The organism is Serratia sp. LSHTC3, assembly GCF_057197125.1.
In genome coordinates this window covers 622,569-846,016 of sequence record NZ_JBXUNP010000002.1, presented here as the reverse complement: position 1 = coordinate 846,016, position 223,448 = coordinate 622,569, and the positions used below count along the sequence as shown (strand labels likewise).

Annotated in this window: 229 protein-coding genes, 2 tRNA genes, 3 other RNA genes and 1 pseudogene (1 of these 235 only partly in view); 102 read left to right on the top strand and 133 right to left on the bottom strand. The window is 60.0% G+C overall.

Going from position 1 to position 223,448, the window contains the following annotated elements; genetic code table 11:
- Positions 1-298: 298 nt before the first annotated feature.
- Complete coding sequence (gene pckA / locus AC2CGI_RS11340) at positions 299-1,918, top strand: phosphoenolpyruvate carboxykinase (ATP) (protein WP_076740295.1); 1,620 nt, start codon at positions 299-301, stop codon at positions 1,916-1,918.
- A gap of 63 nt (positions 1,919-1,981) precedes the next feature.
- Here the strand turns inward: pckA and AC2CGI_RS11335 are convergent, their stop codons facing one another.
- The 3 genes from AC2CGI_RS11335 to AC2CGI_RS11325 form a co-directional block, all read right to left on the bottom strand.
- Positions 1,982-3,004, bottom strand: a complete 1,023-nt coding sequence (locus tag AC2CGI_RS11335; RefSeq protein WP_130054906.1) for an alcohol dehydrogenase catalytic domain-containing protein — start codon at positions 3,002-3,004, stop codon at positions 1,982-1,984.
- A gap of 167 nt (positions 3,005-3,171) precedes the next feature.
- The gene (locus AC2CGI_RS11330; protein WP_004941330.1) at positions 3,172-4,083 is read right to left on the bottom strand and encodes a LysR family transcriptional regulator; all 912 of its coding nucleotides are present in this window, start codon (positions 4,081-4,083) and stop codon (positions 3,172-3,174) included.
- 60 nt (positions 4,084-4,143) lie between these two features.
- Entirely contained in the window at positions 4,144-4,809 is a 666-nt protein-coding gene (locus tag AC2CGI_RS11325) for a TetR/AcrR family transcriptional regulator (protein WP_076740297.1), read from the bottom strand.
- A gap of 93 nt (positions 4,810-4,902) precedes the next feature.
- On the opposite strand from AC2CGI_RS11325, the gene AC2CGI_RS11320 reads away from it, so the two are divergent.
- Both AC2CGI_RS11320 and AC2CGI_RS11315 read left to right on the top strand, forming a co-directional pair.
- The gene (locus tag AC2CGI_RS11320; protein WP_076740298.1) at positions 4,903-5,601 is read left to right on the top strand and encodes a DAPG hydrolase family protein; all 699 of its coding nucleotides are present in this window, start codon (positions 4,903-4,905) and stop codon (positions 5,599-5,601) included.
- Between the two features lie 93 nt (positions 5,602-5,694).
- Positions 5,695-6,999, top strand: a complete 1,305-nt coding sequence (locus AC2CGI_RS11315; protein WP_004941321.1) for an MFS transporter — start codon at positions 5,695-5,697, stop codon at positions 6,997-6,999.
- Positions 7,000-7,027: 28 nt separating this feature from the next.
- On the opposite strand, the gene AC2CGI_RS11310 is transcribed toward AC2CGI_RS11315, so the two are convergent.
- Entirely contained in the window at positions 7,028-8,239 is a 1,212-nt protein-coding gene (locus AC2CGI_RS11310; RefSeq protein WP_076740299.1) for an MFS transporter, read from the bottom strand.
- A gap of 107 nt (positions 8,240-8,346) precedes the next feature.
- Between AC2CGI_RS11310 and AC2CGI_RS11305 the strand changes: the two genes are divergently transcribed.
- The 3 genes from AC2CGI_RS11305 (at position 8,347) to AC2CGI_RS11295 (ending at position 12,148) form a co-directional block, all read left to right on the top strand.
- The gene (locus tag AC2CGI_RS11305) at positions 8,347-9,288 is read left to right on the top strand and encodes a LysR family transcriptional regulator (protein ID WP_076740300.1); all 942 of its coding nucleotides are present in this window, start codon (positions 8,347-8,349) and stop codon (positions 9,286-9,288) included.
- Positions 9,289-9,449: 161 nt separating this feature from the next.
- Complete coding sequence (locus AC2CGI_RS11300) at positions 9,450-10,709, top strand: MFS transporter (protein ID WP_004941315.1); 1,260 nt, start codon at positions 9,450-9,452, stop codon at positions 10,707-10,709.
- Positions 10,706-12,148, top strand: coding sequence for a glycoside hydrolase family 32 protein (locus AC2CGI_RS11295; protein WP_076740301.1), 1,443 nt, complete (start codon positions 10,706-10,708; stop codon positions 12,146-12,148). Before AC2CGI_RS11300 ends, AC2CGI_RS11295 begins: the two co-directional genes overlap by 4 nt.
- Before the next feature lie 41 nt (positions 12,149-12,189).
- Here the strand turns inward: AC2CGI_RS11295 and AC2CGI_RS11290 are convergent, their stop codons facing one another.
- The 3 genes from AC2CGI_RS11290 to AC2CGI_RS11280 form a co-directional block, all read right to left on the bottom strand.
- The gene (locus AC2CGI_RS11290) at positions 12,190-13,191 is read right to left on the bottom strand and encodes a LacI family DNA-binding transcriptional regulator (RefSeq protein ID WP_015377647.1); all 1,002 of its coding nucleotides are present in this window, start codon (positions 13,189-13,191) and stop codon (positions 12,190-12,192) included.
- Between the two features lie 69 nt (positions 13,192-13,260).
- Positions 13,261-13,824 (bottom strand): HutD/Ves family protein, encoded by a 564-nt coding sequence (locus AC2CGI_RS11285; protein ID WP_076740302.1) that lies wholly within the window; start codon positions 13,822-13,824, stop codon positions 13,261-13,263.
- Complete coding sequence (locus AC2CGI_RS11280) at positions 13,824-15,194, bottom strand: formimidoylglutamate deiminase (RefSeq protein ID WP_076740303.1); 1,371 nt, start codon at positions 15,192-15,194, stop codon at positions 13,824-13,826. Before AC2CGI_RS11280 ends, AC2CGI_RS11285 begins: the two co-directional genes overlap by 1 nt.
- 181 nt (positions 15,195-15,375) lie before the next feature.
- Here AC2CGI_RS11280 and hutC point away from each other — a divergent pair, with 181 nt between their 5' ends.
- The 4 genes from hutC to AC2CGI_RS11260 all read left to right on the top strand — a co-directional run bounded on the left by hutC (position 15,376) and on the right by AC2CGI_RS11260 (position 20,085).
- Positions 15,376-16,131, top strand: coding sequence for a histidine utilization transcriptional repressor HutC (gene hutC / locus AC2CGI_RS11275; protein ID WP_015377644.1), 756 nt, complete (start codon positions 15,376-15,378; stop codon positions 16,129-16,131).
- Between the two features lie 157 nt (positions 16,132-16,288).
- Positions 16,289-17,512, top strand: coding sequence for an imidazolonepropionase (gene hutI, locus AC2CGI_RS11270; protein ID WP_004941304.1), 1,224 nt, complete (start codon positions 16,289-16,291; stop codon positions 17,510-17,512).
- Positions 17,509-18,312, top strand: a complete 804-nt coding sequence (gene hutG / locus AC2CGI_RS11265; RefSeq protein WP_004941302.1) for an N-formylglutamate deformylase — start codon at positions 17,509-17,511, stop codon at positions 18,310-18,312. The genes hutI and hutG overlap by 4 nt, the downstream gene beginning before the upstream one ends.
- 237 nt (positions 18,313-18,549) lie before the next feature.
- Complete coding sequence (locus AC2CGI_RS11260; RefSeq protein WP_015377642.1) at positions 18,550-20,085, top strand: serine hydrolase domain-containing protein; 1,536 nt, start codon at positions 18,550-18,552, stop codon at positions 20,083-20,085.
- A 3-nt stretch (positions 20,086-20,088) separates the two neighbouring features.
- On the opposite strand, the gene AC2CGI_RS11255 is transcribed toward AC2CGI_RS11260, so the two are convergent.
- Together AC2CGI_RS11255 and AC2CGI_RS11250 are read right to left on the bottom strand one after the other, a co-directional pair.
- The gene (locus AC2CGI_RS11255) at positions 20,089-20,619 is read right to left on the bottom strand and encodes a chorismate mutase (protein ID WP_031300507.1); all 531 of its coding nucleotides are present in this window, start codon (positions 20,617-20,619) and stop codon (positions 20,089-20,091) included.
- Positions 20,620-20,733: 114 nt separating this feature from the next.
- Positions 20,734-21,237 (bottom strand): anti-virulence regulator CigR family protein, encoded by a 504-nt coding sequence (locus AC2CGI_RS11250; RefSeq protein ID WP_004941297.1) that lies wholly within the window; start codon positions 21,235-21,237, stop codon positions 20,734-20,736.
- A 442-nt stretch (positions 21,238-21,679) separates the two neighbouring features.
- Between AC2CGI_RS11250 and AC2CGI_RS11245 the strand changes: the two genes are divergently transcribed.
- A complete protein-coding gene (locus AC2CGI_RS11245; RefSeq protein WP_031300509.1) occupies positions 21,680-21,859 on the top strand; it encodes a hypothetical protein in 180 nt (59 codons plus the stop codon).
- A gap of 55 nt (positions 21,860-21,914) precedes the next feature.
- Here AC2CGI_RS11245 and AC2CGI_RS11240 read toward each other — a convergent pair whose 3' ends face one another.
- The gene (locus AC2CGI_RS11240; RefSeq protein ID WP_031300510.1) at positions 21,915-22,793 is read right to left on the bottom strand and encodes a nucleoside-specific channel-forming protein Tsx; all 879 of its coding nucleotides are present in this window, start codon (positions 22,791-22,793) and stop codon (positions 21,915-21,917) included.
- 356 nt (positions 22,794-23,149) lie between these two features.
- Positions 23,150-23,791 carry an HD domain-containing protein gene (locus AC2CGI_RS11235; protein ID WP_025302558.1) on the bottom strand — a complete coding sequence of 214 codons (642 nt, stop codon included), beginning with the start codon at positions 23,789-23,791 and terminating at the stop codon, positions 23,150-23,152.
- Positions 23,792-23,906: 115 nt separating this feature from the next.
- Here AC2CGI_RS11235 and AC2CGI_RS11230 point away from each other — a divergent pair, with 115 nt between their 5' ends.
- Positions 23,907-24,887: a GlxA family transcriptional regulator gene (locus tag AC2CGI_RS11230; RefSeq protein WP_025302557.1), complete on the top strand. Its 981-nt coding sequence runs from the start codon at positions 23,907-23,909 to the stop codon at positions 24,885-24,887.
- A 2-nt stretch (positions 24,888-24,889) separates the two neighbouring features.
- Here AC2CGI_RS11230 and AC2CGI_RS11225 read toward each other — a convergent pair whose 3' ends face one another.
- From AC2CGI_RS11225 to AC2CGI_RS11210, 4 genes are all read right to left on the bottom strand, one after another.
- Positions 24,890-25,162: a hypothetical protein gene (locus AC2CGI_RS11225; RefSeq protein WP_004941292.1), complete on the bottom strand. Its 273-nt coding sequence runs from the start codon at positions 25,160-25,162 to the stop codon at positions 24,890-24,892.
- A gap of 73 nt (positions 25,163-25,235) precedes the next feature.
- Positions 25,236-26,129, bottom strand: coding sequence for an aromatic amino acid DMT transporter YddG (gene yddG, locus AC2CGI_RS11220; RefSeq protein ID WP_021505526.1), 894 nt, complete (start codon positions 26,127-26,129; stop codon positions 25,236-25,238).
- Positions 26,130-26,220: 91 nt separating this feature from the next.
- On the bottom strand, positions 26,221-27,591 hold the full coding sequence (locus tag AC2CGI_RS11215; protein WP_004941289.1) for an APC family permease: 1,371 nt from the start codon (positions 27,589-27,591) through the stop codon (positions 26,221-26,223).
- Between the two features lie 308 nt (positions 27,592-27,899).
- Positions 27,900-29,318: a glutamine synthetase family protein gene (locus tag AC2CGI_RS11210; RefSeq protein ID WP_015377637.1), complete on the bottom strand. Its 1,419-nt coding sequence runs from the start codon at positions 29,316-29,318 to the stop codon at positions 27,900-27,902.
- 219 nt (positions 29,319-29,537) lie between these two features.
- Between AC2CGI_RS11210 and puuD the strand changes: the two genes are divergently transcribed.
- Genes puuD through AC2CGI_RS11190 form a run of 4 tightly spaced genes read left to right on the top strand, consistent with a single transcriptional unit; the run spans position 29,538 to position 33,657 of the window.
- Positions 29,538-30,299 carry a gamma-glutamyl-gamma-aminobutyrate hydrolase gene (gene puuD / locus AC2CGI_RS11205; RefSeq protein ID WP_004941285.1) on the top strand — a complete coding sequence of 254 codons (762 nt, stop codon included), beginning with the start codon at positions 29,538-29,540 and terminating at the stop codon, positions 30,297-30,299.
- Positions 30,296-30,853 carry an HTH-type transcriptional regulator PuuR gene (gene puuR, locus AC2CGI_RS11200; RefSeq protein ID WP_015377636.1) on the top strand — a complete coding sequence of 186 codons (558 nt, stop codon included), beginning with the start codon at positions 30,296-30,298 and terminating at the stop codon, positions 30,851-30,853. Before puuD ends, puuR begins: the two co-directional genes overlap by 4 nt.
- 15 nt (positions 30,854-30,868) lie before the next feature.
- Positions 30,869-32,365, top strand: coding sequence for an aldehyde dehydrogenase PuuC (gene puuC, locus AC2CGI_RS11195; protein WP_076740304.1), 1,497 nt, complete (start codon positions 30,869-30,871; stop codon positions 32,363-32,365).
- A gap of 11 nt (positions 32,366-32,376) precedes the next feature.
- The gene (locus AC2CGI_RS11190) at positions 32,377-33,657 is read left to right on the top strand and encodes an NAD(P)/FAD-dependent oxidoreductase (RefSeq protein WP_004941279.1); all 1,281 of its coding nucleotides are present in this window, start codon (positions 32,377-32,379) and stop codon (positions 33,655-33,657) included.
- A 43-nt stretch (positions 33,658-33,700) separates the two neighbouring features.
- Here the strand turns inward: AC2CGI_RS11190 and budC are convergent, their stop codons facing one another.
- Together budC and AC2CGI_RS11180 are read right to left on the bottom strand one after the other, a co-directional pair.
- The gene (gene budC / locus AC2CGI_RS11185) at positions 33,701-34,456 is read right to left on the bottom strand and encodes a meso-2,3-butanediol dehydrogenase (protein WP_015377633.1); all 756 of its coding nucleotides are present in this window, start codon (positions 34,454-34,456) and stop codon (positions 33,701-33,703) included.
- A gap of 316 nt (positions 34,457-34,772) precedes the next feature.
- Positions 34,773-35,201, bottom strand: a complete 429-nt coding sequence (locus tag AC2CGI_RS11180) for a universal stress protein (RefSeq protein ID WP_033633267.1) — start codon at positions 35,199-35,201, stop codon at positions 34,773-34,775.
- A gap of 279 nt (positions 35,202-35,480) precedes the next feature.
- Between AC2CGI_RS11180 and AC2CGI_RS11175 the strand changes: the two genes are divergently transcribed.
- Positions 35,481-36,098, top strand: coding sequence for a LysE family translocator (locus AC2CGI_RS11175; protein ID WP_015377631.1), 618 nt, complete (start codon positions 35,481-35,483; stop codon positions 36,096-36,098).
- Here the strand turns inward: AC2CGI_RS11175 and AC2CGI_RS11170 are convergent.
- The 3 genes from AC2CGI_RS11170 to AC2CGI_RS11160 form a co-directional block, all read right to left on the bottom strand.
- The gene (locus tag AC2CGI_RS11170) at positions 36,088-36,732 is read right to left on the bottom strand and encodes a Qnr family pentapeptide repeat protein (RefSeq protein WP_076740305.1); all 645 of its coding nucleotides are present in this window, start codon (positions 36,730-36,732) and stop codon (positions 36,088-36,090) included. The two genes, AC2CGI_RS11175 and AC2CGI_RS11170, sit on opposite strands and share 11 nt — an antisense overlap.
- Before the next feature lie 26 nt (positions 36,733-36,758).
- On the bottom strand, positions 36,759-37,886 hold the full coding sequence (locus tag AC2CGI_RS11165; protein WP_242517246.1) for an SMP-30/gluconolactonase/LRE family protein: 1,128 nt from the start codon (positions 37,884-37,886) through the stop codon (positions 36,759-36,761).
- A gap of 147 nt (positions 37,887-38,033) precedes the next feature.
- Entirely contained in the window at positions 38,034-38,243 is a 210-nt protein-coding gene (locus AC2CGI_RS11160) for a hypothetical protein (RefSeq protein WP_004941260.1), read from the bottom strand.
- Positions 38,244-38,384: 141 nt separating this feature from the next.
- Here AC2CGI_RS11160 and AC2CGI_RS11155 point away from each other — a divergent pair, with 141 nt between their 5' ends.
- Entirely contained in the window at positions 38,385-38,735 is a 351-nt protein-coding gene (locus tag AC2CGI_RS11155; protein ID WP_044031402.1) for a GFA family protein, read from the top strand.
- Between the two features lie 13 nt (positions 38,736-38,748).
- On the opposite strand, the gene AC2CGI_RS11150 is transcribed toward AC2CGI_RS11155, so the two are convergent.
- The 5 genes from AC2CGI_RS11150 to AC2CGI_RS11130 all read right to left on the bottom strand — a co-directional run bounded on the left by AC2CGI_RS11150 (position 38,749) and on the right by AC2CGI_RS11130 (position 43,117).
- Positions 38,749-39,921 carry a Gfo/Idh/MocA family protein gene (locus AC2CGI_RS11150; protein ID WP_004941253.1) on the bottom strand — a complete coding sequence of 391 codons (1,173 nt, stop codon included), beginning with the start codon at positions 39,919-39,921 and terminating at the stop codon, positions 38,749-38,751.
- A gap of 14 nt (positions 39,922-39,935) precedes the next feature.
- Entirely contained in the window at positions 39,936-40,859 is a 924-nt protein-coding gene (locus AC2CGI_RS11145; protein ID WP_076740306.1) for a TIM barrel protein, read from the bottom strand.
- Between the two features lie 180 nt (positions 40,860-41,039).
- Positions 41,040-42,071: a LacI family DNA-binding transcriptional regulator gene (locus AC2CGI_RS11140; RefSeq protein ID WP_076740307.1), complete on the bottom strand. Its 1,032-nt coding sequence runs from the start codon at positions 42,069-42,071 to the stop codon at positions 41,040-41,042.
- A 72-nt stretch (positions 42,072-42,143) separates the two neighbouring features.
- Positions 42,144-42,560 (bottom strand): DUF2000 domain-containing protein, encoded by a 417-nt coding sequence (locus AC2CGI_RS11135; RefSeq protein WP_004941246.1) that lies wholly within the window; start codon positions 42,558-42,560, stop codon positions 42,144-42,146.
- A gap of 98 nt (positions 42,561-42,658) precedes the next feature.
- Positions 42,659-43,117 carry a hypothetical protein gene (locus AC2CGI_RS11130; protein ID WP_015377624.1) on the bottom strand — a complete coding sequence of 153 codons (459 nt, stop codon included), beginning with the start codon at positions 43,115-43,117 and terminating at the stop codon, positions 42,659-42,661.
- A 228-nt stretch (positions 43,118-43,345) separates the two neighbouring features.
- Between AC2CGI_RS11130 and AC2CGI_RS11125 the strand changes: the two genes are divergently transcribed.
- Positions 43,346-44,554 carry an MFS transporter gene (locus tag AC2CGI_RS11125; RefSeq protein ID WP_076740308.1) on the top strand — a complete coding sequence of 403 codons (1,209 nt, stop codon included), beginning with the start codon at positions 43,346-43,348 and terminating at the stop codon, positions 44,552-44,554.
- Here AC2CGI_RS11125 and AC2CGI_RS11120 read toward each other — a convergent pair.
- Positions 44,529-45,431, bottom strand: coding sequence for a LysR family transcriptional regulator (locus AC2CGI_RS11120; RefSeq protein WP_015377622.1), 903 nt, complete (start codon positions 45,429-45,431; stop codon positions 44,529-44,531). The two genes, AC2CGI_RS11125 and AC2CGI_RS11120, sit on opposite strands and share 26 nt — an antisense overlap.
- A 122-nt stretch (positions 45,432-45,553) precedes the next feature.
- On the opposite strand from AC2CGI_RS11120, the gene AC2CGI_RS11115 reads away from it, so the two are divergent.
- Positions 45,554-46,294, top strand: a complete 741-nt coding sequence (locus AC2CGI_RS11115; RefSeq protein WP_015377621.1) for an SDR family NAD(P)-dependent oxidoreductase — start codon at positions 45,554-45,556, stop codon at positions 46,292-46,294.
- A 17-nt stretch (positions 46,295-46,311) separates the two neighbouring features.
- Complete coding sequence (locus AC2CGI_RS11110; RefSeq protein WP_015377620.1) at positions 46,312-46,521, top strand: tautomerase family protein; 210 nt, start codon at positions 46,312-46,314, stop codon at positions 46,519-46,521.
- 85 nt (positions 46,522-46,606) lie between these two features.
- Here the strand turns inward: AC2CGI_RS11110 and AC2CGI_RS11105 are convergent, their stop codons facing one another.
- Complete coding sequence (locus AC2CGI_RS11105; protein WP_004941229.1) at positions 46,607-46,744, bottom strand: hypothetical protein; 138 nt, start codon at positions 46,742-46,744, stop codon at positions 46,607-46,609.
- A 294-nt stretch (positions 46,745-47,038) separates the two neighbouring features.
- Here AC2CGI_RS11105 and AC2CGI_RS11100 point away from each other — a divergent pair, with 294 nt between their 5' ends.
- Together AC2CGI_RS11100 and AC2CGI_RS11095 are read left to right on the top strand one after the other, a co-directional pair.
- Complete coding sequence (locus AC2CGI_RS11100) at positions 47,039-48,154, top strand: AI-2E family transporter (protein ID WP_015377619.1); 1,116 nt, start codon at positions 47,039-47,041, stop codon at positions 48,152-48,154.
- Between the two features lie 93 nt (positions 48,155-48,247).
- On the top strand, positions 48,248-48,460 hold the full coding sequence (locus AC2CGI_RS11095; protein WP_075684882.1) for a hypothetical protein: 213 nt from the start codon (positions 48,248-48,250) through the stop codon (positions 48,458-48,460).
- Here AC2CGI_RS11095 and AC2CGI_RS11090 read toward each other — a convergent pair.
- Positions 48,457-48,876 carry a GNAT family N-acetyltransferase gene (locus AC2CGI_RS11090; protein ID WP_015377617.1) on the bottom strand — a complete coding sequence of 140 codons (420 nt, stop codon included), beginning with the start codon at positions 48,874-48,876 and terminating at the stop codon, positions 48,457-48,459. The genes AC2CGI_RS11095 and AC2CGI_RS11090 overlap by 4 nt on opposite strands.
- Positions 48,877-49,022: 146 nt before the next feature.
- Between AC2CGI_RS11090 and AC2CGI_RS11085 the strand changes: the two genes are divergently transcribed.
- Entirely contained in the window at positions 49,023-49,313 is a 291-nt protein-coding gene (locus tag AC2CGI_RS11085; RefSeq protein WP_015377616.1) for a hypothetical protein, read from the top strand.
- Between the two features lie 30 nt (positions 49,314-49,343).
- On the opposite strand, the gene AC2CGI_RS11080 is transcribed toward AC2CGI_RS11085, so the two are convergent.
- The 3 genes from AC2CGI_RS11080 to AC2CGI_RS11070 form a co-directional block, all read right to left on the bottom strand.
- Positions 49,344-50,246, bottom strand: coding sequence for an HNH endonuclease (locus tag AC2CGI_RS11080; RefSeq protein WP_015377615.1), 903 nt, complete (start codon positions 50,244-50,246; stop codon positions 49,344-49,346).
- Between the two features lie 148 nt (positions 50,247-50,394).
- The gene (gene tolA, locus AC2CGI_RS11075) at positions 50,395-50,892 is read right to left on the bottom strand and encodes a cell envelope integrity protein TolA (RefSeq protein WP_230857984.1); all 498 of its coding nucleotides are present in this window, start codon (positions 50,890-50,892) and stop codon (positions 50,395-50,397) included.
- Positions 50,893-51,106: 214 nt separating this feature from the next.
- The gene (locus AC2CGI_RS11070; protein ID WP_076740534.1) at positions 51,107-51,706 is read right to left on the bottom strand and encodes a hypothetical protein; all 600 of its coding nucleotides are present in this window, start codon (positions 51,704-51,706) and stop codon (positions 51,107-51,109) included.
- Between the two features lie 678 nt (positions 51,707-52,384).
- Between AC2CGI_RS11070 and uspF the strand changes: the two genes are divergently transcribed.
- A complete protein-coding gene (gene uspF, locus AC2CGI_RS11065) occupies positions 52,385-52,840 on the top strand; it encodes a universal stress protein UspF (RefSeq protein WP_004941216.1) in 456 nt (151 codons plus the stop codon).
- An 85-nt stretch (positions 52,841-52,925) separates the two neighbouring features.
- On the opposite strand, the gene icd is transcribed toward uspF, so the two are convergent.
- Positions 52,926-54,179 (bottom strand): NADP-dependent isocitrate dehydrogenase, encoded by a 1,254-nt coding sequence (icd, locus tag AC2CGI_RS11060; protein WP_015377612.1) that lies wholly within the window; start codon positions 54,177-54,179, stop codon positions 52,926-52,928.
- A gap of 131 nt (positions 54,180-54,310) precedes the next feature.
- Between icd and rluE the strand changes: the two genes are divergently transcribed.
- The 4 genes from rluE (at position 54,311) to mnmA (ending at position 56,961) form a co-directional block, all read left to right on the top strand.
- The gene (gene rluE / locus AC2CGI_RS11055) at positions 54,311-54,937 is read left to right on the top strand and encodes a 23S rRNA pseudouridine(2457) synthase RluE (RefSeq protein ID WP_484593946.1); all 627 of its coding nucleotides are present in this window, start codon (positions 54,311-54,313) and stop codon (positions 54,935-54,937) included.
- A gap of 22 nt (positions 54,938-54,959) precedes the next feature.
- Positions 54,960-55,298 (top strand): lysozyme inhibitor LprI family protein, encoded by a 339-nt coding sequence (locus AC2CGI_RS11050; RefSeq protein WP_015377610.1) that lies wholly within the window; start codon positions 54,960-54,962, stop codon positions 55,296-55,298.
- 9 nt (positions 55,299-55,307) lie between these two features.
- A complete protein-coding gene (locus AC2CGI_RS11045; RefSeq protein ID WP_075684743.1) occupies positions 55,308-55,754 on the top strand; it encodes an NUDIX hydrolase in 447 nt (148 codons plus the stop codon).
- 106 nt (positions 55,755-55,860) lie between these two features.
- On the top strand, positions 55,861-56,961 hold the full coding sequence (mnmA, locus tag AC2CGI_RS11040; RefSeq protein WP_015377608.1) for a tRNA 2-thiouridine(34) synthase MnmA: 1,101 nt from the start codon (positions 55,861-55,863) through the stop codon (positions 56,959-56,961).
- 50 nt (positions 56,962-57,011) lie between these two features.
- Here mnmA and kup read toward each other — a convergent pair whose 3' ends face one another.
- Positions 57,012-58,880 carry a low affinity potassium transporter Kup gene (kup, locus tag AC2CGI_RS11035; protein WP_076740309.1) on the bottom strand — a complete coding sequence of 623 codons (1,869 nt, stop codon included), beginning with the start codon at positions 58,878-58,880 and terminating at the stop codon, positions 57,012-57,014.
- 331 nt (positions 58,881-59,211) lie between these two features.
- Between kup and hflD the strand changes: the two genes are divergently transcribed.
- Both hflD and purB read left to right on the top strand, forming a co-directional pair.
- Positions 59,212-59,838: a high frequency lysogenization protein HflD gene (gene hflD, locus AC2CGI_RS11030; protein ID WP_004941196.1), complete on the top strand. Its 627-nt coding sequence runs from the start codon at positions 59,212-59,214 to the stop codon at positions 59,836-59,838.
- A gap of 22 nt (positions 59,839-59,860) precedes the next feature.
- Positions 59,861-61,231 (top strand): adenylosuccinate lyase, encoded by a 1,371-nt coding sequence (gene purB, locus AC2CGI_RS11025; RefSeq protein ID WP_004941193.1) that lies wholly within the window; start codon positions 59,861-59,863, stop codon positions 61,229-61,231.
- A gap of 51 nt (positions 61,232-61,282) precedes the next feature.
- Here purB and AC2CGI_RS11020 read toward each other — a convergent pair whose 3' ends face one another.
- The 3 genes from AC2CGI_RS11020 to pdxR all read right to left on the bottom strand — a co-directional run bounded on the left by AC2CGI_RS11020 (position 61,283) and on the right by pdxR (position 64,086).
- The gene (locus AC2CGI_RS11020) at positions 61,283-61,987 is read right to left on the bottom strand and encodes a GNAT family N-acetyltransferase (RefSeq protein WP_015377606.1); all 705 of its coding nucleotides are present in this window, start codon (positions 61,985-61,987) and stop codon (positions 61,283-61,285) included.
- Between the two features lie 15 nt (positions 61,988-62,002).
- Entirely contained in the window at positions 62,003-62,455 is a 453-nt protein-coding gene (locus tag AC2CGI_RS11015; protein ID WP_015377605.1) for a GNAT family N-acetyltransferase, read from the bottom strand.
- 116 nt (positions 62,456-62,571) lie between these two features.
- Positions 62,572-64,086 (bottom strand): MocR-like pyridoxine biosynthesis transcription factor PdxR, encoded by a 1,515-nt coding sequence (pdxR, locus tag AC2CGI_RS11010; protein ID WP_021505542.1) that lies wholly within the window; start codon positions 64,084-64,086, stop codon positions 62,572-62,574.
- A 139-nt stretch (positions 64,087-64,225) separates the two neighbouring features.
- Here pdxR and AC2CGI_RS11005 point away from each other — a divergent pair, with 139 nt between their 5' ends.
- On the top strand, positions 64,226-64,990 hold the full coding sequence (locus AC2CGI_RS11005) for a GntR family transcriptional regulator (protein WP_021505543.1): 765 nt from the start codon (positions 64,226-64,228) through the stop codon (positions 64,988-64,990).
- Positions 64,991-64,994: 4 nt separating this feature from the next.
- Here AC2CGI_RS11005 and AC2CGI_RS11000 read toward each other — a convergent pair whose 3' ends face one another.
- On the bottom strand, positions 64,995-66,014 hold the full coding sequence (locus AC2CGI_RS11000) for an ADP-ribosylglycohydrolase family protein (protein ID WP_076740310.1): 1,020 nt from the start codon (positions 66,012-66,014) through the stop codon (positions 64,995-64,997).
- Between the two features lie 379 nt (positions 66,015-66,393).
- On the opposite strand from AC2CGI_RS11000, the gene phoP reads away from it, so the two are divergent.
- The 3 genes from phoP to AC2CGI_RS10985 all read left to right on the top strand — a co-directional run bounded on the left by phoP (position 66,394) and on the right by AC2CGI_RS10985 (position 69,734).
- Positions 66,394-67,065 carry a two-component system response regulator PhoP gene (gene phoP / locus AC2CGI_RS10995; protein WP_004941169.1) on the top strand — a complete coding sequence of 224 codons (672 nt, stop codon included), beginning with the start codon at positions 66,394-66,396 and terminating at the stop codon, positions 67,063-67,065.
- A 5-nt stretch (positions 67,066-67,070) separates the two neighbouring features.
- Complete coding sequence (gene phoQ, locus AC2CGI_RS10990; protein ID WP_004941164.1) at positions 67,071-68,528, top strand: two-component system sensor histidine kinase PhoQ; 1,458 nt, start codon at positions 67,071-67,073, stop codon at positions 68,526-68,528.
- An 84-nt stretch (positions 68,529-68,612) separates the two neighbouring features.
- Entirely contained in the window at positions 68,613-69,734 is a 1,122-nt protein-coding gene (locus tag AC2CGI_RS10985; RefSeq protein WP_076740311.1) for a ribosomal protein uL16 3-hydroxylase, read from the top strand.
- Between the two features lie 41 nt (positions 69,735-69,775).
- Here AC2CGI_RS10985 and AC2CGI_RS10980 read toward each other — a convergent pair whose 3' ends face one another.
- The 15 genes and pseudogenes from AC2CGI_RS10980 to pepT form a co-directional block, all read right to left on the bottom strand.
- Complete coding sequence (locus tag AC2CGI_RS10980; protein WP_076740312.1) at positions 69,776-70,864, bottom strand: malate/lactate/ureidoglycolate dehydrogenase; 1,089 nt, start codon at positions 70,862-70,864, stop codon at positions 69,776-69,778.
- A gap of 263 nt (positions 70,865-71,127) precedes the next feature.
- The gene (locus tag AC2CGI_RS10975; protein WP_015377598.1) at positions 71,128-71,400 is read right to left on the bottom strand and encodes a hypothetical protein; all 273 of its coding nucleotides are present in this window, start codon (positions 71,398-71,400) and stop codon (positions 71,128-71,130) included.
- On the bottom strand, positions 71,397-71,951 hold the full coding sequence (locus tag AC2CGI_RS10970; protein WP_015377597.1) for an S-type pyocin domain-containing protein: 555 nt from the start codon (positions 71,949-71,951) through the stop codon (positions 71,397-71,399). The genes AC2CGI_RS10975 and AC2CGI_RS10970 overlap by 4 nt, the downstream gene beginning before the upstream one ends.
- Positions 71,952-72,186: 235 nt before the next feature.
- Positions 72,187-72,444 carry a colicin immunity domain-containing protein gene (locus AC2CGI_RS10965; protein ID WP_226882954.1) on the bottom strand — a complete coding sequence of 86 codons (258 nt, stop codon included), beginning with the start codon at positions 72,442-72,444 and terminating at the stop codon, positions 72,187-72,189.
- A 5-nt stretch (positions 72,445-72,449) separates the two neighbouring features.
- Positions 72,450-72,923, bottom strand: a complete 474-nt coding sequence (locus AC2CGI_RS10960) for a colicin D domain-containing protein (protein ID WP_076740313.1) — start codon at positions 72,921-72,923, stop codon at positions 72,450-72,452.
- Positions 72,924-73,061: 138 nt separating this feature from the next.
- Complete coding sequence (locus AC2CGI_RS10955; protein WP_080497822.1) at positions 73,062-73,211, bottom strand: colicin immunity domain-containing protein; 150 nt, start codon at positions 73,209-73,211, stop codon at positions 73,062-73,064.
- A 239-nt stretch (positions 73,212-73,450) separates the two neighbouring features.
- Positions 73,451-73,726, bottom strand: coding sequence for a colicin immunity domain-containing protein (locus tag AC2CGI_RS10950; RefSeq protein ID WP_230199829.1), 276 nt, complete (start codon positions 73,724-73,726; stop codon positions 73,451-73,453).
- Positions 73,723-74,247 carry a colicin D domain-containing protein gene (locus AC2CGI_RS10945; protein WP_021505413.1) on the bottom strand — a complete coding sequence of 175 codons (525 nt, stop codon included), beginning with the start codon at positions 74,245-74,247 and terminating at the stop codon, positions 73,723-73,725. The genes AC2CGI_RS10950 and AC2CGI_RS10945 overlap by 4 nt, the downstream gene beginning before the upstream one ends.
- A gap of 145 nt (positions 74,248-74,392) precedes the next feature.
- Positions 74,393-74,650, bottom strand: coding sequence for a bacteriocin immunity protein (locus tag AC2CGI_RS10940; protein WP_076740314.1), 258 nt, complete (start codon positions 74,648-74,650; stop codon positions 74,393-74,395).
- A gap of 1 nt (position 74,651) precedes the next feature.
- Positions 74,652-74,935, bottom strand: a pseudogene (locus AC2CGI_RS10935) (HNH endonuclease signature motif containing protein).
- Positions 74,857-75,165, bottom strand: a complete 309-nt coding sequence (locus AC2CGI_RS10930; RefSeq protein WP_370456264.1) for an S-type pyocin domain-containing protein — start codon at positions 75,163-75,165, stop codon at positions 74,857-74,859. The pseudogene AC2CGI_RS10935 and the gene AC2CGI_RS10930 overlap by 79 nt, the downstream one beginning before the upstream one ends.
- A 128-nt stretch (positions 75,166-75,293) precedes the next feature.
- Positions 75,294-75,551, bottom strand: a complete 258-nt coding sequence (locus tag AC2CGI_RS10925; protein ID WP_015377593.1) for a hypothetical protein — start codon at positions 75,549-75,551, stop codon at positions 75,294-75,296.
- Complete coding sequence (locus tag AC2CGI_RS10920; RefSeq protein ID WP_242517247.1) at positions 75,551-77,677, bottom strand: S-type pyocin domain-containing protein; 2,127 nt, start codon at positions 77,675-77,677, stop codon at positions 75,551-75,553. The genes AC2CGI_RS10925 and AC2CGI_RS10920 overlap by 1 nt, the downstream gene beginning before the upstream one ends.
- 157 nt (positions 77,678-77,834) lie before the next feature.
- Positions 77,835-78,965 (bottom strand): tail fiber domain-containing protein, encoded by a 1,131-nt coding sequence (locus AC2CGI_RS10915; RefSeq protein ID WP_076740315.1) that lies wholly within the window; start codon positions 78,963-78,965, stop codon positions 77,835-77,837.
- A gap of 317 nt (positions 78,966-79,282) precedes the next feature.
- Complete coding sequence (pepT, locus tag AC2CGI_RS10910) at positions 79,283-80,512, bottom strand: peptidase T (protein WP_015377590.1); 1,230 nt, start codon at positions 80,510-80,512, stop codon at positions 79,283-79,285.
- Positions 80,513-80,569: 57 nt separating this feature from the next.
- Here pepT and AC2CGI_RS10905 point away from each other — a divergent pair, with 57 nt between their 5' ends.
- The 6 genes from AC2CGI_RS10905 (at position 80,570) to AC2CGI_RS10880 (ending at position 86,796) form a co-directional block, all read left to right on the top strand.
- Complete coding sequence (locus tag AC2CGI_RS10905) at positions 80,570-80,860, top strand: hypothetical protein (RefSeq protein WP_130054910.1); 291 nt, start codon at positions 80,570-80,572, stop codon at positions 80,858-80,860.
- 8 nt (positions 80,861-80,868) lie between these two features.
- Complete coding sequence (gene potA, locus AC2CGI_RS10900; protein ID WP_004941151.1) at positions 80,869-81,984, top strand: spermidine/putrescine ABC transporter ATP-binding protein PotA; 1,116 nt, start codon at positions 80,869-80,871, stop codon at positions 81,982-81,984.
- On the top strand, positions 81,968-82,828 hold the full coding sequence (gene potB, locus AC2CGI_RS10895; RefSeq protein WP_004941149.1) for a spermidine/putrescine ABC transporter permease PotB: 861 nt from the start codon (positions 81,968-81,970) through the stop codon (positions 82,826-82,828). The genes potA and potB overlap by 17 nt, the downstream gene beginning before the upstream one ends.
- Positions 82,825-83,607: a spermidine/putrescine ABC transporter permease PotC gene (gene potC, locus AC2CGI_RS10890; RefSeq protein ID WP_021504822.1), complete on the top strand. Its 783-nt coding sequence runs from the start codon at positions 82,825-82,827 to the stop codon at positions 83,605-83,607. Before potB ends, potC begins: the two co-directional genes overlap by 4 nt.
- A 219-nt stretch (positions 83,608-83,826) precedes the next feature.
- A complete protein-coding gene (locus AC2CGI_RS10885; protein WP_015377586.1) occupies positions 83,827-85,386 on the top strand; it encodes a PTS transporter subunit EIIC in 1,560 nt (519 codons plus the stop codon).
- A 24-nt stretch (positions 85,387-85,410) separates the two neighbouring features.
- The gene (locus tag AC2CGI_RS10880) at positions 85,411-86,796 is read left to right on the top strand and encodes a family 4 glycosyl hydrolase (RefSeq protein WP_076740316.1); all 1,386 of its coding nucleotides are present in this window, start codon (positions 85,411-85,413) and stop codon (positions 86,794-86,796) included.
- A gap of 12 nt (positions 86,797-86,808) precedes the next feature.
- On the opposite strand, the gene AC2CGI_RS10875 is transcribed toward AC2CGI_RS10880, so the two are convergent.
- Positions 86,809-87,519, bottom strand: a complete 711-nt coding sequence (locus AC2CGI_RS10875) for a MurR/RpiR family transcriptional regulator (RefSeq protein WP_044031424.1) — start codon at positions 87,517-87,519, stop codon at positions 86,809-86,811.
- On the opposite strand from AC2CGI_RS10875, the gene AC2CGI_RS10870 reads away from it, so the two are divergent.
- Both AC2CGI_RS10870 and potD read left to right on the top strand, forming a co-directional pair.
- Positions 87,509-87,826: a hypothetical protein gene (locus AC2CGI_RS10870; protein WP_141173844.1), complete on the top strand. Its 318-nt coding sequence runs from the start codon at positions 87,509-87,511 to the stop codon at positions 87,824-87,826. The genes AC2CGI_RS10875 and AC2CGI_RS10870 overlap by 11 nt on opposite strands.
- Positions 87,756-88,799, top strand: a complete 1,044-nt coding sequence (gene potD / locus AC2CGI_RS10865) for a spermidine/putrescine ABC transporter substrate-binding protein PotD (protein WP_015377584.1) — start codon at positions 87,756-87,758, stop codon at positions 88,797-88,799. The genes AC2CGI_RS10870 and potD overlap by 71 nt, the downstream gene beginning before the upstream one ends.
- Before the next feature lie 45 nt (positions 88,800-88,844).
- Here the strand turns inward: potD and cobB are convergent, their stop codons facing one another.
- Genes cobB through lolC form a run of 5 tightly spaced genes read right to left on the bottom strand, consistent with a single transcriptional unit; the run spans position 88,845 to position 93,813 of the window.
- Positions 88,845-89,681 (bottom strand): Sir2 family NAD+-dependent deacetylase, encoded by an 837-nt coding sequence (gene cobB, locus AC2CGI_RS10860; RefSeq protein ID WP_141173845.1) that lies wholly within the window; start codon positions 89,679-89,681, stop codon positions 88,845-88,847.
- Positions 89,682-89,692: 11 nt separating this feature from the next.
- Positions 89,693-90,613, bottom strand: coding sequence for an N-acetylglucosamine kinase (nagK, locus tag AC2CGI_RS10855; protein WP_015377582.1), 921 nt, complete (start codon positions 90,611-90,613; stop codon positions 89,693-89,695).
- A 53-nt stretch (positions 90,614-90,666) separates the two neighbouring features.
- Positions 90,667-91,914, bottom strand: a complete 1,248-nt coding sequence (gene lolE / locus AC2CGI_RS10850) for a lipoprotein-releasing ABC transporter permease subunit LolE (protein WP_015377581.1) — start codon at positions 91,912-91,914, stop codon at positions 90,667-90,669.
- Positions 91,914-92,618 carry a lipoprotein-releasing ABC transporter ATP-binding protein LolD gene (gene lolD / locus AC2CGI_RS10845; RefSeq protein ID WP_075684739.1) on the bottom strand — a complete coding sequence of 235 codons (705 nt, stop codon included), beginning with the start codon at positions 92,616-92,618 and terminating at the stop codon, positions 91,914-91,916. Before lolD ends, lolE begins: the two co-directional genes overlap by 1 nt.
- Positions 92,611-93,813, bottom strand: coding sequence for a lipoprotein-releasing ABC transporter permease subunit LolC (lolC, locus tag AC2CGI_RS10840; protein WP_004941116.1), 1,203 nt, complete (start codon positions 93,811-93,813; stop codon positions 92,611-92,613). Before lolC ends, lolD begins: the two co-directional genes overlap by 8 nt.
- Before the next feature lie 38 nt (positions 93,814-93,851).
- Between lolC and AC2CGI_RS10835 the strand changes: the two genes are divergently transcribed.
- Positions 93,852-94,100 (top strand): hypothetical protein, encoded by a 249-nt coding sequence (locus tag AC2CGI_RS10835; RefSeq protein WP_076740318.1) that lies wholly within the window; start codon positions 93,852-93,854, stop codon positions 94,098-94,100.
- A gap of 22 nt (positions 94,101-94,122) precedes the next feature.
- On the top strand, positions 94,123-97,596 hold the full coding sequence (gene mfd, locus AC2CGI_RS10830) for a transcription-repair coupling factor (RefSeq protein WP_076740319.1): 3,474 nt from the start codon (positions 94,123-94,125) through the stop codon (positions 97,594-97,596).
- Between the two features lie 32 nt (positions 97,597-97,628).
- Here mfd and AC2CGI_RS10825 read toward each other — a convergent pair whose 3' ends face one another.
- Complete coding sequence (locus AC2CGI_RS10825) at positions 97,629-98,729, bottom strand: GGDEF domain-containing protein (protein ID WP_076740320.1); 1,101 nt, start codon at positions 98,727-98,729, stop codon at positions 97,629-97,631.
- A 200-nt stretch (positions 98,730-98,929) separates the two neighbouring features.
- Between AC2CGI_RS10825 and AC2CGI_RS10820 the strand changes: the two genes are divergently transcribed.
- Positions 98,930-99,415 carry a heme-degrading domain-containing protein gene (locus AC2CGI_RS10820; RefSeq protein ID WP_004941092.1) on the top strand — a complete coding sequence of 162 codons (486 nt, stop codon included), beginning with the start codon at positions 98,930-98,932 and terminating at the stop codon, positions 99,413-99,415.
- Between the two features lie 232 nt (positions 99,416-99,647).
- Entirely contained in the window at positions 99,648-101,336 is a 1,689-nt protein-coding gene (dauA, locus tag AC2CGI_RS10815; protein WP_015377577.1) for a C4-dicarboxylic acid transporter DauA, read from the top strand.
- 45 nt (positions 101,337-101,381) lie between these two features.
- On the opposite strand, the gene kdsA is transcribed toward dauA, so the two are convergent.
- Genes kdsA through hemA form a run of 6 tightly spaced genes read right to left on the bottom strand, consistent with a single transcriptional unit; the run spans position 101,382 to position 106,756 of the window.
- Positions 101,382-102,236, bottom strand: a complete 855-nt coding sequence (gene kdsA, locus AC2CGI_RS10810) for a 3-deoxy-8-phosphooctulonate synthase (RefSeq protein WP_004941087.1) — start codon at positions 102,234-102,236, stop codon at positions 101,382-101,384.
- Between the two features lie 58 nt (positions 102,237-102,294).
- Positions 102,295-103,104, bottom strand: coding sequence for an invasion regulator SirB1 (sirB1, locus tag AC2CGI_RS10805; protein ID WP_015377575.1), 810 nt, complete (start codon positions 103,102-103,104; stop codon positions 102,295-102,297).
- Positions 103,101-103,499, bottom strand: coding sequence for a SirB2 family protein (locus AC2CGI_RS10800; RefSeq protein WP_004941079.1), 399 nt, complete (start codon positions 103,497-103,499; stop codon positions 103,101-103,103). Before AC2CGI_RS10800 ends, sirB1 begins: the two co-directional genes overlap by 4 nt.
- 44 nt (positions 103,500-103,543) lie before the next feature.
- Positions 103,544-104,377, bottom strand: coding sequence for a peptide chain release factor N(5)-glutamine methyltransferase (gene prmC, locus AC2CGI_RS10795; RefSeq protein WP_049188211.1), 834 nt, complete (start codon positions 104,375-104,377; stop codon positions 103,544-103,546).
- On the bottom strand, positions 104,377-105,462 hold the full coding sequence (gene prfA / locus AC2CGI_RS10790; RefSeq protein ID WP_015377573.1) for a peptide chain release factor 1: 1,086 nt from the start codon (positions 105,460-105,462) through the stop codon (positions 104,377-104,379). Before prfA ends, prmC begins: the two co-directional genes overlap by 1 nt.
- 31 nt (positions 105,463-105,493) lie before the next feature.
- Positions 105,494-106,756: a glutamyl-tRNA reductase gene (gene hemA, locus AC2CGI_RS10785; protein WP_015377572.1), complete on the bottom strand. Its 1,263-nt coding sequence runs from the start codon at positions 106,754-106,756 to the stop codon at positions 105,494-105,496.
- Positions 106,757-107,223: 467 nt separating this feature from the next.
- On the opposite strand from hemA, the gene lolB reads away from it, so the two are divergent.
- The 3 genes from lolB to prs all read left to right on the top strand — a co-directional run bounded on the left by lolB (position 107,224) and on the right by prs (position 109,832).
- Positions 107,224-107,847: a lipoprotein insertase outer membrane protein LolB gene (gene lolB, locus AC2CGI_RS10780; protein ID WP_004941069.1), complete on the top strand. Its 624-nt coding sequence runs from the start codon at positions 107,224-107,226 to the stop codon at positions 107,845-107,847.
- On the top strand, positions 107,844-108,710 hold the full coding sequence (gene ispE, locus AC2CGI_RS10775) for a 4-(cytidine 5'-diphospho)-2-C-methyl-D-erythritol kinase (RefSeq protein WP_015377571.1): 867 nt from the start codon (positions 107,844-107,846) through the stop codon (positions 108,708-108,710). The genes lolB and ispE overlap by 4 nt, the downstream gene beginning before the upstream one ends.
- 174 nt (positions 108,711-108,884) lie before the next feature.
- Complete coding sequence (gene prs / locus AC2CGI_RS10770) at positions 108,885-109,832, top strand: ribose-phosphate diphosphokinase (protein ID WP_004941061.1); 948 nt, start codon at positions 108,885-108,887, stop codon at positions 109,830-109,832.
- Between the two features lie 186 nt (positions 109,833-110,018).
- Here prs and ychH read toward each other — a convergent pair whose 3' ends face one another.
- Positions 110,019-110,297, bottom strand: coding sequence for a stress-induced protein YchH (gene ychH, locus AC2CGI_RS10765; RefSeq protein ID WP_004941056.1), 279 nt, complete (start codon positions 110,295-110,297; stop codon positions 110,019-110,021).
- 301 nt (positions 110,298-110,598) lie between these two features.
- On the opposite strand from ychH, the gene pth reads away from it, so the two are divergent.
- A complete protein-coding gene (gene pth, locus AC2CGI_RS10760; RefSeq protein WP_021504829.1) occupies positions 110,599-111,189 on the top strand; it encodes an aminoacyl-tRNA hydrolase in 591 nt (196 codons plus the stop codon).
- Between the two features lie 37 nt (positions 111,190-111,226).
- Here the strand turns inward: pth and AC2CGI_RS10755 are convergent, their stop codons facing one another.
- Positions 111,227-112,756 (bottom strand): SulP family inorganic anion transporter, encoded by a 1,530-nt coding sequence (locus AC2CGI_RS10755; protein ID WP_033633303.1) that lies wholly within the window; start codon positions 112,754-112,756, stop codon positions 111,227-111,229.
- 334 nt (positions 112,757-113,090) lie between these two features.
- On the opposite strand from AC2CGI_RS10755, the gene ychF reads away from it, so the two are divergent.
- The 4 genes from ychF to AC2CGI_RS10735 all read left to right on the top strand — a co-directional run bounded on the left by ychF (position 113,091) and on the right by AC2CGI_RS10735 (position 120,481).
- Entirely contained in the window at positions 113,091-114,182 is a 1,092-nt protein-coding gene (gene ychF, locus AC2CGI_RS10750) for a redox-regulated ATPase YchF (RefSeq protein WP_033633304.1), read from the top strand.
- A gap of 297 nt (positions 114,183-114,479) precedes the next feature.
- A complete protein-coding gene (locus AC2CGI_RS10745; protein ID WP_076740321.1) occupies positions 114,480-115,064 on the top strand; it encodes a TetR/AcrR family transcriptional regulator in 585 nt (194 codons plus the stop codon).
- Positions 115,065-115,980: 916 nt separating this feature from the next.
- The gene (locus AC2CGI_RS10740) at positions 115,981-117,144 is read left to right on the top strand and encodes an efflux RND transporter periplasmic adaptor subunit (protein ID WP_242517248.1); all 1,164 of its coding nucleotides are present in this window, start codon (positions 115,981-115,983) and stop codon (positions 117,142-117,144) included.
- A gap of 10 nt (positions 117,145-117,154) precedes the next feature.
- Positions 117,155-120,481, top strand: a complete 3,327-nt coding sequence (locus AC2CGI_RS10735; protein ID WP_076740322.1) for an efflux RND transporter permease subunit — start codon at positions 117,155-117,157, stop codon at positions 120,479-120,481.
- Positions 120,482-120,535: 54 nt separating this feature from the next.
- Here the strand turns inward: AC2CGI_RS10735 and AC2CGI_RS10730 are convergent, their stop codons facing one another.
- A complete protein-coding gene (locus AC2CGI_RS10730) occupies positions 120,536-120,964 on the bottom strand; it encodes a tautomerase family protein (RefSeq protein ID WP_076740323.1) in 429 nt (142 codons plus the stop codon).
- 155 nt (positions 120,965-121,119) lie between these two features.
- Between AC2CGI_RS10730 and AC2CGI_RS10725 the strand changes: the two genes are divergently transcribed.
- Positions 121,120-121,614 carry a winged helix-turn-helix transcriptional regulator gene (locus AC2CGI_RS10725; RefSeq protein ID WP_015377565.1) on the top strand — a complete coding sequence of 165 codons (495 nt, stop codon included), beginning with the start codon at positions 121,120-121,122 and terminating at the stop codon, positions 121,612-121,614.
- A gap of 7 nt (positions 121,615-121,621) precedes the next feature.
- On the opposite strand, the gene AC2CGI_RS10720 is transcribed toward AC2CGI_RS10725, so the two are convergent.
- On the bottom strand, positions 121,622-122,197 hold the full coding sequence (locus tag AC2CGI_RS10720) for a helix-turn-helix transcriptional regulator (RefSeq protein ID WP_031300100.1): 576 nt from the start codon (positions 122,195-122,197) through the stop codon (positions 121,622-121,624).
- Positions 122,198-122,677: 480 nt separating this feature from the next.
- On the opposite strand from AC2CGI_RS10720, the gene AC2CGI_RS10715 reads away from it, so the two are divergent.
- The 6 genes from AC2CGI_RS10715 to AC2CGI_RS10690 all read left to right on the top strand — a co-directional run bounded on the left by AC2CGI_RS10715 (position 122,678) and on the right by AC2CGI_RS10690 (position 129,601).
- Positions 122,678-123,211 (top strand): fimbrial protein, encoded by a 534-nt coding sequence (locus AC2CGI_RS10715; RefSeq protein WP_015377562.1) that lies wholly within the window; start codon positions 122,678-122,680, stop codon positions 123,209-123,211.
- An 88-nt stretch (positions 123,212-123,299) separates the two neighbouring features.
- Positions 123,300-124,022 carry a fimbrial biogenesis chaperone gene (locus tag AC2CGI_RS10710; RefSeq protein WP_021504834.1) on the top strand — a complete coding sequence of 241 codons (723 nt, stop codon included), beginning with the start codon at positions 123,300-123,302 and terminating at the stop codon, positions 124,020-124,022.
- A gap of 20 nt (positions 124,023-124,042) precedes the next feature.
- The gene (locus AC2CGI_RS10705) at positions 124,043-126,574 is read left to right on the top strand and encodes a fimbria/pilus outer membrane usher protein (RefSeq protein WP_015377560.1); all 2,532 of its coding nucleotides are present in this window, start codon (positions 124,043-124,045) and stop codon (positions 126,572-126,574) included.
- A 27-nt stretch (positions 126,575-126,601) separates the two neighbouring features.
- Positions 126,602-127,942, top strand: a complete 1,341-nt coding sequence (locus AC2CGI_RS10700) for a fimbrial protein (protein WP_015377559.1) — start codon at positions 126,602-126,604, stop codon at positions 127,940-127,942.
- A complete protein-coding gene (locus AC2CGI_RS10695; RefSeq protein WP_015377558.1) occupies positions 127,942-128,691 on the top strand; it encodes a fimbrial biogenesis chaperone in 750 nt (249 codons plus the stop codon). Before AC2CGI_RS10700 ends, AC2CGI_RS10695 begins: the two co-directional genes overlap by 1 nt.
- A 43-nt stretch (positions 128,692-128,734) precedes the next feature.
- Positions 128,735-129,601, top strand: a complete 867-nt coding sequence (locus tag AC2CGI_RS10690) for a hypothetical protein (protein WP_015377557.1) — start codon at positions 128,735-128,737, stop codon at positions 129,599-129,601.
- A gap of 5 nt (positions 129,602-129,606) precedes the next feature.
- On the opposite strand, the gene AC2CGI_RS10685 is transcribed toward AC2CGI_RS10690, so the two are convergent.
- From AC2CGI_RS10685 to ebgR, 7 genes are all read right to left on the bottom strand, one after another.
- The gene (locus AC2CGI_RS10685) at positions 129,607-130,200 is read right to left on the bottom strand and encodes an ATP-dependent Clp protease proteolytic subunit (RefSeq protein WP_015377556.1); all 594 of its coding nucleotides are present in this window, start codon (positions 130,198-130,200) and stop codon (positions 129,607-129,609) included.
- A 45-nt stretch (positions 130,201-130,245) separates the two neighbouring features.
- On the bottom strand, positions 130,246-130,575 hold the full coding sequence (locus tag AC2CGI_RS10680) for an SRPBCC family protein (RefSeq protein WP_076740324.1): 330 nt from the start codon (positions 130,573-130,575) through the stop codon (positions 130,246-130,248).
- Positions 130,572-130,886 (bottom strand): ArsR/SmtB family transcription factor, encoded by a 315-nt coding sequence (locus AC2CGI_RS10675; RefSeq protein WP_076740325.1) that lies wholly within the window; start codon positions 130,884-130,886, stop codon positions 130,572-130,574. The genes AC2CGI_RS10680 and AC2CGI_RS10675 overlap by 4 nt, the downstream gene beginning before the upstream one ends.
- Before the next feature lie 102 nt (positions 130,887-130,988).
- Positions 130,989-132,491: an amino acid permease gene (locus AC2CGI_RS10670; RefSeq protein WP_015377554.1), complete on the bottom strand. Its 1,503-nt coding sequence runs from the start codon at positions 132,489-132,491 to the stop codon at positions 130,989-130,991.
- Between the two features lie 58 nt (positions 132,492-132,549).
- Positions 132,550-133,002, bottom strand: coding sequence for a beta-galactosidase subunit beta (locus AC2CGI_RS10665; RefSeq protein ID WP_015377553.1), 453 nt, complete (start codon positions 133,000-133,002; stop codon positions 132,550-132,552).
- Positions 132,999-136,088: a beta-galactosidase subunit alpha gene (gene ebgA / locus AC2CGI_RS10660; protein ID WP_076740326.1), complete on the bottom strand. Its 3,090-nt coding sequence runs from the start codon at positions 136,086-136,088 to the stop codon at positions 132,999-133,001. Before ebgA ends, AC2CGI_RS10665 begins: the two co-directional genes overlap by 4 nt.
- A gap of 167 nt (positions 136,089-136,255) precedes the next feature.
- Positions 136,256-137,236 (bottom strand): transcriptional regulator EbgR, encoded by a 981-nt coding sequence (gene ebgR / locus AC2CGI_RS10655; protein WP_076740327.1) that lies wholly within the window; start codon positions 137,234-137,236, stop codon positions 136,256-136,258.
- Positions 137,237-137,572: 336 nt separating this feature from the next.
- Here ebgR and ygjJ point away from each other — a divergent pair, with 336 nt between their 5' ends.
- Positions 137,573-138,643 (top strand): protein YgjJ, encoded by a 1,071-nt coding sequence (gene ygjJ / locus AC2CGI_RS10650; protein WP_021504841.1) that lies wholly within the window; start codon positions 137,573-137,575, stop codon positions 138,641-138,643.
- A gap of 17 nt (positions 138,644-138,660) precedes the next feature.
- Positions 138,661-141,030: an alpha-glucosidase gene (ygjK, locus tag AC2CGI_RS10645; protein WP_080497815.1), complete on the top strand. Its 2,370-nt coding sequence runs from the start codon at positions 138,661-138,663 to the stop codon at positions 141,028-141,030.
- 43 nt (positions 141,031-141,073) lie between these two features.
- On the opposite strand, the gene AC2CGI_RS10640 is transcribed toward ygjK, so the two are convergent.
- Both AC2CGI_RS10640 and AC2CGI_RS10635 read right to left on the bottom strand, forming a co-directional pair.
- On the bottom strand, positions 141,074-141,499 hold the full coding sequence (locus AC2CGI_RS10640) for a universal stress protein (RefSeq protein WP_015377548.1): 426 nt from the start codon (positions 141,497-141,499) through the stop codon (positions 141,074-141,076).
- A 148-nt stretch (positions 141,500-141,647) separates the two neighbouring features.
- Positions 141,648-142,166 carry a hypothetical protein gene (locus AC2CGI_RS10635; protein WP_015377547.1) on the bottom strand — a complete coding sequence of 173 codons (519 nt, stop codon included), beginning with the start codon at positions 142,164-142,166 and terminating at the stop codon, positions 141,648-141,650.
- A gap of 236 nt (positions 142,167-142,402) precedes the next feature.
- Between AC2CGI_RS10635 and metQ the strand changes: the two genes are divergently transcribed.
- Positions 142,403-143,218, top strand: coding sequence for a methionine ABC transporter substrate-binding lipoprotein MetQ (gene metQ, locus AC2CGI_RS10630; protein WP_015377546.1), 816 nt, complete (start codon positions 142,403-142,405; stop codon positions 143,216-143,218).
- 46 nt (positions 143,219-143,264) lie between these two features.
- Here the strand turns inward: metQ and AC2CGI_RS10625 are convergent, their stop codons facing one another.
- The 5 genes from AC2CGI_RS10625 to AC2CGI_RS10605 all read right to left on the bottom strand — a co-directional run bounded on the left by AC2CGI_RS10625 (position 143,265) and on the right by AC2CGI_RS10605 (position 148,697).
- Positions 143,265-144,029, bottom strand: coding sequence for an SDR family oxidoreductase (locus AC2CGI_RS10625; RefSeq protein WP_004940984.1), 765 nt, complete (start codon positions 144,027-144,029; stop codon positions 143,265-143,267).
- A gap of 138 nt (positions 144,030-144,167) precedes the next feature.
- Positions 144,168-145,088, bottom strand: coding sequence for a sugar ABC transporter substrate-binding protein (locus tag AC2CGI_RS10620; protein ID WP_004940980.1), 921 nt, complete (start codon positions 145,086-145,088; stop codon positions 144,168-144,170).
- Between the two features lie 63 nt (positions 145,089-145,151).
- Positions 145,152-146,192 (bottom strand): ABC transporter permease, encoded by a 1,041-nt coding sequence (locus tag AC2CGI_RS10615; protein ID WP_004940978.1) that lies wholly within the window; start codon positions 146,190-146,192, stop codon positions 145,152-145,154.
- Between the two features lie 15 nt (positions 146,193-146,207).
- A complete protein-coding gene (locus AC2CGI_RS10610) occupies positions 146,208-147,692 on the bottom strand; it encodes a sugar ABC transporter ATP-binding protein (protein WP_004940975.1) in 1,485 nt (494 codons plus the stop codon).
- Between the two features lie 75 nt (positions 147,693-147,767).
- The gene (locus AC2CGI_RS10605; protein WP_015377544.1) at positions 147,768-148,697 is read right to left on the bottom strand and encodes a sugar ABC transporter substrate-binding protein; all 930 of its coding nucleotides are present in this window, start codon (positions 148,695-148,697) and stop codon (positions 147,768-147,770) included.
- 484 nt (positions 148,698-149,181) lie between these two features.
- On the opposite strand from AC2CGI_RS10605, the gene AC2CGI_RS10600 reads away from it, so the two are divergent.
- From AC2CGI_RS10600 to dcuR, 3 genes are all read left to right on the top strand, one after another.
- Complete coding sequence (locus AC2CGI_RS10600) at positions 149,182-150,024, top strand: class I fructose-bisphosphate aldolase (protein ID WP_015377543.1); 843 nt, start codon at positions 149,182-149,184, stop codon at positions 150,022-150,024.
- 125 nt (positions 150,025-150,149) lie between these two features.
- Positions 150,150-151,763 carry a sensor histidine kinase gene (locus AC2CGI_RS10595; protein WP_076740328.1) on the top strand — a complete coding sequence of 538 codons (1,614 nt, stop codon included), beginning with the start codon at positions 150,150-150,152 and terminating at the stop codon, positions 151,761-151,763.
- A complete protein-coding gene (dcuR, locus tag AC2CGI_RS10590) occupies positions 151,756-152,475 on the top strand; it encodes a two-component system response regulator DcuR (RefSeq protein ID WP_004940959.1) in 720 nt (239 codons plus the stop codon). The genes AC2CGI_RS10595 and dcuR overlap by 8 nt, the downstream gene beginning before the upstream one ends.
- Positions 152,476-152,512: 37 nt before the next feature.
- Here dcuR and AC2CGI_RS10585 read toward each other — a convergent pair whose 3' ends face one another.
- From AC2CGI_RS10585 to fabV, 4 genes are all read right to left on the bottom strand, one after another.
- A complete protein-coding gene (locus AC2CGI_RS10585; RefSeq protein WP_004940957.1) occupies positions 152,513-152,848 on the bottom strand; it encodes a hypothetical protein in 336 nt (111 codons plus the stop codon).
- Positions 152,849-152,896: 48 nt separating this feature from the next.
- The gene (locus AC2CGI_RS10580) at positions 152,897-153,202 is read right to left on the bottom strand and encodes a hypothetical protein (RefSeq protein WP_004940954.1); all 306 of its coding nucleotides are present in this window, start codon (positions 153,200-153,202) and stop codon (positions 152,897-152,899) included.
- A 171-nt stretch (positions 153,203-153,373) separates the two neighbouring features.
- Positions 153,374-153,592, bottom strand: coding sequence for a hypothetical protein (locus AC2CGI_RS10575; RefSeq protein ID WP_021504846.1), 219 nt, complete (start codon positions 153,590-153,592; stop codon positions 153,374-153,376).
- 226 nt (positions 153,593-153,818) lie between these two features.
- On the bottom strand, positions 153,819-155,018 hold the full coding sequence (gene fabV / locus AC2CGI_RS10570; protein ID WP_021504847.1) for an enoyl-ACP reductase FabV: 1,200 nt from the start codon (positions 155,016-155,018) through the stop codon (positions 153,819-153,821).
- A 201-nt stretch (positions 155,019-155,219) separates the two neighbouring features.
- Here fabV and AC2CGI_RS10565 point away from each other — a divergent pair, with 201 nt between their 5' ends.
- Positions 155,220-156,056 (top strand): aminoglycoside phosphotransferase family protein, encoded by an 837-nt coding sequence (locus AC2CGI_RS10565; protein WP_076740329.1) that lies wholly within the window; start codon positions 155,220-155,222, stop codon positions 156,054-156,056.
- Positions 156,057-156,095: 39 nt separating this feature from the next.
- Here the strand turns inward: AC2CGI_RS10565 and AC2CGI_RS10560 are convergent, their stop codons facing one another.
- Positions 156,096-156,446 carry a DUF4377 domain-containing protein gene (locus AC2CGI_RS10560; RefSeq protein WP_076740330.1) on the bottom strand — a complete coding sequence of 117 codons (351 nt, stop codon included), beginning with the start codon at positions 156,444-156,446 and terminating at the stop codon, positions 156,096-156,098.
- Between the two features lie 249 nt (positions 156,447-156,695).
- Here AC2CGI_RS10560 and AC2CGI_RS10555 point away from each other — a divergent pair, with 249 nt between their 5' ends.
- Both AC2CGI_RS10555 and AC2CGI_RS10550 read left to right on the top strand, forming a co-directional pair.
- Positions 156,696-157,046 carry a hypothetical protein gene (locus tag AC2CGI_RS10555; RefSeq protein ID WP_004940946.1) on the top strand — a complete coding sequence of 117 codons (351 nt, stop codon included), beginning with the start codon at positions 156,696-156,698 and terminating at the stop codon, positions 157,044-157,046.
- Between the two features lie 74 nt (positions 157,047-157,120).
- Positions 157,121-157,339, top strand: a complete 219-nt coding sequence (locus AC2CGI_RS10550) for a hypothetical protein (protein WP_004940942.1) — start codon at positions 157,121-157,123, stop codon at positions 157,337-157,339.
- On the opposite strand, the gene AC2CGI_RS10545 is transcribed toward AC2CGI_RS10550, so the two are convergent.
- From AC2CGI_RS10545 to ftnA, 5 genes are all read right to left on the bottom strand, one after another.
- The gene (locus AC2CGI_RS10545) at positions 157,336-157,740 is read right to left on the bottom strand and encodes a hypothetical protein (RefSeq protein WP_015377537.1); all 405 of its coding nucleotides are present in this window, start codon (positions 157,738-157,740) and stop codon (positions 157,336-157,338) included. The two genes, AC2CGI_RS10550 and AC2CGI_RS10545, sit on opposite strands and share 4 nt — an antisense overlap.
- Before the next feature lie 489 nt (positions 157,741-158,229).
- A complete protein-coding gene (locus tag AC2CGI_RS10540; protein ID WP_004940890.1) occupies positions 158,230-158,571 on the bottom strand; it encodes a YebY family protein in 342 nt (113 codons plus the stop codon).
- A 69-nt stretch (positions 158,572-158,640) separates the two neighbouring features.
- Positions 158,641-159,522 (bottom strand): copper homeostasis membrane protein CopD, encoded by an 882-nt coding sequence (copD, locus tag AC2CGI_RS10535; protein WP_031300111.1) that lies wholly within the window; start codon positions 159,520-159,522, stop codon positions 158,641-158,643.
- Positions 159,523-159,524: 2 nt separating this feature from the next.
- Positions 159,525-159,941, bottom strand: a complete 417-nt coding sequence (gene yobA / locus AC2CGI_RS10530; RefSeq protein WP_046686875.1) for a CopC domain-containing protein YobA — start codon at positions 159,939-159,941, stop codon at positions 159,525-159,527.
- A gap of 291 nt (positions 159,942-160,232) precedes the next feature.
- The gene (ftnA, locus tag AC2CGI_RS10525; RefSeq protein ID WP_015377481.1) at positions 160,233-160,751 is read right to left on the bottom strand and encodes a non-heme ferritin; all 519 of its coding nucleotides are present in this window, start codon (positions 160,749-160,751) and stop codon (positions 160,233-160,235) included.
- A 344-nt stretch (positions 160,752-161,095) separates the two neighbouring features.
- On the opposite strand from ftnA, the gene AC2CGI_RS10520 reads away from it, so the two are divergent.
- On the top strand, positions 161,096-161,326 hold the full coding sequence (locus AC2CGI_RS10520) for a DNA polymerase III subunit theta (RefSeq protein WP_016928156.1): 231 nt from the start codon (positions 161,096-161,098) through the stop codon (positions 161,324-161,326).
- 31 nt (positions 161,327-161,357) lie between these two features.
- Here the strand turns inward: AC2CGI_RS10520 and pip are convergent, their stop codons facing one another.
- Both pip and AC2CGI_RS10510 read right to left on the bottom strand, forming a co-directional pair.
- Positions 161,358-162,311: a prolyl aminopeptidase gene (gene pip, locus AC2CGI_RS10515; RefSeq protein WP_025159932.1), complete on the bottom strand. Its 954-nt coding sequence runs from the start codon at positions 162,309-162,311 to the stop codon at positions 161,358-161,360.
- 156 nt (positions 162,312-162,467) lie between these two features.
- The gene (locus AC2CGI_RS10510) at positions 162,468-162,863 is read right to left on the bottom strand and encodes a RidA family protein (RefSeq protein WP_076740331.1); all 396 of its coding nucleotides are present in this window, start codon (positions 162,861-162,863) and stop codon (positions 162,468-162,470) included.
- A 148-nt stretch (positions 162,864-163,011) separates the two neighbouring features.
- On the opposite strand from AC2CGI_RS10510, the gene AC2CGI_RS10505 reads away from it, so the two are divergent.
- Entirely contained in the window at positions 163,012-163,908 is an 897-nt protein-coding gene (locus AC2CGI_RS10505) for a LysR family transcriptional regulator (RefSeq protein WP_076740332.1), read from the top strand.
- A 4-nt stretch (positions 163,909-163,912) separates the two neighbouring features.
- Here AC2CGI_RS10505 and dksA read toward each other — a convergent pair whose 3' ends face one another.
- Positions 163,913-164,338, bottom strand: coding sequence for an RNA polymerase-binding protein DksA (dksA, locus tag AC2CGI_RS10500; protein ID WP_004928840.1), 426 nt, complete (start codon positions 164,336-164,338; stop codon positions 163,913-163,915).
- A 369-nt stretch (positions 164,339-164,707) separates the two neighbouring features.
- Here dksA and AC2CGI_RS10495 point away from each other — a divergent pair, with 369 nt between their 5' ends.
- Together AC2CGI_RS10495 and exoX are read left to right on the top strand one after the other, a co-directional pair.
- On the top strand, positions 164,708-165,454 hold the full coding sequence (locus AC2CGI_RS10495) for a carbon-nitrogen hydrolase family protein (protein WP_076740333.1): 747 nt from the start codon (positions 164,708-164,710) through the stop codon (positions 165,452-165,454).
- A 26-nt stretch (positions 165,455-165,480) separates the two neighbouring features.
- Positions 165,481-166,149, top strand: coding sequence for an exodeoxyribonuclease X (gene exoX, locus AC2CGI_RS10490; RefSeq protein WP_076740539.1), 669 nt, complete (start codon positions 165,481-165,483; stop codon positions 166,147-166,149).
- 35 nt (positions 166,150-166,184) lie between these two features.
- Here the strand turns inward: exoX and AC2CGI_RS10485 are convergent, their stop codons facing one another.
- From AC2CGI_RS10485 to AC2CGI_RS10460, 6 genes are all read right to left on the bottom strand, one after another.
- Positions 166,185-168,218, bottom strand: coding sequence for a S9 family peptidase (locus tag AC2CGI_RS10485; protein WP_076740334.1), 2,034 nt, complete (start codon positions 168,216-168,218; stop codon positions 166,185-166,187).
- A 68-nt stretch (positions 168,219-168,286) separates the two neighbouring features.
- Entirely contained in the window at positions 168,287-168,940 is a 654-nt protein-coding gene (locus AC2CGI_RS10480; protein ID WP_076740540.1) for a tellurite resistance TerB family protein, read from the bottom strand.
- A gap of 157 nt (positions 168,941-169,097) precedes the next feature.
- On the bottom strand, positions 169,098-169,676 hold the full coding sequence (locus AC2CGI_RS10475; protein ID WP_015377474.1) for a TorD/DmsD family molecular chaperone: 579 nt from the start codon (positions 169,674-169,676) through the stop codon (positions 169,098-169,100).
- A 42-nt stretch (positions 169,677-169,718) separates the two neighbouring features.
- Entirely contained in the window at positions 169,719-170,456 is a 738-nt protein-coding gene (locus AC2CGI_RS10470; protein WP_004928821.1) for a phosphatase, read from the bottom strand.
- Positions 170,457-170,546: 90 nt separating this feature from the next.
- The gene (ghrA, locus tag AC2CGI_RS10465) at positions 170,547-171,488 is read right to left on the bottom strand and encodes a glyoxylate/hydroxypyruvate reductase GhrA (protein WP_076740335.1); all 942 of its coding nucleotides are present in this window, start codon (positions 171,486-171,488) and stop codon (positions 170,547-170,549) included.
- A gap of 127 nt (positions 171,489-171,615) precedes the next feature.
- A complete protein-coding gene (locus tag AC2CGI_RS10460; protein ID WP_076740336.1) occupies positions 171,616-173,082 on the bottom strand; it encodes a peptide MFS transporter in 1,467 nt (488 codons plus the stop codon).
- Between the two features lie 447 nt (positions 173,083-173,529).
- Between AC2CGI_RS10460 and AC2CGI_RS10455 the strand changes: the two genes are divergently transcribed.
- From AC2CGI_RS10455 to AC2CGI_RS10435, 5 genes are all read left to right on the top strand, one after another.
- Positions 173,530-173,619, top strand: a tRNA-Ser gene (locus AC2CGI_RS10455).
- A 308-nt stretch (positions 173,620-173,927) separates the two neighbouring features.
- A tRNA-Ser gene (locus AC2CGI_RS10450) sits at positions 173,928-174,017 on the top strand.
- A 46-nt stretch (positions 174,018-174,063) separates the two neighbouring features.
- Positions 174,064-174,183: non-coding RNA, RtT sRNA (locus AC2CGI_RS10445), on the top strand.
- 47 nt (positions 174,184-174,230) lie between these two features.
- A non-coding RNA gene (locus tag AC2CGI_RS10440) (RtT sRNA) lies at positions 174,231-174,350 on the top strand.
- Between the two features lie 46 nt (positions 174,351-174,396).
- Positions 174,397-174,516, top strand: a non-coding RNA gene (locus AC2CGI_RS10435) — RtT sRNA.
- A 55-nt stretch (positions 174,517-174,571) separates the two neighbouring features.
- Here the strand turns inward: AC2CGI_RS10435 and AC2CGI_RS10430 are convergent.
- The gene (locus tag AC2CGI_RS10430; protein WP_004928813.1) at positions 174,572-174,928 is read right to left on the bottom strand and encodes a helix-turn-helix domain-containing protein; all 357 of its coding nucleotides are present in this window, start codon (positions 174,926-174,928) and stop codon (positions 174,572-174,574) included.
- Between the two features lie 295 nt (positions 174,929-175,223).
- On the opposite strand from AC2CGI_RS10430, the gene sdeA reads away from it, so the two are divergent.
- Together sdeA and sdeB are read left to right on the top strand one after the other, a co-directional pair.
- Positions 175,224-176,411 carry a multidrug efflux RND transporter periplasmic adaptor subunit SdeA gene (sdeA, locus tag AC2CGI_RS10425; RefSeq protein WP_076740337.1) on the top strand — a complete coding sequence of 396 codons (1,188 nt, stop codon included), beginning with the start codon at positions 175,224-175,226 and terminating at the stop codon, positions 176,409-176,411.
- A 24-nt stretch (positions 176,412-176,435) separates the two neighbouring features.
- Positions 176,436-179,579: a multidrug efflux RND transporter permease subunit SdeB gene (gene sdeB, locus AC2CGI_RS10420; RefSeq protein ID WP_044031466.1), complete on the top strand. Its 3,144-nt coding sequence runs from the start codon at positions 176,436-176,438 to the stop codon at positions 179,577-179,579.
- Positions 179,580-179,643: 64 nt separating this feature from the next.
- Here sdeB and AC2CGI_RS10415 read toward each other — a convergent pair whose 3' ends face one another.
- The 9 genes from AC2CGI_RS10415 to hinT all read right to left on the bottom strand — a co-directional run bounded on the left by AC2CGI_RS10415 (position 179,644) and on the right by hinT (position 186,812).
- Complete coding sequence (locus tag AC2CGI_RS10415) at positions 179,644-180,123, bottom strand: RrF2 family transcriptional regulator (protein WP_015377469.1); 480 nt, start codon at positions 180,121-180,123, stop codon at positions 179,644-179,646.
- Positions 180,124-180,387: 264 nt separating this feature from the next.
- Positions 180,388-180,924, bottom strand: a complete 537-nt coding sequence (locus tag AC2CGI_RS10410; protein WP_004928798.1) for a glycine zipper 2TM domain-containing protein — start codon at positions 180,922-180,924, stop codon at positions 180,388-180,390.
- Positions 180,925-181,280: 356 nt separating this feature from the next.
- On the bottom strand, positions 181,281-182,585 hold the full coding sequence (locus AC2CGI_RS10405; RefSeq protein WP_004928794.1) for an NAD(P)/FAD-dependent oxidoreductase: 1,305 nt from the start codon (positions 182,583-182,585) through the stop codon (positions 181,281-181,283).
- 332 nt (positions 182,586-182,917) lie between these two features.
- Complete coding sequence (gene ycfP / locus AC2CGI_RS10400) at positions 182,918-183,460, bottom strand: alpha/beta hydrolase YcfP (RefSeq protein ID WP_015377468.1); 543 nt, start codon at positions 183,458-183,460, stop codon at positions 182,918-182,920.
- A 79-nt stretch (positions 183,461-183,539) separates the two neighbouring features.
- Positions 183,540-184,559: a beta-N-acetylhexosaminidase gene (gene nagZ / locus AC2CGI_RS10395; protein ID WP_021504926.1), complete on the bottom strand. Its 1,020-nt coding sequence runs from the start codon at positions 184,557-184,559 to the stop codon at positions 183,540-183,542.
- A 37-nt stretch (positions 184,560-184,596) separates the two neighbouring features.
- On the bottom strand, positions 184,597-185,463 hold the full coding sequence (gene thiK, locus AC2CGI_RS10390; RefSeq protein WP_076740338.1) for a thiamine kinase: 867 nt from the start codon (positions 185,461-185,463) through the stop codon (positions 184,597-184,599).
- Positions 185,444-186,034 carry a penicillin-binding protein activator LpoB gene (lpoB, locus tag AC2CGI_RS10385; RefSeq protein WP_021504924.1) on the bottom strand — a complete coding sequence of 197 codons (591 nt, stop codon included), beginning with the start codon at positions 186,032-186,034 and terminating at the stop codon, positions 185,444-185,446. The genes thiK and lpoB overlap by 20 nt, the downstream gene beginning before the upstream one ends.
- A 26-nt stretch (positions 186,035-186,060) precedes the next feature.
- Complete coding sequence (locus AC2CGI_RS10380; protein WP_015377465.1) at positions 186,061-186,450, bottom strand: YcfL family putative periplasmic lipoprotein; 390 nt, start codon at positions 186,448-186,450, stop codon at positions 186,061-186,063.
- Positions 186,451-186,461: 11 nt separating this feature from the next.
- Positions 186,462-186,812, bottom strand: a complete 351-nt coding sequence (gene hinT / locus AC2CGI_RS10375; RefSeq protein WP_004928776.1) for a purine nucleoside phosphoramidase — start codon at positions 186,810-186,812, stop codon at positions 186,462-186,464.
- 221 nt (positions 186,813-187,033) lie between these two features.
- Here hinT and AC2CGI_RS10370 point away from each other — a divergent pair, with 221 nt between their 5' ends.
- Positions 187,034-187,939 (top strand): transporter substrate-binding domain-containing protein, encoded by a 906-nt coding sequence (locus AC2CGI_RS10370; RefSeq protein ID WP_076740339.1) that lies wholly within the window; start codon positions 187,034-187,036, stop codon positions 187,937-187,939.
- Here AC2CGI_RS10370 and AC2CGI_RS10365 read toward each other — a convergent pair.
- Positions 187,936-188,313, bottom strand: coding sequence for a winged helix-turn-helix transcriptional regulator (locus tag AC2CGI_RS10365; protein WP_072270887.1), 378 nt, complete (start codon positions 188,311-188,313; stop codon positions 187,936-187,938). The two genes, AC2CGI_RS10370 and AC2CGI_RS10365, sit on opposite strands and share 4 nt — an antisense overlap.
- A 99-nt stretch (positions 188,314-188,412) precedes the next feature.
- Here AC2CGI_RS10365 and AC2CGI_RS10360 point away from each other — a divergent pair, with 99 nt between their 5' ends.
- Positions 188,413-189,162: an SDR family oxidoreductase gene (locus AC2CGI_RS10360; protein ID WP_015377462.1), complete on the top strand. Its 750-nt coding sequence runs from the start codon at positions 188,413-188,415 to the stop codon at positions 189,160-189,162.
- Between the two features lie 37 nt (positions 189,163-189,199).
- Here AC2CGI_RS10360 and AC2CGI_RS10355 read toward each other — a convergent pair whose 3' ends face one another.
- Positions 189,200-190,504 (bottom strand): Nramp family divalent metal transporter, encoded by a 1,305-nt coding sequence (locus AC2CGI_RS10355; RefSeq protein WP_015377461.1) that lies wholly within the window; start codon positions 190,502-190,504, stop codon positions 189,200-189,202.
- 230 nt (positions 190,505-190,734) lie between these two features.
- On the opposite strand from AC2CGI_RS10355, the gene mntR reads away from it, so the two are divergent.
- Together mntR and AC2CGI_RS10345 are read left to right on the top strand one after the other, a co-directional pair.
- A complete protein-coding gene (mntR, locus tag AC2CGI_RS10350) occupies positions 190,735-191,205 on the top strand; it encodes a manganese-binding transcriptional regulator MntR (protein WP_015377460.1) in 471 nt (156 codons plus the stop codon).
- Positions 191,206-191,219: 14 nt separating this feature from the next.
- Entirely contained in the window at positions 191,220-191,585 is a 366-nt protein-coding gene (locus AC2CGI_RS10345; protein ID WP_076740340.1) for a DUF4180 domain-containing protein, read from the top strand.
- Positions 191,586-191,641: 56 nt separating this feature from the next.
- On the opposite strand, the gene ptsG is transcribed toward AC2CGI_RS10345, so the two are convergent.
- The 14 genes from ptsG to yceD form a co-directional block, all read right to left on the bottom strand.
- Complete coding sequence (ptsG, locus tag AC2CGI_RS10340; protein WP_016928184.1) at positions 191,642-193,075, bottom strand: PTS glucose transporter subunit IIBC; 1,434 nt, start codon at positions 193,073-193,075, stop codon at positions 191,642-191,644.
- Between the two features lie 343 nt (positions 193,076-193,418).
- A complete protein-coding gene (locus tag AC2CGI_RS10335) occupies positions 193,419-194,195 on the bottom strand; it encodes a metal-dependent hydrolase (protein ID WP_076740341.1) in 777 nt (258 codons plus the stop codon).
- Positions 194,196-194,214: 19 nt separating this feature from the next.
- Entirely contained in the window at positions 194,215-195,222 is a 1,008-nt protein-coding gene (gene holB / locus AC2CGI_RS10330; RefSeq protein ID WP_076740342.1) for a DNA polymerase III subunit delta', read from the bottom strand.
- The gene (gene tmk, locus AC2CGI_RS10325; RefSeq protein ID WP_015377455.1) at positions 195,222-195,860 is read right to left on the bottom strand and encodes a dTMP kinase; all 639 of its coding nucleotides are present in this window, start codon (positions 195,858-195,860) and stop codon (positions 195,222-195,224) included. Before tmk ends, holB begins: the two co-directional genes overlap by 1 nt.
- Complete coding sequence (mltG, locus tag AC2CGI_RS10320) at positions 195,850-196,875, bottom strand: endolytic transglycosylase MltG (RefSeq protein WP_015377454.1); 1,026 nt, start codon at positions 196,873-196,875, stop codon at positions 195,850-195,852. Before mltG ends, tmk begins: the two co-directional genes overlap by 11 nt.
- Positions 196,876-196,888: 13 nt before the next feature.
- Positions 196,889-197,686, bottom strand: a complete 798-nt coding sequence (gene pabC, locus AC2CGI_RS10315) for an aminodeoxychorismate lyase (RefSeq protein WP_015377453.1) — start codon at positions 197,684-197,686, stop codon at positions 196,889-196,891.
- A 145-nt stretch (positions 197,687-197,831) separates the two neighbouring features.
- Positions 197,832-199,073: a beta-ketoacyl-ACP synthase II gene (fabF, locus tag AC2CGI_RS10310; RefSeq protein WP_004928734.1), complete on the bottom strand. Its 1,242-nt coding sequence runs from the start codon at positions 199,071-199,073 to the stop codon at positions 197,832-197,834.
- Between the two features lie 82 nt (positions 199,074-199,155).
- Positions 199,156-199,392 (bottom strand): acyl carrier protein, encoded by a 237-nt coding sequence (acpP, locus tag AC2CGI_RS10305; RefSeq protein ID WP_004719003.1) that lies wholly within the window; start codon positions 199,390-199,392, stop codon positions 199,156-199,158.
- 154 nt (positions 199,393-199,546) lie between these two features.
- A complete protein-coding gene (gene fabG, locus AC2CGI_RS10300; protein ID WP_004928729.1) occupies positions 199,547-200,281 on the bottom strand; it encodes a 3-oxoacyl-ACP reductase FabG in 735 nt (244 codons plus the stop codon).
- Positions 200,282-200,292: 11 nt separating this feature from the next.
- On the bottom strand, positions 200,293-201,222 hold the full coding sequence (gene fabD, locus AC2CGI_RS10295; RefSeq protein ID WP_015377451.1) for an ACP S-malonyltransferase: 930 nt from the start codon (positions 201,220-201,222) through the stop codon (positions 200,293-200,295).
- Between the two features lie 18 nt (positions 201,223-201,240).
- Positions 201,241-202,194, bottom strand: coding sequence for a beta-ketoacyl-ACP synthase III (locus AC2CGI_RS10290; RefSeq protein ID WP_004928723.1), 954 nt, complete (start codon positions 202,192-202,194; stop codon positions 201,241-201,243).
- Positions 202,195-202,200: 6 nt separating this feature from the next.
- Positions 202,201-203,235 (bottom strand): phosphate acyltransferase PlsX, encoded by a 1,035-nt coding sequence (gene plsX, locus AC2CGI_RS10285; protein ID WP_076740343.1) that lies wholly within the window; start codon positions 203,233-203,235, stop codon positions 202,201-202,203.
- Between the two features lie 11 nt (positions 203,236-203,246).
- Positions 203,247-203,414, bottom strand: coding sequence for a 50S ribosomal protein L32 (gene rpmF, locus AC2CGI_RS10280; protein ID WP_004927778.1), 168 nt, complete (start codon positions 203,412-203,414; stop codon positions 203,247-203,249).
- Positions 203,415-203,430: 16 nt separating this feature from the next.
- Positions 203,431-203,952 (bottom strand): 23S rRNA accumulation protein YceD, encoded by a 522-nt coding sequence (gene yceD / locus AC2CGI_RS10275; RefSeq protein ID WP_484593945.1) that lies wholly within the window; start codon positions 203,950-203,952, stop codon positions 203,431-203,433.
- A gap of 141 nt (positions 203,953-204,093) precedes the next feature.
- Between yceD and AC2CGI_RS10270 the strand changes: the two genes are divergently transcribed.
- Positions 204,094-204,675 (top strand): Maf family protein, encoded by a 582-nt coding sequence (locus AC2CGI_RS10270; RefSeq protein ID WP_004927784.1) that lies wholly within the window; start codon positions 204,094-204,096, stop codon positions 204,673-204,675.
- A gap of 6 nt (positions 204,676-204,681) precedes the next feature.
- Here AC2CGI_RS10270 and rluC read toward each other — a convergent pair whose 3' ends face one another.
- Complete coding sequence (gene rluC, locus AC2CGI_RS10265; protein ID WP_015377448.1) at positions 204,682-205,641, bottom strand: 23S rRNA pseudouridine(955/2504/2580) synthase RluC; 960 nt, start codon at positions 205,639-205,641, stop codon at positions 204,682-204,684.
- 552 nt (positions 205,642-206,193) lie between these two features.
- Here rluC and rne point away from each other — a divergent pair.
- Entirely contained in the window at positions 206,194-209,526 is a 3,333-nt protein-coding gene (gene rne, locus AC2CGI_RS10260; RefSeq protein WP_076740344.1) for a ribonuclease E, read from the top strand.
- A gap of 60 nt (positions 209,527-209,586) precedes the next feature.
- Here the strand turns inward: rne and AC2CGI_RS10255 are convergent, their stop codons facing one another.
- Positions 209,587-209,874 (bottom strand): putative quinol monooxygenase, encoded by a 288-nt coding sequence (locus AC2CGI_RS10255; RefSeq protein WP_015377446.1) that lies wholly within the window; start codon positions 209,872-209,874, stop codon positions 209,587-209,589.
- Positions 209,875-210,087: 213 nt separating this feature from the next.
- Between AC2CGI_RS10255 and pyrC the strand changes: the two genes are divergently transcribed.
- From pyrC to AC2CGI_RS10215, 8 genes are all read left to right on the top strand, one after another.
- Entirely contained in the window at positions 210,088-211,134 is a 1,047-nt protein-coding gene (gene pyrC / locus AC2CGI_RS10250) for a dihydroorotase (protein WP_004927803.1), read from the top strand.
- 75 nt (positions 211,135-211,209) lie between these two features.
- Positions 211,210-211,449 (top strand): DNA damage-inducible protein I, encoded by a 240-nt coding sequence (gene dinI, locus AC2CGI_RS10245; protein WP_015377444.1) that lies wholly within the window; start codon positions 211,210-211,212, stop codon positions 211,447-211,449.
- Between the two features lie 130 nt (positions 211,450-211,579).
- Complete coding sequence (locus AC2CGI_RS10240; protein ID WP_004927809.1) at positions 211,580-211,858, top strand: hypothetical protein; 279 nt, start codon at positions 211,580-211,582, stop codon at positions 211,856-211,858.
- Between the two features lie 201 nt (positions 211,859-212,059).
- The gene (gene bssS / locus AC2CGI_RS10235; RefSeq protein WP_004927812.1) at positions 212,060-212,314 is read left to right on the top strand and encodes a biofilm formation regulator BssS; all 255 of its coding nucleotides are present in this window, start codon (positions 212,060-212,062) and stop codon (positions 212,312-212,314) included.
- Positions 212,315-212,453: 139 nt separating this feature from the next.
- Positions 212,454-213,569 (top strand): N-methyl-L-tryptophan oxidase, encoded by a 1,116-nt coding sequence (solA, locus tag AC2CGI_RS10230; RefSeq protein WP_021504910.1) that lies wholly within the window; start codon positions 212,454-212,456, stop codon positions 213,567-213,569.
- A 216-nt stretch (positions 213,570-213,785) separates the two neighbouring features.
- Entirely contained in the window at positions 213,786-214,412 is a 627-nt protein-coding gene (locus AC2CGI_RS10225; RefSeq protein WP_015377442.1) for a LuxR C-terminal-related transcriptional regulator, read from the top strand.
- Between the two features lie 122 nt (positions 214,413-214,534).
- The gene (locus AC2CGI_RS10220) at positions 214,535-214,651 is read left to right on the top strand and encodes a DUF2770 family protein (protein WP_004927822.1); all 117 of its coding nucleotides are present in this window, start codon (positions 214,535-214,537) and stop codon (positions 214,649-214,651) included.
- 3 nt (positions 214,652-214,654) lie between these two features.
- On the top strand, positions 214,655-215,659 hold the full coding sequence (locus AC2CGI_RS10215) for a zinc-dependent alcohol dehydrogenase family protein (RefSeq protein WP_076740345.1): 1,005 nt from the start codon (positions 214,655-214,657) through the stop codon (positions 215,657-215,659).
- On the opposite strand, the gene AC2CGI_RS10210 is transcribed toward AC2CGI_RS10215, so the two are convergent.
- Positions 215,607-216,665 (bottom strand): AI-2E family transporter, encoded by a 1,059-nt coding sequence (locus AC2CGI_RS10210; protein ID WP_021504908.1) that lies wholly within the window; start codon positions 216,663-216,665, stop codon positions 215,607-215,609. The two genes, AC2CGI_RS10215 and AC2CGI_RS10210, sit on opposite strands and share 53 nt — an antisense overlap.
- A gap of 440 nt (positions 216,666-217,105) precedes the next feature.
- On the opposite strand from AC2CGI_RS10210, the gene AC2CGI_RS10205 reads away from it, so the two are divergent.
- Both AC2CGI_RS10205 and AC2CGI_RS10200 read left to right on the top strand, forming a co-directional pair.
- Positions 217,106-217,660, top strand: coding sequence for a cytochrome b (locus AC2CGI_RS10205; protein WP_044031485.1), 555 nt, complete (start codon positions 217,106-217,108; stop codon positions 217,658-217,660).
- Between the two features lie 23 nt (positions 217,661-217,683).
- Positions 217,684-218,262, top strand: a complete 579-nt coding sequence (locus AC2CGI_RS10200; RefSeq protein ID WP_015377429.1) for a YceI family protein — start codon at positions 217,684-217,686, stop codon at positions 218,260-218,262.
- A 43-nt stretch (positions 218,263-218,305) separates the two neighbouring features.
- On the opposite strand, the gene trhO is transcribed toward AC2CGI_RS10200, so the two are convergent.
- On the bottom strand, positions 218,306-219,373 hold the full coding sequence (gene trhO, locus AC2CGI_RS10195) for an oxygen-dependent tRNA uridine(34) hydroxylase TrhO (RefSeq protein WP_015377428.1): 1,068 nt from the start codon (positions 219,371-219,373) through the stop codon (positions 218,306-218,308).
- Positions 219,374-219,491: 118 nt separating this feature from the next.
- A complete protein-coding gene (locus tag AC2CGI_RS10190) occupies positions 219,492-219,650 on the bottom strand; it encodes a hypothetical protein (RefSeq protein ID WP_015377427.1) in 159 nt (52 codons plus the stop codon).
- A gap of 261 nt (positions 219,651-219,911) precedes the next feature.
- Here AC2CGI_RS10190 and AC2CGI_RS10185 point away from each other — a divergent pair, with 261 nt between their 5' ends.
- The 4 genes from AC2CGI_RS10185 to AC2CGI_RS10170 all read left to right on the top strand — a co-directional run.
- Entirely contained in the window at positions 219,912-220,832 is a 921-nt protein-coding gene (locus AC2CGI_RS10185) for a Kdo(2)-lipid IV(A) acyltransferase (protein WP_076740346.1), read from the top strand.
- Between the two features lie 101 nt (positions 220,833-220,933).
- Entirely contained in the window at positions 220,934-221,218 is a 285-nt protein-coding gene (locus tag AC2CGI_RS10180) for a YciI family protein (protein WP_004927842.1), read from the top strand.
- 199 nt (positions 221,219-221,417) lie between these two features.
- Positions 221,418-222,656: a multidrug efflux MFS transporter MdtG gene (gene mdtG / locus AC2CGI_RS10175; protein ID WP_004927846.1), complete on the top strand. Its 1,239-nt coding sequence runs from the start codon at positions 221,418-221,420 to the stop codon at positions 222,654-222,656.
- Between the two features lie 475 nt (positions 222,657-223,131).
- A protein-coding gene (locus AC2CGI_RS10170) for a peptide MFS transporter (RefSeq protein WP_021504904.1) crosses the window boundary here: on the top strand, positions 223,132-223,448 show its 5' portion. The gene runs 1,237 nt beyond the window's last position; 317 of the gene's 1,554 nt are visible here — the first part of the coding sequence; the start codon lies at positions 223,132-223,134; its stop codon lies off the right edge, out of view.

Below are 223,448 nucleotides of genomic sequence, written 5' to 3'. Positions count from 1 at the left end.
TAGACAGCCCTGACGATATGATAAAAAATAAAAATGCAAAACTAAATTACGCCGGCGGAATTCAATATTGTGACCCTCCGCCAAGGTTAGTTTTAATTAATTATCGTCAGCATTTTGTAATTAAAGTAAGCAGGCTTAAATTCGCTGCTATGCTATAGGAGGGCGAAAAAGCCCCCTGTTTTATTAATAAAGAACCGGAAATGCATTAGCTGAATCCGGTCAGCTTGATCCGAATCTCAATCCTGCGCGCGGCACCGCACGGGAAAGAGGCATAATATGACTCATAAGGAAGTAGAATATGTCTTCACGCGCTGTTACCCCACAAACCCTCGCTCGCTACGGCATCCATCAGGCCGCCGACATCGTCTATAACCCCAGCTATGAATTGCTGTTCGCCGAAGAGACCCGCGCCGACCTGCCGCCGCTGGAGCGCGGCACCCTCACCCAACTGGGTGCGGTCAACGTCGCGACCGGTGAATTTACCGGCCGTTCGCCGAAGGACAAATACATCGTGCGCGACGACACCACGCGCGATACCGTCTGGTGGTCGGACAACGGCACCGGCAAGAACGACAACCAGCCGCTCTCGCCGGAAGTCTGGCAGCATCTGAAGACGCTGGTGGGCAATCAGCTCTCCGGCAAGCGTCTGTTCGTGGTGGACGCGTTCTGCGGCGCCAACGCCGACACGCGTCTGAAAGTGCGCTTCATCACCGAGGTGGCCTGGCAGGCGCACTTCGTGAAAAACATGTTCATCCGCCCGAGCGACGCCGAGCTGGCGGACTTTGAACCGGACTTCGTGGTGACGAACGGCGCTAAATGCACCAACCCGGACTGGCAGCAGCAAGGGCTGCACTCGGAGAACTTCGTCGCCTTCAATCTGAGCGAGCGCATGCAGTTGATCGGCGGCACCTGGTACGGCGGCGAAATGAAGAAAGGCCTGTTCTCGATCATGAACTATCTGCTGCCGCTGCAGGGCATCGCGTCGATGCACTGCTCGGCCAACGTCGGCGAGCAAGGCGACGTGGCGGTATTCTTCGGCCTGTCCGGCACCGGCAAAACCACCCTCTCTACCGACCCGAAACGCCAGCTGATCGGCGATGACGAGCACGGTTGGGACGACGACGGCGTGTTCAACTTCGAAGGCGGCTGCTACGCCAAAACCATCAAGCTGTCGCCGCAGGCGGAGCCGGAAATCTATCAGGCGATCCGTCGCGATGCGCTGCTGGAAAACGTCACCGTGCTGGCCGACGACAGCATCGACTTCGACGACGCCAGCAAAACCGAGAACACCCGCGTCTCTTACCCGATTTATCACATCGAGAACATCGTCAAGCCGGTGTCCAAAGCCGGCCACGCGCGCAAGATCATCTTCCTGACCGCCGACGCCTTCGGCGTGCTGCCGCCGGTGTCGCGCCTGACGCCGGAGCAGACCCAATACCACTTCCTGTCCGGCTTCACCGCCAAGCTGGCCGGCACCGAGCGCGGCATCACCGCGCCGACGCCGACCTTCTCCGCCTGCTTCGGCGCCGCGTTCCTGACGCTGCACCCGACGCAGTACGCCGAAGTGCTGGTGAAACGCATGGAGGCCGCCGGCGCCCAGGCTTACCTGGTCAACACCGGCTGGAACGGCAGCGGCAAGCGTATCTCGATCAAAGATACGCGCGGCATCATCGACGCCATTCTGAATGGCGACATTGAGCAGGCCGAGACCTTCACGCTGCCGATCTTCGGGCTGGCAGTGCCGACCGCGCTGCCGGGCGTCGATCCGTCTATCCTCGATCCGCGCAAAACCTATGCCGACGAATCGCTGTGGCAGGAGAAAGCGCAGGATCTGGCGCAGCGCTTTATCGATAACTTCGCCAAATATACCGTCACTCCGGCGGGCGAAAAACTGGTGAACGCCGGGCCGAAGCTGTAACGCAACCAGGGCGCCGCAGCGCCCTTCATACCTGTCTGCAAGGGCCGAACCCTCGGCCCTTTCTCACATCGCCGACGGCACGAAAACCCCACGAAAACGCATGTTGCCGGAGGCAAGCCGCTCATAAGCCTCCGTGGCTTGATCGAGCGTGAAAGTCTCGACCATCGGTTTCACTTTGCCTTTCGCCGCCAGGTTCAGCACCTCACTCAGGTAGCGCTGCCCACCGTGGGTCGATCCGATCACCCGCTGACGCATCATATGGAACGGCACCCCTTCCGAAGAGATCGCGAACGGTTTACTGAAGTCCAGCCCGCACAGCACCACGCGGCCATCGACCCGCAAGCCGCTCATCGCCTCCTGCGCGGAGTCGAAGTCATTGGTGGTCACCAGCAGAATGTCCGCGCCGCCGTTCTCCCGCAGCGCCTGGCCGGAGGCGACGATGCGATCGGCGCCCAGTTGCTTCGCCAGCGCGTGCTTGTCCGGCGAGTGGGTGATGGCAACGGTATCGAAACCGCAGGCTTTCGACAGTTGCAACGCGACGTGCCCCAGCCCGCCAATGCCTAACACCGCCACCGTCTCATGCGGCAGCGGCGCCGCGTCGCGCAGGCCGCTCCAGGTGGTATACCCCGCACACATCATCGGCGCGGCGTCGATGTAAGACAGCCCGTCCGGCAGCAACACCGTGCCTTCAGCGGCGATGGCGATATACTCGGCGTGGCCGCCCTGGGCGGCAAAACCGGTGGTGCGCGGCGCCGGGCAGTTCATCGCCGTTTGCCCGGTTAGCGGCCGATTCTCACGGCAGTACGGGCAGCGGCCGCAGGCCGATTGCACCCAGGTGGTGCCGACGCGATCGCCAATCTGCCGCGTATGCACGCCGGCCCCTACCTCAACCACTTCCCCCACCACTTCATGGCCGGGCGTTTGCGGGTAGATATCGCCGCCATATCCTTGCGTCGCCCATACGTCGGTATAACACATGCCCGAGGCGTGCACTTTGACCAGAACCTGGCCCGGCTCTGTGCGGGGCATCGGCACCTGTCTGATTTCCCAGGGCCGGTTGGCGCCGGTCATAACTACCGCTTTCATCTTCTTATCCATCATCAACTCCTCGCAGCAGGGTGGCGCCCGGCGGTTGCCCGGCGTCTCCTCATGAGCGTAAGGCAGGCTCCACGCCGCAACAATGCAGGCGAACCTCACTGTGGAGATGAAGGCGGCTCACTAATTGGCGTAGCCAAAAGCAGAACGCGAACGCATCAGGACTGCGCCGCGCGCAGATACTCGATCAACGCCTTCAGCGCGCCCGACACGTGGCGATGGCCGGAGTAATAGAGGCACAGCCCCGGATAAGCCGGACACCACGCGTCCAGCGCGCGCTCCAGGCGCCCATCGTGCAGCGCTTCCAGCGCCAAATGTTCAGGAACGAAAGCGATGCCGATACCGTCGATGGCGGCGTCCACCATCAGAGGCTGATCGGTCAGCGTCAGCGAGCCGGTAACGCCGATCGACTCGCTCACGCCATCACGTTCGAATTCCCAGCGGTAAATCGTGCCGCTGTCGAAGCGAAAGCGGATGCAGTTATGACGCAGCAAATCCTGCGGCGTCGCCGGGCGCCCATGGACGGCGAAATAGCCGGGCGCGGCGATGGCGGCGAAACGCACGGGCGGGCTGACGCGCATCGCGATCATGTCCTGCGGTACGGCTTCCGCCAGCCGAATGCCGGCATCAAACCCCTCGGCGACGATATCGCTCAGCTTGCCGTCGCAGACGATATCCAGGTGGATATGGGGGTACTCGCGCAGAAAATCAGCCAGCAACGGACGCAATACCAGCCTGACTGCCCCTTCGCTGGCGTTGATGCGCACGGTGCCGCTCGGCGTGGCGCGCCATTCATCCACTTCATGCAGCGCCTGCGAAATAGACGACAGCGCCGGGCGCAGCTGCGCCGCCAAACGCTCACCCGCTTCGGTCGGCGCCACGCTGCGCGTGGTGCGGTTGAACAGCCTCACCCCAAGCCGCTGTTCCAGGTTTTTTATCGAGTGGCTGACCGCCGACGGCGTCACCTCCAGCTCCACCGCCGCCGCGTGAAAGCTGCGATGGGTGGCGACGGCCAGAAAAACGGTCAAGGCGAACAGATCGCCCTGCTTGAACGGGTAAGCAGCATTCATGTGGGCATCGCGAAAAAGTGATATGGATTGAACAATCAACATGCCACAGATGAATACGGCTCACAATGTGGCGCACTCCGCGTTTTCGCCGCGCAGCAGCCCCGGCATCACCAGCGCCACCGCCGCCGCGATGCGTTCGTCGATCGCGCTGCCCGGCGGCAGCAGTCCCAGCGTCATCTGGCGCAGCGGTTCGGCGATGGCCATCGCCAGCAGTAGATCGCTGGTTTGCGCCCAGTCGCGCTCACGCAGCCACCCGCACTGCTGCTGGCGCCGCAGCCAGTCCGCCACCGTCGCCCGTCCGCGCTGAATGCCGTTGCGCTGATAGCTGTCCAGCAGCGCCTCGCGCCCCGGAAACTCGCTTTGCAGCAGCCGAAACATCCCCACCGCTTCGGCACTCAATACCTGCTGCGCCACCGCCTTCAGCCCTTTTTCCAACAGCGGCGCCACCGCCTCACACCCCCCGGCATCCTGGGCGAAGGCCGGCTGAAACGCCTCGGTCCAGCCGCTCACCGCCTGCGCCACCAGTTCGTCGCGATTGGCGGCAAAGCGATACAGGGTTTTTTTAGCTACCCCGGCGCGTTTCGCCACCGCATCCACCGTTGCCGCGGCGTATCCGCCGTCGAGCAGCAGCGCCAGCGTCGCCTGCGTCAGCGCGGCGCGCAGCGCCGTTTCCGGCGTGGCCGGCCGGCCGCGAGCGCGCAGCGGTTCTTCATTCGGGTTCGCCATAATTGTTCCTCACAAGCGTTGACAGACTCAGCATAACGGCATAGCTTTATTTTTGAAACGAATTTCGTTTCCAAAATAAAACAGGAACCCATTATGACACATCCTTCCCTGCTGGCGCCCTGGGGCGTCAACGATATCAACGAGTTGCTCAGGCCCGAGCCGCTGCGGCTGGAAATGGGGCTGAGCCGCAGCGCCGACGGTTTGCTGACCGTCGCGGTCCGTACCGATCTGCACGGCTGTAAGGGGCGCATGCTGGACTGGTGGTTCACCTTCTTTGAGAACACGCAGCACATCAACTGGTGGCACCCGCACGATCACGTCGAACATCGCGGCTGGGACCGCCATTGGAAAAAAGGGGAAAGCTACGTCGGCGCCAGCATCGAAGCGATCGAATGGCTGGCGGAGCTGCCGCCGGTTGCGGCGCGCCTCAAGTTTCACGCCGCCGAGGACTTCTTCGCACCGCAGCCGCTGCGCCAGGCGCGCGATGCGCAGGCGCTCTCCGCCGCCGTGTGCGCGCGCATCGGCTTCGGCGACCAGGTGGCGTTGGATGACAACGGCGATCCCTGTGACGGCGAGATGCTGCATCTGGTACGTGATACGCCCTATGGGTGCGTGCTGCGCAGCCGCTTCCTGCTGGGTAAAGCCTGCGCCAACGCCCACGACGAACTGGCGGACGATATCGGGTTTAACCTGATGCGCCACTGCTACAACGAGTTCAGCTATCTGGCGCAGTTCCTGCCGTCGCTGTACTACGCCGAAAATGGCCGTGAGCCGGCGCCGTTGCTCTGGTGAATCGCGCCTCACAGTTCCCGCTGAAATCAATTGATTGTTTTGTCGTATAAATTTAGAACTGACGAACAATAATTCAAATGTATGGGAACGGGGATGAATCAACAGACTCTCGACGCGCGCCGCTCGCGTCAGGCGTTGCTGGCCGGCTCGGTCGGCAACTTTATCGAATGGTATGAGTTCGGCGTATACGGGTTCCTGGCCACCGTTATCGCCGCCAATTTTTTCACCCTGCAGGGTGAAAATGAAATCACCAGCCTGATCCTCACCTACGCCGCCTTTGCGCTGGCGTTTTTCTGCCGACCGATCGGCGCGGTGATCTTCGGCCGCATCGGCGATCGCATCGGCCGCCGGCCGACGCTGATTGCGGTTCTGCTGCTGATGACGCTGGCCACCGCGCTGATCGGTGTCATGCCGACCTACGCTTCGATCGGCGTCGCCGCCCCGCTGCTGCTGACGCTGCTGCGCATGTTTCAGGGGTTGTTCGCCGGCGGCGAATTCGGCGGTGCGGTATCGCTGATGACCGAGTTTGCTCCCAAGGGCAAGCGCGGGCTGTTCGGCGCCTGGCAATCGCTGACCGTCGCGCTCGGCCTGCTGGCCGGGGCCGGACTGGTGGCGCTGCTGGCCGCGCTGCTCAGCGCACAGCAGTTGCATGACTGGGGCTGGCGTATTCCCTTCCTGCTGGCGCTGCCGATGGGCGCCGTGGCGCTGTGGCTGCGGCTCAAGCTCGAGGAAACGCCCACGTTCACCCAGGCGCAGCAACGTGCGGAACACGCCGCCCCACCGCCGGAAGCGAAGCTGGGCGGCGTGGTGAAAACCATTCTGATCGGCATCGGCCGCATGATGGGTTGGTCGGCCGCCGGCTATACCTTCCTGGTGGTGATGCCTTCCTATTTGCAAACCTCGCTGCACGCCACCTTCCAACAGGCGCTGGTGGCGACGGTGCTGGCCAACGTCGGTTTCGCCCTGACCATTCTGCCGGCGGGCATCATCAGCGACAGGCTGGGACGAAAAACGGTGATGCTGACGGCGGTGGCGGCGGTGATCCTGTTTACCTTTCCGCTGCTGCACCTGTTGCAGGATGCGCAAAGTTCACTGTGGGTCAAAGGGCTGGCGGTCATGATCGCCGGCGCCGTAGTCGGCCTGCTGGCCGGTCCCGGCCCGGCGATGCTGGCGGAGATGTTCCCGACCCGGGTGCGTTATACCGGTTTGGGGCTGGCTTACTCACTTTCCAATGCGGTGTTTTCCGGCTCGGCCGGGTTGATTATCACCGGCCTCATCAAACAGACCGGCAATATCGATATTCCCGCCTACTACGTGGTCGCCACGTCGGTGGTCAGCCTGTTTGCGCTGATGACGCTGCGCCGTGACGATCACCTGCGTTCGCTGAACGAACGTTAATCTCGCTACAGGGGGCGACGCCGCCCCCTCAGCGCGCCGCGGCGCGGCGTTCGGCGCTGAAGCCGCGCTTTGCACTGCCCCAGGCAATGCTCCACCCCACCAGCAACAGGACAAAAGCCATCCACGGGATGGCGTTAGCGCCGACGTTTGCCAGCAGAATTCCGCCCAACGCGCCGCTGACGGCAAAAGCCAGATTAAAGAAAGTGACCAGCAGCGACTGGGCGAGATCGGCATGCTCACCCGCTGCATCCGCCAGTGATGTCTGCAACAGCGTTGGCGCACCGCCGAAACTCAATCCCCATGCCGCCATGCCAACGTAAACCGCCCCGGCGGGCAAACCGTTCACGCCAAACGCCAGCGCCACCAACGCGAAGGCCGCCAGGCTGAACAGCACCAGCGCACGCAGCCAGCGATCCACCCATAAGCCGGTCAGCGCAATGCCCGCAACGGCGGCGATGCCGAACGCCAACAGCGCCAAATCCACCCTGGCCGCCAGGCCGCGCGCGGCAAGATAGGGCGCAAGATAGGTATACAGCGTGTAATGAGCCAGGATCCAACACGCCAATACGGCAAGGATAGGCCGCACGCCGGGAAGACAGAAAACCTCACGCAAACGCGCATTGCCTGGCGTTCGGCGACCGTAAAATTCGGGCAGCGTCAGCCGGATCCACACTAGCAGCAACGCGCTCAAGCTCGCCAGCACGGCAAAAATCCAGCGCCAATCCAACAGTTCGCCAAGCCAGGCGCTCATCGGTACGCCCAACGCCAACGCCAGCGGGATCCCCAGCATGGCGATCGCCATCGCCCGCCCTTGCAATGAGACGATGGCCAGGCGGCGCGCGTAACCCGCGAGCAGACTCCACGTCACCCCGGTAGCGATGCCGACCAAAAAGCGCGCCCCCAGCGTCACGCCAAAACAGGGTGACAACGCCGTCACCGCGTTGCAGATCAAAAAGATGCCGATCGCCAACAACAGCAGTCGGCGACGCGGCCACCCGCCCAGCGCCAACGTCAGCGGGATCGCCGCCGCCCCGGCGCCCAGCGCGCACAACGTCACCATTTGCCCCGCCCACGCCTCGCTGATGCTCATGCCTCGGGCTATCTGCGGCAGCATGCCGGCCGGCACAGTCTCATTAGCGGTCGCGATGAAGCTGCTCATCGTCAGCGCCAGCAATGCTTTCAGCGGCGGCAGCGCGCCATGCGCATTATCGTTATCGGTGGAAACAGAGTGAACATTCATTACTAACAACTCCCATGGTCAATTGCAGAGTCATCAGCGTCTCACCTTGCATACGGATTGATAATTGGCCTACCATTTGAATTATTTTCAAATCCAGATTGATAAAAATGGCAACGGACAGACTGGGCGACATGCGTTTATTTGCCGAAGCGGCGGCATCGGGCAGCCTTTCTGCCGCCGGCCGCAAACTCGGCCTTTCCCCCGCCGCCGCCAGCGCGCGGTTGTTCAAGCTGGAAGCGGCGCTGCACAGTAAACTCTTCGATCGCACCACTCGCCGCCTGCGTCTCACTGAAGAAGGGCGCATTTATCTGCAACACTGCACCCTCGCGTTGCAGGCGATTGCCGACGGCGAGGCGGCTCTGCAGGCCAGCCAAAGCGGCGTGTGCGGTAAACTTCGCCTCTCGGCCTCCGCCGATTTCGGGCGCAACCTTCTCAATCAGTGGATTGAAGAATTTTGCGCCGAACACCCCCGGCTGCAGATCGCGCTGACACTGTCGGACTCCCTATCCAACCTGCTGCAGGACGATCTGGATATCGCCATTCGTTTCGGCGCGCCGCGCGAAGAAACGCTCATCGCGCGGCGCCTGGCCGCCAGCCGACGCGTGCTGTGCGCCTCTCCGGCGTATCTGGCGCAATATGGCGAGCCGCGCACGCCGGCCGATCTCACCGGCCATCGTTTTATCGTACTGGTGACCGCAGCCGGCCCGCTGAATACGTTCCATTTCTCCCTGGACGGCCAGGCCTGGAGCCACACGGTGCCGCTGGAGAGCGCCTGGGAGACCAATGACGGCGCGCTGGCACGCCAGTGGGCTTTAGCGGGGCACGGCATCGCGCGTAAAACCATCTGGGATGCGGCGGACGATATCCGCAGCGGGCGTCTGAACGTCATTCTTCCCGACTTCACCCCGCATGAAGCCGGGATCTACGCCGTGTTTCGCCGCTCGCCCTATCAGCCGCCGCGCGTGCGCCTGCTGTTGGATTTCTTGATCGCCCGCTTTGCGGCCGCCAGCCAATCACCGCCGTTTCATGTCCCCCCGCAGGATGAGTAACCACGCTCGTTAATCCGCGTCTCTGCGTGAGAAACATCACAAATCAATAATGTTAACGTTAACTTTTGTGATTAACATCGCATGTGTGATATCGGACAGCTTCATCCCTTCGCGAGTTAACGTTAACAATAAAGCTGATTTCACTCACCGGGACCTTATCCATGAACCGCGAAACGAAAAAATATTACGTGCTGCTCAGCGGCCTGCTGTTCTTCTTTTTCTTCACCTGGTCTTCCAGCTTTTCGCTGATCTCACTCTGGCTGAATCAGAAGATCGGCCTGAAAGGCGCCGAGACCGGCCTGATCTTCTCCGCTATCTCGCTGGTGGCGCTGTGCGCACAGCCGCTGTACGGTTTTATTCAGGACAAACTTGGGCTGCGCAAGCACCTGCTGCAGTTTCTCGGCGTGATGCTGCTGCTGACCGGCCCGTTCTTTATCTACGTTTACGCCCCGCTGCTGGCGAGCAGCCTGCCGCTGGGTGCGTTGGTCGGCGGGCTGTTCATCGGTGCCACTTTCTTCGCCGGCATCGGCGCGCTGGAATCTTATACCGAGCGCGTCAGCCGCATCAGCGGTTTCGAATTCGGCCGCGCCCGCATGTGGGGCTCGCTCGGCTGGGCCAGCGCCACCTTTCTGGCCGGTTTTATCTTCAATATCGATCCGAACATCAATTTCTGGCTGGCCTCCGCCGCCGCCGTGGTGTTCCTGGTGCTGCTCAGCCAGGTGCGCGAGCTGAAGCCGAACGCCATGGCCGGCCTGGCGTTTGGCAAACCGGAGAACCTGCGGCTGCAGGACGCGCTGGCGCTGCTGCGCATGCCGGGCTTCTGGGCGTTGGTGGTGTTTGTGCTCGGCATCAGCGTATACAACGTTTTCGATCAGCAATTTTCGGTCTACTTCGCCTCACAGTTCGCGTCACGCGAACAGGGCAACGAGATGTACGGTTTTCTCAACTCGCTGCAGGTCTTCCTCGAAGCCGGCGGTATGTTTCTGGCTCCGCTGTTGGTGAACCGCATCGGCGCCAAGCAGGGGCTGTTGCTGGCGGGCAGCGTGATGGCGCTGCGCATGTTCGGCTCCGGCTTGGTCAGCGGCGCCTTGATGATCTCCGCCATGAAACTGCTGCACGCCGTAGAGTTGCCGATCCTGCTGATCGCTATCTTCAAATACATCGCCAGCCGCTTCGACAGCCGCCTCTCCTCCACGCTGTACCTGGTGGGCTTTCAGTTCATCACCCAGGTGATGGCCAGCTTCCTGTCGCCGCTGGCGGGCTACGGTTATGACCGCATCGGCTTTGCCGACACCTATCTGCTGATGGGCTGTGCGGTCGCCGCCACGACGCTTGTTTCCTGTTTCCTGCTGCGCGGCGAACGTTCCGCCACGGCAGCGCCCTTTCCATCCGCCATTAAATCAAGTGAGTCTGTCCAATGAACACTGCCTTAGCTCAAGCCGACCATGCGGTCGAGGCCCTGCGCGCAGAGCGCCCAGACGATTACTACCCGCAGTTCCATCTCGCGCCGCCCGCCGGCTGGATCAACGATCCCAACGGCCTGATCTGTATTGACGGCGTCTATCATGCGTTCTTCCAGCATCACCCCTATAGCGAACACTGGGGGCCCATGCACTGGGGGCACGCGACCAGCCGCGATCTGATCCGCTGGCAGCACCAGCCCATCGCCCTGGCACCCGATGCGCCCTATGACCAAGACGGTTGCTTTTCCGGCTGCGCCGTGGATAACAACGGCGTGCTGACGCTGATTTATACCGGCCACGTGTGGCTGGGCGAGCCCGGCGACGACAGCCAGGTGCGGGAAGTGCAATGTCTGGCCACCAGCGAAGACGGCATACGCTTCGTCAAGCACGGGCCGGTGCTGGCCCCGCCGGACGGCGTTCAGCATTTCCGCGATCCGAAAGTCTGGCGCGAGAACGGCGAATGGTGGCTGGTGGTCGGCGCTAAAGAAAACGGCCTGGGCCAGGTACGCCTGTACCGTTCTGCAGACCTGCGCGCCTGGCGCTTCGATCGGGTGCTGGCCGGCGCGCAAACGGCGCATCAAGGGTATATGTGGGAATGCCCGGATTTCTTCCCGCTGGGGGAACAACACCTGCTGCTGTTCTCGCCGCAGGGCCTGGCGGCACAGGGCTACCGCTACCGCAATCGCTTCCAGAGCGGCTATCTGCTCGGCCACTGGCGACCTGACAGCGACTTCAGGGTGACCCAACCCTTCTGCGAGCTGGATGCCGGCCACGATTTCTATGCGCCGCAGACCTTCACCGCCGCCGACGGCCGTCGGCTGCTGTTTGCCTGGATGGATATGTGGGAATCACCGATGCCCAGCAAAGCGCACCGTTGGGCCGGCGCCCTCACCCTGCCGCGTGAGCTGACGCTGGCCGCCGACGGCAGCGTTCGCATGAACCCGGCGCGTGAACTGGCGGCGCTGCGCCGAGAATCGCACTCGTTTTTGGCGCAGACACTGACCAATCAGCATTTGCCGCTGGCGAACGATGTGCAGGAACTCACTCTGACATTGAGACCGGCCGACAACGACGCCGAGCGTTACGGGCTGGCCATTGGGAGTGCGGCGCGGCTGTTCGTCGATAATCAGGCGCACCGACTGGTACTGGAACGTTTTCATGAAAACCCCGCCCTGAACACCTGCCGCAGCGTGCCGCTGCCGGAGGGTGACATCCTGTCGCTGCGGATCTTTATCGACCGTTCATCGCTGGAGATTTTCGTTAATCAGGGATTGGCCTGCCTGACCAGCCGCATTTATCCGACGGAGGGAGATCGCCGCCTCAGCCTGTTTGCCGAGGGCGGACGGGCAGAGTTCGAGCCCATCACAGGATGGCAGCTGGCTAGCATCTGGGGATAGTGGGAATGAGCACCGGGCGCGCAGCGACGCACCCGGTGCGGTTACAGCGAACCACGCGCCAACAGCGGGCAAGGCACTTTCACCGTATCACGCTGTTCCCGCTGCTCGATCACATGCAGCGCCGCAAGGCGGCCCAGCTCGTAGTGCGGCAATTGCACCGTCGTCAACGCCGGCAGGAACAGCTCGCCGATGCCAACCATGTTGTCGTAGCCCAGCACCGCCACCTGTTGCGGTATCCGCCATCCTTGCGCCAGCAACACCTGATAAACCAGAAAGGCTATCCGATCGTTCCCGCATACCACGACATCGCAATCGCGCCGGCCGGCAGAGAAATGCCGCGCCAGCAGCGCGACGCAGTCGCGATAGCCTTGATCGCCGCCGCTCAGATCGAGATGATACTGCCGCAGCTGTTCAACATCGCGCCCTGCATCGCGCCAGGCGCGCTCCAGACCGCGGCGGCGCAGCCCCGCCGCCAGCGTATCCGCCGGTAAATGTATGCACAGCGGCGAACGATAGCCTTTGGCGATCAGCGTGCGCATCGCGTCATACTGGCCTTGCTCGTCATCAGGAATGTAGCTGGCGATCGCATGCGCCGGGCTGACGCAGTTGGCCAGCACCAGCCTTTTGTCCAGCAGTTTGGCCGGCACATCCACCTGACGCAGCCCCATGGTGGTGAAGATCACGCCGTCCGGGCGATGCGCCAGCAGCAGATCGACGGTCTGTTCGGCGTTGTCGTCGGCAAACAGATTGACGACGAAGCTGTTCCAGCCGTGCTCGCGCGCGGTTTTTTCAATCGACAGGATCATGTCCACCGAGAACGGCGTCGTGGCGGTGTCCAGCGCCAGCACGCCGAGCGTCTGTACGCGATTTCCGTCACCACGAATACGCCGCGCCGACAGATCCGGCACATAGTCCAATTGGTCGATAGCCTGTTTGACGCGCCGATAGGTTTCCGGCCGCAGCTTGCCGGGCTCATTGATGGCGCGGGACACCGTCATCAACGAGACTCCGGCAAGTTTTGCGACGTCTTTCAGCGAAGCCATGCGCCCTTCTTTATGATTAATGAGGAAAAGTGAATAATCCCATAACCAGGCGCAGGACTCTACTCCGCGTTAGCAGGCTGTGATGTCCGCCCACAGAATAGCGCCGTCGGCCGTCAGCGGCCTCACCTCGCCGCTCACCGCCTGCGCCGTCCACCAGACGCCTTCGCGCGCCCGCAGCTCGCCGCCCCCCGGCAGCGACCAGACTCCGCTCAGCACATACAGCACGCCCGCCCGGTTGGGTAGCAGGGTGACGGGCGCCGTGCTGCGCCGCACCTCGGCCGCCTGCCGGCCGCGGCGCGTCATAATGTTGAAATCCTGACTGGCGCCGCCCAGCAGCGTCGCTTCCAGCGCCACGTCGCCGGAAAACGCGAACGGCTCCCCGACGCGCGCCAACTGATGGTCGATATGCCCAGCGCTGAACAGCCGCACGCCGTCGCCTTCCAGCAGGGTGATCGAACGATCGATGCCCGCAAAAGCGGAAAACGGCCCGTCCTGCGCGATGGTGGCGATGCTGGCGCGCCAGTCAAAATCCTGCGCGCCCGGCGGCCAGCTGACGATTTCGCGGGTTTCCCCACCGCCGTTGCGCCACGGGCTGACCGGCAGCGCGGCAAAGTTAAAACGGGTCAGGCCCATTACGCCTCCTGCTGAAAGGTTTTCAGCACCTGCAGGAACTCGGCGCTGCTCTGCTGCTGCAGCGCGTGCCGTCCCTGCTCGATCACCTGCCGGCCGCCGACGAATACGTCGCGAATTTGCTCTTTGCCGCCGGCGAACAGCCAGCGGTTAAGGATCGAGGCGTCCGGCGCCGCCGCCAGATACGGATCGTCGCCGTCCAGCACCAGCCAGTCGGCGCGATAGCCGCTCTGCAGCCGACTGATCGGCGCGCCGCATGCCTGCGCGCCGCCCTGCAGCGCCTGCGAGTACAGCACATCGCCCACCGCCGACTGTTCCGGCGTCGTCAGGCGATTGCGACGCTGATCGCGCAGCCGCTGGCCGTATTCAAACCAGCGCAGCTCTTCCACCACGTTGAGCGAAACGTGGCTGTCGGAACCGATGCCCCAGCGCCCCTGCAGCTGCAGGTACGCGTCGCCGGGGAAAATACCGTCGCCGAGGTTGGCTTCGGTGGTCAGACACAGGCCGGCCACCGCGCGGCTGCGCGCCAGCGCTTCCAGCTCGTCGCGATCCAGATGGGTGGCGTGCACCAGACACCAGCGCTGATCCACCGGCAGATGGTCATACAGCCAGGCCACCGGGCGCTGCCCGCTCCACGCCAGGCAATCGTTCACCTCTTTTTGCTGCTCGGCGATATGAATATGCACCGGCAAGGTGCGATCCGACGCGGCCAAAATCTGCTGCATCTGCCCCAGCTCCACCGCACGCAGCGAGTGGAAGCACAGCCCCTGATTCTGCAACGGGCGATCCGCCAGTTGGCGAGCAATCACCTGCTGCTGTTGCAGATAGCCTTCGGCATCCTGGATAAACCGTTTCTGCCCCGGTTGGGCCGGCTGGGCGCCAAAACCGGCGTAGCTGTACAGCACCGGCAGCATCGTCATGCCGATGCCGGCCTGATGCGCGGCCTCGCTGAGGCGGCCGGTCATCTCACCGCGATCGGCGTAAGGCTTGCCGTCGGCGTCGTGATGCAGGTAGTGGAATTCGGCCACCTGGGTATATCCGCCCTTGAGCATTTCGATATACAGTTGACGGGCGACCACCTCCACCTGCTCCGGCGTCAGGCGCTGCACCAGCCGATACATCAGATCGCGCCAGGTCCAGAAGCTGTCCTGCGGGTTGCCCGCCACTTCCGCCAGCCCCGCCATCGCGCGCTGGAAAGCGTGGGAGTGCAGGTTCGGCATGCCCGGCACCGCATCGCCGTGCAGCCGGGTGCAGCCTTGCGGTTCAGCGTCGGCGGTAACTTGAGTCAGGTAACCTTGCGCATCGACGTCCAGCCGGACGTTATGCGCCCAGCCCTCAGGGAGCAAAGCGCGTGGGGCAAAATAAGCAGGCATGGCAGTATTCCACGGTTGATGTAACGGTGAATGAGGCGCGGCGATGGCGCGCATTCAGGAATTTTTTGGCGGCCGCCGGCAAGTTTCTGGCGCGACGGCCACTAGTTGTATATACATATACATACGCCGACATCAACAGTAAACTGGTGTTATTATTTTTTTATTTGACGAGGTTAACGTCGTGGCTGAACAACAGACCGTGTTACAACTGGCGGCTGCAATGAGCGATGCCCCCGCCCCGATCTACCAACGGGTCAAACAGGCGATCGTGAATCAAATCCGTGCGGGGCATTGGCAACCGCACCAGCGCGTGCCCTCCGAAAGTGAACTGGTGGCGGAACTGGGCGTCAGCCGCATGACCATCAACCGCGCGCTGCGCGAGCTGACCAGCGAAGGTTTTTTGATCCGCATGCAGGGCGTCGGCACCTTCGTCGCCGAAGCCAAGGCGCATACCGCACTGCTGGAAGTGCACAACATCGCCGATGAGATCGCCGCGCGCGGTCATCGCCACAGCAGTAAAATCCTCGAGCTGAAGGCCCGCCCGGCCAGCGAGGAAGAAGCGACGGCGCTGGGCATTCAGCCCGGCCAACGGCTGTTCTACTCCCAGATCGTGCATTACGAAAACGACGTGCCGGTGCAGGTGGAAGACCGCTGCGTCAACCCGCTGGTGGCGCCGGATTACCTGAAGCAGGATTTCGACCGCGTCACCCCTTACACCTACCTGACGCAGGCCGCGCCGCTGACCGCCGGCGAACACATCGTCGAAGCGGTGATCCCCACCCGGCGGGAGCGCGAGCTGCTGCAGCTGGAGGATCACGAACCCGGCCTGCTGATCCATCGCCGCACCTGGTCCGGCAAAACCGTGGTGACCTCGGCGCGGTTGCTGTACCCCGGCAGCCGCTATCAGCTGTTCGGCCGCTTCACCAGCGAAGTCTGAACCCCGGCGGGCGCGCCCTGCGCCCGCATCTCCGCTGTCGATCACATCCTGATAACAAAATCTCGCCCGCCTCTTGTGACATCCCGGTGAATGCGTTAGGTTATTTTTAATTGTATATACAACCATGTGGGAGCTGCGGCTCCGGCGGAGGAAAGCAATGACGTCTGAGATCCACTGTGACAGCCTGTGGCACGGCGCCGATATCGTCACCATGCGCGACGGTAAATATCACACCCTGACCGACGGCGCGATCGCCGTACGCGACGGCAAGATTGTCTGGATTGGCGAACATGCGGCGCTGCCGCCCGATCTTATCGCGGACGAAACGGTGAAATTCGACGGCGGCATCATCACCCCCGGCTTTGTTGACTGCCACACGCACCTGGTGTTCGGCGGCAATCGCAGCGGCGAGTTCGAACAGCGGCTGAACGGCGTAAGCTACGCCGACATCGCCGCGCAGGGCGGCGGCATCATCTCCACCGTGAAAGCCACCCGCGAGGCCGACGAAGCGTTGCTGCTGGAGCAGGCGCTGTTCCGCCTGCGGCCGCTGCTGGCGGAAGGCGTCACCTGCGTGGAGATCAAATCCGGCTATGGCCTCAGCCCGGAGAGCGAACTGAAAATGCTGCGGGTGGCGCGCAAGTTGGGCGAGCTGCTGCCGGTCGAGGTGAAAACCACCTGTCTGGCGGCCCATGCGCTGCCGCCGGAATACGCCAACCGCGCCGACGACTACATCAATCTGGTCTGCGACACCATCATCCCGCAGGCGGCGGCCGCCGGTCTGGCGGATGCGGTCGACGCCTTCTGCGAGCATCTGGCGTTCTCACCGGCGCAGGTGGAGCGCGTCTTCGCCGCCGCCGAAGCCGCCGGTCTGCCGGTCAAACTGCACGCCGAACAGCTCTCCGCCCTCGGCGGCAGCACGCTGGCGGCGCGCCATCACGCGCTCTCCGCCGACCATCTCGAATACGCTACCGAGCAAGACGCCCGCGCCATGGGCGACGCCGGCACCGTGGCGGTGCTGCTGCCGGGCGCTTACTACCTGCTGCGTGAAACCCAATGCCCGCCGGTAGAGCTGTTCCGCAAACACCACGTGGCGATGGCGATCGCCAGCGACGCCAACCCCGGCACGTCGCCGGCACTGTCGCTGCGCCTGATGATCAACATGGCCTGCACGCTGTTCCGCCTGACGCCGGAAGAAGCGCTCGCGGGCGTCACCACCCACGCCGCCAAAGCGCTGGGGCTGCAACACAGCCACGGCACGCTGGAAACCGGCAAGGTGGCGGACTTCGTTCACTGGCCGCTGTCGCGGCCGGCGGAACTGGCTTATTGGTTGGGCGGCCAGCTGCCCTGTACGGTGATTTTCCGAGGAGAAGTACGTCAATGACCATTCGCGATCCTTTTAGCTTCCAGACCGGCAGCCTGCCGCTGCTGATCAGCATCCCGCACGCCGGCACACAACTGACTCCGGCGGTCGAAGCCGGGCTGACCGACGACGCTCGCCCGCTGCCCGATACCGACTGGCACATTCCGCAGCTGTACGACTTCGCCCGGGCGATGGGCGCCAGCGTACTGGTCGGCAACTACTCGCGCTTCGTCATCGATTTGAACCGCCCGGCGGACGACAAGCCGCTGTACACCACCGCCACCACCGGCCTGTATCCCGACGTGCTGTTCGACGGTCGCCCAAGCTTCCTGCCGGGCAAAGCGCCTACGGACGAAGAACGCGCCCTCTACCTGCAGCAAATTTGGCAACCTTATCATCAGCAGCTGCAGAACGAACTGGCGCGCCTCAAAGCGCGCCACGGCTATGCGCTGCTGTTCGACGCGCACTCGATCGCCTCGGTGATCCCACGGCTGTTCGACGGCCAGCTGCCGGATCTCAATCTCGGCACCAACGGCGGTGAAAGCTGCGCCCAGGCGCTGAGCGATCGGCTGGTCGCCTGCTGCGAGCAGCAACAGCAGTACACCCACGTGCTGAATGGCCGCTTCAAGGGCGGTTATATCACCCGCGCCTATGGTCAACCGCAGCAGCAACAGCATGCGATCCAGCTCGAACTGGCGCAGGTCAACTACATGTCCGAACAGTATCCTTTTGCGTTCGAGCCCCAGCGCGCCGCCTCGCTGCAGCGCCTGCTCAAGCAGATGATTGAAAGCCTGTTGGACGGTGCCGCCAGACTGAATTGATCCCCCTTTACAGGCGCCGCCGGGCGCCTGTTTTTCTCCTGCCTCTAACCGCAACGCCAGCAGCAATCTGCGCGCTATATCAAAGTTTCGCGTGATTCCCCGCTAGCTGGTCCAAACAGCGCACAAAACGGCGGCCGACGAAAAACGCACTGCGCCACAATCAGCCCAAAAGCCCGCGCTCAGCGCCGGGCGGCGTGTGGCCGAGCAGGCCCATTTCGAATACTCTCTGGAGGCCCTATGTCTGTAACACCGTTAAACTGGCGCGCTGCCGGCGCCTTGGCCGAACAACTGCTGGCCGGCTGGCAACGGCATGGCGAACCCGGCGGCGCCATCACCCTGTTTGACGCCCAACAACGCCGCGCCACCGCCTGCGCCGGCCTGGCCGATCTGGCGCAGAACACCCCCTTCACCGCCGACAGCGTGGTGCGTTATGCCTCAGTGACCAAGCATATCTTCGCCGCGCTGGCGCTGAACGCCACCGAGCGCGCCATTCGGCTGGAGCAACGCCTGGGTGAACTGCTCCCCGCCCTGCAGCCCGCGTTGGCGGACGTTACCGTCGGCCAGGCGCTGGACATGACCGGCGGCCTGCCCGACGTGCGCGAGACGCTCGGCCTGCTGGGCATCTCGCTGCACGCCGTCAGCGAGGCGCAGCCGGTGATGCAGTTCGTCGAGGGGCTGGAGAAATTGAACTACGAAGCCGGCAGCGAGATCGCCTACAGCAATACCGGCTATCGACTGCTGGAGGCCGCGCTGCGCAGCAAAGGGTATGATTTCGACCAACTGGTGCAACAGCACATCGCCCGGCCGCTGCAGGTGCAGATGCGGGCGCCGGAAAGCTGGTTCGACGTAGTGCCGGGGTTGGTGCCGGGTTACTGGCGTGCGCCGCAGGGCTGGCAACACGCCAGCGCCGGCCTGCACCTTTCCGCCTCCGGCAGCCTGACCGGCAGCCTCAACGCCCTCACCCGCTGGTTGCAGACGCTGCTGGCCGACGAGGGCCCCGGCCAAGGCGTGCTGGCGCAACTCGGCGCACCGCGCCGCCTTAATCAGGGCCAGCTCAGCGCCTATGGCCTGGGTCTGGCGCAAACCCCGCTGGGCCGCCGCCGCTTACTCGGCCACGGCGGTTCCCACGCCGGTTACAAAACCTATTTCCTGCTGGCGCCCGACCGTCAGGCCGGCGTCGCGCTGGTGGCCAACCGCGAAGACTGCGACAGCTTCGGCATGGTCTTACAGGTGATGGCGACGCTGCTGGGCGAACCGTTGCCGCAGCGTAGCGCGGCGATCCCCGATGGCCTCTATGCCACCCTGGCCGAGCCGCACTGGCTGGAGGTCAAAGACGGCAATCTGGCCTATCTGGGCAGCGGTGAGCCGCTGTATCAGGGCGAGGATGGGTACGCGGTGTCGCTGTCCGCCCATATGCCGATCAAATTGAAATGGACCGGTGAAGCGATCGAGGGCGAAGTCGGGCATGTGGCGCGCCGTTTCCTGCCGGTCACGGCCAACGGCGACTGCCTGAAGCATGTGCAGGGGCTGTGGTATCACCCGCACTATCGCACCGCCTTTGAAATTCGCGGCAATCGGGTGCATATCGGCGTCGGCCCGGCGGCGCAGACCGGCACGCTCAGCCCGCTCGGCCAGGGCCGCATGCTGGTGGAGTGCCAGGACGGCCCGTGGTTAAAACGCTTTTGCCTCTATTTTCGCGGTTACAACGTGGATCTCATCGCCAACCGCAGCCGGATGCTGACCTTCCGCCGCAGCACCGTCGGCCGCGACTGACGCTCAGCGTGCGCTGCCGGTTTTGACCGCCAGCAGCGCATCCGCCAGCCGCCGTTTGTCGGCGTCGCTGAGATTCACCTGATCCACCGACGCCATAAACGCCGCCCGATCCGCCTCGCCGAGCGGGCCGGCACGCAGCCGCTCCGCCAACCGTTGCAATATCTGGCTGCTCAGTTGCGCGATCTGCGGGCGCACCTGCGCCAACGGGCGCGGCTCCCAGCCGGATCCCGGGTTCGCCAACCAGTCGGCGCGATAGCGGTACTGAATCGCCTTGGCGGCGTCCATCTGCGCGGTGATAAAAGGCCGTACCGACGCCGGCTCCAGCCCCAAACGCCCCGCCTCCGCCTGCGCGCTGGCCAACACCTTCGCCTCCTGCGCCAGATCTTCGATCGGTAAATGCTGCTGCGCCTTGTAACCGGCAACGTCTTTCATCAACGACAGCCGTTGGTTCACCAGCTCGCCGATGGCGGCGGCGCCGCCCGCCAACGCGGGAAAACTGGTCAAACAGCAGGCTATCAATAACGCCCTGAACATGGCGCCTCCCTTATGATGCAGTGAAAACGTAAGGCCCAAAGTTCACCACGTCCGCCCCGCGCTGGCAAATAAAAAGGCCCCGCCGCAGCGAGGCCCGATAACGCTCGACAAACGTTAGTCGAAAACGCCATTGATCACGGAGGCCACAATCGCGGTGCTGAGTGCGACCAGCACCAGATCGTCGCCGGCGATACGCCACTCATAACCCGGGTACTGCGGCAACTCACGCAGCATCGAGTAAGGCACCACTTTTTTGGCGATACCCGGCGGCAGCGGTTTACCGCGCGCCAGATTTTTGGCGATGCCCGGTGGCAGCGAGCTGTAGCCGGTCAGGCCATAGTTGTGCGCCAGCGAACGGGCGCGGTCGCGCGAGAGGCTGACGGATACCAGATTATCGTCGTTCCTATAGCCGCCTTTATCTTTATTGCCTTTGTTGCCGTGATTGCCGTTGTTACCGTTGTTGCCATGGTTACCGTTATTGCCGTGATTGCCGCTGTTGCCATGGCCGTTTCCGTTGCCGTTACCATTGCCGCCTTTGTCGGCCAAGGCCGGGGCGGATGACAACCCCAGCGATGCAATCAGCGCCAACACCGTGAGAGTCGTACGACGTTTGTTCATGTTGTGTATTCCTGCGTGGGTGACTCTGTTGACTATAGCTGGCCTTTTCCAGACAAAGTATAAGGAAAACTCCGAGATGACAGTGCGGTTTTACGGCATTCGCGCCACTCTCTTGTTTTAACGCAAAATGCCTCGAAAATGCCGATGCTTGTCTCAGATTTTTCTTGAAGAAAAATAAGCCTTACGCTAGCGTGGGAAGGTAACAAAAAAGAGTTAGCGTGCTCTTTTTCGTCGCACCTCAAATCTTATTCTTATCATCCGTAATGATAATAGCGAACATTTCCCGCCTCTCCGTGCGGGATTCTTTTTCCCGCCGCTGTCGCCCCAATCTGGTGCTTTATGTTGAGATTTCGTTGCCGATAATTTACATTCGCTGTCTGAGAAACCTCAACCTCCCGCGGTGGCCAGGCTGGCAACGGGTGGGCGTTCAGGAGCAAAAGACGTGCAAATGACCCTCATGGAATACATCACTCGGCACTTTAACGGCGATCTTCATCAGTACGCGCAGTCGGAAGGCGTCAGCCGTGAACAAATCATTAGTTGGATAAATAATGAATGTCACGTGATCAAAGGCAGACTGTTTATGCCGGTGAAGCATCTCCCGGTTGAACAAGCCCAGTGATGACGAAAAAAAAACCCCGCCAGGCGGGGTTTTCTGTTTCTGATAGCACGGAAAATCAGAAGTTATAGCCGACCACGAGGTAATAACCCCAACCGGTAGACTTGATCGGGCCCTGCGGGGTGCCGATATCCGCGCCATCCTGCCACTGACCGCCGTTATGGAAATAACGCGCCACGAAAGAATAGTGCCAGTGATCGTAGTTCAGCGCCAAAATATGGCTGGAGGCGATAGAGTTGCCGGTGCGCACCTGTTTGCCGTTGATCGCGTTACCACTGTCCTTGCCCAGATCGGAACCGAAGTCGAAGTTGGTGAAGCCGATGTAGCTCAGGTTGCCGCCCCACACCTGGGTCAGCGGTACGAAGTATTTCACCTTGAAGCGGTAACCGTCCCAGCTGTTCTCGTTGGCAGCCTGGTAGTTTTCCCACTGGTATTTGGCATAGATGTTCATCGACAGGCTCATCGGCAGGCCGGTGTCGATATCGGTGCCCAGACCCATGTACCAGGTGTTTTGACGGCCGTCGGCGTTGTGGCCCAGATCATAGATGTAGTTGTTGGCGAAGTACCACTCTTTGAACGGACCGAAGCTCAGATCGGTGCCGGTCAGTTTGTCGATGGAGAAACGTGGTTCAATCTCCATAAACAGTGGGGAGCCTTTGTCCCAGATACCGCGATCCGGGGTGTTGCCTACGCCGAAGAACTTCGGCACGTCAACGTAACCGTAGAAATCGAACCAGTCTTTCTTGGCGAAGGCTTCGTATTCGAGATACACATCGTTATTCAGCTGCGGCCCGAAACGGGTGTGGTAGCTGCCCACCACGTTAACGCTCTGGTGCCACCAGTCGGAGACATATTGACTGTCTTTGCTATCAGCCATTGATGATGCACTGTAAGACGCTGCGAGCAGTACACCTGCTGCGAGAGCTATTTTTTTCATTTTATTACCACATGCTTAAAGGGCCATTTCCTGCCCGTTTAGAAAAGATGACAATGAGTCTGCCGACACCTGGCGTTGTCTTCACACAGAAACTCGGATGACGCGCGCATTATAGAAACCACTGACTGTAAGAATCTGTGATCCAGTTACGCATTTCGCGAATAGGTAATCGATTGCGTTCACATTTGTCAAATTATGTTTCATGCAAATTCACATTCGCTGTGATTTTTGTCATGCACCGCGTTTTTTAGCGCAGTTTTTGAGCCAACTGTCATCAACCGGCAATGAAGAGGAGTACGGCATTCAAGCGGGAAATGCCGGCGAAAACTCGCCGGCGAGAGAGAAGCGGCAGCCGATCACGCTGGCCACATCGAACGACGAATGAGGCTGCAAAAATTACCGCGAACAAAGCTCGGTTCCTTATCCGCCAGCACGTCCGCTTTGACGTTGCCGAAGGTGCTGTCCGGCTTATGTCGAATCCCGTCGTAAAACGCCTGAATAATCGCTTCCTTGAAGTTTGCCCCGCGGGGATGCAGCTCCACTACCTGCTCTCGCAGCGCCGCGTCATAGCCCTGGTAATTGATCCCTAACACATCCATCTCTACTCCCGCGGTCACCAGCGCAATCAGCGGGTGCATGTATTCCGGGATCCCCGGCGTGGTGTGTAACGCGATCGCCGTCCATACCCGATCGATATCCTGACGGCTGACCCCGTGCCCGCGTAAAAACTCGGCCGCCGCATCGGCGCCATCCACTTCGAAACGTTTGTCGCAGCTGCAGTGATCGTGCGTCAGTCCCATATCGTGAAACAGGCAGCCGACGTACAGCAGTTCAGGATCGTAAACCAGCTTGCGCTGCTGCCCCGCCAGCGCCGCCCAGTAATACACCCGGCTGGAGTGGTGAAACAGCAGATCTGATTCGGTGTCGCGCACTAACTCGGTCGCCTGACGCGCCATCGCGCTATCCGGCACGCTGATGCCGTTGATGGTTAAACTCATAACTCGATTCTCCCGTTGTCTGGAACCCGGTTAGATTAGGCGTTACACTGAATGTCCTCAATTGCCATTAATCAACCATTAGGGACATCCCCCATTCATCGGGATATCGCATGCCATGAGTAAAACCATCGCTATTCTCGCTGTGCCACAGGTGCAGCTGCTGGACGTTTCCGGTCCGCTGGATGTTTTCGCCGAGGCCAATCTGCAAGCCGGCTATGCCGCCTATCATCTGCAGGTAGTCGGAAAGACGCTGGCGCCGATCGTGTCCTCATCCGGCGTCAAACTCGTCCCGGATCTCGCCATCACCCAATGGCGTGAACAGGCGATCGACACGTTGCTCATCGCCGGTGCACCGGGTATCGCCGACGGCGAAAGCGAAACACGCACGCTGGACTGGCTACGCAGAGTGGTACCCCGCACTCGCCGCTACGGCTCGGTGTGCAGCGGCGCTTTTCTGCTGGCGGAGGCCGGCCTGTTGGATGGGCGGCAAATCACCACCCACTGGGCGGTAGCCGATCAATTGTGTCGCCGCTATCCTCAGGTCACGGTGGATAAAGACGCCATTTATGTGCGTGACGGGCGCCTGCAGACTGCCGCTGGCGTGACCTCAGGGCTGGATCTGGCGCTGATAATGGTGGAAGACGATTTAGGACGTGAGATCGCGCAGCGGGTCGCGGCCCAACTGGTGATGTTTTTCCGCCGTCCCGGCGGGCAGATGCAATTCAGCTATCGGGAACAGGCGACCCTGGCCGGGCGCTCAATGCTGCAGGAAGTGCAACGCTGGGCGATAGACAATATCGGGTTACCGCACAACGTAGCCAGCCTGGCGGAACGCGCCGGCGTCACCCCGCGGCATTTCAGCAGGCTGTTCGGCAACGAGGTCGGCACCTCTCCCGCTAAATGGCTCGAGGAAGCCCGCATCGCCGAAGCGCGCAGGTTATTGGAACTCGGCGTATTGGCGCCAAAACAGGTGGCGGCGCATTGCGGTTTTTCCAGTGCAGAGCTGATGCGGCGGGCATTTATCCGCCGGCTGGGGGTAACGCCGGCGGACTATCGAAAAATGTTTCTCGGTAAACAACTGCGGCGCGAAAGCTGAGATCAGTTCACCGCCGGCACCGCTTTGGCGATGTTTTCCTGGCGGAACGCCACCTCTTCACCGTTTTTCACCTCCCAACTGGCGACCGGAATATCGGTCTTGGGCGCCGCCGCGACGACCGAGCCGTAAATCAGCTTGTCGTCGCGACGCAAAATATAAACGTCGAGCTGATATTCATGTCGCAAATTCGCCGTGGTCAGGCGAACGGTATCGCCGCGCTCATAGTGATGCACGTCGATTTCAGGCTGTTGAATAAATTGAATGTCGCTTCTCATCGTCGTCGTTCCTTCAGGCAACATGGCTAGTTAAATTCTAGTTCAACATTGCGACGACAGCGGATAATTTCCGTTAATTTCCGCGAGTTGCCCGCCAACAGATCAGCGAACCGAGAGTGACCATCGCCACGCCCTGCCAGAAATTGACGGTCAGCGAGGTGTGCAACACCAACGCGGCGAACACCGCCGACAGCACCGGGGTAAAATAGGAGACGGTGGCCAGCAGCGTCATGTTGCCGTGCAAGATGCCGACGTTCCAGGCGGCATACCCCGCCCCCATAGCCACCCCGGCGCACAGCAGCGTTACGGTCACGCCGAGGCTGAACTGCATGCCGCTTTCCGCGCTGAAGGCGTACTTCAGCCACAGCGCCAGCGCGGTCAGCACGATGAACAGCACCACGCCGTTGCTGCCCTGGGCGATCTTCTTGGTCAGGTTGCAATACAGCGCCCAGATCACCGCACCGCTGAAGGCCAGCGCGTAGCTGAGCGGGTTGCTGCGCACGTTGGCCAGCATCTGCGCCGGCGACCAGCCGCCCTCGCCGCTCATGATCCAACCGATGCCGAACAGCGACAGCAGCAGCCCCGGCAGCAGCCACCATTTCGCTCTTTGGCCGTTAAGCACCAACGCCATCAGCACGGTGAAACAGGGCCACAGGTAGTTGATCATGCCCACTTCTATCGCCTGCAGGCGGGTGTTGGCGTAGCCGAGCGACAGCGACAGGCAGATCTCGTAACTGACGAACAGCAGGCTGCCGACGATGAGATAAGGCCGCGGAAAGCTGCGCCATTTCGGCACGCCGAGCGCCACCAGCAAAAACACCGCGCTGACGCTGTAGATCATCGCCGCGCCGCCGATCGGCCCCAGCCCTTCGCTGACGCTGCGGATCAGGCCGACGACGCTGCTCCATAGCACGATGGCCAACAAACCGAGCAACGTGGCGCGGGTACGCAAGGGCAAAGCGGGCATAAGGCAGGTCCAATAGGTTATTTTTTATCAGTTTTTTCACTCTACTGCCGCACGCGCCAAAAAGAAAGGCGGGAAACTCCCGCCTGTGAATTTATTGCTGCGGTTGCCGCTCCAACTGCGGCGGCGGCTGACGAAAACGTCGGGTCAGCCAGGCCAAATAGCCGAAACCCAGCGTCGCCCAGATAAGCCCCATGGTCAGCGAGCTCTTCTCCAGGTTCAGCCACAGCACCCCCACCGTCAACGCCCCCACCAGCGGCAGGAACAGGAAGTTGAAGCGATCCTTCCAGCTTTTGTTGCGCCCTTCGCGAATAAAGAAGTGGCTGATCACCGACAGGTTAACGAAGGTAAAGGCCACCAGCGCGCCAAAGTTGATCAGCGCCGTAGCGGTCACCAGATCGAACGACAGCGCCGACAACGCCACCAGCCCGACCATCAGTACGTTCAGCGCCGGCGTGCGCCATTTGGGGTGGATATAGCCGAAGAATTTCTCCGGGAACACGTTGTCACGCCCCATCACATACAGCAGGCGCGACACGCTGGCGTGCGACGCCAGGCCGGAAGCCAACGTGTTGATAAAGGTCACGCACAGGAAGATCGACTGGAACAGCTTGCCGCCGACGTACAGCGCGATCTCCGGCAGCGCGGCGTCGGGTTGGTGAAAGCGTTGAATGGTCGGGAAAAACAGCTGGATAAAGAACGAAACGCTAATAAAGATCACCCCGCCGTACAGCGCAGTCAGGAAGATGGCGCGCGGAATAACCTTGGCGGCGTCGGGCGTCTCCTCGCACAGCGTGGTGACCGCGTCAAAACCGAGGAACGAGAAGCACAGGATAGTCGCGCCGGTAATGATCGGCAGCAGGTGGGCATTCTCGCTGAGGAACGGCCGCAGGCTCCACACCGTGCCCATCCCCTCGCCGTTGTGCAGGCCGCGCACCACCAGGTAGATAAATACCAGAATGATCGCCACCTGCGCCAGCACGAACAGGGTATTGAAGTTGGCCACCAGATTGACGCTTTTCAGGTTGATGGCGGTGATCAGGATAACGAAGCCCACCACCCACACCCAGGGCGGCACTTCCGGGAACAGCGCGGTCAGATAAATCTTCGCCAGCAGCGTGTTGATCATCGGCAGGAACAGATAATCCAGCAGCGACGACCACCCCACCAGAAAACCGACGTGCGGGTTGATCGCCTTCTGCGCATAGGTGTAGGCAGAGCCGGCGGTAGGAAACTGGCGCACCAGTTTGCCGTAGCTGATGGCGGTGAACAACACGCCGGCCAGCGCCAGCAAATAGGAGGTCGGCACATGGCCGTCGGTGAGGCCGGAGACAATGCCGAAGGTGTCGAACACTGTCATCGGGGTCAGATAGGCCAGGCCCATCATCACCACCTGCCACAGTTTGAGGGATTTGCGCAGCTGCGGTTTGCCCGCCGGGCCGCTGTCGATGGCTTTAATCGTCATGGCAGTTCCCCTTTTGGTCCTCTGCTGTCAACCGTGCAACGTCATTCAGAGAGGCCGCGGGGAAACTGCTGTTCAGGCGGCGGGAAAAACGATTTGGGGTCACTGTCGGGCGGCCGGCGACCGGCCCGTAGGCACTGCGGCACAGGCAGACGCCTGCGCATGGGGATGACTGAGTCATGGTTATTTCCTCGTCGGCGTCCTGTACGCCGTGATAGAAGAAATTCTGTACCGCAGCGCGCAGCCTCACCGGCCACAGGAGAGCCGATGAAATGCGCCGGACGCGCGCGGTAGTCGTTAGGTGAGCGGGATCAGGCGTTTTTCAGCATCCACTCGATTTCGGTTTCGGTGATCAGACGCTCGAACTGCACCAGCTCGTCGGTTTTGCAGGCCAGGTAGACATGGCTGAAGCGTTCGCCCAGCAATGCATTGAGCACCGGCTGATGTTCAAACTCGTACAGCGCGTCGCTCTGGCGGATTGGGAACGGCAGCCCGTCCTGCTCCAGCCCGTTGCCGGTCACCGGCTCAGGCAGCGGCAATGCGGTTTCCAGGCCGTAGACGATGCCGGCCAGAATGGTCGCCATCACCAGATAAGGGTTGGCGTCGGCGCCCGCCACGCGATACTCCACGCGGTGGTTGTCGCGATCGCCGCAGGGAATGCGCAGCGCCACGGTGCGGTTGTTATGCCCCCAGGAAGCCTGGGTCGGCACATACATGCCGGGCTGGAAACGGCGATAGGCGTTGACATTCGGCGCCAGCAGCGCCATCGAGGACGGCATCAGGGCGATCATGCCCGCCAACGCCTGTTTCAGCAGCGCCGAATCTTCGCCGTCGTCGTCGGCGAACACATTGTCGCCTTGCGCATTCAGCATGCTGATGTGCACGTGCATGCCGCTGCCGGCGTGCTCTTCATACGGTTTGGCCATAAAGGTGGCTTGCATGTTGTGGTTCTCGGCCACCATGCGCACCAACCGTTTCAGCGCCAGCGCATGGTCGCAGGCCTGCAGCACATCATCGGTATGGTGCAGGTTGACTTCGAACTGCCCCGGCGACGCCTCCGCCACCGCGCCGTCCGCCGGAATGCCCTGCAAACGGGCCAGCTCGTCGATTTCGCTCAGCACATCAGCGAAATGGTTCAGGTTATCGACGGAGTACACCTGGCTTTGGGTGTTGCGCTCCTGGGTTCCCGGCGCGCAAGGCGGCTGCAGATAGCCCTCCGCATCGCGTTGACGATCGATGAGATAGAACTCCAACTCTACCGCTACCACGGGGGAAAGCCCACGCTGACGCAAACGCTGCCACACTCGGTTCAGCACATTGCGCGGTTCAACGTCAAAGGGAGTGCCATCTTCATCCAGCATGGTGAGCAGCACCTGCGCGATATATTGCGGGTCCGCCGCCGACGGCGTCAGCGTGCCCGGCACCGGCACGCACACGTGATCCGGCTCGCCCAACTCCTGCCCCAGCCCGGCCTCTTCTACGACGTTGCCGAGAATATCCATCGCAAATACCGACGCCGGGAAGTAACAGCCTTTTTCCAGCTTATTCAGACCGCCGACCGGGATGCGTTTACCGCGGAAGCTGCCGTTCAGATCGGTCAACAGGACGTCGACATGTTGGGTTAACGGATAACGTTCCAGGTACTTCTTCACTTCGCGCTGGAACGCGCTACTTCGTCTCTCTTCACTGTGCTGAACAAAGTTTTCCACTTCTACGATGTTGGTCTGCATGGTTCACCCGCCGTTTGTGTTTTGCTGTCGTCGATGTTTATTGACCGTCTTGTTCAATATAATGCCCACAAATGAAACGTAGATGAAACAAATTTGTTTTGCAAGTGTTACTTTTGGTTTGAATATTGCCCAATCGACTGCTAGATTTATAGAATATTGAACGAAATCGGCGGTGGAGAAGCTTATCGTTCATAATTTCGAACGTACCAAGGGGATAGCATGGACAATATATTTAACAGACCAGTCATCGGCGTCGTCATGTGCAGGTATAGGTTAAACGGGCACCTCACACAGACCTTGCAAGAAAAGTACCTGAATGCCGTTATCACCGCCGGCGGCTTGCCGATCGCCCTGCCGCACGCGCTGGCGGAGCCGGAAATGCTGGCGGAACTGTTGCCACGCCTCGACGGCATTTTGCTGCCGGGCAGCCCCAGTAATGTGCAGCCGCACCTTTATGGTGAAAACGGCGATGAGCCTGACGCCGATCCTGGCCGAGACGCGTTGAGCCTGGCGCTGCTCCGCCAGGCGTTCGACAGGCGCATTCCCCTTTTCGCCATTTGCCGCGGCATGCAGGAGATGGTGGTCGCCACCCAAGGCACCCTGCATCGCCGCCTGTACGAACTGCCCGAGCTGCTGGAGCATCGTGAAGATCACGACCTGCCGCTGGAACAGCAATACGCCCCCGCCCATGAAGTCATCGTTCAGGAAGGGGGGCTGCTTTCGCAACTGATACCGGATTGCAACAGATTCTGGGTGAACTCGCTGCACGGCCAGGGCGCCAAAACCCTGGGCGCGAGCGTTCGCATCGAGGCGCACGCCGCCGACGGACTGGTGGAGGCGATCAGCGTGCGCGATCAGCCCTTCGCGCTCGGCGTGCAGTGGCACCCGGAGTGGAACAGTGACGAGTACGCCCTGTCGCGCCTGTTGTTTGATGGTTTCATCACCGCCTGTCGGAACTATCAAAAGGAAAAACGCCCATGAGCGACGTCAGCTTGGCACCGGGAAAACGTCTGTCGCAGATCCGTCAACAATTGGGGTTGTCGCAGCGCCGGGTCGCCGAACTGTCTGGGTTAACCCACAGCGCCATCAGTACTATCGAGCAAGATAAGGTCAGTCCGGCCATCAGCACGCTGCAAAAGCTGCTGACGGTATACGGTCTGTCGCTGTCGGCGTTTTTCGCCGAGCCGGAAAAACCGGCGCAGCCGCAGATCGTGATAGGCAGTGACGATCTGATCGAAATCGGCAGCCAGGGCGTTTCGATGAAGCTGATCCACAACGGCGATCCGAACCGCACGCTGGCAATGATGATCGAGACCTACGAACCGGGCACCACCACCGGCGAGCGCATCAAACACCAAGGGGAAGAGATCGGCACGCTGCTGGAGGGCGAAGTGGTGCTGCAGGTCAACGGCCAGAGCTATCACCTGCTGGCCGGGCAGAGCTACGCCATCAATACCGGCATTCCCCACAGCTTCAGCAACACGTCGGCGCGCATTTGCCGGATTATCAGCGCCCATACGCCGACGACATTCTGATCAACGGAGCCAGGCATGAACTTTCACCATTTGCAGTATTGGCAACAACGGGCGCAGGCCCTGAAGATTGAGCACCAGCTGTTTATCGACGGCCGCTACCAACCGGCCGCCGCGGGGAAGCGTTTCGCCGTGGAAGATCCCGCCGGCCGCCGTGAGCTGGCGCAGGTCGCGCGCGGTGAAGCCGCCGACATCGATCGGGCGGTCAGCGCGGCGCGCGCCGCCTTTGAACGCGGCGACTGGGCGCAGGCCGCGCCGGCGCAACGCAAAGCCACGCTGCTGCGCTTCGCCGATCTGATGGAGCAGCATCACGAAGAGCTGGCGCTGCTGGAAACGCTGGACACCGGCAAACCGATTCGCCACAGCCTGCGCGACGACGTGCCGGGCGCTATCCGCTGCATCCGCTGGTACGCCGAAGCGATCGATAAGGTGTACGGCGAAATCGCCCCCACCGGCCGCGATGCGCTGGCGCTGATCGAACGCGAGCCGATCGGCGTGGTCGGCGCCATCGTGCCCTGGAACTTCCCGCTGCTGCTGGCCTGCTGGAAACTCGGCCCGGCGCTGGCCGCCGGCAACAGCGTGGTGCTCAAACCCTCCGAAAAATCGCCGCTGAGCGCCATCCTGCTCGGCAAACTGGCGCAACAGGCCGGGCTGCCGGACGGCGTGCTGAACGTGGTGCCCGGCTACGGCCACGACGCCGGCAAGGCGCTGGCGCTGCACCGCGACGTCGACGCCCTCACCTTTACCGGCTCTACGCTGGTGGCGAAACAGCTGATGATTTACGCCGGCGAATCGAACATGAAGCGCGTCTGGCTGGAGGCCGGCGGCAAGAGCGCCAACATCGTCTTCGCCGACTGCCCGGATCTGGATCAGGCCGCCCGCAGCGCCGCCGCCGGCATCTTCTACAATCAGGGGCAGGTGTGCATCGCCGGCACTCGCCTTTTGGTCGAAGCGAGCATTGAGCACGCGTTCCTGCAGGCGCTGCGCAAACACGCGGCGGCCTTCGTGCCCGGCGACCCGCTCGATCCCGCCACGGTGATGGGCACGCTGATCGACAGCGGCCACTGCGAGAAAGTGGCCGGCTATATCGATCGGGGGCTGAGCCAAGGCGCCGCGCTGTTCCTCGACGGGCGCGACCATCCGCAGGGCGACCACGCCGGCTATCTGGGGCCGACCATCCTCACCCAGGTGGACAATGTCATGAGCGTGGCGCGCGATGAAATCTTCGGCCCGGTGTTGGCGGTGACCGCCTTCGACGACGAGCAACAGGCGCTGCAGCTGGCCAACGACAGCGACTACGGCCTCGGCGCCGCGGTCTGGACCCGCGATCTGGCGCGCGCGCACCGCATGGCGCGCCAGCTGAAAGCCGGCACGGTGTTCGTCAACAACTACAACGACGGTGACATGACCGTGCCGTTCGGCGGCTATAAGCAGAGCGGCAACGGCCGCGACAAATCGCTGCACGCGCTGGACAAATTCACCGAATTGAAAACCACCTGGATCTCGCTGGAATAAGGGCTTCTCTCATGACTGAACACGTAAAAAGCTACTATGCGGCCACGGCCAACGCTCATCAGCCCTATCCGCAATTGAATGAATCTCTCGAGTGCGACGTCTGCGTGATCGGCGGCGGCTATACCGGCCTCTCCTCCGCGCTGTTCCTGGTGGAAGCCGGTTACGACGTGGTGGTGCTGGAAGCGGCGCGCATCGGTTTCGGCGCCAGCGGCCGCAACGGCGGCCAGTTAGTCAACTCTTACAGCCGCGACATCGATGTGATCGAGGAGCGCTACGGCGCGGAAAGCGCCCGCCTGCTCGGCAGCATGATGTTTGAAGGCGCGGAGATCATTCGCAGCCGCATCAGCCGCTACGCCATCGACTGCGACTACCGCCCCGGCGGCATCTTCGCCGCCCTGAACAACAAGCAGTTCCATGCGCTGATCGAGCAAAAGCGCAACTGGGAGCGCTACGGCAATACCCAGCTCGAGCTGCTCGATGCGGACCGGGTGCGCCAGGAGGTCGCCAGCGATCGCTATGTCGGCGCGCTGCTCGATCACAGCGGCGGCCACATCCATCCGCTCAATCTGGCGCTGGGCGAGGCCGAGGCGATTCGCCTGCAGGGCGGGCGCATCTTCGAGCAATCGGCGGTGACGAACATCCGCCACGGCGAACCGGCGCTCATCAGCACCGCCAACGGCCAGGTGAAGGCGCGCTTCGTCATCGTCGCCGGCAACGCCTACCTGGGCGACAAGCTGGAGCCGCGGCTGGCCAAACGCAGCATGCCGTGCGGCACTCAGGTGGTGACCACCGAACCGTTGGCGCCGGAGATCGCGCAGGCGCTGATCCCGCAGAATTACTGCGTGGAAGACTGTAACTACCTGCTGGATTACTACCGCATCACCGCCGATCATCGCCTGCTGTACGGCGGCGGCGTGGTGTACGGCGCGCGCGATCCGGACGACATCGACAACCTGATCCGGCCAAAGCTGCTGAAGACCTTCCCGCAGCTGAAAGGGGTGCGTATCGACTATCGTTGGACCGGCAACTTCCTGCTGACGCTGTCGCGCATGCCGCAGTTCGGCCGGCTGGAGAATAACGTGTACTACATGCAGGGCTACAGCGGCCACGGCGTGACCTGCACCCATCTGGCGGGCAAGCTGATCGCCGAGCTGATGCGCGGCGACGCCGAACGCTTCGACGCCTTCGCCAAGCTGCCGCACCTGCCGTTCTTCGGCGGACGCAACCTGCAGATCCCGTTCACCGCCATCGGCGCGGCCTACTACACGCTGCGCGACCGCATCGGCGTCTAAAACAGCAGGCCCGGTCATCATGGCCGGGCCTGTGCGTTAACGCTTAGACGATCTTCGGTTGGCCGTCCGAGGCGGTCGCCCCGCCATCGACCGGAATGTTGGCGCCATTGATAAAGCTGGCGTCGTCGCTGGCCAGGAACGCCATCACCGCCGCCACTTCTTCCGGCTCCGCCGCACGCCCCAGCGCGATGCGCTCATTGAACTTGTCGCGGATCTCCTGCGGCCAGCCGTTGGTCATGTTGGTTTTGACCAGGCTCGGGCAGACCGAGTTGATGCGCACGCCGTCACCGCCGTGATCGAGCGCCATGGCGCGCGTCAGATTGACCACCGCGCCTTTCGCCGCGCAGTAATAGGCCGCGCCCCAGTCACCGCCCAGGCCGGACACCGACGCGGTATTGACGATGCAGCCCTTGGTCTTCAGCAGGTGCGGCAAGGCGAATTTGGAGCAGAACACCACGCCGTCGATATCGACCCCGGCGATGCGACGCCAGTCGTCGATGCTGGTTTCCAGCACGCTGCCCGCCACGTGTACGCCGGCGTTGTTCAGCAGGACGTCGATGCGGCCCAGTTTTTCCGCCACCTCGTTCATCATTTTTTCAACCGCGACGTGATCGGACACATCGATATGCACCGCCATCGCCCGGCCCTGCGGCAGCGAAGCGGCGACCTTGTCCACCGCTTCCTTGGCCCAGTCGGCCAGCACCACGATCGCGCCCTCGGCGGAGAAACGCCGCGCCGCCGCTTCCCCCATGCCATTGCCCGCACCGGTGATAACCACGACTTTATTGTCAAAACGCATGAGACCTCCTCCATGTGAACGTATTTATATAAGTCATACAAATCTCATTACCCCGAGGATAAGACGCCTCTTCGCGGAGAGCCAGTCAAAACGTGCGGTTTATTAACCAAAAGGAGGTATGACAGTGATTTCAATGCGCTGGATTAACCTTTATCGGATTTTGGCCAACATATTGATGGAAAAAAATAAAATTCCAGGCAGTCACTATTTTTCGGGCGGATTGTCAGCAAGCGGAATTATTGCAGGTATGCGGTTATCTTCACCCAGAGATAAGCGATGCGAATGGAAAACGGCAGCCGCCCGTCGGCGGCCGCGACTATTTTTTCTCGATGGGAACAACCAGCAGATCAACGTTCAGCTCGTTGATCGCCTGACGCGCCGAAGAGACCAGTCGGCTCCAGACATCATGATGGTGGCCGAAGATCACCAGATCGAACCCTTTTTCCTTCGCCACCCGGTTCAGCTCTTCCGTCAACGCACCGCGGCTGACGATCACCTCTTCCACCGGATACGACGACTGCCCTTTGATCGCATTGAGCATATTCTTCACCCGCTCCGAAAAGGTGCGATCGGTGTAGTTGTAATCGCCCACGCCCAGATCGACGTAATAGCCGGCGCGGTGGATGTCGATATAGATCAGGGAAAGTTTGGCATTGAGCGCGGCGGCCAGTCTGGCGCCCTTGCCCAGCAGGAACTCGGCGTCTTCGCTGAGATCCGTGGCGACAACGATATGCCGGTAAGCCATGATGGCGGCCCTCCTCGTCAGATCCGTAAACAGGATGGCGCTCCTTGCCGCATGTTTCTTATGCATCTTAAGTTTAGTCCAGCGCCGGTTCCCTCGCCTGCCCCCTCGGCAAACGGTCGACGAGCGCCATCGCCTCGGTGCCCCAGGCATTCACCGGAATGTGCCGCATGCGTAACTCTTCCCGGCCGTCATCGGAGCGGCGGCGCGATCGGTCGGGTGGATTCTGTGCGGGATTCGTTATAAAACTAACGGTACTCTTGTTGTAACAGGCAATCTTCCATGATCGATATGTCCGCCGTACTCGCCGTTTTCACCGTGTATATTGTCGGCGTGGTGATCCCCGGCCCCAATTTCGTCGCTGTCGCTCACAAAGCCGTTTCAGCACGCCGGACAGAGGCGTTTGCCTTGGTGGCCGGCATCGTGCTGGTCAATCTGTTCTGGGCGAGCAGCGCCCTTCTTGGCATCGGCGTGGTTTTCGCCCTGTTCCCCTGGCTGGCTATGGCGATTAAAGTCGCCGGCGCCGGCTATTTAATGTGGTTCGGCTATCGGCTTATCGCCCAGGCGGCGCCCTCTTCCGGCACCCCAGCGGCCACCGGAAAAAGCGGTTTTCGCGCCGCCTTTCTACAGGGTATCGCCACCAACATCGCCAACCCCAAATCCATTGCGTTTTACGCCGCCGTCTTCTCATCAGCGGCGCCCAGCCATGTTTCTACACCGACTTTCCTCGCCATGCTGCTGGAAGTCGCGGTGATAGCCAGCTTGTGGTATGGGCTGGTGGCGCTGGTATTGTCGCACGCGCCTGTCGCCGGCGCCTACCGCCGCAGCAAGGCTTGGATCGATCGCGCCTGCGGCACCTTGATCATCGCACTGGGACTGCGGCAGTTACTCAGCCGATGATCGCGATCCCCAGCCGCTCCAGCAGTTGAGCGGCCTGGTGACTGTCCATTTTAACGCCCTGCAGATCGGTGGTGCGTAAATCCAACTCACCCAGTTCCGCGTTGCTCAGATCGCACTGGGTGACATCGGCGGCGCGCCAGTCAAAACCGGAGAATTCGCCGCCGGACAGATCGGAGCCGCTGAAGCTGGCGCCGAGCACCTGCGCCCCGTGCCAGCGGTTTTCCCACAGCTCGCATTTCTCCAGCACCACCTTGGCGAAGTTGGCATAGCTCAGGTTGCTTTTGGTGATATAGGCGCTGCAAAACCAGGTGCGGCTGGTGATCATGTTCATAAAGCTGGCGCCGCGAAAATCGGCGCCCTGCGCGCGGCATTCGCGGATCTCCACCCCCAGCGCGCTGGCATGGCGGAAGTCGGCCATCGACAAATCGCAGCTTCTGAAGCTGGCGTCTTTCAGGATCGCGCGGCTGAAATTGCCGCCCTGTCGGCTGTCGCGATCGTAAAACTGGCAGCCGATAAACTCGGTACCGGTCAGATCGGCGCCCGAAAAATCGCACAGCATAAAACTGCCGTTTTCAATCTTCGCGCCGGTAAAGCGGTTACGGTCAATCTTTTCACCCTTCAACATCAGACTCATCGCAGCGCACCTGTTTATTTATACAGTCAGTGCGCATTTAATCCTATTCCGGCCGGGTTGGCAACCGTCGCCGATCGGCCGCCATCCGCTGCGGCCGGTTCGAACGCCACCTTGACGATACTGAACGTCTTGGTACTTTCCGCCTGAGCGACGTCGGCAAACAGCCGGGGGTAACGGGAGTTGACGACCCACACCTCGCCATCGCGCAGCGCGGCGCCGGTCGGCCCATCCAATCCCGGCGGCGCGGCGACCGCAGCGATACGCGCACTGGCCCAGCCGTCGGTCGAGGAGAGCAGCGTCACGTCACCGGACATGCTCCCCTTTTCACCCGGAAAAGACTGTACGATCACCAATTCATGGGCGTTTTTGAGCCGCAACCCGTCCGGCCCTTTTAAGCGTTGCGGCAACCTGATTGCACTTACCGCAGGCGTGGTATCCAGCGTCACCTTCCACAGCAGCCCGCGGGTGTAGTCCGCCGCAATCAGGTAGCCATCAGGGTGATACACGACGCCATTGAGATAGGGCCGCGTGCCCTGCGCAGCGGCGGGTGCGACGGCCGGCATCAAGCGCGCTGAGCGTACCAGAATCGATACCTGGTGCGTTGCCCGGTCGATCTTGTAAATCTGCGGCTGGAAGCTGTCGGTGACGTAGATATTGCCCTGCGCGTCGAGCGTCAGATCGTTGGCCAGCGTCGGCCCATGGCTTAGCGATGAAAGGTCGTACGTCTGCTGCAGCACGCCGGTATCGAGATTGAACTCCAGCACCTGCGCCACGCGATTGCGCGTGCCGGCGGCAGAGTTGCGGGACACGCCCACGTCTTCGTTGCACACCAGCACCCGGTTGCGCTCGGCGTCCACCAGCATGCCGGAGGTGGTGATAAGCCCCGTGCCGGTGGAAAACCGCCGATAGCGGCCATCCGGGTAGACCAGGCCAAGCTGCCCGCCGCGCAGGGAGGAGATAAGGAACGCACCGGCGCGTGCATTCCAGGCAATGCCCTCAGGGTAGGCGCCGGCGGGGTCCGGTGAAAACTCGATGCGTTGCGTGGCCTGCGCCTGCATAACGCCGCAGAGCAACAGCGCAGCGCCGGCCAACTGGGTGACGCGTCGGCGGCACGGCAATAAGAAAGAAAAGAAGCTGAAGCGGAACATGAGCATGACCCTGATGAGGACTCGGATCGCTAGAGTAGGATCGCGCCGCTCATGGCACCAGCCGGGAAAAAGGCAATGCGCCACTAAAAAAATCGCAGTAATCGGCGCAAAAAAAAACCGCCCGAGACGGGCGGTTGACGTGACGGCGAACCGTTACTTCAGGGCTTCCTGAATGGCGTCGGCCATCGGACCGATGTGCTTCTCCGCCGCCTTCAGCTGGAAGTCCACGCCGTTGCCATCGTTGGTGTCTGACAGCGTGGCCTTGATCAGTTCCAGCGCCGCCTGCACCGCCACCAGCCGTTTGTGCTGTTCGTCCGTGACCGGTTCGGCGCCCATATTGGCCGGATAGTAATGTTCTAACATCGCGATCTCCTTTTGATGACGTTAACCTCTAACCTACCAGAAAACCGTGCATTTACTAAGGAAACCAGACCGGGTGCGGCCGAGTGACGATAAATTGCACTATACTGGGCAAACACCCTCCCCTGTTACAGGATCATCGCCATGTCATTCCAGGGAAGCTGCCACTGCGGCGCCGTCACCTTCTCCGTAGACGCCGAACTGCCGACCGAAGCCCTCAGCTGCAACTGCTCGATCTGCCGCCGCAAAGGCCTGCTGCTGTCTTTCTTTCCCATCAGCGCGTTCACGCTCAGCAGCGGCCAAGACCGGCTCAGCACCTACACCTTCAATCAGCACAAGATCCGCCATCAGTTCTGCCGAGTCTGCGGCGCCCAGCCCTTTGCCTACGGCACCGCGCCGGACGGCGCCGCGATGTGCGCCGTCAATCTGCGCTGCGTGCCTGACGTCGCGCTCGATGCGTTACAGATCCACAGCTACGACGGGGCCAGCGTCTGAGCGAATCGCGCGCTCAGTCGAAGGCGACCCAGCCGGCGTCGGTTTCGGCGGATTGCACGCAGCGCGCCACCCACTTCACGCCCAGCGCGCCGGCCTGCACGTCCGGGTACCAGAAGTCGGCCAGGAAGGCCGCGTCGCGCCGATCGGTGGCGTCCATCGCCAGCGCGAAGCGGCGGTAGAGATTCGACCAGGCTTCAAACAGCCCCTCCGCATGGCCGCCGCCGATGCGATCGTCCGCCAGCGCCGACGCGGCGAGATACGGCATGCCGCGCTCCAGGATCCGCACCGGTTCGCCCTGCACTTCGAAGCGCAGCTGATTGGGTTGTTCATCCCACCACTCCAGGCTGGCCTTTTCACCGACAATGCGCACCTTTTGGCCGTGCATCGAACCGCAGTTGACCGCCGAAGCCCACACGGAGCCGATGGCGCCGTTGTGATACTCCATCAGCACATAGGCGTTGTCCTCCAACGGCGCGCGCGACGGCACAAAGCTTTGTCGGCTGCAGATCAGCCGCCGGATCTTCAGCTGCGGCGCCATGGTTTCCGCCAGGAACAGCGTGTGGGTCGCCAGATCGCCCAGCACATAGCTGGGGCCGACAAAGCGCGGATCGACCCGCCAGCGAGTGCTGGGATTATCCTGCTCCACCGGCGCGGCGTGGAAGCCGTGAGCGAACTGCATATTCACCAGCCGGATTTCACCCAGCCGGCCATCGGCAATCATCTGCCGCGCCTGCAAAATCATCTGGTGCCCGGCATAGCCATAGGTCACGCCGATGACTTTGCGCTGCCGCTCGCACAGCGCCGCCAGCGCCTGCGCCTCTTCGACGCTGAAACACAGCGGCTTCTCGCACACCACGTGCAATCCCGCCTCCAGCGCCGCCCGGCAAATGGCGTAATGGGTGTTGTTCGGCGTGGCGATCGAGACCGCTTCGATGCCGTCCGCCCGCGCGGCTTCGGCGCGGAACATCTCGGCATAATCCGCATAACAGCGCTCCGCCGCCACGCCCAGACTCCGGCCAAAATCACGCCCGCGTTCAGCGTCAATGTCGAACGCGCCGGCCAACAGAGTAAACGCGCCGTCGCGCAAGGCCGCCGAACGGTGGATGTAACCAATCTGGCTGGTGCCGCCGCCGCCGACCATGCCCCAGCGCAACGATCTCGCCAAAGGTTTGCTGCCGTTGATCATCGTGTTTCTCCTGATTAAAAGCCGAGGCCGCGCAAGTAGCGCAAGCTGGCGGTGACGTCCTGCAGGCTGCCCTGCACATTGCGCGGATCGCGCTCCTGCTCGATAGTGATCCAGCCCCGGTATCCGCGCTCGGCCAACAGCGCACGCAGCTGCGGATAATCGATCGCCCCGCTGCCCAACGGGCACATGACGCCCTCGGCGCAGGCGGTGAAGAAATCGACGCCGCGCGCCAGCACCTCGCGGAACACCTGCGGATCGACGTCTTTGAAGTGCAGATAATCGAGGCGATCAAAGTGCTTGCTCAGCCAGGCAGCCGGGTCCAGCCCGGCGTAATACAGATGGCCGGTATCCAGGCACAATCCGGCGGTGTGATGCGGAATGTCCGCCGCCAACCGGTCGATTTCGTCGGCGAACTCGATACAGCCGCCGGCGTGCGGATGCACCACCGGCCGCACGCCGTATTCCCGCCAGGCCAGTTCGCTGATGCGCGTAATGTGCCCGATCATCCTCTGCCACTCCGCCTGCGACAAACGCGGTGCTAAATCTGAACGCCCGGCGAATCTGGCGCGTTGCGGATTGCCGAAATCGATAATTACCAGGAACGGCGGCGCGGCGCGATCGCCCTCGCTCGGCTCCGCCCTGGGCGCCCGCGAGAGGTTGCGGCAAATCCGATGCGTCAGATCCAGCAGGCGCTCAATGTTCGCCTCGCTGACCAGATCGTCAAAAATCGTGCCGGCCACCAGCGACAGACGATGCTGCTCCAGCGCGGCGCACAGCGCCTCGCTCTGCGTCGGCAGATAGCCCCACGGCCCCAGCTCGATGCTGCGGTAGCCGGCCGCCGACGCTTCTTGCAGAACCGTGGTGTAGGGCGGCAAATGGGGGTTGTTCGGATCATCTACGCCCCAACTGCAGGGCGCATTGGCGATAGGCAAAGTCATGGCGACGGCTCCTTTTTTGCAGGGAATGCCGGCAGTATCAAACAAAAATTCCAAAACCATCAATAATGAAAATTTTATTTTTTGATAGAGATCGCGCTATTTTTGATAAAATATTTGATGGTTTTTAATCAAATATAGGCGGCGCCTGGCTGCGCCCAGCAGAATACGGCTCAGCGGCCGTCAGAGGTTTTCTTTGGTGATCACATCGAAGCGATTAATGATGTGGCGTAATCCCGGTTGTTCATCGGCGGCGAGCAACGTCTCGACGATCGTGGCGGCCAATTCGGGAATGCGGTGGCACAGCAGCAGATCCACCGTGCCGTCGAGCAGCGCCATTTCACCGCCCTGCACCGGGCCGTGGCACACCAGCGTGATGTCGCGCTGCCGGCCGCTCTCTCGCAACGCCTGAATAATGCCCTCCACACCGCCGCTCGGCGCGTACAGCGCCGCCAGCTCCGGGTGGCTCGCCAGCAGTTCACGCGTGACCCGGCGCGCCGTTTCCGCGTCCTCATGGCTGCGCACCGGCTCCAGCACGCGCTGGCCGCTCATCTGCTCACGCAGATAAGAGCGGAAACCGATCTCGCAGGCCTCCTGACACGTAAAACGGTTGTCGCCGATGATCACGCCGACGTCGCCCTGCCGCCGGCACAGACGGTCCACCGCCCAACCGGCGGTGCGGCCCGCTTTTTGATTATCCAGACCGATGTAGCCGGCGCGGCTGGGCACCGATAAATCCGACAGCAGCGCGAAGACGTTGATGCCCGCCTGGGCGGCTTCTTCTACGGCATAGTGGATCAGGGGGTGATCCAGCGCCAGCACGCCGATCGCTTCCACCTGGCGGCTCAATTGGCTAATGGCGGCGGCGGTGTCGCCGATGGCATTGAGAGAGTGAAAGATAAACTGCGGCGGCTGACCCGGCTCATGATACGGCGTCGCTTGCGCCATCAGTTCATCAGCCAGTTGCGCATAGAAAGAGTGTTCGCGCCGCAGCAGGATGAACCCCATTCTCAGGCGGCGTTCCGGCCTGCCCAGCACCGCCGACAGGCAGTGGGACTTCTCCAACGCGAACCCCAACTTTTTCGCCGCCTCAATCACCCGGCGCTGGGTGACGGGCCGCACCGACGCGCGTTGGTTGATCACCCGATCGACGGTGGCGATGCCGACCCGCGCCTCTCTGGCGATGGCCGCCATGGTGGTTTTCTTGCCGCTCATGTTCATCTCCATCAACGATTTGATGGGAAAATATCATAGCCGTTGCCGCCCCTGATGTGATGCCGTTCGCGATTAACGGTAGACGGAGAACTTCTTGGTCAGCGGCTTAAGCTGCTCGGTGTCACCGTAGAGCGCCACCGCCACGAAATCCAGCTGCTCGTAAGGGGTATTGGCGGTGTCGGCGATCTGCTGCTCGGCGGAGTGCGACAGCATGGTGGTGGTGAAGAAGTTGGACAGCACGCCCTCCTCCTTGCATTTGAGGATCAGGTTGCTGAGCTGGCTGCTGTTTTTAGCCTGCAGGATCACGATCGGGTAGTGGCTCATATTGGCACTGACGCCGTCGAGGCTGCTCGGATAGTGGTGAAACTCGCGCTGCTCGATCAGATCGGTGATGCCCGCCGTCAGATGGCAGGAGGCGTTAAACAGCGTGGCCGGTTCGTGATTGCGGTTGAGGATGATATAAAACTTTTTCTCGTTGTCGCTGTACATACTCTTCTCCTTGAATAGACAGCCAGTTTTACCCAACCGGCGCACGGTTTCAAGGCGCGATAAGGGGCCGCGTCCGGCCCCGTGATAGCACTGCCGGCTCAGACCGCGCCTTCGCCAGGCCCCAGCGGCTGGGCCACCTGATGCAGCACGGTGATGTTCTGCAAAATAGTGCCGCCGTCGATCGGTTTCATCTGGCCGTCGCGATCTTTATAGTGCGTCGGCTTGGCGCCGTGGAAGAACAGCCCGGCGTTGACCTGCACGCCCAGATACCCCGCGCTGGCCGGCAGGCGCTGCACGTCGGTCCAGGGGTTAGAAACCGGCACATACTGGAAGCCTGCGCTGGTCTTGGCATACAGCGGGCGCAACAGCGTGACAAAGGCCATCATCGGCGACAGCGCCTCTGTAAAGATCTGCACCGGCCGATCGACCGTCATCAAGAAACCCTGCGGCTGCTCCTCAACCGTGTCGAGGCTCAGGCTGCTGCTGATATCATCGCCCCGGCCGCCATAGCTCCATTCAATGGCCGGCGCCCGACTCTCGTTCATCATCTCTGACATACACTGCTCCTTATAAAGTGAATTCAACACGCCTGCTGCGTGCCGGAACAGTAAACCGCTGAACGGGCACCCGCATCCACGCCGGGCGGCACGCTGGCGCACCAAACAACGAGGCGCGCAAAATAAAGCTCGAAATGAATAATTTCCCCACGTGACAGCGCAGCATTTGAACGACTTCTGCCGTAGCGCAGAGGCATAGTGAGGGCGTTACCGCCACTGGAGAGTGTTATGACCGCGATTAAACCGGACGCCATCGACCGCATTTCCCCCGCCGCCACGCCCTGGCTGGCCGTCATCAACGTGCTGTTCGCCGGCATCGCCGCGGCGCTGCACGTGGGCAAGGCCACCATCGCGCTGCCGGCGCTGCAGGCCGAGTTCGGCCGCTCGCTGGAGGCGCTCAGCTGGGTCATTTCGGCCTTTCCCTTCGTCGGAGTGTTCGGCGGCATCGCCGCCGGGCTGCTGGTGCGCCGCTGGGGCGACCGGCGCCTGCTGGCGTTCGGGCTGCTGATCATCAGCGCCGCCAGCTTCGCCGGCGCCACGCTGCACGACTTCAGCGGGCTGATCGTCAGCCGCTTTGTCGAAGGCCTCGGCTTCGTGATCGTGGTGGTTGCCTCGCCGGCGGTGCTGAACCGCATCGTCGCCCCGGCGCAGCGCAACCTGGTGTTCGGCATCTGGAGCACCTTCATGCCGGCGGGCATCGCCATTTCACTGTTTTTCGGCCCGCATCTGGCCGACTGGCAGCAGAGCTGGCAGGCCGGTGCGGCGTTGACGCTGCTGGCCGCCCTGCTGCTGCCGCTGACCACGTCCCGCCGCGTCGCCAAGGCGCACGTTCCGCCGTTGCCGCTGCGACAAGCGCTGGGCGCTATGCTGCGGGCGCGCCAGCCGCTGTTGCTGGCGCTGATGTTCACCGCTTACAACCTGCAGTTTTTCTCGGTAATGACCTTTTTGCCGATCTTTCTGATGCAGCGCATCGGCCTGTCGCTGGCGGCCGCCGGCGGCATCAGCGCGGCGGCGGTGGCGGCCAACATCATCGGCAACCTCGCCGCCGGCGTGCTGCTGTCGCGCGGGCTGCCCGCCAGAACGCTGCTCGCCGCCACCAGCCTGTTGATCGGGGTCTTCGGCGTCGGAATTTTCCTGCCGATGACGCCCAACGGCCTGCTGATCCCGCTGTGTTTCCTGTTCTGCGCCATCGCCGGCATACTGCCCGCCACCATTCTGGCCGCCACGCCGGCGGCGACGCCGGAACCGACGCTGCTGCCGCTGAGCCTCGGGCTGGTGATGCAGGGAAACTACCTCGGCCAGGTGATCGGCCCGGTCGCGCTGAGCGCCATCGTGGCCGCAGCCGGCTGGGCTGCCCCGGCGTGGCTGGTGCTGGCGGCGGCGGTGTCTGGAGCGGTATTGGCGCTGGCGGCTACGCTTGCGTCAGGAAATCGATGAATTTCCGCACCTTCAGCGGGACAAAGCGCGCATAGGGGTAAAGCAGGATGAAGGGACGCGAGGCGCCGGCGTAATCTTTCAATACCTCGACCAGCGCCCCGCTGCTCAACTCTTGTTCGACGGTAAAACGATACACCTGCATCAGTCCGGCGCCGCTTTTCACCAGCGTCAGCGTGGCGAGGTAATCTTCCTGGCAAAGCCAGCGCCCGGCAGTATCCACTTTGCTGTTTTCGCCCTGAACCTTAAACGTCCAGGCGGTTTTTCTGCCGGTGCTGGGCAACGCATACTGAATGCAATCGTGCCGGGCCAGATCCGCCGGCGTGAGCGGCGCAGGGTGGCGTTGCAAATAGCCCGGCGTCGCCACCACGATCAGTTCAGCCTCCTCCAGACGCCGCGCCGCCAGGCCGGAGTCGTTCAGCTCGCTGCCGCGAATGGCGACGTCGAATTTATCTTCGGAGAAATCGATATTCTGATTGCTGACGTGCAGATTCAGCTTGAGATCGGGATAGCGTTGCGCAAACTCGGGCAAACGCGGCAACAGCCTAAAATGCGCGTACAGCGTCGGCGCGCTGATGCTAAGCGTGCCCACCGGTTTGTCCCGTTCGCCGGAAATGCTCGCCTCGGCCTCCATCAGCTGGCTCAGCGCCCGGCGACATTCCAGGTAATAACGCTGGCCGGCATCCGTGACGCGCATCTGGCGTGTGGTGCGGATAAACAGCTTCGCCTGCAATCGCGTCTCCAGACGCGCGACCGAGCGGCTGACCGCCGCAGGGGTTATCCCGGCGGCATTGGCCGCTGCGGTGAAGCTGCCGGTTTCTACCGTCAGGCAAAACAGCTCGATGCTGCCCACCTGAACGTCGTCAAAATGGCGTTGCATGTCTCTCCCTGCTAATTCATTACATAAGGTATAAATTAAAGTTCTTTCCCCCTCATTTTTCAATCATCAGGTATGGATTACCGTTCACGTACGATCAATCCCTATCCTGTCGAGGAGAGAAAATGAGCAAAGTAAAAACGGTCATCGTCACGGGCGCATCGAGCGGCTTGGGCTTCGCCATCGCGCAAGCCTACCTGGCGCGCGGCTATCAGGTTGTCGCAAACGCCCGTTCGCTTGAACGGCTGCAGGCGGCGGCGGACAAACTCGGCCGCCCGGCCAATCTGCTGCTGGCGCCGGGAGACATCGCGCTGCCGGAAACCGCCGAACGGTTGTTCAGCCTGGCGATACAGGCTTTTGGTCAGGTAGATATTCTCATCAATAACGCCGGCATATTTATCGCCAAGCCGATCGCCGACTATACGCCGGAGGAGGTCGACGCGATGGTGGCAACCAATCTGAAAGGCTTCTTCTACCCGGCGCAGGCCGCCGCCCGGCATATGCAGCAACGCGGTGCCGGCCACATCGTCGCCATCACCGCGTCGATCGCCATGCAGCCCAACAGCAAAGTGCCCGCTTTGCTGCCGGTGCTGATTAAAGGCGGCCTTAACCACGCCGTGCGCGAGCTGGCGTTGGAGCTGGCGCCGCACAACGTGATGGTCAACGCCGTGGCGCCCGGCATCATCGCCACGCCGATGCATCAAAATGATGAACAGAGTCTGGCGCAGATGCGGCAACTGGCGCCAACCGGCCGCGTCGGCCAGCCGCAGGACATCGTCGATGCGGTGCTGTATCTGACCGACGCCAATTTCGTTACCGGCGCGGCGCTCGCGGTTGACGGCGGCGCCACCGCCGGCGTCTGGTGAAACCGGGGAGAAACGCCATGCCATACGTCAACATTAAAGTGACCGACGAAGGGGTCAGCGCCGCGCAAAAGCGCATGCTGATCGAGGGAACCACCGCGCTGCTGGAGCAGGTGCTGAATAAGCCACGCCACACCACTTTCGTGGTGATTGACGAGGTAGCCACCGACAACTGGGGCGTCGGCGGAGAGAGCGTCACCGCCCTGCGCGCCAAAGAACGAGGCGAATGACGGGCGATTTATTCTGGGGATCCAGTGTTGTAGGGTACAGCTGCTAGTTATCGTTATCGGGTCTGCGTGGTGAGATCAATCACGCTCAGCGCGAAGGATAAGGCCAGTGATGGTCCAGACCCGATAATGACAAGGCGCCGGTCGCGGCAAGATAAACCAGCACACCGGCGAAAGCGATCAGCAGCACCTTTTCGATAACGGCAAGTCGTTTGTGTTCAGTCATTTGCATACTCCTTCGTGGTATCGGGCGAACGGCCGCCCTCCTAAAAACTAGGAAAGCCTGGCGCAGGCGGCAAGCGCGGCTCACAAAATGAAACACAATCGATAAATTTTGTTAATTATTTAGCCCTCTTTCTTTTCTCACGCCGCCGCCTGTTCACCGTGCGGCGCCGGCCTTGCCCTTAATAACCCTATGGAATACGCCACTAAAAATCCCCTACCGGTTAAGCAAAGGTGATGATAGTGTTGTTTTCATTCAGTTCATCTATGCTGAAAATTCATCTTTTGAGGGACGACTATGATGTCTAAAGGCATTTCCAAGGGATTCTTTATTCTGATCCTGTTCATCGTTACCGCCGCCTTTCTCGACGTGCTGGGGCCTTATTACTCCTCGGTGCTGTGGGCGGTTATTCTGGCGGTGATTTTCCATCCGGTGAAAAAGAAGTTGAAGCAGTACGTCGGCGAACGCAACGGCGTGGTGTCGCTGCTGACGGTGGCGCTGATTTGCCTGATCGTGTTCACGCCGTTGGCGATCATCGCCTCGTCGCTGGCGATGGAATTCAACGTGATCTACACCAAGCTGCAGACCAACAACAGCCAATTGCCGACCATGCTGGCGGACTTTATGCGCCACCTGCCCAGCTGGGCGCAGCGCTTCCTGGCGGAGCATAACCTCAACAGCGCCGCCGAGATCCAAAAGCAGCTTTCCGAGGTGGCGCTCAAGGGCGGGCAATATCTGGCGGGCAGCGTGTTCCTGATCGGCAAGGGCACCTTCAACTTCGTCGTCGGCTTCGGCGTGATGCTCTATCTGCTGTTCTTCCTGCTGAAAGACGGCCCCTATCTGGTGAACCTGGCGCTCGAAGCGCTGCCGCTCTCCCAGCACGTGAAACACCATCTGTTCGTGAAGTTCGCCGCCGTCTCCCGCGCCACCGTCAAGGGCACGGTGGTGGTCGCCGTGGTGCAAGGTGCGCTCGGCGGGCTGGCGTTTTACTTTACCGGCATCGACGGCAGCCTGCTGTGGGGCGCGCTGATGGCGTTCCTGTCGATCATCCCGGCCGTGGGCTCCGCCATCATCTGGGTGCCGGCGGTGATCTACTTCTTCGCCACCGGCATGCTGTGGAAAGCCATTTTCCTGGTAGTGTTCTTCGTGGTGGTGATCGGCCTGGTGGACAACATCCTGCGCCCGCTGCTGGTGGGCAAAGACACCAAAATGCCGGACTACCTGATCCTGATCTCCACCCTGGGTGGCATGGAGATCTACGGCATCAACGGCTTCGTTATCGGCCCCTTGATCGCCGCGCTGTTCATCGCCTGCTGGAACATCCTGTCCGGCCGCGACAGCGAGGAGAATATCGAAGAGATCGACGAAGAATTTATCGAGGAAGGCAAAAACCATCCCGACGCGGTGGAGTAAACCTCCCGCAGCGAATCACGCAGGGGCCCGTTTGGGCCCCTTTTTTTGTCTGTGGTATCCTTGCCAGGCTCACAAGGAAGAACGGGTTTCGTTATGCTTATTTTCTACGCCACGCTGGCCATCGCCTTCACCCTGCTGTGCCTGCTGGCCTTTATCTCTTGCGCTTACCAGCTTTCGAAGCACGGCGACGTCAAATTTTTGGCCTCGCTTTCGGTGCTGCTCTTCGCGCTGCTGGCCTTCTATGCCGCTTATGGCTACGTCAGCACCTGGCTGCAACAGCAGGCGGTCGATGTCCGACTGTATTAGCGCAGCGGGATAAAAAAGACCTGCTCCGGATCGCCGTCATCGAGATTGTCAATCTGGCCGCTGGCGACAAATCCGGCGTTCAGCAGCAGCCGCTGCATCGGCAGGTTGGAACGATTGGTGGAAGTGAACAGCTTCGGGTGTCGGCAATGGGACTTCAATGCCGTAATCAACGCCTGCCCGACGCCCCGGCGGCGATAGCGCTCGCCGACCATCAGCATCTCGATAAAACCGCAGCCGAAGAAGTGATAGTGCAGTACGCCATAGCCCATCACCACGTCCTGTTCCTCGGCAAGATAGCAATCCCCCTGCCCGCACCAGGCCCGGATCTGCGCCGCGCGCTGCGGTTCGTGTTCGGCGACGCTGTCGAGGGCGATCAGGGCTGCGACATCGGTTTCAGTGGCAAGACGAACAAACATGTTTATCCCTTCATTCTGATGGGGGGCGGCGACACCGCTTCAACGAAACGGCAACCGAAGCGGGATAATTTTTACATCCCCGCCGAATTTTGTAATCCTATTATAGAGTTACTAAAACACACGCCAAGGAAGGAAAGCTTTTCCCGATGAGCATACCGCAAATACCCGCCGCCCTGCTGTTTACCCTGCTGCTGGCGGGCTGCCAGTTCCACAAAACCGTGTTCCCGCCGCCGTATATCGGCACCCCGCAAGAGATCAGCACCTACGAAGTGAAAGGCCTGACGTTTGTCACCACCGTCACCTTCAGCGGCCTGTTCGCCGAAGATCTGGTGCGCGAATACGCACAGAAACATCACTATCGCTACTATGTGGTCACGATGCGCAGCAACGGTTTTAAAGACCGAAGCGAGCGCGTGAGCGCGATGATGTATCGGTAAGAGCCCCGGTCCTGATTTGGCAAACCTGCATCAGGGCTCTACTTCAAAACCCCATCTCGCTCGATGCCGCCGCAGGTAAGCTCTGTTCTTTTCAGACAACCCGCTAATGTTCGCATCCAGCGGGATCTTTAACTCATCTAACAAGCTGCTCTTCGTCTGCGGATACAGCAAACGTCCGTCATCGGCAAAACTGATCGTGCCGCGATCGAACAGCTTGTCCAGATTGGGGATTAACGGCAGACCATTGTGCGGATCCACTTTCTCTTCTGGGGTCGCAATCGACCAGGCAACGATGTGAGAGGCAATGAGAATGGACGGCTCAGCAATCCCCGTGACCGCACACCGATTTCCCCACCGCTTAAACATTTTATCGCGATAGGGACCATGCCCAATCCGCGCCTGAATCACCCTTTCTTGCTCACCACCGACCTCTCTGGTGATTTCGACGGTATCCGCATGGAGGTTGATAGAGAGATTTTCCGAGATAAAACCGGCGATCAACGCGGCTGCCGGCGCGGGGATCTCGCACATATAGTTTTCGGTGCATCCGCCTTTCTTATTAAAAACGCGCGGAAGGCAAGCCTGGTTGTGCATGCGTATGAACGCCTGATTAAAAAGGGAAACATCAATAGGTAGTTCAAGACGCGTCAGTTCCAAATCGACTTGGGTACCCGCAATATGCGGCGGTCCCGCGACCCGATGCTCAGGCCGCGGTGCAGAGTAAGCATCGCGTACCGCTGTCGCCACGCCGATAATCTTCCTACCCTTGTGGCAAAAAATCAGGTCACCCTCTTTGACTTTTTTGACCGTTTCCCACCCGGCAGGTTTAAACATGTTCCCAGTCTTATTTATTCCATATTGCGGCGCCCACAAGAATTCGCCCTTCAAAACTTCCGCGACGCTGCCACCGATGTTGACCCAGAAAAAACGCATGGCCACTCTTTTATAATCAGGAGTTTTAAGGGTTATCGTCACCATTCATCAAAGGCTTTAGTGATTTTCACCCATTAACGCAGGGTGACGGCAATAAAAAATCCCGGCCTTGACCGGGATAGCGTTGCACGGAAACAGCATTGTTTATTCACTGCGGGCGAAATTCCAACGTGCTGTTTTTGACCGCTTCGTAAACCGCGGCCGTTGGCGGCTTAGGCAGACGCGCATTGGCGATTGCTTTGATCGCGGCCTGGCAAAGTTCCGGTTCCCCTTGTTCAGCCTGAATGCTGATCAGCATACCGTCCGGCGCCAGCTTGATGCTCAATGTGCAACGCTTGCCTGAGTAGGCTTCGGCATCTTTCAAATGGCTTTGAATCGCGGCCTGCAACTGGGCGATATAGTGTTCTTTCTCTTTTCCCGGTGCCGGCGTCTTTGGGTCGCCAAGGTTGGTGAAAAGATCGTCAACCTCTTTATTTACCGGATCGGTTTGGCTGGGGGCCGTGCTCTTGGCACACCCCGTTAATGCCAGCGCGGTCATCGCCGCCAATACTGTAGCAACGCCGGTTTTATAGCCTGAATGCGTTATTTTCATATCCCTGTCCTTATGGATGTTGTCAGTTGAAAAACAATAACAATAGCAGCTCAATATTCACAATCGAAAAGTGATGTAAGACTCATAAAAAGCAGCCGTCAGCGTAGAAGACGAGAGTTTCGATGAAACAGCCCTCTCCCTTAAGGTTAAACGCATATTTTCTTCACATGTCAAATACACTCTCAATTTAAAAAAATGAAAAAAATGTATATAGCGATAAGACACATCAATCCCCATTAACAATCAATATACTGAAATTATTAATAATTTACACTTTTTCTTTGTTGCGCTTTCGTTTTCGGTCATTAAGAAAAACAATCACATCATGATAATATGCAACAAAAGCCAATATAAATACAGACACGACTATCAAAGCCAGGTAATTACTCTCCCTAAGCCCTTGGATTATTTCTCCAATTGATAGATAACCATGAAGGAAACTGAAGAAAATAAGCATAAATGAAATCAAATTCAGCGCAGATGCTTTGATACAATAACGCTCAAGCTCGCTGGCGATATTGTTCAGACTGGTTAACTTTTTGTCCATATCTTTATCTTCGGATATAAATAAGTCGTCTATTATTGCATTCGCATTTTTTAATTCAGCATTAGACGCATGGAATCCATGGAACACGGCACCAACCAATGTAATAAATATCACGATCCCCCATGAAGAAAACACATCCCAGTCAAAGTCAACATGAATACTGGCGTTTAAGTCACCCTTATTGAATGAAAGATCAACAATTTTAAAAACGAATACACATAACGCCATCCAAATAGTCATTATTGCAATTGATAATTGTACTGTTTTTCTGCCTCTATCCAGAGCAGTATTATATCTGTAAAGTATCAAACTAAAATTCATTATGCACCTCTTGATCGTCATTAAAAATTTATGTTAAAGGCAACTATTATCTATAACACTAAACCATCAAATTATTCCAAACAAAACAGTTCAATTAGGTATTATTAGAAAATGTAAAAACATGGTGGGTTAAGTTCCTACATAATCATCTATACCTATATCAAAAAAAAGCCATAGAAACCATATCGGCAAGCCATAACCCATAGAAGATCGATAGTCTATTTTGACCTAAAAATAGATTCCTCAATACTAATAAAAATCATAAAAACGTTAAAATAATACAACCGAAAAATGCCTATATTCAGGTACATTATTTTTCCGAATCATTAACAAGTCACCTTACGGAATTATGTCAATGATTATTACATATGCATCAAGACGAACACGCTGAGATTTGTCTTCCATTAAAACACCGAACGTATTAAATATGCCTAAAGGTAGCACCACGAAGCTCTGAACATTTCAGCAAATTAGCACCTTCTATGCCTCTAACGTCCAGGTAAACCTCACCCCCAGGTAGTAGAGTGTTAGACTAATCGTCCAGTAGCAAGCTTTCGATTAGTATTGCTAATTTAGCAAAACTGTTTCTTTAGTTCTGCCACCTGGATCTCCCCTTTCCCTGCGTTAAGCAGCTATAATCCAAAAAGTGGAGTTTTTTGAAAACGATAAGGAGGGAGTATGTACAAAACTATTTTGGTTCCCGTGGATATTACCGAACCGGAATTAACACAGCAGGTCATCCCGCATGTCAACGCGCTCGCCAGGCTCGAAGACTCCCACGTCCATTTCCTGGCGGTGATCCCGTCGCGCGCCACCTATGCCGCTTTCGGCTTTGCCGCCACGGCGGCGATAGAAACTAAAGACGAAATCATTGCGGTAGCAACCGAGGGGCTGGCAAAAGCGGCCAAAGAATTCAGCGTGCCTGAAGATAGAGTGACCACGCACGTTGCCGTCGGCGATCCTAAAGATCAGATCCTGGAGCTCGCCGATGCGCTCAACGCGGAGATTATCGTGATGGGTTCCAACCGCCCTTCTGCGATCACTTATCTCCTCGGCTCCAATGCCACCGCCGTCGTCCGCCACGCCAATTGCCCGGTGCTGGTGGTGCGTGAATCGGCTAACGCCACTCAGTGAGCCTGTCCGACACCTCACACATATTTGAACCGTAAAAAAAACGGGAGCCCTTAGGCTCCCGCTCTCATTCAAGCGCTGAACACACTTACATGTGTTTAACGATAGCGTCGCCAAACTCTGAACATTTCAGCAATTTAGCGCCTTCCATCAGGCGTTCGAAGTCATAGGTCACGGTCTTGGCGGCGATGGCGCCTTCCATGCCTTTAACGATCAGGTCAGCCGCTTCGAACCAGCCCATGTGGCGCAACATCATCTCTGCAGACAGGATGATGGAGCCTGGGTTCACTTTGTCCTGGCCGGCGTACTTCGGCGCGGTGCCGTGAGTCGCTTCGAACAGGGCGCAGTCGGAGCCGATGTTGGCGCCCGGCGCAATACCGATGCCGCCTACCTGGGCCGCCAGGGCGTCGGAGATGTAGTCGCCGTTCAGGTTCATACAGGCGATCACGTCGTATTCCGCCGGGCGCAGCAGGATCTGCTGCAGGAAGGCGTCGGCGATCACGTCTTTAACCACGATCTCTTTGCCGGTGTTCGGGTTCTTGATCTTCAGCCATGGGCCGCCGTCGATCAGCTCGCCGCCGAACTCTTCGCGCGCCAGCTCATAGCCCCAATCCTTGAAGGCACCTTCGGTGAACTTCATGATGTTGCCTTTGTGAACCAGGGTCACGGAGTCACGGTCGTTGGTGATGGCGTATTCGATCGCCGCACGCACCAGACGCTTGGTCCCTTCTTCGGAGCATGGCTTCACACCGATACCGCACTGCTCCGGGAAGCGGATTTTCTTCACGCCCATTTCGTCGCGCAGGAATTTGATCACTTTGTCCGCTTCGGCGGAGCCGGCTTTCCACTCGATGCCAGCGTAGATGTCTTCGGCGTTTTCGCGGAAGATCACCATGTCGGTCAGCTCAGGCTGTTTGACCGGGCTTGGGGTGCCCTGGTAGTAACGCACCGGGCGCAGGCACACGTACAGGTCCAGCTGCTGGCGCAGGGCCACGTTCAGAGAACGGATGCCGCCGCCGACCGGGGTGGTCAGAGGGCCTTTGATGGCGACGCGGTAGTCGCGGATCAGGTCCAGAGTTTCGTCCGGCAGCCACACGTCTTTACCGTAAACGTGGGTAGATTTTTCGCCGGTGTAGATTTCCATCCAGGAGATTTTACGTTCGCCGTGGTAAGCCTTTTTAACGGCCGCATCAACCACGTGGATCATGGCAGGAGTCACGTCAACGCCGATGCCGTCGCCTTCGATGAACGGAATGATCGGGTTATGAGGAACAACCAGTTTACCCTGGGCGTCAACCGTGATTTTTTTACCTTCTGCCGGAACAACTACTTTGCTTTCCATCAACCTCTCCTTCAAGCGCAATTTTGTTAATGCTTTGTAAGATGCGTGTAGATACTACTTGAATATTCGGTCCGCGCCAATCCGAAACGGATTCGGTTATAATGCGCTTATCATCCGTAATCTCAACCGTTATGAAAAAATTCTCTGTTAGAAATCACAACGTTAAACGATTCAGCAAGCCGAATGCCGCCAAACCCGCCGCGCCGAAGGGGCCGCGCCGCATTGTGTTATTCAACAAGCCCTTCGACGTATTGCCGCAGTTCACCGACGAAGCCGGCCGCGCCACGCTGAAAGAGTACATCCCCTTCCCCGACGTTTACGCCGCCGGGCGCCTAGATCGCGACAGCGAGGGGCTGCTGGTGCTGACCAACGACGGCCAGCTGCAGGCGCAGCTCACCCAGCCGGGCAAGCGCACCGGCAAAATCTACTATGTGCAGGTCGAGGGCGCGCCGCAGGAGAGCGATTTGGCGCCGCTGTGCAGCGGCGTCACGCTGAAAGACGGCCCGACGCTGCCCGCCGGGGTGGAGTTGGTCGCCGAGCCGCAGTGGCTGTGGCCGCGCAACCCACCGATCCGCGAACGCAAATCCATCCCCACCAGCTGGTTGAAAATCACCCTGTTCGAAGGGCGAAACCGCCAGGTGCGTCGCATGACGGCGCATATCGGGTTCCCTACCCTGCGCCTGATTCGCTACAGTATGGGTAATCTTTCGCTGGGTTCACTGCAGCCCGGTGAATGGAAAATCATCGATTCCCTGTAGACCGATAACTGATGGAGGCGCCATGAAATCTACCCCGATCGCGCTGCTGCTCGCCGCTCTGGCGGCCCCGTTCGCCGCCCCTGCCGCCAGCTTCGACTGCGCCAAGGCGGCAGGCAGCGATGAACGCGCCATCTGCGCCGACCGCACGCTGAACGATCTGGACGTGCAAATGGCCACCAAATATCAATTCCTGCGCGGCCTGTTCGCCATGGGCGCGCGCGGCGCGATGCAGGACAGCCAGCAGGCCTGGCTGACCAAGCGCCAGCGGTGCGGCGGTGACACCGCCTGTCTGCTCAAAAGCTACCGCACCCGCATCGCCGAGCTGGACGACATCTACCGGCGCATCGATAAACCGCTGTAAGGAGACCGCATGTTCAAACCGCACGTCACCGTCGCCTGCGTGGTGCACGCCGCCGGCAAATTTTTAATTGTCGAAGAAACCATCAACGGCAAAGCGCTGTGGAATCAGCCGGCCGGCCATCTGGAGGCCGACGAGACGCTGGTGCAGGCCGCCGAACGCGAGCTGTGGGAAGAGACCGGCATCCGCGCCACGCCGCAGGCGTTTCTGCGCCTGCACCAGTGGATCGCGCCGGATCGCACGCCGTTCCTGCGCTTCTGCTTCGTCATCGAGCTGGAACAGTCGCTGCCGACCGAGCCGCACGACAGCGACATCGATCGCTGCCTGTGGCTGAGCGCCGACGAGATTTTGCAGGCGCCCAACCTGCGTTCCGCACTGGTGGCGGAGAGCATTCGCAGCTATCAGCAGCCGGAGCGCTACCCGCTGTCGCTGGTCGGCAGCTTCGCCTGGCCGCATTAAGGGCGCCGGGCAGCACAAGATGAACAGTGCGCCGGCTCGGCCAACGTGGTAAAATCCTGCGCTTGTTTTTATCAGCACGGTTCGTGTTCAAGTTCGTGAGATCCCCATGTCAGACAACAGCCAGAAAAAAGTAATCGTCGGTATGTCCGGCGGCGTCGACTCTTCCGTTACCGCCTATCTGTTACAGCAACAGGGCTATCAGGTCGCTGGGCTGTTCATGAAGAACTGGGAAGAAGACGACGACGAAGAGTACTGCTCCGCCGCGACCGATCTGGCCGATGCGCAAGCGGTCTGCGACAAGCTGGGCATCGAACTGCACACGGTGAACTTTGCGGCGGAATACTGGGACAACGTGTTTGAGCTGTTCCTGGAAGAGTACAAGGCCGGCCGCACGCCGAACCCGGACATCCTGTGCAATAAAGAGATCAAATTCAAAGCCTTCCTGGAGTTCGCCGCCGAAGATCTGGGGGCCGATTTCATCGCCACCGGCCACTACGTGCGCCGCCAGGATGTGGACGGCAAGAGCCGCCTGCTGCGCGGCGTCGACGGCAACAAAGATCAGAGCTACTTCCTCTATACCCTGAGCCACGAGCAGGTGGCGCAGAGCCTGTTCCCGGTCGGCGAGCTGGAGAAGCCGGAAGTGCGCCGCATCGCCGAGCAGCTGGAGCTGGTCACCGCCAAGAAGAAAGACTCTACCGGCATCTGCTTTATCGGCGAGCGCAAGTTCCGCGACTTCCTCGGCCGCTACCTGCCGGCGCAGCCGGGCCCGATCGTCAGCGTTGACGGCCAGACCGTCGGCGAACACCAGGGCCTGATGTATCACACCCTGGGCCAGCGCAAAGGGCTGGGCATCGGCGGCCTGAAAGACAGCAGCGAAGATCCGTGGTACGTGGTGGATAAAGACGTGGCCAACAACGTGCTGGTCGTCGCGCAGGGGCACGATCATCCGCGCCTGATGTCCGTAGGCCTTATCGCGCAGCAGCTGCACTGGGTGGATCGTCTGCCGCTGAGCGGCCCGTTCCGCTGCACGGTGAAGACCCGCTATCGCCAGCAGGATATCCCTTGCACCGTGACCCCGCTCGACGACGAACGCATCGAAGTGCGTTTCGACGAGCCGGTCTCCGCCGTCACCCCCGGTCAGTCGGCGGTATTCTACCAGGGCGAAATCTGCCTCGGCGGCGGCATCATCGAACAGCGCCTGGCGTAATTCGCCTGCCGCCCAAGAAAAACGCTGCGTTTACCGCAGCGTTTTTTTATTCAAAATTCCACCTGCGCCCCCAGCTCGATCACCCGGTTCGGCGGGATTTCGAACAGGTCCGGCGCCCGCAGCGCGTTGCGCTGCAACAGCTGGAACACCTTGCCGCGCACGCGCAGATACCAGGGCCGTTTGCCCAGCACCAGCGTATCGCGCGACATGAAGAACGAGGTCTCGTTCATGGTGAAGCTCATCCCCTCCAGCCCGCAGCGGTAAAGAATGTCCGTCACGTTGGGCGTCTCGCGCCAGCCGTAGCTCGCCACCACCCGCCAGAAACTCGCCGACAGCTGTTCGATCGCCACCCGCTGCACGTTGTGCACGTACGGCATGTCGGTGGTGACGATGGTCAGCAATACCACGCGCTCGTGCAGCACCTTGTTATGCTTCAGGTTATGCAACAGCACCAGCGGCACCGCATGCGGCGTGCGCTCCATAAACACCGCGGTGCCCGGCACCCGCTTCGGCGGCGCCTTCTCCAGCGACTCGATCAGCGCGCTCAGCCCTTCCTGATTGTCGCGCAATCGGCGGATCAGGCGTGAACGCTCGGTCTTCCAGGTCAGCATGATCAGCAGAATGATTAGCCCGAGCGCCACCGGCAGCCAGCCGCCGGTCGCCAGCTTGATCAGGTTGGCGCCGAACAGCGGCACGTCGATGCACAGCATGACCAGCAGCATCAGCCCGCCCAGATAGCGCGGCCAGCCCCAGTTTTTCACCGCCACGATGCTCAGCAGAATCGACGACAGCAGCATGGTGCCGGTTACCACGATGCCGTAGGCCGAGGCCAGGTTGCTGGAGTGTTTGAAGCTGACGATCACGATCAGCACCGCCGCGAACAGCAGCCAGTTCACCACCGGAATGTAGATCTGCCCGGACTCCTGATCGGAGGTATAGATAATACGCATCGGTGGCAGGTAGCCCAGCCGCACCGCCTGCCGCGTCAGCGAGAACACGCCGGAGATCACCGCCTGCGAGGCGATCACCGTCGCCAGCGTAGCGATCACCAGCAGCGGGATCAGCGCCCAGGTCGGCGCCAGCAGGAAGAACGGGTTATTGATCGCCGCCGGGTTGGCCAACAGCAGCGCCCCCTGGCCGAAGTAGTTCAGCACCAGCGCCGGCGCCACCAGCGTAAACCACGCCAGACGGATCGGTTTTTTACCGAAGTGGCCCATATCGGCGTACAGCGCTTCAGCGCCGGTGACCGACAGCACCACCATGCCCAGCGCAAAGAACGACACGGCCTTGTATTCGAGGAAGAAATTCACCGCCCAGTAAGGGTTCAGCGCCCGCAGCACGCCGGGGTGATGCAAAATGCCGCCGAGGCCCAGCAGCGCCAGCGTCAGGAACCAGATAACCATCGCCGGGGCGAACAGTTTGCCGACGCTGCCGGTGCCGCGTTTTTGGATCGCGAACAATGCGGTCAGCACCAGCAGCGACAGCGGTACGATAAAGCTGTCCAGCTCGGGGGCGATAATCTGCAGCCCCTCGATGGCCGAGAGCACCGAAATGGCCGGGGTGATCACCCCATCGCCGTAAAAGAAGCTGCCGCCCACCAGCCCGATCAGCACCGCCGCCGGCACCCAGCGCGCATCCAGCTTGCGGATCGCCAGCGACATCAGCGTCAGAATGCCTCCCTCGCCGTCGTTGTCGGCGCGCATCACGAAACAAATGTATTTAATCGACACCACCAGCGTCAGCAGCCAGAAAATCAGCGATAAAAAGCCGTAAATCGAGGCCGGCGCCAGGGTGATGCCCTCCTCCGCCGTCAGGCATTCGCGCAGGGTATACAGCGGGCTGGTGCCGATATCGCCGTACACCACGCCGATGGCCGCCAGCGTCACCGCCGGCAGTGGCTGCTTGTTTTTTACGTGCATATAAAGGTCTTTATTTGAGGGTTCACGTTGGCAGTATAGATGCAGCCGCCGCACTTTATTTGCCGCAGCAACAATAAGTTCGCGCCGCCGCGCCGGCGATTTTCGTCGCCTATTTGCGCAGTTCTGCGCCGCACGGCGCCTCCGCCTCACCGCAGACGTATTAGACGCTGGGTTTACCCTCGATTTTGTGGCATGATCCGCGGCATTCGTTGTCATCGTTGTTACAGCCACGCCCGATCGTTACCGTTCGCGGCCGCCGCCGTTACCCCTGCGATACACACAACCTTATGCAGTAAGCCATGTACCGTTCACCGCGTTTACAGGAGTCATCGTGGCGAAGAATTATTATGACATCACGCTGGCCATGGCGGGCATCAGCCAGTCGGCGCGTTTGGTTCAGCAGTTGGCCCATGAAGGGCAATGCAACCGCGAAGCGTTTCAGACCTCGCTGAAAAGCCTGCTGCAAATGGATCCGCCCTCCACGCTGGCGGTGTTCGGCGGCGAAGAACGCAATTTGATGGTCGGCCTCGAAACCCTGATGGGCGTGCTGAATGCCAACAACAAAGGGCCGGGCGCGGAACTGACCCGCTACACCATCAGCCTGATGGTGCTGGAGCGCAAGCTCAACGCCAACAAACAGGCGATGAACACGCTCGGCGAACGCCTCGGCCAGCTCGAGCGCCAGCTGGCGCACTTCGATCTTGAATCGGACACCATCATCAGCGCGCTGGCCGGCATTTACGTCGACGTGGTCAGCCCGCTCGGGCCGCGCATCCAGGTGACCGGTTCGCCGGCCATCCTGCAGAACCCGCAGGTGCAGGCCAAGGTTCGCGCCACGCTGCTGGCCGGCATTCGCGCCGCCGTGCTGTGGCAACAGGTCGGCGGCAGCCGCCTGCAGTTAATGTTTTCCCGTAATCGTCTGTTCAAGCAGGCGCAAAATATCGTTGCTCATTGTTAATCGATCCCAGGAGTTGCTACCGATGGAATTATCCTCACTGACCGCCGTTTCCCCCGTTGATGGACGCTACGGTGATAAAGTCAGCGCACTGCGCCCCATTTTCAGCGAATACGGTCTGCTGAAATTCCGCGTACAGGTTGAAGTACGTTGGCTGCAAAAACTGGCCGCCTGCGCAGAAATCAAGGAAGTTCCCGCTTTTGACGCCGACGCAAACGCTTTCCTCGACAAAATCGTCGCGGAATTCAATGAAGAAGACGCACAGCGCATCAAAACCATCGAGCGCACCACCAACCACGACGTGAAAGCGGTCGAGTATTTCCTGAAGGAAAAAGTGGCGGCGGTGCCTGCGCTGCACGCGGTGTCCGAGTTCATCCACTTCGCCTGCACCTCCGAAGACATCAACAACCTGTCGCACGCGCTGATGCTGCAAAGCGCCCGTCAGGACGTGGTGCTGCCTTACTGGCGCAAGATCATCGACGCGCTGAAAGGGCTGGCGCAGGAATACCGCGATATCCCGCTGCTGTCGCGCACCCACGGCCAGCCGGCGACCCCGTCGACCGTCGGCAAAGAGTTCGCCAACGTGGCTTACCGCATGGAGCGCCAGTACCGCCAACTGGAGCGCGTGGAGATCATGGGTAAAATCAACGGTGCGGTCGGCAACTACAACGCCCACATCGTCGCCTACCCGGAAGTGGACTGGCATCAGTTCAGCGAAGCGTTCGTCACCTCGCTCGGCATCACCTGGAACCCGTACACCACCCAGATCGAACCGCATGACTACATCGCCGAACTGTTCGACTGCGTAGCGCGTTTCAACACCATTCTGATCGACTTCGACCGCGACATCTGGGGCTACATCGCCCTGAACCACTTCAAGCAGAAGACCATCGCCGGCGAAATCGGTTCTTCCACCATGCCGCACAAGGTCAACCCGATCGACTTCGAAAACTCCGAAGGCAACTTGGGGCTGGCCAACGCCGTGCTGGGCCACCTGGCGGGCAAACTGCCGGTTTCCCGCTGGCAGCGCGACCTGACCGACTCCACCGTGCTGCGTAACCTGGGCGTGGGCCTGGGTTACGCGCTGATCGCCTATCAGGCCACCCTGAAGGGCATCAGCAAGCTGGAAGTCAACCAGGCGCACCTGCTGGACGAACTGGATCACAACTGGGAAGTGCTGGCCGAGCCGATCCAGACCGTGATGCGCCGCTACGGCATCGAAAAGCCTTACGAGAAATTGAAAGAGCTGACCCGCGGCAAGCGCGTGGACGCCGCCGGCATGCAGGCGTTCATCGATGGCCTGGCGCTGCCGGAAGAAGAGAAAACCCGTCTGAAGGCGATGACCCCGGCCAACTATATCGGCCGCGCCACCACCATGGTCGACGAGCTGAAGTAAGCGCGTTAGACCCACAACGACAAGGCGGCCCACGGGCCGCCTTTTTGCTTATTATTCGCCGCGCAACACCTGCAGCCGGGCTATCTGCCGCCCCTGCGCATCGAAGTTGTCCGCACTCAGCCAACGCGCCAACGCCTGCCGCACCGCCGGCCAACGGTCAATGGTGATGGCGAACCAGTCGGTATCCCGGCTGCGCCCCTTGACGATCACCGCAAAGCGGAAGTTGCCCTCGTAACGGAAGCCGAAGCGCAGCGCGGCCTGGCGCGATGGCGCGTTATGGCTGTCGCACTTCCACTCGCAGCGGCGATAGCCCAGCGTGTCGAAGGCATAACGCAGCAGCAGCGCAATGGCTTCGGTGGCGCTGGAGCGCTGTTTCATCAACGGCGACCAGCTGACGTGGCCGATCTCCAGCACGCCGTTGGCCTCGTCGATGCGCATCAGCGCCACCGTCCCCACCGGCGCGTCGCTGGCGGCGTCGAACACCGTCAGATTGACCAGCGTCGGGTTGGCCTGCAGCGTCTCCAGGTGCTGTAACATCGCCGCCGGCGTGTCGGGCCGTTCGATAGACAGATAGGTCCAGTCGCGGCCGTCCGGCGCCAGCTGGAAAGCGTCATACAGCGCGGCGTAATCCCGCTGCGGATCGAGCGGCGCCAGTGAACAGAAACGCCCGCCGAGCGTCACGCCGCCCGGGCGGCGAGCCGGCTGCCAATCCGGCATCGGTTCGCCAATCGGCTGACCATAACGATTCATTGCCATACGCGCCTCCTGCGGTTAACGGGTATACACGATAAACGAGCTTCTTCTGCCGATTTTGTCGTACAGCGAACGCGCCGGCGCGTTGTACTCCTGGGTCATCCAATAGACCCGATCGCTGCCGCGCGCCTCCGCCAGCCGATACGCCTGTTCGAACAGTTTTTCCGACACTTTATGGCCGCGCGCCTGCGGCGACACATAGAGATCTTCGATATAACAATAGCCCACCGCGCTCCAGGTGGACGGATGGAATACCAGGTTCATCAGCCCCAGCAGCCGGCCGTCGGCATCCTCCGCCACCAGCCCGTACACCTGTTCATCCTGCCCCAAGCGTTCGAAGGTGCGATCGGTCACCTGCGGCGCCACCTCGGCGCGGTAAAAGTCGAGATAGCCCTGCCACAACGCCAGCCATTGCGCTCTGTCGTCGCCATTGATTCTGCGGATGGTCACTTCACGATTTGATGGGTTCATAGCGCCTCACGGGGTTAAGATATTATTTCCATTAGGGAAATAACCGAATAGCGGCAGAATACACCGCGCAGCGACGGCGTAATACGGACCAATTCAAAACGCCGGGCAGACCAATTTTAACCGCCGTTTTCCCGCGGCAGCGCGTTGAACACCTGCGCCAGCGTGGCGATAAAACGCACGATCTCGTCCGGCGTATAGGCCGAGAAACCGAGCACCAGCGCCCCGCGCTGCGGCGCGCCGGTGTAGAAGTCCGCCAGGCCGTACAGCCGGATGCCCCGTTCCGCCGCCGCCGCCACCAGCCGCCGCTCCGTCGCCGCATCCGCCAACGGGCAAACCAGCTGCAGCCCGCCCTGCGGCAGCGCCGGGCGCGTCCAGGGCGCGAGATGGCGTTGCACCGCGTCGTACAGCACATCCAGCCGCGCCTTGTAAAGCGTGCGCATATTGCGCAGATGCTCGGCGTAGCCGCCCTCGTGCAGGCAGTGGAACAGCGTCATCTGCGCCAGCGCCGAGGTGTAGCCGTCCTGAAACTGCCTGGCGGCGACCAATGGCCGCACCAGCTGCGGCGGCGCAATCATGAAGCCGATGCGCAGCCCCGGAAACAGCGTCTTGCTGAAGGTGCCGATGTACAGCGTGCGCCCGCCGCTGTCCAGCCCTTGCAGCGCCGCCTTGGTTTGTCGATCGTAGTTGAACTCGGCGTCATAATCGTCTTCGATGATCCAGGCCCGCCGACGCTGGGCCCACTGCAACAGCGCCAGACGCCGCTCGAGGCTCAGCGAGTACCCCAGCGGGTAGTGATGGGACGGCGTGATGTAAACGCCCCGCCCGCCGCCCGCAGCCTGCATCAGCTGCCCGACGTCCAGCCCCTGCTCATCAATGCCGATCGGCCGCGCCTGCAGCCCCGCCGACTGCACCAGCTTTTTCGCCCCCTGGTAACCCGGCTCTTCGACGAATACCGCATCGCCGGGATCGAACAGCACCTGCGTGCACAGCGCCAGCGCCTGCTGAGAGCTGGTGACCACGATCACCTGCTCCGCCGTCGCCTTGACGCCCCGCTCCCGCTGCAAATAGTGCGCGATCTCCGCACGCAGCTCCGGCAAGCCCTGCGGATCGGCATACCCCAACAGCCGCTCGCCGTGCCGCCGCAGCGCCTGCTTTTCCCACTGCAGCCATGAATCGATGGGAAACGCCCGCAGATCCGCCAGCGAGGGCGTCAACGAGGCCTGGCGGCTGGTGTGCGGCGTATGGCTGACCGCCAGCAACGCCCGGCCGCGATCGCTTAACTCGCGTTCCGCCAGCCGCGCCTCCTGGCCTGCCTGCGTCGCCAGCAGTTCACGGCCGAGCAGCGTATCGCAGCGATAACGCACAAAGCTGCCGCGCCCCACCGTTCGGCTGATGAACCCCTCCGCCTCCAGCCGCGCGTAGGTCTGTTCCACCGTGTCACGCGCCACCGCCAGCCGGGCCGCCAACGCGCGGCTCGGCGGCAGCTTCGCCCGCCACGGCAGTTCCCCGGCGGTGATGAGCCGCAACAGGGCCTGGTGCAGCGCCGAACGTCGGGTCAGCCCCTGCTGACGCTGCTGGGTGAAGGCTGCCAGGATTGCCGCGTCGTCCGCGTGTCGTGGGGTGTCACTCATGGGCAGTCTGTTTCTCCGAGCCTGGGGCGATTGCACACTACTCTACCTCATTTTCTCCCAGCGGCGGCGGCGGTTGCGCTGCCCGGCGAAATCCCCTTAAATAAGCCATCGCATTGCGGCTACAGGACTTCCGTCAGCTATGAGCAAGGAGATCAACCAGCGTCTGCTGGAAAAACTGCTGCAGGATCTGGCCAGCGCGGGCGCGATGCCGCTGTATCTGCGCTTTAACGCCTCGGTGCGCCAGGCTATCGAGCAAGGATTGCTGAGCGCGGGGGATTTCCTGCCCAGCGAGCGCCTGTTCACCGAACGGCTCGGCATCTCGCGCATCACGGTGCGCAAAGCGCTGGCCTGCCTTGAGCAAGACGGCATCATCGGCCGTTCACGCGGCTACGGCACCTTCATCCAGCCGCAACGGCCCGCGCCGAAGCTGCGCTATTCCTTAGCGGACATCAAAGGGTTCTCGCGCGAGGCGGCGCAACAGGGGCGTCAGCCGGACACGCAATGGATCAGCCGCGAGCGGGTGCCGGCCAGCGCCGCACTGGCGGAAAGGCTCCAGCTGGCGGTTGGAGCGCCGATCTACCAACTCAAGCGCATTCACTTTATCGATCGGCGGCCGATGTCGGTGGCGGTGTCCTACGTGGTGGCGGCGGCGATTGCCAACATCGACGAGATTGGCATCTCGCTCTACGATTACTTCCGGCGCAATAATGTGGAGATGGGCTCGCTGCGCAGCCAGGTCAGCGCGGCGATGGCCGACGACGATATCCGCCAGGCGCTGCAGCTATCAGAACCGATGCCGCTGCTGATCGTGCGCCAGACGTTGTTCGACCACCGCAAGAAGCCTGTCGAATACAGCGAAAGCTTCTGCCGCAGCGACATGTACGAGTTTACCAGCGAAAGCTGATCCGTTACGCCTCGCCCTGTCGGCGGCGGCGAAAACGCACGAACGCCTGGGCATACGCCTCAACGTCCAGCGGATTCACCCGTTTTAACTCCGCCAGCAATCCGGGTTCGATCGCTTCTGCACCGTGCAGCGCACCGCAGACAGCGGTGGCCATCGCGCCGATGGTGTCAGTATCGCCGCCCAGGTTGGCGCACAGCACCGCGCAACGGGTAGGATCGGTTTGCGCCAGCTGCACCATCGCCAGCGCCGCCGGCACCGACTCGATGGTGCTCACCCCGGCGCCGATCAGTTGATATATCCGCTCAGAGGTCTGCTCGGGATCGGCGGCCTCATCCACCACCTGAAACGCCAACTCGATGCGCGCCGCCAGCGAGGGGCTGAACGTCGTCTCCTGCCGGCGCTGGGCATACTCCGCCACGCCCGGCAGCGCCAGACGAATCGAGACCCAGTCCGCGCCCTCCACCGCTCGCGCGACGGCCCAGGCGATCGCCACCGCACCGGCGACGGCGATGTCGGATTTGTGCGTCGGGCTGGAGGCCAGCCACACCTGCTGGCAGAAATCCTCCAGCGGCGCGGACGGCAGCACGCAGCCCAAAGGCGAAATGCGCATCGCCGCGCCATTGGTGATGCCGTTGTTTTCCAACTCGGCGATCGGCGTGCCCGCCTTCTGCTCGCTCAACGCCAGTTTGGAACTGGGGCCGAGAATGTTCTTGTTGAAGGCGTCAAAACTGTCCACCCAGCGGATCACGTTGCGGGCGATCAGTTCCGGCACCACCTCGCCTTCCGCTTCCCGCAGCGCATCGGCCAGCGCTAACGCCATCGCGGTATCGTCGGTATATTGCCCGGCCTTGAAGTAACAGGCGGCGGTGTTCTCCGCCGGCCCATCGAGAAAGCCGTCTATCCAGCCGAAATGGCGCTTAACCCGCTCGCGCGGCCACAGCTCGGAAGGCATGCCGAGCGCGTCGCCCAGCATCTGTCCGTAAAGTGCGCCCGCTATGCGTTCTGCCTGGGTTAACTGCTTCATCCGTCGCTCCTGAGAAAATGTACCGTTGCCTCAATAATACCTTATTAGTACCTTTAAAGCTTATCAAGCGCCCCGGCTTACACTTCCCTTTCGCGGGCAATGCCTGGGGCGTTTAAGTTGCGTTTAATGTTGCCTCGCCGCTGTTTATCCGACGTTTATCAGAGCTTGTCGATAATGTCGGCGAACAAATTGATAACGCTTATTTTAATACATTGCTTCGGCTCTCTTGCGAGCCGGGCGGGTTATACCTACCATAGCCTCAGCACTTTTTGTCAAAATGGTTCAGGTGGCCGCGTTATTCCCTGACACGCCGCAGAGCGTGTTCCCTTTTATCGCGTGGGTGACAGGACGTTCACCCGCATAGTCACAGGAGTTCGCCATGCGAGTACTGGTTGTTGAAGATAATGGTTTGCTGCGTCACCACCTTTCCGTTCAGATGCGCGAGATGGGCCATCAGGTCGACGCGGCCGAAGACGCCAAGGAAGCCGATTATTTCCTGCAGGAACACGCGCCGGATATCGCCATCGTCGATCTCGGCCTGCCGGGTGAAGACGGCCTGAGCCTGATCCGCCGCTGGCGCGCCCATCAGACCAAGCTGCCGATCCTGGTGCTGACCGCCCGCGAAAGCTGGCAGGACAAAGTGGCGGTGCTGGAAGCCGGCGCCGACGACTATGTCACCAAGCCGTTCCACCTGGAAGAAGTGATCGCCCGCATGCAGGCGCTGATGCGCCGCAACAGCGGCCTGGCTTCGCAAGTGATCGTGCTGCCGCCGTTCCAGATCGATCTGTCGCGCCGCGAACTGAGCGTCAACGATCAACAGATCAAGCTGACCGCCTTTGAATACACCATCATCGAGACCCTGATCCGCAACGCCGGCAAGGTGGTGAGCAAGGATTCGTTGATGCTGCAGCTCTACCCGGACGCCGAACTGCGTGAAAGCCACACCATCGACGTGCTGATGGGCCGCTTGCGCAAGAAAGTGCAGGCGGAATACCCGCATGAAGTGATCACCACGGTACGTGGCCAGGGCTATCGTTTTGACGCGAAGTGAACATGATGTTCAACAAGAATAAAAAACCGTTTTCGCTGCGTGCCCGCTTCCTGATGGCGACCGCCGGGGTGATCCTGGCGCTGTCGCTCTCTTACGGTTTGGTGGCGGTCGTCGGCTATATCGTCAGCTTCGACAAAACCGCCTTCCGTCTGCTGCGCGGCGAGAGCAACCTGTTCTTCAGCCTGGCGCAGTGGAAAGACAACAAGCTCACCATCGCCATTCCCCCCGATCTCGATCTCAACTTCCCGACGCTGGTATTTATCTACGACGATAAAGGCAACCTGCTGTGGAGCCAGCGCAAGGTGCCGGAGCTCGAGAAGCTGATCAACAAGGAATGGCTGGAGGAGTCCGGCTTCTACGAAATCGACACCGACACCCGCGTCAGTAGCGAAGTGCTGGGGGACAACCCCAAAGCGCAGGATCAGCTGAAGAATTACGACGATACCGATCAGAACGCGCTGACCCACTCGGTGGCGGTCAACACCTATGCCGCCACGCCTCGCCTGCCGGCGCTGACCATCGTGGTGGTCGACAGCATTCCGCAGGAGCTGCAGCGCTCCGACGTGGTGTGGGAGTGGTTCAGCTACGTGCTGTTGGCCAACCTGCTGCTGGTGGTGCCGCTGCTGTGGCTGGCGGCCTACTGGAGCCTGCGGCCGATCAAGGCGCTGGTCAATCAGGTGGGCGAGCTGGAGAACGGCGAGCGCGATCAGCTCGACGAAAACCCACCCAGCGAGCTGCGCGGGCTGGTGCGCAATCTGAACATTCTGGTGCGCAACGAGCGCCAGCGCTACACCAAATATCGCACCACCCTGTCGGATCTGACCCACAGCCTGAAAACGCCGCTGGCGGTGCTGCAAAGCACCCTGCGCTCGCTGCGCAGCGGCAAGCAAACCACCATCGAAGAAGCCGAGCCGATCATGCTGGATCAGATCGGGCGCATCTCGCAGCAGATCGGTTACTACCTGCACCGGGCCAGCATCAACTCCGGCCAGACGGTGTTGACGCGCGAGATCCACTCGGTGCCGGCGCTGCTCGACAGCCTGGTGGTGGCGCTGAACAAGGTTTACCAGCGCAAAGGGGTGGTGATCACGCTGGACATCTCGCCGGAAGTGACCTTTATGGGCGAGAAGAACGACTTTATGGAAGTGATGGGCAACGTGTTGGAAAACGCCTGCAAATACTGCCTCGAGTTCGTGGAAATCACCTCGCTGCACTCCGAGAAAAACCTCACCATCGTTATCGACGACGACGGCCCGGGCATCCCGGAAAGCAAGCGCCAGCTGATTTTCCAGCGCGGCCAGCGGGTGGATACCCTGCGCCCCGGCCAGGGCCTTGGCCTGTCGGTGGCGGCGGAGATCATCGAGCAATACGACGGCGAAATCGTCATCAGCGACAGCCCGCTCGGCGGCGCGCGCATGCAGGTCACCTTCGCCCGCCAGCACGACACCCACCACAACGAGTAAATTATGCCGCTGCGGCCCCGATCCACGGGGCCAAACTTCCGTTATAATCGCACTCAGGCTCACTCCCCTATCCTGGAATAGAACATGGATTATCAATTAGATCTGGACTGGAACGATTTTTTGCAACGTTATTGGCAAAAGCGTCCGGTGATTCTGAAGCGCGGCTTCAAAAACTTTATCGATCCGATCTCCCCGGATGAGCTGGCCGGGCTGGCGATGGAAAACGAAGTGGACAGCCGCCTGGTCAGCCACCAGGACGGCCGTTGGCAGGTTGCGCACGGCCCCTTCGAGAGCTTCGACCACCTGAGCGAAAACAACTGGTCGCTGCTGGTGCAGGCGGTGGACCACTGGCATGAGCCTTCCGCCGCGCTGATGCGCCCGTTCCGCCAACTGCCGGACTGGCGGATGGATGACCTGATGATCTCCTTCTCGGTGCCGGGCGGCGGCGTCGGCCCGCACCTCGATCAGTACGACGTGTTCATCATTCAGGGCACCGGCCGCCGCCGCTGGCGCGTCGGGGAAAAAACGCCGCTGAAACAGCACTGCCCGCACCCGGATCTGCTGCAGGTCGAACCGTTCGACGCCATCATCGACGAAGAGATGGAGCCGGGCGACATTCTCTATATTCCGCCGGGCTTCCCGCATGAAGGCTACGCGCTGGAAAACGCGCTCAACTACTCGGTGGGCTTCCGCGCGCCGAACGGCCGTGAGCTGGTGAGCGGCTTCGCCGATTACGTGCTGGCGCGCGAACTCGGCAGCAAACGCTACGGCGATCCGGACGTTAAACTGCGCGAACACCCGGCGGAGATCCTGCCGCAGGAAGTGGACGCCTTACGGCAGATGATGCTGGATCTGGTGCAACAGCCGGAACACTTCCAGCACTGGTTCGGCGAGTTTATCTCCCAGTCGCGCCACGAGCTGGATCTGGCGCCGCCGGAGCCGCCGTATCAGGCCGGGGAAATCTACGAACTGCTGCAACAGGGTGAAGCGCTGCAGCGCCTGGGCGGGTTGCGCGTGCTGCGCGTCGGCGATCGCTGCTTCGTCAACGGCGAGCTGATCGACACCGACCAGCTGCAGGCCGCAGACGCCCTGTGCCAGCACTTCAGCGTCGATGCCACTTTGCTCGGCGACGCGGTGGACGATCCGTCGTTCCTGGCGCTGCTGACCGCGCTGGTCAACAGCGGCTATTGGTACTTTAACGACTGATTACGAGTACGCGAACAAGCCACCCTATCGGGTGGCTTTTTTTATGCTTGCCGCGCCTGCGCGCGAAAACCGGCCAGCGCTTCATTCGCCATGCCCGCCTGCTCCGCCGCCGCGCAAATCTGCCGCCAGGTATTGGCGTCTATCGGTATGCCCTGCTCCAGCCGCGCCGCGCGGTTGGCCTCTTCCCATTCTCCCGGCACCGCGATCGGCTGTTCGCCGCTCGGCGGCGACGCCTTCACCCAGCCGATGAACGCTTCGGCCTCGGCCTGCATTTGCGGGGCGTCGAAGGCCTGAGGATCGAGGATCAGGGTCGTCATGCAGTTGAAGATGGCGTCGCTGTCGGCTTTCAGCGTGGCGTCGTGGGTGGTGCGGCCGCCGGAGAGCGCGCCGCCGAGGATCTCGCACATCGCCGCCAGCGCATAGCCTTTGTGCAAACCGAACGGCAACAATGACCCGAACGGCGCTTCATGCATCACCTTCGGTTCGGTGGTGGGTTGCCCGTGTTCGTCGATCAGATAGCCCGCCGCCACCGACAAGCCTTTGTTATAGGCCACCCGAGTCTTGCCGAAGGCGATGCCGCTGGTGGCGAAATCCAACAGCAGCGGCGTGCGGCCCGGCCGCGGGAAAATGGCGCAGAACGGATTGGTGCCGAAGCGGCGATCGCTGCCGCCGAACGGCGCCACCATCGGATCGCCCACCACGTTGACGAAGTGAATCGAGATAAAACCGGCGCGGGCGCACTGCTCCGCCCAATGGCCGATGCGGCCGATATGGTGCGCGTTGTGCAGCGCCAGCGCCGCCAGGCCCAGCTTGCCGGCGCGTTCAATGCCCAGCGCCATCGCTTCGCTGGCCACCACCTGGCCGAAGCCGCGCGCGCCGTCGAGCGTCAGCACCGCGCCGGCGTCGCGCACCACCTCGGCATGCTGATTGAGCTGCAATTGCCCCTGCGCCAACGACGCCATGTAGCTGGGGATCATGCCGACGCCGTGCGAGTCGTGCCCGGCCAGATTGGCCTGCACCAGATGCTCGGCCACCAGCTCGGCTTCACGCGCCGTGCTGCCGGCCTGGCGCCAAATCGCCTGAACGAACTGCGCCAAATGCGGGCTGGCGATGCGATATTCGGTGCTCATCATGCGGTCCTTATGCGTGGGGAATAGGCTTCAACACTATGAGCAACGCCTTGTTGCGGCAAGCGATTATGATAATCGCAAGCGTCCCGTTTTAACTATGGTATCCGCACGTTAGCCCAGGCGACGAAAAGAGCGGGCGCCGCTACTTTAGCCACCCGGCACAAGGCTCAGGTTATGGCGCCCCCACCAGCCAAAAAAGAAAACCCCCAACAAAATTTCGTTTGCTGGGGGTTAAAGATGCACTAATCAGACCATAACTATGGCTATTCGATACCGTATTTTTTCTCGGTTACAAATTTCGGCTCTTTCCAATTGGGGCCTTTTTTAACAAGCATTTTGTCACCCCATTCAATAACGCCATTCTGACGTAACTGTTCGAACACCCGTCTGAATTCACCATTCCCAATTACTGTAAAATTATGGCGACTAAAGAATCGATCCATTTGGGGATAACCAAACCCATCCTCATTTCTCACCAAAAAGGCAATGACGTCAGAAATTTTTTCTTCTTTTGCCAAGCGTTCTAAATCAATCATTTTAGCATCCTCAACTCTTGTTGTTCAGCAGCGTCTAAAGCCTCCTGCGTATAGAGCAAAGCCTCGCTGTTGCCTAATTGATAATCTTCCAACGTCGCAGTATGCGTATTATTCCACACTTCCCCTTGATTATCTGGCACCGATCCATCTCTAATACCCAAATTGCGATAACGCTCCAATTCCCTGATCTCATGTGTATAAAATCGCCTGTCAGTATCGGTGGGAGGCAGTTCTCCCTTCAAGATTTTTTCCAGGCGGCCGATCATCACTTTGTTAGCGTCTGACTCTGTAAAACGCCCAGTATGCAGCTTCACCTTATCCACGCCGGCACGGTCGATGCTGGCCCCTTTCCAATCCAGATTCTGGATGGGGCCCCCAGCTTTATTGGTGTTGTATTCACGACCGCTGTATTTGCCCCTGGCGTTGGTTTCACCATAGGGCTTGTTCACCATCACATAGATGGCCTCTACACCAAACTCCGTCGCATCCGGCTGCCACAGGATAAAGTCTTGCAGATCCTGCACCACATCCGCCGGGAAGGTGGTGACCACGATACTGTCCGCCAGCCTGATGCTGGACCTTGCTGGGCAACCGAGCAACCGGCATTAAATTAGCTCTTCACCTCCTTATCACCGTGAAAAAAAGAAAATGCCCAATAGACTCTCGTCTATTGGGCGTAAGGGTCACTTTTGTTAACTATTCTGTCACTATGTAGGCGGTTCTTTCTACCGTCCCTAATACTCAGATAAGTTCAAATCTACGAGAGCACCCATTCTAATAATGTGTTCAGATAAAATTGAATTTTTCCAGTGCCGTTATAACTGCGGCACGCAATCCGGCATCATCAAGTTCATAATCAGCACGTTCTGAATCAGGATTGTAAACTTCAGCTATCATAAATAGCTCTTCCCCACAATTCATAACGTCTCTATCCTGATCCTTAACTCCATAGAGCATACGTCTTTCTACACATATTTTTTCGGAGAACTCCAATGCCCCGACCTCTTTACTTAGAAAACTCTTAGCCAGATCAATAATTGCCATCCGATTCATAAATCCCCCGTATCTAAATATATCCTACCGTTATCTGCGTCTGGATTTATCTTCCACCCTGATAAGAAATCGCCGTTTTCTTTTAAAACAACAACGTTCATTGTGTTAGGATTGAAAAACACCTTAGATCCTTTTTCTCGTCTATAAGTCCCTTTCTCTACCGTATCCTTATCCTTCAAATGGGCCTCGAGCGCATCGCGATATTGAGTCAGAGTCTCTCTGTTCTTTCTGGTGTCCGCAACACCAAAATCACTCGCGTGCTTGTACTTTTTATCCAGTTGCTGACGCGTAAAACGCCCCGAGTCCAGCGGATCACTGACCATCACATAGACAGCTTCAACCCCGGTTTCCAGCGCATCCGGCTGCCACAGGATAAAGTCTTGCAGATCCTGCACCACATCCGCCGGGAAGGTGGTGACCACGATGCTGTCCGCCTGCCTGATGCCGGACCTTGCTGGGCAACCGAGCAACCGGCATTAAATTAGCTCTTCACTTCCTTATCACCGTGAAAAAAAGAAAATGCCCAATAGACTCTCATCTATTGAGCATATACTTTGTTTTCACTAAAAAATTCTGATAGCTCTTTTTACTACTCGTTAAATCCATGTTCAGATAAAATTAAATTTCTTAAGAACAGTAATTACTTCTTTCTTCAATTCAACTTCGTCCAGTTCAGATTCCGCTCGATCAGACGCAGGATTATAGCAGTCAGCAAGAATGAAAAGCTCTCCACTGCATTTATCAACCTGCTTATCTATTTCTTCATAACCATATAATTTGCGTCATTCTTTCACAATGCTATCAGAAAAACCCTCCGCGCTTATTTTATTCTCTACGAATTCTTTTCCAAGCTCAACAAGTCTCATTCCACTCATAACCCCCCCGTATCCAAATATATCTTTCCATTTTCTTCTGTTGGATCCATCTTCCATTCGGAGATTAAAACACCATCGATAAAAAACTGCTTAGCGTATATCGCTAATCTTAGAATTAAAAATCAAAGAAGGTGGAAACGCTCCAAAGTATCCTTCACTTCCTTTTTTAATCCATCAGCGTCTAGCTCACTTTCTCTACGATTCGGCTGAGATGTATAACAGTCAGCAAGAATAAAAAGCTCTGACGCGCATTCGCCAACACGCTGGCTATCCTTCGCTAGCTGTCCTGAGTTGCTTTCCTCTTTCCATATTGTGAAGAATTGCGACTCAAAATCATCGGCAGTTAACTTTGAGCTTACAAGCTCCCTTGCTATTTCTATTAATTTCATACTCATCATAAGACTCCTGTATTTATATAGCCATTATACTGTGGGGTTCCTGGCGTTAAATGCCATCCTGATATAAACACCCCATTTTTATCAAGCACAACGACATTATTTGTTCTTGAGTTGAAAAACACCTTAGCCCCTTTCTCTCTTCTATAAGTCCCTTTCTCTACCGTATCCTTATCCTTCAAATGGGCCTCGAGCGCATCGCGATATTGAGTCAGAGTCTCTCTGTTTTTTCTGGTGTCCGCAACACCAAAGTCACTCGCGTGCTTGTACTTTTTATCCAGTTGCTGACGCGTAAAACGCCCCGAGTCCAGCGGATCACTGACCATCACATAAACAGCTTCAACCCCGGTTTCCAGCGCATCCGGCTGCCACAGGATAAAGTCTTGCAGATCCTGCACCACATCCGCCGGGAAGGTGGTGACCACGATGCTGTCCGCCTGCCTGATGCTGGTACCGGTATGCACTGGCGATTTGGCTAGGAGCCAGCCAGGTTTATTCAACCAGCCGTCCCCACTTGTTGTCATGGAGTTTAACTCGAGTTTCGTAACACCTTCTGATAGCTAGGTTAGTTGATTGAAATACCAAAAAAAAAGCCCAACAAACGCTAGTTTGCTGGGCGCTTCTGAAGTGCTCATTACCGTTTGATCATCATAAGACGATTAGACACGGTTACCCTTGTTTGAAGCCTGGTTTCCCGCTCTTGAAACGCCACTCTTTGACTTCTTTTACGACACCTTCAGGGCTATCCTCCCTGTTTTCATCTGGGTAATAGATAAGATCGGATCCTGAAGGATGCTCACACAGCCGTTTAAACTCGAGAATATTCCTTATATCCTCCTCTTCCGTCGTATTTTGCACATCAAAAATTTTTTTCACGAAGTTTAAAAACTCCGCGTCCGTATAATCAGATATTGTTTTCTTTTCCATCTCATTGACTCCCTCTATGAATTTCAATGTGGCGCTTTGGAGTAGTTATGCTGATATTATCAACATCATAAGCCTCACCGTTATCTTTGATCGGTTTTACGTGGTGCAATTCATATTTAACACGTCCCCCACCTGCTCCGTTTCTCTAGGCGCAGGTGCTTTACCTGTTTGGATATCGCCGAAGTTCCCCGACTTGAATTGTTTGCTCAGCTCAGGATCTTTCCCCACCTCAGTCCAAAACGCCTTACGAAACGCGTCAAAGCTCGCAAACTCTCGCCCATGCAGTTTATCCGCAATCTGGCTGGGAACTGCCCCGCTGTATTCAACCAGCCGTCTCCCACTTGCTGTCCTTTGCCGCTCACTTTACCCGGAGTATATCTCGGACTGCGCACCATCACATAGGTGGCCTCTACACCAATCTCCGTCGCATCCGGCTGCCACAGGATAAAATCTTGCAGATCCTGCACCACATCCGCCGGGAAGGTGGTGACCACGATGCTGTCCGGCTGCCTAATACCGGTGCCGACCCGATCGGTACTAGGTTTATTAGTTTCGTTCTGCCCGGTACATCACCAAAAGAAAACCCCCAACAAAATTTCGTTTGCTGGGGGTTAAAAATGCACTAATCAGAGCATAACTATAGCTATTCGATACCGTATTTTTTCTCGGTTACAAATTTCGGCTCTTTCCAATTGGGGCCTTTCACTACTTTTCCATTTTGATCTTGAAGCACCCCTTTTTGGAATAATGCATCGTAAGTAGAAGAGAGCTCCCCGCTGGAAATTGCATCAAAGCGATTATAGGTATATAGCCGATCCAATTTACGGTAATCAGAGGTCGGCCCCAAAAAAGTTAGCACATCTTCTACACTTTCATTTTTAACGATATCTTTTAAAGGCATTATTTCTTCCCTCCCATAGCATCTTTCAGTTCCTGTTCATATGCGGCTTGTAGGGCCCCATCTGTATAAAGCGCCTGTTCCTTTTCATTTATTCTATAGTCTTCAAGCGTAGCAGTATGAGTATTATTCCATACGGCCTTCTGTTCTTGAACACTGTGCGGAACCTCACCATCTTTTATACCAAGATTCCTGTACCTTTCCAACTCTCTGATTTCATGAGTATAAAATCGCCTATCAGTGTCAGTAGGTTGTAGATCCCCCTTCAAAATTTTATCCAAACGGTCAATCATCACTTGGTTTTCCGGGGTCTGTTCAAAACGCCCAGTATGCAGCTTCACCTTATCCACGCCGGCACGGTCGATGCTGGCCCCTTTCCAATCCAGATTCTGAATGGGGCCTCCAGCTTTATTGGTGTTGTATTCACGACCGCTGTATTTGCCCCTGGCATTGGTTTCACCATAGGGCTTGCTCACCATCACATAGATGGCCTCTACACCAAACTCCGTCGCATCCGGCTGCCACAGGATAAAGTCTTGCAGATCCTGCACCACATCCGCCGGGAAGGTGGTGACCACGATGCTGTCCGCCTGCCTGATGCCGGTGCCGGTATGCACTGGCGATTTAGGCCCCGGTGAGCCGTTGCCGGTATGCGCCGGCGCGGCCGGCCCAGTCGGCACCGGGTTGATCAGTATCGTTCTGGCCGGTGCGCCCACCACCGCTGGCAGCGTGATTTTGTCCAGCCCTGTCAGCTCATCGCGAACGGGTCTGAATACCGGCACACTCGGCGATACGCCGCCGACGCCTGTCCTGACGAAATTGACGCTCTGTCTCCCGTCGTCGTCGGTGGTGATAAACCCGCGCACCGGCAAATCGACCGAGGTCATGCCGGGCTGGATGGTCGCCCGGCCCGCTGCCGCCAGGCTCGCCTGGAGGGCAAACAGATTGACATCCCGCCCGGGTACCCGGTCGCTCCCTGCACCGACCTCCGTCGGGTAGAAACCAAGGGCAAAAGCCCCCAGCACCGATCCGGCAGCGACCACAGTGCCGGCGCGTATACTGCCAATTTCGTAGGCTGCCCGCCACGACGCGCTCGCTGCCCAGCCGGCCAGTTCGCTCGTGGTCGTCATCACGCCTTGCCCGATTACCGACGTCTGCAGCATCGCGGGCGCACGGTTGAGCACCATGGCACCTGCTGCCGCCAACGCCGCATTGGCCGCTTTTAGCTTTTCCGGCGTATACGCCGGAGCGTCCATAATACCCGCTTTGGCGAACAACGCTTTTCTGGCTGCTTCTACCTTGCGTGCATCTTCCGCCTTTCGGGCTTCCTCGGCTTTGCGAGCCTCTTCGGCCTTACGAGCTTCTTCGGCTCTGCGAGCCTCTTCCGCCTTTCGGGCCTCTTCGGCCACTTCTCGTTCTACCTGCTTAAATTGTTGATAGGCCGATGTCAAAGAAGGCACTTCGACATTACGTTGCCGGTAACCTGTGCGATCGCTCCCTTTGCCGCCGCCGCTGATCTCATACTGCTCCGTAATTTCTGTCATCACCCTATTATTATCAAGCCAGAAACCCGGTGGGATTGTTCCATTAAGCACCTCGGAATAGGTGGCTAATGACGCCTTATCCTCTGCGGCAGAATTACTGCCATTATGGTTTCCATTAGGAACACCTTGATAATTTCCGATTCCATGTCCGGTATCTATATTCCCTGAGAACCCGACTCCACCTTGATTAGGGAACCCCATGCCTAGTACGTTTTTAACCTGTGAAACGGATGCGATAGCGTTGCTAACGGCAGCTTCCTCCGAGCTTCTAATTCCATCAACACTCACTTGTACTCTGCCGGTATAATCAACACCACTAAGGTAAACCTTTGCGTACGGCGCCACCGCACGCACTTTTTTTTGTAACTCTTTCAGCACATTATTAAAGTTGACGTCACTTAAAATGGCGTTCATCTGTCGCTGCATGGCTGCCGCCTGGGTGTTCCCACTGCTGCTACTGTCTCTGCCGCCATTACCGTTCGAGCCGCCTGGCGTCGAACCATCAGGTCGAGCATTGAGATTATCGCCGCTGCCGCCCATATAATCTCCAGCGGTAGGACCATGGCCATTCAGTTCCTGTGGCATATTATTTTCTCCTGGATATTACTATTCCATCAGATGCACTGAAGGCGATTTATTCCCTTTCGGAAAAGCATCAACACACAGAAATATTTCTGCGTCGCTGGACTCTCAATTTTATTTCCGGCTCACAGAGATTGAATAAATCGCCGTTTCATTATTGTTATTGGTCGAGAATTTTGCCTTCCAACGCTGCCAACCGCGATTCCAGCGTTTCTCGGGCCGCTCGCTCTTCCTTAAGCGCTTCAACCAGCAACGCCACCACGCCGTTGATATTGATGCCCCGCGCATCTTTCAGCACGCTGCCGTCATTAAGTTTCAATTCGGTTTGGGTCACCGACTGCGGCAATACGCTCTCCACTTCCTGAGCGATCACCCCGGCCTCCGGCACGCCCTGTTTGAGGTAGGTGTAGCCGCCAATATTGGCCAGCTTGTCCAATGCACCGGCAATTTGGGTGATGTCCGTTTGCATGCGGGCATCGGAGCTGCTGTGCCAGGCGCCGTTGGTGTAGGCGTTACCATCATTACGGAATTCGTACCAGCCTTGCCCACCACCGTTGGCGACATTCAGCACCAGCGAATGGTGAGAGCCGACAAATTCATGATGATAAAGGTTGGCATACAGGTCGTATCGCCCCTGCAAATGCAATCCATTGGTAATACGTCCCTTATCATTGTCAACACTACGGTTCCCAGCAGCCCAAATCCATCCATCGGGGTTGCGTTTAGTCAATTGCCCTACAGAAAGCTCGGCGTTGGGCCTTACCTGCAGTTCGTTCCAGTTACCCTGCCAGTCTCGATAAGAGAGCAATCCATAATTTTCTTTACCAGCGACAATCCGCGAGCCCATTAACATCACCGTAGTGACGTTGCCGCTGGTAAAATTAGTATGCATGGCAGCCGCATCATAAACCTGACCATTGATAAGCGGAGTCGGGCCGGTGGTCGAGGTGGAGATACCCGCGTTGTGCGACACCACCGCACCGCCGGAAATATCCACTCCATTGCGCATCGCAACCCGGCCAGACGCCAAATTGAATGAGAACGGGCGCAAGGTGTTCCACTGCCCGTTAAGCGCTTGGCCGCCCGGCGTCGCCAGCGCGTAAAAATCGCGGCCATCATTACGCAGCATCACGCCGGTATTGCCATTTGCCAGCCGAAAACCATTGGCCGATTTGGAGACGATTTCACCGTCGCTGACCACGCGCTGGCGCAGCGTAGACAGCGATTTCAGTTCGGTAATATCGTCGTTAACGCCGTTAATCACCTGAGCATTTTTCTTTTCTTCTGCCATGATTGTTACCCTCTTACGTCCTGTTTGATGGCGGTTAACAGCGCTCATTCCCCCAGCATCCCCTGGCGACTGGGCTCACCGCACCGAAGCTGTAAAACCGGTTAAGCACACAGCAATACTGTATGCATAAACAGCACTTTATCTCGAAGGATAATGGGATTCCCTCACCGCGGGTTGTGTAGTGAACGAAACAACCATGAGACTGGGAACCATAAAGAGAACAGAAGAAGAAGATAACGGCGGGCGCGCTGGGCCCCGCCGGGCGGATCAGAAAAGCATAGTCGGGCCGGCACTAGCCGGCCGGGGAACGAAGGTGTTTACCGCGCCCGCTCGGCGGCCAGCGCCGCGATGCGCATGATCACCGCCACCGCTTGCTCCATGCCTTCCAGCGTCACGAACTCGTGCTTGCCGTGGTAGTTGTAGCCGCCGGTGAACAGGTTCGGGCACGGCAGGCCGCGGAACGACAGCTGCGCGCCGTCGGTGCCGCCGCGGATCGGCTTCATCACCGGTTCGATGTCGCAATCGCGCATCGCCTGCTGCGCCAGCGCGATCACGTGCGGGTGCTCCGCCACCTGTTCGCGCATGTTGTAATAGCTGTCTTCGATGCTGACTTCGATATAGCAATCGCGCGGCAGGCCTTTGCCGATCTCGCGAGCGATGTCCACCATCTTACGCTTGCGCGCCTCGAACCCTTCGCGCTCGAAGTCGCGCAGAATGTAGTGCATTTCGGCGCGCTCCACGCTGCCCTTGATGCTGCTGAGATGATAAAAGCCCTGGTAGCCTTCGGTGGTCTCCGGCGCTTCGTCCGCCGGCAGCGCCAGATGAATGCGGGTCGCCAGCGACAGCGCGTTGACCATCACCCCCTTGGCGCTGCCGGGGTGTACGCTGTTGCCGAGGATTTTGATCGTCACCGAGGCGGCGTTGAAGTTTTCGCACTCCAGCTCCCCGACGCCGCCGCCGTCCACCGTGTAGGCCCATTCCGCATTGAAGGCCGCCACGTCGAACAGCTGCGCCCCCTTGCCCACCTCCTCGTCCGGAGTGAAGGCCACGCGGATGTCGCCGTGCGGGATCTTGCGCGCGCGCAGGCGCACCATGGCGGTGAGGATCTCGGCGATGCCCGCCTTGTCGTCGGCGCCCAGCAGCGTTTTGCCGTCGGTGGTGATCAGCGTCTGCCCCAGCATCTGGTGCAGGATCGGGAACATCACCGGCGACAGCACTTCATCACCGATGCCGAGCGCAATGTCGCCGCCGCGATAGTTCTCGACGATCTGCGGATTGACGTGTTTACCGCTGAAATCCGGCGAAGTATCCAGATGGGCGATGAAACCGACCGCCGGCACCGGCCAGGCGACGTTACCCGGCCAGGTGCCCATCACGCAGCCGTGTTCGCTGAGCGACACCCGCTCGAAGCCGAGCGCGATCATTTCCTGCTGCAATGCACGCGCCAGCTTCAACTGCCCGTCGGTGCTCGGCACATGCTTTACGTTCGCTTTGGACTGGGTGTCGAAAGAGACGTAGTTGAAAAAGCGGTCAAGTAATTTGTCCATGGTAGCGGCCCCTCAGAATATCGCGTTTCATTATGCGGAACCGATCAGGATCAAATATTGCGTCAGGTCATTTTTAACCAGAATTCGCCAATATCATTAATCTTTGTGATGATTTCTGAGGGGAATAATGCTGTCATCACAGGGTCATTTGTCGCTATCATGATGAAAAACGCGGCATCTGGGCCGGATCGGCTTTCAATTCCGGCATTCAGCGTCTATCATGCGCGCTCGAAAAATTTCCATTGGCGTAACTGGTTTGAGCTTCATTTGATCAGCGGGCATTCCCGCAAGCTCCGGCAGTCTTTTCCAGTTACGGTTCTATCTGCATTAGCCCACGGGATAGAGTAATACGATAAATGACTGAGACATCCTCTCCGACTCCCCTTGTTGAACTGCATGCCCTGAGCAAAGCGTTCGATGGCAAAACCATCATTGCCGATCTGGATCTGACGATTAACCACGGCGAATTCCTCACCATTCTCGGCCCCTCCGGCTGTGGCAAAACCACGGTGCTGCGCCTGATCGCCGGTCTGGAAGACGCCGATGTGGGCCGCATCGTGCTCGACGGCCAGGACATCACCGCCATTCCGGCCGAACATCGCCACGTCAACACCGTGTTTCAAAGCTACGCTCTGTTTCCGCACATGTCGGTGTTCGACAACGTCGCCTTCGGCCTGCGCATGCAAAAGGTGCCGGCGGCGGAACTGACGCCGCGCGTCGAAGAGGCGCTGCGCATGGTGCAGCTGGACGACTTTGCCAAGCGGCGGCCGGGCCAGCTCTCCGGCGGCCAACAGCAGCGCGTGGCCATCGCCCGCGCGGTGGTCAACAAGCCGAAGGTGCTGCTGCTGGACGAATCGCTGTCGGCGCTGGACTACAAGCTGCGCAAGCAGATGCAGAACGAACTGAAAGCGCTGCAGCGCAAACTGGGCATCACCTTCGTGTTCGTCACCCACGATCAGGAAGAAGCGCTCACCATGTCGGATCGCATCGTGGTGATGCGCGAAGGCCGCATTGAGCAGGACGGCACGCCGCGTGAGATCTACGAAGAGCCGAAGAACCTGTTCGTCGCCAGCTTCATCGGCGAGATCAACATCTTCGACGCGGTGGTCCTGCAACGCCTCGATCCGCAGCGGGTGCGCGCCAACGTGGAAGGCCGCGAGTGCGACATCTACGCCGATCTACCGGTAGAGCCGGGCCAAAAGCTGAAGGTGCTGCTGCGTCCGGAGGATCTGCGGGTGGAAGAAGTGAACGACAGCGCGCAGCACGACGGGCTGATCGGCTACGTGCGCGAGCGCAACTACAAAGGCATGACGCTGGAATCGGTGGTCGAGCTGGAGAGCGGCAAAACGGTGATGGTCAGCGAGTTCTTCAACGAAGACGATCCGGACGTCGATCACTCGCTCAATCAGAAGATGGCGGTAACCTGGGTTGAAAGCTGGGAGGTGGTGCTGGCCGATGAAGAAATCGCGTAAAGTCTTCCAGAATGTGGTGATCGTCGGCGTCGTCGCCTGGCTGTTGCTGTTCGTGTTCATGCCGAACCTGATGATCATCGGCGCCAGCTTCCTGACCCGCGACGACGCCAACCTGGTGCAGATGGTGTTCACGCTGGACAACTACCGGCGCTTGTTCGATCCGTTGTACGCCCAAGTGCTGCTGCACTCGCTGAACATGGCGCTGATCGCCACCCTGTGCTGCCTGGCGATCGGCTATCCGTTCGCCTTTATCCTGGCGCGGTTGCCGCAGAAGGTGCGGCCGCTGCTGCTGTTTCTGCTGATCGTGCCCTTCTGGACCAACTCGCTGATCCGCATCTACGGCCTGAAGCTGTTTCTCAGCACCCGCGGCTATCTCAACGACGCGCTGCTGTGGATCGGCGTCATCGACAAGCCGCTGCGCATCATGTACACCTCGGAAGCGGTCGTCCTCGGCCTGGTGTATATCCTGTTGCCGTTTATGGTGATGCCGCTCTACTCCAGCATCGAAAAGCTCGATAAGTCCTGCCTGGAGGCGGCGCGCGACCTCGGCGCCAGCAAGCTGCAAACCTTTATCCGCATCATCGTGCCGCTGACCATGCCGGGCATTATCGCCGGCTGCCTGCTGGTGGTGCTGCCGGCGATGGGGCTGTTCTTCGTCGCCGATCTGATGGGCGGCGCCAAAAACCTGCTGATCGGCAACGTGATTAAAAGCCAGTTCCTCAATATCCGCGACTGGCCGTTCGGCGCGGCCACCAGCATCTGCCTGACGCTGGTGATGGGGCTGTTGCTGCTGGTTTATTACCGGGCCGCACGCCTGCTGAACAAGAAGGAGGATCTGGCATGATCGGACGTCTGCTGCGCGGCGGCTTTATGACGCTGGTATACGCCTATCTGTATATCCCGATCGTCATCCTGATCGTCAACTCCTTCAACGCCTCGCGCTTCGGCATCAATTGGCAAGGGTTTACCACCAAGTGGTACAGCACCCTGCTGAATAACGACAGCCTGCTGCAGGCCGCGGGCCACTCGCTGACCATGGCGGTGCTCTCCGCCACCTTCGCCACGCTGATCGGCTCGCTGACCGCGGTGGCGCTGTACCGCTACCGCTTCCGCGGCAAACCGTTTGTCGGCGGCATGCTGTTCGTGGTGATGATGTCGCCGGACATCGTGATGGCCATCTCGCTGCTGGTGCTGTTCATGCTGCTGGGCATTTCGCTCGGCTTCTGGTCGTTGCTGTTCTCGCACATCACCTTCTGCCTGCCGTTCGTGGTGGTGACCGTCTACGCGCGCCTGAAAGGCTTCGACGTGAAGATGCTGGAAGCCGCGCGCGATCTCGGCGCAAGCGAGTTCACCATTCTGCGCAAGATCATCCTGCCGTTGGCATTGCCGGCGGTAGCGGCCGGCTGGTTGCTGAGCTTCACCCTGTCGATGGACGACGTGGTGGTCTCCTCCTTCGTCACCGGGCCGAGCTACGAGATCTTGCCGCTGAAGATCTACTCGATGGTGAAAGTCGGCGTCTCACCGGAGGTCAACGCGCTGGCCACCATTTTGCTGCTGCTGTCGCTGGTGCTGGTGATCGCCAGCCAGTGGGTGATGCGCGATCGCTCGCCCAAGGCCGAGTAACCCATCCCGCCGGGCGCTGCGGCGCCCGGTTGTGATCCCCTTCACAACCGGCACCGGTTGTCACTCCCTGACCATCGGTGCCTATTTCCGCCCCGCCGATTGCAGCGGCGAAAACTTCCCCCTATAACTGAACTCAGGCAAGGTGCCTTATTTTTTTCTCGCTTCCAGGGAGTTTATTCAGCAACGTCGTCATCCATTAAAATATAAAAAGGAACTGCCATGAAAGGTATTATCGATAATATCTTAAGCAAGCTGCAGCTTTTCTCCAAAGCCATGATGGGGCCGATATTTTTCCTGCCGGTAATCGGTCTGATCCTGGCGCTCAGTTCTATTCTCACCAATGCCACATTAATCAATGAACATTCCGCCGTCTTCTCTATCGGTAAAATGATCGGCGATACCTTCTGGCCATTATTCGGCAACCTCGGGCTGATTTTCTGCATCGGCATTACCTACGGTCTGGCCAAAGACAAGAAAAGCGAAGCGGCGCTGGTCGCCGTGATGTGCTTTATCATGTTCCTCGGCGCCAACGCCTCTTATCTGCAATTCAGCGGCCATGTCGCGGCCAAGATCAACGGCGAATATTACGGCACCGGGCAGACGGAGTTGCTGGGTTTTACCGTGGTGGATATGGGCATTTTCCTCGGTCTTATCCTCGGCGTCACCATCGCCTGGGTGCATAACCGCCTGTGCAACGTCGAACTCAACGGCGTGTTCTCGGTCTACGGCGGCGCCAAGCTGGTGCTGATTGCCATGACGCCGATCATCATGCTGTACGCCGTCGCCTTCAGCTACCTGTGGCCGGCGATCTCACAGGGCCTGATCGCGCTGACCGGCTTTATGAAAAGCGCCGGCTCGCTCGGGGTATTCGTCTACGGCTTCTTTGAGAAATTCCTGATCCCCACCGGGCTGCACCACTTTATCTGGTCGCCGTTCCAGCTTACCAGCATCGGCGGTTCGATCGTGCAGGACGGCCAGACCGTCTCCGGCTCGCAGGCGATTTTCCTGGCCTATATGCGCGACCCGAGCATCTCGCCGCTGATGAACGAAGCGCTGCGCTTCTCGCAGCAAGGGATGGTGACCATCTTCGGCCTGTCGGGCGCGGCATTGGCTTTCTATCACACCGCCAAGCCGGAAAAGAAAATGCTGGCCAAGGCGATTCTAATCCCGGCCATCACCACCTCGATCCTGGTCGGCATCACCGAGCCGATAGAGTTCACCTTCCTGTTTATCTCTCCGCTGCTGTGGGTGATCCACGCCGTGTTGACCGCGCTGTCGCAGGTGGTCTGCAACCTGTTCCAGGTGCGCCCCTGGGGCGCCAGCGGGCTGGTCGAGTTCCTGGCCTATAACCTGCCGCTGCCGGTTTCCCTCACCCGCTGGCCGCTGTACGTGGTCATCGGCCTGGTGCAGTTTGCGGTGTATTACCTGGTGTTCAAAACGCTGGTGCTGAAGCTCAATCTGAAGACGCCGGGCCGTGAAGATGATCAGGACGTCAGACTCTATTCCAAACAGGATTACCGGAACCGCAAAAATACCCCGGACGAGCCGAGCGGCATCATTATTCGCGCGCTGGGCGGCAAGGAAAACATTATTTCCGTCGATAACTGTTTTACCCGACTGCGGGTGGAATTAAAGGATATGACACGGGTGGATGAAGCCGCGTTAAAAAGCACCGGCGCCAAAGGCGTAGTGAAGAATCGCCGTGAAGTGCAGGTAATTTACGGCGTCACGGTCGGCAAGGTCAAAAATCAGGTAGAAAAATATTTAGCGACACTCTAACGCTTTATTAATGGGAGATATCGAATGAAATTAACCGTTCTCGGCGGCGGCGGCGTGCGTTCCCCGTTCCTCGCCAAATCCATCGCCTATAACGCCCATCGCATCGGCATTACCGAAGTGGTGTTTATGGATACCGATGAGCGCCATCTGGCGATCTACGGCGCCCTCGCGCAGGGCGTATTCCAGCGCATTCGCGGCGACATTGCTTTCAGCCTCAGCAGCGATCCGCGCCAGGCGCTGCAAGGCGCCGACTACATCATCACCACCCTGCGCATCGGCGGCGAGGAAGGCCGCATCCATGACGAGCGCATCGCGCTCAATCATCAGTTGCTCGGGCAAGAAACCACCGGCGCCGGCGGCTTCGCCATGGCGATGCGTTCGATTCCGGCGATCCTCGACTATTGCCGCCTGATCGAACAGGTTTCCTCACCGGACGCGGTCCTGTTCAACTTCACCAATCCTTCCGGCATGGTGACCGAGGCGATCATCAAATCCGGCTTCCAGCGCCGGGTTTATGGCATCTGCGACGCCCCCAGCGAGTTTATCCGTGAACTGGCCGAGCTGCTGGACTGCCGCGAAGACCAACTGAGCGTCGACTGCTTCGGCCTCAACCATCTTTCCTGGTTCCGCAATGCGCGCGTCAACGGCGAACCGGTCACGGAACGGTTGCTGGCGGATCCGCGCCTGTATCGTGATACCTGCATGAAATACTTCTCGCCGGAGTTGGTGGCGCTGTCGGACAATTTGATGCTCAACGAGTATCTCTATTATTACTACTATCGTGAGCAGGCGATCGCCGCCATCGTCGCGGGCGGCGAGACCCGCGGCGAACAAATCGCGGCGATCAACCGCCAAATGCTGTCAGAGTTAGGCGAGCTGGACATCCCCCACCAGTTGGAACACGCCTTCTCTGTCTATTTCAGCCATTATCTGCAGCGCGAAAACTCCTACATGCAGCGCGAGTCCAACCAGGGCAAGGTGAAAACGCGCGAGATGCTGACGCTGCAACAGTTTATCGAGCAGCCGGACAGCGGCGGCTATGCCGGGGTGGCGATCGACATTCTGGAGGCGGTCAACAGCGGCCGGCAAAAACGCGTGGTGGTGTCGATGCAAAACCGCGACACGCTCGATTTTCTGCACCCGGAAGACGTGATCGAAATCAGCTGCGAATTGAGCAGCGCCGGCATTCAGCCGGTCAAAATGCGCGATATTCCCGACACCCAGAAAAACCTGATTTCGCAGGTGAAAGAGTACGAACGGCTGGCGGTGGCGGCGATCCTGACCGGCAACCGCCAACTGGCCATCAAGGCGCTGATGGTGCACCCGCTGGTCAACTCCTACTCGCTGGCGAAAACGCTGGTAGAGGAGTACCTGCAGGCCCACCGCGCGTATGCCGGGCACTGGCGCTAAACGGTGCGGCCGTCAGCGGCCGCGTCGTTCAAACCAGGCGGTGATCACATTCTCGAATCCCAACAGACAGTGGCCGAAAAACGGGTTGGGATAGTAGATATCGTGATCGTATTTTTGCCGATCCTCAAACAGAAAGGTCATGTCGGCCTGCTGCGCCAGCGGGCTGTCGCCGTCGCCGCAGAAGGCCGCCAGCAGGATGCGGTTACGCTTCACCGCCTCGCTCCAGCTCAGCGCCGAGCCGCTGTTGCCCGACTTTGAAATCACGATCACCATGTCGAAGCGAAAGCGCGTCTCACGGTCAAGAATGTCGAAATCCGGCCACAGCGACAGATAACTGTCTACACCCAGCGTCATAAACTTGTTGTACATATATTGAGCCACCAGCTGCGAAAAACCGCTGCCGTGGATCAGGATCTTGCCGTTGTCGAGCAGATCGAGAAACTGCGCCTGCTGGGCCGGCGGTGCCGCCGACGTAGCGCGTTCCGCCTGGTAAGCCGGCGCCATCGTCAGGTTGAATTTGATGAAATAGACCAGTTCGAGATAGCCGCGAAAGCCCAGCTTTTTAGCCAGCCGCACCAGCGTCGAGGGGGAACTGTAGCAGCGTGCGGACACCGCACGGATGCCGTCGTCGATGCAGGCGTCCGGGTTGTCGAGAATGCAGTGCAAAATCGTCAGATCCGTCTTGCTGAGCTCAGCCTGGCTGAAGACCTGTTTGAAATTCATCGCTGCCCTCGTTTATTCGCCAAAATTATTGTTTCGCACGCGCTTCACCGCCTGTCCAGCGCGAGACACACAAATTGTGATGCGCTTTAAGGCGCAGAACCCCTTGATTTGCCAGCGGGATAACCGCCTTTACCCACCCCGCCCCGGCCCCTATAATGGCCCCTTTCTGGGGTATGGCGCGGCCGAAAACGGCGGCTCATACGGGTTCGGCTCACTACTGCTGAAGGATACGCTGCATGAAAAAGTGGTCACATCTGCTCGCAGCCGGGATGATGGCGCTGAGTTTCTGCTCTGCAAACGCCTCTGACGGCAAAACGCTGTATTTCTATAACTGGACTGAATACGTCCCGCCGGGGCTGCTGGAGCAGTTCACCAAAGAAACCGGCATCAAGGTGATCTATTCCACCTATGAATCCAACGAAAGCATGTACGCCAAGCTGAAGACCTACAAAGACGGCGCGTACGATCTGGTGGTGCCTTCCACCTACTTCATCGCCAAGATGAGCAAGGAAGGCATGCTGCAAAAAATCGACAAGAGCAAGCTCAGCCACTTCAAGGATCTCGATCCTACCCTGCTGAACAAGCCGTTCGATCCCAACAACGACTACTCCATTCCTTATATCTGGGGCGCTACCGCCATCGGCGTCAACAGCGACGCGCAGGATCCGTCCACCGTCACCTCCTGGGCCGATCTGTGGCAACCGCAGTACAAAGGCCGCCTGCTGCTGACCGACGACGCGCGCGAAGTGTTCCAGATGGCGCTGCTCAAGCTGGGTTATTCCGGCAACACCACTGACCCGAAAGAGATCGAAGCCGCCTACCACGAACTGCAGAAATTGATGCCGAACGTGCTGGCCTTCAACTCCGACAACCCGGGCAACCCGTTTATGGAAGGGGAAGTCAACGTCGGCATGGTGTGGAACGGGTCGGCCTTTGTGGCGCGCCAGGCCGGCACGCCGCTGGAGATCGTCTGGCCGAAGGAAGGCGGGATCTTCTGGATGGACAGCCTGGCCATTCCGGCCAACGCGCGCAACGTCGAAGGGGCGCTTAAGCTGATCGACTTCCTGCTGCGGCCGGAAATCGCGGTGCAGGTGGCGGAGACCATCGGTTACCCGACGCCGAACCTGGCGGCGAAGAAGCTGCTGTCGCCGGAGATCGCCAACGACAAGTCACTCTACCCGGATAAGGCGGTGATTGAGCACGGCGAGTGGCAAAACGACGTCGGCGACGCCAGCACGCTGTACGAAAGCTACTTCCAAAAGCTGAAAGCCGGGCGCTAATACGCCCGCCATCCCATCAGGGCGCATTGCGCCCTGATGCCTTTCTCAGGGCCGGTCGGCCCGCGCCACCTTGCCCACCAGGAACTTGTGCACAAAACGCGGCACCACTTCGCTGGCCAGACCGTAGTGTTTCTCATCGAACTGGCTCTCTACCTGGCTCGGTTCCAGGTTCAGCTCCATGGCGTAAGCGCCGCCCAGCCGCGCCTCATGCACGAAGCCGGCCGCCGGGTAGACATGGCCGGAGGTGCCGATAGCGACGAAGAAATCGGCCTTGCTCAGCGCCTGGTAGATGTCGTCCATACCCAGCGGCATCTCACCGAACCACACCACGTGCGGCCGCAGCGGCGCCGGGAACTGGCAGCAATGGCAACGATCGTCAACGCTGAGATCGCCGGGCCATTCGAACACCTGCCCCGACTGGGTGCAACGCACCTTCAGCAGTTCGCCGTGCATGTGCAGCACCCGCTTGCTGCCGGCGCGCTCATGCAGGTTATCAATGTTTTGCGTGACCAGCAGGAAATTGTCCCCCAACCACTCTTCCAAATCCGCCAACGCGCGGTGCGCGGCGTTCGGGGCGATCTCCTCCGTCTGCAGCTGGCGGCGGCGTTCATTGTAAAACGCCTGCACCAGCGCCGGATCGCGCTGGAAACCTTCCGGCGTGGCGACGTCCTCCACCCGGTGCTCTTCCCACAGCCTATCCGCGGCGCGGAAGGTGCGAATGCCCGACTCGGCCGAAATGCCGGCCCCGGTCAACACCATCACAAACGGCTTTTTCAGCTCGGCCGCCGCCATGGTGTCACGGTGAAAAATGCGTGAACGAAAGCGCTGATGCAGCACATGCTTACTCTTGCGAAACTGACACAGCCGATGGCGAGTGTGCATTAACTCTCTCCTTACTTTTCCCTGTTTACCAAATTGAGGAACGCTGCGCCGCGCACGCCGCCGGCGTCGCCATAGCGCGCCTTCTCGATGCGCGGCAGCCGAGCCACCCGCAGCAAGTGCGCCGGCAGCCGCTGCGGCAACGCCTGGTAAATGGCGTCGAAATTCGACAGCCCGCCGCCGATCACCACCAGATGCGGATCCAGCACCGTCAGCAGGTTACCCAGGCAGATCGCCAGCACGTCCATAAAGCGGTCGACGTGAGCCACCGCCTGCGGCTCGCCCGCCTGATAATGCGCAATGATCTCGGTGGCAGGCAAGCGCCGGCCATAGAAATGGGCGTACATCCATTCGAAACCGCGGCCCGATATGTAATTTTCAATGCAACCCTGATGGCCGCACCCGCAGGCAACGCGAGGCACATCACGCCCCAGCACCTCGAGCGCGTCCACCGGCAGGCGCAAATGGCCGAACTCGCCGGCGATATAGTTGCGCCCAGGCACCGTCTTGCCATCGACGATCAGGCCGCCGCCCACGCCGGTGCCGAGGATGATGCCCAGCACCGTCGGGTAGCGGCGGAACTCGTCGTCCCAGGCTTCCGACAGCGCAAAGCAGTTGGCGTCGTTATCGACGCGCACCTCGCGCCCGATCAGCGCCGCCAGATCGCGCGGCAGCGGCCGCCCCATCGCCGCCGGCACGTTGGCGGTAAACAACGTGCCGTCATCGTCGTTGGGCAGGCCCGGTATGCCGATGCCGACGCTGCCGCGCCGGCCGCAAAACGCATCCGCCTCAAGGGTCAGATCGCACAGCGTGGCCAGCAGTTGCCGGTAGTCTTCACGCGGCGTCGGCACCCGCTTTTGCCAAATGCGCTGCAGGTTGCCGTCGAACACCCCCAGCTCAATCTTGGTGCCGCCCATATCGAAACCGTAGTACATAACCCATCCCCAGGCTAAAAAAACGGGGCGGCATCGCTGCCTCCCCGTCGGTGTTATTGTCCGCTCAGCACCCGCGCCGGATCGATGCGGCTGGCGCGCCTCGCCGGATACCAACTGGCCAACAGGCTCAGCACGATGGCGGTCGCCAGCACGATCAGCACGTCCAGCCAGTGCAGCTCGGAAGGCAGGAAGTCAATGAAGTAGATATCGCCCGACAGGAAGGAATGACCGACCAGTTTCTCGATGCCCCGGATGATGTTGGTCAGCTGCAGCGAAGCGATCACCCCGATCACCACGCCACTCAGGCTGCCCAGCAGCCCGGCCAACAGCCCGTACCAGATGAAGATGGCGCGAATAAAGCCGTCTTTAGCGCCCAGGGTGCGCAGCACTGCGATGTCGGCGCTTTTGTCTTTCACCGCCATCACCAGCGTGGAGACGATGTTGAAGCAGGCCACGCCGATCACCAGCACCATCGCCAGATACATGATGGCGCGGATCATCTGGATATCGCGGTACATGTAACCGTACTTGCCGATCCAGCTTTTGATGTAGATATAAGAATTGGTCACTTCGCCGGCGTCGCGCACCAGTTTGTTGGCGGCGAACACGTCGTTCATCTTGAGCGCGATACCCGTGACGCTGTCACCCATGTCGAGATACTGCTGCGCGTCGGCCAGCGGCACCAGCGCCAGGCTGTGATCGAGCTGGCCGCTGAGCTGCAAAATGCCGGTCACATGCAGGCGAATGCGCTTCGGCTGCAGCAGCTTCATCTCCGGGTCGCTGTTGGGGATCATCACCGTGACATAGGCGCCCTGCTTGACGCCCAGCGCGTCGGCCACGCCCTTGCCGAGGATCACCTGCTGCTCGCCGGGCTTGAAGTTGGCCCAGGCGTCGCCCTGCACATACTGCGGCAGCGCGCTCAGCCGGCTCTCCTGCTGCGGATCCACGCCTTTGACTTCCACCGCGCGCAGCTGCGCGCCGTTTTCCATCAGGCCGGTAAAGTTAATGTACGGCGCGGCGGCCAAGATACCCGGCACCTTTTCCACCCGCTGCAGAATCGACGGCCAGCCGCTGAACGGCTGATTGACCGGCTCAAGCTCGCCGTGCGGCACCACCGCCAGAATGCGGTTCTTCAGCTCGCGCTCAAAGCCGTTCATCGCGCTCAGCCCGACGATCAGCACCGCCACCCCCAGCGCAATGCCGATGGTGGAGATGACCGAGATCAGCGACACCATGCCGCCGCGTTTACGGCCGCGGCTGAAACGCAGGGCCGTCAGGAAGGACAGTGAGGCTCCCGCCATTACTCGGCCCCCATCAGGGTCAGCTGCGCCTGCAGGTGGCCGTCGGCCATTTCCAGCTGGCGGCTCAGGCGCTTGGCCAGCTGCAGATCGTGCGTCACCACCAGGAAAGCGGTGCCCTGGCGCACGTTCAGCTCGCCCAGCAGATCGAAGATGCTGTCCGCGGTGCGTTTATCCAGGTTACCGGTCGGTTCGTCCGCCAGCACCAACGCCGGGTTGTTGACCAACGCGCGCGCGATCGCCACGCGCTGACGTTCGCCGCCGGAGAGCTCGGACGGGCGGTGCTTGCTGCGTTTTTCCAGCCCGACCGCCGCCAGCATCTCCCGCGCCTTCTCCTGCGCCTGAGCCGGCTTGACGCCGCCGATCAAGAGCGGCATGGCGGCGTTTTCCAGCGCGGTGAAGTCCGGCAACAGATGGTGGAACTGATAGATGAAGCCCAGCTGGCGGTTGCGCAGCTCGGCCTTGGCCGCCGAAGACATGGCGTTCAGCGATTCGCCCTTGAAGATCACCTCGCCGGAGGTCGGCGAGTCCAGCCCGCCCAGCAGGTGCAATAGGGTGCTCTTGCCGGAACCCGAGCTGCCGACGATCGCCATCATCTCGCCCTGCTGCATGGCAAAGCTGACGTTGCGCAGCACGTCGGTGTGCAGGTTGCCTTCCTGATAGGTCTTGCACAGGTTGTCACACTGCAGCAAAAGATGGTTACTCATAACGTAAAGCCTCAGCGGGTTGTACGGCGGCAGCGCGCCATGAAGGATAGAGCGTGGACAACAGGGAAACCGCCATCGCCACCACGGCGATAATCGTCACCTGCAGCGGATCGACCGCCACCGGCAGCGAAGCGCCGTCGATCAAGGCGCCGAGGATCGGCATCAGATTGTTCAGATTGGTAGCCAGCAGCACGCCGAGCAGCGTGCCGAGCAGCGAACCGATGATGCCGGCGCTGGCGCCCTGCACCATAAATACCGACATGATCTGGCGGCGAGTCAGCCCTTGAGTCTGCAGAATGGCGACCTCGCCCTGCTTCTCCATCACCAGCAGGCCGAGCGAGGTAATGATGTTAAACGCCGCCACCGCCACGATCAGGCTGAGCAGCAGCCCCATCATGTTCTTCTCCATACGCACCGCCTGGAACAGCTCGCCCTTGCGATCGCGCCAGTCTTTCCAGACGGTGCCCGCCGGCAGCGCCTGCTGGCTGAGGGTATCGACCGTCAGCGGCTGTTGCAGGAACAGACGCCAGCCGGTGATGTTGCCGGCCGGGTAGCGCATCAGGCGCGAAGCATCCTGTTGGTTGACCAGCAGCTGATAGCCGTCCACCTCGCTGTTGGCGTGGAAGGTGCCGATGAGAGTGAACAAACGCTGGCTGGGAATGCGGCCCATCGGCGTGAACTGGCTGGCGCTCGGCACCATCACGCGCAGCGAATCGCCGCGCTTGACGCCAAGTTGCCCCGCCAGCTGTTCGCCGATGATGATGTTGTATTGGCCCGGCTGCAGCTGTTGCTGCTTGACGTTGACCAGATACGGGGTCAGCGGGTCGGCCTCGTCGGGATTCACGCCGAGCATCACCCCTACCGCCACGCTGCGAGCGCTTTGCAGCACCACGTCACCGGTGGTCAGCGGCGCAACGCGCGTGACGCCCTGCAGCTTCTGCACCTCGGAGGCCGGCAGCTGCTGCGGGTTGACCGATCCTTGCGGACTGGTGACCAGCGCCTGCGGCATCAGGCCGAGGATGTTGTTCTCCAGATCCTTTTCGAAACCGTTCATCACCGACAGCACGGTGACCAACGCCATCACCCCCAGCGTAATGCCGATGGTGGAAAGCCAGGATACAAACCGCCCAAAGCGGTCTGAGGCTCGCCCGCGCATGTAGCGCAGGCCAATGAATAACGCGACAGGTTGATACATGAAATCCGTTTGATAGCCGTGGCTTAAGCAAAGTGATCATGGATAATAAAGGCTCTCCCTCGTTTAGGGAACACCCGACGGCCTTTTATTGCGTGGCGGCGAAGAGGGAGACGGCGGCAGCTTCGCGCGCTCTTTATCCTCAGCCGCAAAAAACCGGCGGCATTAACCGGTTAAATAACCGGCAGAAAATTGATGGGCAGCGCTTTTTGCTGTGTCAGTTTGCCGGCCGCTGGGCTACTATAAACAGCATAAAAGCACTGGGTTATCCGTGCCGGGACGCCCTCTAACACATTGATTAAAGATACCTGAATGAGCACTTCCGATAGCCGTAACCGTTCTTCATCCCCTCGTTATTCTCTGCCCGATCGCGCGGGCGATCTGCGCCAGCTGGGGCAACTGACCGGCGCGGCCTGCGCCGTGGAGTGCGCCGAGATCGTCGAGCGCCACCCTGGCCCGGTGATGCTGATCGCGCCGGATATGCAAAACGCCCTGCGGCTGCGCGACGAGATCCAGCAGTTCACCGATCAGATGGTGACCACACTGTCCGACTGGGAAACCCTGCCGTACGACAGCTTCTCGCCGCATCAGGAAATCATCTCGGATCGTTTGTCGAGCCTGTATCACCTGCCGACCATGGCGCGCGGCGTGATCATTCTGCCGGTCAACACCCTGATGCAGCGCGTCTGCCCGCACGAATTCCTGCACGGCCACGCGCTGGTGATGAAGAAAGGCCAGCGCCTGTCGCGCGATAAGCTGCGCGCGCAGCTGGAACAGGCCGGTTACCGCAGCGTCGATCAGGTGATGGAGCACGGCGAATTCGCCACCCGCGGCGCATTGCTCGATCTTTACCCGATGGGCAGCGATGAGCCTTACCGCATCGACTTCTTCGATGACGAAATCGACAGCCTGCGCATCTTCGACGTCGATACCCAGCGCACGCTGAGCGAAGTCGAGGCCATCAATCTGTTGCCGGCCCACGAGTTCCCCACCGACAAGAACGCCATCGAGCTGTTCCGCAGCCAGTGGCGCGAGCAGTTTGAGGTGCGTCGCGACGCCGAGCACATCTATCAGCAGGTCAGCAAAAGCGCCTGGCCCGCCGGTATCGAATACTGGCAGCCGCTGTTCTTCAGCCAGCCGCTGCCGTCGCTGTTCAGCTACCTGCCGGCCAATACGCTGATCGTCAATACCGGCGATCTGGAGGGCGCCGCCGAGCGCTTCTGGCAGGACGTCAACCAGCGTTACGAAAGCCGCCGCGTCGATCCGATGCGCCCGCTGCTGGCGCCGGATACGCTGTGGCTGCGCGTTGACGCGCTGTTCGGCGAGCTGAAAGCCTGGCCGCGCATCGCGCTGAAAACCGATGAGCTGCCGGCCAAGGCCGGCAATACCAATCTGGATTACCATGCCCTGCCCGATCTGGCGGTGCAGGCGCAGCATAAATCCCCGCTGGATAATCTGCGGCGTTTTATCGAAGGCTTCGACGGCAGCGTGATTTTCTCCGTCGAGAGCGAGGGGCGGCGTGAAACGCTGCAGGATCTGCTCGGCCGCATCAAGCTGGCGCCGGCGCTGATCCAGCGTCTCGATCAGGCGGAAACCGCGGGCCGTTACATGATGGTCGGCGCCGCCGAACACGGTTTCCTCGACGGCCTGCGCCAGCGTGCACTGATCTGCGAAAGCGATCTGCTCGGCGAACGCGTCAGCCGCCGCCGGCAGGACAACCGGCGCACCATCAACACCGATACCCTGATCCGCAACCTGGCGGAGCTGCATCCCGGCCAGCCGGTGGTGCACCTGGAGCACGGCGTTGGCCGCTATGTCGGCCTGACCACGCTGGAAGCCGGCGGCATCAAGGCTGAATACCTGATCCTCTCCTACGCCGGTGAGGACAAGCTGTACGTACCGGTGTCTTCGCTGCATCTGATCAGCCGCTACGCCGGCGGCGCGGATGAAAACGCTCCGTTGCACAAACTGGGCGGCGACGCCTGGACACGCGCGCGGCAAAAAGCGGCCGAACGGGTGCGCGACGTCGCGGCGGAGCTGCTGGATATTTACGCCCAGCGCGCCGCCAAGGCCGGTTTCGCCTTCAAGCATAACCGCGAACAATACCAGCTGTTCTGCCAGACCTTCCCGTTCGAAACCACGCCGGATCAGGAACAGGCGATCAACGCGGTGCTGAGCGATATGTGCCAGCCGCTGGCGATGGACCGCCTGGTGTGCGGCGACGTCGGCTTCGGCAAAACCGAAGTGGCGATGCGCGCCGCCTTCCTGGCGGTGGAAAACGGCAAGCAGGTGGCGGTGCTGGTGCCGACCACCCTGCTGGCGCAGCAGCACTTCGACAACTTCCGCGATCGCTTCGCCACCTGGCCGATCCGCATCGAGATGATGTCGCGCTTCCGCAGCGCCAAAGAGCAGCAGCAGGTGCTGGACGATGCGGCCGATGGCAAAGTGGACATCATCATCGGCACCCACAAACTGCTGCAGAGCGATCTGCGCTGGAAGGATTTGGGGCTGCTGATCGTCGATGAAGAACACCGCTTTGGCGTGCGCCACAAGGAGCGCATCAAAGCGATGCGCGCCGACGTCGATATCCTGACGCTGACCGCCACGCCGATCCCGCGTACGCTGAACATGGCGATGAGCGGCATGCGCGATCTGTCGATCATCGCCACTCCGCCGGCGCGCCGGCTGGCGGTGAAGACCTTCGTGCGCGAATACGACAGTCTGGTGGTGCGCGAGGCGATCCTGCGCGAAGTGCTGCGCGGCGGCCAGGTTTACTACCTCTACAACGACGTGGAAAACATCGAGAAAGCGGCGCAACGCCTGGCTGAGCTGGTGCCGGAGGCGCGCATCGCCATCGGTCACGGTCAGATGCGCGAACGCGATCTGGAACGGGTGATGAACGATTTCCACCACCAGCGCTTCAACGTGCTGGTGTGCACGACCATCATCGAAACCGGCATCGATATCCCCAGCGCCAACACCATCATCATCGAGCGGGCCGATCGCTTCGGCCTGGCGCAGCTGCACCAACTGCGCGGCCGCGTCGGGCGTTCCCACCATCAGGCTTACGCCTATCTGTTGACGCCAAACCCGAAAGCCATGGGCACCGACGCTCATAAACGGCTCGAGGCCATCGCGTCGCTGGAAGATCTCGGTGCCGGTTTCGCGCTGGCGACTCACGATCTGGAGATCCGCGGCGCCGGCGAACTGCTGGGCGAAGACCAGAGCGGCCAGATGACCACCGTCGGCTTCTCGCTCTATATGGAGCTGCTGGAAAGCGCCGTCGACGCGTTGAAAAACGGCCGCGAACCGTCGCTGGAAGATCTCACCAGCAACCAGACCGAGGTAGAGTTGCGCATGCCGGCGCTGCTGCCGGAAGATTTCATTCCCGACGTCAATACCCGCCTGTCACTGTATAAGCGCATCGCCAGCGCGAAGAACGACGGTGAGCTTGACGAGCTGAAGGTTGAGCTGATCGACCGCTTCGGCCAGTTGCCGGATGCGGCGCGCAACCTGTTGCAGTGCGCGGCGCTGCGCCTGCATGCGCAGAAGCTGGGGATCAAACGCATCGAGAGCAACGAGCGCGGCGGCTTTATCGAGTTCGGCGACAATAACCGCGTCGATCCCGGCTATCTGATCGGTCTGCTGCAGGGCAATCCGCAGGTTTACCGCCTGGACGGCCCGAGCAAGCTGAAGTTCACGCTCGATCTGGCCGATCGTCAGAAGCGCCTGACGTTCACCGAAGAGTTGCTGAACGCCTTCCGCGAACACACGCTGGCGGTCTGAGCCAATGCCCCCGCCGTGGCGGCGGGGGCGGCTTATTCGCGCGGGAATCCGGCGCCCAGCGGCGCCAGCTGCATCACGCGGCTGGTCACCACCCGGTTTTTGCCGCTGCGCTTCGCCTCATACAAGGCCTCGTCGGTCATGGCGATCGCCTTGTCCAGCCTCATGCCCGGCAGATACAGCGACACGCCGATCGACAGCGTGATGTGCGCTTCGTCGTGCGCATTCAGCAAGAACGTCGAGCTTTCAACCGCGCTGCGAATGCGCTCCGCCACCCCGCCGATGACCTGCGGATCGTAGCTGGCGGTGATCACCATAAACTCCTCGCCACCGTAGCGCCCGACGAAGTCCTCATTGCGCACGCTGTTTTGCAGCAGCCGGCCGACGCTGGCCAGCAGCACGTCACCGGCCGGATGGCCGTAGGTATCGTTGATGCTTTTGAAGTTATCCAAATCGAGGATCATCAGCCCGCACGGGCGGCGCTCGGCACGCTGCAGCATCAGCTGATAATCGACGCTGGCGCGGTTGTTGATGTGGGTCAGGCTGTCGGTGGTGGCGCGCGCGCGCATCGCGAAATAGGCGTAGATATGGCGCTCTTTGAAATTCAGCGCATGATAGCAAATCGCCAGACAGAGCGCGGAAACCGCCTGGTACAGCGACACATCCGGCCACAGCCCGCTCATGTCCACCAGCAGCCACACCACCGCGATGCGATACAGCGCGATGATGCCGATCGTCAGGTAAAACGTCCGGTGGGATTTTTTCAGCCACACGCGCGACAACAGCAGCGGCGCGACGATCGAGGCGATGAACAGGTTATCGACGGTGAAACCGCCGGTCAGCGTCATGGCGAACAGAAAACTCACCAGCCCGCTGACGCCGCCGCCGAAGAAAGTCACCAATATCATCGGGATCATCGCAAAGCTGTAATGCACCTTATCGGTCAGCTCCAGCCGATCCTGGCTCAAATACAGCACCGCCACCCCGGCCAGCAGGCCGAAAACAACCCGCTTCCACAGTGCGGATTGATAAGAAAAAGGGGCATTCTTGCTGAGAAGGAAATAGCTTATCGACAGCGTGGCGTAGGTGATGCAGGCGTCGCTGTAAAGGGTAGAAATGGACGCAATGTAAGTCATAAATAGTCAGCGCGCTCCTCGGGATCGCCAGGGGGTAATGTGCAGACGTTGAATAACGCATCCCTGTCGTCTCCGCTTCGGCGGCGGCCATTTTACACAGTCTATTAATAGAGTAGCAGTTCTATCTTATCGCCAAGCCGTCTATCTCACGACGCCCGCTTCAGGCTACTCTGTGCGTTGTGTTATCGGGGGAGAACCGCATGAATATCGACGATGAACTGCAAGCGCTCAGCGAACAGGAAGCGACGCTGGCCTTTACCCATTTTGACGCCGCCACCGCCTGGGAACTGGGCGCGGCGCTGAAAACCGCCGCCGAGCGGCGCGGCCTGAGCATCGCCATCGAGATCCAACTGGCCGGGCAGACGCTGTTTTATTACGCCATGCCGGGGGCAACGCCGGACATTGCCGACTGGGTGCGGCGCAAGCGCAATCTGGTGAACCATTTTCACAAAAGCTCTTACGCCATCGGCCTGCGCCTGCAGCAGCGGCAAACGTCGCTGGAGGAGCGTTACGGGCTGAGCGTGCGTGACTATTCGGTGCACGGCGGCGCCTTCCCGCTCACCCTGACCGGCCTCGGCTGCGTCGGCAGCATCAGCATTTCCGGCGCGCCGCAGAAGGAAGATCATCAGCTGCTGGTGAGCACTTTAGCCCATTTTCTCGGCTTATCCCTGCCCGCCCTGCAATAACCGTTAAAACCTTGACTGTCACCTTTCTTTTCAGCCGCAGAATCTGCGGCTGACTTCTCTATTATCGAAATTTAGCGCCGAACAAAAGGGCGACTCTCTGATTTCCTGCGACAAATTGATACAGGTCTGGTAATCCGCTGAACAAAAGGCGTATGGTATCTGTCACGTGACAAGACGGACCTCATCGGGCCCGCCATTCCTTTCACTTTTGAAGATTTGGTACGCACCGTAGATGAAAACGCATGAAATAAACAAAATTCGCCCCTTCAGCGCGCTGATAGACGCCTGCTGGCGGGAACCTTATAACCTGGCGCGGTTGCTGAAAGACGCTATCGCCGGGGTGACGGTCGGTATTATCGCCATTCCGCTGGCGATGGCGTTGGCGATCGCCAGCGGCGTGCCGCCGCAGTATGGTCTGTATACCGCCGCCATCGCCGGCATCGTCATCGCCGTCAGCGGCGGTTCGCGCTACAGCGTCTCCGGCCCCACCGCCGCCTTCGTGGTGATCCTCTATCCGGTCTCGCAGCAGTTCGGCCTGGCCGGCCTGCTGGTCGCCACGCTGATCTCCGGGGTATTTCTGCTGCTGATGGGGCTCGCGCGCTTTGGCAGGCTGATCGAGTACATTCCGCTGCCGGTGACGCTCGGCTTTACCTCCGGCATCGCCATCACCATCGCCACCATGCAGATCAAGGACTTCTTCGGCCTGCAGCTGACGCACACGCCGGAAAATTACGTCGGCAAGCTGTATGCCCTGCTGCAGGCGCTGCCGACGCTGGATATCGGCGATACCCTGATCGGCGCCGTGACGCTGCTGATTTTGATCTTCTGGCCCAAACTCGGCCTGCGGGTGCCCGGGCACCTGCCGGCGCTGCTGGCGGGCACCGCGTTGATGGGGCTGCTGACGCTGTTTGACCACCCGGTGGCGACCATCGGCTCCCGCTTCAGCTACCTGCTGGCCGATGGCAGCAGCGGCCAGGGCATTCCGCCGATCCTGCCGCAGCTGTTGCTGCCCTGGGATCTGCCGGGCGGCGGCGGGCAACCGTTCACTCTGAGTTGGCAAACCGTTTCCGCCCTGTTGCCGGCGGCGTTTTCGATGGCGATGCTCGGGGCGATCGAATCGCTGCTGTGCGCGGTGGTGCTCGACGGCATGACCGGCAAGAAGCATAACTCGAACAGCGAATTAATCGGCCAGGGTGCGGGCAACATCATCGCGCCGTTCTTCGGCGGCATCACCGCGACCGCTGCGATTGCCCGATCGGCCGCCAACGTGCGCGCCGGCGCCACCTCGCCGGTTTCCGCCATCATCCACGCGCTGCTGGTGCTGTTGGCGCTGCTGGTTCTGGCGCCGTGGCTCTCTTATCTGCCGCTGGCGGCGATGGCGGCGCTGCTGTTGATGGTCGCCTGGAACATGAGCGAGGCGCACAAAGTGATTTACCTGCTGCGCCGGGCGCCGAAGGACGACATTCTGGTGCTGCTGCTGTGCATGTCGCTGACGGTGCTGTTCGACATGGTGATCGCCATTACCGTGGGCATCGTGTTGGCGTCGCTGCTGTTTATGCGTCGCATCGCCCGCATGACGCGGCTGAGCGAGCTGAGCGCCGACGATGGCCGCCTGGTGCTGCGAGTGAATGGCCCGCTGTTCTTCGCCGCCGCCGAGCGCATCTTTAGCGAACTGCTGGCGCGCAGCGAGGATTACCGGACGATCGTGCTGCAGTGGGATGCGGTGCCGGTGCTCGACGCCGGCGGCCTAAGCGCCCTGCGGCGCTTTATCGACGCGCTGCCGGCGGATAAAAAGCTGGTGATCACCGACGTGCCGTTCCAGCCGCTGAAAACCCTGGCGCGCGCGCGGGTGCAGCCGATCGAGGGCCGCTTGCAGTTCTACCCGACGCTGCCGGAAGCGCTGGCGGCCACCGGCGCCTAAACGTAAAAAAGCCCGACGCGTCGGGCTTTTTTTGGCGATGAGCGCTTAGTTGCTGGTATCCAGCTCCGGGAAGCTCTTCACCAGGTCGTCGATGGCTTTCATCTGCGCCAGGAACGGTTCCAGCTTGTCCAACGGCAGCGCAGACGGCCCGTCGCACTTGGCGTTGTTCGGATCCGGGTGCGCCTCGAGGAACAGCCCTGCCAGGCCAACCGCCATGCCGGCACGCGCCAGCTCGGCCACCTGAGCGCGACGGCCGCCGGACGCGGCGCCGAACGGATCGCGGGTCTGCAGCGCGTGGGTCACATCGAAGATCACCGGATGGCCGCCGGTCACGTTCTTCATCACGTTGATGCCCAGCATGTCGACCACCAGGTTGTCATAGCCAAAGTTGCTGCCGCGATCGCACAGGATCACCTGGTCGTTGCCGCCCTCTTTGAACTTGTCGACGATATTGCCCATCTGCCCCGGGCTGACGAACTGCGGCTTCTTGACGTTGATCACCGCGCCGGTTTTCGCCATCGCTTCCACCAGATCGGTCTGACGCGCCAGGAAGGCCGGCAGCTGGATCACGTCAACCACTTCGGAAACCGGCTGCGCCTGCGCCGCTTCGTGAACGTCGGTGATGATTTTCACGCCGAAGGTTTTCTTCAGCTCTTCGAAGATCTTCATCCCTTCTTCCAGGCCCGGACCGCGGTACGAGTGGATGGAAGAACGGTTGGCTTTGTCGAAAGAGGCTTTGAAAACGTAAGGGATGCCCAGTTTTTGCGTCACGGTGACGTAGTGCTCGCAGATGCTCATCGCCAGATCGCGCGATTCCAGCACGTTCATACCGCCAAACAGCACAAACGGCAGGTCGTTTGCTACGTCGATGTCGCCAATGCTAACCACTTTCTGTTTCATGCTTTCGCCTTTGTTAAGGTTGTAACCGTCGCCTTGTAAACTGCACGGAGTCATTAAATTAATGCAGCGTCACCTGTTTCGGCTCAATCGAATGGATCTGCACTTTGATCACTTCGCTGACCGGGTCTTCAGGGCACTGCTCGACAAAATAGTTGAGATCGGAAATCGCGATATGGTTGCACTCCAGCTGGGCGTAAATCAGCCCGCGGTCGCGGATCTCGTACGGATCTTCCGGATCGAAGCACAACACCGTTTCACTGGTGCGCAGCGCCATTTCCAGCTGCTTTTCTTCCATCAGAGCGGCCTTCAGCGTATCCAGCATCTTGCGCACCACCATGATGTTCTCGGATTCGTCGAGATCGTCGTCTTCCAGCTCGGCACCCAAGCCCAGGTTGCCCTTAATCCACACTTCCAGCTGGTGTTCGCTCAGGGTTTCGCCGTTCAGCGGGTTGATCAGCCACAGCTCTTCATCCAGCCAATCGGCGCGCAGGATCAGCTGAGTGGGGAAAATCACCGGCAGCAGCGGCAGATCCAGCGCGTTGGCGATGTGCAGGAAGATGGTGCCGAGCGAAACCGGCGTGCCCTGCCGCCCCTCCAGCACCTTGTCCAGCCAGATGGCGTCCGACAGGCGGTACACGCCGCTGGCGCCGCCGAATCCCCAGGTCTTGTAGAACAGTTCAATGAGCGCATCCAGTTGCTGCTCCTGAGTGATATCGGCCGGCACCACCGCGCGCGCTTCGTCCACCAGTTGTTGCAGCTTGCGCTCCACGTCGGCAGCCGGGAAATCGCGCCGCACCGACTGCGACACCAGGATCACCCCTTCGCTCAGCGGCGAGGTGTTAAATTCAAAATCAGCAATGCTACTCATAGGTATCCCATCAGAAACGGTATTTTCGTCGTGGCAAGTTTAATTATCAGGTACAGGCAGCCCAATGCCAGCACGAACGCCACGGTTCGCAGCCGCTGACTTTTGGTCTTCTTGCCCAATGCGACGTAGCCAAGCAGGATATAGATAATAACGCCAAACAGCTTCTCGGTCAGCCATGAGTCCATACCCAGCAGCGGATAAAACCCGAACGTCACCACCAGCGCGATGCCGCTGACGAACAGCAGCGTGTCATTCAGGTGCGGCGCTATCTTGACCCAGCGGCGGCCCATGATCGGCGAACGGCGCCACTGCCAAAAGAAACGCAGCACAAACAAGGTAATACTGATGGCGACCGTCAGCAAATGGAAATGTTTCAACGCGGTGTATGCAGTCATGGTGCTCCCTTAAATGGCCTGGGCGTCTTTATTATGAGGGGCGCTTATCCCGGCCATTGGCCGAGCGTCACGCGGTCGTTGTCGCCGTAATCACGGTGGGTGGCGACAGCGGAAAATCCGGCGGCCTGCAGCAGCGCGCGCACGCTCTCACCCTGCTGCCAGCCATGTTCCAACAGCAGCCAGCCCTGCGGCTGCAGATAGTGCGGCGCCTGGCGCACGATGGCGGCCAGATCCGCCAACCCGTGCTCGGCGGCGACCAGCGCGCTACCGGGCTCGAAGCGCACGTCGCCCTGCGACAAATGCGGATCGGCGGCGTCGATATAGGGCGGATTGCTGGCGATCAGCGCGAAACGTTGCCCCGCGACGGGCGCAAACCAGCTGCCCTGTAAAAATCGGACGTTGTCGATCTTCAGCTTGTGCGCATTGTGCTGCGCCAGCGCAACCGCCTCCGGCTGCACATCGACGCCGATAGCCGAACAATCCGGGCGCTCGCTGGCCAGCGCCAGCGCAATGGCGCCGGTGCCGGTGCCGAGATCGAGGAAGTGGCAGGGTTGCGGCGGCAGGCGCGCCAGCGCCAGCTCCACCAGGCATTCGGTATCCGGGCGCGGGATCAGCGTCGCGGGCGAGACCGACAGCGGCAGCGACCAAAACTCGCGCTCGCCCACCAGATAGGCCACCGGCTCACCGCGTTCGCGGCGCGCCAGCAGCGTCTCCAGCTGCTGTTGCTGCGGCGGCGTCAGCAGGGTTTCCCCGAACGCCATCAGGAAGGTTCTGGCCTTGCCGGTCACGAAACCCAACAGGATTTCCGCGTCACGCCGGGCGCTGTCGCTGTGGGTCAAACGCGCGGCGGCGGCTTTCAGCCAGTGTTGATAATCCATCACTCTTGCTCGGCGGACAGCGCAGCCAGCTGATCGGCCTGATACTCCTGCACGATCGGCTGGATCAGCATGTCCAGTTTGCCTTCCATCACCTCGTCCAGACGGTAGAGCGTCAGGTTGATGCGGTGGTCGGTCACCCGCCCCTGCGGGAAGTTGTAGGTGCGGTTACGGTCGGAACGATCGCCGCTACCCAGCAGGTTGCGGCGAGTGGACGCCTCGGCCTGCTGGCGCTTGGCCATCTCGGCGGCGCGAATGCGCGCGCCCAGCACCGACATCGCCTTGGCTTTGTTTTTGTGCTGTGAACGTTCGTCCTGGCACTCCACCACGATGCCGGTCGGCAGGTGGGTGATACGGATCGCCGAATCGGTGGTGTTAACGTGCTGGCCGCCGGCCCCGGAGGAGCGGAAGGTGTCGATTTTCAGATCGCCCGGGTTGATGTCCGGCAATTCGGCCTCCGGCACTTCCGGCATCACCGCCACGGTGCAGGCGGAGGTGTGGATGCGCCCCTGGGATTCGGTTTCCGGCACGCGCTGCACGCGGTGGCCGCCGGATTCAAACTTCAGCTGGCCGTACACGCCGTCGCCGGAAACTTTGGCGATCACTTCTTTGAAGCCGCCGTGTTCGCCTTCGTTGGCGCTCATCACCTCGACGCGCCAGCGGCGGCCTTCGGCGTAACGGCTGTACATGCGGAACAGATCGCCGGCGAAGATCGCCGCCTCATCGCCGCCGGTGCCGGCGCGCACTTCGAGGAAACAGCTGCGCTCATCATCCGGATCTTTCGGCAGCAGCAACACCTGCAGCTGCTGTTCCAGCGCTTCGCTGCTCGCCCGCGCCTGTTTCAGCTCTTCCTGCGCCATCTCGCGCATTTCCGGATCGTCCAGCATCATTTCCGCCGTCTCCAGATCCTCCTGCACCTGACGCCATTCCAGGAAGCAGCGGCTGACGTCGGTCAGCTGCGCGTATTCTCGCGACAGCGCGCGGAACCGGTCTTGGTCGGCGATAACGCCGGCATCGCCGAGCAGCGCCTGCACTTCTTCATGGCGCTCTTGTAACGCTTCCAGTTTGGCAACAATAGAAGGCTTCATGCGTGGTAATAAACCCTGTTAATAGAGAAAACTAATGCTGATCCAGCCCGAGGCTGTCGCGTAATAACTGCAACCGCTCCACGTCACCGTCGCCGGCGGCCTGCTGGAGGGATTTGGTAGGGGCATGAATAAGACGGTTGGTCAGTTTATGGGCCAGCTCGTGAATAACCTGCTCCACGTTGGCGCCCTGCGCGATGGAGGCCAGCGCTTTGGCCTCCATCTCTGCGCGGATCTGGTCGGCCTGCGAGCGGTAGTCGCGAATGGTTTCCACCGCGCCCTGCGAACGCAGCCAAGCCATGAAGTTGGTGCTTTCCTGCTGCACGATCGACTCCGCCTGCACCGCCGCCGCTTTGCGCTGCGCCAGGTTGCTTTGAATGATGGCGTGCAGATCGTCCACGCTGTACAGATAAGCGTTGGCCAGCTTGCCGACTTCCGGTTCGATATCGCGCGGTACGGCGATATCCACCAGCAGCATCGGCTGGTTGCGGCGCGCTTTCAGCGCCCGCTCCACCATCCCCTTGCCGATGATCGGCAGCGGGCTGGCGGTGGAACTGATAATGATGTCGGCGTCCGCCAGGCGTTCGTCGATTTCCGGCAGGGTGATCACTTCCGCGCCGACTTCGTCCGCCAGCAGCTGCGCGCGCTCGCGGGTGCGGTTGGCGATGATCATGTGCCGCACTTTGTGTTCGCGCAGGTGGCGCGCCACCAGCTCGATGGTTTCACCGGCGCCCACCAGCAAGACGTTGAGATCGGCCAGCGATTCGAAGATCTGCCGCGCCAGCGTACAGGCGGCGAACGCCACGGAGACCGCACTGGCGCCGATTTCGGTTTCGGTGCGCACACGCTTGGCGACGGAGAAGGATTTCTGGAACAGGCGCTCCAGCTCGCCGGACAGCGACTGGCCGCGTTGGGATTCGGCGAAGGCCTTTTTCACCTGGCCGAGGATTTGCGGTTCGCCCAGCACCAGCGAATCCAACCCGCTGGCCACCCGCATCAGATGGCTGACCGCGTCATTGCCTTGATGCCAGTAGAGGCTTTTCTTCACCTCTTCCGGACGCAGATTGTGGTAGGCGCACAGCCAGGCGACCAGCTGTTCGTGCATGTGCTCCTGCTGCTCCACGCTGAGGTACAGCTCGGTGCGGTTGCAGGTGGACAACACGACGCCGCCCTGCACCAACGGTTGTTGGAGCAAGCTGGTCAGCGCCTCATCGATGGACTCTGGCGAGAAGGTCACCCTTTCACGCAGAGAAACCGGAGCGGTTTTGTGATTTATACCTAACGCCAGCAGGGTCATTGCTTCGAGTAATACTTCTGTTGGTACGGGTTCTCGTTGAACGGCATTCTACTTGATGCGCGGGATCAATAAAAGTAACAACCGCATCTTCCGTTCAATCGCTGTCATAGACGACATCAATTAATGAATAAGTAATAAATACAGCGGGATAAATAGTCAAAGGGTAGGCAGATGGTTTAAATTTTAGCGCAGTTTGCGAAGACGCGCACGCTATTCGGCGCACATAACGTTGGCGTTTGCGCAACTCTGCACCGCTTATCGGGAGCGCCTCCCCCGCCTTCAGGCGATTGTGTTACGCTTAATGGCAACCCCGACGCGCGCGCCGCGTTGGCACTACGCCGATAAACGCGGCAAGATTCAACGCGATGCAGCAAAAAATTGACGCGCCGCCGCCGCCCCGTTAGCGTGAGCGCTGAATCCGGGTTTCGTCGCGCATGCCCGCAAGGACAAAAGGACAAGAAAAAGTTATGCCAATACGCAAAGTTAGTTTGCTCCGTCTGATCCCGCTGGCCAGCCTGGTGCTGGCCGCCTGTACCACCACCAAGCCAACCGGCCCGGCCACCAGCCCGACCTCACCGCAGTGGCGCGCCCATGAGCAGGCGGTGCAGCAGCTTAGCACCTATCAGACCCGCGGCTCCTTCGCCTACTTGTCTGATCAGAAAAAAGTCTATGCCCGCTTCTTCTGGCAGCAGTTTTCGCCGGAGCGCTACCGCCTGCTGCTGACTAACCCGCTGGGCAGCACGGAAATGGATCTCAACGTACAGAAAAACGTGGTGCAGCTGACCGACAACCAGGGCAAACGCTACGTCAGCGACAACCCGGAAGAGATGATCCGCAAGCTGACCGGGATGGCGATCCCGCTGAACAACCTGCGCCAGTGGATGGTCGGCCTGCCGGGCGAAGCCAGCGATTTTGCGCTGGATGACCAATATCGCCTGAGCAAACTGACCTACCAGCAAGGCGGTCAAACCTGGAAGGTGGATTACCAGAGCTACAGCACCGAGGTGCAGCCGACGCTGCCGAACCGTCTGGAGCTGCAGCAGGGCGACCAACGCATCAAACTGAAAATGGATAACTGGACGCTCAAATGATCCGCCAGTGGCCCTCCCCCGCGAAGCTCAACCTGTTTCTGTACATCACCGGCCGTCGTGAAGACGGCTATCACCTGCTGCAGACGCTGTTCCAGTTTTTGGACTACGGCGACACCCTGACCATTGACCCGCGCCAGGACGATCGCATTAACCTGCTGACGCCGGTCGACGGCGTGCCGGACGAGCAGAACCTGATCGTGCGCGCCGCCCGCCTGCTGCAGCGCTATTGTGATGAACAGGGTCTGCAGACCGCACCGCGCGGCGCCGACATCAGCATCGACAAGCGCCTGCCGATGGGCGGCGGTTTGGGCGGTGGCTCCTCCAACGCCGCCACCGTGCTGGTGGCGCTGAACGAACTGTGGCGCTGCGGCCTTGACGACGACCAACTGGCAGAGCTGGGGCTCAGCCTCGGCGCCGACGTGCCGGTGTTCGTGCGCGGCCACGCCGCCTTCGCCGAAGGCATCGGCGAGCGCCTGCAGCCGGCCGAGCCGCAGGAAAAATGGTATCTGGTGGCGCATCCCGGCGTCGGCATCCCGACGCCGGTTATCTTCGGCGACGCCGAATTGAAAAGGGACACCCCGGTTCGCTCCTTAAGTGAGCTGTTGCAGGCGCCGTACGCAAATGATTGCGAACCGATCGCAAGAAAACGTTTTCGCGAGGTTGAACAGCTTCTTTCATGGCTGTTAGAATACGCCCCGTCACGCCTGACTGGCACAGGTGCTTGTGTGTTTGCTGAATTCGACACAGAAATCGCCGCCCGTCAGGTGTTAAATCAAGCCCCGGAGTGGTTGTGTGGTTTTGTAGCGCGCGGCGTTAACGTCTCCCCACTACATCGCATTCGTTCCGGGCGGTTTGAGTCGTAGCTCAACGTTTCGCTGCGCAGGGTCATGCACACCTGGCCCTGTTATCCCTGCGCTGCCTGCGGTCTCAATTTTAGTTTTACATACCCGTATGTATATTGCGCCGGCGTCGCCGACTGCCCCTTGGCGATGTCGTATGACAATATCTTCTCTGGACGCAAGCCTGAGGTTCTTCTCGTGCCTGATATGAAGCTTTTTGCTGGTAACGCCACCCCGGAACTAGCACAACGTATTGCCAACCGTTTGTACACCAGCCTTGGTGACGCCGCTGTAGGTCGTTTTAGCGACGGCGAAGTGAGCGTGCAAATCAACGAAAATGTACGCGGCGGTGATATTTTCATCATCCAGTCCACCTGTGCCCCGACCAACGACAACCTGATGGAACTGGTTGTGATGGTCGACGCCCTGCGTCGCGCCTCCGCAGGTCGTATTACCGCCGTTATCCCTTACTTCGGCTATGCCCGCCAGGATCGCCGCGTGCGTTCCGCGCGTGTGCCAATCACCGCCAAGGTGGTTGCCGATTTCCTCTCCAGCGTAGGGGTTGACCGCGTTCTGACGGTGGATCTGCATGCTGAGCAGATTCAAGGCTTCTTCGACGTACCGGTAGACAACGTGTTCGGCAGCCCGATCCTGCTGGAAGACATGCTGCAGCAGAACCTGGAAAACCCGATCGTGGTTTCTCCGGACATCGGCGGCGTCGTGCGCGCCCGCGCCATCGCCAAACTGCTGAACGACACCGACATGGCCATCATCGACAAACGCCGCCCGCGCGCGAACGTTTCTCAGGTGATGCACATCATCGGTGACGTGGCAGGCCGCGACTGCGTGCTGGTCGACGACATGATCGACACCGGCGGCACCTTGTGTAAAGCGGCTGAAGCGTTGAAAGAACGCGGTGCCAAGCGCGTATTCGCCTACGCGACGCACCCGATCTTCTCCGGCAACGCCGTGGACAACATCAAGAACTCGGTGATTGATGAAGTGATCGTCTGCGACACCATTCCGCTGTCGCCGGAAATCAAGGCACTGAAAAACGTTCGCACTCTGACCCTGTCCGGCATGCTGGCTGAAGCCATCCGCCGCATCAGCAACGAAGAGTCGATCTCTGCGATGTTCGAGCATTAATTTCGTCGTCTTTCCGGTGCGGCGCCCACTGCGCCGGAAAGATAACGCGCCCGACAGCAGAAAAAGAAAAACCCGTTGGTGCGCGAGCAACAACGGGTTTTCTACTTGTAGTCCGACATGACCTCAAACCTTAATGCACGGCAGATGTTCCCTTGCCCCGCTCTTGCTTCCCTTCTGCTTTTTTAATCAATGCGACGAACGATGTTGATCGTTGCGGCACCGTTTATCAAAGTGTTTTACCCACCAGTAGCGATCCGCCACCTGTTCGCGGCCGCCGATACGTGCGCCCACCAGCCACAACAGCGCGCCGACGAAGATGCTCATGATGGCGCCGTGGGCGAAAAATTGCGGCAGATTGAACTGGGATACTTCAGCAATAATTGAGTATCCGACGCCGCCGATCATCACGACCAGCCCCAGCCCCATAAAAAAGTTGCCCACTCTGTCCGCGCTTCTACGTTTCATATGCCACCTCCATGATTGCCATGTGCCAACCGGGATAACGCTGCAACTTGTTAACCCACTTTGATAAGTTAAGTATAGTCCCTGTTGTGGCAAGGGGATTGCGGAGGCGATCACAAATGGTAAAGAATTATTGACACTTCTTAACACGGCACTGAAAATTAGCGGACAAATTGAATTATTCAGCTAATGAATCATTCGTCTTTCTTACCCAGGGTGACGGCAGAGATCGGGTTTTGTCATTCATCGCCCCGACAGGTAGACTAAGGCCCTTTCCATTACCCTGATCATAGCGAATCTCCCAGTGAGCAGTATTAAATTGATAGTCGGTCTCGCCAACCCGGGCGCGGAATACGCCCAGACACGCCACAACGCCGGCGCCTGGTACGTCGATCTGCTGGCCCAGCGCCACAATCAGCAGTTAAAAGAAGAGAGCAAGTTCTTCGGCTACACCGCCCGTTTGAACCTGGCGGGCAACGACGTGCGCCTGCTGGTGCCGACCACCTTCATGAACCTGAGCGGCAAAGCGGTGCTGGCGATGGCCAACTTCTACCGCATCGAACCCAGCGAGATCCTGGTGGCGCACGACGAGCTGGATCTGCCGCCCGGCGTGGCCAAAATCAAGCTCGGCGGCGGCAACGGTGGCCACAACGGCCTGAAAGACATCCAAAACAAGTTCGGCAACAACCCGAACTTCTATCGCCTGCGCATCGGCATCGGCCATCCGGGCGACAAGAACAAGGTGGTGGGCTTCGTGCTCGGCAAGCCGCCGGCCAGCGAACAGAAGATGATTGACGAAGCGATCGACGAGTCGCTGCGCTGCACCGAAATGCTGATGAAGGACGGGCTGGAAAAAACCGTTCAGCGCCTGCACAGCTTCAAGGCGCAGGCCTGATCCTTGCCGCAGCGGGCGCCCTGCCCGCTGCTTGCTTTTAGCCGCGCGGGTTGAAGGTTTCCTCGCCCACCCGGCGCTCATCGGCGGTGAAGCCCTCTTCCGCCACGTAATACTGCGGATCGTCCAGCTCATGGCTGCAGAACGGCCCGGCGCGTTTGAGCAGGCGCACGCAGTCAGCGCTCAGGTGGCGCAGACGAATGCTTTTCCCCGCCGCCAGATAACGCGCCGTCAGCTTATCGATCGCCTCCACGCCGCTGGAATCCATCACCCGGGTGCCGGCAAAATCCAGCACCACATTCTGCGCATCGCTCTGCGGATCGAACAGCTCGGCGAAAGCCGCGGCGGAGCCGAAGAACAGCGGGCCATCCAGTTGATACACCGCCACGTCGCCCGTTACCTGCCGCTGGCGCACGCGGATGCGCGCCTGCTGCCAGGCGAACACCAGCGCCGAGATAATCACCCCGCTGATCACCGCCACCGCCAGATCGGTAAAGATGGTGATCAGCGTGACGACGATCATTACCAGCGCGTCGGCTTTCGGCATGCGGCGCAAGCGGCGCAGCGAGCTCCACTCGAAGGTGTTGTAACACACCACCAGCATCACCCCGGCCAGCGCCGCCACCGGCAGCAGGCCGATATAGCGCGACAGGCTGACCACGAACAGAATCAGCAGGATGGCGCCCACCGTACCGGAGATGCGCCCGCGCCCGCCCGAGGTGAAGTTGATGATCGACTGGCCGATCATCGCGCAGCCGGCGAAGCAGCCGAACAGGCCGCATACCGCGTTACCGGCGCCCTGCGCGATACTCTCGCGATTGCCGTTGCCCTTCTTGCCGCCCATTTCATCCAGCACCGTCATGGTCAGCAGCGATTCAATCAAACCGACCAGGGCGATCACCACCGCATAGGGCAGCACCACCCGCACCATCTCCAGGGTAAACGGCGCCGTCGGCAGACTAAAGTGCGGCAGCGCGCCGGAAATGTCCGCCAGATCGCCCACCCGCAGCGTGTGCAGGTTGAGGCCGATGGCCAACGCCGAGACCACCAGCAGCGCCGCCAGCGAAGACGGAATGGCCTTGGTCAGGCGCGGGAACAGCACCACCACCGCAATCGCCAGCGCCACCAGGCCGTACATCAGCGGCCCCTGCCCGGCGATCATCTTCAGCTGCGCCAGCATGATGACGATCGCCAGGCCGTTGACGAAGCCGTGGATCGCCGGCAGCGGCACCAGACGAATGAACTTGCCCAGCCGGAAGGCGCCGATCAGGATTTGAATCGCCCCGGCAAACAGCGTGGCCCACAGCACGTAACCCATGCCGTACTGCGCCGCCAGGCTCATCAGCACCACCACAATGGAGCCGGCGGCGCCGGAAACCATGCCCGGTTTGCCGCCGAACAGCGCCGTGACCAGGCCGATAATAAACGCGGTATGCAAGCCGACAATCGGCGAAAGACCGGCGACCAGCGAAAAGCCGACCGCCTCGGGGATCATCGAAACCGCCACCACAAAGCCCGCCAGGACTTCATTTTTAACGTCCGCGATCCTGACGTTACTCAGGTTAAACATGCATTATTCACTTATGATAGATGACATCATCTCCCCGCGTAGCGGGTATGGGGTACCGCAAGGCGCGGCAGAGTGCAGGCGGGCACAGCTCAGGGTGGCGTAGGCAAGAAATACATCCGGCGCGTTTCCTGTCGGTTAATCGGAATGGCCAGTATGGGTAAATGTGATCCAAATCTCAAATAAAAACCGGCCGTCCGCGCTGCGTTCGCCCCGGCCAAGCAAGTCTGATCGAGATAAACGCCCATTACGTGTATAATGGCGGCATTATTTTGCCCTTTATGCAGTCGGTTAAATCTAACCAGCTGATAGTTAAGATATTTAAGGTGATTACAACATGGGATTCAAATGCGGTATCGTCGGCCTGCCTAACGTAGGCAAATCCACCCTGTTCAACGCGTTGACCAAAGCGGGCATTGAAGCAGCCAACTTCCCGTTCTGCACCATTGAACCGAACACCGGTGTGGTGCCGATGCCCGATCCGCGTCTGGATAAGCTGGCCGAGATCGTCAAGCCGCAGCGCATTCTGCCAACCACCATGGAATTCGTCGACATCGCCGGCCTGGTGAAAGGCGCGTCTAAAGGTGAAGGCCTGGGCAACCAGTTCCTGACCAACATCCGCGAAACCGAAGCCATCGGCCACGTGGTGCGCTGCTTCGAGAACGACAACATCATTCACGTCAACAACAAGGTCGATCCGGCCGAAGATATCGACGTCATCAACACCGAGCTGGCGCTGTCTGACCTGGACACCTGCGAACGCGCTATCCACCGCGTGCAGAAAAAAGCCAAAGGCGGCGACAAAGACGCCAAGGCCGAGCTGGCGGCGCTAGAGAAATGCCTGCCGCACCTGGAAAACGCCGGCATGCTGCGCGCGCTGGATCTGACTGCGGAAGACAAAGCGGCGATCAAATACCTGAGCTTCCTGACGCTGAAGCCGACCATGTACATCGCCAACGTCAACGAAGACGGCTTCGAGAACAACCCGTACCTGGACACCGTGCGTAAAATCGCCGATGCCGAAGGCTCCGTGGTAGTTGCCGTGTGCGCCGCTGTGGAATCCGACATCGCCGAGCTGGAAGATGAAGAGCGCGACGAGTTCATGGCCGAGCTGGGCCTGGAAGAGCCGGGCCTGAACCGCGTGATCCGCGCCGGTTACGAGCTGCTGAACCTGCAAACCTACTTCACCGCCGGCGTGAAAGAAGTGCGCGCCTGGACCATCCCGGTCGGCGCCACCGCCCCGCAGGCGGCCGGCAAGATCCACACCGACTTCGAGAAAGGCTTTATCCGCGCGCAAACCATCTCCTATGACGACTTCATCACCTACAAGGGTGAGCAAGGCGCCAAAGAAGCCGGCAAAATGCGCTCCGAAGGTAAAGACTACATCGTCAAAGACGGCGACGTGATGAACTTCTTGTTCAACGTCTAACCCCTTCCCCGCAGCGTTTCTCTCCGCTGCCGGAAACGGAAAAATCCACGCTTCGGCGTGGATTTTTTTGTCTCTCGGTTCTGCGTTTTGACGATCTGGACACAGAGCATCACGGTCTCATGTTTCCCACAGAACGATCTCGCCGTACGCTTCATTGCGCCCGTCATGACGGCATTATTCGCATCGCAGCACGAAAAACGGCTCTCGTGTTGATCCCTTGTCCTACAGGAAAAAGCTTGTCATCTTCCCTCGCGTCTTTATAATGAGTATTTACTCACTTATTAAAGGAGCCTCAAAGTGGCCCGTCCCCGCAGTGAAGAAAAGCAGCAGGCGCTCTTGCAGGCCGCCACCGACATTTTTGCCGAACAAGGATTAGCGGCACCCACATCGGCCATCGCCAGGAAAGCCGGCGTCTCGGAAGGCACGCTGTTCCGCTACTTTGAAAATAAGGACGTACTGCTGAGCGCAGTCTGCGACTACCTGCTTGATGAAATGGAGCGCCTGCTGACGCAAAGCTTGCAGGACGTTTCGCCGGGTAAAGATCAAATGCAGCTCGCCTGGGATGCCTACATTGACTGGGCGCTCGCCAATCCCGCCGCGTATGCGACAGGGAACAAATTGATGGTCTCCGGCAAGTTATCCCCTGCACAGAGGGAAAGAAGCGTACGGTTCGGTGATATTTCCCAGCTGGGTATTCCGTTAGTCCAGGGGCTGGATTTAGCGCAGTCGAGCGAGTTTCAGGGCATGATCTGCACGGTAATGGCCAATTGTGTTATCGATATGGCCGTTCAAAAACCGCACCTGCTGGATATTTACAAACGCGCAGGTTATGAAGCCATGGTGCGGGCCATTGAGCTTCCTGGCGCTCATACAGCCATCTAGCTTCTTTTTTTAATTAAATAATGAGTGCGTACTCACGCATTAAAAAGATACGACAATCATGCCACCCGTTTCAAAACTAAAAATGCTGCGGACACGGGCCTATCCAAGGCTCCGCCGACTCACATTCTTTTCTCTGTTTCTCAGCGTGTCTTTGATCCTCTGCGGGTGCGCAACCTCGCCTGTATCAGACCGTTTGTCAGGAACCCGCCATGTTCCAGCAACATGGCGGGCCACCCCGTCTGACTCGGCACACGTGTCTGTGTGGAATGCATGGCCCCCCGCCCGAAATGAATCCGGCGCCCGGCGCTTGCGCGCTTCGACTGGCAAATCCAGTCACGTAGAGCATGTACGCGGAGCACAAACGCCGGTTGCGCGCGCAAATTTGGAGTGCGTTCAAGCGTTATGGAATGACGCTCGCAAACTGGTTGCGGCAGAGGCTGCGGCCCTCTATTACGCATCGCGTACCTGCCGGCGACAACACGCGTTCTCTACCCAAAGCGCGCCATTGCCTGAATCCTTCGAACGGGCGATACAAACGCCCCCTCGCCGGGCGTCCCAATCTGGTCAGAAGGAAGTCGCCGAGCGTGGCAAAGCCGCACCCGATGGAAGCGGGATCAACCGCCACACGACCCAGCATTCTGCTCCCCGGACGTTGGACCTATCGAGCGTAGACACCGACCCCGGCGAAAGCGAGGCGGATTGGCAGGCTGAACCGCATGAGCATCATAACCGCGTGCGATCCACAGTGCGGAAGTGGATACGGCGTTTGTTCACTTCGTCAGAGCGGGCAATGCTTCAACGCCAGGCTGAACCGCAGCAGAACAGCACCGGATTCGTTTGAAATTCAATACAGAACAATACATCGCCGCGCCGTTGGCGACTGGTCCGACAAATAATTACCTTATGGGTTCTCCCGATGACACAACTGATAGCTCAAAACACACGCCCCCGCTTTTGGTCTTTACAGACACTTCGTACAACCGTGCTGGTGATGCCGATTGTCGCCTTATCGGCCTGCGATGCGCCGGCGGACAAGGTTGCCCCACCGGCAGATAAACCGATGCTGACCGTGGCCCTGACAACACCGGCAATACAGCCCCTTTCCCGCACTGTCACGGCTAATGGTTCGATTGCGGCCTGGCAAGAGGCGATCATCAGCCCGGAAGCCAATGGGCTGCGCGTGCAAAAACTGTTGGTGCAGGAGGGGGATGTTGTACGCCAGGGCCAACCTCTGGCGGAATTTACACGCGACTCCGTGATGAATGACTGGCTGCTGGCGAAAGCCGATCTCAACGAAGCGAAAGCGGTCACTCTGAATGCGCAAGCGGATGGAAAACGAGCGCGATTGCTGCGCGGTGTCGGCAGCCTGAGCGAACAGGATATTCAGAAACTGTTAACCCAGGAAAAGACGGCGCAGGCGCGTCTGGAGTCGGCGAAAGCACGTATGGCGGCTCAGCAGTTGCGGCTGGACCAGACGATATTACGCGCCCCCGACGACGGCATCATCTCCGCGCGATCGGCCACGATCGGTTCAGTTCCTATGCAAAGCACCGAAATGTTTCGCCTGATCCGCCAGGGAAAATTTGAATGGCGGGCGGAATTGTCGGCGCAGCAGCTGGAACAGATCCAACCGGGGCAAAAAGCGCAGATCGCCTCACCTGGCGGTAACACCTGGGAAGGCGTCGTACGCCTGGCCGCCCCGACGGTCAATGCGACCTCGCGCCGCGGGATTGCCTATGTGGACATCCTCCCATCGACAGCGAAGAACGCCTCTCCCATTCGGCCCGGCACGTATGCCAGCGGTCTGATTACGGTCGGCGATCGGCAAGGGCTGACCGTGCCGCAATCCGCCGTCGTGGCGCGCGACGGTTTTCACCTGGTGTTCACCGTAGATGACGAGCTGCGTGCACATCCGCTTAAAGTCGCGGTAGGCCGTCTGGTGAATGACCAGCAGGAGATCCTGTCCGGTCTTCAAGGCGCGGAACGCATCGTCGCCAGCGGCGGCGTGTTCCTCAATGAGGGCGATAAAGTCCAGTTGGCCAACACGGCCGAGGCTTCCAACTCATCGGATCCGCGCTAAGAGGCCCATCATGAATATCTCTACCTGGTCCATCCGCAACCCCATTCCGTCTATCTTGCTCTTTGTCATCTTGAGCGTTGCCGGCTTTTATTCTTTCAAATTGATGAAGATCCAGAGCTTCCCGGACATGGATGTGCCCACGGTGACCGTGTCCGCTTCGCTTCCGGGCGCTGCGCCGCCCCAACTCGAAACGGAGGTGGCGCGCAAGCTGGAGGACACCGTCTCTTCGGTGCAGGGATTGAAGAACCTGCGCACTACGATCCAAGACGGGCTGGTCGATATCTCAGCGGAGTTTCGTCTGGAAAAACCCGTTCAGGAAGCGGTGGATGAAGTCCGGTCAGCCGTGCAAAGCATTCGCACCGAGTTGCCGACGGATTTACGTGATCCTATCGTTCGCAAGCTCAACATCACGGGCAAACCTATCCTGGCCTTTTCCATCAGCGCCAGCAAGATGGATGAGAATGAACTGTCCTGGTTTGTGGACAATACCCTGTCGCGGCGTCTGAGAGGCGTCGCCGGCGTAGGGTCAGTCACCCGTGTGGGCGGCGTGAACCGCGAGATCCAAGTCGAACTCGATCCGGTCAAACTGGAGGCGATTGGCGCCACCGCTGCCGAAGTTTCCCGTCAGTTGCGTGATGTACAGATGGACGCGACGGGCGGGCGAGTCGATCTGGGGCGGGGAAAACAACCGCTGCGTTTGGTCGCCCGCGTCAAGAACGTGGATGAATTAGCCGCAGTCGAACTGTCGTTGCCCGGCGGGCAACGTTTTCGCCTGGACGACGTGGCGACGCTGAAAGACACCATTGCGGAACGCAGTGCACTTGCGCTCCTCAACGGCAAGAAGGTGGTGGGCTTTGAGATCACGCGCGCCAAAGGCGCCGGTGAAGTCGAGGTCGGCAACAAGGTTGAAAAAGTTCTGGCGCAATTGCGCACGGAGCGGCCTGATTTGCACATCACGCAGGTCTTCGACTTTGTCCGGCCTGTGCAAGAGGAGTTCGACGCCTCCATGCACATGATTTATGAAGGCGCCATTCTCGCTATCCTGGTGGTCTTCATGTTTCTGCGCGATATCCGCGCGACGTTGATCTCGGCGGCGGCTTTGCCCCTGTCGATTTTACCGGCCTTCATCGGTATGGACATGATGGGCTTTTCGCTCAGTATCGTCACGCTGCTGGCGCTGTCGCTGGTGATTGGCCTGTTGGTGGATGATGCCATCGTCGAAGTGGAGAACATCGAACGCCACATCGGCATGGGTAAACCGCCGTACCAGGCCGCGATGGATGCCGCATCGGAAATCGGCCTGGCCGTCGTCGCCACGACGTTTGCCTTGATCGCCGTTTTCCTGCCGACGGCCTTCATGTCCGGCGTTGCCGGAAGATTCTTCACGCAGTTTGGATGGACGGCGGCGCTGGCGGTGTTTGCCTCGCTGGTTGTGGCGCGCTTGCTGACGCCAATGATGGCCGCCTACCTGATGAAACCGCATGTGCGCCCTCAGCGCGATCCTTTCTGGATGGCGCTATACCTGCGCGCCTGCCGGTGGACACTGCGGCACCGCGGGCTCACCCTGGCGCTGGCCGGCGGGTTCTTTATCGGCTCTCTGATGCTTATTCCTCTACTGCCCCAGGGTTTTTTCCCTGCAGATGACAACTCTCAGACGCAGGTGACGTTGGAACTGCCGCCTGGGAGCACGCTGGAACAAACCCAGGCCATGGCAGAACTCGCTCGGCATCGCCTGGCCCCCATCCCGCATATCCGTAACATCTATACCACCATCGGTGGCGGTGCAACGGGCGGCGATGTCATGGCTTCCGATGGAAAAACCGACGTTCGCATGGCAACGCTGACGGTGTTGTTGGATGCGCGTAAAGAGCGCCCGAAGAAGCAGGTCATCGAAGGCGAGATACGCACGGCAATGGCAGCACTTCCGGGGGTACGCAGCAAAGTGGGGTTTGGCGGATCAGGTGAAAAATACCAGTTGGTGTTGGCCGGCGATGATCCCCAGGTGCTGGCTAAGGCGGCCGATTCAGTATTAAGTGATCTGCGGCAGCTCCCTGGCCTCGGTAACATTACCTCCAGTGCCGGGCTGGCGCGCAGCGAAATCCTCCTGCAACCCAATTTCGCCAAAGCGGCCGATCTTGGGGTATCGGGCGTCGCTATTGCCGATACTTTGCGTATTGCGACCGTAGGCGACTACGATCAGTTCCTGTCAAAATTCAACGTGGAGCAGCGCCAGATCCCGATCGTCGTCAAGCTGTCAAAAGACATCCGTGAGGATATGGGATTACTTGAACGTTTGACCGTACCCGGCGCCAGAGGCCCGGTGCTACTCAATCAGATCGTCAACATTGAGCAAGGCAGTGGGCCGGCCCAGATCAATCGCATCAATCGCACACGCAGCGTGACTCTTGACGTGGAACTGTCGGGCACCCAACTCGGGGATCTGGCCGCTCAGGTGGCGAAGCTGCCGTCAATCCAGAATCTGCCGGTCGGCGTGCACCAGGTTGTGCAGGGTGATGACGAAATGATGAAGGAACTGTTTGCCGGTTTCGGCACAGCTATGGTCGCCGGTATCCTGGCCATCTATATCGTGCTGGTTCTGCTGTTCAAAGACTTCTTCCAACCGATCACCATTCTGGCTGCGCTCCCGCTGTCATTGGGCGGTGCATTCGTCGGGTTACTGCTGGCGGGCCAGTCGTTCACGATGTCATCCCTGATCGGGTTAATCATGTTGATGGGGATTGCGACCAAAAACTCGATACTGCTGGTCGATTATGCGATCGAGTCACGTCGCGGCCATTACGGCCCGAATGGCGAAGTGCTCAATAAACCCATGAGCCGGACGGAGGCGCTGATTGATGCCTGCCACAAACGTTCCCGCCCCGTCATCATGACGACGTTAGCGATGGGAGCAGGCATGTTGCCTGTGGCTCTGGGTTTCGGCAGTGCCGATCCCAGCTTCCGCAGCCCGATGGCGGTGGCCGTCATCGGAGGATTGATCACCTCCACCGTGCTGAGCCTGCTGGTTATCCCTGTCGTTTATACCCTGATTGACGATCTTGAAAACTGGCTGCGCAAGTTGCCCAGCTTGCTGGCACGCAGCAAGAACCTGAGCGGGAGGAAAAAAGCCGGGTTTGCCATGCTTATCGTAGTTCTGCTGTATTGGCTGGCATTTCCTGTCATTCCGTTCCTCGACATCCCCTACAAGATTGTCGTTGTCTCTACGCTTGTTGTGGTCGGCGAAACCTTGTTTGTCATTGCCATCGCCTTGCTGGGCAAAGAGTATTGGGGACAGATCAAACACTGGATGCGGCAAAAGGTCTTTAAGCGAAAAGGCTAAGCGCTGATAACGGTTCGCGGTGGCGAATAGCGTTTTGCCGCCGCCGCTCCCCCATCAACTTCCCTCCCACACCGAAGGCAGATTCTCGCTGCGCCATTTCTCCCCCGCCGCCGTCCCCGGCACCGGCGGTTTCAATCCGTCTATCGTCCACAGCGGGAACGGCGTTTCGTCCACGTGCAGCTCCCAGCGCAGCCCGCGTGCGGCGATGTAGGGTTGCAGGATGCGGGTGCAGGCCGCCAGAAATTGCTGCTGCTCCGCGTCGTTGTCCATGGCGCGCGCGATATGGTCGATGGTCACCCGCACGAAGTCATCGGCCGGTTCGCCGCCAAGATAGGCCGAACCTGTCGGCAACGCATGGAAGAAGACGTTGACGTAGAAACGCGGCAAAAAGTCCTGGTACAGGGCGGTGACCTTCTGCGCAATCGCGCGTTTATCGGCGGCGCTGAAGGCCGGTTCGGGGTGGTAGATCTGCCACAGTGGCATCGCGTTGTCTCCTAGGTTTTCCGGCCGGCGTTCAGGCCATCAGCCGTTGTTAAACGAAAACTCCAATAATAAGAGTAATAACTCCAATTATTGAAGTTATCAAGCCGAGGCGATAACATTCTCGGCAATCAGGCGGCAAGCGGAGGTAAGGCAACGTGAAAGCAAAAGGGTTTGAAGGCATGACGTGCTCGGTGGCGCACGTGCTGTCGGCACTGGGCGATCGCTGGGGCGCGATTCTCATGCGCGATCTATTGCTGGGGCTCTCGCGCTATGACGATTTGCGCCAATCGACCGGCATCACCAACAATACGCTGACCGATCGCCTCAAGGCCCTGGAAAGCCACGGCCTTATCGAAAAGCGGCAATACCAGACGCGTCCCGATCGCTACGAGTATCTGCCGACGGAGAAGGGAAAAGATCTCGGGCTGCTGGTGATGGCGATGATTCAGATTGGCGACAAATGGAATCTGTCCGAGCTGGCCGGGCCGCCGCTGCGCGTGGTTGACCGCGTAACCGGCCACCCCGCCACCCTGCGCGTGGTAGATGCCGTGACCGGCGAATCTCTGCCGCCGCAAAGCCTGGCGCTGGCCGCCGGGCCGGGCGCCGATGAGATCACGCGATGGCGGCTGGCCGTAGGCCAGGCCCGTTAACGGCGCGCTACAGCAGCGCAATCATCTTCAGCAGTTCCACCCGATTACGGATGCCGAACTTCTTGCCGGCATTGTTGAGGTGCGAATAAACGGTTTTCGGGTGCAAATTCAGCCGCCGCGCGGTCAGGCGGATATCTTCCGTACGGGCCGTTTCACACAACACCGCAGCCTCGCCAGGCGTGATCGCCGCCGCCCGCCGGCTCACCACGCGCCGTTCGCCCGCCTCTTCACGGCGGACTAGCGCCGCGCAGGTTTCCCACACCACCCGCAGCGCTTCCCGTTTGTGCAAAATCGCATCCGGCTGCGCCGCCGCGATAAATGCCAGGATCAGCGGCGAAGTCTTATCGACGAAGAACAGTATCCGGACGCCTTCATATTCAGCACGTGAGGCGTGAATAAATCGCAAATACGCTTCGAACCGGTAAATTTCATGGGGAAAATCCATGATAATTAAATCAGGCGCAGGGCTTATATTTTTAATGATATTAATATTGGGCGAGGATAAGGTTATCATTCCTTCTCCCAATAATGTTTTCATCCCCAAACGGCATAGCGGCGAACCGTCGATATAAATCACTCTCACTTTAATTCTCCTTATCAGCGTGAAAGTATGCTTCCATACCTCAGGCGGCTTGTCGCTGCTCTTTTTTGGGGTAATTCGCCTGCAAAGCACACCGATATAAAACAACTTGATAACATGTTTTTCAAATAATCACGCAACAGCCAGCACTTTGATTAATACGCAAAAAAGGCATGAATGTTTCAAATTATTTCATAAACAAAAACCGACGATCCAATAAAAACGCAACGCAATGATATAGATCTATTTTCCATTTTGTATGATATAAGCAAAAATGAAAATAAATGTAACAACCCGGACCACCAACTTATTACCATGCGGAAAATACCTATAGGGAAAATTCTTAGTTTGTTAGGATGAAAATCCATGTTTGCCGACGCGTTTAAAAAACAATTGCGCAACATGATTAATCAACAAACGCACGTCAGTAATTTATTACTGTCAGGAAAGCTTTTCTCTAAAGTTAATTAAAGGGTATTTCACATGAATGTTAAATTAGTCGCATTATCCATGCTGGCTCTCTCCGGCGCCTGTGCGGCCGCCTCGTCCAATACCGTGCAATTCAAAGGCGAAGTCAGCACGCAAACCTGTTCGGTGAATATTAACGGCAACCAATCCAACCCGGTCGTGTTGCTGCCAACCGTCGCCGCCAGCAAACTCGCCACCAAAGGCGCCACCGCCGGCGACACCACCTTTACCGTTAACGTCACGGGTTGTGCGGCGGCGACCAGCGATACGGCGATCAAAACCGTGTTGGCGGGCAACAACCCGACCACCAACGGCAATCTGGGCAACGCGGGCGATGCGGCCAAGGTGTCCATTCAACTGCTGGACAGCGACGCCACCACGCCGCTGTCATTCGCCAGCGGTTCGACCGTCACCACGTCGGCGATGACGCTGGCGAAAGACGCCACCTCCACCTCGCAGAACCTGGTGGCCCGCTACTACGCGGAAGACACCGGCGTGGCGGCCGGTTCGGTGATCGCCACCGCCCAGTTCGCCATTAGCTACAAATAAGCCGGCGTCAGGCGCCATACCTGTTGATGCCAGCGCCGTTCCTTAGCGGACGGCGCTGAATGACTCGCTTCTTTATCGGTTCACGTTTATGCCGCAGATATCCCGTTCCGCCCGCCGATGGGCCGCCCTGTCGCTTTGCCTGATGAGTTTTGCCGCCACCCACGCCTTGGCCAGCGTCACGCTGCTCGGCAACCGCGTGATCTACCCCGCCGAGGCGCGGGAGAAAACGCTGCAGTTCACCAACGATGACGGCGCCCCGGCGCTGATGCAGATCTGGCTCGACATCAACAACCCGCAGTCCACGCCGGAAAACGCCGATGCGCCCTTTGTCGCCTCGCCGCAAATCTTCCGCATGGATCCGCACAGCGGGCAAATGGTGCGGCTGTCGTTCGTCGGCCAGCCGCTGGCGCGCGATCGCGAATCGCTGTTCCACCTCAACTTCCTGCAGGTCCCCGCCGTGCGTCAGACGGACAGCGACAAGAACAAACTGCTGCTGGTGGTCACCAACCGGCTGAAAGTGTTCTATCGCCCGTCCGGGCTGGCCGGCGACGCCAACCACGTCATCGATCGCCTTAGCCTGCGTCAGGTTGGCAACGCGCTGCGCGTCGACAACCCGACCGGCTACTACGCCAACGTCAGCCAGGCGGTAATTCTGAGCGGCGCGAAGCGCAGCGCCATTCCGCAGGCGGATCTGATCCCGCCGTTTTCACAGGCCAATTGGCCGGTGAACGGGGAAGTGCGGCAGGTCGCGCTGCGCGTCATCAATGACTACGGGGTGGAAATCACGCGCACCCTGAACGTCGCGCGCTGAAACCAGACAGGGAGGTTTTCATGTTCGATGTCCGCAAGGCGACGCCGTTGCCCGCACGCTGGTGCTGCGCGCTGCTGGCGTTGCCGTTGGGCTGCGCCGCCGCCGACGGCTACACCTTCGATCCCGCGCTGCTGCGCGGCAGCGTGCTGAGCAACAGCGCCCTGAGACAGTTCAACCAGCAGGACGCCGTCGCCCCCGGCAGCTATCAGATCGATCTGTACCTCAACGGCCAGTTTCTCGAGCGCGATCAAATTCGCTTCGTGCGCGCAGGCAAACAGGTGCTGCCCTGTTTCGATCGGCCGCAGCTGACGCGCTTCGGGCTGAAAAATCCGCCGGCGGCCGAAACGGCATGCCTGCTGCCCGGCCGGGATCTGAAGGACATCATGGTGAACGCCGATATCTCGCGGCTGCGGCTGGATCTCAGCATTCCGCAGGCGCTGTTGAACGGCCGGCCGCGCGGCAGCGTCAATCCCGCCAGCCTGGACAGCGGCGAATCAATGGCCTTCGTCAATTACAACCTCAACCAGTACCACGTCAGCTACCGGCAGGGGCAAACCCGCGATCTCGATTCGACCTACGCCAACCTGAACGGCGGGTTCAACCTCGGGCTCTGGCGCTACCGCCAGCAGTCCAGCTACCGCTACGATCGGGAGTTCGGCGGTCACCTGGACACCAGCCGCCGCTACGTGCAGCGCGCAATCCTGCCCTGGCGCAGCGAAATGCTGTTGGGCGAAGGCTTTACCGACGGGCACTTCTTCTCCGGCCTGGGCTTTCGCGGCATTCAGCTCAGCTCGGACGATCGCATGCTGCCGGATTCACAGCGCGGCTATGCGCCGGTGGTGCGCGGCGTGGCGAAAAGCAACGCGCGCGTGACGGTGCTGCAGGGTAAAAGCACGCTGTACGAAACCACCGTGGCGCCGGGGCCGTTCGCCATCAACGATCTGTACGCCACCAACTACGCCGGCGATCTGACCGTGGTGGTGACCGAAGCCGACGGCAGCGTCAGCACCTTCACCGTGCCGTTCGCCGCGGTGCCGGAATCCATTCGCCCCGGCCAGTCGCGCTACTCCGCCATCGTCGGCCGTTCCCGCTACGTCGGCGACAACGATCTGTTCAGCGAAGTGACCTGGCAGCACGGCCTGACCAACGCCCTGACCTTCAACCTCGGCAATCAGCTGGCGGACGGCTATCAGGCGATGATGCTGGGCGGCGTGTACAGCAGCTGGCTGGGCGCCTTCGGCATGGATACCACCTATTCCCACGCCAGCCTGCCGGACGGCGGCGCCTCCGGCTGGATGCTGCACCTCTCTTACAGCCGAACTTTCAGCCCGACGGACACCACGCTATCCATCGCCGGCTACCGCTACTCTACCGAAGGCTTTCGCGATCTCAGCGACGTGCTCGGCGTGCGGCGCGCCGCCGTTACCGGCCAAAACTGGCAGTCCGACTCCTACCACCAGCGTTCGCGTTTCGAGGTGGCCGTCAATCAGGGCATGGGCGCGTTCGGCAGCCTGACGATGTCCGGCTCGACTCAGGACTACCGCGATCAGCGCGGCCGCGACAATCAGCTCCAGCTGGGCTGGGGGAAAACCTTCGGCAACGGCGTGGCGCTTAACCTCTCCGTCACCCGCACCCGCAGCCTGGGCTACAGCAACGGCGACTACCGCGGCTACGGGCCGCTGGATAACGTCTACAGCGCGCCGCTGGCGCAGAACGCGCAGACCGTCACCGCCCTGTCGCTGAGCTTCCCGCTCGGGCGTTCATCATCCGCCCCCAGCGTCTCGCTGCTGGCCAACCACAGCCAGGGTCAGGGCGGCAACTATCAGGCTGCGCTGTCGGGCAGCGTCGGCGACGAACAGCCGGTCAGTTACGGCCTGAACTTCACCACCGACGACGATCGCCAACAAAGCGTCTGGGGCGGCAACCTGCAAACCCGCCTGCCTTACGCCAACGTCACCGGCTCGTTCTCCACCGCGCGCCAGTACCGACAAGGCTCCCTGTCGCTGCAGGGCGCGGTGGTGGCGCACCGCGGCGGCGTGACATTAGGGCCGTATGTCGGCGACACCTTCGCCCTGATCGAAGCGCCCGGCGCCAGCGGCGCACGGGTGATGGACGGCCAGGGCGCGCGCGTCGATCGCTTCGGCTATGCGCTGGCGCCGGCGCTGGTGCCCTATCACTACAACACCGTCGCGCTGAACCCCGAGGGCATGAACGACAAAGCGGAACTGGAAGACGGCCAGCGGCGCGTGGCTCCTTATGCCGGTGCCACGGTGCGCCTGCGCTTCAACACCGTGCGCGGCCAGGCGCTGCTGATCACCGCACAGCGGCCCGATAACGCACCGATCCCGATGGGCGCCAACGTCCTTGACGCGGCAGGCAACAGCGTGGGCATGGTCGGCCAGGCCAACCAGGTGTACCTACGCAGCGATCGGAGCGCCGGCGAACTGACGCTGAACTGGGGCGCCGCGCCCGGCCAGCAGTGCACGCTGCATTATCGCCTGCCCGCCGCGGAAGACAGCCCGATTCAGCGGCTCAGCGCCCCATGCCGCTAGCCCGTTTAACTGATCTCAGGAGAGACGATGAAACACATTTCTTATCTGGTCGCCGCCCCGGCGCTGTTCGCCCTGTCGCTGTTCGGCGCGCCCGCGGCGCTGGCGCAATGCACGCGGGTCGCCCCCTGGATCGACTCCGGCTGCGATCCTTGCGGGGTGGGCACGGCGCTGGGCCGGGTCAACCTGACCAGCACCTATCTGCAGCCCGTCGGCACGCCGCTCGGCACCAGCGTGTTCGATCTGACCTCCGGCACCCGCTATCCCGACCCAAACAAGGTGCTGTATGAATGCGATGCCGGCGATGTCGGGCAAATTTATGAAGTCTTCGCCACCAACGGCGACGATCGCGTCGGCGGCTATTTCGATCTGGGCGCCAGGGACGGCAACCCCAACTATTACGCCACCTACTTCCCTTACGTCGGCATCCGTTTGACCCACCTGGATTCCGGCAAGGTTTTTACCCGTTACTGGCAGTCGGCGCCGATTACCCGCTACGCCACCGTCGGCAACAAAATCCAGATCCGGGTGAAAGACTTCAGCGCCATCCGCGCCGATCTGATCCGCATCAGCTCGCTGCCGGGCGCGGGCGCCAGCAACTACTGCGGCTACAGCGCCGGCAACCCGCTGGTGGGCATGGCGTCGACCACCGGCAATTCGAACTATACCTGCACGCAGCCGAACGGCTATGTCACCTTTCAGGGGCCCGGCATCGCTTCGGATCCTATCGGCAGCGATTCCGCCACCAACTACGCCACCTGGGGCACCGGGCGCTGGAACGCGATGGGCATGGGCACCGCACCGATCTCCTCATTGACCTATACCGCCACCTGCGTGGCGCGCAACGTCACGCCGCTGGTGATCCTGCCGACCATCTCCGTCAGCCAGTTGACCGCCGGGCAAACCTCACAGGCGCAGTTCACTATCAATATCGAATGCGACAACGCCGCCGTGTCCGGCGTCAGCAGCAACAATACCGCCCTCGGCCTGCAGGTGCCGTATGAAAGCTATGTCGCGGCGCAGCAGCTCGGGCTGGTCAGCGCCAACGGCGGCGTGAGCTACCTGCTCTCCAGCGGCTACGGCACCGACAGCAGCATCGCCACCGGCGTGGGCATCGCACTCGCCAACGCCGGCAACGGCGCGCCGATGAACTTTGTCGGCTGGGCGCGTTGCAGCGCCGGGCAATGCCCGCAGGGCAACGACGCCGGCTGGTACCCGGTGCTCAACGGCGCCAGCGGCGGCGGCAGCACCGCGGCGGGGTTTACCCATTACACCACCCAGCTCACCGCCACGCTCGCCCGGCTGCCCGGCCAAACCGTCACCGCCGGCAAGGTGGACGCCAGGGCCTACGTCTGGGTTAAGGTGCAATGATGAGAAAGAAATATCTGACGATGGGATGCGCCCTGCTGCTGGCGCTGGCTTCCATCGGCGCGCAGGCGGGCATCATCGCCTCCGCCACGCGGGTGATCTTTCATGAGGGCGAGACGGAAAAAACCCTGATGCTGCTCAACACCAACGGCTACCCGATCGTGGCGCAAACCTGGGTCGATAACGGTGACGTCAACGCCGCCCCCGAACTGTCCCGCGCGCCGTTTGTCACCCTGCCCAGCGTTTTCGCCCTGCCGCCTTCTGCGCTGAAAGGGCTGCGCATCCTGTTTGCCGGCGCTAACCTGCCCGCCGACCGGGAGTCGGTATTCTGGCTCAACCTGTATGAGATCCCGCCTAACCCGCCGACCACGCCGCCGCTGGCGTCGCGCGTGACGCTGGCGATGAACACCCAGATGAAGATCTTCTACCGGCCCAGAGCGCTGCAGGGGAAAGCCGAGAACGCGACCGAGGCCGTCTCATTCACGCTGCAAAAATCGCCGGACGGTTATCTGCTGCGCTGCCAAAACCGATCGGCGTTTTATCTCTCGTTCGCGCGCATCGCCGTGCACGCCGACAGGCGCGATTACCCGGTGCGGCAAGAAAGCGACATGATGACCGCGCCGTTCAGCACGCGAGATTATCACCTGGACGGCGTTGCAGCGCCGACACTCCCTTCTCAGGTCACCGTTCAGGCCACTCTCATCAACGACCAGGGCCAACAGATCGTCAAGCCATACACAGCAAACCCATAACGATAAAAAGCAGCACATTTTTTAAGTACAGGAAATAGGGAAAATGAGTCTAAGCAGATTCCAGCTACAGTTTCACCTGGAGAAACAGGCCAACATCATCAGGCAGTCACCGGCGTTCCACGCCGCCATCGTCAAACACGGGGAATTATTGAGGGAGACCTACAAGAAGCATCCGCTGTTTTACAAAATCATTTTCAGGAACAGCCGGTTCATCATCTGCTCCACCATCCTGTCCATTTATTACCACCAGCACGCCGCCGCGCTGAAAGACATCAAAGCCTTTTTCAAAGGGAAGAATATGATCAGCGAGAATTCCCTGGATTCCTTTCTGTTCTTTTTACGGGTCGGGCGCCGGCTGGAGGTCAAACCCTGCGAACATGACAAACGCCAGTTACGCTATAAGCCTACGCCGCACGCGCTGGCGGAAACCCAGGCGCTGATCGCCTCAATGGCGCGCCCTTATCAGGCGCTGGCGCCACAGATGCCCATCGCGGCGCTGCTGGCGGCGCCCGACTTTCTGTCCACCTTTTTCGCCGCCTACGGGCAACTGATGCTCAAGGAGGTCTACCTGATCGACCTGGTGCCGCAATCCGCGCTGTTCATCAGCAAAGATGCTGGCCACATGGTGCTGTTGATGTTGTTTATCGAAAGCATCCGACAGGACTCCCCCTTTCTGCTGCTCTCCTCGGCGAAAATCGCCAAGTCCTGCTCCGTCTCACGCGCGCACGTGAACCGCATTCTGCAGGCGGCGGAAAAATCCGGCCTGCTGACCACCACCAATAATGTGGTGATCGAACTCAACAGTTCGTTCTTCATCATGGCGGAGCGCTATTTTAGTCTCTATTTCGCGATGGTCGAATTCGGACTTGAACGGGTTTGGCAAACGCTACAATCCGCCACGCACTCCTGAGCCCTTTAGCGCGCCCGCAGCACCCGATCGATCAGCCCCCAGGCCGCCGCTTCGTCGGCGGTCATAAAGCGATCGCGATCCAACACCCGCTCCACCTCTTCATAACTTAGGCCGCAATGTTGGGCATACAACCGAATCACCGTGTCTTTGGTGCGCTTCATCTCTTCGGCGTGGATCAAGATGTCGGAGGCCTGCCCCTGAAAGCCGCCCAGCGGCTGGTGCACGTGCAGGCTGGCATTAGGCAGCGCCATGCGGTGCCCCGATTCGCCGGCCATCAGCAGGAACGAGCCCATCGAGCGCGCGGTGCCCATGCACAGCGTATGCACCGGGGCGCGGATATACTGCATGGTGTCGTAAATCGCCAACCCGCTGGTGATCACTCCGCCCGGCGAGTTGATATAAAGATGGATGGGTTTTTCCGGGTTTTCCGCCTCCAGAAACAGCAGCTGGGCGCACAGCATTTCGGCCACGTCGTCGTTGACTTCGCCGTTAAGGAACACGATCCGATCGCGCAGCAGACGCGAATAAATATCAAAGGAACGTTCTCCCCGGCTGGTCTGTTCCACCACCATCGGGACGAGCATCATCTTCTCACGCATCGGTGAACTCCTGGGTTGGCAACAAAGGGAAATGTGTTTAACGCGTCAGGCGGCGCGCATCACCGTCGGCGGGCCATCGTTGGCGGCATCGAGCTGGTGGATAATCCGCAGCAGGCTGCCGCCGCCGGCGTCCGGCACGATCTGCAGGGTGACGACGCTTTCGAGAAACGGCGGTTGGTCGTCGCGCAAGCGATAGCTCACCGCCTCGCCCGGCGTGGCGGCCAGCGGCTCGGCCTGCGCCAGATCCCCCGTCGGCAGCCACTGCTCACGCAATTCGGGAACGCTGAGCGCCCGCCACACTTTTTCCGGCGGCGCCTCGAGCGAATATTCCAACACCAGCCGGTCGCGCGGCGGCCGCTCAGTCTGTTTGTTCATTGATCCATGTCCTTCAGCAAAGTTTGCAGCGCGTCGATGCGCGCCGGCCAGTAGGCGCGGTACTTCGCCAGCCACTGGGCGATCTGCGCCAGCCCTTCCGGGTCGACCTGGTAATTGACGCAGCGCCCCCGCCTCGTCTCGCGTACCAGCCCGGCGTTACGCAGCACCGCCAAGTGTTGCGACATCGCCGACTGGCTGATGGGCAGCCCTTCGCGCAACGCACTGGCGTTCATGCTGGCGACAGCGAGTTTGTCGAAGATGCTGCGGCGGGTCGGATCGGCCAACGCCTTGAAGATGTCATTTTCGTTCATACAAACACATTAGTATTCACTTATGTATTATGCAAACGCAGAGGCAGATTTTTTTCGCAAGGCGAGACTCCGCGCCGGGGCGCGGAGTCGAGAGGTGAGCAATTACAGCGGTTTATTGCATGCGGGCGTGGTCAGCGCCGGTTGACCGGCAGGCGCCCCCTCCTGCGCTTCCAGCGCGAGACGCGCCAGCGGCATGTCTTCGTGGTAGCGCGCCTCGGCATTCAGAGTCTTTGAGTAGCGGTTGTACTTCCACCAGGCGTAGCCGAGGAACACCACCAGCCCGCCGACGTTATAGAACACGATGGTCATGATGCTGGCGCCGGTCGGGAACGTCGAGGCGAAGAAGCCGACGGTGAAGATGGCGATCAGCACGCTGACGATGGCGATGCCCTGCAGGCGCGAGCCCATTTTGAAATCGCGCGCCACCCGATCGTACTTCAGACGCAGATTCAGGTAGGCCAGCATGATGAACAGCGGCGGCAGCATCGAGGCGGCGGCGGTCATGTTGATCAGCGTGTTCATCAAATCCTGCACGCTGCTGGAGCCCAGCGTCGGGATCAGCATCAGCGGGATAACGATGAAGAACTGGATCCAGGCGGCGCGCGTCGGCACGCCGTGCCGGTTCAGGCGGATGGTTTTCTCGCCGAAAATGCCCTTCGGGATCTCGGTGAAGAAAATTTTCACCGGCGCCGCCGTCCACATCAGCAGCGAACCGAACATGGCGGTGAAGGAAACGATGCCGACAAAGCGGTTCATCAGCACCGTCGGCAGGCCAAAGTGCGCCGACAAGCCTTCGAACACCTGTACCGTACCGCCGGTAAAATGCAGGTCGGTGCGGTGCACGAATACGTTAATCAGCAGCGATGACACCGAATACAGCACGCCGATGAACAGCCCGGAAACGATGATCACCTTCACGAAGGCGCGGCTGCCGCCTTTCACATCGTTCACGTACACCGCCACGGATTCCGCCCCGCCCGCCGCCTGGAAGATCCAGGCGGTAATGCCGAGGAACGCCCAGTTGAAGTTCGGCGTCATCGCCTGCACGTTGATCGGATCGGCCGGCTCGATGCCGCCCAGCACCGCCGCGCCCGCCAGGATGATGTAGGAAAACGTCAGCAGCAGCATCAGCGACGAGGTGACGGAGGTCATCGGCCCCAGCAGTTTCGCGCCGCTGTTGGAGATGTAGGTCGAGAAGGCGAACAGGAAGATGCTGATGATCGCCGTGGTCAGCGGCGTAAACACATAGTCATAGCCCAAGAACGCGTAAGAAGCGTAGGCGATGACGCGCGGCAGCAGCGCGGTGAAGAAAAACAGATTCACGAACCAGTAGGTGTAGGCGGTGATAAACGCCCAGCGCCCGCCGAGCGCACTTTTGACCCAGGCATAGACGCCGGCCTCGGAGTTGCGGTTGAGCGAGACGAACTCGGCGATGATCAGGCAAAAGGGAATGAAGTAAATGATCGTCGCCACCAGGAATACCGGCGACGAGGCGATGCCGAGCTGAATATTGTTGTTGATCACGTTGTTGAAACTGAACACTGCCGCAAACGTCATCGACAGCAGGCCAAACTTGCCGATGGTGTTTCTGTTCGACGCAGCCATAGAGATTCTCCGAATGGTGTAGGGGACTTCGGTTTGTTGTTATCGATCGGCGGTCGCGCTATTTGTTGATGAAATAGCTGTCTTCCACCGTCACTTTTAAAATGACTTTTTTTACCTTGCCGCTTTCTTTGAAGCGGTGAGCCTGGTGGTTTTCGAAGATCACCACGTTGCCTTTACCGACCCGGCGCCTCTCGCCTTCGCCGCTGAAAAACTCGCGGTCGGTTTCGTCCTGATAGGGCGCCACCGTCGTCAGCGCCCGTTTGTCGGCGACTTCGACGATCTCTTCTCCCTCGAGGTAGTAGTGCACGTCGAAGTAGCGGCGGTTGCCTTCCAGCCAGCCGTGCTGCCGGCCGGCGCCGACGCTCAGCCGATAGGTCAGCGAGTCGCCGATCGAATGGCACACGTTCGGGCTGATGCGATCGACATTGGCGATCGCCTCCATGCAGCGCAGCCATTTCTTGCCGCTGTGATAAATGCGCTGAAACTCCGTCAGGGATTCGAGAATGATCATGCGTTTTCCTCCGCAGACTGCGGGTGATGAGGGGCCGGCGCGAAGTCATAACCGGCGAGCGTGGCGCCGTCCGTTTGCCGGCCGTCGAACGGCACCAGCGTGAAGCCGTAGCTGAACGGCGCCAGATAGACCCGGTGGGTATCCAGCACCTCGGAGCCCCAGGAGTTGGAGCCGAGACCGAGCACCTGATCGTCCAGGTTCAGCGTCAGGCAATCGTCAGGCTCCAGCTCGTTGATGTGCTGAGCCCGATGCAGCATCTCGGCGCTGTACGGCCACAGGCTGAAGTTGATCGGCCGCCGCGGTTGGATGAAGATCCCCTTGCCCGCCGCGTCCTGCAGGCTCAGCCAGCGCACGTCCTGCCGATTGCCGTTGTCCTGCGGGAACGGATAGTGTTCGAACAGCGCATCGGCGCGCTGCCGGTAGCGGCCGATAAGGTTGGCCCGGCAGCTGTCGCGGTAGTTCTCACCCGGCCCGCGGCCGTAGTACTCCACCTGCTCGAAGCGGCGGCTGATGCCGAAATCGAGACCGATTTTCGGGATCACCTGCCGGAAATCGCCGTAAGGCTCCCCGGCCAGATCCAGGCTGACACAGCCCTGCGGAGAGATGCGCCAGCGATAGGTGCAGCGCATGCCGAAGTCGAACACCGGCGGCGCGATCAGGCTGCGCACCTCGATCAGCAGATCTTCGCCCTGCCATTGCCGGCTAAGGCGGCGGAAATGCTGTTGCATGATGGGGAAGTGATACGGCAACCAAATCCCCTCATATTCCTGTTTATGGTTATCGATCACCGGTTTGAAGAAGGTGATGCGCGGCGCGCGCCCCACCATTTCTTCATCGTCTACCCGCCACGACAGCAGTTCGCCGCTCAGCAGCGAGAACGCCAGCTGGAACCGGCCGCCGCTGACGAGCAGCTGATGATTTTCCTCGCGGCATTGCAGCGCCGGCGCATCGGCCAACGGTGGAGCCGGTAGCCGCGTCGCCGCCTGGCGCAGATGCTGGTAATGCCCCAGCAGTTGGCCGCTCTCGCTGTAGCGGGTGGCGCTGTCTTTATGCACCGCCACGTCGATCAGCGTTTCCCCCTGCCCCAGCGCCAGCACCGGCAGGTGCATGTCTTCACTCTCGCCCGGCTGCAGATGCGGCAGCTTGAATTCGTAACTCGCCACCTGGCGGCCGTCGGTCTTGACGCTGACCTTCAGCGTGATGTCCGCCAGCGAGCTGAACCAGTAGCGGTTTTTCACCCGCAGCACGTCGCCTGCGCCTTCTTCCGCCGTCACTTCCACCGGGCATAGCACCTGCTGATATTCACGCAGGCCGGGGCCGGGGCGCTGGTCCGGGTAGATCAGGCCGTCCATGCAGAAGTTGTAGTTGTTCGGGTAGTCGCCGTAATCGCCGCCGTACTGGTAGCGCTCGCGCCCCTGCTCGTCGTGGCTCAGCAGACCGTGATCGCACCATTCCCAGATATAGTGCCCCTGCAAACTGGCGTGACGGTTGAACACCGACTGGTATTCGAACAGCCCGCCGGGGCCGTTGCCCATGGCGTGGGCGTATTCACACAGAATGCGCGGTTTGGGGTGCGGGTATTCACCGAAGGCGTTCATCATCGCCACGCGGGAATACATGGTGCTGATCACGTCGGTCACTTCGGCGTCGCGATCTTCTTCGTAGTGGATAAGGCGGGTCGGATCGAGCGCCTTGCAGCGCCGGGCCATGGCGCGAATGTTGCACCCGTAGCCGGACTCGTTGCCGAGCGACCAGATGATGATCGACGGGTGGTTTTTCTGCGCCGCCACGTGGCGCTCGATGCGCTCGACGTAAGCCTGCTCCCAGCGCGGATCGTCGGTAATGCGGCTCAGATCGCCAACGTTGGCAAAGCCGTGGCTCTCCAGATCGGTCTCCGCCATCACAAACAGGCCATAGAGATCGCACAGCTCGTAAAAACGCGGATCGTTGGGATAATGGGCGGTGCGCACCGAGTTGATGTTGTGCTGTTTCATCAGCACGATGTCGCGCTCCATCCGCGCCATATCGACGGCGCGCCCTTTTCGGTGATCGTGATCGTGGCGGTTAACGCCGTGCAGTTTGAGGTAACGCCCGTTGACGTACATCAGCCCGTCGCGCACCGCGATCTCGCGGAAGCCCACCCGCTGCGGCACCACGCCCAGCAGGTTGCCGGCGCCGTCATACAGGCTGAGCAACAGCTGATACAGATAGGGATTTTCCGCATTCCACTGCTGCGGGCGGCTGACCGGCAGCTCGAAACGGCAGATCAGCGCCCGCTCGATGCGCAGATCGTCGCGCCACTGCTCCGCCACGCAGCGATCGCCGTCGAACAGCTGCGCCTGCAGGCGGCAGCCCTCGGCGGCCGGCGATCCGAGATGGCGCAGCTCGGCGTCGATCGCCAACTGCGCGTCGCAATAGCGTTCATCGAAGGTGGTGACCAGCGTCAGATCGTGAAGATGAGTGGCGTTCTGGCCGATCAGATAAACGTCGCGGAAGATGCCGGCCATCCACCACATGTCCTGATCTTCGATGTAGGTGGAGTCGGCCCACTGCATCACCCGCACCGACAGCAGGTTCTCGCCCTGCCGCACATAGGGGCTGATGTCGAATTCGGCGCACAGTCGGCTGCCCTTGCTGAAGCCGACATAATGGCCGTTGACGTACACCTCGAAGTAGGTTTCCACGCCGTCGAATTTGATCAGCACTTGCTGGTCCCGCCAGCCGGCGTCGAGCGTAAAGTGGCGCTGATAGGCGCCGGTGGGGTTGTTGGTCGGCACGTAAGGCACGTCGATCGGGAACGGGAAGCCCTCATCGGTATACTGCAGGTGGCCGTGCCCTTCCAGCTGCCACATGCCCGGCACCGCCATATCGCCCCAGTCGCTCATCGGCTCACGGTAAAACGCCGCCGGCACCTGCGCCGGGTGCTCGAAGAACCGAAAGCGCCAGCGGCCGCTCAGCAGTTGGAAACGCCGGCTGGCGTTGCGATCGAAGCTCAGCGCCTGCCCGGCGTCCGCGTAGCTGAAGAAGCTCGCGCGCGGCGCCAACCGGTGCTCCGACTGTTTTTCAATGTTTTCCCAATTATTCACGTCACGTCTCCCGACACCTGTGCAATGCGGAAACGATAGTAAATATTTAGTAAAAACTACAGCCGATATTTACCAAATGACGACAGGATCACAATAAATCTCAAATGCCTTTTTTTATCATGACGTTAATTTTGAGCGCCAACGCCCCCCGCCGAGGCGGGGGCCGGTCAGGCGACGGTGGTGTCGCGCAGCTGCAGCGAGCTGGGAACGAAGATCGACAGCGGGACCGCGCGCTCATCGCGCAGCCGCTCCGCCAGCAGATTAACGGCCTGTGCGCCCATGGTTTCCGAAGGGATGCGCACCGTGGACAAGGCGGGGAAAATAAAACGGGCGGTGGGAATGTCGTTGACGCTGATCAGCGCAATCTGCCCCGGCACCTGGACGCCGTGTTCGTGCAGCGCGCGCAGCACGCCGATGGCGATCGAATCGGTCGCCACCAGCAGCGCCGGCGGATAGCCATTCTTGCTCTGCAACATCGCTTTGGCGCACTGGTAGCCCGACTGGCTGCTGAAATCGCCGTGGTAAATATCCTGCGGCCGCACCACGTTTTGCTGCCGGCCATACTCGACGAACGCCTGCTCGCGCTGGTCGATGCCGGCCGGATGGTCGCGCCCGCCGATAAAGCCGATGCGCTGATAGCCGCGGCCGATGAAGTAATCGATCACCTTGCGGCTGATCTTGTACAGGTCGACATTGACGCAGTCGAAACGCTCATCGTCCACCACGCCGTCGATAAACACCACCGGCGTTTCCTGCAGCCTGAGCTGCTCATACAGCGCGGGCTGTGGCCGGCCGATCACCAGCAGGCCGTCGGCCGCCGGCAGCGCCTTGTCGCCGGTAAAGTCGTAACCGGCGCTCAGCATCACGCCCAGTTTTTCGCACTGCGTTTCGATGCCGTAGCGCATCGCCAGGTAATAGGGATCGTTGATCTCCACACCCTGCGTATAGGTGAACAGCGCGGTGAAATGCAGGCGATGTCCGCTTTGCCGTTTGGAGGGCGCCACCTTGTATTCGAGGCGCTCCGCCGCTTCCAGGATCTTCTGGCGGGTTTGCGCCTTCACGCTCAGGGTGGGGTCGTCATTCAACACGCGCGAAACGGTGGCGACGGACACATTAGCGGCTTCAGCAATTTCCTTCAGTGTGGCCATAGAGTCCCAATGCACAGACGAAAAACGGTAGCTTAATCGGATAGCGGCGCAACGTACAGTGCCGCCCGCCCCTCTCTTCCCAGACCGGGCCAGCGCTCGCTCATGCAAACCGCTGCCGGGCGCCTGCAGCGAAAGATACCCATTTCACCCGTTGTGATCAAGTTAACGATTTACTGATTAAAGCGTATTTTTTACTAAATATTTTACTAATATACCTGCCGTTTACCGCCCGCGACCGGGCGGACTTTATCTCTTCTCCCAAGGAGCCGGGAGCGACCTTGCGTGAGCCGCCGTTCGACTGACGCACCGATCCATCCAACACCAGGCACATGCCCCATGACATCAATAAATCATCACGCCCTGTTGCCCTTGTTACTGATACTCAGCGCGCCGGTCTGGGCGGCGCAGGAACCCGTTACCCCGGCGGAGCGCAATCAGCTGCCGCCGCCGCCGTTGCCCGAAACCGCCGCGACCGCCCTGCGCTTTTACGGCGAGCTCGGCATCGGCGGCAGCGTCTATTTGAACGGCGAACATCAACATAAATACAGCGACGGCACCTACATCGAAGGCGGCCTCGAGATCAAACAGGGCCATTGGTTCGGCCTGATTTACGGCGAGGGCTGGACCGTGCAGGCCGACAGCCAGGGCCACGCCTGGACGCCCGGACACGGCTGGGGCGGCTTCGAGGGGGGCCTGAACCGTTTCTACGGCGGTTACCGTACCGATGACGGCACCGAGATGATGCTCAGCGTACGCAACGACTCGTCGCTCGACGATCTGCAATGGTGGGGCGACTTCACGCCGGAGTACGGCTACGTGATCCCCAACACCCGCGATCTCAGCTACGCCGCCAAGCTGCAAAACCTGACCGGGCGCTTTCGCTACAGCGTGACGGCGGCGCCGGAAAGCCGCATCGACGAGAGCAAGGCGCTGCTGCACTTCGGCAAATACGACCGCTACTCCGACAAATACACCTACCGGGCGATGATCAACGGCTACACCCAGTACGATCTGCAAGACGGTCTGACGCTGCTGAACGGCCTGGAGGTGACCGACGGCCTGGGGCAGCTGTTTCTGCTGGGGCTGCGCGGCAAACACCTGGCCGGCCGCGTCTGGCACCACACCGGCAAAGGCGACAGCGGCGGCCATCCCGGCAGTGAATCGGGCCTGATGCTCAGCGCGATGACGGAAACCGCCAAAGGGCTGTACCTCTCCACCGCCTACAGCTACGCCCGCCACCGGTTTGATAACGCGGCGGATACCGCCACCTCCTACGCCCAGTTCGGCGTCTGGTACGAATATGCCGGCGGTAAGCTGGCCACCGCGCTGGACAGCAAATTCTTTATGCGCAATGACAGCACCGGCGCCAGCAACTCGGTGTTTCTGATGCAATATTTCTATTGGTAACCGTTGAGGCCCCTACGATGAACATGACTCCCCTGACGCCGCTGGCCACCGCCCTCACCCTCGCGCTGACGCTGGCGGGCTGCGCGCCGAAAACGCCCGCCGCCCCACAGGCCGAACGCTACCCAAACGTTATCGATCGCCACGGCGCGCCGCATTTTATGCTCGACTATGACTTCGACGATCATCAACGCTTCAACCCGTTCTTCGATCTCGGCGCCTGGCACGGCCACCTGTTGCCGAGCGGCCCGGAAGGCATGGGCGGTTTCCCCGGCCCGGCGCTGCTGACCGAAGAATACATCAACTTTATGGCCAACAATTTCGATCGGCTCAGCGTGTATCGCAACGGCAAGCCGGTGCATTTCACCATGACGGCCTACAGCCTGCCCGGCGCCCTGGTGCAGCGGCTCAGCGCGCCGGGGGTTACCGTCAACCTGACGCTGCGCTTCGCCAGTGCGCGCACCTCGCTGCTGGAGACGCAAATTATCACCGATGCGCCGCTGGAGCTGGTGTGGGACGGTGAATTGCTGGAGCGCTACGCGGCCAAAGAGCAAAAACCGCAGCCGCCGGCGACCCTCGAACAGGCGTTTCCGGACTACACGCGCCGCATTGTGCCGACGGCGGACGGCCTGCGCGTCACCTTCGGCAAGGTGCGTGCGCCGTCGCAGCTGATGACCTCCGGCCAGTCCGAGTATCAGATCCATAAATCGCTGCCGCAGCGCACCACGGTCGACGGCCACCGCTTCCGCGCCACGGCGCGCATCGCCGGCACCACCACGCTGTACACCACCTATTCGCACCTGCTCACCGCCGACGAGGCGAAGCGCGAACAGCGCGCTATCGCCGACATCCTCGCTCACCCGCAGCGCTATATGGCCGCGTCGGCCCAGCGTTGGGAACGCTATCTCGCCGCCGGGCTCCGCAACCCGCACGCCACGGCGGAACAAACGCGTGTGGCGGTCAAAGCGATAGAAACGCTGAACGGCAACTGGCGCGGCGCCGCCGGGGCGATGAAGTTCGACTCGGTCACCCCGTCGGTCACCGGGCGCTGGTTCTCCGGCAACCAGACCTGGCCGTGGGACACCTGGAAACAGGCCTACGCCATGGCGCACTTCAACCCGGACGTGGCCAAGGACAACATTCGCGCGGTGTTCGCCTACCAGATCCGGCCGGGCGACGCTTTGCGGCCGTGGGACGCCGGTTTCCTGCCCGACCTTATCGCCTACAACCCCAGCCCGGAGCGCGGCGGCGACGGCGGCAACTGGAACGAACGCAACACCAAGCCGAGCCTGGCGGCCTGGGCGGTGATGGAGGTCTATCGCGTCACCGGCGATAAGGGCTGGCTGGCTGAGATGTATCCGAAGCTGGTGGCTTACCATGACTGGTGGCTGCGTAACCGCGATCACAACGGCAACGGCGTGCCGGAGTACGGCGCCACCCGCGACAAAGCGCACAATACTCCCGACGGGCGCATGCTGTTTACCGTCAAACGCGGGCAACGCGAGCAAACGCTGGCTGGCCTCGACAACTACGATCGCATCGTGCGCGAGGGGCATTACGACAGCATCGCGATCCCGGCGCAGACCGCCGCCTCCTGGGAGTCGGGCCGTGACGATGCGGCGGTATTCGGCTTTATCGATCCGGATCAATTGGCGCGCTACGTGGCGCAGGGCGGCAAACGCGAAGACTGGCAGGTGAAATTCGCCGAAAACCGCGCGCCGGACGGCACGCTGCTCGGCTACTCGCTGCTGCAGGAGTCGGTGGATCAGGCCAGCTATATGTACAGCGACAACCGCTACCTGGCGGAGATGGCCGATATTCTGGGCCGCGGCGCGGAAGCCGCCGCCTTCCGCGCCAAAGCCGACCGGCTGGCGGCCTACATCAACACCTGCATGTTCGATAAACAGAGCGGTTTCTTCTACGACATCCGCATCGAAAGCCGGCCGTTGGCCAACGGCTGCGCCGGTAAACCGATCGTCGAACGCGGCAAAGGGCCGGAAGGCTGGTCGCCGCTGTTCAACGGCGCCGCCAGCCAGCCGCACGCCGATGCGGTGGTCAGGGTGATGAAGGATCCGCGCGAGTTCAATACCTACGTGCCGCTCGGCACCGCGGCGCTGACCAACCCGGCGTTCGGCGCGGACATCTACTGGCGCGGCCGCGTGTGGGTCGATCAGTTGTATTTCGGCCTCAAGGGCATGGAACGCTACGGCTATCGCGACGACGCGGTAGCGATGGCGCAGGCCTTCTTCCGCCACGCCGACGGCCTGGTCGCCGACGGGCCGATCCGCGAGAACTACAACCCGCTCACCGGCAAACAGCAAGGCGCGCCGAACTTCTCCTGGAGCGCGGCGCATCTGTACATGTTGTATAACGACTTCTTCACGCAATAAGCCGCGGCGGCCACCGCCATCGTTGCCCGGCGGTGGCCCGCGTTTATGATCGGATCGGGATCACCAGCACGTCGATATTCAGCTGGTTGATGGCGTTGCGGGTAGAAGAAAACAGGTTGCTCCACAGATCGTGGTGATGGCCGAACACCAGAAGATCGATGTTCTTGTCCACGACCGCCGTGCGCAGTTCGTCAACGAAGCCGCCGCGCCCGATAATCACTTCCGCGATCGGATAATTGACGTTTTGCGTGGTGGGTTCCAGCTCTTTGCGGATCTTCTCTTCGAACGGCACGCCGTCATAACTGCGCTCCGAAAAGCCGATCGCCGCGTGGTAGGTGTCGTAGTGGACGTCCACATAGATCAGCGAGAGTTTGGCCTGCAGCGCCTCCGCCAGCAACGCCCCTTTTTCGACCAGCCGTTTGCCGTCATCGCTCAGATCGGTGGCGATGACAATATGGTGGTAACACATAGCGCCTCCTGTCATGGACTCGGTTGAGCCGAGGCTCCGATATCACGCCGGGGTCATATCGTTATGATTAATTTTAGTTCAGAAATGGCGCTCGTGGCGGGAGGTGATGCAGTGGGAAAGCCCCGTCGCCGGGGCTGAAGGCAAAAAATTATTTCTCGCGCTGCGCCTCAAACCAGACGTTGCACAGCGACAGGATCAGCGTGTTGGCGTCTTTCACCAGCACGTTATCGCCGGGCACCCCATCGGTGCCCTGATCGGTGATGCCTTTGATGGCGGTATCCGCGTGCTGAATGGCCACGCGCTCGACCGACGGCGTGCTGATGCCCAGCATCGGGAAATCGATGTAGGAGCTGCTGCCGGCATTGTCCTCGACAAACTCCTGCGCTTCTACGGTGCTGACGGTGGCCCCTTCGCTTTTCAGCGCCGTGCCGTTCCAGCTGAACGCATCCGCTTTGTAGCTGATTTTGCCGCCGATCAGGCTCTGCGCCTGCTGTTGATCCCAGCAGCCGGTGGTCTGGGTCGGCACGATCTTGCTGACGCGCCAGTTGCCCAGCAGCTGTTTGGGGATCGGCCCGGTATCGCTTTCCGCCGCCCGAACCTGAGTCGCCGAGACGCAGGCCAACACCACCAGCGGCAGCAGCGCCTTGCTCCAAGTGTTCAATCGCATTGTCTTTTCCTTCGTTTCAGTACCCAGTCTGCCCTCGCGGGCCAACGGCTATCATAATAAGCCCGCCGATTCGCCGTCAAAACAATCCGCTCCGCACCGGGCCGCGGCCGCTCATAGCTAATCGCTATGAGTCATAGTGAATCAGTATTTTGTTTTAGCCCAGCGATTACCTACAGTCACTGCCACTATTCTGCCCGCCAAAATTAGCAGGCAATGTTGACAATGACCCTGGGAAAATGACATTTACGCTGAAAAACCTCACCCTGGCGCTGGCCGCCGCCGGCACGCTGCTGCTGACCGCCTGCGGCCCGACCGCACAGGACGATCACCACATCAAGGTCGGCATCAGCGCCGGTATCGATCAGTCGCTGTGGGCGGTGGTGCAAAAGGTCGCCAAGCAGAAATACGATCTGGACGTGGAGGTGGTGACCTTCAACGACTACGTGCTGCCGAACGAAGCGCTGAACAACGGCGATCTGGACGTCAACGCCTTCCAGCACAAACCGTATCTGGACAAGCAGATGCAGGAGCGCGGCTACAAGCTGGCGGCGGTGGGCAACACCTTCGTCTACCCGATCGCCGGCTATTCGAAGAAGATAACCGCACTCAGCCAGCTGCCGGACGGCGCGCAGGTGGCGGTGCCGAACGATCCCACCAACCTGGGCCGCTCGCTGTTGCTGTTGCAAAAACAGGGGCTGATTACCCTGAAAGACGGCGTCGGCCTGCTGCCGACCGCGCTGGATATCGTCAGCAACCCGAAAAAGCTGAAGATCGTCGAGATTGAAGCGCCGCAGCTGCCGCGCGCGCTGGACGACCAACAGGTGACGCTGGCGATCATCAACACCAACTATTCCAGCCAGATTGGCCTGTCGCCGGCCAAGGACGGGCTGTTTGTCGAAGACAAAAACTCGCCTTACGTCAACATTTTCGCCAGCCGCATCGACAACAAAGACAGCGAGAAAGTGAAGGATCTGGTCAAGGCCTATCAGACCGACGAAGTGGCGGCCAGCGCCGCCGAAATCTACAAGGGCGACGCCGTCAAAGGCTGGTAACGCTCTCCCGTATGCCCGTGGCGCCAGGCCACGGGCCATGCCAACCTCAGCCGCGCTGAATGGACACGCCGCCGTCCACCAGCATCGCGGTGCCGGTGACAAATGAGGAAGCGTCAGACGCCAAATACAGCGCCGCCTGCGCGATCTCCTCCGGCATCGCCAGCCGCTTCAGCGCGTGCAGGTCGGCCACCTGCGCCAAGGCTTCCGGGGTATTGCTCATCTGCCGCCCCATCGCCGTATCGGTGCCTCCCGGCAGCAGCGCGTTCACCCGAATGCCGCGCCCGCCAAACTCCACCGCCAGCGCCTGCGTCAGGCCGATCAGCCCCGATTTGCCGGCCGCATAGGCCGCCGTGCCGGGAAACGCCGCCGTGTGGCCGACGAACGTGGAGGTGAAGATCACCGAGCCCGCGCCGCGCGCCAGCATGGCGGGAATTTGATGCCTGGCGCCGTAATAGGCGCTGGACAGGTTAGTTTCCAGCACCTCGCGCCATTCTGACGCGCTGAGCGCCAGCGACGGCCCCAGCGGCCCCAACGTGCCGGCGTTGTTGAAGGCGATATCCAGGCCGCCGAATTCGTCGACCGCCGTCGCCGTCAGCCGTTCGGCGAAGGCTTCATCGCGCACGTCACCCGCCACCGCCAATGCCCGGCCGCCCTCGCGCCGAATGTCCTCCACCAGCTCGGCCAACAGCGGCGCGCGCCGGGCGCCCAACACCAGCGCCGCCCCCTGCCGGGCGAACAGCAGCGCTGCCGCTTTGCCGATCCCTGAACTGGCGCCGCCGATCACCGCCACCTTGCCGTTTAATGCGTTCATCGCTCATCCTCACGCTGTTTAAAGATCCTCAGTGTGAGGCAAGGTTCGACGCCGCGCTGGCCGCAAGCGGACATGCAATTGGCGCAATAAAAAAGGCGCTGCAAGCAGCGCCCCGGCAACGCGGATCCGACGGCGAACTCACGGTTTGGCCGCGTATTTCTCCTGATTGGCCGGCGTCACCAGCTCGAATGGGATCCAGTAATACGGCTCAAGCTTTTCGCCGTTGATCATGCGCTGCGCCACCTCGACCGAGGCCTTGCCCTGGCCGATCGCGTCCTGGAACACCGTGACCTGCATCTTGCCGGAGGCCAGCGCCTTGAGGCCGTCCGGCGTGGCGTCGATGCCGCCGATCAGCACTTTCTTGTCCGCCTTGCCCGCCTGCTGCAGCGCCATGATCGCGCCGATCGCCATCTCGTCGTTGTTGGCGGCGACGATGTCGATCGCTTCGCCGTTGGTCAGCCAGTTCATCATCAGATCCATGCCTTCACTGCGTGAATAGTTGGCGCTCTGCTTCTGCACCACCTTCATGTTCGGGTATTTGGCCACCACCTGCTCCACGTCTTTGGTGCGCTGCAGCGCGCCGGCGTCGGTCAGGTTGCCGATCATCACCGCCACGTTGCCCTGATAGTTGGCCAGCCGCGCCAACTCTTCCATTTGCAACGTGCCGGACTCCCGCTCATCGGAGCCGACGAACACCACGCCCTGAGGCAGTTTGGCGTCGCCCGGCGTGCGGTTCACGTACACCAGCGGCACGCCGGCGGCCTGCACCATTTTGGTCATTACCGGCGTGCTGGCCGAGTTGACCGGATCGACGATAATCGCGTCCACCCCGGCGCTGATAAAACTCTGCACCTGGTCGGTCTGGCGGCCGACGTCGCCGCGCGCGTCCTCGAACTGCACGGTAATACCGCGCGCCTTGGCCTCCTTGTCGATCGCCTGGCGGATAATGGTGAGGAAGTTCTGGTCGAAATAGGCCATCGATACGCCGATGGTTTGCGCCCATGCCGGGGTGGACGCACACAGCGCCACCGCCAGCCACAGCCCTTTCAGGTAATTCATGATGTGCCCCCCGGTAAAAAAACACCGCCGGCCAACCCTGGCGCCGGCGGCAATTCACGGCAATCAGTGTTTCTTGCGGTTGCGACGCATGTCGATCGACACGGCGGCGACGATAATCACGCCTTTGATGATGTCCTGAATGTAAGAATCGACGCCGATAAAGGTGAAGCCGCTTTTGATAAGGCCGAGGATCACCGCGCCGATCAGCGTGCCGGTGATGCGCCCGACGCCGCCCATCAGGCTGCTGCCGCCGATCACCGCCGCGGCGATGGCGTCCAGCTCGTACGACATCCCCATGCTCGACTGGCCGCTGCTGACGCGCGCCGCCAGCACCACGCCCGCCAGTCCCGCCAACCCGCCGGCGATGGTGTAAACCGTCACCAGATATTTGTTGACGTTGATGCCGGACACCCGCGCCGAGGTCATGTTGCCGCCGATGGCGTAGATGTATTTGCCGTAGCGGGTGTGTTTGAGCGCGATATGGAAGATCACCGCAATCACCAGGAAGATGATCACCGGCATCGCGCCCTGACCGATTGACGTGAAGCCGTCCGACAGGAAGCTGACCGGGTTACCCTTGGTGTAGTACTGCGCCAGACCGCGCGCCGATACCATCATCCCCAGCGTGGCGATGAACGGCGGAATGCCGGTGCGGGTGATCAGGAAGCCGTTGATAAAGCCGCAGACAATGCCCACCCCAATCCCCGCGCCGATCGGGATCGCCGCCGGCAGATCGAGCAGCCCCGGGTACATCGGCGAAATGCTGTCCGAGGTCTGCGCCAGGCTGGCCGCCACCACCGCAGTCAGCGCAATCAGCGAACCGGAGGAGAGATCGATGCCGGTGGTGATGATCACCTGGGTGACGCCCACCGCGATGATGCCGATGATCGCCACCTGCAGCACGATCAGCAGCAGGCGGTTCGGGTTCAGCAGAAACGACTGATCGCGCATGTACCAGCCGAGGATTTCGAAGACCAGCGCGATGCCGAGCATCACGATGAAGATGCCGGTATCCTTCGGCATTTTGCCGCTCAGCCCGGAGAACAGCGTTCCCTTGCTCGTTGAATCGGCGGAGAGCGGCTTCTCAATCTTTACGTTACTCATGATGTTCACCCTTCGTTATTCTGAGGCCAGCGCCAGGATCTTTTCCTGGTCCGCGTCGTCTTTGTCCAAAATGCCGGTGATGCGGCCGCCGTGCATCACCATCACCCGATCGCTCATGCCGAGGATCTCCGGCAGCTCGGAGGAGACCAGAATGATGGCGACGCCGCGGTTGGCCAGCTCGCTGATCAGGCGGTAGATTTCCGCTTTGGCTCCCACGTCGATGCCGCGCGTCGGTTCGTCGAGGATCAGGATTTTCGGCTGCGCCAGCAGCCAGCGCGCAATCAGCACCTTCTGTTGGTTGCCGCCGCTGAGGTTATTGATGATCTGATCCATGGTCGGCGTTTTGATGTTGAGCTTTTTGATCTGATCCATGCAGTCTTTAGCCATCTGCACGTGGCTGACGAAACCGTTCTTGCCGATGTATTCCGACAGGTTGACGATGCTCATGTTCTCGACCACCGACAGCACCAAAAACAGGCCGGATTTTTTGCGGTCTTCGGTGAGGAAGGCCAACCCGCTCTCGATCGCCTTCGCCGGGGAATCGACCTTCACCGCCTGGCCCTCGATAAAGATCTCGCCGCCGTCCGCCGGGTGCATGCCGAACAGGCTTTCCATCACTTCGCTGCGCCCGGCGCCCACCAGCCCGGCGACGCCGAGGATCTCGCCGCGTTTGACGCTGAACGACACGTCGTGGAACCAGCCGCTGCGGCGCAGCCCCGCCACCCGCAGCACTTCCTCGCCGATATTGTTGTTGAATTTGGGGAACATCTGCGTCAGTTCACGCCCCACCATCATGGTGATCAGCGACTGTTTGGTCAGATTTTCGGTCTTGTCGCAGGCGATGAAAGTGCCGTCGCGGAAAATGCTCACTTCGTCGGTGATGGCGAAGATCTCGTCCATCTTGTGGCTGATATAGATGATGCCTTTGCCCTGCTCGCGCAGTTCGCGGATGATGGCGAACAGGTGCACCACTTCACCTTCGGTCAGCGCCGAGGTCGGTTCGTCCATGATCAATACGTCGGCGTTGTAGGACACCGCCTTGGCGATCTCCACCATCTGCTGGTTGGCGATGCTCAGTTCGCCCACCAGCGTGTCCGGCTGCAGTTTGATGTTCAGCCGCGCCAGCAGCTCGCGGGTGTTCTCGTTCAGCTGCTCGTGGTTGACGAACCCCAACCGCGCCGGCTCGCGCCCCAGCCAGATGTTTTCCGCTACCGTCATATAAGGCACCAGGTTCAGCTCCTGGTGGATCATGGAAATGCCCGAATGCAGCGCCTGCAGCGTGTCGCTGAAGGTGACCGGCCGGCCTTTGATTTTTATCGAGCCTTCATCCGGGTGGTAGATGCCGATCAGGCATTTCATCAGCGTCGATTTGCCTGCGCCGTTTTCCCCCATCAGCGCGTGCACGCTGCCGGGTTTGATTTTAATCGAGACCTTATCCAGCGCTTTGACGCCGGGGAACTGCTTGCTGATGCCTTCGGCCTCAAGAACATAAGGGTACATACCGCTTACCTCCGCACTGACCCACGTTTTCCGCCGCGCTCGCCCCACACCGGCGCCCGCGGCGGGCTTCAAGGCTTATTTCTTGTTTTTATCGGCGAATTGCTGGTAATTGGCCTGGGTGATCAGCTGGTAAGGGATCAGCACGTTGCTCTCCACTTTCTCGCCTTTCACCAGTTGAACGGCGGTCTGCACCGCACCCTCGCCCTGGCCTTTGGCGTCCTGGAACACGCTCAGCGCCAGATCGCCTTTTCTGATGAATTCCAGCGCATCGGGCGTGCCATCCACGCCGGCCACCCGCACGCCGGACTTTTTAGCCTGCTTGAGCGCCAGGATAGCGCCGATGGCCATTTCGTCGTTGTTGGAAGCGATAGCGTCGATCTGCTGGCCGGTCAGCACCCAGTCAGTGGTGATATCCACCGCATCTTTACGCGTCCACTTGGCGGTTTGCTTATCGACAATCTTGATACCGGGATAGTTGGCCGCCACCTCTTCCACGCCGCGGGTGCGGTCGCGGGTCGATTCATTCGACAGTTCCCCCATCAGGATCATCACGTTGCCCTTGCCGTTCATCAGCTTGGCCAACGCTTCCATCTGCAGTTTGCCGGCCAGCTTGGAATCGGAGCCGACGTAGGCCATGCCGGCCGGGAGCGTCACTTCCGGCTTGCGGTTGACGAACACCAGCGGGATCTTGGCGTTCTCGGCCAGTTTGATCATCGGCTTGACGCCCTGGGTATCCACCGGGTTGAGGATGATGGCGTCGACGCCCTGGCTGACGAAGTTTTCGATTTGTTGAATTTGCTGCGCGATGTCGCCCTTGGCGTCTTCGAACTGGCCGCTGACGTTGCCGTCGGCCTTCATTTTGCTTTGCATCGACTGGCGCAGAATGGTGAGGAAGTTGTCATCGAAGTAAGCCATGGAAACGCCGATCTTGATGTCTTTCGCCAACACGCTGGCCGGCAGCATGCACATCAGTACCGAGGCGGCGATCAATTTCTTCAGCTTCATGTTCGTTACCCTTTAATCGTTAGAATGAAGAGGTCTGTTGGTTGACAGCTAATGAAAAATATTTTTTACATTCAAACAACAATACGGTCGGTGTTATCCCTTTGATACGGCGAAATTACCGCGTTATCGCCGTATTAAGGCCGTGAACAAAATGGTGATCGATATCTCAAAACAGATTAAAAACAATCAATTGAAATAAACCCCTGGTGGAGCAAGTCGCGTCCTCGCCGCTTTTTTAAATGTTTATTTCATAATTTAGACTATTGAAACTTTTTAACCCAAACAAGCGAAACATGCGTTTTGGAATGGCTTATTAACAAAAACATGACACGGATCTAACAAATGAAATGAAAGCCGCCCGCGAGCGTTCCCCTTTCGTGCGCAGGCAAAAACTGCGAGCGGGCGCGCAGTTTGCGGTTTCCGCGTTTCCCGACCATCCTTACTCGGCAATAATGGACATATCCCTATCTCAGGAGGACCTGACATGCAGCTCAGCAGTAAGGTGCGGATGAACCGCCTGTTCAACAACGGCAAGTGCCTGGATGTGGCGATCGATCACGGCATCGCCAACGAACCGGATTTTTTAATCGGGCTGGAAGATATCGAACGGGTGATGGGCAACCTGATCGCCGCGCGCCCCGACGCGATTCAGGTCAACTACGGGCAGGCGGATCTGCTGCAGCGCGCGCCACAGCGCGAAAAACCGGCGCTGGTGATGCGCACCGACGTCGGCAACGCCTATAACGCCGCACGCCACCGCGAAATGTGGGCGGTGCTGCACAACCCGGAAGCGCCGATCCTGGCCGCGCTGCAAATGGACGCCGCCGCGGTGGTGGTCAACCTCTATATGATCCCGGATGAACCCGGCATTTTCCGCCAGTGCGTAGAAAACATCGGCCGCCTGCGCCACGCCTGCGATCGCTACGCCATGCCGCTGATGATCGAACCGCTGGTGATGGCCCCGGCCGGCCAGGGCGCCGCCTACGGATCGCTGGGTGACGTGGAGAAAATCGTGCCGCTGGTGCGGCTGGCGCGCGAGCTGGGCGCCGACATCATCAAGGCCGATCCGACCGATCGGGTGGAAGATTTCCACCGCGTGGTGGAAGCGGCGCGCTGCCCGACGCTGGTGCGCGGCGGCGGCAAGGGAGAGCTGGGCCCGGTGCTGGAGAAATCCGCCGCGCTGATGGCCCAGGGCGCCTCCGGCATGGTCTATGGCCGCAACGTCTATCAACACAGCAACCCGTCGCAGGTGGTGCGCGCCCTGATGGCGATCATCCATCAGGGCGCCAGCGGCCAACAGGCGCTGGAGATCTACCACCAGCAGTAACCCGCTTTTGTAACTAAAATAACCCCTCCGCACCCCGGCAGCGTGCTATAACCTGCTGCCGGTAACTGCAGCTTGCCGCATTCCTCGCTAGAATACGCCGTGATATCGCCATTCGGAGAACCGCCATGCCAAAACAACGGGTGCCGCTCAAGCTGAGCACCTCCATCACGCTGATGGTGTCCGCCATCATCGCTTCGGTGCTGCTGGTGGTGTTCGCGCTGTTTTTCGTGCAGATGAGCCGCGAGGGGCAAGATCAGCTGCAGCAAAAAGCCATCGCCGTCGCCAACACGCTGGCGCTCTCCAACACCGTGATCGACGGCCTGCAGCGGCGCGATCACAGCGGCGCCATTCAGCGCTTCGCCGAGCAGGTGCGCCATCAAAACGAGCTGCTGTTCGTGGTGGTGGTGGATATGCAGGGCATCCGCTATTCGCACCCTAAACCCTGGCTGATCGGCAAGCATTTTATCGGCGACGATTTGGCGCCCGCGCTGCAAGGCAACGTCAACAGCGCCATCAACCGCGGCACGCTGGCTCCGGCGCTGCGGGTGTTCGTGCCGGTGTATGACGATCAGAAAAAACAAATCGGCGTGGTGGCGCTCGGCATCGCGCTGGACACCGTGCAGCGGGTGGTGGCGGAAAGCCGATGGATCATCTATTGGACCATCGCCTTCGCCGCCCTGGTCGGCAGCCTGGGCACCTTTTTCCTGGTCTCTGCGCTCAAACGCATCATGCTGGGTTTCGAGCCTTACGAAATCTCCAACCTGTTCGAACAGCGCAACGCCATGCTGCAATCGATTAAAGAAGGCGTGATCGCGGTCGATAATGAATCCCGCATCACCATCGTCAATGACGAAGCCAAGCGCCTGCTGCGCCAGAGCGGGCCGGTGGAAAACCTGCTGCTGGAAGCCGCCAGCAAACATTGGCCGGCGCAGCTGCATCTGGCGGAGGTGCTGGCCAGCGGCGAACCGCTGCGCGATCGGCAGATCAGCTTCAACGGCAGCGAACTGCTGACCAATACCGTGCCGGTGATCGTCAACGGCCAGGTGACCGGCGCCATCGCCACCTTCCGCGACAAGACCGAGATCAGCCGCCTGCTGCAGCGGCTGAGCGGCATGGCGCACTACGCCGACGCCCTGCGGGTGCAGTCGCACGAATTTATGAACAAGCTGCATGTGATACTCGGCATGCTGCATATGAAGGCCTATCAGCAGTTGGAAAACTACATCATCAACACCGCCAGCAACTACCAGGAAGAGATCGGCGCGCTGCTGCGCAAGATCCATTCGCCGGAGGTGGCGGGCTTCTTCATCGGCAAGATCAGCCGCGCCCACGAGGCCGGCATCGAACTGACCATCGAGGAAAACAGCCTGCTGCCGGAAACCGACGATGCGGAAACCACCCACGTGCTGATCAGCGTGCTCGGCAACCTGATCGAAAACGCCATCGACGCCATCGACGGCGTTGAGGGCCACGAGATCGGCCTGAGCTTCCATCATCACGACGATCAATTACACTGTATCGTCAGCGACGACGGCCCCGGCATAAATCCGGCGATCGGCGCGCGCATCTTCGAACACGGATTTTCCACCAAGGGAACGGGACGCGGCATCGGCCTGGCGCTGATCCGCAGCCATCTGGAGAAACTGGGCGGCAGCATCGATTTCGAATCCGAACCGGGCGAGCTGACCCAATTTTTCGTGCACCTTCCCTATCAGGCCAAGAGCAGAGCCCATGATTAACGTACTGATTGTCGACGACGACCCGATGGTGGCGGAGCTGAATAAATACTACCTGAGCCAGGTCGGCGGTTTTCACTGCCAGGCGACGGTCGCGACCCTGAGCCAGGCGCGTGCCCTGCTGGCCGACGCCAGCGTCAGCATCGATCTGGTGTTGCTGGATATTTACATGCAGCAGGAGAACGGGCTGGATCTGCTGCCCGGCCTGCGCGAACTCGGCGAAAAGACCGATGTGATCATCATCTCCTCCGCCAGCGACGTGAACACGGTGCAAAAAGCGCTGCACTACGGCGTGGTGGATTATCTGATCAAGCCGTTCCAGTTCAGCCGCTTCAAGGAGGCGCTGAGCCACTACCGGCAACAGTCACAGCTCTTGGCGCAACGCGAGTTTTCGCAGGCCGACGTCGACAGCCTGTTGCGCCGCCAGCCCGGCGGCCAGGAGAGCAAAAAGCTGCCGAAGGGCCTGACCAGCATCACCCTGAGCACGGTGTGCGAGTGGATCGAACAGCAGCACGACAGCGAATTCTCTACCGACAATCTGGCCAACGCCATTGGCATTTCGCGGGTGTCCTGCCGCAAGTACCTCATCTATCTGGCGGAAAGCGGCATCCTCGGCACCCGTATTCTGTACGGCGCCACCGGCCGGCCGGTCTATCTGTATCAGCTGAAACCGGACGCTATCGCCATGCTGAAAGAGCATTGCCGCCCGGCCTAAACGACGTCGGGCGCAGAAAGCGCCCGGACGTTAAAGGTTAGAAGTTGTGCATGTAACACTTCGCCTCGGGATGAGGATCTTTCGAGTGTCTGCGCAGGCAGCGCTGCTTTTTCTGCTGCTGTTCCAGGTTCCGCTGCTGCCGCTCGGCGGTCTCAGCGGCTTCGCGCTGCTGTTCGCGTGCAATCGCCTGCTCGTTGGCCAGCGTCAGGTTATCGACATTCCACACCTTGTGGCGCAATGCGTCGCGCTTTTTCTGGTACTCCTCGGTGACCTTACTGTCCTTCGGCGCCGCCGCATGGTATTCCAGATCCACCCGCGCCTGCGCGAAGCTGGAACAACACAAGGCCACGCCGGCCAACACGATCCTTTTCATCAATGACTCCTTTTACATTACATCGCTAGACTCTGCGTACACGCCGGCTCAGCAACCGTTCGGCGATGCCGTCGGCTTTTCCTCTGAACGGGAGACGCGCTGCCCGCCGGTGACGGGCGCTTTGCCGGGCTCGATAGCGCACTCCGCCAACCGCGCCAGCTCTTCCGCATCGCGCTCTGTCGGCGGCGCTTCCTCGCTCATTTCCTGACGCAGATCCTGCGCCAGCGCTTTCAGGCGCTTTTGAAACAGCACCGGCGACACTCCTTCGCACGGCCTGTCGTAGCGCGCTGCGCCGGCGCTTTGGCTTAGCGGCGGCAACAGCAAGAGAAAGATCGCGGCCATGTTCTTCGTCATGGGCAACTCCTTTGATTACGCCGAAATAAACCGGCGGTTCCCTATAAGGAAAACGAATTGTCTGCTAACGCAATGAATGGTCAAGCCACGGCAGAATAACGCAGGAAAGGTAAACCCTCCGACAATATCGGCAGAATGCGCGCATTAATTTGGCTGAATATATTTAGCGGTTTAACGATCGAATATTTTCGCCCCATCTAACGTGCCGCCAATACCGATATTACCTTCATGCAATACCGACGAGGCAGACTCACCCGCCATGATGCGTTGCCGCTGTTCCCGCGTGGCCGGCTGAGGCTGAGACCAGTCCGGGGACGTCGACGTTGGCTGGATCGCGCTGCAGCCGCCCAACAAAAACAACGATACCGTGGCACAATAACGCCATGTCATGGTTTTCTCCTTAAAGGAAATAAAATACCCGCAGCCGGCGGCAAGGGTAAATAAAAAATGACTTTCTTTAGTTTAATAACCGCCGTTATTTCACCATCCGACTGCCGATGTTAACCACCCGGTTCCTCTCTTAACCCGAAATAAACATTTTCGCTTAGCCACCCGATAATTCGCAGGCAATAAAAAAGGCCGGGCTAACCCGACCTTGTTTGACCGCTCGACGCGCTTAGACCAGCTCGATCACATCGAAATTGGCTTCGCCGCTCAGATCGGCGTCGTAGTCAACGCCCTGCAGACCGAAGCCGAACAGGCGCAGGAATTCCGCCTTGTAGCCCTGGTAATCCGTCAGTTCGTTGATGTTACTGTCGTTCAGCTGCTGCCAGATTTTACGGCAGGTTTCCTGCACTTCGTCACGCAGTTCCCAGTCATCCAGGCGCAGACGGTGTTTCTCGTCGGTATCCGGCGCCGCACCGCTGTACAGCTTGGTGGCGAACAGACGCTGGATCTGCTCGATGCAGCCTTCGTGAATGCCCTGCTCCTTCATGATTTTGAACACGATAGAGATATACAACGGCATCACCGGAATGGCGGAGGAAGCCTGAGTCACTACCGACTTGAGCACCGCAACGTAAGCCGCGCCGCCTTTGGCCTGCAGCTTCTGGTTGATGGCGTGCGCTGCGCGATCCAGATCTTCTTTCGCCTTGCCCAGCGTACCGTGCCAGTAAATTGGCCAGGTCAGATCGGTACCGATGTAGGAGTAAGCGACCGACTGCGCGTTATCCGCCAGCACGCCCGCTTCGTCCAGCGCGTCCATCCACAGCTGCCAGTCCTGGCCGCCCATCACCTTCACGGTGTCGGCGATTTCTTGCTCGTTGGCCGGCTCGACCACGGCTTCAACCAGCACGTCTTTGTTGGTGTCCAGCGCGACGGATTTGTATGGCTCGCCGATCGGCTTCAGTGCGGAACGCACCACTTCGCCGGTTTCCGGCATCTTACGCACCGGCGAAGCCAGCGAGTAAACCACCAGGTCAACCTGACCCAGGTCTTTTTTGATCAGATCGATCACGGTCTGACGGCACTCGTTGGAAAATGCGTCGCCGTTGATGCTTTTCGCGTACAGGCCTTCTTCTTTAGCTGCCTTGTCGAAACCGGCGGAGTTGTACCAACCGGCGGAACCGGTTTTGCCTTCGCTGCCAGGCTTCTCGAAAAATACGCCGATGGTGGCCGCACCGCTGCCGAAAGCGGCATTGATGCGCGAGGCCAGACCGTAACCGGTGGATGCACCAATGACCAGCACCTTTTTAGGCCCGTTTTTCAGTTCGCCGCGTGACTTAACGTAGGCGATTTGCTCACGGACGTTGGCTTCACAGCCTGCCGGGTGAGCGGTGGTGCAGATAAAACCACGAATTTTAGGTTTGATAATCATAGTAATTTTTTCTTGGTAGCTAAAAACCGAAGGACAATATACCTGATTTTCTCGATATACTTAAGAAAGTGCGAAAACAAGCGCAGTGAACAGACCAGTCGGGGCCGCCCCCCCGCGCCAGTGAAGGAGCCGTACCGGGTGAATGCCATTCCCAAAATACATGCCGATGAGGCCGAGATTTCCCTCCCCCATGTCCGAGCCATGCTCGCCGAACAATTCCCGGCCTGGGCGGCGTTGCCCATCGAACTCGTCACCACCGGCGGTACCGACAACGTGATGCTGCGGCTAGGCGACGAGCTGTTGATTCGTCTGCCGCGTACCGCCTCGGCGGCCGAAGCGCTGGCGCGCGAGAACCGCTACCCCGCGTTGCTGGCACCTCATCTGCCAGTGACGATTTCCGCGCCCTTGGCCCAGGGTAAGCCGAACGTCCACTATCCTTTCGCTTGGAGCATCGGCCGCTGGATCACCGGCCGCACGCCCACCTGCGGCGAGTGCAGCCCGCTGCTGGCGACGCAATTGGGTGAGTTCGTGCGCGCACTCCACGCCATCCCAACCGCAGGCTACGCGATCAGCGCTTATCGCGGCGGCCCGGTCAGCGCCAGAGATGCCCTCACTCGCGAATCTATTGCCCAGTGCGCCCCTCACCTCGACGCTGCCGCCCTACTGCAAGCATGGGACAACGTGAGCCAGGTGAGTGAAAACACCAGCGGCGCATGCTGGCTGCATACGGACATTCAACCCGGCAATGTGCTGATCGACAACGGTGAGTTGGCGGCGGTGATCGACTGGGGCGGTATCGCCATCGGCGATCCTGCGGTCGATATGATAGTTGCCTGGAACCTGATGGGAGCGGAAGCCCGCGAACATTTCCGCCAGGCGGTGAAAGTGGACGATGAGACCTGGCGGCGCGGCCGCGCCTGGGCGCTGTCGATTGGCGTTATCGCTTACATCTACTATGTCGATAAGGAGCCTTCACTCACGCGCACATCACGCTACCAGCTGGAGCAGGTCGCGGCGGAGATGGGGTTGACGCTATAAAACAGCAGGCCGGGCGCACTTCGCCCGGCCTGATAATCATTACGCCTTGTTCTTTTCCAGCTGCTCAATCAGCGTGTAACGCAGCGATGAGGCGTCGGCCGGTACGTTCTCCACCGGGGTGACGCGCACTTTCAGCCGATACTGATAGCCCGGTTCGAAGGTGAAACCCTCGATGCCGGTATAGAACAACTCCCACGGCTGCTGCGCGAAGCGGCGCACCTGCATGCACTTCATCGGGCCGACGCCCACGCAGTCCACCAGCGCGCTGTTCACCAGCAACACTTCCGTTTGGCCGCCTTTCTCGTTTCCGGGCTGATTCATCGAGGTTCCCTCCTGGCTGCAGCCGGCCAGCGCGGCCAACGCAACAAATAACAACGCTTTAATTTTCAATGTACTGCACCAATAGTCATCCAGGGGGCGCCATGCTAACAAATTAACCGACCCAAGAGAACAGATAGCGCTACGGTTCCACACGCCCCAAATATCATTCCTCTGTGCTCTATCAGTCTGGAAAATATCGCAAAATAAACCCCCTGTTCTTATCCGAACCGGTAATTACCCCCGCTATTTTTTCTGTTAAAAACAGCAGGCTTGCGCAAGCTTTACTGAATCTAACTGAATCGATAAAGAGGGAATTTTATGCAAGAGATCGATGCCAAACACTTTCACCTGATCGCCGGCGCCGGTAACTTTGGCGACAACCGCAGCAGCAATGGCCGCGTCAACAACAACGGCGGCAACAAGAACGGGGGCGGGTCATCCAATCAGGGATTCTACGGCAAGCACACCTCGCCGGATTGCGTTAACGGCGTGATCACCGGCTCTCTGGGCGGCCTTGGCGGCCTGGCGGTGGGCGCGCTCAACGGCGGCTGCTTCAAGGAAGGCAGCAAAGGCGGCGGCAACGTCGGCATGGGGAAAGGCGGCAACAAAAACAGCGGCAGCAGCTGCAATAACAATAGCAGTAAAGGCGGCAATACCTGTTCGCGCTAAGCGGTTTTAATTAATCAAAGCTCCGGCTGAGCCTCTCCGTTCGGTCGGCGCTTTCCGTATTTTTGGTGATAACCATGTTTAAACTGTTTCGTACCTTATGCCTGCTGCTCGGCTTCTGGATCGCCACCCTGCTGCTCAGCGGCGCGGGGGTCTCCTTTACCCACGGCTACGCCGCGCCTAAAAATCTGTCGCATTTCGTCGTCTCGCTGGTGGTGGTTGGCGCCATCCTGCTGTGGACCCATAAATTGCTGCGGTTCTTTTTTGCCGAGAAATTTGAGAAGAAACCGCGTTAAGCCGTGTTCTCGTTGGGGGCGCCGCCCGCAACGATAAAACCGGCATCGCGAATCGCCGCCTTAACCTGCCTGGCGTCCATCACGGCCGTTTTCACATAGCCAAAAAAGGCCACCCGTGCGCCGGGCAAACGGACTGGCGTCGCCAGTTGGGCCATAAGCTCACGATTGCGCTGCGCCATCAGCTCGGCGCGCGCCTGCCAAAAGGCGGCCGGTTCGGAGGGGGCTTCAGTGGCGGTTTCGAACTGAGACGCCAACTCGCTTAGCGCCTCCCACTCCGCCAACAGGGCGGCAACCACTTCAGGATTAGCCACCTGCCCCCAGTCAGAGGGTAAGGCCCCCTCACGCCACGCATTGAGATAGCCGGGTAGCGCCCTCTTCAACTGATTCAGCCGATCGTTCAACGCAGGTTTCCTTTTACAACGCCTAATGCCTTGATATTCTGCATAATGCCACTCTCGTTAAACCGATAATGGGAACAATGAACGGAGCTTATCAGCGCCATAAATGACGTAATGACTTTTGGTGCGGCTAAATTAGCGATAGGTGCGGTGGGTGTGTGGAGCCGGAGATCGGGCTGAGGTGTTACGACTGGAAAGAGAAACCAGAAATTTATTGGCGTCTTAAGTGGAATTTCCTTATAAATCAATCACACAAAAAAAGACCGAATACGATTCCTATATTCGGTCTAGGGAAATGGCTCTTGGGAGAGAGCCGTGCGCTAAAAGTTGGCATTTAATGCAGGGCTTGTTCAGCCGTGCACTTTAAGAGTAGCCTACCGCGCCAGTTTTGCCAGCCGCCCGGCGGCCGCGTGATAGTTTCGTGACGAAATAACTATGCGGCAAATGCGCATCAATCCGCGCACCTTGGACAAGACGTTGGCAAACAAGCGGTTAGTCAGCGCACAGCTTCTCGGCGCGCTCGATGAACGGCGCCATGCTCATTTTTTTCCCCGGTTCGGCAGGGTCGTCCAGCAGGATCACCTCCAGCGGCTGCGCACGCTGATGGCCCTTCTTCACCTGTTGCTCCGCCGCGTCGTTGAGCGGGTATTGCATCAGGGTGCTGTTATTCAGCACGAACAGCGCGCCGCCGCTGCGGCACTGCAGCGTCACCTCTTCCTTGGTGAACGCCCACTGTTTGCCGTACTCCAGTTTGGTGATGTTCACCAGTTTGTCTGCCGCCAGCGCGCCGGTCGCGGTTGCCAGCAGCGTAATGCCGAGTAATACCGATTTCATGTGATGGCCTTAAGGTTGCTATTCGCGCCGATTTTCCCGCAGCTTGGCCGGTTGCGGCAAGCTGAAATGTCATACCGGCGCATAGGTTGCAAATAAACTGACCAGCAGCAGCACCGCCATCCCCAGCCCGACTTCGAGCCAGCAGGCCAGCACCACACCGCGCTGCGCCAGCGCCGGTACGCGGCTCATCGCCGGCACGATGGCGTAGCGATTGGCCAGCGCCACCATCACCATCAGCGCCACCAGCGCGGTTTTGATCAGCAGCAGGCGCTGATAAGGCGAGCCGAGGTTGAGCGGCCAACCGCCGAGAATGATCAGGCTGTTGACGATGCCGGTGACGATCACCGCCGCCACCGCCAGGTGCCCCCAGCGCGAGAAACGGATCAGCGTGGTGATGGCGTCGCTGCGCCACTGCGGCGGCGACAGGTAACGCAGGCAAACCAGCAGCGGCGCCAGGCTGCCGAACCAGTAACCGGCGGCCAGCAGGTGCACCGCATGGTTGGCGCGGTGCAGCGCGCCCAACGCGCCTTCATGCATCGCCGCGTGGCCGATGAACGCCAGGCTCACCAGCAGCAGCGCCGAGCACAGCGCCAACGCCTGTACGCGCGGCCGTTCCGGCAGCAGCAGGCCCAGGATCGCCAGCAGCGTCAGGCCCAGATGCCAGCGCCACACTTCGCCGAAGGTGGTGCCGAGCACCGCCCACCAGACCTCCAGCCGCCAGGCGTCTTGCCAACCGTCGCCCATCTGCCCGGCCTGGATGGCCAGCAGCGCCACGGCGGAAAGCCCGGCTACCCAGGTGCCGGCAAGCAGCAGCGGACGCACATCGCGGGAGAGGATCGGGGAGAGGCGCTGCGGTGACAATAAGGCGGTGAACAGACTGATGCCGAACATCAGCATCACCGCCGCAAAGTGCACCAAGCGACACAGAACGAACAGGGTCGCCAGAGTCACGATCAGTTTACGGTGAAGCTGTACTGACCTTTGGTTTTATGCCCGTCGACCGACACCACATGCCAGCTGACGTTGTATTTGCCCGCGCTCAGCTCGCCTTCAATCGGCACGTTGACCTGGGTGTTGTTGTTCGGATCGAGCTGCAGCTTGCCGGTTTTCACCACGGCGTTGTCCGGGCCGGTGATTTTCACGCCGCTGAAGTTTGGTTCGATGCCTTCGGAGAAGCTGAGGGTCAGCGCCTTCGGCGCCGGGCTGACGCTGGCGTCGGCCTTCGGCGTTTCCACTTTCAGGTGGGCGTGCGCCAGCGCTTGCTGCGAAGACAGGCCAACGAACAGAACGAAAACGGTGGAAAGCAGGCGACAAGAGGAACGAATTTTACCGATCACAGTGGTATCCCTTAACAATATAAAGAGGGTCATAAGGGTTAAGGCCACAGCCAAGGCGATGTATCAGCGGCCCCAACCCACCGCAATGATTGCGCCACGGGTAAACAGAAAAACGGGTTGTATCGGCTAACCCGCTGTTTTGACTCTACCATCCCTGTAGCGTATCGCGGTAAATCATAACGACCACGCCGCGGCAAGTCGAGCGCATCACTGGCATTTTGCGATCCGGCAGCACGTATCGCCGCATAACCGCGATAAACGCAGGGTAAAAAAAACCGCGCGTCAGGCTCGCCCGCGCGCGGTTTTTCGATGCTCTGGTGCAGATCAGGCCTGGTCGTTGCCGCCCTGGCCCATCGCGCCCATTTTCTTCAGATCTTTGTCGATGAAGAACAGACCCTTGCCGCTGGTGCCCACCAGCGCCAGCTTGTCCAGCACGGATTTGAACAGTTTCTCTTCTTCATGCTGCTCCGCCACGTACCACTGCAGGAAGTTGAAGGTGGAGTAATCGTGTGCGGTCATGGCGGCGTGCGCCAGTTCGTTGATCTGACGAGTGATCAGCTGTTCGTGTTCGTAGGTCTGCTGGAACACGTCCGCCAGCGACTCAAACGCCACCGGCGGCGCGGCGATGGTGCCCAGCAGCGGCAGAGAGCCGGTGTCGCTCAGATAGTCGAACAAACGTTGCATATGCTGCATCTCTTCCTGAGAATGCTCTTTAAGAAATGCGGCGGCGCCTTCAAAGCCTTTATCGCTGCACCATGCGCTCATCTGCAGATACAGGTTGGCGGAGTAGAACTCCAGATTCAGTTGCTCATTCAGCTTTTGAGTCATTTCTTGCGTCAGCATAATGATTCCTTTTATTTTGCAGGTCATGAATTTAATTTCCGCGCATTATGCCTTGCTGCCGTAAAAATAAAAACACATTATTCACACCAAGCAAACATTAATTATAAAAATCATAAATATCAATAAATTAAAATATCAACCCCACGTTGAGAATTCACATGATAATTATTTTCATCTTTTATTTTAATCAAAAAGCGAATCATTCTTATTTAAAAGAATAAATAGATTGCATTACTCTCGGATAAATATCGCTCCCGGCAACGGCGTAATGGGCTTGCCAAGCGCCGCCGGGTGGATTACCTTCTGCGCAGATTCAATGCGGCAAAGTAAGTAAGGAGCATAGCGTGGGTTACAATCTGGCCGAGCTGTCCAAAGAGGAAATGGACAGGGTGAATGTGGATCTCGCCGCCTCAGGCGTGGCGTACAAAGAGCGCTACAACATGCCGGTGATCCCGGAAGTGGTGGAGCGCGAGCAACCGGAAGCGCTGCGCGACTATTTTCGCGAGCGCGTGGCGCACTACCGCGCGGAATCCCACAAGTTTTCGCGCCTGCCGTACGAGCCGAAGGCTAAATAGAAAAACCCGCCGTTACGGCGGGTTTTTTGCGTCACTTGCCGGCAAACCGGTCGGTGGCGATCATCAGCTGGTGCAAAATGCCCGGCTCATCATACGAATGCCCCGCCCCTTCCACGATATGCAGCTCCGCCTCCGGCCAGGCCTTGGCCAGGTCCCAGGCATTCTGCACCTGGCAGGCCATGTCATAGCGGCCGTGGACGATCACCGCCGGAATATGGCGGATCAGCGGCACGTTGCGCAGCAGTTGGTCGTCGCTCTCCAGGAAGCCCAGATGGGTGAAGTAGTGGTTTTCAATGCGGGCGAACGCCAGCGCGAAATCATCCTCGCCGAACGAAGCGGATTCGCGGCTCGGCAGCAGCGTGACCGTCTCCCCTTCCCACACGCTCCACAGCTTGGCCGCTTCGAGCTGCACCTGCGGATCGGTCGAGGTCAGCCGCTGCCGGTAGGCGGCGATCACGTCTTTGCGCTCGTCATCCGAGAGGATGGACAGCACGCGCTCCCATTTATCCGGGAAGAAGCGCGAAGCGCCGTCCTGGTAATACCAATGCAGCTCCTGCTTGCGCAGGGTGAAGATGCCGCGCAGCACCATTTCACTGACGCGTTCCGGGTGGGTCTGCGCATAGGCAAGCGCCAGCGTCGATCCCCAGGAACCACCGAACACCAACCATTGTTCGACGCCGGCCATTTCCCGCAGCCGCTCAATATCGGCCACCAAATGCCAGGTGGTGTTGTTGTCCAGGCTGGCGTGCGGACGGGAACGGCCGCAGCCGCGCTGATCGAACAACAACACCTTATAGCGTTCGGGATCGAACAGCTGGCGATGGTGCGGAGAGATGCCGCCGCCCGGCCCGCCGTGAATGAAAACCGCCGGCTTACCGTTCGGGTTACCGCTCAGCTCCCAGTAGATCCGGTGGCCATCCCCAGTGTCCAGCCAACCGCTGTCGTATGCCGCTAACGGCGGGTACAAACCTCGTAATTGTTCCATGGCGCTTTCCGTCTCTCTGTGAGTCATGCTTTCATCAAAGCGGAAGCCGCCCGGCAGGTCAACGGTAAAACCTGAAAACTCAAACGCGCGCCGGGAACTCGGCGCGCGTTTGCTCAAAATCACAACGACCTGCTTGCAAAACGCCCACAGGCCCGATCAGTTCAGGTGCGCAATCGCACTGATCTCCACCAATTGCTCGGGCGAAGCCAGCCCGGTGACGCCGATCAGCGAACCGGCGGGCCGGTGATCGCCGACATAGCGTTTGAACAACGCAACGCAGGGTTCAAAATGCGCCTGTACATCGGTCAGATAGATCTCCACATACGCCAGGTTCGAACGTTCGGCGCCGAATCCCGCCAATACCCGATCCAGATTGTCCAACGTCTGTTGGGTTTGCCGTTCGATATCGCCCGGGCCGACAAACTCCCCCTGCATATCATGGGAAAACTGCCCCGAGATGTAGAGGGTATCCTTGACGCGATAGCCTTGGGACACGCCATTCTCCTCTTCCCAAATGACCCCGTGCTGGTAGTGCGTGATGCCATTTTTCATGCTGTTTCTCCAACCGTTTATCGTTTCCATGGCGACTATAATCGTTTGATTGGCGAATGGATGTCGTCACTGAAACGACGTTAACGATGCATTTAATATATTGAATATGTTAAATTAATTATCTTATCATCGAATCTCGGGGGGCGGCATGTTGCGGGCGAATCTCAATGACATTCAGGTTTTCATGGCCGTCGTCGACGCCGGCAGTTTTGTCGCCGGCGGACAGACGATGGGGCTGTCGCGCTCGGCGGCGGGCAAAGCCATCGCGCGTCTGGAGCAGCGGCTGAGCGTGCGGCTGTTGCATCGCACCACGCGTTCGCTTGGCCTGACCGACGAGGGGCGAGAGTTTTATCGACGTGGCCTGCAGATCCTCGCTTCGGTCGACGACGCCGAGGCCAGCGTGGCCGGCGACAAAGGCACCGCACGCGGGGTGCTACGGTTGACCGCTCCCGCCGCCTTCGGCAGACGGATCCTGTTGCCGCTGGTGCCGAAATTTCTCGTCGCCTGGCCTGAGGTGCAGGTGGAGATCAGTTTTTCCGATCGCCTGGCGGATATCGTGGAAGAAGGATTTGATTTAGCGGTGCGGATCGGCGTCACGGCGCCGGATACCCGGCTGGTGTCCAGAACCCTCGCCAGGTATCGCGCCCTGCTGTGCGCCTCCCCCGCCTACCTCGCCGCCCGTGGCGAACCACTTACCGTCGAGTCGCTCGCCGGGCATGAGGCTCTGCTGTTCAGCAGCTGCAACCAAAAACAGCCCTGGCGGCTGCGCGACGAGCGCGGCGAATGGGTCAAGGCCCCGGTGCGCGGCCGCCTGCGGCTAGACAGTGGGGAAGCGTTACGCGACGCCGCTCTGTCCGGGTTGGGCATCGCGTATCTGCCGGAGTTTATGATTGCGGAGGACCTGGCCGCCGGCCGTCTGCAGCAGGTGTTGCGCGCCGTGGCGGGTGAAGAAGTCAGGATTGTGGCGCTCTATCCGAATAAACGCCTGCTGGAACCTCGCGTCAGGCGCTTTCTCGATCTGTTGGTGGATACGCTCGGCGGCTGAGACCTTACCCGCCTTTACGCATATGCGGCTCACGCATCTCCTGCGCGGTTTTCGCCTCAATGCTCAGTTCCGCCGTCGGGCGCAGCAGCAGGCGCGCCAGCCCGATGGGTTCGCCGGTTTCCCGGCAGTAGCCGTATTCGCCGTTCTGCAAGCGCGCCAGCGCCGCATCGATTTTCGGCAGCAGGCGGCTTTCGCGATCCAACTGGCGGAACAGCAAGCGCAAATCCTCTTCGCGCGCCGCCTTGTCGGCCTCATCGCCCGTCGCTTCGCCGCCATCGATCTCTTTTTTCAGCTCATCGATGTGCAGCAGCAGCTTTTGCCGCTCATCCTGCAGCAGCTGACGGAAAAACGCCCGTTGAACCGAGTTCATATAATCAGAATCCGGCATGGCCAGCAGTTGCTGCGCATCCGGTAATGCCATCACAGTCATTGCGTTCTCCGAATATTGAAAGTGTAATATTATAACATAATAATTATTTTTATCACCCGGTCATCCAAAAACAAAATTTCACGTGTAAACAGCCGGTTAAGTGCAATTCGCACTTTGTCGCTTGCATCCTGCCGGCTTTAGGCGGTTAATGGCTGAGCAAGCCACCCAATCATAGGTAACGAGAGGCCATCATGAGTAAGGGAATGGATAGCAAAAAAAATGCGAAGAAGAAGCCGTTGAAAACCCCAGCAGAGAAACGTGCGGAGAAACGCGCCAAAAAAGCGCATCCGTCTGGTGAGTAAGCGTCCTTCCATCCGTCATTAAACCCGCCAAGGCGGGTTTTTTATTGCCTCACAGGAGAGATGGCCGATGTCCTGCTTCACCCTCGCCGCCGCCCAATACCCCGCCGCTGCGGCCGATATCGCCTGTAACCTTGAACGCCACCTTGAATTTGTCGCGCAGGCAGCCCAACAGCAGGTGCAGCTGCTGGTGTTTCCCGAACTGTCGCTCAGCGGCTATGAACTGGCTGATGCTGCCGAACTGGCGCTGACGCTGGGCGATCCGCGTCTGCAACCGCTCGCTGCGGCGGCGCAATCGCATCAGATGACGATCATCGTCGGCGCGCCCTTACGCAGCGGCCAGGCGCTGCATATCGCCGCCTTGATCTTTCACCCCAATGGCGCATTGACGCCCTATACCAAGCAGCATCTGCACGGCGCGGAACGGCAACGGTTCTTGCCCGGCGATGGCGGCTCGCTGCTGGAAATACATCGGCAACGCATCGCGCTGGCTATCTGTGCCGATACTTCGGAGCCCGGCCACGCAAGCGCCGCCGCGCTAGCGGGCGCGCAGATTTATGCTGCCGGCGTGCTGGTATCTGAAGCCGGTTACGCGAAAGACAGCGCCGCGCTGGCAGGCTATGCCCGGCGTTACGGCATGCTCACGCTGATGGCCAACCATGCGGCGCCGACCGGCGGCTGGATCCCGGCAGGCCGCAGCGCCATCTGGGATGAAACGGGAGCGCTTTTGGTTGCCGCGCCGGATGACGCTCCTGGGCTGATCATCGCCGGCAAGACTTTCGACGGTTGGCACGGCCGCCTGTGCCGGTTAAGCTGAAGCCTGACGGCAACGCGGAGGAAAGCATGACGTTACGCGTAACAGATACCGAGACCTGCGGGCTGGACGGCGGCGTGGTGGAAGTGGCCTCCCTCGATCTGCTCGACGGCCAGTTAACCAATCCGATGAGCGACCTGGTCAGCCCGGATCGCCCCATCAGCCTCGACGCGATGGCGATTCATCACATCACCGAACAGATGGTGGAAGGCAAACCGCGCATCGCGGTGGCGATCGGCCGCTATCAGGGCAGCCCCTACTATGTGGCGCACAACGCCGCCTTTGATCGCGGGGTGTTGCCGGAGATGAACGGCGCCTGGATCTGCACCCTCAAGCTGGCGCGCACGCTGTATCCGGACATCAAGTACGGCAACCAGTATCTGCGCTACGCGCTGAACCTGGACGTGCAGCTGCCGGCAGACTCCACGCTGTACCCGCACCGCGCGCTGTACGACTGCTACGTCACCGCCGCGCTGCTGCAACGCATCATCAAGGATTCGGGCTGGACGCCGGAGCAAATGGTGCAGATCACCGAACAGCCGGTGCTGCTGAAGAAGTTCAAATTCGGCAAGTATCGCGGGCAGGAAATCGATCGCATCGCCCAGGAAGATCCCGGCTATCTGCGCTGGATGCTGAAATCCATCGACGATCTGAGCCCGGACATGAAACACACGCTGAAATACTATCTGATTGGCTAGCACAGCGGGCGGCGCAGGCCGCCCGCTGTTCGCCGTTACTCCGCCAGCGCCAGAATGAAGGCGTACTCCAGCGCAATATCCTCATAGGCCTTGAAGCGGCCGGATTTGCCGCCGTGGCCGGCATCCATGTCGGTATACAGCAGCAGCTGCCGATCGTCGGTTTTCAGCTCGCGCAGCTTGGCCACCCACTTGGCCGGCTCCCAATACTGCACCTGCGAATCGTGCAGGCCGGTGGTCACCAGCAGATGCGGGTATGCCTGCGCCTTCACCTGATCGTACGGGCTGTACTGTTTGATGTAGTCGTAATAGGCCTGCTCGTTCGGGTTACCCCACTCGTCGTATTCGCCGGTGGTCAGCGGGATCGACTCGTCCAGCATGGTGGTTACCACGTCGACGAACGGCACCTGCGCCACCACGCCGTGGAACAGCTGCGGCGCCTGGTTGATCACCGCGCCCATCAGCAGACCGCCGGCGCTGCCGCCCATGGCGAACACCCGCTTGCCGTCGCCGTACCCCTGGGCGATCAGCGTTTCGGTCACGTCGATAAAGTCGTTGAAGGTGTTCTGCTTGTTGAACAGTTTGCCGTCTTCATACCACAGCTGCCCCAGCTCGCCGCCGCCGCGAATATGCGCCAGCGCGAACACGACACCGCGATCCAGCAGGCTCAGGCGGCTGGCGCTGAACGCCGGATCCATGCTGCTGCCGTAAGAGCCGTAGCCGTACACCATCAGCGGGTTGGCGCCGCGCTGGAAGCTGTCCTGGCGATACACCAGTGAGACCGGCACCTCGACGCCGTCGCGCGCCTTCACCCACACCCGCTCGCTGCGGTAGTTTTCCGGCGTGAAGTTCTTCACCTCCTGCTGTTTGAGCATCGTCCGCTCGCCGCTGTCCATGTTCAGTTCGTACAGCGTGGTCGGGGTGGTCATCGACGAATAGCCGTAGCGCAGCAGCGCGGTTTCCGGATCCGGGTTATACGCCAGCCAGGTGGTGTAGGTCGGATCGTCGAAGGCGATGCGCTTCTCTTCGCCCGTCTGCCAGTGGATCTGGCGCAGCAGCGTCAGGCCGGCATTGCGCTCTTCCACCACCAACCAATCGCGGAACAGGCTGAAGCCCTCCAGCATTACGTCGGCGCGCGGGGCGATCAGCGTCTGCCACTGCGCTTCGTCCGCCTGCTCGCTTTGGTACAGGCCGAAGTTCTTGCCGTCCTTGTTGGAGCGGATGTAGAAATGCTGGTGATAGTGATCGATGGCGTACTCGTGATCCTTGCGGCGCGGCACGAACAGCTGCGGCTTGGCGTCCGCACGATCGGCGTCCAGCAGCAGGATCTCCGAGGTGGTGGTGCTGCTCAGGTGGATCAGGATAAAACGCTCGGAGGTGGTCTTCTCCAGCCCGACGTAAAAGGTATCGTCCAGCTCTTCGTAAATCAGCTCATCCTGCTGCGGATCGCTGCCCACCACGTGGCGATAGACCTGATACGGCAACAGCGTCTTGGCGTGCTTGCGCACGTAGTACACCGTCGAGGAGTCGTTAGCCCACTCGAAGCTGCCGGAGGTGTTTTCCAACACTTCCTCCGCCCAACTGCCGTCGGCCAGGTTCTTGAAGCGAATGTCATACTGACGGCGCGACAGGAAATCCTCCGCCACCCCCAGCCGCTGATTGTCTGGGCTGACGTCCAGCCCGCCCAGGGTGTAAAACTCGTGGTTCTCGGCGCGCTGGTTGCCGTCGATAAGCACTTCCCAGTGCTCGCTCTCGGCCTGCGGCTGGCGCACATAAATCGCGTATTCGTTGCCCGGCTCGTAGCGCGTCTGATAGCGATAGCCGTGGCGCACGTAAGGCACCGAATGTTCCTGCTGCGGAATGCGCGCCACCATCTCTTCGTACAGGGTTTCGCGCAGCGCCTGCTGCGGTTTCAGCATCGCATCGGTGTAGGCGTTCTCCGCCTGCAGGTAGTCCAGCACCTGGCGGTCTGCGCGCTCGTCGTCGCGCAGCCAGTAGTAGTCATCCACGCGCGTGTCGCCGTGGATGGTGATGGGATAAGGACGTTTTTCCGCTTTCGGTGGGGTCATCATTGCTAAATCATCCGCTTACATAGATTGCGGCAAGAGTGACACGATTCCCCCCGGCTTGCCAAGCGGCGCTACGCCAGCTCGCGCTTTTTCTCGTTGACGTCGCTCTCGATGCCCTGCTTGACGTCCGCCGGGATCTTCAGCGCCTGCGCCAGCGCATCGAGGTAGCCGCGCTCCATAAAGTGATCGACGTCGATCACCAGACAGCTCAGGTAGTAAACCTCCAGCGCCTCGTCTTCATTTTGCACGCTGCGGGCGATCAATTCCGGGTTGAGCGGCTGATCGAGCGCTTCCTGCACCCAGCCCTGCGCCTCTTCCCCCACCTGCAGCTGCGACAGGCTGTGATCGATGGCTCGCTGCTCGTCGGCATCGATATGGCCGTCGCTCTTGGCGGCGAACACCAACGCCTGCACCAAACGCTTGGCGCGCAGATCTACCGGCGTGGTTTGCAAACCGAACTGCGGTTCGTCCTGATGGCTCTCTTTCACCCGCTGCTTATACTTGTTCCACAGCACCGCGCCCACCGCCGCGCTGCCGCCGATAATCAGCGCATTCTTGCCGAACTTACCCACCAGCTTGCGCGAGGATTTGTTGGCCAACAGCACGCCGACCAAACCGCCCAGCGCCGTGGGCGCCAGCAGCTTGCCGATGCCTTCCGCCCCGCCCATCGCGCCGGCCTTCTGCCCGATCAACGTTTGAATCTGCTGCATCCAGTTACTTTTCATCATCTACCCCTTGCGTGAAAAAGCGCGGCGCGCAGGCGCGGCCGAACCGACGGTAAACCGCCAGATTAGGGGATCTTTTGTCAATTTACGTCTGGGGGATGCAAACCTGTGTTTAGCGGATCGGCGGGCCGGGCGGCCCGCCTGGATGGCTGCAGCGTTACGCGTCTTCGTCGCCCGCTTCGTCGTCCTGCTCGTACTCCGCCAGCTCGTCGCGCATCGCCTGGATGGCGTCGCGGGTCATCAGCGCCAGCGTGCGGTAGAAACCGGTGGTGGCGTGCGCTTCCACTTTGCCGAGGAAGCGGCCGCACCACGGCAGCAGAAACTCGTCGAACAGCGCGATCTGCGCCTGCGCTTCATCTTCCTGCGACTGATCCTCCAGCCAGGAAGCGGCCAGCAGCAGCTGGCCGAAATGGTCGGCCGGCGCCTCCGCCAGCGGCATGCCGCGCTGCTGCAGGAAGGTGCGCACTTCCGCTTCGCTGGCGCCTTCGACGTAGTCGGAGCGGAACGGCGACACGCTGCATTCGCTGCCGACGAACATCGCGTTAAAGTCGGTCGCCAGCTGGTTGACGTCGCAGCCCTGCTGCAGGCGCTTCAGCAGGTCATCCTGCTCCAGCGGCCAGTGCTGCTGCAGCTTGCCCTCTTTGATCAGCGCGAACAGCGGCACCAGCAGCGGATCCTGCGGCTGGCGGTAGAACAGCGTACCCAGCACGCGGCAGACAATGGAAAACTCATTCATGATAATGCCTTATACAATACGGAAAATTTTGCCGGGACGATGTCACAAATCGGCCAATTCCGCAATCGCCGGCTTGCCGCGCCGCTCGAGAAAATCCAGCAACCGGCGCGGGCTGACGTTGAGAATGCGCTCCTGCGGGAAGCCCACCTCTTCGATGATGCGCTCGCAGTGCTCGAAATTACCCAGTGAAAAAGCGACGTGCGAATCCGAACCCAGCGCCAGCCAGCCGCCGGCGTCGCGCACCGCGGCGGCGATCGCCCGGCAATTGGCCTCGCTGCCCTTGCGGGAGTGGGTGAACGACGAGTTATTCAGCTCCAGCGCCACCTCGTATTTGGCCGCCGCCGCCGCGACGGCGGGAATATCGATCGGGTAACGCGGGTTGCCGGGGTGGCTGATGATATGCACGTCTCCCTGCGCCATCGCGGCGATCATCGCTTCAGTATTGGACGCTTTATCCTGCGGCGCAAACACCGGCTCATGGAAACCGGCGATGATCACGTCGGTGGCCGTCAGCATCGGGCCGGTGCAGTCGATATCGCCCTGCAGGTTTTTGATGTTGGCTTCGATACCGCGCAAAATGCCCACGCCGTTCACCCGGCGCGGCCACACGTGCATGTTCATGAAGTGCCAATAGTGTGGCGCATCGGCCATGTCCGGGCCGTGATCGGTGATGGCGAACAGCTTGATGCCCTTCTGCTGGGCTTCGGCGATGTAATCGTGCAGCGTGCTGTAGGCGTGGGTGCTGGCGACGGTGTGCATATGCAAATCAACGGGGTACATTGTTTCTCCTTCCAGAGGGCCCGCCCGCAAAGGTACGGACAGGCGCGATGACGATAACAGCTTATCAGTTACCGAACGGCGGCTGAAGGCTCAGTAACCCCGTTGCCTGTCGACCACGCCGGCCGGGGCATGCCCCGCCTCCAGCGCGCGGATGTTGGCGGCGATCTGATCCATCGCCTGCTGCGGCAACGTGATGGCAGCAATATGCGGGGTAATGGTGACACGCGGATGACGCCAGAACGGGTGATCCTGCGGCAGCGGCTCGCGGGCGAACACGTCCAGCGTGGCGGCGGCCAGTTGCTCCTGCTCCAGCGCCGCCAGCAGATCGGCCTCCACCAGATGCGCGCCGCGCGCGATGTTGATGAGGTAAGCGCCCGGCCGCAGTTGCGCGAACAGCTCGCGGTTGAGAATGCCGACGGTCTCCGGCGTATTGGGCAGCAGGTTGATCAGCAGTTTGACGCCGTCGAGAAAGGCGCCGCGCTGCGCCTCTCCGGCGAAGCTTTGCACGCCGTCGATCTGTTTGGCGCTGCGGCTCCAGCAGCGTACGCTAAAGCCAAACTCGGTCAGCTTGCGCGCCACGCTCTGCCCCAGCACGCCGGCGCCGAGGATGCCGATAGTGAAATCATCCAGCGAGTGCGGATCGAGCGGTTGCCATTCCTGCCGCTGCTGCAACGCCTGATACTCGTCGAAACGGCGGAAATAGCGCAGCACATAGCTCAGCGCATATTCCTGCATCTGCTGCGCCATGCCGGTATCCTCCAGCCGCAGCAGCGGCACGCCGGCGGGCAGTGTGCCGGGGTGTTTGCGCTCCTGATCGAGAATGGCGTCGACGCCGGCGCCGAGGGCGAACACCGCTTTCAGATCGCGGCGGTTGGCTAACATCTCGTGCGGCGGGCGCCATACCAGCGCGTAATCCGCCGGCCGCTCGTCGCCGCGCTGCCATTCGCGGATCTCGGCCTGCGGCAGGCGTTGCTTGATGCCGATCAGCCATTCCTGGGCGTTAAACAAGGGGTGGTAATAGATGATGTTCATACTGCGGGCTCCGGTTTGTTTTTATTGGTTTTCCTTCAGCCTTCCGCGATTCGCCGCCGGATGCAAGCGTTAAAGCCCAAAATAAAAACAGCCCCGACCAGTGGGGCTGCTGTGTATTCTCGCCAAATCAGGCGGCAAACGGACCGTCGCGCCGGATAAGGCGCCGCAACAGCGGAATGAGGATCAGCATCGCCACGCCGACGCCCGTCGCCCCCCAGCCCAGTGCGCTGAAGATTTCGCTGTAGCCGGGATTGGTTTGCAGCGGCGTACTGCCGCTGTTTTCCGGCATCAGGCCGGAGACGTAGCCCGCCAGCACCGAGGCGACGCCGGTCACCATCATCCAGCAGCCCATCATCACGCCCTGATAGCGCGGCGGCGCCAGCTTGCCGATCATCGCGTAACCGATCGGCGAGATCATCAATTCACCGACGCTTTGCAGCACATAGCTGATGACGATCCATTTAAACGCCACCAGCCCGTCGCCGCCGGCCATGCTGATGCCCAGCGGCAGCACCAGCATGCCGAGCCCGATGCAGAACAGCGATCCGGAGAACTGCAGCGGAATGTCGATGTTGCAACCGCGGGCGCGCAGGCGGTTGAACCACCAGGCCAGCAGCGGGCCGCCCACCACGATCACCAGCGTGTTGATATTCTGGATCCACTGCGGCGCCACCTGAATGCCGTAAACGTTCAGGTTGATGTTGTGCTCGGAGAACAGCATCAGCCCCATCGGCGCCAGCTGATACAGCGCCCAGAACACCAGCGACCCCAGCGCCAGGATCAGATAGGCCGCCATTCTGCGGCGCTCATCGCGCGGATGGTGGCGCAGCGTCACCACGCACAGCATCAGGAAGATCAGCGCGCCGAGCACGATCACGAAATGGCCGCTGAACTCGGCGTGGGTCAGCATCACGCGGATAATCGGCACCAGCGCCACCAGCACCGCCAGCCCGACCAGCATGCGCCAACGGTATTGACTGCGGCTGGCATCGTGCAGCGGCGTATTGAGATCCGCCAGAATCCGCCAGCGGCAGACGGCGACGATGATCGCCGCCGCATTGCCCAGCGTGGCGAACAGGAACAGCGCGCGATAGTTTTCCGTCAGTTGGAAATACCCGGCGACGGTAAAGCCAACGAAGAACCCGAGGTTCATGCCAGCGTAGTTCCACAGGAATGCCGATTCGCGCCGGTCATCATCCGGTTTGAAACGCTGGGTGAGCATCATATTAATGCAGGTCACGTTAAGGCCGCTGCCGGTCAGGAACATCGCCAGCCCCCAGTACAGCCCCCACACGCCCGCGACGGCAATCAGCGCGCAGCCGATCACCTGCAACACCATGCCCAGCACGAACAGATTGCGGTTACTGAGGAAACGGCCGCCGAGGTAGCCGCCGAACATGTGCAGACCATAGTTGAAGGCGCCGAACACGCCCATCATGGCGTTGGCGCTGCTTTCGTTGAAGCCCAATCGCTTGGTGGCGTACAGCACCAGCGTGGAGTAAAGCACGGCGAAGCCCAGTGTGGCGAAGATCTGGATGAAGAACAGCGCCCCCGCACCGGGGGGAATGGCATGGCGCGCTTGCGGCGCCGGCATGGCATCTGAAGGAGTCAAAACGAACCTCTACTGCATTATTATGTAATGAGTCTGTCCCTGTCTGCGATATCGCCGGCCTGTCTCCCGGCAATCTGCGCGGCGCCGTGATATTCCTTGCCAAAAACGCCGCGCCGACATAATTCCATTTAGCGACACATTTGACTAATAATCCAGTATTAATGCATATAACAGCAAATAGACCGATCTCATTGGCGATATATTGAGCTACTCGCACAGAAAAAGGTCAAACAATCATCTTTCACGCGTTTTGAACGTAGTCCGCCCTGCCCGCCAGCGGCCAAGCGTGGGAATATCGTTCGGTAAATCAGCAAATTGCTGCAAGTTTGGCTAAACAGTCATGAGAATGAAATAAGAGGGTTGACGCTGAGATCAGATTCTCCTACATTAGCGCCCGTCGACAGCGCAAGGCGTTATCGACGACAAAACGGTGAGGTGTCTGAGTGGCTGAAGGAGCACGCCTGGAAAGTGTGTATACGCGAAAGTGTATCGAGGGTTCGAACCCCTCTCTCACCGCCAAATTCGAAGAGAAAGCCTGGATTCGCGTCCAGGCTTTTTTTTTGCATGGCGCACCGCCGAGAGGGGCGTGCGCAGCGCATCTCCCTCCCTCTGTGACCGTGATTCCCATTTCCGCCGGTTATCAACGAACCTTACCCCTGATGTTCTCGCTCTTTCATGGCTTCCGCCCTGCCGTTCGCCGCAGTTTTCAGCAAAGTGAACACGGCTTGAGCGGACGAACAAAAACACAGAAATTATTCTTGACCGGATCGGCCCCACTCCCTATAGTAGCGCCCCGTTGCAGCGATGATTTCGCAACAAAAAAATATGGTGAGGTGTCCGAGTGGCTGAAGGAGCACGCCTGGAAAGTGTGTATACGCGAAAGTGTATCGAGGGTTCGAATCCCTCCCTCACCGCCATATTCTACGAAGAAGCCTGAGCTCACGTTCAGGCTTTTTTGTATGCATAACGCACCGACCGGGAGGGTGAGAACCCTCGACAGGGTTCGACAAAACGCCTGCGTTTTGGACCGCCAATGGCGGCCCGCAGGGTGAGCGCAGCGAATCTATCCCTCCCTCACCGCCATATTCTAACGAGAAAGCCTGAGCGAAAGTTCAGGCTTTTTTGTATGTATATCGCACCGACCGGGAGGGTGAGAACCCTCGACAGGGTTCGACAAAACGCCTGCGTTTTGGACCGCCAACGGCGGCCCGCAGGGTGAGCGCAGCGAATCTATCCCTCCCTCACCGCCATATTCTACGAAGAAGCCTGAGCTCACGTTCAGGCTTTTTTGTATGCATAGCGCACCGATCGGGAGGGTGAGAGCCCTCGACAGGGTTCGACAAAACGCCCGCGTTTTGGACCGCCAACGGCGGCCCGCAGGGTGAGCGCAGCGAATCTATCCCTCCCTCACCGCCATACAAAAAAGCCCGAACGCAAATTCAGGCTTTTTTTCTCCCCATACCCCAACCGCTCAGTGGTGCGTGCGCCCCATTGACGCCGGCTGCGCCAGCGCGCGGCGCCAATCGCCCGGCGTTTGGCCGAATTGGCGTTTGAAGCTGCGGTTAAACGACTGCTGTGAGTCGAAGCCGAGCGAGATCGCCACGCTGACGATAGGCTCGCCGCTGTTGGCCAGGCGCTCCGCCGACACTTTCAGTTTTTGCATGCGGATATACTCCCCCAGCGCGTAGCCGGTCTGGCGTTTGAACATGCGCTGCAGATGCCATTTGGAATAGCCCGCGCGGTCCGCCACGGTGTTGATATCCAGTTTCTCTTCCAGATTGTTGTCGATCCACGCCTTCAAATCGGTAATAAAGCCCGTAGTGTTCATGCAGATGCTCCCATCATTCGGCAGGGTCACCCTCTGCCCGATGCACATACGTTGCAACAGTTTCGCTTTAAATGCAATTTTTATTATTGCATTTATTGGAAAGCCGCCACTATACTCCACCCAATTAATGTAACCGATATTGATACATTAATGTGACACCAATGTGTTTCAAAACCTAACGTTGCGCCGCTGCACGGCGCAGCCGCCCCCTCACCGCACGCCGGTGCGGGGGCGAATCCCGGAGAACAGGGCCGGGTGTGGGGCCTGACCGCGCTTACTTATCGGAATAAAAATAATGGCAAATCAACCAAACTCATCGTTCAACGCCGGCGGCCGCACGCGCGCCTTCGCTCTGGGCCAGCGGCTCTCCGGGGTGGCGCTGCTGGCCGCCCTGCTCGCCGGGTGTGACAACAGCGTCGCGCACAACGCCCCGCCACCGCCGCCGGTGGTCAGCGCCGCCAGCGTGGTGGTCAAACCGATCAGCCAGTGGGATGCGTTCAACGGTCGGGTCGAAGCGGTGCAAAGCGTGCAACTGCGCCCACGGGTCTCCGGTTACATCGAGCGGGTCAACTACACCGAAGGCGACGAGGTGAAGAAAGGCCAGGTGCTGTTCACCATCGACGATCGCACCTACCGCGCCGCGCGCGAACAGGCGCAGGCAGAGCTGGTGCGGGCGCGCAACCAGGCCGCCCTGGCGCGCAGCGAATCCTCGCGCACCGAGAAACTGATCGGCACTCAGGCCATCTCTCAGGAAGTATGGGAGCAGCGCCGGTCGTCCGCCGCGCAGGCGCAAAGCAACGTGCTGGCGGCGCAGGCCCAGCTCGATATGGCGCAGCTGAATCTCGACTTTACCCGCGTTACCGCGCCGATTGACGGGCGCGCCAGCCGCGCGATGATCACCGCCGGCAACCTGGTCACCGCCGGCGACAGCGCCAGCGTGCTGACGACGCTGGTGTCGCTCGACAAGGTCTACGTCTATTTCGACGTGGATGAAGCCACCTTCCTGCGCTATCAGCAGCAAGGCCGGCACGATGCCCGCCTGCCGGTGAAAGTCGGCCTGGTAGGCGAAGACGGCACTCCGCATCAGGGGCTGGTGGACTTCACCGATAACCAACTGAACGCCGGGACCGGCACCATCCGCATGCGCGCCCTGCTCGACAACCGCGATCGCCGCTTCACGCCGGGGCTGTTCGCCCGGGTACAGATGCCCGGCAGCGCCGAGTTCAACGCCATGCTGATCGACGACAAAGCGGTGATGACCGACCAGAACCGCAAGTTCGTTTACATCGTCGATAAAGACGGCAAGGCGCAGCGCCGCGACATTGACGTGGGCCGCATGGCCGAAGGATTGCGCATCGTGCAGAAAGGGTTGGCAAACGGCGATCGGGTGATCGTCGACGGCATGCAGAAAGTGTTTATGCCGGGCATGCCGGTCGACGCGAAAGCCGTCGCCATGAATCCTATCGCCTCCACGCTTAACTAAGCTCCCAGCAGAGACTTCTGACCCATGGACTTTTCCCGCTTTTTCATCGACCGGCCGATCTTCGCCGCGGTGCTGTCGATACTGATTTTTGTCGCCGGGGTGATAGCCATCCCGCTGCTGCCGATCAGCGAGTACCCGGACGTGGTGCCGCCCAGCGTGCAGGTGCGTGCAGAATACCCGGGCGCCAACCCGAAAGAGATCGCTGAAACGGTGGCCACGCCGCTGGAGGAAGCGATCAACGGCGTCGAAAACATGATGTACATGAAATCGGTCGCCGGTTCCGACGGCGTGCTGGTGACCACCGTCACCTTCCGCCCGGGCACCGATCCCGATCAGGCGCAGGTGCAGGTGCAAAACCGCGTGGCGCAGGCCGAAGCGCGCCTGCCGGAAGACGTGCGCCGCCAGGGCATCACCACCCAGAAACAGTCTCCGGCGCTGACGCTGGTGGTGCATCTGGTATCGCCTTCCGGCAAGTACGACTCGCTGTACCTGCGCAACTACGCCACCCTGAAGGTCAAGGATGAGCTGGCCCGCCTGCCGGGCGTCGGCCAGGTGCAGATCTTCGGCGCCGGCGAATATGCGATGCGCATCTGGCTCGATCCGAACAAGGTCGCCGCGCGCGGGCTGACCGCCTCCGACGTGGTGAGCGCCATGCAGGAGCAGAACGTGCAGGTTTCCGCCGGCCAGCTTGGCGCGGAGCCGATGCCGACGCGCAGCGACTATCTACTGTCGATCAACGCCCAGGGGCGCCTGCAAACCGAAGAAGAGTTCGGCAACATCATTCTCAAGAGCGGTGATAACGGCGAGATCGTGCGGCTGCGCGACGTGGCGCGCATCGAAATGGGCTCCGGCAGCTACGCGCTGCGCGCCCAGCTCAATAACAAGGATGCGGTCGGCATCGGCATCTTCCAGTCGCCGGGCGCCAACGCCATCGAGCTGTCGGACGCGGTGCGCGGCAAGATGGCCGAGCTGGCGACCCGCTTCCCGGACGGCATGAGTTGGAAGTCGCCATACGACCCGACGGTATTCGTGCGCGACTCGATCCGCGCGGTGGTAGATACCCTGCTGGAAGCGGTGATCCTGGTGGTGCTGGTGGTCATTCTGTTCCTGCAGACCTGGCGCGCCTCGATCATTCCGCTGCTGGCGGTGCCGATCTCCGTGGTCGGCACCTTCGCCGCGCTGTATCTGCTCGGCTTCTCGCTCAACACCCTCAGCCTGTTCGGGCTGGTGCTGGCGATCGGCATCGTGGTGGATGACGCCATCGTGGTGGTGGAGAACGTCGAGCGCAACATCGAAGAGGGGCTGTCGCCGCTGGCGGCGGCGCACCAGGCGATGCGCGAGGTCTCCGGCCCGATCATCGCCATCGCCGTGGTGCTGTGTGCGGTGTTCGTGCCGATGGCGTTCCTTTCCGGCGTCACCGGCCAGTTCTACAAGCAGTTCGCCGTCACCATCGCCATCTCGACGGTGATCTCCGCCATCAACTCGCTGACCCTGTCGCCGGCGCTGGCGGCGCGCTTGCTGAAACCGCACGGCGCGCCGAAAGACCTGCCGTCGCGCCTGATCGACCGGCTGTTCGGCTGGCTGTTCCGGCCGTTCAACCGCTTCTTCGCCAGCGGCTCGCAGCGTTATCAGCACGGGGTATCCCGCGTGCTTGGCCGACGCGGCGCGGTGTTCGTCGTCTACCTGCTGCTGCTGGCCGCCGCCGGCGTGATGTTCAAGACCGTGCCCGGCGGCTTTATCCCGACGCAGGACAAGCTATACCTGATCGGCGGCGTGAAGATGCCGGAAGGCGCCTCGCTGGAGCGCACCGATGCGGTGATCCGCAAGATGAGCGCCATCGGCCTGAGCGTGGACGGCGTCACCGATGCGGTGGCCTTCCCCGGCCTGAACGCGCTGCAGTTCACCAATACGCCGAATACCGGCACGGTGTTCTTCGCGCTGGAGTCATTGAGCACCCGTACCCGCACCGCGGCGCAGATCAACGCCGAGATCAACGCGCGCATTTCACAGATCCAGGAAGGCTTCGCCTTCTCGATCATGCCGCCGCCGATCCTCGGCATCGGCCAGGGCTCCGGCTATTCACTGTACGTGCAGGATCGCGCCGGGCTGGGTTACGGCGCGCTGCAGACCGCGATCAACACGATGTCCGGCGCCATTATGCAAACGCCGGGCATGGGTTTCCCGATCTCCTCTTATCAGGCCAACGTGCCGCAGCTGGACGCCAAAATCGATCGCGACAAGGCCAAGGCCCAGGGGGTGCCGCTCAATGCGCTGTTCAGCACGCTGCAGACCTACCTCGGTTCGTCTTACATCAACGACTTTAACCGTTACGGCCGCACCTGGAAGGTGATGGCGCAGGCCGACGGCCAGTTCCGCGACAGCGTGGAAGACATCGCCAACCTGCGTACCCGCAACGACAAAGGCGAAATGGTGCCGATCGGCAGTATGGTCAGCATCGGCACCACCTACGGCCCGGATCCGGTGATCCGCTACAACGGTTTCCCGGCGGCGGACCTGATCGGCGACGCCGATCCGCGCGTCCTCTCCTCTACCCAGGCGATGAGCGCGCTGACGCAAATGGCCGGCAAGCTGTTGCCGAACGGCATGAACATCCAGTGGACCGATCTGAGCTACCAGCAATCGACCCAGGGCAACGCCGCGCTGGTGGTATTCCCGGTCGCGGTGCTGCTGGCGTTCCTCGCGCTGGCGGCGCTGTATGAAAGCTGGACGCTGCCGCTGGCGGTGATCCTGATCGTGCCGATGACCATGCTGTCGGCGCTGTTCGGCGTGTGGCTGACCGGCGGCGACAACAACGTGTTCGTGCAGGTCGGGCTGGTCGTTCTGATGGGGCTGGCCTGCAAGAACGCCATTCTGATCGTCGAGTTCGCCCGCGAACTGGAAATGCAGGGCAAAGGCATCGTCGAAGCGGCGCTGGAGGCCTGCCGCCTGCGGCTGCGGCCGATCGTGATGACCTCCATCGCCTTCATCGCCGGCACCATCCCGCTGATCCTTGGCCATGGCGCCGGCGCCGAAGTGCGCGGCGTCACCGGCATCACGGTGTTCTCCGGCATGCTGGGTGTCACCCTGTTCGGGCTGTTCCTGACGCCGGTGTTCTACGTCACCTTGCGGCGCCTGGTGGCGCGCAAAGCGCAGCCGCAGACGGCGTAATCATCATCCTGAAATGCAAAAAGGTCGGGCAATGCCCGACCTTTTTTATGCGCTCCATCCGGCATTATTTACCGGCGGCTTCAGCCTCTTGCTCGGCGGCGTATTCCGCGCAGGCGCGCTTGTCGCCCCGCTCCAGCTCGGCCAGCGAGTCGGCCACGGTGTGGCGCGCCAGCACCGCGAGCGAAGCCTGCTCGGCCTCGTTCACCACCGATTTGAAATACCAGCAGGCGTTGGCGCTCACCAGGCAACGAGCCGGCACTTCAGGGCGGGAAGCCCAGATGCGCTTGTCGTCGATCACCGCCAGATAGATGTCCCGCAGGGTGATCTCTTCCGCCGGGCGGCCGAGGTGGATAGAGCCGTTTCGGCCCAAGGTGGAAACGATGATGCCGTCTTTGGTCAGCGGCACCATCAGTTTGCGGATAAAGCTGGGGTTGGCTTCCAGAGCGGCGGCGAGGGTGGCGCTCGTCGAACGCATGCCCTGCTTCTCAGCTACGGCGACGCTAAGGACCATTTGCAACGCTGTCGGAAAGCGAAAATCTAACATGTCGTTATCTCTGCGAGACGAAATACTCGGGTTTGGCCGGTGTGGCGATTGGCGCCGATAACACCGCTTAATTGCACAATAATATAACAAACGCAGGGGCTTTTTTGAAGTTTCGCCCAGCGATATCGCACGCAGACATTAGAACGATCGCAAACTTTTGGGCAGGCAGAAAACAGAAACCCGCGTCAATGTTAACGCCGCTCGCTTAACCGGGTTAAACGATCAGAACTAACACTGCCCGCGGGTTTAATTCGAATGTGGCGATCAGGCTCTGTTCAGCACCAGCTGGCCGTTTTTATCCAACGGGATTTGCGTGCCCGGATCGTGATCCATGCGGATCTTGCCCTGCTGATTGCCGATCTTGTAGGTCACGTCATAGCCCAACATTTTCTGGGACTTGTCGTAGACCGTTTTGCAACGCTGCTGAACGCTGGTGGTGACGTCGTTGTTCTGCATCGCCCCTTGCACCTGGTTGCCGGCGTAGCCGCCGCCCAGCGCGCCGACCACGGTCGCCACGTCGCGCCCGCGACCGCCGCCGAATTGGTGGCCGATCACGCCGCCCGCCACTGCGCCCAGCACAGAACCGGCGATGCGGTTTTCATCCTGCACCGGTGCACGGTGCGTGACGGTGACGTTGCGGCATTCCTGACGCGGCGTTTTGATGGTTTCTTTAATCGGTGTGGCGGCGAGCACCTGCGCATATTGCGGACCGGCAGAAAAGACGTCCAGGCTGGCTACCGCGGCAATCCCCAGAGCGGCAGCGATACCAATTCCAACACCGGCTAACATTGACTTGTTCACAGGAAACCTCCTGAAAGTGTTACCACGCATTTTTTCCGGGGTCTGTTACCGGCTGGCACCGCGCTTATTATTTTGCGCATGGGCGGCTGGCGGTATCCCGGTTTACGGCGTGCGCGACGCGCCGTCTGTAAACGAGGTAAAGTCTGCACAATGATCTGAAGGCCCGCAATAAGACAAGGGGACCAAAAATGCGGGAAAACGGCCGTTTTCCTGTTGTTTAGGAGGAATCTTAAGAATTTTACCCATGCCAACGACGGCTTATGCAGAAGAATCAAGCAACCGCCGCCGATCGGCTCGCGCCGCCATAAAAAAACCCGCGCGGGCGAACCGGCGCGGGTTGGTCGACAAAGGCGGGATCAGTGCATCTTCAGGCGCGGACGGATCACCCGGTTAATGCCGCCCACCAGCATCATCAGGCCGGTTTTGATGTAGCCATGCAACGCGACCTGATGCATGCGGTACAGCGAGATGTAGACGAAGCGCGCGATGCGCCCTTCCACCATCATCGAACCGCGCATCAGGTTGCCCATCAGGCTGCCGACGGTGCTGAAGCGCGACAGCGACACCAGCGAACCGTGGTCTTTGTACACGTAAGGCTTCAGCGTCTGGCCGTTCATCAGCGCCAGAATATTGGTGGCGCAGCGTGAGGCCATCTGGTGCGCCGACTGGGCGCGCGGCGGCACGAAACCGCCGCCCTCTTTCGGACAGGAAGCGCAGTCGCCGATGGCGAAGATGTTCGGATCGCGCGTGGTCTGCAGCGTCGGCTCCACCACCAGCTGGTTGATGCGGTTGGTTTCCAGGCCGCCGATGTCCTTCATAAAGTCCGGCGCCTTGATGCCGGCCGCCCACACCATCAGATCGGCGTCGATGAATTCGCCGCCCTTGGTGTTCAGCCCCTTGGCGTCCGCGCTGGTCACCATGGTGTTGGTCAGCACGCGCACGCCCAGTTTGATCAGCTCCTGATGCGCAGCGGCGGAAATACGCGGCGGCAGCGCCGGCAGGATGCGCTCGCCGGCTTCCACCAGCGTCACGTTGAGCGCGCTGTTGTCCAGGCCTTCGAAACCGTAGCTGTGCAACTGCTTCACCGCGTTGTGCAGTTCGGCGGACAGTTCAACGCCGGTGGCGCCGCCGCCGACGATAGCGATGTTGACCCGCTCTTTTTGCCCCGGCTGCGCCGAGAACTTCAGGAACAGGTTGAGCATTTCGTTGTGGAAACGACGTGCCTGATGGGGGTTATCCAGGAAGATGCAGTGCTCTTTCACGCCTGGCGTACCGAAATCGTTCGAGGTGCTGCCCAACGCCATCACCAGAATGTCGTACGGCAATTCGCGCGCCGGCACCAGCTCGCCGCCCTGCTCGTCGCAGATCTGCGCCAGCTGCAGCGTTTGCGTCTCACGGTTGATGTTGGTCAACGACCCCAGCTGGAAGCTGAAATGGTGATTGCGCGCGTGCGCCAGGTAGCTGAGCGCATCTACGCCGTCATCGAGGGAACCGGTCGCCACTTCGTGCAACAGCGGTTTCCACAAATGGCTGTGGTTGCGATCCACCAACGTGATCTCGGCTTTGTTCTTGCGGCCAAGTTTATGGCCCAGGCTGGTCGCCAGCTCCAAACCACCGGCGCCGCCGCCAACAATAACGATTTTCTTCTTTGGCGTTGTCAAAATAACCCCCTAAATGTGAACCATTTGTTATCCCAGGGTAAATAAATAATATCCTTAGAATACATAGGGTTCGCTTAAAATAAATCGGCTCTCTGCAGCCAGAATAGCATGTGAGGTTATTTGGTCATACCAAAATTGACGTACATCAAATTTTTTTGGTTAAAGGCTGGACGCGGGGATTTTTTGGGGATTGTGATTCAAATAGTTAGCGCTGAGTCACAGTTTTAAATTTTGCCGATTGCCACACAGAATCTTGCTTTGACGTACAAAAAAGCCGCACTTTCCGCCGGTGAAAAACGGGGCGCGCGGCTCGCGGCAGCGTTATGAAACTGTTAACCCAGCGCCTTGAACGCCTTGAGCCGCTGCAGATGCGGAGAGATGTTTTTGAACTTGTGCGTCTGCTGTTCATCCCACACGATCTCGTAGTAGTGATGCAGCAATTCGGCGCTGCGCCGGTTATCCAGCACCTCGTCGTGGCGCGACAGCACCACCAGACAGCGATCGCGGTTTTTCTCGCGGAAATCCTCCACGCACTTGGTGGCGATATCGCGATACTCTTCCGGCCGGTCTATCTTGCCGTGCATGTGCTCTTCCGGGTACAGGTTGGGATTGAACATCGCCTGGCGAATGCCGCACAGGAAGCCGATGCGCTCCGCCCAGAAGCCGCCGAGGCCAACCCCGCAGATCAACGGGTGCGCATCGCCGCCCTGCTGCACCGCCTTGTCCACCTCCTTCAACAGATGCTGCATGTCGTGACGCGGATGCAGCGTGCTGTAGCTGATAAAGCGCACGTCCGGATCGATAAACTGCAGCTGTAATACCTTTTCATGATTGCCGGGACTGGTGGAATCGAAGCCGTGCAAATAGATAATCATGTGGATCCTCGCAACAAGCCAAGGGCCGCGGGCGCGGCCCTCATCATTTCCGCTCTGCGCCGCGATGCGGCACCTGGATTCACCCTTGCGAACGCTGCTTGTGCTCCTCCCAACGCTCGCTCAACGCGCTGAGCGCCTTGTGCGCCTGCTGCCAGCGCTCGGAGTCACGCAGTTCCTGACGGGTGAACTGACCGCGATGATATAACCGCTTCACCTTCTCTGCTTTGACCGGGGACAGGTTATCCAACACGCTGACCGCACCGGCGCGGTTGTTGCACACCAGGATCATGTCGCATCCGGCATCCAGCGCCGCCTGGCCGCGCTCGGCGTAGCTCCCCATGATGGCGGCGCCTTCCATCGACAGATCGTCGGAGAAGATCACGCCGTCGAAGCCCAGCTCCTGACGCAGGATCTGCTGCAGCCAGTAAGGCGAGCCGCTGGCCGGACGCGGATCCGCTTCAGTATAGATGACGTGGGCCGGCATGACGGCGTCCAGCAGCTGGCGGTTGATCAGCTCGCGGAAGATCGCCATGTCGTGCTCGCGGATCTGCGCTAGCGGCCGCGGATCGCGCGGGGTTTCCTTGTGCGAATCGGCGCTGACGGCGCCGTGCCCCGGGAAGTGTTTGCCGGTGGTTTTCATGCCGGCGCTGTGCATGCCGAGGATAAAGCGCTCCGCCATCGCCAGCGCCTGCGGCGGATCGCTGTGGAACGAACGCTCGCCGATCGCCGCGCTGCCGTGGCCGATGTCCAGCACCGGCGCGAAGCTGATGTCGATATCCTGCGCGATCATCTCCGCCGCCATCAGCCAGCCGGCCTCCTGCGCCAGACGGCCGCCTTCCTGCGCATCGTGCAACGCGGCGAACGACTGCGCCGCCGGCAAACGGGTGAAACCCTCGCGGAAGCGCTGCACGCGCCCGCCCTCTTGGTCTACCGCCACCACCAGCCGATCGTGCGAGGCGGCGCGGATCTGGCGCACCAGCTCACGCAGTTGCTCCGCATCGTGGAAGTTACGGGTAAACAGGATCAATCCGCCAACCAGCGGGTGTTTCAAAATCTCGCGTTCTTCTGCATCCAGCTCGTAGCCGGCGACATCTAGCATTACTGGGCCCACGGGCACCTCACTTCATTTTGTTCGTTCAGAATTCAGATGATGATAAACAGAATCGCCGGCGCACCGCAGCGCCCCAGCGCAAAAATTCAACGTCGCCGCTCTGCTGCCAGCGCACTTCAAACCACAGCAGCATCAGATAATCCACCCACGGCAGCCAACGGCGCACCTGCGCCTGCAACCGGGCGACGTCGCGATAGCCCTGATGCGCGTAGTGCTGCAAAAAGCGCTGCTGCTGTTCGGCCGACCAGCCGTTGCTGCGAAACAGCGCGGCGATATCCAGCGCTATGTCGCCGTCGGCGGCATACTCCCAGTCGATCAGCCGCAGCTCTTCGCCGGTGGTGAGCAGATTGCCCGGATGGATATCCATGTGCAGCGGCGCCAGGCGCAGCGGCCGTGGCAAGGCGCTGCGTAAAAAATGACGCTGCAGGCGCAGCCAGGCGGGGGTTAAACGCCGCGTATCCAGCTGCTGCCAGTAGCGGAGGAATTGCCGCCGCAGATCCAGCCGGTAACCGCTGAGCGGCCGCCGATGCAGCGTCGCCACCATCGCCGCCAGCTCGCCGCGCTGATTCAGCGCGTCAAATTCGGCATTTGTGACGACGTCACCTTCAAGCCATTCGAGGATAAGCCACTGATTATTCTGTGCGAAAACCCGTGGCCCCAGCCCCGGCGCACAGCGACGCAGGACCTGCGCCTCCCGCCGCCTGCTCACGCCCAGCGCGCGTTTCTCCGCGCTATGTTGCCGCGCCAGCAGCGTGACGCCCGAGCCGTCGATGCGCCAGCTCTCGCCGGTCAGCCCCTGCACCGGGCTGAAATGACAACCGGCGGTATTCACCGCCGGCAGTCTGGTTTCCATCAATCGTCGCAGCGCGGCCTCAGCGTTTAACGGCGCCATTGCCCGACCAGACGATCTCGCCGGTTTGCACCAGCATCAGCTGCATATCCAGCGCCGGTGACTTCACGTCGCCGCTGACATCGCTGTACAGCACGTACTGCGCGCCGACGATGCGCGCCAGGCCAATCGCCTTACTGCGCGAGCCGAAGCTGTCATCCGCCGACAGGCCCAGCGTTTGTCTGGCGCTGGTCAGCTTCGCTTCCGGCACCACGCTGAAAGTGGAGTTCGACGCCAACGCCTTATACAGTGCCGCGGTGGCTTTGCCCATCTGCAGCGAACCGTTGGTGTTGTTCTTGACGCTGTCCAGCAGCAGCACGCTGCCGGCCGTGACGCCATCGGCCTTCAACATCTGCCCCACCAGCGGCTGAACGCTGCCCAGCCAGTCGAGCTGCTGGATTTTCGGCGGCTGCGGCACCGGCTCGGTAGTCGGCGGCTGCGGCTGCTCCACCGGCGGCGTCGGCTGATCCGGCTCGACGGTGACCGGCGGCAACGGTTGTTCCGGCTCAGGCGGGCGCGACAGACAGCCGCTCAGGGTTAATGCGGCCAGCGCCACTAAGACGTACTTTTTCATGCTTTTTCTCCAAACCTGGCAAGCGCTTACAGGTACAGATACAGACGCGCGCTTTTAGCGTCCAGATTGCCGTTAATCGAGTAGATTTTGGCGTCCGAGTCGGGCGCCACCACGATCTCACGCGGTTTCTCGAAGGGGCGAATATCCAGCCCCTGCGCGTCGTACCAATAGAAACGGTAATGTACGGTGACCGGCGTCGGCTGACTGTTATTGAGCACCGAGGTTGCCATCACCCGCCCGGAAGCGTTCGAAATCGAGGGCGTATCGGCCAGAATACCGGCGGTCAGCACCGAGGGATCCATCACCACCGTCTGCCCTTGGTTGACAGCGATGCCGGGCGGTGAGCTGCATCCCATCAACAACGCGGCGGGCAGCGCCAACGCCATCAGACCACGCAGAGTTTTTTTACCGCGCATGATTTCCTCGCTTAACGTGACAGCAGCGGCCCCAGCGAGCGGCCACCGACCAGGTGCATATGAATATGATAGACCTCCTGACCGGCGTGGCGGTTGCAGTTGACGATCAGGCGGTAGCCGTCCTCGGCGATGCCTTCCTGTTCGGCGATTTTCGCCGCAGCGGTGATCATGCGGCCCAGCGCGGCTTCGTGCTCCACGGTCACGTCGTTGACGGTTGGGATCAGCACGTTGGGAACGATCAGCACATGGGTGGGCGCCTGGGGGGAGATGTCACGGAAAGCGGTCACCAGTTCATCCTGGTAAACCACATCAGCAGGGATTTCGCGGCGGATAATTTTACTGAAAATCGTTTCTTCGGCCATCTGGCGTTCCTTGTTTTACACAATTAGCTGTACGCAGTATGAGTGACAAATTCTACTGCTTTCAACCTGATTGCGCACTTTCCACGTCGAGTGCTGCAGATTCGCGCAGCCCGGCCCCCCGCTTGTGCATCTTTTCACTTTGGTTATTCACTATTGTTGCTTTACTTGCCCCGCGCCGCCGCCAATAGTAACTCCATGATTAACAAAGGATAGAGGGCGTTATGTTACCGAGAATTTCGGCGCTGTGCGCGCTGTTGCTGAGCGCCGCCGTGCAGGCGGCCACGACGGGCGGTATCGACCTGCAGGCTAACCGACAGCCGATACACGCAGAGAAGAATCCCGCCGCTATCGCGCTGATCCCGGCGAACTTTCACTTCGCGGTGCCAGGCAAGCTGACGGTGGCGGTGGCGTTCGAAAACTCCCCGCCGCTGGCGCTGTTCGCCGAAGACAATAAAACGCTGATCGGCAGCGATCCGGACATCGCCCGCCTGGTGGCCGACAGCCTCGGGCTAGAGTTGAACCTAGTGCCCACCTCCTGGGAGGATTGGCCATTGGGCATCAGCGCCGGCAAATACGACGCGGCGATCTTCAACATCGCCGTCACCAAACAGCGCAAAACCAAATTCGACTTCGCCACTTACCGAGTGGACACGCTGGGCTTTTACGTCAAATCCACCAGCCACATCACCGCGATCAACCGGCCGCAGGACGTCGCCGGTCTGCGGATCATCGTCGGATCCGGCACCAATCAGGAAAACATTCTGCTGGGATGGGATAAGCAAAATCGCGCCGCCGGGCTGCCGCCGGTACAACCGATCTACGTGACCGACGACGCCGCCACCAACCTCAGCATTCAGTCCGGGCGCGCCGATGCGTTCTTCGGCCCCCACTCCACCGGCGCCTACAAGGCGGCGCTGACCGGCAAAACCAAAATGGTCGGCATCGGCCCCAGCGTGGCCTATGTCGCGGTCACCACCAAAAAAGGCAACGGGCTGGTGAACGCCATCAACGCCGCCGTCAACGGCGTCATCGTCAGCGGCGAATATGCGCAGGTGCTGGAACGCTGGGGCGAAGGCGACGAAAAGGTCGAGCGTTCAACCATCAACCCGCCGGGCATCGGCGACTAGCCGCCGATCAGCTGCGGCGCATGCCGACGCATCCACTCGGCCAGCGAGTCCAGCGTTGGCCGCAGCGATTTGCCCAGCGCGGTGACCTGATACTCCACCCGCGGCGGCACTTCGGGAAACACCTGCCGCGTCACCAGGCCGCGCTGTTCGAACAGCCGCAGCTGGCGCGTCAGCTCCTTCTGCGCAATGGGCGCCACCGCCCGCTGCAGCTCGCTGAATCGCACCGGGCCGTCGATCATGATCAGCCGGTACAAGATCGGTATCGCCCATTTACCCGACACCAGATTGACGAAGTCCACCATCGGGCAGGGTTCGCCCGCCGTCGGCAAGGCCGCCAAATTATTTTCTGCCGCTAAGGGCGCTTGCGTCGTCATTTCATCCCTCCTCGTCCTTTAGTATCCAAAAGGTGCCTACTATGCAAAAGGAACTATAGCGCAAATAATGCCGTAACAGACGCTAAAGAGGAATCGGTTATGTCACGACTGCAAGGCAAATACGCATTGATTACCGGCGGCACCAGCGGCATCGGGCTGGAAACCGCTCGCCAGTTCATCGCCGAGGGCGCTTTGGTTGCGATCACCGGCCGCAGCCAACGCGCCCTGGACGCGGCGGGCCAGGCATTGGCGGACAAGGCGCTGTTGCTGCTGAGCGACGCCGGCGACATCCCACAGCAGCGCGCGCTGGCCCAGCAGTTGGAGCAGCGGTGGCCGCGGCTGGACGTGCTGTACATCAACGCCGGCGACGTCACGCATCGCCCGCTGCAGGAGTGGGATGAGCAAAGCTATCAGCGGCTGATGGACATCAACCTGAAGGGGCCGTTTTTTCTGATCCAGGCGCTGCTGCCGCTGCTGGCCAACCCTTCTTCGGTGATCCTGTGCGGTTCGGTCAGCGCCCATATCGGCCTGCCGCAGAGCAGCGCCTACGCCGCCAGCAAAGCCGGTTTGTTATCGCTGGCCAGAACGCTCTCCGGCGAGCTGCACGCGCGCGGCATTCGCGTTAATGGCCTCAGCCCCGGCCCGACCGAAACCCCGGCATTGGGTAAACTGGGGTTGGCGGAAGCGGACGAGCGGGCCTTACGCGACGATATCCGCGCGCTGGTGCCGATCGGCCGCATGGGCAGCGCGCTGGAGCTGGCCAAAGCGGCGGTGTTTCTGGCGGCGGACGAGTCGGCATTTATGGTCGGCGCGGAGCTGCAAATGGACGGCGGCGTGGGGAATTTATAATTTAGCGACGCGGCCGCGCCCCGCGCGGCCCGCAAGATCACCCCAATCCAGGGATGTCGACGCCAAAGGTCTGCAGCAGCAACACCACGTTGAGCAGCACGATCACCACCGTGCCGACCACCGCCGCCAGACTGGTCCAGCGGCCGTTGGCGAACTCGCCCATGATGTCGCGGCGGCGGGTGAACATCACCAGCGCGATCATCGGCGCCGGCAGCGCCAGGCTCAGCACCACCTGGCTGTAGACCAGCGCGTCGGTGGCGTTGACGCCCATCGCCACCACGATAAACGCCGGCACCATGGTCACCAGGCGGCGCACCCACACCGGGATGCGGAAGCCGACGAAGCCCTGCATGATCATTTGCCCAGCCATGGTGCCCACCACCGAGCTGGAAATGCCGGAGGCGATCAGCGAAGCCAGGAAGATGCCGGCCGCCGCCGCGCCGAACAGTGGCGTCAGCGTATGGTAGGCAGTGCCGATTTCGGCCACGTCGCTGTTACCGGCGTGGAAGGCGCTCGAGGCCATGATCACCATCGCAATATTCACCAGCCCGGCAAGCGCCAGCGCGATCACTACTTCAATATTGGAAAAACGCAGCAGCTTGCGCCGCTCGCCGTTGTCGCTGGCCGGGCTGCGGTGCTGGGTCAGCCCCGAGTGCAGGAAAATGGCGTGCGGCATCACGGTGGCGCCGATAATGCCGACGGCGATGGTCAGCGCCTGCGCATCCGGCAACTGCGGCGTCACCATGCCGAGGCCGGCCGCCTGCCAGTCCACCGGCACGATGAACATCTCCACCAGGTAGCACAGCGCGATGATGCCCACCAGACCGCCAATCATCAGCTCGACCGGGCGGAAACCTTTTTTCTCCACCATCAGCAGCGCATAAGTGATCACCGCCGTCACCCCCATCCCCGCCAGCAGCGGCATATGGAACAGCAGCGCCAGCGCGATCGCCCCGCCGAGAAACTCCGCCAGATCGGTGGCCATCGCCGCCACTTCGCTGAGCAGCCACATGCCGATCACCACCGGCCGTGAAAACTGGTCACGGCACATTTCCGCCAGATTGCGGTTGGTGACGATGCCCAGTTTGGCCGACAGCGCCTGAAACAGCATGGCGATCAGGTTGGCCATCACCACCACCCACAGCAGGCTGTAGCCGTATTTCGCCCCGGCCTGAATGTTGGTGGCGAAATTACCGGGATCCATATAGGCGATAGAGGCAATCACCGCCGGGCCGGCGAACAGCAACGGCGTGAAGGCACCGCGCTTGCGTCCGGCAAGGGCGGCGCCAATCGCGATGTTGGTCCGTTCGGTTAACGATGAGGGGGTTGCCGCGTCACGCATGAATTGCCCTTAATCTTTTGCTGGTTATTTTTCCACCGGTCATGCTGACAATGTAGCATCGGCTACACTTTATGCAACAGGCGAAATTCATTGGCTTTGTGTAGAGATATTTCTAACTACCACAATGCGTGGCATCGAATTGATAATGTGTGCTATTTGGACTAACTTAGGGCAACCCTCCCCGCATTGCCGGGAGACGCCATTTTTATGCTTACAGGACGCCCCACGCTATGGTTACCCGCGCGCCAGATAACGCCGACCGCTCCGCCCTGACCGACATGCCGGACGAGGCCGAGCACGCCCTGCGTTTTAGCCGCGCCCGCGAAGCGCAGTCCAATGCGCTGATCGAAGATTACGTTGAGCTGATCGCCGATTTGCTGCAAAGCACCCGCGAAGCCAGAACCACCGATATCGCGCGCCGCTTTGGCGTGTCTCACCCGACGGCGATCAAAAATATCGCGCGGCTCAAAAGCGCCGGGCTGGTGGAGTCGCGCCCTTATCGCGGGGTGTTTTTAACCGAGGAAGGCGAACAGCTGGCGCAGAAGGTGCGCCGCCGTCACCGCATCGTGGTCGATCTGCTGATGTGCCTCGGGGTGCCGAGCGAAACCGCCGAGCTGGACAGCGAAGGGATTGAACACCATATCTCGGACGAAACGCTGGCGGTGTTCGAGCATTACCTGCAGCAACACGCCAAACCATGAGCCCCGGAGCGCCGATGAGCTACGCCGTGCAGCAAATTCATGATCTGCGCCTGGTGGTTTTCGCCGAGGCCGGGCCGATGTTGAAAGACGAAAACGACGTCAGCCTGTTTATCGCGCCCGCCTTTGAACACGAGGCCGGGATGATTGCCCTCCCCGTCAACCGCCTCGACGCCGCCTTCTTCCAGCTGAGGAGCGGCGTGGCCGGCGCCGTATTGCAGAAATTCATCAACTACCGCCTGCGCGTGGCGCTGCTGGGCGATATTTCCCCCTGGCTGGCGCAAAGCAACGCGCTGCAAGACTTTGTGCGCGAAGCCAATCGCGGCGAACAGGTCTGGTTCCTCCCTTCTCTCGCCGAGCTCGAACAGCGCCTTGGCGCCTGACGGCAGGCAATAAAAAAGGGAGGCTTTCGCCTCCCTTTGCAACTCCCCTGCCTGAATCAGTGATTACGGATGTATTCGTCCATATCGGTTTTCAGGTTGTCGGACTTGGTGCCGAAGATGGCCTGCACGCCGGAGCCAGCGACGACTACGCCGGCTGCGCCCAGTTTCTTCAGGCCCGCCTGGTCAACTTTGGACACGTCGGCCACGCTGACGCGCAGACGGGTGATGCAAGCATCCAGGTTAGTGATGTTTTCTTTGCCGCCGAAGGCCTGAACCAGCGCCGCGGACATTTCGGAACCGCCCTGCGCAGTCTGCTCGGCAGCGGTGTCTTCACGGCCTGGCGTTTTCAGATCCAGCTTGGCGATCAGCACGCGGAAGATGGTGTAGTACACCAGACCGTAGACGATGCCGACGATTGGGAACAGCCAGATTTTGCTACTGTTGCCGCTCAGTACGATAAAGTCGATCAGGCCGTGCGAGAAGCTGGTGCCGTCACGCATGCCCAACAGGATGCAGATTGGGAACGCCAGACCGGCCAGGATAGCGTGGATCACGTACAGGATCGGCGCGACGAACATGAAGGAGAACTCGATCGGCTCGGTGATACCGGTCAGGAACGAGGTCAGCGCGGCGGAGATCATGATGCCGCCGACTTTCGCGCGGTTTTCCGGCTTGGCCGAGTGCCAGATGGCGATGGCCGCAGCAGGCAGACCGTACATTTTGAACAGGAAGCCGCCGGACAGTTTGCCCGCGGTTGGGTCACCCGCCATGTAACGAGGGATGTCGCCGTGGAACACCTGGCCCGCCGCGTTGGTGAATTCACCGATTTGCATCTGGAACGGTACGTTCCAGATGTGGTGCAGACCGAACGGCACCAGAGCACGCTCAACCACGCCGTAAATGCCGAAGGCTACAACCGGGTTCTGATAAGCCGCCCACTGCGAGAAGGTCTGGATAGCCGTACCGATCGGCGGCCAGATGAAGGACAGCACTACGCCCAGAACGATCGCCGCCAGACCGGAAATGATCGGCACGAAACGCTTACCGGCAAAGAAGCCCAGGTATTCCGGCAGTTGAATGCGGAAGAAGCGGTTGAACATATAGGCCGCGATGGCGCCGGAGATAATCCCCCCGAGCACGCCGGTATCCGCCAGGTGTTTGGCCGCAATCTCTTCAGCCGGCAGGTGCAGCACCAGCGGCGCAACCACCGCCATGGTTTTCACCATGATGCCGTAAGCCACCACCGCCGCCAGCGCGGAAACGCCGTCGTTGTTGGTGAAGCCCAAAGCGACGCCAATAGCGAAAATCAACGGCATGTTGGCGAAGACCGAACCGCCCGCTTCCGCCATCACGTGGGAGACTACCGCAGGTAGCCAGCTAAAGTTGGCGGAACCGACGCCCAGCAGGATACCTGCGATAGGCAACACGGACACCGGCAGCATGAGCGATTTACCTACTTTTTGCAGGTTTGCAAATGCGTTCTTGAACATAGTTGAGTGTGCTCCTGAGTAATAATGCTTTGCTACTTCTTGTCGCGATACGTCGCGCTGCAAGGGGGGGAGAAAAACCCCTGCAATTCAGGGTGTCTGAGCACCCCTTGAATTTATTACGCAGAGTAAAATAAATAGCCTGCGCAATGTTTGATGACAATCACGTTTCGATGATCGAGCCGCGGTAACTTTGCATAAACCGGCTGTTTTTTGGCAAAAGAGAACAAAAAACGCGCACCAACCACCTTGAAACGGGAGGGAACCTTACCCGTTTCAGTGATTAATTACGAGCTTAAAAAAAATTACGCAGACAATGACCTACAGCTATAGCCTAGGTCAAAGATCACAGATCGAGGTGAAATAAGCGTGAAAAGTTGGCAGTGGTGGCTTCGGCCAGCTGTTCCAGGCTAACGCCCTTCAATACCGCCATGTATTCAGCCACATCGCGCACATAGGCGGGTTGGTTTTCTTTGCCGCGATGCGGCACCGGCGCCAGGTAAGGCGAGTCGGTTTCCACCAGAATGCGATCCAGCGGCACATAGCGCGCTACTTCACGCAGCTGTTCGGCGTTGCGGAAGGTCACGATGCCGGAGAAAGAGATGTAAAAGCCCAGATCCAGCAAAGCTTCGGCCGTGGCCAGATCTTCGGTGAAGCAGTGCAGCACGCCGCCGCAGTCCTGTGCGTTCTCTTCACGCAGGATCGCCAGCGTATCCGCGCGCGCATCGCGGGTGTGGACGATCACCGGCTTGTTCAGCTCCCGGCCAATGCGGATATGCTCGCGGAAAGAGTCCTGCTGCAGCTCAAGGTTGTCCTTCTGGTAGAAGTAATCGAGCCCGGTCTCCCCCAGCGCCACCACCTGCTCCGCCGCCGCCAGGCGACGCAGCTCGGCGTAATCATAGCCCTCTTCCAGATTGAGCGGATGCACCCCGCACGAGAAGGCCACGTCGTTGCGCTGGCCGATCAGTTCGGTCATGGAGCGGTAGCCCGGCAACGTGGTGGCGACCGCCAGCACATAGCCGACGTCGCGCGCTTTGGCCTTGGCCAGCGCATCGTCCACATTCTGGTGCAGCGTCTGATAATCCAGACTGTCAAGGTGGCAATGAGAATCGACTAACAACATAATTTTTAACTCTTTAACTTTACAGCGAGTGAGGGTGGGAATAGCCGGCGGCGCCAAGCATCTGTTCCCAGCGAAGTAACTGTTCGGTCAGCAGCAGCTCGCGATTGACGCCCACCACGCTGAGCAACTGATGGCGGCAGTTCAGCCACTGCTGCACGATCTGTTGCAACGAGGCGCTGCTCAGCAGGCTGGCCAACTGATGCACCAGCGGCTGCTGATCCTGATTCAATACATAGTGATGTGCACCCTGTTGCCACTTCATGGCGTCCACCAGCAGCGCGCACAGCCAGTGCAGGCGCTCGGCGACGTCTTCATGGTTCAGCACCGGCAACATCGACAGCATATCGCGCTGCGGCAGCGCGGCGCTCAACGCGGCGCACAGCGCACTGCGCTGCTGCCACTGCTGCGGCTGCAACAGCTGTTCGGCGGCCAGCGGCGCGCCGTCGTGCAGGCGCAGCGCCGTGAGGCGGTCCGTCTGAGAGCCGGCCGCCTGCCGGCTCAGCCACTGCAGGCTGAGCTGCTCCTCCGGGCTGGCCAAATGCCAGTACAGGCAGCGGCTGCGCAGCGTCGCCATCAGCCGCGACGGCTCACGGCAACCCAGCAGAAAATAGGTTTTCTCCGGCGGCTCTTCCAGCGTTTTAAGCAGCGCGTTGGCCGCCGCCTCGGTCAGCTGTTCCGCCTGCGGCAGCCAAATCACCTTGGCGCCGCCCTGCTGCGCGTGGGCATACAGCGTTTCAATCACCTGGCGGATCGGTTCGATGCCCAGGCTGCTCTTGCCCTTTTCCGGCGCCAGCACGTGATAATCCGGGTGGTTGCCCGCCAGCATCAGCCGACAGCTGTGACACTCGCCGCAGCTTTTTTCACCGTTGCGCTGCTGACAGATCAACCAACGGCTCAGGCCGTAGGCCAGCGCGTCGTCACCGTTGCCCGCCGCCGCGTGCAGCAGCAGCGCATGATGGCCGCGGCCCTCGGCGTACTGCCCAATCAGCTGGCGATAAGGGCCATTCAGCCACGGGTACCAGTTCATTATGCGCCTTCCTGCTGCCGCAGCCAGCGGCAGACGCAGTCGCGGATCGCCGCAGTCACCTGCTCCAGCGGCTGGGCCGCGTCAACGGTGACGATCGTTTCATCCTGCGCCGCCAGCTCGAGATAGCGCGCGCGGGTGCGTTCGAAGAACGGCAGCGCCTCCTGTTCGATACGATCCAATTGGCCGCGCGCCTGCGCGCGTTGCAGGCCGACCAGCGGCGGCAGATCGAGATAGACCGTCAGGTCCGGGCGGAAATCGCCCAGTACGGTGTCGCGCAGCGAGGCCATCAGCTGCGGATCCACGCCACGGCCGCCGCCCTGATAGGCTTGTGAAGAGAGATCGTGGCGATCGCCCACCACCCAGGCGCCACGCGCCAGGGCGGGTTTGATCACGGTTTCCACCAACTGCACGCGCGCAGCGTACAGCATCAAGACTTCGGCCTTGATGGTCGGCAATTCGCCGTCGATGCCGCGCTTGAACAGATCGCGCAGTTTCTCCGCCAGCGGCGTACCGCCAGGTTCACGGGTGAAGACGATGTCGCTGACGCCGTGTTCGCGCAACACATTGACCACCGTATCGCGCGCGGTGGTTTTACCCGCGCCTTCCAGCCCTTCGATAACAACGAATTTACTTTTCATTCTTTTCCTTTAACGCCTGACGGTACACGCGCACCGCCTGGTTATGACTCGCCAGATTGGTGGTGAAGGTATGCCCACCCTTGCCGTCAGCGACAAAATAGAGATAAGGCGTTTTGGCCGGATTGGCGGCCGCCTGCAACGAGGCCTCACCCGGCATGGCGATCGGCGTTGGCGGCAGGCCGGCGATCACATAGGTGTTATAAGGCGTCGGCGTCTCCAGATCCTTGCGCGTGATGTTGCCATTATAGCTTTCGCCCATGCCGTAGATCACCGTCGGATCGGTCTGCAGACGCATGCCGATACGCAAGCGGTTGACGAACACCGACGCCACCTTGCTGCGCTCTTCCGGGACCGCGGTCTCTTTCTCGACGATCGAAGCCATGGTCAGCAGCTCCTCCGGCGTTTTGTACGGCAGGCTGGTGTCGCGGCCGGCCCAGGCGGCCTGCAGCGCTTTGTTCATGCGCACGTGTGCGCGTTTGAGCAGCGCGATGTCGCTCATGCCGGCGGTATACTGGTAGGTATCCGGGTACAAATGCCCTTCCGGGGTTTCTCCTGCAGCAATGCCGAGCGCTGCGGCAATCTCCGCTTCGCTCTTGCCCGCCAGGGTGTGTTTCAGGTATTTGGACTGCTGCAGCACCTGCTGCCAATCACGCAGGCGTGAGCCTTCGATAAAGCGTGCGGTGAACTGCGCCTCTTTGCCGCTGGCCAACAGTTTCAGCATCTGGCGCACCGTCATGCCCGGCGTGAACCGGTAGGTACCGGCTTTAAACTCCGCCAGCTCCGGCTCCAGCTTCAGTAGCCACTGGAACCAGCGCCCGTTGTGCACCAGTTTATCGCGTACCAGTAGCCCTTCCAGCGCTACCCGGCCGGTGCCGGCCGGCAGTTTGAAGATGGTTTCTTGCTGGATAGCCAGCGGCGTATCGGCAAAGCGTTCGATCTTCTGGTAGCCCCAAAACAGCAGCGCTAATACCAGAACAACAATAACAGACAGGACCTTCAGCTTTCTTTTCTTCATCAATCAGCCATGGTTAACAGTGTGGACGCAAAAAATCATACAGCTGGCGCGAAGCATAACGCCATGATTGCGCAGCGTTTACCGGCAGCAGCGGCATCAGCGCATTGCTCACCAGCACTTCGTCGGCATCGGCCAGCGTCTCCAGCGGTTCACTGACGCAATGCAGACGGTATTCCGAGCCCGCCAGCAGCGCGATCACCCGCCGCCGCATCAGGCCCGCGACGCCGGCCTGGCTCAGATCCGGGGTAAATACCGCTTTTCCCTTACGCCAGAACAAATTAGCCGCACAGCATTCCACCAGCATACCGGCAGTGTCAAGCACCAGCGCCTCGTCGGCGGCCGTCTGGTCAAGATGCGCGCGGATCAGCACCTGCTCCAGGCGGTTCAAATGCTTCAACCCCGCCAGCAGCGGATTGCGCGCCAGCGCCACCGGGCTGAGCGCAAGCGTGATGCCCTGCTCGCGCCACTGCAAATAGTGCGCAGGGTAGCTGCTGCGGGCGACGATGCGCGTCGGGTTTTCGCACCCCGTCGGGCTGTAACCCCGCCCGCCGCTGCCGCGCGTCAGTATCGCTTTGACCACGCCGAGCGGAATTGATTCGGCCGCCAGCGCCATCTCCCGCTCGAAAGCCAGCCAATCTGTGGCAGGCAGCATCAATCGCTGCGCCGCTTGCTGCAACCGCTCCAGATGCCAGGGCAGCAGCTCGATTTTACCGTCGATAACCCGGGCGGTAGTAAAGCAGCCATCGCCGAACTGCAGGCCGCGATCGCTCGGCGCCAGCGCATCGTGGCGTTGTCCGTTAATCCAGTACATGCTTCCTCCTGTTGCCGGGTTATTTCATTACGCTCGCAGGATAACAGGCGGCGAGACGATACGCAGCCCCGCCGGCGGCCAAACGGCAGGCGTAAAAAAGCCCGGTTAAAAAACCGGGCTTTTCGTCAGCTATCCACAGCGCGAGTTATACTCGGCGGAAGATCAGCGAGCCGTTGGTGCCGCCGAAGCCGAAGGAGTTACACAAGGTGTACTCCATATCGCTGACCTGGCGCGCTTCGTGAGGCACGAAGTCCAGATCGCAACCTTCATCCGGGTTATCCAGGTTGATGGTTGGCGGTACCGCCTGATCGCGCAGCGCCAGCACGGTGAAGATGGACTCGATCGCGCCCGCCGCGCCCAACAGGTGGCCGGTCATCGATTTGGTCGAGCTCACCAGCACACGCTCTGCATCGGCGCCGAACACGGATTTCACCGCCTGCGCTTCCGCCTGGTCGCCCGCCGGCGTAGAGGTGCCGTGTGCGTTGATATAACCGATTTGTGACGGGGTCACACCGGCGTCAAGCAGGGCATTTTCCATCGCCAGCGCAGCGCCTGCGCCGTTTTCCGGTGGCGACGTCATGTGATAAGCATCGCTGCTCATCCCAAAGCCAACCACTTCGGCGTAGATTTTCGCGCCGCGTTTTTTCGCATGTTCGTACTCTTCGAGCACCATCATGCCAGCGCCGTCGCCCAGCACGAAGCCGTCACGGTCTTTATCCCACGGACGGCTCGCCGCCTGCGGATTGTCATTACGGGTGGACAGGGCGCGCGCTGCGCCAAAGCCGCCGACGCCCAATGGGGTGCTGGCTTTCTCTGCCCCACCGGCCAGCATCACGTCCGCATCATTGTAGGCAATGATACGCGCCGCATGGCCGATATTGTGCACACCTGAAGTACAGGCGGTGGCGATAGAGATGCTTGGACCACGCATGCCGTACATGATTGTCAGGTGGCCTGCAATCATATTCACGATGGTGGATGGCACGAAGAACGGACTGATTTTCCGTGGGCCACCGTTAACCAGTGAACTGTGGTTTTCTTCAATCAAACCCAGGCCGCCGATGCCGGAACCGATCGCGGCTCCAATGCGGGTGGCGTTAGCCTCGGTGATGTCCAGACCTGCATCCTGCATGGCTTGCATGCCGGCAGCGATACCGTACTGGATAAAGGCGTCCATCTTGCGCGCATCTTTGCGAGAGATGAAATCCTCAGAATTAAAATTCTTTACCAGGCCAGCAAACTTGGTCGCATAGGCAGTGGTATCGAAATGGTCGATCAGGCTGATGCCACTCTGACCGGCAAGAAGAGCGTTCCACGTGGACTCTACCGTATTGCCGACAGGAGACAACATGCCCAGTCCGGTCACAACTACTCGACGCTTAGACACGTTTGTCCTCCAGGGAGGGAAAAATATGACACTAGGGATAGAAAAAACTTAGGCGGTCGAACGACCGCCTAGATATGTTCTCTTACTGCTGGCTAGCGTTGATGAAATCAATAGCTGCCTGAACAGTAGTGATCTTCTCAGCTTCTTCGTCTGGAATCTCGGTGTCGAATTCTTCTTCCAGTGCCATTACCAGCTCAACGGTGTCAAGAGAATCAGCGCCCAGATCTTCAACGAAAGAAGCGTTGTTCAAAACTTCTTCCTGTTTAACACCCAGTTGCTCAACAATGATTTTCTTAACGCGTTCTTCGATAGTGCTCATACTCTTAAATTTCCTATCAAAACTCGCTTTCGCGATGGTTTTCGTAGTGTATAAAATGCTGAAAAAGATGCAACTAAATCCCGGCTGGTCAAACCACGATTTTACGCTATTTTGCGGTTTTTGCCTCAAATAACGCAAATGGTTTTCACATTTTTTAAATCATGTACATGCCGCCATTGACATGTAACGTTTCACCGGTGATATAGCCGGCCTCATCAGAGGCCAAAAATGCAACAGCGCTGGCGATTTCTTTAGCATCGCCCAGCCGGTTGGCTGGAACTGATGACAAAATGCCTGCGCGTTGATCATCTGTCAACGCCCGTGTCATGTCCGTCTCAATAAAGCCAGGTGCCACGACGTTGACCGTAATGCCACGAGAAGCAACTTCACGTGCCAAAGATTTGCTAAAACCAATCAGACCGGCTTTAGCCGCCGCGTAGTTCGCCTGCCCTGCGTTCCCCATGGTACCGACAACGGAACCGATGGTGATGATACGGCCAAACCGCTTTTTCATCATAGCGCGCATTACCGCTTTTGACAGGCGGAATACGGAAGTCAGGTTGGTGTCGAGGATATCCTCCCACTCATCATCCTTCATACGCATCAGCAGGTTATCACGCGTGATGCCGGCATTATTCACTAAAATGTCGATTTCGCCAAATTCGGCACGAATCGATGCCAGCACGCTGTCGATAGATTGCGCATCAACAACGTTCAACATAAACCCTTTGCCGTTTGCGCCCAGGTAGCCGCTGATCGCTTCAGCGCCACTCTCACTGGTCGCGGTGCCGATCACTTTGGCGCCGCGTGCTACAAACGTTTCTGCAATGGCTCGGCCAATACCGCGGCTCGCGCCGGTGACCAGAACGATTTTACCTTCGAAGCTCATCATTTTCCTCTTTATTGTTCAAGCGCCGCCGACAGGCTGGCGGTGTCGTTCACCGCCGCAGCCGTCAGGGTGTCAACAATACGTTTAGTCAGACCGGTCAGCACTTTGCCCGGCCCCACTTCCAGCAGCGACGTCACTCCCTGTGCTGCGATAAATTCTACGCTCTCGGTCCAACGCACCGGGCTGTAAAGCTGACGCACCAGCGCGCTGCGGATCGCTTCAGGATCGTTTTCGGTGCGTACGTCGACGTTGTTCACCACCGGCACCTGCGGCGCGTTGAAGGTGATGTCCTGCAGCGCCACGGCCAGCTTGTCGGCGGCCGGTTTCATCAGCGCGCAGTGCGAAGGCACGCTCACCGGCAGCGGCAGCGCACGTTTGGCGCCGGCGGCTTTGCAGGCGGCGCCTGCACGTTCAACCGCTTCTTTATTGCCGGCGATAACCACCTGGCCCGGCGAGTTGAAGTTGACCGGAGAAACCACCTGCCCCTGCGCGGACTCTTCGCACGCCTTGGCGATCGCGTCGTTGTCCAGACCGATGATGGCGTACATCGCGCCGGTGCCTTCCGGCACCGCTTCCTGCATCAGCTTGCCGCGCAGCTCGACCAGACGGATCGCCGCCTTGAAGTCCAGCACGCCGGCGCAGACCAGCGCCGAGTACTCGCCCAGGCTGTGGCCCGCCATCAGCGCAGGCGCTTTACCGCCCTGCTGCTGCCACACGCGGAAAATCGCCACCGAAGCGGCCAACAGAGCCGGTTGGGTCTGCCAGGTTTTGTTCAGTTCTTCCGCCGGACCTTGCTGCACCAGCTGCCACAGGTCGTAACCCAGGGCGGAAGAAGCCTCGCCAAAGGTTTCTTCGACGATCGGGAACTGGGCGGCCAACTCGGCCAGCATGCCAACGGTCTGCGACCCCTGGCCCGGGAAAACAAAAGCAAATTGCGTCATTTTTTCTTCCTGTCCAAATCAGAAACGAACCAGCGCCGAGCCCCAGGTAAAGCCGCCGCCGAAGGCTTCCAACAGCACCAGTTGGCCACGCTGAATTCGCCCGTCGCGCACGGCTTCGTCCAGTGCGGAAGGCACCGAGGCGGCAGAGGTGTTGCCGTGACGATCGAGCGTCACCACCACTTTGTCCATCCCCATGCCCAGTTTTTTCGCCGTTGCGCTGATGATGCGCAGGTTGGCCTGGTGCGGCACCAGCCAATCCAGCTCGCTGCGGTCCATGTTGTTGGCCTGCAGCGTCTCGTCGACGATGCGCGCCAGCTCGGTGACCGCAACCTTGAAGACTTCGTTGCCCGCCATGGTGACATAGGCCGGCTTGTCTTGATTCTGGCGATCCTTATATGGCAGCGTCAGCAGGTTGCCGTAGCTGCCGTCGGCATGCAGATGGGTAGACAGAATGCCCGGCTCTTCAGACGCCCCCAGCACCACCGCCCCTGCGCCATCACCAAACAGGATGATGGTGCCGCGATCTTCAGGATCCAGCGTGCGTGACAACAGATCTGCGCCGATCACCAACGCATGTTTGACCGCGCCGTTTTTCACGTACTGATCGGCCACGCTGAGCGCGTAAGTAAAGCCGGCGCAGGCCGCAGCCAGATCGAACGCCGCGCAGTCTTTGATACCCAGCATGTCTTGCACCAGGCACGCCGCGCTCGGGAACGCGTGCGTATTCGTGGTGGTCGCCACCACGATCAGCCCGATGTCTTCTTTAGCCACACCTGCCATTTCCAGCGCTTTTTCAGCGGCCTGGAAGCTCATCGTCGCAACGGTTTCATCCGCGGCGGCGATGCGACGTTCGCGGATACCGGTACGCGTGACGATCCACTCGTCAGAGGTATCCACCATTTTTTCCAAATCAGCATTGGTGCGCACTTGTACGGGCAAATAACTCCCCGTACCGAGAATCTTTGTATACATGTACGATCAGTCACTCTTAGGTAATACAGCCTCAAGGCGCGCAGCAATCCTTTCCGGGACTTGCCGCTGCACCGCCTGCACAGCCTGTTCGATTGCGACTGCAAACGCGTGAGGGTTCGCAGCGCCGTGGCTCTTGACTACGGTGCTGCGCAATCCTAACAGACATGCGCCATTATACTGGTCGGGGTTCAGGTGGCCGAACCGCTTAACCACCCGTTTTTGCAACCAACGGCCCAACAATTTCAGCCACCACGCTCGCTTGTTTCCGTCGCCGGACGATTTCAGCAGCGATAAGAACACCCTGACCACCCCTTCCATGGTTTTCAGGGTGACGTTGCCCACGAAGCCATCACAAACCAACACGTCGGTCTTGCCGGTGAGCAGTTCGTTTCCTTCCAGGTAACCAATATAGTTGATTGCCGGAGTATTTTTTAGCACAGCGGCCGCTTCGCGGATATTATCCAGGCCTTTGGTCTCTTCTTCGCCAATATTCAGCAGCGCCACCCGCGGTTGCGCAATGCCGATCACCTCTTTCGCCATCACCGCACCCATCACGGCAAACTGCACCAGCATGGTGCTGTCGCACTCAACGTTGGCGCCCAGATCCAGCACCACGGTTTTGCTGCGTTGCTGGTTCGGGATCGCCGTCATCAGCGCCGGGCGCTCGATGCCTTCCAGCGGCTTGACCAGCAGCTTCGCCAATCCCATCAGCGCACCGGTATTGCCGGCGCTGACGCACCCCTGCGCGTTGCCGCTGCTGAGCTGTTCGAGCGCAATGCGCATCGACGTGCCGCGACTGGCGCGTATCGCTTGTGAAGGTTTGGCGTCGCCGGCGATCACGGACACGGCGGGCACGACTTGCAGACGCTCCAGAAGAACCGGATCGGCGTGGGCAAGCAAGGGAGAGATGACGTCGGGATTGCCGACCAGCAGGAGATGAAGCTGTAAATTAGAGGCCAGTGCCTGCAACGAAGCAGGCACTGTGACGCAGGGACCGAAGTCCCCGCCCATTGCATCTAACGCCAGGGTTAGACGAGTCAAGGTATCGCTACTTAGCCGATAACCTTGCGACCGCGGTAGAAACCGTCGGCAGTGATGTGGTGACGACGGTGAGTTTCACCGGATACTTTGTCTACAGACAGAGTAGTCGTGGTCAGAGCATCGTGAGAACGACGCATGCCACGCTTGGAACGGGTTGGTTTATTCTGTTGTACGGCCATGGACCTTACTCCTCAATTACTTACGCTTTAAACTGGCTAATACGGCAAACGGATTCGGTTTCTCCGCCTCAGGAGGCAGTTGGCCAAATACCATGTCCGCTTCGGACACTTCACAGTGTTCAGATTCATGTACCGGAACGACAGGCAGTGAAAGAATAATTTCGTCTTCAATCATTGCCAACAGATCGACTTCGCCAAACTCGTCAACTTCGATCGGTTCGTACGCTTCCGGTAATGCCTCAGCCTGCTCATCATTGACGACCGGGCTAAAACAATATGTTGTGTGAACCTGATGTTCGAACGGGACTCCACAGCGTTGGCACATCAACGTTACCGTGACGTCCGCATGCCCTGTTATCACCGCGAGGCTTTGATTGTCGATATTGAACGACAACGACACCTCGACATCACTGTCCACACTGACCACGGAGTCGGCAACACGAGTAACCTGCTCAGGCGCATAGACACCAGCATAGTCCAGGCGTTTCTGAGCGGTACGTACCGCATCAATGGTCAAGGGTAATTTTACCTTTTGCATAGGGCGCGCATATTAACTTTGTAACGACATAGAGTCAAAGAAAAAGGCCGTAAAACGGCTCCTTTCACCAATATTCGCTTCCACAGCGGCCGACAGTTTAAAATGCCGTACCCATTTACGCTACGGTTTGCGAAAAAAATTATGCAGAGATTGCTTTTAGCCTCCACCTCCCCCTATCGAAAAATGCTGCTGGAGAAGCTGCAGCTGCCGTTCGACTGCGCCGCACCGGAGGTGGATGAAACCCCCTTGCCCGGCGAAAGCGCCGAAGCGCTGGTGCTGCGCCTGGCGGCGGCGAAGGCTCAGGCGTTGGCCCTCGCCTATCCCGAGCATCTGATCATCGGCTCCGATCAGGTCTGCGTGATCGATGGCAACATCACCGGCAAGCCCCATACCGAGGAAAACGCCCGCGCGCAGCTGCGGCAGGCCAGCGGCCAGGCCGTGACTTTCTATACCGGCCTGGCGCTGTACAACGGCCGCAGCAAGCAGCTGCAAGCCTTGTGCGAGCCGTTTCACGTGCATTTTCGCGCGCTAAGCGAAGCGGAGATAGCCGCCTATGTGCGTCTGGAGCAACCGCTGAACTGCGCAGGCAGTTTCAAGAGCGAGGGATTGGGGATCGCGCTGTTCGACAGGCTGGAAGGCCGGGATCCGAACGCCCTGATCGGCCTGCCGTTGATCGCGCTGTTGGACATGTTGCGGGCTGAAGGCATCAACCCGCTGGTGTGACGCAGATTACTTGGCCGCCTGCCGGCGCAGCACCTGCAGGCAGTGGCGCAGTTCTTCGTCCATCGGCGCTTCGATGCGCATCGTTTCGCCGGTGGCCGGATGCTCAAAGCGCAGCGCCGCGGCGTGCAGGAACAGCCGCTTCAGGCCGGTACCCGCCAGTTGACGATCGAACTCGCGATCGCCATAGCGATCGTCAAAGGCGATCGGGTGCCCGGCATGCAGAGTGTGCACGCGGATCTGGTGAGTACGCCCGGTGATCGGGCTGGCCTTCACCAGGGTGGCGAATTCGTAACGCTCTTCTACCTTGAAGCGGGTTTCCGAAGGCTTGCCTTCGCTGTTGACGCGCACGATACGTTCGCCGCTTTGCAGAATATTTTTCAGCAACGGCGCCTGTACGGCCTTGCAGTGCGATTGCCACTGGCCGCGCACCAGCGCCAGATAATCCTTCTGCATGCCCTTCAGCCGCAGTTGCTCATGCAGCGAACGCAGCGCGGAACGCTTCTTGGCCACCAACAGCACGCCGGAGGTATCGCGATCGAGCCGATGCACCAGCTCCAGGAAACGGGCCTCAGGGCGCAGCGCCCGCAGCCCTTCAATCACGCCGAAGCTCAGGCCACTGCCGCCGTGCACCGCGGTGCCGGAAGGCTTGTTGAGGATCAGCAGGTGGTCATCTTCATACAGAATGCAGTCGGCCAGCGCCGCCACCTTATCCAGCTTGGCCGACACTGGCGTCTCTTCGCGCTCGGCCACGCGCACCGGCGGCACGCGCACCACGTCGCCGGCCGCCAATTTGTATTCGACCTTGATGCGCCCTTTATTAACCCGCACCTCACCTTTACGCACGATGCGATAAATCATGCTCTTCGGCACGCCTTTCAGGCGAGCGAGCAGAAAGTTGTCGATTCTCTGACCGGCTTCGTCGTCGGAAATCGTGATGAATTGTACTGCTGGATTGTTCGTTTTCATGGTGCGGGATTCTAAATAGAGCGCGTGAATAGCGCCACATCTTTTTCTGTGCTTAACTGTCTCTCTGACGGCGGGCGAAACCCCAGCGGACAATAAGGCAGCAAGCCGATTTGAACGTTTGCGATTTCTTCCGCAGTTAAGGAAAAGTCACCTTGCTATAACGGCATCAGCAGTGGAATAATGCAGTCACTTTCCGCGTTGATTCTCGTTAAACAGGGAAAACGGTGGAATTATAAAATTTGTCTGATCGCGCAAAAACGCAGCAATGGCGTAAGACGTAATGCGAAATCAAACAATTAGCGGGCTGCGGGTTGCAGCTTGGCCGGCAAATGGAATCAGATCTGTCGACGTAAATCAGAGGCTATTCCCCTAGTAAAAGTGCTGTCTTTCACAAAGAAAAGCAGGCTTACCGAGATAATGCGCCCCTATGCAGGCGACAACCGTGAGGTTGACGACTTTGCGAGAAGACACGGGGCTTTCGGTTTAACTCCGGCCATGAGGTTATTTTGCCCGCAGCTTTGTCGATAATGTAAAAATAACGAGTAAGTTAAGATGAAAAGAATGTTGATTAACGCAACTCAGCAGGAAGAGTTGCGTGTTGCCCTCGTAGATGGACAGCGGCTGTATGATTTGGATATCGAAAGTCCGGGTCATGAGCAGAAAAAAGCGAATATTTACAAAGGCAAAATCACCCGCATTGAACCAAGTCTTGAAGCAGCGTTCGTGGATTACGGCGCAGAACGACATGGTTTCCTCCCCCTTAAAGAAATCGCCCGCGAATACTTCCCTAGCAATTACTCTTCCCATGGTCGCCCAAACATCAAAGATGTGCTGCGCGAAGGCCAGGAAGTCATTGTTCAGGTAGACAAAGAAGAACGTGGCAACAAAGGCGCCGCCTTGACCACCTTCATCAGCCTGGCGGGCAGCTATCTGGTGTTGATGCCGAACAACCCGCGCGCCGGCGGTATTTCTCGCCGCATCGAGGGTGACGATCGCACCGAGCTGAAAGAAGCGCTCTCCTCGCTGCAGCTGCCGGACGGCATGGGCCTGATCGTTCGCACCGCGGGCGTAGGCAAATCCGCCGACGCGCTGCAGTGGGATCTTTCCTTCCGTCTGAAGCACTGGGAAGCGATTAAAAAAGCCGCCGAAGGCCGCCCTGCGCCGTTCCTGATCCACCAGGAAAGCAACGTTATCGTGCGCGCCTTCCGCGACTACCTGCGCCCGGACATCGGCGAAATCCTGATCGACAACCCGAAAATTCTCGATCTGGCCAAAGAGCACATCGCTGCGCTGGGTCGCCCGGATTTCAGCAGCAAAATCAAACTGTACAGCGGTGAAATTCCCCTGTTCAGCCACTACCAGATCGAATCGCAGATCGAATCCGCCTTCCAGCGCGAAGTGCGCCTGCCGTCCGGCGGCTCGATCGTCATCGACAGCACCGAAGCGCTGACCGCCATCGACATCAACTCCGCGCGCGCAACCCGCGGCGGCGACATCGAAGAGACGGCGTTCAACACCAACCTGGAAGCGGCGGACGAGATCGCTCGCCAGCTGCGCCTGCGCGACCTCGGCGGCCTGATCGTCATCGACTTCATCGACATGACGCCGGTACGCCACCAGCGCGAAGTGGAAAACCGCCTGCGTGACGCCGTGCGCCAAGACCGCGCGCGCATCCAAATCGGCCGCATCTCCCGCTTCGGCCTGCTGGAAATGTCGCGTCAGCGCCTCAGCCCGTCGCTGGGCGAGTCCAGCCACCACGTGTGCCCACGCTGTAACGGCACCGGCACCATTCGCGACAACGAATCGCTGGCGCTGTCCATTCTGCGCCTGATCGAAGAAGAAGCGCTGAAGGAAAACACCAAAGAAGTTCACGCTATCGTGCCGGTTCAGGTCGCTTCGTACCTGCTGAACGAAAAGCGCGAATCCGTCAGCGCGATCGAAAAACGCCAGGGCGGCGTGAAAGCCGTCATCGTGCCGAACGATCAGATGCAAACCCCGCACTACTCGGTGCTGCGCGTGCGCAAGGGCGAGGAAACCTCTACCCTCAGCTACCTGCTGCCGAAGCTGCACGAAGAAGACATGGAGCGCCCGCTGGAAGATGCGCCGATGGAACGCAAGCGTCCGGAGCAACCGGCCCTGGCTTCCTTCTCGCTGTCCGCCGATGCGCCGCCGCCGGCTGAAGAGCCCGTCGCCGTGACCAAACCTGTCGCTGCCGCCGCCAAGGCGAAAGCCGCAGCGCCGGTCGCCGCCAAGCAGGGCTTCCTGGGCCGCCTGTTCGGTGGTCTGAAGAGCCTGTTCGCCGGTGAAGAACAACCTGCCGTCGAAGAAGCCAAACCGGCCGAAACGCCGAAAGCGGAAGGCAACGGTGAAAACCGTCGTCAGGATCGTCGCGGTCAGCGCCGCCAAGGCACCGGCCGTAAAGAGCGCGGTGAGCGTGGCGATCGTCCTGAACGCGGCGAGCGTAAAGAGCGCGGTGAAGGCCGTGACAATCGCGAGCGCGACAACCGTGAACCGCGTGAGAACCGTGAAGGCCGTGAATCGCGTGAGTCCCGCGATGAGCAGCGTCGTAACCGCCGCAACCAGCAGCAGAACGCGCCGGTAGCGGAGGAAACCACTTCGGAAGAAAGCGCTAAAGCGCCGCGCGAAGATCAGCAGCAGCGTCGTGAGCAGCGTGCTGAACGCCAGCGTCGCCGTCAGGAAGAGAAACGTCAGGCTCAGCAGGAAGTGAAAGCGCTGGAAAGCGTTGAAGCGGTCGAGAGCACCGACGAAGAGCAGGAAGAACGCCAGCAGCAGAACATGCAGCGCCGTCAGCGCCGCACGCTGACGCAGAAAGTGCGTATCCTGTCTGCCGAAGAAGAGCTGCAGCGTGCAGCGGAAGAGCTGTTGGCGCCGAAAGCGCCGGTAGCGAAAGCCGAAGACGTGCAGCCGACCGCCGACGATAGCGTCAAGCTGCTGCCGGAAACCGTTGCCGCACAGCCGGAAGACGATGCCCAGGGTGAAAACCGCGGCAACGGCGAAGGCATGCCGCGCCGCTCCCGTCGTTCACCGCGTCACCTGCGCGTCAGCGGCCAGCGCCGCCGTCGTTACCGCGATGAGCGTTACCCGCTGCAATCTCCAATGCCGCTGGCGGGTGCCTTCGCTTCGCCGGAAATGGCATCGGGCAAAGTCTGGGTAAGCTACCCGGTCGCTCAGGTTGAAGAAGCCGAAGTGCAGACCGAAGCCGTAGAGCAGGCACCGGTTGTCGCCGCAGCGGTTGAACAACACAACGTTGCCGTGGAAGAAACCCAGGCCGCGGCCAGCGTCAACGAACCGGCACCAGAAGCCGCCGTTGAAACTGCCGCCGTCACCGTAACGGAAGAAGCTGCAGCCGTAGCGCCTGTCGTTGCTATCCCGGCCGAGGAAACCCCGGCGCCGGCGGAAGCCGCGGTTGAAGAGCCGAAAGTGGAAGAGACTGCCCCGGCAGTGGAAGCCGAGCCGGTAGTTGAAACCGTTGCTGCAGAGCCTGTAGTTGAAGCTAAGTCGGTCGAGGACGAGCCTGTGGTCGAAACTGCGCCGGTAGAAGCCACGCCAGCGAAAGAAACGCCAGTGGTAGAAGCTGCACCTACGGCGGCGGCCGTGGAAGCCGCTCCGGTGGAAACAGCCCCTGCGCCAGTGGTTGCTCAGCAGCCGGCGCCGGTGAAAGCCGTGCAGAACGTGCTGTACAAACACATCGCCACTGCACCGATGACCAAAGCGCCGGCACCAGCCTATGTACCGGAAGAACGCAAGCACAGCGACTGGCAGCGCCCTTCCTTCAACTTCGAAGGCAAAGGCTCCGCAGGCGGCCATTCGGCGGTGAGCCAGGCAACCGCGCCGGCCACCAAACCGCAGCCGGTTAACGAATAAGTTAATCTGCACCCCTAAAAAAACCCGCCATCGGCGGGTTTTTTCTTGCCTGTAAAATACTCAGGCGATCTTCTTCAGTTTTTTGATGTCCAGAACATCCAACTTGCCGTCAAGCCGGCTGACGAACTGCTGAAAATGCGCCGTCTCATTATGCTTATCCAGCGCTTCGCTGCTGGCCCAACGCTCAAAGAACACGAAAACACCCGGCTTTTCCAGATCGCGATGCAAGTCATATTGCAGGTTGCCCAACTCCTGGCGGCTCGGCTCGATAATGTCGTGCACCGCTTCGCTGACGGCGGCTTCAAATCCCGCTTTCGCTTGCAGGGTGGCGATAACGCGTACTTCCATTGCTTTCTCCCTTTCCACTTGATGAAGGTCGACGGTATTGGCGTCGGCATCGTTGAAATCCCGGTTACTATGCGCCCGCCGCGCTATTGATTTCAACTTGTCGGCAACAAACAGATGCATCTGCGGCACTTTCCGCTTATCCTTACACCCCGGCGTGAATAAACCCATTATTCGCTTTTCATTAGACGTATTTGACCGCCGGAGCCTAGCTAGATGACCGCACAACCTCAAGTTCTGAAAATCCGCCGCCCAGACGACTGGCATATCCACCTGCGTGACGATGAAATGCTGAAAACGGTGGTGCCCTATACCAGTCAGGTATTTGGCCGGGCGATCGTGATGCCGAACCTGGTTCCGCCCGTAACGACCGTGGCCGCCGCGCGCGCCTACCGCGATCGCATTCTGGCGGCGGTCCCGCAGGGGCACAACTTCACTCCGCTGATGACCTGCTACCTGACCAACTCCCTGGCGGCCAGTGAACTGGTCAACGGCTTCGAGCAAGGGGTGTTTACTGCCGCCAAGCTGTATCCGGCCAACGCCACCACCAACTCCAGCCACGGCGTCAGCGACGTGACTGGTATTTACCCGCTGTTCGAACAGATGCAAAAAATCGGCATGCCTTTGCTGATCCACGGCGAAGTGACCGATCCCGCCGTCGATATCTTCGACCGCGAGGCGCGCTTTATCGAACAGGTGATGGAACCGATTCGCCAGCATTTCCCTGAGCTGAAGATCGTCTTCGAGCACATCACCACCAAGGAAGCGGCGCAATATGTGCAGGCAGGCAATCGTTTCCTCGGCGCCACCATCACGCCGCAGCACCTGATGTTCAACCGCAACCACATGCTGGTCGGTGGCATTCGCCCTCACCTGTTCTGCTTGCCGATCCTCAAGCGCAATGTCCACCAGGAGGCGCTGCGTCAGGCGGTGGCCAGCGGCTCGGACCGCTTCTTCCTTGGCACCGACTCCGCGCCGCACCTCAAGCACCGTAAAGAGTCCAGCTGTGGCTGCGCCGGCTGCTTCAACGCGCCGAATGCCATCCCGGCTTACGCCGCCGTGTTCGAACAACTCGGCGCGTTGGAACACTTTGAAGCCTTCTGTTCGCTCAACGGCCCGCGCTTCTATGGCCTGCCGCTCAACGAAGACTTCATCGAACTGCAGCGCGTGCCAACCACCCAGCCGGAAGAGATCGCCCTCGGCAATGAATCCGTGATCCCCTTCCTGGCGGGTGAAACCCTGAACTGGTCGCTGAAAGACTGATATTTTTGCTTCGCCCTCTTGCCCCCGCACTCGGTTAACTGTATAAATAAACAGTAAATCGCTTCGGGGGCAATTATGCGTGTTGAAGTCACTATAGATAAAACCCGGCCGCTGCCGGCGGGCGCCATTGAGGCGCTGACCGGTGAACTGGGCAAGCGGGTCAACCGCCAGTTTCCAGACGCCGTCGTGCACGTACGTTATGCCGGCGCCAACGGGCTCTCCGTGCTGGGGGGCGCCAAAACCGACCGGGATCTGATCGAGGAAATCCTTCAGGAAACCTGGGAAAGCGCAGACGAATGGTTTAGCGCAGAATAACACTGCAATGCTGTTTTTGCCGGGGGTCGCTCTCCGGCTTTTTTGTTTCTGGCGCCCTGCCCATTCATCGCTTACCCTTACTCTGGAACAAAATCCGCCTCAGCGCTGTATTTAACGCAAAGGAGCAAGCATGGCCCCGGACAAGGTGAAATCCGAAGACGCAATGACGTTTGGCGAACTGCTGGCGCTGATAGCCGATCAGAAAAGGCGCTTGAACGTACTGGAAGTGGCTTTTTCTTATCTGGCCTTCAGCCTGGATGACAAAGCCAACCAACGGCTGATCCACAGCCTGAAGCTGGAATCGCACAGCCAGAATCGCGATGCCGAAACGCAAAAGCATTTCGCCCATTTGGCCGAAGAGCTGGAAAAATGTCTGCATGGCGCATCGCCGCCTGCCGACGCGGAATAACGCGCTGCGCTCTGCTCATCCACTGCTGCACATACAAATTTGTAGAATAATTGTTCAAATAAATATTTATTTTGCAAATTTCGGTGACAACCCTCTCCACCGTTGAAAGCGGATGCGTATACTGTAATTGCTCTCATGATGATGAGCCGCATTGATCCTCGTTAGTCACTCACGGTAGTTACTACTCAATAAGGGGTCTTTATGGACAGAAATGATGAAGTAATTCAGACGCACCCGCTTGTCGGTTGGGATATCAGTACTGTCGACGTTTACGACGCCATGATGATACGCCTTCATTACCTGTCTTCACTAGACCAAACGCCCGAAGAAGCCCAAGTAGACCGAACGCTTTGGCTGACTACAGATGTCGCCCGTCAATTAATCAATATTTTAGAGGCCGGCATCGCCAAGATTGAAGCTACGGATTACCAGGATCTTGATCGCAGAAAACATTGATTCATCGTCCCCTAACCCTAAGGCGCCGTGACCGTTCCCGGCGCCTTTTTCTTTGCCTTTCACCGTTCAATCAGTGCATTGCGCTCGCCAACCTTTTATCATGGGGCGATAAGCAATCGCTATCAGAGAGGGTGGGCACGTGGAATATGATTTGATCGTGGTGGGCAGCGGTTCAGTCGGCGCGGCGGCAGGGTATTACGCTACCCGGGCCGGCTTGAAAGCGCTGATGATCGACAGCGCCATTCCTCCACACCGCAACGGCAGCCATCACGGCGATACCCGCATCATTCGTCACGCTTACGGCGAAGGTGAAAAGTACGTGCCGCTGGTGCTGCGTGCGCAGGCGCTGTGGAATGCGCTGATTCAGCAATCCGGTGAAGAACTGTTCCAGTCGTGCGGCGTACTCAACCTGGGGCCGCAGCACTCCGAATTCATTCGCAATGCTCAGCAGAGCGCGCAAAAGTTTCGCCTGAATGCGCAAACCCTCAGCGCCGAACAGATCGCTCAACGCTGGCCGGAATTCCGCGCGCCGGAAGGTTACGTCGGCGTCTTCGAGCCAGACGCCGGCTTCCTGCGCTCCGAACAGGCGGTTGCCAGCCTGATCAAACTGGCGAAAGAGGCCGGCTGCAGCCAGCTGTTCAACTGCCCGGTCAGCGCGGTGAACCCGATTGATGGCGGCGTTGAGATCGTCACCGGCGAAGGGCGTTTCACGGCGCGAAAAGCGGTGGTCACCGCAGGCACCTGGGTGAAAGCGCTGTTGCCGCAGCTGCCTATCGCGCCATTGCGCAAGGTATTCTCCTGGCATCAGGCGGACGGCCGCTACAGCGTGAACAATCGCTTCCCGGCCTTTACCGTCGAAGCGCAGGACGGCACGCACTATTACGGCTTCCCGGCGGATAACGATGGCCTGAAAGTGGGCAAACACGACGGCGGCCAGCCGATGGATGCCCCCGAACAGCGCAAACCCTTCGGCAGCTACGCCAGCGACGGCACGGAAGTTTTCTCCTTCCTGCGGCAATTTTTGCCGGGTGTAGGCGTATGTTTACACGGCGAAGCCTGCAGTTATGATATGAGCCCCGACGAAGATTTTATTATCGATACCCTGCCGGATTGCGATCGCCTGATGGTCATCAGCGGATTGAGCGGCCACGGCTTCAAGTTCGCCAGCGCACTGGGCGAGATCGCCGCGCTGTTCGCGCAGGACAAAGCGCCGCCGGTTGACCTCTCCAGCTTTGGTCTGAAGCGATTCAGCTAAGCGAAGGATTTCGCTGTCCACGTTCCCGTCGCGCCCTGGACAGCGAAATCTGCCGGTTACAATTTATTAACCTGCTAACTCTTTTAAATACCAAGTAAAAATTCTGATAACGGAAATTTCTTGCATTCAGCATTTGAATTTCCGAATTGAACACTTGCAGTGTAAGTCCTATTTTACAGAAGATATGCTCCATCGGCTTTCAACAAGGACGTCACCATGAAACTACTTGTCGTGGACGAATGCTGCTTCACCCGGGTCGGTATAGCCAGCTACTTTGCTGATAGTGGGATTACGACGATCAAGTGCTGCCACAGCATTGAATACGCTACGCCGCTGTTGGCCAGCTTTCAGCCGAGCCACATTCTGGTGAACCTCAGCAACCAATGCCGCTATAACGAAGCGGACGCACAGCTGCAGGCATTTATGGAAGCCAGCCAGTCCGCCTTGCTGTTTATCTATCTCGATACACCTTATCCTTACAGCGAAGCGCCAATGCGCATTGCCGATAATGCCTTTCTGTTCAATAAAAGCATTCTGCCGCTCACCTTACGCACGCTGCGCGAAAATCCGCTGGCGCTGGCCGATGACGGCGAAGAGCGTTCCCTGTTCAGCCCACAGGAACTGACGGTAATGAAATATTGGATGGCGGAAATGCCCAACTACCGTATCGCGAAAAAGCTGCAGATCAGCTCGCATACGGTGTACGTGCACAAGCGTCACATCACGGAGAAGATCAACGCGCGCAACCGGCTGGAGTTCTACTCGCTGTATAACGTGCTGCGCTATTTCTACCCACCGAGCACGCCAACCAATTCGACGCCGCTGGCGCTGCTGGCGGTATAACATCAAGCCTGCGATAACGCAGGCTTTTTTATCGCCGCTCTTCCAGCACTCACGCGCGGCGCGCTGTAAAAGACGCCGAGAAAAGGACTATAATCAAGGGTCCTTCTCTTCAGGCGGCTGAAATGTTAAACCGAATACTGGCGGCTATCGTCAACAATGTGCGTGAGCACCTGGTGCTTTACCTTTGTCTGTGGCTGGTGCTGCTGGCGTTGGATGTCTATTTCTTCTTCGTCATGTAAGCCATGCCGCCGTTATTTCCCCGATTGAGCTTCAGCCGCTTCGGCGATCCCACCCAGGTGCTGGAATTGCAGCAGATGAGCAGACCGCTGCTGCGCCCCGGGCAGCGGTTATTGCAGATGCGCTATGCCCCGATCAACCCTTCCGATCTGATCCCGATCCACGGCCAATACGCGCACCGCACCGCCCTGCCGCAGGTGCCGGGATATGAAGGCGTAGGCATCATCGTCAATTCGCAGAATGGGCATTCAACGGGCCGACGCGCGCTGGCGGTAGCGGGTAACGGCAGTTGGCAAACCTTCGTCACGCTGCCTGAGGATCGGGTGGTCTGGGTGCCGGACGACATCGACGACGCCTGCGCAGCGCAAATCTATATCAACCCGCTCACCTGCTGGGTGCTGTTGACGCAATGGCTGCCGCTCAACGCCGGCGACGTACTGCTGCTCAACGGCGGCGGCTCCGCTGTCAGCCTGCTGCTGGCGCAGCTGACGGCGCTGCGCGGCATTCGTCTGGCGGTCGTGGTGCGCAACGTCGCTCATTGCCAGGCTTTACTGGCCGCCGGCGCCTGGCGCGTTATCGAAGCGCCGCAGCTGGTGGAAATGACGAATTTTGGCGCCCGTGCGGCCATCGACTGCATCGGTGGAGAAGACGGATTGCAATTGGCGCGGACGGTGCGCTCCGGCGGCGATTTTGTGGCGCTGGGCCTGCTGAGCGGCCGCCAGGTAGACTGGCGGCGCGTGGTGGACGAGTTAAAGCTGCGCGCTTCGCTGTTCCACCTGCGCAAATGGAACGCACAGGCGACGCCGGCGCAATGGCAGATGGCGTTTTATCAGTTGTTCCAGCTGCTGCGACGCGGCCAGCTGGCGCTGCGCCCACCCGCCGCGATTTATCCTTTGTGTCAGTACGCAGCGGCGCTGCAGCATGCCGCACAACCCGGCGTGAGCGGAAAAATCTTCCTCACTCCGGCGCCGCCGGAGGCTGGCGCGGCGGGCGGCCGTCTCCCAGGATAACCGCCAGCCGATAGCCGCCCTCGGTGGTCTCCAGCGCGATGCGCGCCACGATCGTCAGCGGCACCGACAGCAACATGCCCACCGGGCCGAGCAGCCAGCCCCAGAAGATCAGCGACAGGAACACCACCAGCGTCGACAGCCCCAGCCCGCGCCCCATCACGCGCGGCTCGAGGATATTGCCGATCACCATGTTGACAGCGATAAAGCCGCCCGCCACCACCAGCGCATCCCCCAATCCGTTGAACAGCAGCGCCTGAATCAGCGGCGGAATGGCGGCCAACACCGAGCCGATATTGGGAATATAGTTGAGCAGAAACGCCAGCAGCCCCCAGATAAAGGCAAAACGCACGCCGACCGCCGCCAGGAAGATCCAGACGATCACCCCGGTGGCCAGGCTGATGATGGTTTTAATCACCAGATAGCGCGTCACGCCGTCCAGCGCCCGCCGCATCGCGGCGAGCCCCTCGTTCGGCTTATCCAGCGCCTGCTGCAGCTTGTAAGGCAGCAGCTGCACTTCGAACAGCATAAACACCACGGTCATCAGCAGCAGGAAGACGTTGGTCATGGCGCCAGACAGGTGCCCCAGCATGCGGGTGACCAGATTCATCGCCGCGCTGGGATCGACATACTGCAGCATCGCTTCGCTGGAGAGGCTGATATTGAAGCGATCGGCGTAATGCTGCAGCTCGCGCAGCTTCTCGATCATCATGCCGCGGTACTGAGGCAGCGAGCGGGCGAATTCGTTCAGCGAAGCACCCAGCATGCCGATAAACAGCATCACGACCACGATCACCGCCGTCAGCAGCAGCGTCACCCCGACGATACGCGGCACCCGCTTGCGTTCCAGCATCGCCACCAGCGGGTTCAACACCATAGCGAGAAATACCGCCAGCAAAAACGGCACCACGATGTCGGCGGCGGCTTTCACCCCGGCCAAAATGATCACCAACATCGCCAGCAGGACGGCCAGACGCAGGCTGCTGTCGGTCACGCGGGTTCGGCCCATGACGTTTCCTTGTTATTTCACTGGGTTAACCGGCCTCATGGGGCCGTCTCTTGGCGCTAATGGTAGCAAAATCCGCCGCTGCACCGCAGGGGATTTAGCGCAACCGTTCGATGAAACTAATATTTTCGCCCTTCTCTCGTCGCAAGAAATAGGCATAACCTTTGCCAACAAATAATCCCGCCGGGCAATTCATGCAGAATTTACGTAAAATGACAAAAGCTGACGTTAATAAAGAATAATCCTAACTTTCAACAACTAGCATAAATTTATGTGAGCAAAACAATATCATCTTCAACGATTTATCTGATTAACTCCCAACATCTCAAACAAATTCACTGACTAATATTTCTAAGAAGTAACATAGTTAAATTTATTATTGATTTTATGTTTCCTAAAGTTTAATTATTGCAGCCAGCCAATCGGTAATCGAAGGAAACAGGATGCTCTGGAAAAATACCGCCGATCGTTTCGGCCATGTGTCAGTGTTGATCCACTGGCTGGTGGCGTTGACGGTGTACGGCATGTTCGCGCTCGGCCTGTGGATGGTCACGCTGGGCTATTACGACGTCTGGTACCACCAGGCGCCGGAGATCCACAAAAGCATCGGCACGCTGCTGTTCATCGTGATGGTGATCCGCGTGATCTGGCGCTTTGTCTCACCGCCACCCAAGCCGCTGGCCAGCTATGGCCGCCTCACTCGCGTCAGCGCCATCCTCGCGCATCTGGCGCTGTACGCCGTGCTGTTCGGCATTCTGATCAGCGGCTATCTGATCTCCACCGCCGACGGTCAACCGATCAGCGTGTTCGGCTGGTTCAACGTGCCCGCCACCGTGACCGGCATGGCGGAACAGGCCGACACCGCCGGCGCCATACACCTTTACCTGGCCTGGGCCGTGGTAGTGCTCTCGGTACTGCACGGGCTGGCCGCGCTTAAACATCACTTTATCGATCGTGATGTCACTTTGAAACGGATGCTGGGTAGCAGCGCCGATTAACCTTTGGATTTATGGAGATTGCTATGTTGAAAAAGACCGTATTGGGCCTGACCGCAGGCGCCCTGCTGCTGAGCGCCGGTTCCGCACTGGCGGCGGACTACAAGATCGACAAACAGGGCCAGCACGCCTTTATCGAGTTCCGCATCCAGCATCTGGGCTACAGCTGGCTGTACGGCAGCTTTAAAGACTTCGACGGCGGCTTCACCTTCGACGAAAAAGATCCTTCGAAGGACAAGGTCAACGTGACCATCAATACCGCCAGCGTCGACACCAACCATGCCGAGCGCGACAAGCACCTGCGCAGCGCCGAATTCCTCAACGTGGAGAAGAACAAGCAGGCCAAGTTTGAATCCACCGAAGTGAAGAAAAACGGCGACGGTTATGCGGTGGTCGGCAACCTGACGCTGAACGGCGTCACCAAACCGGTTACGCTGGACGCCAAACTGATTGGCCAGGGCAACGATCCGTGGGGCGGCTACCGCGCCGGCTTTGAAGCCAACGGCAAGATCAAGCTGAAAGATTTCGGCATCACCACCGATCTGGGCCCGGCGTCGCAAGACGTTGAGCTGATCATCTCCGTAGAAGGCGTGCGCGAGAAATAAAAAAAAGCCCGGCTTGGCGGCCGGGCTTCTCATTTCCTCAGGCTCAGCGGGCTGGGCCTTCTTCTTCCGGTGCCGGAATGTGCATCGTGGTCTGCAGCAAGCCTTTCGACTTATTGAAGATCTTGACGCCATTTTCACGGCCGGCACGGCGCGCGCGCTGCTCTTCGCGCGGCAGCTTCAGCTCTTCGCGGCAAATCTCGCTGCAGCATCCTTCAAACTTGGCGGCGCAGCTCGGGCACTGAATGAACAGCAGATGGCAGCCGTCGTTCTTGCAGTTGGTATGAGTGTCGCACGGCGCTCCGCACTGGTGGCAGTTGGCGATCACATCGTCGGAGATGCGCTCGCCCATGCGCTCATCGAACACGAAGTTTTTGCCGATAAACTTCAGCGGCAACCCCTGTTCTTTCGCTTTGCGGGTGTATTCGATGATCCCGCCTTCCACGTGGTAGATGTTTTTAAAACCGTTGTGCAGCATATAGGCGCTGGCTTTTTCACAGCGAATGCCGCCGGTACAGTACATGACGATATTCTTGTCTTTGCTGTCCTGCAGCATCTCCACCGCCATCGGCAACTGATCGCGGAAGGTATCCGACGGCACCTCGATGGCGTTTTCGAAGTGGCCGACTTCGTACTCATAGTGGTTGCGCATATCGACAAATACCGTATTCGGATCGTCGATCATCTGATTGACGCGCTCGGCCTGCAGATACTCGCCGACGTTGCTCGGATCGAAACTTTCGTCATCGATGCCGTCGGCCACGATACGCTCACGCACCTTGAGGCGCAGCACCCAGAAGGATTTGCCGTCGTCTTCGAGCGCGATATTCAGGCGTACCTGATCCAGCGCCGGGTGCGAGGCGAACAGCGCGGCTTTGAACGCGTCGAAGTTATGCTGAGGCACGCTGATCTGCGCGTTGATGCCCTCTTTCGCCACGTAGATGCGGCCAAACACCTTCAGTTTTTCAAACTGAACGTACAGGCTGTCGCGAAACGCCTTGGGATCGTCGATGGAGAAGTATTTGTAAAAAGAAACTGTGGTGCGCGGCTCGGTTTCCGCCAGCATGCGCGCCTTCAGTTCCTCATTAGAAATTCGGTTATGTAACACTGGCATGGTGTACTTTCCTGTCTTTCGGGAGGTGACTGATTACCGCGCGCAGCCAGCAGGCCCACGCGCGGCGCACATCATACCCGAAAAACCACCGCCGCGCAGCCCTGGCGCAGCGCCCCGTTCAGCGCCCGCCGCCTTCGGTAAACGCGGAGGCCACCATACCGAGCGCCATCATTACGCCGGCCAGCGCCAATATCGCGTTCATCTGCAGATGTGCGCCGACGCTGCCGACCGCCGCCCCCAACACCAGCAGCCCCGCACTGATCCATGATGCCAACATATTTACCCTCTAAATAATTACCGACAATAATATCGCCATTATCTTTGGCAGGAAAGATTGTGGAAAAATTCGGCATTCGATGCATATTTAACGCCCCAAAAGGGATTTTAATGCGTTGTGTTTTCCCGGATCGCCAGAAAAATGCCACAATAGTCGCAAACAAACGGCAGAAACGAACCTTGCCGCCGAGTTCACCCGGCTGCCAGACCGTGCGATGACGCTGTCATTACACTTAAACAACCGTATTCAAACAGAGAACCCATGACTCAAGTTCCTACTTTCAATCGCTCCTTATTGCACCCGCGCTACTGGCTGACCTGGGTCGGCATCGGCTTGCTGTATCTGCTGGTGTTGCTGCCTTACCCCGTCATCTACTGGCTCGGCACCTCGATTGGGCGATTTTCCATGCGCTTTCTCAAGCGGCGCGTCGCTATCGCCCAACGCAACCTCGAGCTCTGTTTTCCCGACATGCCGCAGGCCGAACGCGATGCGCTGGTGGTAAAGAATTTCGAATCGGTCGGCATGGGGCTGTTTGAAACCGGCATGGCGTGGTTCTGGCCCAACTGGCGCATCGAGCGCTGGTTCAAGGTCAGCGGCCTGGAGCATATCCAAAAAGCGCGCGACAACCAGCAGGGCGTGCTGCTGATTGGCCTGCACTTTTTGACGCTGGAGCTGGGCGCGCGCATCTTCGGCATTCACAACCCGGGCATCGGCGTTTACCGCCCGCACGACAACAAGCTGATGGACTGGCTGCAAACTTGGGGACGCATGCGTTCCAACAAGTCGATGCTGGATCGCAAGGACGTCAAAGGCATGATCCGTGCCCTGAAACAGGGCGATATCATCTGGTATGCGCCGGATCACGACTACGGCCCGCGCAGCAGCGTTTTCGTGCCGCTGTTCGCCGTGGACAAAGCCGCCACCACCACCGGCAGCTATGTGCTGGTGCGAATGGGTAAACCGGCGATCATTCCGTTCACCCCGCGTCGCCTGCCGGACAGCAAAGGGTATGAGCTGATCATGCAGCCGGCGGTGGAAAACTTCCCGCTGGATAATGAACTCGACGCCGCCGCCTTCATGAATAAAGTGGTGGAAAAAGAGATCCTGATGGCGCCGGACCAATACATGTGGCTGCATCGCCGCTTCAAGACCCGTCCGGAAGGCGAGCCTTCGCTTTACTGATTAAACCAACCCGCCGTCGGCGGGTTTTTTATTGCGTGCCTCTTGAGAATCGCCGGCGAGGGTGGGATGGTAATGCCTTTGCCGACACCCCAGGAGCCGCTATGTACATTGTCAGCCTGACCTACCATCGCCCGATCGCCGACGTCGACAGCCACCTTGACGGGCACATCGCCTGGCTTAAGAAATATTTTCAGGACGGCACCTTCGTCGCTTCCGGCCGCAAGAATCCCCGCACCGGCGGCGTTATCCTGGCCAAGGGCATTGAGCGTGCGCAGCTGGACGCCATCCTGGCCGAAGATCCATTCAACGCCGTGGCCCACTACGAGGTCATCGACTTTAGCGCGACCACCACCGCCGCCGGTTTCGAGGCGCTGGCCGGCTTATAAAACGCTGTAAATTCCGCGCGCTAAGCGCGGAATAAGGTTTAAACGCCATTTTTAAAACTTTATTTCATTTTTCGCCCTATTTCCGTCCTCTGGTTTGCCGTTGCCACGCAGGCGGCGCATACTTATCAGGCTAACTTTCACGTTTTGCCCCTTCATCTCGCCACCGGCAAAGCGCGTCACCCTTCTACAGTGGACATTTATGGCTTCGGCAGCAGAACCCGTTAACTGGAAACGCAACCTTTTCGTCGCCTGGGTCGGGTGTTTTCTCACCGGCGCCGCCTTCAGCCTGGTGATGCCGTTTCTTCCGCTGTACGTAGAGACGCTGGGCGTAACCGGCCATCAGGCGCTCAACATGTGGTCCGGTCTGCTGTTCAGCATCACCTTCCTGTTTTCCGCTATCGCCGCGCCGTTTTGGGGCGCCCTGGCCGACCGACGCGGCCGTAAACTGATGCTGCTGCGCTCCGCCCTGGGCATGGCGATCGTCATGGTGCTGATGGGCATGGCGCAAACGGTCTGGCAATTTCTCGCGCTGCGCGCGGTGTTGGGGCTGCTCGGCGGGTTCATCCCCAACGCCAACGCGCTGATCGCCACCCAGGTGCCGCGCAACCGCAGCGGCTGGGCGCTGGGCACCCTGTCAACCGGCGGCGTCGGCGGCGCGCTGGTCGGCCCGCTGATCGGCGGTTTGCTGGCCGACCTCTACGGGCTGCGCCCGGTGTTTTATATCACCGCCGCGGTGCTGTTCGTCTGCTTCGTGCTGACGCTGCTGTATGTCAAAGAGCAATTCACCCCGGTGCAAAAGCGCGACATGCTGCACGCAAAACAGGTGTTCGCCTCGCTGAAGAACCCGAAGCTGGTGCTCAGCCTGTTCGTGACCACCATGATCATCCAGATCGCCACCGGCTCGATCGCACCGATCCTGACGCTGTATGTGCGCGATCTGGCCGGCGCCACCCATAACCTGGCGTTTATCAGCGGGCTGATTGCCTCGGTGCCCGGCGTCGCGGCCTTGATGAGCGCCCCACGGTTGGGCAAGCTGGGCGATCGCATCGGCCCGGAGCGCATTCTGGTGTTTATGCTGATCGTCTCGGTGCTGCTGCTGATCCCGATGGCGTTCGTGCAAACGCCGTGGCAGCTCGGAGTGCTGCGTTTTCTGCTGGGGGCGGCCGACGGCGCGCTGCTGCCGGCGGTACAGACGCTGTTGATTTACAACTGCACCAATCAGGTAGCCGGCCGAATCTTCAGCTACAACCAATCGTTCCGCGACGTCGGCAACGTCAGCGGTCCGCTGCTCGGCGCTGCGGTCTCCGCCGGCTACGGTTTTCGCGCGGTCTTCGCCGTCACCGCTTTAGTGGTGCTGTTCAACGCCGGTTATTCCTGGTGGTGTCTGCGGCGGCGGCCGGGCTATTTGCGGGAAGACACGCTGCAGGAAGAACAATAGCTGCATTTATCGCCAGCTTCCTCCGTTGGCCGGATCAACGGCGCATTTCCCCCACTTTTAATAATGCCTCCTTCGGGCCGGCGAATTTTCGTCCCACCCAGAACTTTCTTATCTCAACATTTTGTTTATCAACAAAAAAATAACTTTCAGCACATAAAACCCGCTGTCAATCATATTCCTGTCACAACCAACAGAAAAACCAGAAAAGGAGATGCTTGTCGACTTTTCGTCTAAAAAATGGGATACAGGTACTAGACAAAACCAACGACCAGTTATCAAATGGTTAAATAATATCACGCCAGATGTGAAACATCGGCCAAGTGAAGAAAAGGTCAGCACGCTTTCCACGGTTTATCAGCGTTGCAGCCACGGTGTTTGTCGGGTAATCCGCATTGGGCGGATCGCCTTTATTAAATACACATACATACCACAGTACGGGCTGCAGCCTTGCAGCGCCTTTTATTGGGAAATCGTTATGCAATCCTCTGTCAATAAGTCAGAAAGCCGGACCTTCTTCGGCCATCCCTATCCGCTGGGTTCTCTGTTCTTCACCGAAATGTGGGAGCGTTTCTCGTTCTACGGCATCCGGCCGCTGCTGATCCTGTTTATGGCCGCCACCGTGTACGACGGCGGTCTGGGTCTCGCGCGCGAGAACGCGTCGGCGATCGTCGGCATCTTCGCCGGCAGCATGTACCTGGCGGCACTGCCGGGCGGCTGGCTGGCGGACAACTGGCTCGGCCAACGCAAGGCCGTCTGGTACGGTTCGATCCTGATCGCGCTCGGCCACCTGTC

Coding starts and splice junctions, on each gene's coding strand:
- AC2CGI_RS11155 (WP_044031402.1), top strand. CDS start 38,385: ATGTCATTCCAGGGAAGCTGCCACTGCGGCGCCGTCACCTTCTCCGTA.
- kdsA (WP_004941087.1), bottom strand. CDS start 102,236: ATGAAACAGAAAGTGGTTAGCATTGGCGACATCGACGTAGCAAACGAC.
- mdtG (WP_004927846.1), top strand. CDS start 221,418: ATGGCTTCGGCAGCAGAACCCGTTAACTGGAAACGCAACCTTTTCGTC.
- AC2CGI_RS10985 (WP_076740311.1), top strand. CDS start 68,613: ATGGATTATCAATTAGATCTGGACTGGAACGATTTTTTGCAACGTTAT.
- lolB (WP_004941069.1), top strand. CDS start 107,224: ATGCCAATACGCAAAGTTAGTTTGCTCCGTCTGATCCCGCTGGCCAGC.
- AC2CGI_RS11310 (WP_076740299.1), bottom strand. CDS start 8,239: ATGAATGTTCACTCTGTTTCCACCGATAACGATAATGCGCATGGCGCG.
- AC2CGI_RS11125 (WP_076740308.1), top strand. CDS start 43,346: ATGACCGCGATTAAACCGGACGCCATCGACCGCATTTCCCCCGCCGCC.
- hutG (WP_004941302.1), top strand. CDS start 17,509: ATGACCATTCGCGATCCTTTTAGCTTCCAGACCGGCAGCCTGCCGCTG.
- fabV (WP_021504847.1), bottom strand. CDS start 155,018: ATGATTATCAAACCTAAAATTCGTGGTTTTATCTGCACCACCGCTCAC.
- AC2CGI_RS11190 (WP_004941279.1), top strand. CDS start 32,377: ATGACTGAACACGTAAAAAGCTACTATGCGGCCACGGCCAACGCTCAT.
- AC2CGI_RS10695 (WP_015377558.1), top strand. CDS start 127,942: ATGAGAAAGAAATATCTGACGATGGGATGCGCCCTGCTGCTGGCGCTG.
- AC2CGI_RS10980 (WP_076740312.1), bottom strand. CDS start 70,864: ATGAGCACCGAATATCGCATCGCCAGCCCGCATTTGGCGCAGTTCGTT.
- pepT (WP_015377590.1), bottom strand. CDS start 80,512: ATGGACAAATTACTTGACCGCTTTTTCAACTACGTCTCTTTCGACACC.
- AC2CGI_RS11070 (WP_076740534.1), bottom strand. CDS start 51,706: ATGAATTTTAGTTTGATACTTTACAGATATAATACTGCTCTGGATAGA.
- AC2CGI_RS10355 (WP_015377461.1), bottom strand. CDS start 190,504: ATGCGTGACGCGGCAACCCCCTCATCGTTAACCGAACGGACCAACATC.
- AC2CGI_RS11050 (WP_015377610.1), top strand. CDS start 54,960: ATGAAATCTACCCCGATCGCGCTGCTGCTCGCCGCTCTGGCGGCCCCG.
- AC2CGI_RS10685 (WP_015377556.1), bottom strand. CDS start 130,200: ATGCGTGAGAAGATGATGCTCGTCCCGATGGTGGTGGAACAGACCAGC.
- AC2CGI_RS10580 (WP_004940954.1), bottom strand. CDS start 153,202: ATGACGAAGAACATGGCCGCGATCTTTCTCTTGCTGTTGCCGCCGCTA.
- AC2CGI_RS11225 (WP_004941292.1), bottom strand. CDS start 25,162: ATGAGAAGCGACATTCAATTTATTCAACAGCCTGAAATCGACGTGCAT.
- mnmA (WP_015377608.1), top strand. CDS start 55,861: ATGTCAGACAACAGCCAGAAAAAAGTAATCGTCGGTATGTCCGGCGGC.
- nagZ (WP_021504926.1), bottom strand. CDS start 184,559: ATGCTAGATGTCGCCGGCTACGAGCTGGATGCAGAAGAACGCGAGATT.
- AC2CGI_RS10215 (WP_076740345.1), top strand. CDS start 214,655: ATGCCGCCGTTATTTCCCCGATTGAGCTTCAGCCGCTTCGGCGATCCC.
- tmk (WP_015377455.1), bottom strand. CDS start 195,860: ATGAAAAGTAAATTCGTTGTTATCGAAGGGCTGGAAGGCGCGGGTAAA.
- AC2CGI_RS10210 (WP_021504908.1), bottom strand. CDS start 216,665: ATGGGCCGAACCCGCGTGACCGACAGCAGCCTGCGTCTGGCCGTCCTG.
- icd (WP_015377612.1), bottom strand. CDS start 54,179: ATGGAAAGCAAAGTAGTTGTTCCGGCAGAAGGTAAAAAAATCACGGTT.
- puuR (WP_015377636.1), top strand. CDS start 30,296: ATGAGCGACGTCAGCTTGGCACCGGGAAAACGTCTGTCGCAGATCCGT.
- AC2CGI_RS10605 (WP_015377544.1), bottom strand. CDS start 148,697: ATGAAGCTGAAGAAATTGATCGCCGCCTCGGTACTGATGTGCATGCTG.
- yceD (WP_484593945.1), bottom strand. CDS start 203,952: ATGCAAAAGGTAAAATTACCCTTGACCATTGATGCGGTACGTACCGCT.
- AC2CGI_RS11230 (WP_025302557.1), top strand. CDS start 23,907: ATGAGTAAAACCATCGCTATTCTCGCTGTGCCACAGGTGCAGCTGCTG.
- AC2CGI_RS11115 (WP_015377621.1), top strand. CDS start 45,554: ATGAGCAAAGTAAAAACGGTCATCGTCACGGGCGCATCGAGCGGCTTG.
- AC2CGI_RS11140 (WP_076740307.1), bottom strand. CDS start 42,071: ATGAGCGGCAAGAAAACCACCATGGCGGCCATCGCCAGAGAGGCGCGG.
- AC2CGI_RS10240 (WP_004927809.1), top strand. CDS start 211,580: ATGGCCCCGGACAAGGTGAAATCCGAAGACGCAATGACGTTTGGCGAA.
- dauA (WP_015377577.1), top strand. CDS start 99,648: ATGAAAACGCATGAAATAAACAAAATTCGCCCCTTCAGCGCGCTGATA.
- AC2CGI_RS10710 (WP_021504834.1), top strand. CDS start 123,300: ATGCCGCAGATATCCCGTTCCGCCCGCCGATGGGCCGCCCTGTCGCTT.
- bssS (WP_004927812.1), top strand. CDS start 212,060: ATGGACAGAAATGATGAAGTAATTCAGACGCACCCGCTTGTCGGTTGG.
- phoP (WP_004941169.1), top strand. CDS start 66,394: ATGCGAGTACTGGTTGTTGAAGATAATGGTTTGCTGCGTCACCACCTT.
- potC (WP_021504822.1), top strand. CDS start 82,825: ATGATCGGACGTCTGCTGCGCGGCGGCTTTATGACGCTGGTATACGCC.
- cobB (WP_141173845.1), bottom strand. CDS start 89,681: ATGCACACTCGCCATCGGCTGTGTCAGTTTCGCAAGAGTAAGCATGTG.
- ptsG (WP_016928184.1), bottom strand. CDS start 193,075: ATGTTCAAGAACGCATTTGCAAACCTGCAAAAAGTAGGTAAATCGCTC.
- hinT (WP_004928776.1), bottom strand. CDS start 186,812: ATGGCCGAAGAAACGATTTTCAGTAAAATTATCCGCCGCGAAATCCCT.
- pckA (WP_076740295.1), top strand. CDS start 299: ATGTCTTCACGCGCTGTTACCCCACAAACCCTCGCTCGCTACGGCATC.
- hutI (WP_004941304.1), top strand. CDS start 16,289: ATGACGTCTGAGATCCACTGTGACAGCCTGTGGCACGGCGCCGATATC.
- AC2CGI_RS10460 (WP_076740336.1), bottom strand. CDS start 173,082: ATGCCGGCGCCGCAAGCGCGCCATGCCATTCCCCCCGGTGCGGGGGCG.
- puuD (WP_004941285.1), top strand. CDS start 29,538: ATGGACAATATATTTAACAGACCAGTCATCGGCGTCGTCATGTGCAGG.
- mntR (WP_015377460.1), top strand. CDS start 190,735: ATGGTTACCCGCGCGCCAGATAACGCCGACCGCTCCGCCCTGACCGAC.
- AC2CGI_RS10690 (WP_015377557.1), top strand. CDS start 128,735: ATGAGTCTAAGCAGATTCCAGCTACAGTTTCACCTGGAGAAACAGGCC.
- AC2CGI_RS10185 (WP_076740346.1), top strand. CDS start 219,912: ATGACTCAAGTTCCTACTTTCAATCGCTCCTTATTGCACCCGCGCTAC.
- AC2CGI_RS10925 (WP_015377593.1), bottom strand. CDS start 75,551: ATGCCTTTAAAAGATATCGTTAAAAATGAAAGTGTAGAAGATGTGCTA.
- AC2CGI_RS11300 (WP_004941315.1), top strand. CDS start 9,450: ATGAACCGCGAAACGAAAAAATATTACGTGCTGCTCAGCGGCCTGCTG.
- AC2CGI_RS10270 (WP_004927784.1), top strand. CDS start 204,094: ATGCAGAGATTGCTTTTAGCCTCCACCTCCCCCTATCGAAAAATGCTG.
- AC2CGI_RS11020 (WP_015377606.1), bottom strand. CDS start 61,987: ATGGCAATGAATCGTTATGGTCAGCCGATTGGCGAACCGATGCCGGAT.
- prmC (WP_049188211.1), bottom strand. CDS start 104,377: ATGGATTATCAACACTGGCTGAAAGCCGCCGCCGCGCGTTTGACCCAC.
- pyrC (WP_004927803.1), top strand. CDS start 210,088: ATGACCGCACAACCTCAAGTTCTGAAAATCCGCCGCCCAGACGACTGG.
- pip (WP_025159932.1), bottom strand. CDS start 162,311: ATGGAACAATTACGAGGTTTGTACCCGCCGTTAGCGGCATACGACAGC.
- lolC (WP_004941116.1), bottom strand. CDS start 93,813: ATGTATCAACCTGTCGCGTTATTCATTGGCCTGCGCTACATGCGCGGG.
- AC2CGI_RS10735 (WP_076740322.1), top strand. CDS start 117,155: ATGAATATCTCTACCTGGTCCATCCGCAACCCCATTCCGTCTATCTTG.
- AC2CGI_RS10825 (WP_076740320.1), bottom strand. CDS start 98,729: ATGACTTACATTGCGTCCATTTCTACCCTTTACAGCGACGCCTGCATC.
- AC2CGI_RS11320 (WP_076740298.1), top strand. CDS start 4,903: ATGACACATCCTTCCCTGCTGGCGCCCTGGGGCGTCAACGATATCAAC.
- AC2CGI_RS10915 (WP_076740315.1), bottom strand. CDS start 78,965: ATGGCAGAAGAAAAGAAAAATGCTCAGGTGATTAACGGCGTTAACGAC.
- AC2CGI_RS10675 (WP_076740325.1), bottom strand. CDS start 130,886: ATGAACGAAAATGACATCTTCAAGGCGTTGGCCGATCCGACCCGCCGC.
- AC2CGI_RS10190 (WP_015377427.1), bottom strand. CDS start 219,650: ATGTTGGCATCATGGATCAGTGCGGGGCTGCTGGTGTTGGGGGCGGCG.
- AC2CGI_RS10470 (WP_004928821.1), bottom strand. CDS start 170,456: ATGTACCCCGTTGATTTGCATATGCACACCGTCGCCAGCACCCACGCC.
- AC2CGI_RS11260 (WP_015377642.1), top strand. CDS start 18,550: ATGTCTGTAACACCGTTAAACTGGCGCGCTGCCGGCGCCTTGGCCGAA.
- AC2CGI_RS10940 (WP_076740314.1), bottom strand. CDS start 74,650: ATGGAAAAGAAAACAATATCTGATTATACGGACGCGGAGTTTTTAAAC.
- thiK (WP_076740338.1), bottom strand. CDS start 185,463: ATGGCGCCGTTAAACGCTGAGGCCGCGCTGCGACGATTGATGGAAACC.
- AC2CGI_RS10800 (WP_004941079.1), bottom strand. CDS start 103,499: ATGACTGCATACACCGCGTTGAAACATTTCCATTTGCTGACGGTCGCC.
- AC2CGI_RS10945 (WP_021505413.1), bottom strand. CDS start 74,247: ATGACAACAAGTGGGGACGGCTGGTTGAATAAACCTGGCTGGCTCCTA.
- rpmF (WP_004927778.1), bottom strand. CDS start 203,414: ATGGCCGTACAACAGAATAAACCAACCCGTTCCAAGCGTGGCATGCGT.
- AC2CGI_RS11165 (WP_242517246.1), bottom strand. CDS start 37,886: ATGCTCATGTTCCGCTTCAGCTTCTTTTCTTTCTTATTGCCGTGCCGC.
- AC2CGI_RS10705 (WP_015377560.1), top strand. CDS start 124,043: ATGTTCGATGTCCGCAAGGCGACGCCGTTGCCCGCACGCTGGTGCTGC.
- AC2CGI_RS10620 (WP_004940980.1), bottom strand. CDS start 145,088: ATGAATTACCTGAAAGGGCTGTGGCTGGCGGTGGCGCTGTGTGCGTCC.
- puuC (WP_076740304.1), top strand. CDS start 30,869: ATGAACTTTCACCATTTGCAGTATTGGCAACAACGGGCGCAGGCCCTG.
- lolD (WP_075684739.1), bottom strand. CDS start 92,618: ATGAGTAACCATCTTTTGCTGCAGTGTGACAACCTGTGCAAGACCTAT.
- AC2CGI_RS10255 (WP_015377446.1), bottom strand. CDS start 209,874: ATGGAAGTACGCGTTATCGCCACCCTGCAAGCGAAAGCGGGATTTGAA.
- AC2CGI_RS11330 (WP_004941330.1), bottom strand. CDS start 4,083: ATGAATGCTGCTTACCCGTTCAAGCAGGGCGATCTGTTCGCCTTGACC.
- AC2CGI_RS11280 (WP_076740303.1), bottom strand. CDS start 15,194: ATGCCTGCTTATTTTGCCCCACGCGCTTTGCTCCCTGAGGGCTGGGCG.
- AC2CGI_RS10495 (WP_076740333.1), top strand. CDS start 164,708: ATGTCCTGCTTCACCCTCGCCGCCGCCCAATACCCCGCCGCTGCGGCC.
- AC2CGI_RS11290 (WP_015377647.1), bottom strand. CDS start 13,191: ATGGCTTCGCTGAAAGACGTCGCAAAACTTGCCGGAGTCTCGTTGATG.
- sdeA (WP_076740337.1), top strand. CDS start 175,224: ATGGCAAATCAACCAAACTCATCGTTCAACGCCGGCGGCCGCACGCGC.
- AC2CGI_RS11120 (WP_015377622.1), bottom strand. CDS start 45,431: ATGCAACGCCATTTTGACGACGTTCAGGTGGGCAGCATCGAGCTGTTT.
- phoQ (WP_004941164.1), top strand. CDS start 67,071: ATGTTCAACAAGAATAAAAAACCGTTTTCGCTGCGTGCCCGCTTCCTG.
- AC2CGI_RS11255 (WP_031300507.1), bottom strand. CDS start 20,619: ATGTTCAGGGCGTTATTGATAGCCTGCTGTTTGACCAGTTTTCCCGCG.
- AC2CGI_RS11170 (WP_076740305.1), bottom strand. CDS start 36,732: ATGAGTCTGATGTTGAAGGGTGAAAAGATTGACCGTAACCGCTTTACC.
- AC2CGI_RS10365 (WP_072270887.1), bottom strand. CDS start 188,313: ATGACGACGCAAGCGCCCTTAGCGGCAGAAAATAATTTGGCGGCCTTG.
- AC2CGI_RS10370 (WP_076740339.1), top strand. CDS start 187,034: ATGTTACCGAGAATTTCGGCGCTGTGCGCGCTGTTGCTGAGCGCCGCC.
- AC2CGI_RS10740 (WP_242517248.1), top strand. CDS start 115,981: ATGACACAACTGATAGCTCAAAACACACGCCCCCGCTTTTGGTCTTTA.
- exoX (WP_076740539.1), top strand. CDS start 165,481: ATGACGTTACGCGTAACAGATACCGAGACCTGCGGGCTGGACGGCGGC.
- ghrA (WP_076740335.1), bottom strand. CDS start 171,488: ATGAACATCATCTATTACCACCCCTTGTTTAACGCCCAGGAATGGCTG.
- AC2CGI_RS10975 (WP_015377598.1), bottom strand. CDS start 71,400: ATGATTGATTTAGAACGCTTGGCAAAAGAAGAAAAAATTTCTGACGTC.
- fabG (WP_004928729.1), bottom strand. CDS start 200,281: ATGAGCTTCGAAGGTAAAATCGTTCTGGTCACCGGCGCGAGCCGCGGT.
- AC2CGI_RS10225 (WP_015377442.1), top strand. CDS start 213,786: ATGAAACTACTTGTCGTGGACGAATGCTGCTTCACCCGGGTCGGTATA.
- ygjJ (WP_021504841.1), top strand. CDS start 137,573: ATGACATCAATAAATCATCACGCCCTGTTGCCCTTGTTACTGATACTC.
- AC2CGI_RS10920 (WP_242517247.1), bottom strand. CDS start 77,677: ATGCCACAGGAACTGAATGGCCATGGTCCTACCGCTGGAGATTATATG.
- fabD (WP_015377451.1), bottom strand. CDS start 201,222: ATGACGCAATTTGCTTTTGTTTTCCCGGGCCAGGGGTCGCAGACCGTT.
- rluC (WP_015377448.1), bottom strand. CDS start 205,641: ATGAAAACGAACAATCCAGCAGTACAATTCATCACGATTTCCGACGAC.
- AC2CGI_RS11100 (WP_015377619.1), top strand. CDS start 47,039: ATGATGTCTAAAGGCATTTCCAAGGGATTCTTTATTCTGATCCTGTTC.
- mfd (WP_076740319.1), top strand. CDS start 94,123: ATGAGCACTTCCGATAGCCGTAACCGTTCTTCATCCCCTCGTTATTCT.
- AC2CGI_RS11015 (WP_015377605.1), bottom strand. CDS start 62,455: ATGAACCCATCAAATCGTGAAGTGACCATCCGCAGAATCAATGGCGAC.
- pdxR (WP_021505542.1), bottom strand. CDS start 64,086: ATGAGTGACACCCCACGACACGCGGACGACGCGGCAATCCTGGCAGCC.
- yddG (WP_021505526.1), bottom strand. CDS start 26,129: ATGCCCGCTTTGCCCTTGCGTACCCGCGCCACGTTGCTCGGTTTGTTG.
- holB (WP_076740342.1), bottom strand. CDS start 195,222: ATGAACTGGTACCCGTGGCTGAATGGCCCTTATCGCCAGCTGATTGGG.
- ftnA (WP_015377481.1), bottom strand. CDS start 160,751: ATGCTGACGCAAGAAATGACTCAAAAGCTGAATGAGCAACTGAATCTG.
- sdeB (WP_044031466.1), top strand. CDS start 176,436: ATGGACTTTTCCCGCTTTTTCATCGACCGGCCGATCTTCGCCGCGGTG.
- rne (WP_076740344.1), top strand. CDS start 206,194: ATGAAAAGAATGTTGATTAACGCAACTCAGCAGGAAGAGTTGCGTGTT.
- AC2CGI_RS10595 (WP_076740328.1), top strand. CDS start 150,150: ATGCCAAAACAACGGGTGCCGCTCAAGCTGAGCACCTCCATCACGCTG.
- AC2CGI_RS10635 (WP_015377547.1), bottom strand. CDS start 142,166: ATGCGATTGAACACTTGGAGCAAGGCGCTGCTGCCGCTGGTGGTGTTG.
- AC2CGI_RS10360 (WP_015377462.1), top strand. CDS start 188,413: ATGTCACGACTGCAAGGCAAATACGCATTGATTACCGGCGGCACCAGC.
- AC2CGI_RS11085 (WP_015377616.1), top strand. CDS start 49,023: ATGAGCATACCGCAAATACCCGCCGCCCTGCTGTTTACCCTGCTGCTG.
- AC2CGI_RS10665 (WP_015377553.1), bottom strand. CDS start 133,002: ATGATCATTCTCGAATCCCTGACGGAGTTTCAGCGCATTTATCACAGC.
- AC2CGI_RS11095 (WP_075684882.1), top strand. CDS start 48,248: ATGCTTATTTTCTACGCCACGCTGGCCATCGCCTTCACCCTGCTGTGC.
- potD (WP_015377584.1), top strand. CDS start 87,756: ATGAAAAAGTGGTCACATCTGCTCGCAGCCGGGATGATGGCGCTGAGT.
- AC2CGI_RS10510 (WP_076740331.1), bottom strand. CDS start 162,863: ATGAAAAATGGCATCACGCACTACCAGCACGGGGTCATTTGGGAAGAG.
- AC2CGI_RS10290 (WP_004928723.1), bottom strand. CDS start 202,194: ATGTATACAAAGATTCTCGGTACGGGGAGTTATTTGCCCGTACAAGTG.
- rluE (WP_484593946.1), top strand. CDS start 54,311: ATGAAAAAATTCTCTGTTAGAAATCACAACGTTAAACGATTCAGCAAG.
- AC2CGI_RS11080 (WP_015377615.1), bottom strand. CDS start 50,246: ATGCGTTTTTTCTGGGTCAACATCGGTGGCAGCGTCGCGGAAGTTTTG.
- AC2CGI_RS10880 (WP_076740316.1), top strand. CDS start 85,411: ATGAAATTAACCGTTCTCGGCGGCGGCGGCGTGCGTTCCCCGTTCCTC.
- AC2CGI_RS11110 (WP_015377620.1), top strand. CDS start 46,312: ATGCCATACGTCAACATTAAAGTGACCGACGAAGGGGTCAGCGCCGCG.
- AC2CGI_RS10200 (WP_015377429.1), top strand. CDS start 217,684: ATGTTGAAAAAGACCGTATTGGGCCTGACCGCAGGCGCCCTGCTGCTG.
- metQ (WP_015377546.1), top strand. CDS start 142,403: ATGACATTTACGCTGAAAAACCTCACCCTGGCGCTGGCCGCCGCCGGC.
- AC2CGI_RS11235 (WP_025302558.1), bottom strand. CDS start 23,791: ATGAGTTTAACCATCAACGGCATCAGCGTGCCGGATAGCGCGATGGCG.
- AC2CGI_RS10835 (WP_076740318.1), top strand. CDS start 93,852: ATGGATAATAAAGGCTCTCCCTCGTTTAGGGAACACCCGACGGCCTTT.
- lolE (WP_015377581.1), bottom strand. CDS start 91,914: ATGGCGGGAGCCTCACTGTCCTTCCTGACGGCCCTGCGTTTCAGCCGC.
- AC2CGI_RS10585 (WP_004940957.1), bottom strand. CDS start 152,848: ATGAAAAGGATCGTGTTGGCCGGCGTGGCCTTGTGTTGTTCCAGCTTC.
- AC2CGI_RS11000 (WP_076740310.1), bottom strand. CDS start 66,014: ATGAAGCAGTTAACCCAGGCAGAACGCATAGCGGGCGCACTTTACGGA.
- kup (WP_076740309.1), bottom strand. CDS start 58,880: ATGCACGTAAAAAACAAGCAGCCACTGCCGGCGGTGACGCTGGCGGCC.
- AC2CGI_RS10700 (WP_015377559.1), top strand. CDS start 126,602: ATGAAACACATTTCTTATCTGGTCGCCGCCCCGGCGCTGTTCGCCCTG.
- AC2CGI_RS10875 (WP_044031424.1), bottom strand. CDS start 87,519: ATGAATTTCAAACAGGTCTTCAGCCAGGCTGAGCTCAGCAAGACGGAT.
- budC (WP_015377633.1), bottom strand. CDS start 34,456: ATGCGTTTTGACAATAAAGTCGTGGTTATCACCGGTGCGGGCAATGGC.
- AC2CGI_RS11240 (WP_031300510.1), bottom strand. CDS start 22,793: ATGAAAAAAATAGCTCTCGCAGCAGGTGTACTGCTCGCAGCGTCTTAC.
- ebgR (WP_076740327.1), bottom strand. CDS start 137,236: ATGGCCACACTGAAGGAAATTGCTGAAGCCGCTAATGTGTCCGTCGCC.
- AC2CGI_RS11045 (WP_075684743.1), top strand. CDS start 55,308: ATGTTCAAACCGCACGTCACCGTCGCCTGCGTGGTGCACGCCGCCGGC.
- AC2CGI_RS11145 (WP_076740306.1), bottom strand. CDS start 40,859: ATGACTTTGCCTATCGCCAATGCGCCCTGCAGTTGGGGCGTAGATGAT.
- AC2CGI_RS11210 (WP_015377637.1), bottom strand. CDS start 29,318: ATGCAGACCAACATCGTAGAAGTGGAAAACTTTGTTCAGCACAGTGAA.
- AC2CGI_RS10555 (WP_004940946.1), top strand. CDS start 156,696: ATGCAAGAGATCGATGCCAAACACTTTCACCTGATCGCCGGCGCCGGT.
- AC2CGI_RS10680 (WP_076740324.1), bottom strand. CDS start 130,575: ATGAACAAACAGACTGAGCGGCCGCCGCGCGACCGGCTGGTGTTGGAA.
- AC2CGI_RS11315 (WP_004941321.1), top strand. CDS start 5,695: ATGAATCAACAGACTCTCGACGCGCGCCGCTCGCGTCAGGCGTTGCTG.
- AC2CGI_RS11215 (WP_004941289.1), bottom strand. CDS start 27,591: ATGACGATTAAAGCCATCGACAGCGGCCCGGCGGGCAAACCGCAGCTG.
- AC2CGI_RS10540 (WP_004940890.1), bottom strand. CDS start 158,571: ATGAAATCGGTATTACTCGGCATTACGCTGCTGGCAACCGCGACCGGC.
- nagK (WP_015377582.1), bottom strand. CDS start 90,613: ATGTACTACGGTTTCGATATGGGCGGCACCAAGATTGAGCTGGGGGTG.
- AC2CGI_RS11130 (WP_015377624.1), bottom strand. CDS start 43,117: ATGTCAGAGATGATGAACGAGAGTCGGGCGCCGGCCATTGAATGGAGC.
- AC2CGI_RS11105 (WP_004941229.1), bottom strand. CDS start 46,744: ATGACTGAACACAAACGACTTGCCGTTATCGAAAAGGTGCTGCTGATC.
- AC2CGI_RS10600 (WP_015377543.1), top strand. CDS start 149,182: ATGCAGCTCAGCAGTAAGGTGCGGATGAACCGCCTGTTCAACAACGGC.
- AC2CGI_RS10730 (WP_076740323.1), bottom strand. CDS start 120,964: ATGCCACTGTGGCAGATCTACCACCCCGAACCGGCCTTCAGCGCCGCC.
- AC2CGI_RS10380 (WP_015377465.1), bottom strand. CDS start 186,450: ATGCGCGGTAAAAAAACTCTGCGTGGTCTGATGGCGTTGGCGCTGCCC.
- AC2CGI_RS10415 (WP_015377469.1), bottom strand. CDS start 180,123: ATGTTAGATTTTCGCTTTCCGACAGCGTTGCAAATGGTCCTTAGCGTC.
- AC2CGI_RS10755 (WP_033633303.1), bottom strand. CDS start 112,756: ATGTTTAACCTGAGTAACGTCAGGATCGCGGACGTTAAAAATGAAGTC.
- lpoB (WP_021504924.1), bottom strand. CDS start 186,034: ATGAAAAAGTACGTCTTAGTGGCGCTGGCCGCATTAACCCTGAGCGGC.
- ychH (WP_004941056.1), bottom strand. CDS start 110,297: ATGAAACGTAGAAGCGCGGACAGAGTGGGCAACTTTTTTATGGGGCTG.
- AC2CGI_RS10950 (WP_230199829.1), bottom strand. CDS start 73,726: ATGATGAGTATGAAATTAATAGAAATAGCAAGGGAGCTTGTAAGCTCA.
- AC2CGI_RS10480 (WP_076740540.1), bottom strand. CDS start 168,940: ATGAAAAGTAACTGGATGCAGCAGATTCAAACGTTGATCGGGCAGAAG.
- AC2CGI_RS11160 (WP_004941260.1), bottom strand. CDS start 38,243: ATGTTAGAACATTACTATCCGGCCAATATGGGCGCCGAACCGGTCACG.
- AC2CGI_RS10640 (WP_015377548.1), bottom strand. CDS start 141,499: ATGTGTTACCACCATATTGTCATCGCCACCGATCTGAGCGATGACGGC.
- potB (WP_004941149.1), top strand. CDS start 81,968: ATGAAGAAATCGCGTAAAGTCTTCCAGAATGTGGTGATCGTCGGCGTC.
- AC2CGI_RS10610 (WP_004940975.1), bottom strand. CDS start 147,692: ATGTACCCTTATGTTCTTGAGGCCGAAGGCATCAGCAAGCAGTTCCCC.
- uspF (WP_004941216.1), top strand. CDS start 52,385: ATGTACAAAACTATTTTGGTTCCCGTGGATATTACCGAACCGGAATTA.
- acpP (WP_004719003.1), bottom strand. CDS start 199,392: ATGAGCACTATCGAAGAACGCGTTAAGAAAATCATTGTTGAGCAACTG.
- potA (WP_004941151.1), top strand. CDS start 80,869: ATGACTGAGACATCCTCTCCGACTCCCCTTGTTGAACTGCATGCCCTG.
- AC2CGI_RS10550 (WP_004940942.1), top strand. CDS start 157,121: ATGTTTAAACTGTTTCGTACCTTATGCCTGCTGCTCGGCTTCTGGATC.
- AC2CGI_RS10575 (WP_021504846.1), bottom strand. CDS start 153,592: ATGACATGGCGTTATTGTGCCACGGTATCGTTGTTTTTGTTGGGCGGC.
- AC2CGI_RS10820 (WP_004941092.1), top strand. CDS start 98,930: ATGAATATCGACGATGAACTGCAAGCGCTCAGCGAACAGGAAGCGACG.
- AC2CGI_RS10565 (WP_076740329.1), top strand. CDS start 155,220: ATGCTCGCCGAACAATTCCCGGCCTGGGCGGCGTTGCCCATCGAACTC.
- hemA (WP_015377572.1), bottom strand. CDS start 106,756: ATGACCCTGCTGGCGTTAGGTATAAATCACAAAACCGCTCCGGTTTCT.
- ychF (WP_033633304.1), top strand. CDS start 113,091: ATGGGATTCAAATGCGGTATCGTCGGCCTGCCTAACGTAGGCAAATCC.
- AC2CGI_RS11135 (WP_004941246.1), bottom strand. CDS start 42,560: ATGTACAGCGACAACGAGAAAAAGTTTTATATCATCCTCAACCGCAAT.
- AC2CGI_RS10625 (WP_004940984.1), bottom strand. CDS start 144,029: ATGAACGCATTAAACGGCAAGGTGGCGGTGATCGGCGGCGCCAGTTCA.
- AC2CGI_RS10180 (WP_004927842.1), top strand. CDS start 220,934: ATGTACATTGTCAGCCTGACCTACCATCGCCCGATCGCCGACGTCGAC.
- AC2CGI_RS10335 (WP_076740341.1), bottom strand. CDS start 194,195: ATGTTGTTAGTCGATTCTCATTGCCACCTTGACAGTCTGGATTATCAG.
- prfA (WP_015377573.1), bottom strand. CDS start 105,462: ATGAAGCCTTCTATTGTTGCCAAACTGGAAGCGTTACAAGAGCGCCAT.
- AC2CGI_RS11150 (WP_004941253.1), bottom strand. CDS start 39,921: ATGATCAACGGCAGCAAACCTTTGGCGAGATCGTTGCGCTGGGGCATG.
- yobA (WP_046686875.1), bottom strand. CDS start 159,941: ATGACCCTCTTTATATTGTTAAGGGATACCACTGTGATCGGTAAAATT.
- AC2CGI_RS10220 (WP_004927822.1), top strand. CDS start 214,535: ATGTTAAACCGAATACTGGCGGCTATCGTCAACAATGTGCGTGAGCAC.
- mltG (WP_015377454.1), bottom strand. CDS start 196,875: ATGAAGAAAAGAAAGCTGAAGGTCCTGTCTGTTATTGTTGTTCTGGTA.
- AC2CGI_RS10345 (WP_076740340.1), top strand. CDS start 191,220: ATGAGCTACGCCGTGCAGCAAATTCATGATCTGCGCCTGGTGGTTTTC.
- AC2CGI_RS11335 (WP_130054906.1), bottom strand. CDS start 3,004: ATGAAAGCGGTAGTTATGACCGGCGCCAACCGGCCCTGGGAAATCAGA.
- ispE (WP_015377571.1), top strand. CDS start 107,844: ATGATCCGCCAGTGGCCCTCCCCCGCGAAGCTCAACCTGTTTCTGTAC.
- AC2CGI_RS10485 (WP_076740334.1), bottom strand. CDS start 168,218: ATGATGACCCCACCGAAAGCGGAAAAACGTCCTTATCCCATCACCATC.
- AC2CGI_RS11005 (WP_021505543.1), top strand. CDS start 64,226: ATGAGCAAGGAGATCAACCAGCGTCTGCTGGAAAAACTGCTGCAGGAT.
- AC2CGI_RS11295 (WP_076740301.1), top strand. CDS start 10,706: ATGAACACTGCCTTAGCTCAAGCCGACCATGCGGTCGAGGCCCTGCGC.
- AC2CGI_RS10715 (WP_015377562.1), top strand. CDS start 122,678: ATGAATGTTAAATTAGTCGCATTATCCATGCTGGCTCTCTCCGGCGCC.
- AC2CGI_RS11180 (WP_033633267.1), bottom strand. CDS start 35,201: ATGGCTTACCGGCATATCGTTGTCGCCACGGATCTCAGCGAAGACGCC.
- sirB1 (WP_015377575.1), bottom strand. CDS start 103,104: ATGAGTAGCATTGCTGATTTTGAATTTAACACCTCGCCGCTGAGCGAA.
- dinI (WP_015377444.1), top strand. CDS start 211,210: ATGCGTGTTGAAGTCACTATAGATAAAACCCGGCCGCTGCCGGCGGGC.
- AC2CGI_RS10505 (WP_076740332.1), top strand. CDS start 163,012: ATGTTGCGGGCGAATCTCAATGACATTCAGGTTTTCATGGCCGTCGTC.
- AC2CGI_RS10205 (WP_044031485.1), top strand. CDS start 217,106: ATGCTCTGGAAAAATACCGCCGATCGTTTCGGCCATGTGTCAGTGTTG.
- dksA (WP_004928840.1), bottom strand. CDS start 164,338: ATGACTGTGATGGCATTACCGGATGCGCAGCAACTGCTGGCCATGCCG.
- ycfP (WP_015377468.1), bottom strand. CDS start 183,460: ATGATTATCTATTTGCACGGCTTCGATTCCACCAGTCCCGGCAATCAT.
- trhO (WP_015377428.1), bottom strand. CDS start 219,373: ATGCCAGTGTTACATAACCGAATTTCTAATGAGGAACTGAAGGCGCGC.
- AC2CGI_RS10615 (WP_004940978.1), bottom strand. CDS start 146,192: ATGAGTAACGTAAAGATTGAGAAGCCGCTCTCCGCCGATTCAACGAGC.
- dcuR (WP_004940959.1), top strand. CDS start 151,756: ATGATTAACGTACTGATTGTCGACGACGACCCGATGGTGGCGGAGCTG.
- AC2CGI_RS10885 (WP_015377586.1), top strand. CDS start 83,827: ATGAAAGGTATTATCGATAATATCTTAAGCAAGCTGCAGCTTTTCTCC.
- AC2CGI_RS11090 (WP_015377617.1), bottom strand. CDS start 48,876: ATGTTTGTTCGTCTTGCCACTGAAACCGATGTCGCAGCCCTGATCGCC.
- AC2CGI_RS10965 (WP_226882954.1), bottom strand. CDS start 72,444: ATGGCAATTATTGATCTGGCTAAGAGTTTTCTAAGTAAAGAGGTCGGG.
- purB (WP_004941193.1), top strand. CDS start 59,861: ATGGAATTATCCTCACTGACCGCCGTTTCCCCCGTTGATGGACGCTAC.
- AC2CGI_RS10670 (WP_015377554.1), bottom strand. CDS start 132,491: ATGGCTGCGTCGAACAGAAACACCATCGGCAAGTTTGGCCTGCTGTCG.
- AC2CGI_RS11175 (WP_015377631.1), top strand. CDS start 35,481: ATGATCGATATGTCCGCCGTACTCGCCGTTTTCACCGTGTATATTGTC.
- AC2CGI_RS11325 (WP_076740297.1), bottom strand. CDS start 4,809: ATGGCGAACCCGAATGAAGAACCGCTGCGCGCTCGCGGCCGGCCGGCC.
- ygjK (WP_080497815.1), top strand. CDS start 138,661: ATGAACATGACTCCCCTGACGCCGCTGGCCACCGCCCTCACCCTCGCG.
- AC2CGI_RS11285 (WP_076740302.1), bottom strand. CDS start 13,824: ATGGGCCTGACCCGTTTTAACTTTGCCGCGCTGCCGGTCAGCCCGTGG.
- AC2CGI_RS10430 (WP_004928813.1), bottom strand. CDS start 174,928: ATGAACACTACGGGCTTTATTACCGATTTGAAGGCGTGGATCGACAAC.
- AC2CGI_RS10475 (WP_015377474.1), bottom strand. CDS start 169,676: ATGAATGAGTTTTCCATTGTCTGCCGCGTGCTGGGTACGCTGTTCTAC.
- pabC (WP_015377453.1), bottom strand. CDS start 197,686: ATGTACTGGATTAACGGACAACGCCACGATGCGCTGGCGCCGAGCGAT.
- AC2CGI_RS11305 (WP_076740300.1), top strand. CDS start 8,347: ATGGCAACGGACAGACTGGGCGACATGCGTTTATTTGCCGAAGCGGCG.
- AC2CGI_RS11250 (WP_004941297.1), bottom strand. CDS start 21,237: ATGAACAAACGTCGTACGACTCTCACGGTGTTGGCGCTGATTGCATCG.